Below are 218302 nucleotides of genomic sequence, written 5' to 3'. Positions count from 1 at the left end.
GGCCTGGCCTGCGTCGACTGGGGCTCCCCCCGCGACGACGGCGTCGACGCCGTCAACGTGTTCGTCTTCGGCGGCACGATCACCGGCGCGGAGATCACCTCGATCCGGCTGCCGCCCGACGAGCTGTCCGACCACATCCTCGTCGCCCCCGAGAAGATCCCCGAGCTGGCGCCGGCGCACGTGTCGCGCCGGATGGACCCGAGCCTGCGGGCCATGGCCGACCGCCGCACCGTCTACCTGGAGGACGGACGCGAACAGCCGTTCGGCACCCGCATCACCACCGGACACCATATGAGCGGCCCCTGAACGGCCTCCGTCCGGAGGATCAGACGAGTTCCCGAGGGTCAGGCGAGCACGGCGTCCCTAGCCTGACGCCCCCGTTCCGGGTCCGCGACACGAGCGCAGTGGGCGCCGCAGTACCAGTGCCCGTCCACGTCCACACCGTGGCCCATGATGCGGCACTGGCATTGCTCACAGATCGGTGCCATCCGGCTGATCGCGCACTCGAACGAGTCGAAGGTGTGCACCTCGCCCTGCGCGTGCACCTCGAACGTCATGTCGTAGTCGTTGCCGCAGACTTCGCACGTCGCCATCAGTCGTGTCTCCGTTCCCCCGCCTCGCCTGGGCCTCCCCCGGCCCTATGACCGCTGACACGACCGCGAAACCCGCCACCCCGCCCGCGTGCAGGCCCGCCCGCGTGCAGGCCCCGCCCGCGTTCAGATGGAGTCGCGGGGTTCAGATGGAGTTGCGGCGGGACGCGCGCCGGACCCGCGTCCGTCCACCCGAGCCCTCCCCGCCCTCCGAGGCGCTCGGCCAGCGCGGCGAGCGGCCCGAGGAGCGCAGCACCGACTCCCACGCGTCCCCCGACGCCAGCGGCAGGTGCGGGACGCCCCAGTGCCACGCCGACACCAGCAGGTCCGGATCGCGCGGACGGTACCGCGCCCCGACGGCGCTCGCCATGTCCCAGGCGTGCAGATGCCACTCCACGCACGCCGCGCCCGCGTGGTCGCCGACCGTGTACTTGGTGCCCCGGTAGATCAGATGCGTCCGGTCCCACATGTCCGGCATCAGGTCGGCGTACGCCCCGGCGGACACCCCGAACGCCATGATCCGCTCCGGGCCCGGCTCCGGCGGCAGCACCGCCAGCTCCGCCGCGTTCTGCCGCGCCTGCTGCCTGATCAGCACCGCCGACGCCGCGTCCTGCGCGAACAGCTTCGCCAGGCGGCTGTCGGGCGCGTCCTGAAGGTACTCCAGAAAGTTCTCCGCGACGCAGCGCAGGTGACCGGCGAGATCGACCAGCCGCCAGTCGGCGCAGGGCGTCGGCGCCTCCCAGTCACCGACCCTTTCCGCCAGTTGCCGGATCGCCCGCACCCCGTCCTGATAGGACTCCAATACGCGGCACCGGTCCGGCGGCGTGCGCTCCACGTGACTTCCCCCCGAGTCCAGAGCACGGTGTGCTGCGCGGCGAGCCCCTCCGCCCGGACGCCGCCGCGCGCCGTCGCGGCCCACGCCCCGCGGCGCGGACCCCCGGCGTTCTCCCCCGAGAGGGCAGACTGTCAAAGTTCGGTGGCCGGTGCCACTCGATGACGCTGTGTCGCCCCAGCCGCCATCGGGCATGCCGCCGCACGCCGGCGCGGATTCGGGCGGGGGTTCAGCGCAGGGCGGCCGGGCGCGTCCTGAAGCTGAGCCGGTGCGCCTCGCGGGCGGTGCGCAGCCGGTCGACCTCATCGGTCCACGGCCGCACCTCGGCGCGCGCCTTGGCCTTGCGGTAGGCGATCTCCGCGGCGCGGCGCGTCTTGGCGTCCTGCGACTCGGCCGAGTACACCCGCGGGCCCATCGTGACCCGCTCGGACGCCTCCGCGGCGGCGAGCACTGCGGTCATCGTCTGGTCGAACGCGACGACGAGGTCGCGCAGGTCCGGCTCGGGCGTGTCGGCGCCCTGCGCGTCCCGCAGCGCACGCTCCGCCTCCCCGGCGGCCGCGAGCCGGTCCTCGTACTCGGCGGCCAGCCCCTGGTCGGCCTGGTACAGCTCCGCGACGTCCTCGCCCACCCGGCGGCCCAGCGGCATCGGTCACTCCCTCGGAGGTCGACTGTGTTCGATCCAGGAAAGCGTACGCGGACCATCGGCGTGTCGTGACGTCGGACACCCCGCTTCCGGCCTTTACGCAGTAAGGTCGGGGGTCCTATGGTTCGACAACCGAGCATCAACGCCCAGAACCGCGCGCCGCTGTCCACCGAGCGGATCATCGAGACGGCCCTGCGCATCGTCGACGGCCAGGGCCTCGCCCGGCTCACGATGCGCCGGCTCGGCGACGCGTTGGAGGTCGAGGCGATGGCGATCTACCATCACCTCCCCCGGGGCAAGGAACAGCTGCTCGACGGGCTCGTCGCGCATGTGGCGTCCGTGCCCGCCGACACGGGAGCCGCCGCGCGGGAGTCGTGGCGGGACGTCCTGCGCGCCTGGGCCGCCGACTACCGGACGCGGCTGCTCGCGCACGCGGGGGTCCTGCCCCTGGTCGTCACCCGTCGCAACCCCGCCGCGCTGACCACCACGGTCGCGTCGCTGCGCGAGGTGCTCCGCCGCGGCGGCGTCGCCGAGGACGCGGCCGCCGTCGCCGCGCACACCCTGCTCGGCTACGTCATCGGCCACGCCGCGCTGGAGGCCCGCGACACCGCCGAGGACGGCGCCGACCGGGCCATCGACTGGGAGGCGCGCTTCACCGCCGGGCTCGACCTCGTCATCGGCGGCGTCCGCTAGCGCCCGGTTCAGTCCTCGACGACGAGGACTTCCAGGTGGCGGGGGCCGTGCACGCCCTCGACGCGGACCATCTCGATGCCGTGGGTGGCGGACGGGCCGCTGATCCACGTCAGCGGGCGGAACGGGTCGAGCCGCCCCACCGCCTCCGGGACCGTCCCGACGATCTGGTCGGCGTGCACCACGCACAGGTGGTAGCCGGGGACGAGGGTGAGCGCCCGCCGTCCCTGCGCGCGGCCCCCGTCCAGGACGACCGTCCCGGTGCCCGCGACGGCGGCGGCGCAGCCGGTGACGACGGCGTCCACGGCGGCGAGCGTACCGGTGTCGACGGCCGGGGCGTCGGCCAGGGCCCGGACGCCGTCGAGTTCGGCGAGCCACCCGAACGGCACGTCCGCCGGGACGACGATCTGCTTGGCCTCCCGTCCCCACAGCGCGGCGGCGACGGCGGTGCCGACCTCGTCGGTGCTCACATGCCGGACGGCCGCCCGGTTGTCGGCGACCCGTTCGGTGAACAGCGCCAGCACGTCGGCCCGGGACCCGGCCTGCGCGTCGGGGAGCCGCCGGGCGTAGCGGCGCGGCACCGGCGGCGGCGCGGCACGGGACCCGCCGAGCGCCTCCCGCACCCGCCGCAGCACCTCCGCCCGCGAGTCACCGGGGCCGCCGTCCGCCGTCACGCTTGCCTCCGCGTCCACCAGGTGCGGAAGCTCTCCGACGGCGGGGCGGGCAGGTCACGCGCCTCCGTCCACTTGCCGAGCAGGCCGGGCAGGCGGCGGATCCGGCCGCCGCGTGACAGCAGCCGCGCCCATTTGGTGCCGCGCCTCAGTGCGGTCTCGTAGCGGCGGGGGTCGCCCATCGTCCACGCCATCCCACGCATCAGCGCCAACTCCGGCGTCGGGACGGGCCGCCGGCGCCGCGACTCGACCACCGCCCCGCGCAGCCGCACCAGCACCTCCGGAATGTCGATCTTCACCGGGCAGACGTCGGCGCAGGCGCCGCAGAGCGTCGAGGCGTACGGCAGCGACGCGTTCGCCGCGCCGCCGACGCCGTTCAGCTGCGGGATCAGGATCGCGCCGATCGGCCCCGGATACACCGGCCCGTACGCGCGGCCTCCCGCCCGCTCGTAGACGGGGCAGACGTTCGCGCACGCCGAGCAGTGGACGCAGCGCAGCGCGGCCCGTCCGACCTCGTCGGCGAGGGCCCGGGTGCGGCCGTTGTCGAGCAGGACGAGATGGAACTCACGCGGCCCGTCGCCCGGCGTCACCCCCGTCCACGACGACACGTACGGGGTCATCCGCTCACCGGACGAGGCGCGCGGCAGCAGTTGGAGGAACACCTCCAGGTCGGCCCAGGTCGGGACGACCTTGTCGATGCCCGCGACGGTGATGAGCGTGCCGGGGAGCGTGAGGCACATCCGCGCGTTGCCCTCGGACTCGACGACCACGACCGTCCCGGTCTCGGCGACGAGGAAGTTCGCGCCGGTGACCGCCACCGGCGCGCGCAGGAACCGGTCGCGCAGGTGGGCGCGGGCAGCGGCGGCCAGCGCGGCGGGGTCGTCGGACAGGCCGGGCCCGGCGGCGGGCATCGTCCGCCCGAACAGCTCCCTGATCTCGGCGCGGTCGCGGTGCAGCGCGGGCGACAGCGGGTGGGACGGCTCGTCACCGCCCAGCTGGACGACGAGATCGGCGAGCGCCGTCTCCTGGACGGCCACGCCCGCCCGCGCCAGCGCCACGTTCAGGCCGATCTCGCGGGTCGTCGCCGAGGACGACTTGACGACCTCGTCCGCGCCGATCGCCCGCACCAGGTCGGTGACGACGCGGCGCGCCTCGGCGGCGTCGGCTGCCCAGTGCACGGTGCCGCCCGCGCCGGTGACGGCACGCTCCAGGTCTTCCAGGTGGGCGTCGAGGCGGAGCAGCGTCGCCTCCCCGATGGCGCGGCCCGCCTCGCGCAGGTCGTCCCAGTCGTCGGTGGCGGCGACCGCCTCGGCCTCCCGCTCACGGGCCGCCGCCGTCGCGCCGCGCAGGTTGCGGCGCTGGCCGGTGTCGGCCAACGCGGACCGCGCGGCCGCCGCGAACTTCGGCATCGGCAGCGGGACCGGCCCGCTCGTCCCCGAGGTGGAGGGCGTCGTCCGCGGGGAGGAGGGCGTCGTCCGCGGGGAGGAGGCCGTCACGCGGGCCCCGTCTCGGCGAGGATCTCCGCCAGGTGCATGGCGCGGACGCCGCCGCGCAGCCGCGACAGCGCGCCGCCGATGTGCGCGAGGCAGGAGTTGTCGACCGCGCAGATGACGTCGGCGCCGGTGTCGCGGACGTGCCGGACCTTGTCGGCCACCATCGCGACCGACACGTCGGAGTTCTTCATCGCGAACGCGCCGCCGAACCCGCAGCACTCCCCCGCCGCGGGCAGCTCCACCAGGTCGAGGCCCCGGACGGCGCGCAGCAGCCGCAGCGGCCGGTCGGCGACGCCGAGCGTCCGCGCGGACTGGCAGGACGGGTGGTAGGTGACCCGGTGCGGGAAGTACGCGCCGACATCGGTGACGCCTAAGACGTCGACGAGGAACTCGGTCAGCTCGTAGACGGCGAGGCCCTCGGCGGCGCGGGCCAGCTCCGGGTCGTCGGCCGTCCGCGCGACCCTCGGGTAAGCGTCGCGGATCATCGCCGCGCAGGACGCCGACGGCGCCACCACCGCCTCGGCACCCTCGGCCGCCGCGTCCTGGAACACCGTCGTGTAGGCGCGGGCCAGGTCGGCGGCCTCACGGTGGTAGCCGGTCGTCCAGTGGATCTGGCCGCAGCACGTCTGCCCCGGCGGGTAGGAGACCTCGTGCCCGAGCCGCTCCAGCAGCGCGGTGACGGCCTTCCCGGTGCCCGGGAACAGCGCGTCGTCGAAACAGGCGACGGACAGGGCGACCCGCACCGGCCTCACTCCCCCCACGCCTCGCAAAGGCCGTTCCCGCCGAACATCGTAAGGGTTTCACGCGCTGACGGCGTGTCGTTCTCCGTCCGTTGTCGTGGCGGGGAGACGCTGTGGCGTGGACCTCGGGGTGAGGCGGGTCACAAATCCCGGTACTCCGGTACCAACGGACAACCGTCCCAACGGGCTATGGCCGGGGGCTGCGAACCGTTCCACACTGAGAGGCGTCCTATAGGAAAGCTCCACGACCTACCAGTAGTTGAACCGGAGGCACGCCGATGTGCCCGCACCAGCCATCCTGTCCCTCGCACGACGCACCCGACCGCGACGCCGCCAGAACACTGGCCGCCCACCCCGAGCAGGGGTGGAGCCTACTGTGCAACGGCGTCGTGCTGTTCGAGGACACAGGTGAGCTGCTGCCCGACGGGGGAATCATCGCACCGCACCGGCCGACGGACCCGCTGGCTCCGTCCGCCGCCTGAACGACGTCCACGGGGGACTAGTTCAAACGGGTGATCATCCTCGGGGGCACAGTCACCTGCCCTTGACCGCCGGGCCCGCCCGGGCCCGGGTACCGGACCGCCGCCACGACCTTTACGGGCCGCCCGTTCGCGCCGGACGGGCCGCCCGACCCCGCCTCTTCTTCGCGGCCCCCGCCCATTTCCGCAGCCATGGTTCCGCCGCCCTCCCGACCGCGGCGGGGTCCCGGCTCAGCTCGTGCCGCTCCCCCGCCAGCACCGTCACCTGAGCCGCGTCGTCGGCGTCCGGCACGCCGAACGGGTCGCGGTCGCCGTTGACGACCAGCACTTGCACCCCGGCCGATCGCAGCTCGTCCACGCGCGTCTTGGCGGGGTTGCGCGGCGGGTGAAGCGGGAACGCCAGCGCGACGACTCCCACCGCGCCGGCCGCCGTCGCCGTCCGGCACGCCACCCTGGCGCCGTTGCTCCGGCCGCCCTGGACGAGCGGGACGTCCCCGAACCGTTCGCGCAGGTCGCCGACGATGTCGAGCCACGCCTCGTCCTGCTTCATGGCCGGGCCGGGCGCGCGGCGCCCCGCGAGCCGGAACGGCTGCGTCACCCGCGCGACCGCGCCGCCGAGGCCGAGCGCGACCTCCCGCACGGCGAGCAGGTCGGGCGCCTCCACCCCCCCGTTCGACCCGTGCGTCAGGACCAGCAGGAACGCCGGGTCGCTCACCTCGTCGACCAGCACGTCCGCAGGGCCGTGCGCCGTCGCGACCTCCATCCGCCCACCGTATCGGGCAGCCTCACGGCCCCTGGTGTTGACTGGGGCTCATGGAGAAGATGACCGACAGTGAGTGGCGCGCGTTCGTGTCCGAGGGCACCCGCACCGGCAAGGCGGGCGTCACCCGCAAGGACGGCACGCCGCACGTCACGCCGATCTGGTTCGTCCTCGACGGCGACGACGTCCTGTTCAACACGCACCGTGACAGCCTCAAGGGCCGTGTCCTGGCCCGCGACCCGCGGGTGACCATCTGCGTGGACGACCAGACGCCGCCGTACTCCTACGTGACGCTCGAAGCGAAGGCGTCCCTCATCGAGGACCCGGACGAGACGCGCCGCTGGGCGACCGTCATCGGCGGCCGCTACATGGGCGCCGACCGCGCCGAGGAGTTCGGGGCCCGCAACGGCGTCCCCACCGAGTATCTGGTCCGCGCCCGCATCACCAAGGTCATCGCGGAACGCGCGATCGCCGGTTAACGGTCGGGAAGCTCCGTGGCGCCCATGGCGAGGCGCAGGCGTTCGGCGAAGCTCTCGCGCAGCAGCGGACCCCACGGGTAGTCGCCCGGGACCGCCACCGCCTGGTCGAGCGCCTCGTCGGCGTCGCCCGGCCGCCGTTCCCTGCCGTTACCCGCCTGCCGAACGGCGAGGACCGCGTACATGTGGTCGAGGGCGCCGAACGCCTCCCCGGCGAGGGCGGGGAGCGTGCCGTCCGACACCGCCTGCTCGACGACCGGCTCCCACCACAGGTCGGCCGGGTCGCCGTCGTCGTCGCCACCGAAGTCGCGGCGCAGCCGGGCCCGCACCTGGGCCGCCGACCCCGGGTCGGACAGACCCCGCCGCCACACCTCGGTGGCCTCGGCGCCACGCCCGCGCAGCGGAAGCGTCCGCGCAAGCAGCTCGGTGGCGAGCGGCCCCACCTCGGCGTCGGACGGCTCGTCGCCGAGCGCCGCGCCGAACGACCCGATCGCCTGGTCGAGGTAGGCGATGCCGAGCGCGACGGCGAGCCGCGCGTGTGCGTACGGGGCGGCGTCGCGGTCGATCAGCTTGAGCCCGGCGGCCAGGATCCGCTGCGCCCGCGCGGGCTCACCGCGTTCCAGCAGCCGCTGCGCGAGGTCGTGCGCGGCGGGCGGCCCGTACTCGGCGTCGCCCATCGCGATGGCCGCCTCCCAGTGGTCGCGCGCCGCGTCGAACTCGTCGGCGTCGTCGGCGAGCCGGGCGAGCGCGAGATGCGCGGGCGGCAGGTACGCGGGGTTGCCGAAGTCGACCACGGCCCGCCACGCGGGCGCCGCCAGCGCGTACTCCCCGACGCGCTCGTGCGTGAGGGCCAGGTGGTAGGCGGCGCGCGCCCCGTACTCGGGGTCGCCGGTCGAGATCGCGACCCGGTCGGCGTTCCGCGCCCGCTCCACCTCGCCGACGTCGTCGAGGACGACCGCCAGCCCGAGCGCCGCCTGCGCCCGCCACGCCGTCTCCCCCAGCTCCAGCACCCGCTCGAACAATGCCGCCGCCCGCTCGGCCGCACCGTTCTCGGCGAGGTTCCGCGCCTCCTCGCACCACTTCGCCGGATCGTCGGCCGTGCTCATCGCGTTTCTCTCCTCCTTCGGGCCCTGGGGGCCCTCCATCGTCGGGAAACGCGGCGATCGCTGGCATCGCTCCGACTCGCCTCGCGGCTCGCTGCGCGATCGGGTTCTCGCTTCGCTCGAACCCGGCTTCGCACACGATCGCGCGGACGTGTCGCGTTGGCCGCTGAGGACGACGTGCTGACGCGGCCGTCATCGTATCGCTACCCGGACCCGTGGACCGGGCATGTGGAGATCTGGTCCTCGAAGGCCGCTCAGTCTTCGAAAGCCTCGGGGGGCGGGCAGGAGCAGATGAGGTTGCGGTCGCCGTACGCCTGGTCGATGCGGCGGACCGGGGGCCAGTACTTGTCCTCGCGGAGGGCGGGGACGGGGTAGGCGGCCTCCTCGCGGGTGTAGGGGTGCTTCCAGTCGTCGGAGACCAGGCAGGCGGCGGTGTGCGGGGCGCCCTTGAGGGGGTTGTCAGCCGTGTCGTAGCCGCCGTCGGCGACCCGCTGGATCTCGCGGCGGATCTCGATCATGGCGTCGCAGAAGCGGTCGAGCTCGGCGAGGTCCTCGGACTCGGTGGGCTCGATCATCAGGGTGCCCGCGACGGGGAACGACAGGGTCGGGGCGTGGAAGCCGTAGTCGATGAGGCGCTTGGCGACGTCCTCGGCCGTGACCCCGGTGTCCTTGGTGATCTTGCGGAGGTCGGCGATGCACTCGTGCGCGACCAGGCCGTTGCGGCCGGTGTAGAGGATCGGGTAGTGCGGGGCCAGCCGGGCGGCCAGGTAGTTCGCGGCGACGATGGCGCTCTCGGTGGCGGCGGTCAGCCCGTCCGGGCCCATCATCGCGATGTACGCCCACGAGATCGGCAGGATGCCCGCCGAGCCCCACGGGGCGGCGGAGATCGGGCCGACGCCGGTCTCGGGGCCCGCCTCGGCGCGCAGCGGGTGGTTCGGCAGGAACGGGACGAGGTGCTCGCGGACGCCGATCGGGCCGACGCCGGGCCCGCCGCCTCCGTGCGGGATGCAGAACGTCTTGTGCAGGTTGAGGTGCGACACGTCCGACCCGAACTCGCCGGGCCGGGCGAGGCCGACCAGCGCGTTGAGGTTGGCGCCGTCGACGTAGACCTGTCCGCCAGCGGCGTGCACGGCCGCGCACACCTCGGTGATCGACTCTTCGAAGACCCCGTGCGTGGACGGGTACGTCACCATGATCGCGGCGAGCCGGTCGCCGTGCTTGTCGAGCTTGGCGCGCAGGTCGTCCAGGTCGACGTTGCCGCCGTCGTCGCACTTCACCACGACGACGCGCATCCCCGCCATGACGGCGCTGGCGGCGTTGGTGCCGTGCGCCGACGACGGGATCAGGCACACGTCGCGGCGCTCGTCGCCCCGGGACGTGTGGTACCCGCGGATGGCGAGGAGCCCGGCGAGTTCGCCCTGCGAGCCCGCGTTCGGCTGGACCGACACCTTCGCGTATCCGGTGATCTCGGCGAGCGCGGCCTCCAGCTCGCCGATCAGCTCCAGGTATCCGGCGGCCTGGTCGACGGGCGCGAACGGGTGGACGTTCGCGAACTCCGGCCAGGTGATCGGCTCCATCTCGGCGGTCGCGTTCAGCTTCATCGTGCACGACCCGAGCGGGATCATCGACCGGTCGAGCGCGACGTCCCTGTCCTGGAGCCTGCGCAGGTAGCGCAGCATCGCGGTCTCGGAGTGGTGCGCGTGGAAGACGGGGTGGGTCAGGTAGGGGCTCTCACGGCGCAGCGCGTCCGGGATCGCCTCGTCGGCCCCGGCGGGCTCGTCGGCGCCGAACGCGGCGAGGACGGCGGCGACATGGGCGGGCAGCGTCGTCTCGTCGCAGGCGATGCCGACATGGTCGGCGTCCACGGGCCGCAGGTTCACGCCGCGCTCCAGGGCGGCGGCGACCACCTCGGCGGACCGTCCGGGGACGCGGGCGAGGACGGTGTCGAAGAACGCCTCGTGGACGACCTCGACCCCGGCGGCGCGCAGCCCGGCGGCGATCTCGGTGGCGCGGCGGTGCGTCCGCTGCGCGATCGCGGCGAGCCCCTCGGGGCCGTGGTAAACGGCGTACATGCCCGCCATCACCGCGAGGAGGACCTGCGCGGTACAGATGTTGCTGGTGGCCTTCTCACGGCGGATGTGCTGCTCGCGGGTCTGCAACGCCAGCCGGTACGCGGGCGCGCCGTCGGCGTCGACGGACACGCCGACGAGACGTCCGGGAAGCTGCCGCTGGATGCCCTCGCGGACCGCCATGTAACCCGCGTGCGGGCCCCCGAACCCGTACGGGACGCCGAACCGCTGCGCCGAGCCCACGGCGATGTCGGCGCCGGACTCCCCCGGCGGCCGCAGCAACGTCAGCGCGAGCAGGTCGGCGGCGACGACCGCCTGCGCGCCCCGCTCGTGCGCCTGCGCGATGACGGGCTCCAGGTCGCGGACGACGCCGGACGTACCCGGGTACTGGAGCAGCACGCCGAAGAAATCGCCGTCCGGCAGCCCACTGGACAGGTCGGCGGTGACCACCTCGATGCCGAGCGGGACCGCCCGCGTCCGGATGACCTCGATCGTCTGCGGCAGCACGTCGACGTCCACGAGGAACGTTCCTGGTTCCTTGCGCTTCGAGACCCGGTGCGCCAAGGCCATGCCCTCGGCGGCGGCGGTCGCCTCGTCCAGCATGGAGGCGTTCGCGACCGACAGCCCGGTCAGGTCGGCGACCGCGGTCTGGAAGTTGAGCAGCGCCTCAAGCCGCCCCTGCGAGATTTCCGGCTGGTAGGGCGTGTACGCGGTGTACCAGCCGGGGTTCTCCAGCACGTTCCGCATGATCACGCCCGGGGTGATCGTGCCGTGGTAGCCGAGCCCGATCATGGACGGCAGGACGGTGTTGCAGGCGGCGAGCTCGCGGAGACGGTCCAGCGCCGCCGTCTCGCTCAGCGCGGGCGGCACGTCCAGCGGCCGGGACGTGCGGATCGCGGCGGGCACCGCGTCGTCGATCAGCGCCTCGACACCGGAGTAGCCGATCGCGGCCAGCATCCGCGCCTGGTCGTCCGGCGACGGGCCGATGTGCCGGTCCGCGAACGCGGCGCGTGGATGCTGGGGAGAGGCCACGGGAGCGAAGAACTGGCCGGTCATGGAGAGCCTCCTGGCTGCTGCGGTCGCTCAGGTCCGCCGCCGTGCGCTCGGGCCGGCGGCCGGTCTCCCCCTCTGTCATGGCACCTGAGAGCTTCACCCGCGACGCGGGATTTCCCCTTCGGTGAGCCGCCTTCCCCGGGTGGGGGAAACGACGCCTGCTTTCCAGAGGTGCCTCGTCCGCGCGGTCCTTTTGCCTGAGAGGTTCCGGGGAGGTTGCCCCTTCGGCGCCCCACGCTGGCGGCGTGGGGACTCTCCCGCACAGGGTCGACGGCATGTCCTGCACAAACCCTACCCAAAGATCCGTTCCGACGATCACCCGTCCTCCAGCCCTGCCGCGGGTGGTGGGGCGGCGGCCAGTAGCATGTCCATGCTCACCTGGGACGGGCCTCCGGGCGACGCGGGGACGGAAGTGGGGGCGGCGGTAGGGCGTGACCCAGACCCACGACGACGCGGCGCGGTCGCCGCACGGCGACGCCGCGGGGGTGCCCGTGGACGAGCCCGCCCAGCCGGACCGGATCCGCCGCACGTCCGACGCGATCCGCTTCGTGGCGTCGGTGGTGGGGCTGGCAGCGGTGATGCTGCTGGTGTCGATCGCCCAGCAGACGACGCACGGCCTCGAAACCGACATCGCGGAGGGCACCGCGCACGCGCCCCGGCTGCTGTTGTCGCTGGCGACGCTGGTGTCCAGCTTCGGGGTGCTGGCCGTCCCGATCGCGTTCGGGGTCGAACGGGTGTTCCACAAGGACGGCACGCGCGTCGCGATCGCGTTGCTCGCCGCCGCGATCGCGTTCGGGATCACGGTGAGCCTGGACGACCTGGTGGTGCGGGCGGCGCCCGGCGGTGTCCTGGACTCGCTGATCTGGGGCGGCACGGAGACGGCGCCGGTGCACACCGACATCGCCCCCGTGATCGCGTTCGTCACCGCCGTCGGGATGGCGGGCCGCCTGCGCTGGCAGGCCGCGACCTGGGCGCTGATCGGGCTGGCGGCGCTGACGGGCCTCACCGCGTCCTACGCCTCGGTCGCCGCGCTCGCCGCCACCTACTTCCTCGGACGCGCCATCGGCCACGGCACCCTGTACACGGTCGGCACTCCGAACCCTCGTCCCTCGGGCCGAGCCGTCGTGGCGGCGCTGGAACGCCTCGGGCTGCGCGCGCGACGGGCCGCGCGCCTGGACGAGCCCACCGGCGACGCCGAGGAGGCCCGCGTGTACGGGGCCGTCCTCGACCCCCGCCGCCGCGCGGGCGACGACTGGGACGTGGAGTTGCGGGTGCTCGACCGCGACCAGCAGACGGCGGGCCTGCCGTACCGGGCGTGGCGGCTGCTGCGGCTGCGCGCGACGACGACCGGCCGGGCGCTGCGCTCGCTGCGCCGCTCCCTGGAGCAGGAGTCGCTGATGGCGTACGCGACGGGCGCGGCGGGCGCCCGCACGCCGCGCCTGGTCGCGACGTCGGAGGTCGGCACGGAGGCGGCGCTGCTGGTCTACGAGCACGTGCCGGGCCGGCGGCTCGCGGACGTCCCCGACTCCGAGATCACCGACGCGCTGCTGACGGACGTGTGGCGCCAGTTCCGCGCCCTCCAGGCGGGACGGCTCGCGCACCGGCGGCTCCAAGAGGGCGCGGTGCTCGTCGGCGCGGACGGCCACGCCTACCTCACCGACCTGCGCGCCGGGGAGATCGCCGCGGGCGACCTGGCGCTGCGGCTCGATCTGGCGCAGCTCCTCACGACGCTCGCGCTGCGGGCCGGTCCCGAACGGGCCGTCGGGACCGCCGCCGCCATCCTCGGCGAGGAGGCGCTGGCCTCGGCGGTGCCGCTGCTGCAACGGGTCGCGCTGTCCCGGGAGACCCGGACGGCGCTGCGGCACAACCGCGACCTGCTCACCCGCATCCGCGAACAGATCGTGCGCCGCAAACCCGAGACGGCGGTCGCGCCCGCCAGGCTGGAACGGTTCCGGCCCCGGACGATCTTCAGCGTCGTCGCGCTGTCGATCGCCGCGTACATCGTCATCCCGCAGGTCGCGAGCCTGGACATCGGGACGATGGCGTCCACCGCGAACTGGACCTGGGTCCTCGTCGCACTCGGCGCGGCCGCGCTCACCTACGTCGCGGCGGCGTTCATGCTGATGGGGTTCGTCCCCGAAAGGCTCCCGCTCCGCCGGACGGTGCTGGCCCAGCTCGCCGCGTCGTTCGTGAAACTCGTCGCGCCCGCCGCGGTCGGCGGCGTCGCCGTCAACACCCGCTACCTGCAACGGTCGGGGATGCGGCCGGGCGCCGCGGTCGCGACCGTCGGCGCGTCACAACTCGTGGGATTGGTCACACACCTACTGCTGCTGACCCTGTTCGGGTTCCTCACCGGCTCCACGTCGCAGGCGACGCAGAACCTGGCGCCGTCCCGCGCCGTCGTCATCGCCGTACTGTCACTGGGGCTGCTCGCGGGCCTGACACTGACCGTGCCGCGAGTCCGCCGCGAGGCCGCCACACGGCTGAAGAGCATGTTCTCCGGGGTCGTGCCGCGCCTGGTGGACGTCCTGCAATCCCCCACGAAACTGACCACCGGCCTCGGCGGGACGCTGCTGCTGACCCTGTCGTTCGTACTGTGCCTGGACGCCTCGATCCGCGCGTTCGGCGGATCACTGCCCCTGACGTCCGTCGTGGTGGTGTACCTGACCGCGAACGCCGTCGGCTCCGCCGCACCCACGCCCGGCGGCCTCGGCGCCGTCGAGGGCGCCCTCACCCTGGCGTTGACGATCTCCGGCCTGTCCGCGGACACCGCCACGTCCGCGGTCCTGCTCTACCGGCTGCTCACCCTGTGGCTGCCTGTCCTGCCCGGCTGGGGGGCGTTCGCCTACCTCCAGCGCAAAGAGGCGCTGTGAGTCAACCCGTGCGGCGCGCGCGGCGCCGGTTCGCCAGCTCGTCGTGCGGATGCTCCGACGGGTCGTCGTCCGTGGCGGCGCGTTCACCGGGCAGCTCCGCGAGACTGCCCTCCACCTCCTGCCACACCCGTCCGAGCGCGATGCCGAACACGCCCTGCCCGCCCTGGAGCAGATCCACGACCTCGTCCGGCGACGTGCACTCGTAGACGCTGACGCCGTCGCTCATCAACGTGATCTGCGCCAGATCCTGGACGCCCCGATCCCGCAGATGGCTGACGGCGGTGCGTATCTGCTGCAACGACACCCCCGTGTCGAGGAGCCGCTTCACGACCTTCAGAACGAGGATGTCGCGGAAGCTGTACAACCGTTGACTGCCCGACCCCTGCGCGGATCGGACACTCGGCTCCACCAGCTTGGTGCGCGCCCAGTAGTCCAACTGCCGGTAGGTGATCCCCGCCGCGGCACAGGCCGTCGGGCCGCGGTAGCCGACATCCTCCGGTGGCGCTGACACCCGCGTGTCGAAGAGCAGACCCTGCTCCCCGGCGCGCTGGGACGCCATGTGCCTCTCGGGGGTCGCCTTGCCCTCGCCGCTGCTCACCGCCACGCGGACCTCCGGCTCCAAATCATCCCGCGGCGCTTCGTCAAGGGGGTTTGACGAATTACACCACGGACGTTCCACCAGCACGGTAGGTGCCGGTCAGGGTGTGGTCAACGTCCACCCTCGGCGCGTCTTTACTGCGTTTTTCTGTGCCTATGGCAGCGCACTCCTCCTTCGGGCGCTGGGCGCCCTCCATCGTTGTGCACTGTGTTCATTGCAGTGCCCTCCTCCTTCGGCCCTGGCGGGCCTCCATCGTCGGACACTGCGTGCGGTCGCTGCATCGCTCCCGACTCGCCTAGCGGCTCGCTTCGCGATCAGGTTTCCTCGCGAACTCGAAACCTGCCTTCGGACGCGATCGCAACGGTCGGGCCCCTGCGTGGTTGCTACGACGGCTGGGGTTGATGCGGATAGTGAACGCTTTTGTATGCCTACCCATTATACGGCGGCATTCACGCTCACTCCGGCTCTTGCGCCCGGCGTGTACCACCCCGGACTCCCCCAACACTCGACTCGGGCCTCTGGTCAGGCGGCCCCGTGCGTGGGCGTGTACCACCGAGCTGGTTGGGGGGTGTGGGGGGCGGAACCCCCCCGCCTCGGGGGTTCCAGGGGGTCGTCCCCCTGGGCTGACAGGGGCTGGCGGCGCTTTGGGGAGCAGGCAACGCTTGGGAACACACCTCCCCCGCCGTCAGCCAGCGCGGCCGAAGTCTTCGGGGGAGATCGTGTCGAGGAACTCGCGGAACTTCTCGACCTCGTCCTCTTGCTCGTCGGGGATGGCCACCCCGGCTTCTTCGAGGACGTCCTCGCTGGCGAAGATGGTGGCGCCGGTGCGCAGGGCGAGGGCGATGGAGTCGGACGGGCGGGCGCTGACCTCGACGCCGTTGGAGAAGACGAGGTCGGCGAAGAAGATGCCCTCGCGCAGGGCGGTGATGTTGACGGTGCGGAGCTGGACGCTGAGGGCGTCCAGGACGTCGCGGAACAGGTCGTGGGTGAGGGGGCGCGCGGGCAGGACGCCCTGCTGCGCGAAGGCGATGGCGGTCGCTTCCACCGCACCGATCCAGATGGGCAGGTAGCGGTCGCCCTCCGTCTCCTTCAACAGGACGATCGGCTGGTTGGAGGGCATCTCGACCCGGACGCCGACGACCTCCATCTGCTTCACTGCGGCTCCCTGCTGGTTCTCGCTGTCTCGATCACCACGTGCAGCGGATCGATTCGTGACCGAACCCTGTAGCCAACGTACACCCCGGCCCCGACGGCTCGTGGTGCCCCGAGTCGGGCAAAATCCTGCGCGGCGGACATGATCAGCGGTCGAGACTTTCGCGTAGGCCCGCGGACACGAGCGCGGCGTGCAGTTTCACCGAGAGGGCGGCGATCTCGCGGGCGGTTTCGGCGGCCTGCTCGTGGGCGCCGCGGTCGCGGCGGCGCAGTTGTGGGGCGACCATCTGCTCGATGAGGCCGGCCTGGCGGTCGGCGGCGGCTTTGACGGCGCGCAGGTGCCGGACCTCGAAGCCGTACTCGCCGAGGGCGGCGGCGGCGCGGGCGATGTTCAGCGCGTCGCCGTCGTAGCGGGCGCCGGTCCGGCGGACGAGCCCGTACTCCTCCAGGCGGGCGAGGAGGGCCTCGTCGATCCCCGCGCCGTCGAGGAGCTGGCGGCGGGTGAGGTGGACGGCGGGCGCCTCGGCGGTCGTGTCGGCGGCGACGAGGGTGCGCGGACGGCGCTCGTCGACCGTGGGACGGTGGTCGTCCTCGCCGGGACGGCGGGCGCCGAGCGGCGGCACGGTCTCGCCGCGGTCGCGGGCTTCGAGGTGCTGCCTGATGACGCGCAGCGGCAGGTAGTGGTCGCGCTGCGCGGCGAGGACGAACCGGAGCCGCTCGACGTCGGCGTCGCCGAACTTGCGGTAGCCGGACGGGCTGCGCCGCGGCTCCACGAGCCCCTCGGACTCCAGGAACCGGATCTTGGAGATGGTGATGTCGGGAAAGTCGGGCCTGAGCAGTCCGAGGACGTCCCCGATCGTCATCGGGGACCGGGCTGGCTGCGGGTTCATGGCCCTCCCTCGTCGCCCGTCAGGCGTGCGCCGGGTTGGTCAGGAACATCAGCCGGAACTTGCCGATCTGCACCTCGTCGCCGCCCGTCAGGCCCGCGTGGTCGATCCGCTGCCGGTTGACGTAGGTGCCGTTGAGGCTGCCGACGTCGCGGACGGAGAACACGCCGCCCTGGCGGACGAACTCGGCGTGCCGGCGGGACACGGTGACGTCGTCCAGGAAGATGTGGCTCTCGGGGTGCCGACCGGCGGACGTGCGGTCCTGGTCGAGCAGGAAGCGGCTGCCCGCGTTCGGGCCCCGCTTGACCACGAGCAGCGCGGTTCCCGGGGGAAGCGCCTCCATGGTCATCTGGTCGGGTCCGAGCGAGGGTTCCTCGGCGCCCGTGTCGGTGTCCAGCGCCTCGAACCCGCCGATGGAGATCGTGGACGTGGACTCGCCGGGCGACTCACGGGGGGGCAGCGGGCTCCGGGTCAGCGGAGTGCCGCAGTTGGAGCAGAAGCGGGCATCATCCGGGTTGGCGTGACCGCACTGCGTGCAGTAGACGCTCGGCATCGATCGGCTCGGCCTCCTACCATCGGCGTGCCGCCCACGGACGTCCCGCCGGAACGGGAGCCGCCAGCGCCACGCGCATCCTTCAACCAACCCACGCCGGGGGCCCGCCCCCGACCACGGTCCGAACTCACCGGCCGCGTACGGGACGGTCGCCGCAACTTACGCGGGTATTACCCGAGGGGTCAACTGGAACGGTGAGCCGGCTGGACCAAACTACATTCGTCAATGATCGCAGGTCTACGCCGCCGCGCGGACAGCCCTGATCGCGACGCCTGAGCCAGGCGCCGGGTTTACCACCTTCCCCGTTTTCCCCTACGACGACCGTATCGCGTCGACGGTGACTTTCGCGCGTTGGGTGATCGACACAGTGGCGCCCGCGCCCTGAAGAGTCTTGACGACGCCACCCGGGATGTTCAGCGCGGTGGTCATCGTGTGGGCGTCGCCGATGGCGCGGAACCGGTACGGGGCGGCGAGGGGCCTGCCGTCGGCGAGGATGCCGTTCCCGCCGTCCAGGAAGTAGGTGTCGACGCCGACGCGCACGTCGTTGACCTGGATGACCTCGGCTCCGGCGTCGCGGAGTTCCTGGAGGGCGTCCAGCAGGTTGAGCGCCTTGACGCCCCGCCTCGGGTCGGTGATCATCAACTCGACGCCGGGGCCCTCGGCGGGCAGGACGCCCGCGAGGAGGCCGTAGGTGGTCGCCCGCCTGCGGGCCTCCTCCAACGCGGTTCCGCCTTCGGCGTCCCGTTCCAGGCGGGCCTTGGTGTCCTCCAGGTCGCGCAGGTCGCCGCGCAGCCGTTCGGACCGCTGGCCCAGATCGGACAGGACGACGACGAGTTCGTCCTGCCGCGCCGTGGCGAACGTGGTGTCGCGCTCGTTGGAGCGGATCTGCGTGACGGCGGCGAAGCCGAGCAGGAGGCAGAGCAGTCCGCCGACGAGCTGGCCCATGCTGACTCGCGGTCGCAACAAGGTGAGGAGCTCGCGCGGGCCCGTCGGGGTCTGCGGGGTCCGGGGGTCGTCGTGGTCGGTCATGCGCCGAACAGCTTCCGCCGGATGCCCGCCGCGTTGGAGAAGATCCGGATGCCGAGGACGACCACGACGCCGGTGGACAGCTGGGAGCCGACGCCGAGCTTGTCGCCGAGGAAGACGATCAGCGCGGCGATGACGGTGTTGCTGACGAACGAGACCACGAACACCTTCTCGTCGAAGATCCCTTCCAGCCGGGCCCTGATGCCGCCGAACATGGCGTCGAGGGCCGCGACGATCGCGATGGGCAGGTACGGCTCCAGCCAGAGCGGCACGTCCGGCTGGACCAGCAGGCCCAGCGCGACGCCGATCACGAGCCCGATCAGCGCGATCAATGCCCGCCCCCCTGGCTGGGGGCCGCGTACCGCAGGCTGACGGCGCCCGCGGCGGGCAGCGTCGCGCCGGACGAGCGGTGCGTGTCGTACTTGATCCGGTAGCGCTTGTTCAGGTCGCGGAGGCGCAGGTCGGCGGCCGATCCGGTGAACCTGTCGCGGAGGCGGCCGGGGTCACCCAGCGCGGTCACTTCGTAAGGGCGGCCGAGCGGCCGGTAGTCGACGAGGATGGCCTTCCCGGCGGCGCGGATCGCGGTCGTGGGCGTGAGGCGCTGCCCGTTGATCCCGATGGCGTCGGCGCCCGCCGCCCAGAGCCCGTTCACCAGGACCTGGAGGTCCTGGTCGTAGACGCGGCCGCCGCTGTCGGCGGTGTCGTCGCGGGGCGCGTCGTCGAGGGTGACGACCAGGCCCTCTCCGGCGGCGGGCGTGGCTGCCGCTTCGGCGGTCACGGTGGCGAGCCACTGTCGCAGGCCACGGCCGGACTCGCTGCGGGCGAGGGCGGCGGCGCGGCGGCGTTCGGTGTCGGCGCGCAGGCGGCCGAGGCGGCGTTGGAGGGCGTCGGTCTCGGCGGTGCGGGCGTGGATCGCGTCGATGAGCCGCGAGCGCCGCTCGGCGGCCACGGGTTCGCCCTGCCGCGCCTCGGCCCCGGCGACGGCGATCAGCGTCCCGGCGAGGACGAGGACGAGCAGCACGCCGCCGCCCCGCAGGCGGCCCCGGCGGGGGGCGGGGTCGCCGGAGCGGGCCCGGCGCGCGGCGGCCTCGGCGTAGCCGTGGTCGAGGAGTTTGCCCGCGAACAGGTCCGCGAGGAGCGACATGGACGCGTCGGGCCGCCGCCATCCGTCCCGGTCGTCGTCTGTGATCACCGCCCCATCATGGCCCCATCAGGGGAGGGAACGCGGGATCAGCACGGCAGCGCCACCGTGACGGCGGTGCCGCCGCCGGGCGCGGTGTCGACGGACGCGCGGCCGCCGTGCGCCGTGGCGACGGCCGCGACGATCGACAGGCCGAGCCCGGAGCCGCCCCGGTCGCGTGACCGGGACGGGTCGGCGCGGAAGAAGCGTTCGAACACTCGGGCGCGGTCGTCGTCCGGTATGCCGGGCCCCTCGTCGGCGACCTCCAGGACGGCTTCCGCGTCGTGCACTGACACGCGGACGGTCGCGGCCGTGCCGGGAGGCGTGTGGCGGCGGACGTTGGTCAGCAGGTTGTCCAGCACCTGGCGGAGGCGTTCGGCGTCGCCGGTGACGATGACTTCTCCGTCGGCGTCCAGGGTCAGCGGGCGGTCGGGGTCGACGACGACGGCGTCCGCGACGGCGTCGGCGGCGAGCGCGGCCAGGTCGACCGGTTCGCGCTCCAGCGGACGGCCCTGGTCGAGGCGGGCCAGCAGCAGCATCTCGTCGACGAGGCGGCCCATCCGCTCGGCCTCGGACTCGATGCGGCTCATCGCCTTCGCGAGGTCCTCGGGACGGTCGGCGGCCCCGCGCCGGAACAGTTCGGCATAGCCGCGCACGGTCGCGACGGGCGTGCGCAGTTCGTGGGACGCGTCGGCGACGAACCGGCGCAGCCGATCCCGGGACGCCTCGCGCTCCCGGAACCCCGCCTCGATCTGCCCGAGCATGCCGTTGAGGGCGATGGCGAGCCGTCCCACCTCCGTCTTCGGGCCGGGCACCGCGACGCGGCGGGACAGGTCGCCGTCGCCGATCCTGGCGGCCGTCGAGGCGATCTCCTCCAGCGGTCGGGTCGCCCACCGGACGGCCCGCCACACCAGCAGCCCGACCCCGGCGAGCACGAGCGCGGTGACGAGGATCTGGGTGCCGAGAGTGCGGCCGAAGAACTCGTCCTGCTCGGTGGTGCGCATCGCGGTGACGAGGTAGTACTGCCCGCCGGGGACCCAGGCCGTCCGGACCATCCAGTTGAGCCCGTCGGGCTTGAACGGGCCGCCGCCCCTCGGCGGCTCGGACTCGGTGCGGACGAACCGTTCCCCGTCGACGTTGTCGGGGGACGCGCGGCGGGGGCGCAGGTCGTCCGGCAGCGGCGGCGTCCCGGCGAGCGACACGGTGTCCACGACCGTGCCGTCGGCGCGGCGGATCTGGAGGAACACCGGGAGTCCGCCGCCCTCCCCGGCGGCGCGCCACAGCCGGGCGAGCTGCCCGGTCGCGGCCGGGAGCCGCGACCATTCGCCGGTGGTGTTCCGTTCGGCGAACAGGGTGGCGGCCTCGCGGCCCACGGCGGTCATGCGGCGGTGCTCGTTGTCGTTCTTCCAGCCGTAGATCGCGGCGAAGCTGGACGCGCCCGCGATGAACAGGCCGAGCGCGAGCAGGCCGAGCTGGGTGAGCACGATGCGCCTGCGCAGCGACATCAGCTTTCCCGGGGCATGCGGATGATGTAGCCGACACGCGGCACCGTGTGGATGAGGCGGGGGTCGCGGTCGTCGAGCTTGCGGCGCAGGTAGCTGACGTAGGTCTGGACGACGCCGTCACCGCCGCCGAAGTCGTACTGCCACACGTGGTCGAGGATCTGCCGTTTCGTCAGGACCCGTCCCGCGTTGAGGAGCAGGTAGCGCAGCAGCTTGAACTCGGTGGGGGTGAGGTCGACCAGCACGCCGCCGCGCCGCACCTCGTAGGTGTCCTCGTCGATCTCCAGGTCGGCGAACGACAGCCGGGACCGTTCCCGCTCGCCGGGACGGGTGCGGCGCAGCACGGCGCGGATCCGCGCGATCAACTCCGCGAGGCTGAACGGCTTGGTGACGTAGTCGTCGCCGCCGACCGTGAGCCCCTTGATCTTGTCCTCGGTGGCGTCGCGGGCGGTGAGGAACACGACGGGGGCCTCGTAGCCGTCGCGGCGCAGCCGGGCGCAGGCGTCCAGGCCCGAGCCGTCCGGGAGCATCACGTCCAGGACGATCAGGTCGGGCCCGAAGCGCGGGATGCTCGCGAGCGCCTCGGCGCCGGACCCCGCGACGGCCGTCTCGAAGCCCTCGTAGCGGAGCGCGGTGGCGACCAGATCGGCGAGGTACGCCTCGTCGTCCACGACGAGGATCTTGGTGGGGGTCACGGTGTCCAGTCTGTCCGGTGGGCGGCACGGGCGCACTGAGGGGCTTCTGTGGGGCCTCTTAGAGATCGCTGTGAGTCCGGTGGCGCGTCCGGGTTCACAGGGATCTCCAAGACCGTTCACACGGCGTCCGCAGAGCGGATCGTTGCCATGGGCGCATGGACAGATTCTCTGGATTCGTGCTGCGGCACCGGCTGCTGGTGAGCCTGGTGTGGCTCGTCGCGGCGTGCGCGGGCGCGTTCGCGGCGCTCAACGTGCCCGACCGCCTGGTCGAGAACTTCGCGCCACCGGGCTCGGCGGCGCGGGACGCCAACGCGGCGATCGTGTCGGCCTACGGGACGGGTGGCGACGCGAAACCCCTGATCCCGGTGGTGACGCTGCCCGCCGGGACAACGGCGAACACGCCCGCCGTGCGCGGCGACCTGGGCGCGGCGTTCGCGGCGGCCGGGAAACGGCTCGACGGCCGGGTCGTGTCGTACGCCGACACCGGCGACGCCCGGTTCACGGGTGACGGCGGCCGGGTCGTCTACGGCCTCGTCTATCCGAAGGTCGATCCGGGGGCGAGCCAGTTCGACGAGGGACCCGACCCGGCCGGGCCGGTCACCGAGGCGATGCGGCCGCTGCTGCCGCCGGGCGCGACGCTGCGCGTCACCAGCGTGGACGGGTTGGCGGACGAGGCGGGCAGCGACGGCCCGAGCGTCCTCACCGAGACGGTCATCGGCGGGGTCGGGGCGCTCGTCGTCCTGGTGTTCGTGTTCGGGTCGGTGCTGGCGGTGGTGCCGCTCCTGATCGCGGTCGTGTCGATCCTGACGTCGTTCCTGCTGGTCTACGCCCTCACCGGCGTCACCGACGTGAACTTCATGGTGGAGTTCGTGGTGGCGCTCATCGGCCTCGGCGTCGCCATCGACTACTCGCTGCTCCTGGTGACGCGGTGGCGGGAGGAACGGGCGCGGGGCCTGTCGACCGAGGACGCGACGCGGCGGGCCATGGCCACCGCCGGGCGCGCGGTGGTGTTCAGCGCGGCGGCCGTCGCGATCGGCCTCACCGCCATGATCGTCGTCCCGGTCGCGTTCATGCGCAGCGTCGCGTACGGCGGTGTGATCATCCCGGCGGTGAGCGCGCTGGTGACGCTGACGCTGCTGCCGGTGCTGCTCGTCACCGCCGGTCCGGCGCTCGACCGGATCGCGCCCCGGTGGCGCGGCGACGGGGCCCGCGCGGGCCGGGCCTGGACGGGCTGGGCGCGGCGCGTCGTCCGGTACCGGGTCGTGGCGGCGGTGGCGGCGCTGGCCGTGCTCGGCGGGCTCGCGTCCGCCACGCTGGGCCTGAACCTCGGCGAGGCCGACAGCCGCGCCCTGGCGAAGTCGGGGGCCGCCTACGACGGGCTCGCCGACCTGCGCGGCGCGGGGGTGCCGTCCGGCGTCCTGACCCCGGTGGACGTGCTGCTGCCGCGCGGCGCCGACCCGGACGCCACCGCGACGAAGCTGCGCTCGTTGGACGCCGTGCAGGCCGTCGTCGCGCCCTCCGGGCCCGCGTGGCGGCGGGACGGGTCGGCGCTGGTGACCGTCCTGCCCGTCGACGAGGGCGGGACGGACGCGGGCAAGGACCTCGTCCACGCCATCCGCGACGCGGTTCCCCCGGGCGCGCAGGTCGGCGGCGAGACCGCGAACGACATCGACTTCGTCGCCAAGGTGTACGGGACGTTCCCGCTCATGCTGACGTTGGTCTGCCTGCTGACGTTCGTGCTGCTCGCCCGCGCGTTCCGGTCGCTGCTCCTGGCGCTCAAGGCGGTGCTGCTGAACCTGCTGTCGCTGGCCGCCGTGCTCGGCGCGATCGTCCTGGTGTGGCAGCGCGGCAACGGGAGCGACCTGTTCTGGGGGATCTCCGCGACCGGGTCGATCGCGTCGTTCGTCCCGGCGATGGTCGTCGCGTTCCTGTACGGGCTGTCGATGGACTACGAGGTGTTCATCCTGGCCCGGCTGCGTGAGGAGTACGACCGGACGGGCTCGACGGAGACGGCGGTCGTCGCGGGTCTCGGCCGGACGGGACGGCTGGTGACGAGCGCGGCGCTGATCCTTTTCCTCGCGTTCGCCTCCCTGGCCGCCGCGCCCGTCGTCGAGGTGAAGATCTTCGCGACCGGGCTCGGGCTCGGCATCCTGCTGGACGCGACCGTGGTGCGGGCGCTGCTCGTCCCGGCGGCGGTGTCGCTGTTCGGCCGCTGGAACTGGTGGCTGCCGGGTTGGGCGGCGCGTGTGCTGCGCGTCCGTCCCTCGCCGCTTCCGGCGCGGGAGGAGGAGGATCGCGTGCCGATCCCGGTCTGACCGCGCGGGCGGTCAGGGCGCGGCGGTTCGGGTGAACCCGAGGTGGACGGCGAGCCCGGCGAGCGCGGAGCCCATCAGGTAACGCTGGGCCCGCTGCCAGCCGGGCCGCCGGGCGAAGAACACGGCGATGCCGCCCGCGCCGAGCACGATGAGGGCGTTCACGGTGATCGCGATGGTGATCTGGGTGAGGCTGAGCAGCATGATCTGGACGCCGACGTGCCCGCGCTCCGGGTCGACGAACTGCGGCAGCAGCGACACGTACAGGATCGCGATCTTCGGGTTGAGCAGGTTGGTGACCAGGCCCATCGCGAACAGGCGGCGCGGCGGGTCGGCGGGCAGGTCCTTCGGGGCGAACGCCGTCGTCCCGCCCGGCCGCACCGCCTGCCAGGCCAGCCACAGCAGGTACGCCGCGCCCGCCACCTTGATCGTCGTGTAGATCTGCGGGACGAGCGTGAAGACGGTGGTGACACCGGCCGTGACGGCGGTGACGTAGACGAGGAACCCGGCGGCGACCCCGCCGAGCGAGATCAGTCCCGCGCGGCGGCCCTGTGTCACCGACCGCGACACCAGGTAGATCATGTTGGGTCCGGGGGTCAGCACGAGCCCGAGGGCGAAGACCGCGATGGCCACCATGGCGCTGGTCGAGATCATTGCGCTCCTGACGTCGTCGATATGCCCCGAGAGTAGATGTCCGAGTAAGCTCAGTGCAATAATGAGATTGTTCTCGGTGCAATCGGGGGTGCGGTGGACGACTACCGGCGGGTCGCGGACGAGCTGGCCGCCGACATCGCCACGGGACGGCTCCGGCCGGGCGACCGGCTGCCCCCGCAACGCGCCTTCGCGCGACGACGCGGCATCGCGGTCTCGACGGCGAGCCGCGTGTACCGGGAGCTGGGGCGGCGGGGCATCGTGGTCGGCGAGGTGGGCCGTGGGACGTTCGTCCGCGCGGCCGACCGTCCGGCCGTCCAGGCGCTGACCGAGCCCGGCGACGCGCGCGTCGACCTGGAACTCAGCTCCCCCGTCGTGCCCGAGCAGACCGCGCTGCTGGCTGCCGGGCTGGAACGGCTGCTGCGCCCGGACGTCCTCCAGGGCGCGCTCGGGCCGACCGGCGTCGCGGGCACCCCCGAGGCCAGGGAGGCGGCCGCGCGACTGCTCGCCGTGCCCGGGTGGCGGCCCGACCCGTCCGGCGTCCTGTTCGCGGGGAACGGGCGCCAGGCCATCGCCGGAGTCGTGGCCGCGCTCGTGCCGCCGGGCGGGCGGCTCGCGGTCGAGGCGCTGACGTATCCGGTGGTCAGGGGCATCGCGGCCCGGCTCGGAGTGACGCTCGTCCCGGTCGCGGCCGACGAGCACGGGATGATTCCGCAGGCCCTCGCCGACGCGCACCGCGCCGCGCCGCTCGGCGCGGTGTACGTGCAGCCCACGCTCCACAACCCGACCGGGACGACGATGCCGTGGGTCCGCCGCGCGGAACTGGGCGCCGCCCTGGAGCGGCTCCGCCTCCACTCCATCGAGGACCGTGTGTGGGCGTTCCTCCCCGAGGACGGTCCCGCGCCGCTGGCGTCCCTGGCCGCGCGGCGCACGGTCGTCGTCGACAGCCTCTCCAAGCGTCTCGCGCCGGGCCTGACGATCGGGTTCGCCGTCCCGCCCGCCGACCTGTACGGGCGTGTCGCCGCCGCGCTGCGCTCCGGCGCGTGGGCGCCGACCGGGTTCGCGCTCGCGGCGGTGTCCGGCTGGATCGCCGACGGCACAGTCGAGGCGGTGACCCGCGCGAAACGCGCCGACGCCGCGACCCGCCATCGCCTCGCCGCCGACCGACTCCCGGACGCCGCCGGGTACGGCCCACCGTCGTATTTCTGCTGGTGGGAGCTGCCTGCACCGTGGCGCGCCGACACCTTCGTCGCCGCTGCGGCGCGCCGTGGGATCGCCGTCACCCCCGCCGCCGCCTTCACCGCCGGAACGGCCGCCGCACCCCGCGCCGTCCGCGTCGGCCTCGCGTCGCCGCCGCTGGAGACCCTCGCTCGGGCCCTGGACGTCCTCGCCGAGATCGCGGCCGGATCGCCCGAGGACGTCCCCGTCGACTGACGGCGGGCAGCGGGGTCAGCTGCCCGCGCGTTCGACGACCGCGGACCATTCCGTCAGGAGGGCCTGGGCGGTGTCCGCGTCGGGGCCTTCGGCCCACAGGTGGGTGACGGCCTCCGCCGGGTCGGGGAGGACCAGGACCCAGCGGCCGTCGTCCTCGACCACGCGGACGCCGTCGGTGGTGTCGACCGTGCGGTCCCCGGCGGCCTCCACGACATGGCGCATCACGCCGCCCTTGGCCGCCCACGCCGTGGGGACGGAGCGGCGGTACAGGTGCGCGTCCGGGATGCGGCGGTCGATCCGCGACAGGGTCAGCCGTGTCCTGGCGACCAGGCCGACGAGGCGGACGAACGCCGCGATCCCGTCGACGGTGCCGCTGAACTCGGGCATCAGGAACCCGCCGCGCCCGTCGCCCGCGAAGATCACACCGGGTTTCTCGGCGGCCTTGGTGAGGTCGTCCTGCGAGGTGGACGTCCACTCGACGCGCACGCCGTGGAACCGGCACACCTGTTCGGCGACCCGCGTCGTCGTGACCGGCAGCGCGACGCGGCCGCCGCGCCGTTCGGCGGCGACCAGGTCCAGCATGACGAGCAGGGCCCGGTCGTCGTCGACCGGTTCGCCGTTGTCGTCCACCAGGGAGATCCGCTCCCCCACCGGGTCGAACCGGACGCCGAACGCGGCCCGCGACGACGACACCAGTTCGCCGAGCCGCTCCAGGTCGCGGGTCCGCTCGGCGAGCGTCTCGGTCGGGTTGGCCTCGTCCAGCCCGGCGTTGCGGGTCAGGACGTCCACGCCGACCGCGCCGAGCAGGTTCGGCAGCACCAGCGACGCGACGCCGCCCGCGCAGTCCAGGACGATCTTCAGCCCGGCCTCGCGGACCCCGCTGATGTCGACGCGGCGCAGCAGGTCGCGGGTGTAGGTCTCGACGACGCGCGGCGGGTAGGTCAGCTCGGCGATCTCGCCGGGGAACGCGCGGCGGTACTCCTGCCTGCCGAACACGCGCTCCAGCCTGCGCCGCGCCGCCTGCGACAGGTCGGCGCCGCCGGGGTCGAGGAAGATGATGTCGACGCCCTGCGGGTCGCCGAGCGTCGTCCGCAGGTAGATGCCGCCGACCGCCTCCTCCCGGCCCGTCTCGAACCGGGCGACGGTCAGCGGCGTCGCCTCCAGGTCGCGGACGTTGATCGCGGACGCGGTCAGCGCGCTGTTCACCGCGCGTTTCAGGGTGCGGGCGGCGCGGGAGACGTCCCGTCCGGTGACGACGGTCGAGCCCTTCTTCAACGTCGTCGCGTAGGCGCTGGCGAGCCGCACCGCGAGGTCGGGCGTGATCTCGACGTTGACCAGCCCGGACACGCCGCGCGGCCCGAACAGGCTGCGCTGTCCGCGCGACTCCCAGATCACGCTGGTGTTGACGACGGCGCCCGCCTCGATCGTCTTGAACGGGTAGACCTTCACGCCGTTGGACACGAACGCCTCGGCCTCGATCACGCACTCGTCGCCGATGACCGCGCCCTCCTCGACGCGGGCGCCGGTCATGACGTCGGTGTTCTTGCCGACCACGCAGCCGCGCAGGTTCACCGACGACGCGACAAACACGTTGTCGTGGACGGTCGCGCGGTGCAGGAACGCGCCCTCCTTCACGACCACGTTGCTGCCGAGGACGGTGTACTCGCGCAACTCCACCCCGGCCTCGACCTTGGCGTAGTCGCCGATGTACAGCGGGCCCTTCAGCACGGCGTCGGCGTCGACCTCGGCGCCCTCGGCGACCCACACGCCGGGCGACACCTCGAACCCGTCCAGCTCGACACCGACCTGCCCGGACAGCAGGTCGGCCTGTGCCTTGAAGTAGCTCTCATGGGTGCCGACGTCCTCCCAGTAGCCGTCGGTGACGTACCCGAAGAGGGGGGCGCCCGCGTCCAGCAGCGCCGGGAACACGTCGTGGGACCAGTCGACCGGCTCACCCGCCGCGACGTGGTCCAGGACCTCGGGCTCCATCACGTAGATGCCGGTGTTGACGGTGTCGGAGAACACCTGCCCCCACGTGGGCTTCTCCAGGAACCGTTGGACGCGGCCGTCGTCGTCCACGATGATGATCCCGAACTCCAGGGGGTTCGGGACGCGCTTCAGCCCGATCGTGACGAGCGCGCCGTTGCGCTCGTGGAACCGCACCATGTCGGTCAGGTCGATGTCGGTGAGCGCGTCCCCGGAGATCACCAGGAACCGGTCGTCGCGCAGCGCCTCCTCGGCGTTCTTGACGCTGCCCGCCGTGCCGAGCGGGACCTCCTCCGTCGCGTAGCTCAGCGACATGCCGAGGTCCTCGCCGTCGCCGAAGTAGTTGCGGATCAGCGCGGCCAGGAACTGGACGGTGACGACGGTCTCCCCGAACCCGTGCCGTTTCAGCAGCCGCAGCACATGCTCCATGATCGGCCGGTTGACGAGGGGAAGCAGCGGCTTCGGCTGGTTGGCGGTCATCGGACGCAGCCGCGTCCCCTCGCCGCCCGCCATCACGACGGCCTTCATCGGGGGGTCTCCGCTCCCTCCTGTTCGCCGGACGGACCGGACGGCCCGGACTCGGGCGGCTCACCGGGCGGCTCACCGGGCGGGCCGGACCCGTCGCGGGCGGCCACCGCCAGTTGCCGGGTCTGGATCCAGTACAGGGCGGCCGCGCTCCAGTACAGTCCCGCGCCCCAGATCGCGAACGACCAGCCGATCACCTTCGCGGTGGTCGCCGCGGCCCCGTCATGGTCGCCCAGCAACAGCAACGGGAAGGCGTACAGCAGGCACATGGTGCCCGCCTTCCCGATGAAATGGACGGGCAGCGTCCCGCTGTACCCGAGCCGCCGGACGATCGGCGCGATCGGCAGGATCGCGACCTCGCGGGCGACGAGCAGCACCACCAGCCACAGCGGGATGATGTCGCGGATCGTGAGCCCGATCAGCGTCGCCAGGATGTAGAGCCGGTCGGCGGCCGGATCGAGCAGCGCGCCGATCTTGCTGGTCTGGTTGAGGACCCGCGCCAGCTTGCCGTCCGCCCAGTCCGACAGCCCCGCCAGGACCAGCAGGGCGAGGGCCCACCAGTCCGCCTCGATCAGGACGAGCCACAGGAACAGCGGGACGCCCACCAGCCGGGCAAGGCTCAGGCTGTTCGGCACCGTGAGGATCCGGTCCTGCGGGGCTTCCTGCTGTGTGCTCACCGACGCACTCGCCTCCCTGCTCCCCCTTGATCCTGACCCTATCGGTAAGGATTGTGAAAGCCCCGGCTGGCGTCGGCGGATCGACGCTTCCCGTGGAGACGGCTGGTTCGCCCTATAGTTCTGCAATCTCGATCACGGAGGGCTGCCCGTGTCCGTCGCCTCGCCGGAGCTCCGGATCACGCTCGGAAGACGGGCCTACCGGTGGCCGTTCCGCGCCTGTCTCGCCGCGCTCGCGCTCGGCGTGCTCGGCCTGCTGTCGGACGTCGCTGTGTACGGCGGCGTGCTCGTCGCCCTGGCCGCGGCGGCGTGGGCGTTCGTGATCCACCGGACGCGGCTCGTCGTGACGATCGGGCGGAAGGGCCTGGTCCTGCGCCGTGGCGCGCGAGAGGTGTCCGTCCCGGCGGGTTCCGTGTGCGCGATGGGGATCGTGTGGCCCGTCACCGATCCGGTCTGGACGGTCTGGTTCGACGCCGAAGCGGCCGCGTGCGTCGGCGCGGTCGTGGACATCGACGACGACGCCGCCCCGTTGCTGCGTGACCGATCTCTCCCTCCGGGATGGCTTCCGGCAGCGCGGACGGCGGTCGCGGAACACCTCGGGGCGCCGTGGCGCGTCCTGGACGACGCGGGCAAGGAGGTCGAACCACCGCCGGGCAACCCGCTGGCCAGGGCCGACCACGTGCTGCTGGACGGCACGGGCCGCTTCCACGACCAGCGCGGCGGCGCCCTCCTCGCCGTCTCCTGCGGACGCCGGACCGTTGTGCTGCGCGACCGCCACGCGGGGCGGTTGCTCGTCGTCAAGCGGCCCGCCCTCGGCCGCCGCGTCACGCGCGTGTTCGGCGCGGACGGCGCACTCCTCGGCACGCTCAGGGGGCGGGACGAGCCGTCCTTCCACGCGCGCGGCGGAACGTTTCTCGGCGCCACCCGGCGGGTCGGCGACCGGCATGTCGTCACCGGCGTCGACGGACGCGAGTCCGCATCACTGCGGACGGCGACGGGCGAGGGCGACGCACGGCTGGAACGGTCGCCGTCCACCCCGGAACCGCTGCGCACGCTCACGCTGGCGCTGCCGTTGGTGGTGCGGTCCTGAGATCCCCGTACCCCATGGACGGCGGTTGCGGCAACCGGGGTGCGGCGGGTTAGCGTCGACGACGACAGATCGCGGGGGTCCGGCGAACCGGGCTGAGATAGCGGCTGGGACGGCCGCTGACCGCATGAACCTGACCGGGTAATGCCGGCGTAGGGAGAGATCGAGTCGTCATGACCGAACCTGTGGTTCCATCCGCCCGCAAGACGTACCTGCGGGGCTCGCGTCCCGACATCCGCGTCCCGATGCGCGAAGTGCGGCTGACGAGCGGTGACGCCGTCGTCCTGTACGACACGTCCGGGCCGTACACCGACCCCGTCCAGCAGCCCGACGTCCGCACCGGGCTGCCCCCGTTGCGGGAGCTGTGGATCGCCGAACGCTGCGACACCGAACCGTACGAGGGCCGCGCGGCGCGTCCCGAGGACGACGGGCGCCGCGCGGAGCGTCCCGGGGCGCCCGCTCTCGACGGCCTCCCGCGACGTCCGCGCCGGGCGAGCGGCGACGCCGTGACCCAGCGCGCGTACGCGCGGCGCGGGGAGATCACCCCGGAGATGGAGTTCGCGGCGCTGCGCGAGGGCGTCGCGCCGGAGTTCGTCCGGGACGAGCTGGCCGCCGGACGCGCGGTGCTGCCCGCGAACATCAACCATCCCGAGATCGAGCCGATGGTCATCGGCCGCGAGTTCCTGGTGAAGGTGAACGCGAACATCGGGAACTCGGCGGTGGCCTCGTCCATCGACGACGAGGTCGAGAAGATGACGTGGGCGACCCGCTGGGGCGCCGACACGATCATGGACCTGTCGACGGGCCGGGACATCCACACCACACGCGAGTGGATCCTGCGGAACTCGCCCGTCCCGGTCGGGACCGTCCCGCTGTACCAGGCGGTGGAGAAGGTCGGCGGCGACCCCGCCGAGCTGACCTTCGACGTCTTCCGCGACACGGTGATCGAGCAGGCCGAGCAGGGCGTGGATTACATGACCGTCCACGCCGGAGTCCTCCTCTCCTACGTGCCGCTGACGGCCCGGCGCAAGACGGGCATCGTCTCCCGAGGCGGCTCGATCATGGCCGCGTGGTGCCTGGCGCACCACCAGGAGAACTTCCTCTACACGCGCTTCCGCGAACTGTGCGAGATCTTCGCCGCCTACGACATCACCTGGTCGCTCGGGGACGGCCTGCGTCCCGGCTCCATCGCCGACGCCAACGACGAGGCGCAGTTCGCGGAGCTGCGCACCCAGGGCGAGCTGACGAAGATCGCCGCCGAGTTCGACAACCAGGTGATGAACGAGGGCCCGGGACACATCCCGATGCACAAGATCAAGGAGAACGTCGACCTCCAGCAGGAGTGGTGCGACGGCGCCCCGTTCTACACCCTCGGCCCGCTGACCACCGACATCGCGCCCGGCTACGACCACATCACCTCGGCGATCGGCGCCGCCATGATCGGCTGGTACGGCACCGCGATGCTCTGCTACGTCACGCCCAAGGAGCACCTCGGCCTCCCGGACCGCGACGACGTCAAGGCGGGCGTCATCGCCTACAAGATCGCCGCCCACGCCGCCGACCTGGCCAAGGGCCACCCGGGCGCCCAGGCATGGGACGACGCGCTCTCAGACGCCCGCTTCGACTTCCGCTGGGAAGACCAGTTCAACCTCTCCCTAGACCCGGACACGGCCCGCGCGTTCCACGACGCCACCCTCCCGGCGGCCCCCGCGAAGACCGCGCATTTCTGCTCCATGTGCGGCCCGCACTTCTGCTCCATGAAAATCACCCAGGACGTCCGCCGCTACGCCGACGAACACGGCCTGACCGACCAGGACGCCCTCACCGCAGGCATGCAAGAAAAGTCCAACGAATTCAAAGCCTCCGGCAACCGCGTCTACCTCCCCCTCTCCCCCGGCGCCTGACCAACCCCAGAGCGCCCCCGCCCAACCCCCAGCGGGGGCGCTCCAGGCACCGATCAGCCATCCCCCCGAACCCGGGCCTCCGACTCTCCCCAAGCCACAACGATGACCTCATCCCCCACCGCGAGCTTCCCCGGACGCACCACGGAGAACGTCACACCAAACGCCACTCCGCGCAGCGCCCAGATCGACATCAACATTCAGCACGTCCGCACCCGGAGCACAAAGGCTAAGACGCGCCCCATCCGCGCTGACCTCGGGCTGGACGACCGCAAGCCGCGGATCCCGGCGTTGGCTACGAAACACCCCGTCCTCACCAATCACCATAAAGGCACGGTCGTACGCCAATCCGGCCTCCCCCAACACCGCCTCAGTCAACGGAACACCCACACACCCTTTGACCGGATAGGTGTACAGCTCGGTGATGACTGCCATCGCACTCCTCCCGCGCCGAGCCACCACGCTATGGATCGCCGTCACCCAAGAGCCAGCCAAAAGGGCACTACCTGACACAGACTCGTCAGATTGCGCCCAGAACACCCACCGACCGCTCGTCCAGACTTAACGCTCCAGGTGTCAGTCCTCGCTCCTCCAGACGCGGGCGGGTGACCTGAGGGCTTCCACCCGCCCGCGCCCGAAGGAAGCACTCCAAGTTCTGGTCGCGCTCGGGGCGTTGTGCGCCATCGTGAAGGGCGGGACCGATCGGGGCATGCGGCAGGCCGCGACCGTGCTCGACATGGTCCCGGCCGTCTACCGGACGCAACTGACCACTGAGGTGGGGCGGGTGCTCTTGGACGCCGTCCCCGGTGACCAGCGGCAGCGTGCGGCTGTTCGTGACTTTCGTCGCGTGCTCATCGCCACGGCGCCCAGGCCTGTGCGGGCTGCGGGGGCCTGAGCGCCGGGCGGTGGCGGTCCGGGTGCTGGGCGGCGTTGTTTGGACGGCGTTCGGTCAGGGCCCGCGCGTCGTCGACCGCGCTCGATCATGCTGGGGGGGCGTCCCGGTAGTCGATGATCGGGTACACGCCGCTGGCCATGCCTTACCGATCACGCCAGAGGGGCGCGTTTTCCTGGGCGAAGGTCTCCAGGGGGCGTGCGGGGTGGCCGGTGACGCGTTCGACCGTGTCGGTCACGACCGCGCTTTCATCGTCGCGGACGAGCGTGAACAAGCCCTGCTGCCACTCCACCAAACGGTCGTCGACACCAGCCGCGCGCATGCCGTTGACGAACGCGTCGGGGTCCAGTGCGGTGTAGGTCAGTTTGCGGTCCGCCGCCTCGCCCAGGACTCGGAGGGCCTCCGCGTGGGACAGGGCACGGGGGCCGGTCAGGACGTACGCCTTTTCTGCGTGGCCCTCTTCGGTGAGTGCGGAAACGGCGACGTCCGCGATGTCTCGGGTGTCGATGAACGCCACCTCGGCGTCGGCGGCGGGGAGTTCCAATGTTCCGCCTTCGCGGAGGGATGGGGCGAAGATTTCGCCGAAATTCTGCTGGAACCAGTTCGGCCGCAGAATGGTCCATTCCTTGCCCGAGGAACGGACTTCGTCCTCCCATGCGGCCATCGGGATCGCGTCCGGCAACAGGTCAACGCCCAGGACCGACAGCAGCACCACCCGGCGCAGGTCGGGCGCGGCGGCGAGCAGGTCGCGGACGAGCCCGGCACCGTCGGGTACCGCGTACGGCGGAACGACGTAGAGTCCCTCAGACCCTTCGAGGGCGGGCGCCCAGGTTTCGCGGTCGACCCAGTCGAACCTGACGCCGTTCGCGTCAGGGTTGCGGCTCGCAGCGCGTGTTTCGACGCCGCGTGCCGTGAGTGCCTCGACCAGCGGCCTACCGGTCTTCCCGGTCGCTCCGATCACCAGAACGGTCATTTTCGTGCTCCTTTGTTCGATGACCGGCAATATGGTCACGACTGGCTCCAGCGGCCACGGCGCGTTTCATCAACGACGTCTTCGTCTGCTTGCGTCAGGGGCCACGGAAACTGTCCGGGAATTGCCGGGAACTCCTGCGGGTGTATATCGCTGGGGCCGCCGGAAAGATTCCCTCCTGCGGGAGCGGGTTTGCGAAATCGGGGTCGTGCTTCTACTCGTGGAGACGCGGGTGAGGGGCCGATTGGTTTCGGGGGCGGACGTGTTCACCGGCCCGTTGAGGTGCCTGACCAGGTGGTTTTCCGGGGGCGGAACGAAGATCGGCGGCGCGGGGGCGTGATCGGCGGGCTAGTATCAAGGGACCGTTCCAAAATCGCGGATCCCGTGGATCTCGCCGCAGGCCCGCTGCCCCGCCGGGAAGGACCGACGACACAGGTGACCAGCGACGACACGCAGACGGCCCAGGTCCGGGCGGTGCGCGCCGATGTGCGCCGCAACCGTGCCCGGCTGCTCGCCGCGGCCAGGGAGTTGTTCGAGCGCGACGGCGCGGGTGGGTCCCTGGAGGGGGTCGCCCGGCTGGCGGGCGTCGGCATCGGAACGCTCTACCGCCACTTCCCGACGCGCCAGGATCTTCTGGAGGCGCTGCTCGACGACGTCTACGCCGACCTGACGGTCCGGGCCCGGGAGCTTCTGGAGTCTCCAGCGCCCGGGGAGGCGTTCACGGAGTGGCTCCGGAGGTTCATCGCGGGGACCACGGCGTTTCCCGGGATGGCGGCCTCCGCCCTGGTGTCGCTGCGGGAGGGACGGCCCGATCCCGGCACGGCGTGCCGGACGGCGCGTGACGCGGGTGAGGCCCTGTTCGTCCGCGCGCAGAAGGCCGGGGACGTGCCCGGCGACGCCTCGTTCGCGGACGCCCTGCGGCTGGCGGGCGCGATCGCGGTGGTCACCGAGCATGAGCCGGAGGCGGCGGATCGGTTGCTGGCCCTTGCGACTGTTGGGCTGCTCGCGATTAGTGCCTCGTTCCCGGACGAATCCGAGTAGGCCGGTCAGTCCGTTTCGGGGGTCGGGAGGATGCGGCGGGGGCCGCGTGGGGTGCCGCCGGGGCGTTTGCGCCATTCGCGGGGGTAGCCGACCGATACCTCGATGTGGGGAACGTCACCAGTCCAGATCGTGCGTGGGATGTGCAGGTGCCCGTAGACGACTGAGACGGCGCCGAACCTGTCGTGCCAGTCGGCGGTACGTTCCGTCCCGCACCACTGGGCGAACTCCGGGTACCACATGATGCGGGTGGGCTCGCGGACGAGTGGCCAGTGGTTGATGAGCACCGTTCGGGTGCCCGGGGCAAGGGCGGCCAGTCGTTCCTCCGTGTAGGCGATGCGGGCGTCGCACCAGGCGTCGCGGGTGGGGTGCGGGTCGGGGTGCAGGTAGACCTCGTCGGTGCACACGATGCCCGCGTCCTGCGCGATCTTGAGGGCCTCCTCCTTGGTGGACGCCCCCTCCGGCCGGAACGTGTAGTCGTAGAGGAGGAACAGCGGGGCGATCGTCACCGGGCCGTCGGCGCCCTCCCACACGGGGTACGGGTCTTCGGGAGTCAGGACGTCGAGCCCTCGGCACATGTCGACGAGGGCGCGGTAGCGCTCTTCGCCGCGTAGCTGGACGGGGTCGGTCTTGACGGTCCAGAGTTCGTGGTTGCCCGGCGTCCAGATCACGGTGGCGTAGCGTTCGCGCAGGGTGCGGAGGGTCCATTCGACGTCCGCGAGTTGTTCGGCGACGTCACCGGCGACGATCAGCCAGTCGTCGCCGGACGTGGGCCGCAGCTGTTCGACGAACGCGCGGTTCTCGGGAAAGCCGACGTGCAGGTCGCTGATCGCGTGGACATCGGTCATCCGAAAATCGTAGGCCAGCGAAGTCAGTCCTCGTCGGCGGGCATGGTGAAGAGGCGGATGTGGACGGGGCGCGCGCCGGGCGGCGCGTCCTCCCGGCGGTGGGCGTGCTCGTGCAGGAGCTCGATGTAGGCCTCGTAGAACGCGGCGAGGCCCTCCTCGGTCATGTGGGCGAAGCCGCGTGACAGCATCGCCCAGGCCCGGTCGCGCGCGTATTCGGTGGGGAGCCTGCGGAACAGCTCCAGGTCTTCGGCGTGCGCGACGCGGATCAGCTCGTCCAGGACGGGCCGGTCCTCGGGCGCCACGGTGTCGGGGGCCGGCAGCCGCAGGTCGCGGGGGGTGTCGGCGGGACGCCACCAGCGTTCTCGGCCCGTGGAGCGCTCGGGGATCTCCTCGATGAAGCCGTACTTCTCCAGCTGCCGGAGGTGGTAGCTGGTCGTGCCGGTGTTGGCGCCGAGCACGTCGCCGATCGTGGTGGACGTCGCCGGGCCGTACGCGCGCAGCCGGTGCAGGATCCGGCGGCGCAGGGGATGGCTCAGCGCCTTGATCCGTCCCGGGTCGTCCAGGATCACGGGCTCCGTCTCGTCCTCCATGGGGAGCAGTCTAGTACTACAGAGCTATCTTTGCAGAGAACTCTTTGCAGAGCTTTCTCTGCAAACTACGGTGCTCCGCATGAAGAGAGTCATCACGGTCGCGCTGGCCCTTGTGGTCAGCGTCCTGTTCAGTGTCACGGCGCCGCCGCTCGCCAGGGCTTCGGAGCGTGGTCCCGGGCCGGTTCCGGCGCCGCCCGGTCTGACCTCCGCCGAGGTGAGCTTCCAGGGGTTCGGCGGGCTCACCCTGCACGGTTCGGTCCTGGCGCCCGCGAAGGCGCGGGGGCCGGTGCCGGGGGTCGTGCTCGTCACCGGGTCGGGGGCGGGGGTGCCGCGCGAGCACCTGCGCACCGAGGCCGTGGAGTTCGCACGGCGCGGGCTCGCGGTCCTGATCTACGACAAGCGGTCCAAGGGCTACTCGAACCTGCGGCGTTCCTACTCCGAGTTGGCGGACGACGCGCTCGGGGCCGTGGGCGCGCTGCGGGCCCGTCCGGGCGTCGATCCCGCGAAGGTCGGGTTGTGGGGCCTGAGCGAAGGTGGCTGGGTCGCGCCGTTGGCGGCGTCGCGGTCGGCGAACGTGGCGTTCGTGATCGTGGTCGGCGGGAACGCGATGCCGCCGATCCGGCAGCAGGTCTGGAACGAGACGTCGGGGCTGCGCCGGGCGGGGGTGTCTGGGTCGCTGGTCGACCGGGCCAAGCCGGGGCTGGCGCGGCTCGGCGCGGACGCGGGCCTGTTCGCGGAGGCGTTCTTCGACGCACAGGGCGTCCTGGAACGGGTGCGGCAGCCGCTGCTCGGCGTCTGGGGCGGGCGCGACCTCCAGACCCCGCCGGAGGACAATCCGCGCCTGTTCGCGCAGGCGTTGCGGCGGGGCGGCAACGCCCATTACACGTTCCGTTTCTTTCCCGGCGCCGACCATGCCGCGCATATGACCGCTGACGGCGGCGAGACGCGGGGCGAGGCGCTGGCGCCGGGGTACGCCGATTTCGTCGTCTCCTGGGTCCGGGACGCGACGGGCGGCAGGTTGCCTGCCGCCCCCGCCGCCTTCACCAGCCCCATCGGGGCGGACCAGGACTATCCGAGCAAGGAGGTCTCGCCGTCGCCGTGGTGGGCGTCGGGCTGGATGCAGCTCGCGGCGTTCGTGCTGTTCGTCGTGGCGTTCACCGGGTATCCGCTGACGGCCCTGGTGCGGCGGCTTCGCGGGCGGTCGGTGCGGCCCGTGAGCCGTTGGGCCCGGCTGGCTTCTGGGGCGGGGATCACTGCGGTGCTTGGGCTCTTCGTCTACATGCTCTACCTGATGGCCGCCGGACGGTGGCCGGACCCGGGGCCTGTGCTGGGCGGCAGGCCGCTGCCGTGGCTGGTGCTTCAGGCGCTCGCCGTGGCGACCGTGGCCGCCACCGTCGCGACGGGCGTCGCGGCCCGGACGGCATGGCGCTCGCCCGCCGCGACGGTCGCGACGGGCGAGCGGGTTCGGATCGGATTGCTGGTCGTGGCGGGCGTGGTGTTCGTGCCCTGGGCGCTGTACTGGGGGCTCCTCGTTCCATGAGCCCGTACCGGTCAGCTTTCCTTGCCCCAGAGGTAGACGCCGATGCTCATGGCGAGGACGCTCCCCCAGCTGAAGACGGCGCGGACGTTGTTCCAGGCCGTCCAGCGTCCGGAGTAGTCCGACCAGACCTTCGCCGCCTCGGAGGTGGCCTTCGGGATCGTCACCGCGTCCAGGTCGTCGTTCATCGGGATGTTCACCGCGAAGCTCGGGACGAGCGCGCCCACGAAGTACAGGGCGGCGGCGACGAAGAACAGGATCGCGGCGGACTTGTGGCCCAGGGTCAGCAGGAACACCCCGGCCGCGACCGCGACCACCGGGACCAGCATGAACATCCCCACGAACAGCGGGTTCTGGATCTTCTGGTTGATGGTCTGCATCGCGTCGATCGCCGACCCGGGCCGGGCCGAGTTCAGGCCCGGCATCACGCCGGTGGAGAAGGCGAAGAACGCCCCGGCCATACCGGCCGCCATGATGATGGACAGAACCGCGGAGATGCCTGCGAGTGAGGTTTTCATTGCGTTCTCCTTGTTGAGCTCGATGGGTGTCAGCTGGTCCAGATGCCGGTGGCGGCGGCCTGCCGGGCGTAGTCGGCGAAGTCCCTCGGCTCGCGGCCGAGCGCCCGGCGAACCCCGTCGGCGGGACGGGCGTTGCGGCCGTCCAGAACGGTTCCGAACAGGTAGGACAGGAATCCGATGAGGTCGTCGGGGAGGCCGTGCTCCTTGAGGGCGGCGGCGTAGTCGTCCACGGCGACGGGGACGAACGCGATCGTGCGTCCGGCGGCCTGGCCGATCTCGGCGACGGCCTCCGCGAAGGTGAGCGCGCGGGGGCCGGTCACCTCGTAGACCTCGCCGGTGTGGCCGTCGCCGGTGAGCGCCGCGACGGCCACGTCGGCGATGTCGTCGGCGTCCACGAACGGCTCCGGCACGTCGCCCGCCGGGAGGACGACCTCGCCCTCGAGGACGGGGGCGAGCAGGTAGTCCTCGCTGAAGTTCTGCGCGAACCAGCTGGCCCGCACGACCGTCCATTCCAGTCCGGACGCCTGCACGATCTCCTCACAGTGCCGCGCCTCGTCCTCGCCGCGTCCCGACAGCAGGACCACGCGCCGGACCCCGGCCTCGGCCGCCTTCGCCGTGAACGCCTCGATCGCCTCCGGGGCGCCGGGCGCGGCCAGGTCCGGGTAGTAGGACAGGTAGACCTTCTCGACGTCCCGCAGGACGGGCGCCCAGGTGGTCTGGTCCGTCCAGTCGAAGGCGGGGGACGCCGACCGCGATCCCATCCGGACGGGGACGTCCAGGGCCTCCAGCCGCTCGACGACGCGGTGGCCGGTCTTGCCGGTCCCGCCGAGGACGAGGGTGAGGCCGTTCTCGCTGGTGTGCCGCGTGGTGTTCGTCATGCCCTCAAGTCAACAGACCGCCGAACCCGACCACCATCGTTGAGAGACTCGCCCGCATACGCGAGCGTCTACGCTGGTCGCATGGACGCGCTCACCGATCTTCTCGACGGACCGCGGGCGCGGGGGGCGTTCATGCTCCGCGCGGCGCTCAGCCCGCCGTGGTCCGTCCGGATCCAGGACGAGGCACCGCTGACGCTGCTGTCCATGGTGCGCGACGACGCCTGGCTGGTGTCCGACGACGCCGAGCCGAGGCGCGTCTCCCCCGGCGACATGGTGATCTTCCGGGGGCCCGACCCGTACACGGTCGCCGACGACCCGGCGACCGCGCCGCAGATCGTCATCCGTCCCGGGCAGCTCTGCACCACCCCGGACGGGACGAGCCTGTCCGAGGCGATGGACCTCGGCGTCCGCGCCTGGGGCAACGACCCGCACGGGTCGACCGTGATGCTGATCGGCACCTACCAGATGCGCGGCGCGGTGACGCGGCGGCTGTTGTCGGCGCTGCCGCCGATCGCGGTCGTGGGCGGCGACACCTGGAAGTCGCCGCTAGTCGACGTGCTCGGCGAGGAGATCGGCAGGGACGAGCCCGGCCAGGACGTCGTCCTCGACCGGCTGCTCGACCTGCTGCTGATCGCGACGCTGCGCGCCTGGTTCTCCCGTCCGGACGCCGAGGCGCCCGGCTGGTACCGGGCGCACGACGACGCCGTCGTCGGCCCGGCACTGCGGCTCCTGCACGACGACCTGTCCCACCCGTGGACGGTCGCCGACCTGGCGGCCGAGGTCGGGGCGTCCCGCGCGGCGCTCGCGCAGCGGTTCACGAAGCTGATCGGCGAGCCGCCCATGGCGTACCTGACGGGCGCGCGCCTCGCGCAGGCCGCCGACCTGCTGCGGGAGAGCGACGCGACGCTGGAGTCGGTGGCGCGGCAGGTCGGTTACGGCACGGCGTTCGCGCTCAGCACCGCGTTCAAACGGGAGCGCGGCGTCAGCCCGCAGGAGTACCGCTCCGGCCTCGCCGCCGTCTGAGCGTCCTCAGCGCTGCTTGCGCAGGGTGGGTTCGGCGCGGACGGGCGAGTCGTCGGCCGCGTCCGGGATGAACGGGACCACGAAGGCGTAGTCGGTCAGCACCGACTCCGGCACCTCGCCGGACTCGCCGAACGCGGCGATCTCGCCCCAGCACGGCGAGCCGAGCGACCCGCTGCGATGCCGCACCGACAGCCCGGCGCACAGGTTGGCGAACTTGAGCCGCTCGTCGAGCGGGAGGCCCGCGAGCGTGGCGAACACGAAACCGGCGGCGAACACGTCGCCCGCGCCGGTCGGGTCGAGCGCCTCCACGGGCAGCGCCCTGACCTCGGCCCGCTCCCCCGTCCGGCGGTCGACGGCGATGGCGCCGTCGCCGCCGCGCTTCACCACGACCACCGGGACCCGCTCGGACAGGGCGTCCGCCGCGCTCGCGGCGGTGCTCGTGCGCGTGTACGCCATCGCCTCGGCGGCGTTCGGCAGGAACACGTCGACGTGCTCCAGCCGGTCGAGGACCTCTGCGGGCCAGGCGCCGGTCTGGTCCCAGCCGAGGTCGCCGAACACGAGCGTCCCGCGCCTGCGCATCGGCTCGGCCCACTGCGGGACGGGCCGGTCGACGTCGATGAAGCACGCCCGCGCGGACGGCGGCGGCGGCACCGACGCGCCCTCGCCGGGGGCGCCCTCCCCCGGGACCGGACGCTCGTAGGTCACCATGCTGCGGTCGGAGTCGTAGGCCAGCGACACCGTCACCGGCGTGGACCAGCCCGGCACCCGCCGGGACAGCCCGAGGTCGACGCCCTCCTGCTCGGCGAGCGTCCGCCACAGGTAGGCGCCGAACAGGTCGTCGCCGAACTCGGCGGCCATCCCCACCCGCAGGCCGAGCCTGCTCATCGCGACGGCGATGTTGGCGACGCCGCCGGGCGCCGAGCCGAGCCCGTCGGTGACGATCTCGGTGCCCGGCGGCGGCAGCCCCGGCAGCCCGGTGAAGATCATGTCCATGAACACCCGGCCGGACAGGAAGACGTCCAGCCCCACCGCCGGGCCGGGTCCGGCGCGGCGCAGCCGGTCCCCCGCCGGCTCCCGTTCCGCGCAGGGATCGGCGAGGGACGGTTCAGGCGGCAACCCCGGCACGGTGGTCTGCTGAGTCACGAAGCTCCCCCCTTCTGGGGGGCGACCCCCAGACCCCCGGGTGGGGCCGACGATCCTTGCTCCGCTGCGATCACATCGGCTCCCCGAGCGTGTCTCTTGGCACGTTCCCACGGAACCTAGCCGACACCAGAGACAAACTGCCCGGGCGGGACGCCGAATATCGTCCACCTTCGCCGAGCCCCGGCGGAAATTCATGTCCGGTTCACCTGCCGCGACCCACCGCGACCACCCGGTCAAAGTGGTATTGACCAATTGTCACACCGGGACATACGGTGTTTCACGACAGGAACAGCATCGTAGGAGGCGAGCAGCGTGACATCCGTCGGTGAGTCCCGCCCAGGGAGCACGAAACGGCAGTCGGTGCGCCGCGAGCTGCTCGCGATGCTGGACGGCCTGGACGTCGGGGACGCCCTGCCGTCCGAGCGCCGGCTGGCCGAGGACCTCGGCGTGTCGCGGCCCACGCTGCGGCAGGCCATCGACGGTCTCGTCGCCGAGGGCCTGCTCGACCGGCGGCACGGGAGCGGCACCTACGTGGCCGAACCCCGTATCGCCGTCTCGCTGACCATGATCTCGTTCACCGAGGACATGATCAGGCGCGGCATGCGGCCGGGCGGCCGGGTCCTGTCGTTCCGCACGGAAGCCGCGGGGGCGCGGATCGGCAGGCGGCTGGCACTGTCACCCATCGAAGAGGTATTTACCATTCGGCGGCTGCGGCTCGCCGACGACACCACCATGGCCATCGAGACGCTCTACCTCCCCCGGGCGCTGCTGCCCGGCCTGCGCCGGCAGGACCTGGAGGGAGGCTCGTTCTACGACCTGCTGCGCGGCAACGGCGTGGAGATCGCCTCGGGCACCGAGACGATCGAACCGACCGTCACCACCGCGGCCGAGGCCGCCGAACTCGACGTCCCGGTGCACATGCCCGCGTTCCTGTTCCAACGGATCACCAGGGACCGCGACGGACGGCCCCTCGAATACGTCAGGTCCCTCTACCGCGGCGACCGGTACCGCCTGGAGCTCGACCTGCGACCACCGCGCTGACGGGGCGACAGCGCATCACCCCACCCCGGAAGTGAGGCCACTCACCCATGGACGTCATCAAGGACATCCTCACGTTCCTGGCCGACAACGTGTTCGGCCAGGTCCCCATCCTCATCGGGCTCATCACCCTCGTCGGCCTGATCCTGCAACGCAAAAGGTTCGAGGACGTGTTCGCGGGCGCGCTGCGCGCGACGATCGGCGTCGTCATCCTGTTCATCGGCGTGGAGGTGTTCACCGGCGGGCTGACCAGTTTCCAGACCGTCCTCGCGAGCGCGATGGACACGACGCCGCCGAAGGCCGACCGGACGCTCGCCGACTTCCTCAACGACCAGGGCGGGACGATCGCGCTGGTCATCACCGTCGCGTTCCTCGTCCACGTGCTGGTCGTGCGGCTGTTCCCGGCGGCCCGCTACCTGTATCTGACCGGGCATCTGATGTTCTGGGTCAGCACGGTCACGGTCGCGTCGCTGGTGACGATCGCGCCGGGCGCCGACCAGCTCACGCTGGTGCTGTGCGGGGCCGGGTTCGTCGCCGCGTACTGGACCGTCCAGCCGCTGTGGATGCGGCCGCTGATGCGCCGCGTCATGCCGGACGACCGCTTCGGCTACGCGCACACCAGCTCGCTGACCTGCCTGATCACCGGGTACGCGGCGCGTCCGCTGGGCAGCAGGGAGAAGCACGACACCGAGAAGCTGAAGCTGCCGCGCCAGCTGTCGTTCTTCAAGGACGTCAACGTCAGCACCGCGCTGATCATCTCCGTGATCATGCTGGTGGGGGTCGCGCTGGCCGACGACGGCGTGGTGTCCAAGGCCGCGGCCGACATGGACCCGAAGCTGTCCACGTGGGTGTGGGCGCTTCTGGTCGGGCTGCGGTTCGCGGGCGGCATCGCGATCCTGCTGTTCGGGGTGCGGATGTTCCTCGGCGAGATCGTCCCGGCGTTCAAGGGGTTCAGCGACCGGGTCATCCCCGGCACCCGTCCCGCACTGGACGCGCCGACCGTCTTCCCCGTCGCGCCGACCGCCGTCATGGTGGGATTCGTGGCGTCCACCGGCGTGTTCCTGATCTGCCTCGGCGTGTTCGCGGGGGCGGGCTGGTTCACCCTCGCCCCGCCCATGATCATGCTGTTCTTCGTCGGCGGCGCGGCCGGGCTGTTCGGCAACGTGGTGGCGGGCTGGCGCGGCGCCGCCCTCGGCGGCGTGATCACCGGCCTGGTGCTGGCGATCGGGCAGGCCGTCACCTGGGACCTGTTCGACCGGACCGCGCCCGAACTCGCCACGCTTGCCGACCCGGACTGGTACGCGATCGCGTGGCTGCTGAAGGCGACCGACCCGATCGTCGGCGTCCACTCGGTCTGGGCGGTGCCCGCCGTCGCGCTCGCCGCGATGGTCGCGACACTGCTGCTCCTCGGCCGCGCCGAGAAGCGCCGGGGCGTGGCGGACGACGTCGCGGAGGGCAGGACCCCCGCGAAGGCATGACGTTTATCACTGGAGAGGGAGCGACATGGCACTCGACCGGCAACTGGAGGTCCTCGCCGTCTGCGGCGTCGGGATGGGCACCAGCCTGATGCTCAAGATGACCGCCGACGACGCGCTGCGCGACCTCGGCGTGGACGCCCGGGTGGAGAACACCGACATCTCCAGCGCGCGCGGGATGACGCCCGACGTGGTGATCGGCCAGGGCATGCACACCAGCGAGATCGCCGACCTCGCGCCCGTCGTCATCACGGTCAGCGACTTCCTCGACAAGGACGGCCTGGCGGCCCAGCTGAGGGAGCGGCTGACCGAGCAGGGATGGCTGTCATGAGCGTCGTCGCGGCCGCCGACGGGGTGACCGCCGAGAACTGGCGGGAGGCCGTCACAGCGGCGGCCGCCGCGCTGGTCGAGGCGGGCGCGGCCGGTCCCGGGTATCCGGACGCCTGCGTCCGGGTGGTCGAGGAGAACGGGCCCTACATCGTGCTGACCAAGGGGCTCGCGCTCGTCCACGCCCGTCCCGAGGAGGGCGGCCTCGCGGTCGGCGTCGCCGTGACCCGGCTGGCGACGCCCGTCGAGTTCGGGCACCCCGACAACGACCCGGTCGACCTGCTGCTCGCGTTCTGCACACCCGACCCCGACGCGCACGTCGGCACACTGTCCGCGCTGGCCCGGGCGCTGTCGGGGGGCCTGGCCGACCGGCTGCGCGCCTCGTCCGACCGGGAAGACCTCGCACGAACCCTGAAGGAGGCGGTCTCCAATGCCTGAAGCCGTGTCGGACGATCCGCGCGCCGTGGGCGCGTCGCCGGGGCCGTCCGACCTCCCCGGCCGTGTCCGCGCGCTGCTGGACGACCTGGACGCCGTCTCCGGCGAGGCGATCGGCCAGGCCGCCGGGCTGCTGCTGGACGCGGTGGAGGGCGGCGGGATCGTGCACGTCGCGGGCGCCGGACACTCGCTGGCGATGGTGCTGGAGACGTTCTACCGGGCGGGCGGGCTCGCCGCCGTCCGCCCGATCTGGGACCCCGCCGTGCTGCCGCTCGGCGACGCGATCCGCAGCACCCGCGCCGAGCGGACCGCCGGGTTGGGACGCGCCGTGGTCGAGGAGGCCGCACCCGCCCCGCCCGACGCGGCGGTCGTGTTCTCCACCAGCGGCCGCAACCCGTACCCGGTCGAGATCGCCGCCGAGTGCGCGGCGCGGGGCGTGCCCGTCGTCGCGGTGACCTCGGCGCGGGCGTCGCGGGCTGCCACGGCGCGGACCGCCACGACCCTCGCCGACCACGCCGCGATCGTGCTGGACACGCGCGTCCCGCGCGGCGACGTCCTGCACCCGGCGGCGGCCCCGCGCACCGCCGCCGTCTCGACGATCCTCGCCGCCTATGCCTGGTCGCGGGTCCTCGCCGAACTCGACGACCTGGCGGAGGCGCGCGGCGCGGACCTGCCCCGCTGGACGAGCGCGAACGTCCCCGGCGGCGACGAGGTCAACGCCGCGATGCTGGCGCGCTACCGGCACCGCGTCCCGGAGCTGACCGGGACGGGCCGCCCGGACCCGGCGCTGTGGCATGATGCCGGAATGACGACCAAACCGACCGGGGACGACCTGTACACCGTGTTCACGCGCGGGGATCTCGGCGGCGACCAGCGGCTCGACCTGATGGAGTTCACCCTCGTCCTGGAGGGTCTCGGCCTGTCCTGGACGCGCGCCGAGACGCAGGACAGGTTCGAGAAGGCCGACAGCAACCTCGACGGCTTCATCTCCTACGAGGAGTTCCGCGCCATCATGCAAGCCTGGGCCCAGCCGCACTCCTAGACACGGCGGCCCCGCAGTTCGCGGTACGCGCGGACGAGCGCGGCCGTCGACGGGTCCGGTGTTTCCCCGGGCGGCTCGTCCGAGGTCAGCGCGGGCGCGAGGTCCATGGCCATCACCTTGCCGAGCTCGACGCCCCACTGGTCGAAGGAGTCGATGCCCCAGATCGTCCCCTCGACGAACACGACGTGCTCGTAGAGGGCGACGAGCGAGCCGAGGGTCTTCGGGGTGAGCTTGCGCACCAGGATCGTGCTGGTCGGCCGGTTGCCCGGCATGACCTTGTGCGGGACGACGGCGGCGGGCGTCCCCTCGGCGGCGATCTCCTCGGCGGTCTTGCCGAACGCCAGCGCCGACGTCTGCGCGAGCAGGTTCGCGGTCAGCAGGTCGTGCATGGCCGTCCCGTCGACGGCGGGCTCCTCGAACGGCTCGGCGAAGCCGATGAAGTCGGCGGGGACGAGCCGCGTCCCCTGGTGCAGCAGCTGGTAGAAGGCGTGCTGCCCGTTGGTGCCCGGCTCGCCCCAGAAGATCTCGCCGGTCTGCGCGACGACGGGCGCGCCGTCGGCCCGCACCGACTTGCCGTTCGACTCCATCGTGAGCTGCTGGAGGTAGGCGGGGAAGCGGGCGAGGCGCTGGCTGTAGGGCAGGACGGCCCGGGTCTGCGCGCCGAAGAAGTCGGTGTACCAGACGCCGAGCAGCCCCATCAGGACGGGCATGTTCGCCTCGAACGGCGCGGCGCGGAAGTGCTCGTCGATCTCGCGGAACCCGGCGAGCATCTCCCGGAACGCCTCCCCGCCGATCGCGATCATCAGGGCGAGGCCGATGGCGCCGTCGAAGGAGTAGCGGCCGCCGACCCAGTCCCAGAAGCCGAACATGTTGGCGGTGTCGATGCCGAACTCGGCGACCCGCTCGGCGTTGGTCGACACGGCGACGAAGTGCCGGGAGACGGCCTTGTCGTCGCCGAGCCTCTCGACGAGCCAGCGCCGGGCGACCTTGGCGTTGGTGAGGGTCTCCAGCGTCCCGAACGTCTTGGACGCGACGACGAACAGCGTCCGCTCGGGGTCGAGGTCGGCGAGCTTCCCGACGATGTCGGCGGGGTCGATGTTGGAGACGAACCGGCAGGAGATCCCGGCGTCGGCGTAGTCGTGCAGGGCCTCGTAGGCCATGGCGGGGCCGAGGTCGGAGCCGCCGATGCCGATGTTGACGACCGTGGTGATCGACTTTCCGGTGAAGCCCGTCCACTCCCCCGCGCGGACGCGTCCGGCGAACTCGGCCATCCTGTCCAGGACGGCGTGCACGTCGGCGGAGACGTCCTGGCCGTCCACGGTGAGGGCCTCGCCGGGCGGGAGCCGCAGCGCCGTGTGCAGGACGGCGCGGTCCTCGCTGACGTTGATGTGCTCGCCGGAGAACATCGCCTCGATCCGGCCGCGCAGCCCCGCCCGCTCGGCGAGCGCGACGAGCAGCCGCAGCGTCTCGGCGGTGACGCGGTGCTTGGAGTAGTCCAGGCGGAGGTCCCCCGCGGTCACGGTCATGCGGCCGACGCGCCCCGGATCGTCGGCGAAGAGCTCGCGCAGGTGCCGCCCGGCGAGCACGGCCTGGTGCTCGGCCAGCGCGGACCACTCGGGCGACTCGGTGATGTCTGCCATTGCCTCTCTCATCTCCTCGTGGACCGGCCGGACACCACGTCCCCCGGGCGCCCGCCGCCGACCCACGGGCGATCATAGGGCCGGGGCGCGCCGCGCGGCGGCCGACCGGAGCGCCCGCCGAGGACCGCAACGGCCGGTATGACGTTTGTCACGTTTCGGCTGGTCGCATCCAGGCAGCATCCGGACATGACGCCCATCGCCACGACCAATCCCGCGACCGGCCGGGTCGAGAAGACCTTCGACGCGCTGACCGACGAGGAGGTCGACCGGCGCGTCGAACGGGCCGCGAACGCGTACCCGTCTTTCCGGATGACGCCCATCGCGCAGAGGGCGTCGTGGATGAACGGCGCCGCCGACATCCTCGACCGGGAGGCCGACGAGGTCGCCGCGATGATGACGACGGAGATGGGCAAGACGCTCAAGGCCGCCGTCGCGGAGACCCAGAAGTGCGCGAAGGCGTGCCGGTTCTACGCCGCGCACGCCGAGGAGTTCCTCTCCGACCGGCGGCCCGCCGACCCGGACGCCGTCGGGGCACGGGACGCCTACGTCCACTATCAGCCGATCGGTCCAGTGCTGGCCGTGATGCCGTGGAACTTTCCGCTCTGGCAGGTGATCAGGTTCGCGGCCCCGGCGCTGATGGCGGGCAACGTGGGGCTGCTGAAGCACGCGTCGAACGTCCCGCAGACGGCCCTGTACCTGGAGGACCTGTTCCGCCGCGCCGGGTTCCCCGAGGGCGCGTTCCAGACGCTGCTGATCGGCTCGGCCAAGGTCGAGCGGGTGCTGCGCGACCCCCGGGTGAAGGCCGCGACGCTCACCGGCAGCGAACCGGCCGGACGATCCGTCGCCGCGATCGCCGGGAGCGAGATCAAGACGACCGTGCTGGAGCTCGGCGGCAGTGACCCGTTCGTGGTGATGCCGTCCGCCGACATCGAGGCCGCCGCGCGCGTGGCCACCGACTCCCGGTGCCTCAACAACGGGCAGAGCTGCATCTCGGCGAAGCGGTTCATCGTCGACATCGGCTGCGCCGACGAGTTCGAGCGGCTGTTCGTGGCGAACATGGCGGCCAAGCGGGTCGGCGACCCGATGGACGACGCCACCGACATCGGCCCGCTCGTCAACGAGGACGGCCGCGCCGAGGTCGAGGCGCAGGTCGCCGACGCCGTCGCCAAGGGCGCGCGGGTGCTGTGCGGCGGCGAACGCCCGGACGGCCCCGGCTGGTACTACCCGCCGACCGTGCTCGCCGACGTGACCCCGGAGATGCGGATCTACCAGGAGGAGGTCTTCGGGCCGGTCGCGGCGCTCTACCGGGTGCGCGGGGTGTCGAAGGCCGTGGAGATCGCGAACGCGACGGGCTTCGGGCTCGGCTCCAACGCCTGGACGCGCGACGACATCGAGCAGCAGCGGTTCGTCCGCGAACTGGACGCCGGACAGGTGTTCATCAACGGCATGGTGACCTCGTTCCCCGAGCTGCCGTTCGGCGGGACGAAGCGCTCCGGCTACGGCCGGGAGCTGTCGGCGGAGGGCATGCACGCCTTCTGCAACGCCAAGACCGTCTGGGTCGGCTGACGTAAGGCCAAGTTCTGCTTAACGGTCTCGCCAGGAGATCGCATGCTCGCCGTCTCGACGCCCGAGTCTCGACGTTTCACGCTTTCACCATCCCTCCCACGAGTGAACGCATGGGGCGCCGATGACACGATCGACATCCCGGGGCCACGGCCGCCGGTTCCGTCTCCTCACCGCGACCGGCGCCGGGTTGCTGCTGGTCCCGCTCGCCGCGTCCTGCGGCTCGGGCGGCTCCTCCGGCGGCTCGGGCGCCATCAGGATCGGCGTTCCGGCGCCGCTGAGCGGTGACTCCGCCTCCGCCGGGCAGGACATCCTGGCCGCCGCCAAGGTCGCCGCCGCAGAGATCAACAAGGCGGGCGGCGTGGACGGCCGGGACGTCGAGATCGTCGAGGCCGACGACCAGTGCAGCGCCCAGCAGGGCGCGCAGGCCGCGCAGAAGCTCCTCAACAGCAAGGTCGTGGCCGTCGCCGGGGGCTACTGCTCGGGCGCCGCGGTGCCCGCGATCCCGATCTACGGGCGGCGGAACGTGCCGTTCGTGCTGGACGCGTCCACCAACCCGTCCCTCACCGACACCGGGAAGGGCAAGGTCTTCCGCACCTGCGGACGTGACGACAACCAGGGCCTCGTCGCCGCCAAGTTCATGACGGGCCCGCTCGGCGCCAAGCGGATCGCGCTGCTGCACGACAACACGACGTACGCCAAGGGCCTCGCGGACGCGGCGGCCGCCTCGGTGAAGCAGGCGGGCGGCCAGGTCGTCTACCAGGACGCGCTGCAACCCGGCCAGTCCGACTACAGCCCCGTCCTCACCAAGGTGGCCTCGGCGAAACCGGACGTCCTCTACTTCACCGGGTATTTCGCCGAGGCCGGTCTGCTCATGAAACAGCGCGCGCGGCTCGGGCTGAAGTTCACGCTGATGGGCGGGGACGCGACGACCGACTCAACCGCGTTGAAGACCGCGGGCGCGGCCGCCGACGGCTACTACGCCACCACCGCGCCGCTCGCCAAGGACCTGCCCGCCGCCGCCGGGTTCGTGTCCGCGTACAAGGCCGCGAACAACGCCGATCCGGGCCCGTTCTCGGTGTACGAATACGACGCGGTGAAGCTCGTCGCGAAGGCCGTCGACGTCGCCGGATCGACCAACGGCAAGGACATCACCGAGGCCCTCCACAAGATAAAGAACTTCCCCGGCATCACCGGGCCCATCACCTTCGACGGCAAGGGCGACCGGACCGACCCGCTGTACATCACCGTCCTGGTGCAGCACGGCGCGTACACCGCCTACAAGAAACTCGACCCGTCCGGCGCCTGGGTGAACGCCAAGGCGTCATGAGCGAGTTCGTCCAGTATCTCGTCAACGGGCTGACGATCGGGGCGTTCCTCGCGCTGATCGCGCTGGGCTACTCGATGATCTACGGGGTGGTCCGGCTGATCAACTTCGCGCACGGGGACGTGTTCATGATCGGCGCGTTCGCCGGGTTCGGGACGCTGACCACGCTCGGCGCGACCGGCGGGATGGCGCTGCCCGCGATCCTCGCAGCCGTCGCCGTCGGCGCGCTGGCCACCGGTGTCGTCGGCACCGGGATCGCCAGGGCCGCCTACGTGCCCCTGCTCGCCTCGCCGCGGCTGGCGCTGCTGATCGCCGCGATCGGGGTGTCGCTGGCGTTGGAGGAGGGCGTGAAAGTGCTGACGGACGCCCGGTTCAAGTCGTATCCGAACACCCTGGACGGCGGGCATATCTTCAGCGGTTCCGTGCGCGTCACCTGGGGCCAGTTCACGCTGGTCGTGCTGTCGGTGGCGCTGATGGCCGGGCTGTGGCTGTTCGTGACGCGCACCATGACGGGAACGGCGATGCGCGCCCTCGCGATGGACCGTGACGCCGCCCGGCTCCAGGGCATCAACGTCGAGCGGCTCATCCTCACGACGTTCTTCATCGGCTCGATGCTGGCGGGGGCGGCGGGCGTGATGTACGGGCTGTACTACGTGCAGATCAGCTTCGGCATGGGGTTCCTAATCGGGCTGCGCGCGTTCACGGCGGCGGTGCTCGGCGGCATCGGGAACCTGCCGGGGACGATGGTCGCGGGCGTCGCGATCGGGCTCGTCCAGTCGTTCTCCGCCGGGTACGTCTCGTCCCGCTGGACGGACGTCATCATCTTCGGGCTGCTCATCGGCGTGCTGGCGCTGAGACCCACCGGCCTGTTCGGCGAACGTGTCGTGGAGCGCGTATGAGGGCGCGGACGGCGAATCTCGGACGCTGGGAGTCACCCGTCCGGTACGGGGGCTGGCCGCTGCTGGTCGTGGTCGCGCTCGTCGCCGGGCAGGTCATGGACGACTACGGCCTCACCGTCGGCGCCACGATCCTGATCTACGCCATCCTCGGCCTCGGCATCAACATCGTCGTCGGGTACGCGGGCCTGCTGGACCTCGGGTTCGCCGCGTTCTTCGCGATCGGCGCGTACACGTCGGGGCTGCTGATGGTGAAGCTGGAGTGGAACTTCTGGCTCACGCTGCCCGTCGCGGTGGCCGCCGCCGGGGTCGCCGGGGTCGTGATCGGGTATCCGACGCTGCGGCTGCGCAGCGACTACCTCGCGATCGTCACGCTCGGCTTCGGCGAGATCATCCGGATCACCGTGATCAATCTGGACGTCACCGGCGGGCCGAACGGCCTCACCGGCATCCCGCCGGTGACGCTCGGCGGCCGCGAGATCGTCATGCCGAAGGACTTCTACCATCTGGCGCTGGCGTTCTTCGTCGTCGTGCTGGCGGCGACGGCGCTGCTCGCCCGGTCGCGGCTCGCGTACGCGTGGCGGGCCATCCGGTCCGACGACACCGCCGCCGAGGCGGTCGGGGTGCCCGCGCGGCGGGTGAAGCTGCTCGCCTACGTCCTCGGCGCGATGGCGGGCGCGGTCGCCGGGCCGCTGAACGCCGCGCAGCTCGGGACCGTCGACCCGTCCAGCTTCACGTTCCTGACCTCGCTGATGATCCTGCTCGTGGTGATCATCGGGGGGATGGGCAGCCGTCCCGGCGTCATGATCGGCGCGGTGGTGATCATCGCGTTGCCGGAGGTGCTGCGCAGCGTCCAGGAGTATCGGGGGCTGTTCTTCGCGCTGCTGCTCATCCTGATCGTCCTGCTACGCCCACAGGGGGTGTGGCCCTACCGGCCACGGCGGCTCCGGCTGCCGCCGGAGGCGGGCCCCGCGCCGCAACTCCCGGCCGCGACGGGGACGCTCCTGGACGTCGGCGGCCTGTCGCGGAGCTTCGGTGGCGTCACCGCCGTGGAGGGGCTCGCGCTTCGCGCGGACGCCGGGCAGGTGGTCAGCGTGATCGGGCCGAACGGCGCGGGCAAGACCACGGCGTTCAACTGCATCACCGGCATGATCCCGCCGTCCGCCGGGACCATCATGCTCGGCGGACGGAACGTCCGCGGCAAGGCCCCACACCGGGTCGCCGCCGCCGGGCTCGCCCGCACGTTCCAGAGCATCCGGCTGTTCGACGAGATGACCGTCGCGGAGAACGTGCTGATCGGCCGGTTCGCGCGTGACCGGGGCCTGCTGCGGCCGCTGTCGCGCGCCGACCTGGACGCCGTGCACCGCTGCCTGGACTTCGTCGGCCTGCTCAACGCGGCGGACCGTCCCGCCGGTGGCCTCGCCTACGGCGACCGGCGGCGTCTGGAGATCGCCCGGGCGCTCGCGGGCGACCCGCGCGTCCTGCTGCTGGACGAACCGGCGGCGGGCGCGAACCCGACCGAGAAACGGGCGCTGATGGAGCTGATCGCCCGGATCGGCGCGCTCGGCACGGCCGTCGTGCTGATCGAACACGATGTCGCGCTCGTCATGTCGATCTCCGACCGGGTGACCGTGCTGGAGTACGGCCGCACGATCGCGGAGGGCCCGCCCGCCGAGATCCAGGAGGACCGGCGGGTCATCGCCGCGTATCTCGGCGTCCCCGACGACCCGGAACCCGACCTCGTCACGGAGGTGCCGCTGTGACGCTTCTGCGCGTGGACGACCTGCGCAGCCGCTACGGGCAGGTCAAGGCGCTGTCCGGCATCTCGTTCGAGGTCGCCGAGGGCGAGATCGTCGCGCTGCTCGGCAGCAACGGCGCGGGCAAGACCACCGCCCTCCGCACGATCACCGGCCTGCACCGGGCCCGGGCGGGACGCGTCGAGTTCGACGGCCGCGACATCACCCGCCTGGACGCCCACCGGATCGTCGCGGCGGGCCTCGGGCACGTCCCGGAGGGCCGCCGCGTGTTCCCGGCGCTGACCGTCGCCGAGAACCTGCTGCTCGGCGGCTACCTGCGCCGCCGCGACCGGGCCGGGGTCGCGGCCCGCCGCGACGAGGTGTACGCGATGTTCCCCCGGCTCGGGGAACGGCGCGGCCAGCTCGCCGGACTCCTGTCGGGCGGCGAGCAGCAGTTGCTCGCGATCGGCCGCGCGCTGATGCAGCGCCCCCGTCTCCTCGCCCTGGACGAGCCGACGATGGGCCTCGCTCCGCGCACGGCGCAGCAGGTGCTGCACGTCGTCCGGGACATCCGCGACCAGGGCACCACGATCCTGATCGTCGAACAGAACGCCCACCAGACCCTCCGCCTGGCCGACCGCGCGTACGTGTTGGAGACGGGCCGCATCGTCATGTCCGGCACCGCGTCCGACCTCGCCCAGGACCCCCGGGTGAAGGCCGCCTACCTGGGCGGCGACCCCGTCATCGACTCCGCCTGAGGAGGTCGTCCGCCGCGTCCTGGATGGCCGTCTCGGAGAGGAGGACGTGGTGGGCGGCGTCGCCGAGGGGGATGAACGTGTCCTCGCTGGCGACCCTGGCGGTTCGGCCCTGGAAGCCCGCGTCGGCGAGGGCGGTCAGGACGGCCTCGGACACGCCGCCGGTGCGGCGCGTCTCGTCGGCGACCAGGACGGTGCCGGTCGCGTCGGCCTCGCGGAGCAGGTCGTCCACGGGGAGCGGCGCGAGCCAGCGCAGGTCGACGACGCGGCAGCCGATGCCCCGGGATTCCAGACGGCGAGCGGCGCGCAGGCTCATGCGCAGGCCGTTCGCGAAGGTGACGATGGTGAGGTCGCGGCCGTCCCCGTAGGTGCGGGCGCGGCCGATCGGGACGGTGCCGCCGGGCGGTGCGAGCCAGCCGCCGTCGTCCTCGTCGTGCAGATCGCGGACGTGGTAGAGCGCGATCGGCTCCAGGAACACGCAGACGTGCCCGCCGGTCTCGGCGGCGTTCACGCAGGCGCGGAGCATTCCGGCGGCGTCGTCAGGCCGGGCCGGTGAGGCGATGACCAGGCCCGGGATGTCGCGCAGGGCGGCGACGGCGTTGTCGTTGTGGAAGTGGCCGCCGAAGCCCTTCTGGTAGGCGTAACCGGGGACGCGGACGACCATCGGGTTGCGGTACCGGCCCGAGGAGAAGAATGGCAGCGTCGCCGCCTCGCCGCGGATCTGGTCGGCGGCGTTGTGCAGGTAGGCGAGGTACTGGATCTCGGGGACGGGCACCATCCCCGCCAGGCCGAACCCGAGCGCGAGGCCGAGGATCGACTGCTCGTCCAGGATCGTGTCGAACACCCGGGCCGCCCCGCCCCGTTTCAGCAGGCCGCGGGTGACGCCGTAGACGCCGCCCTTGCGGGCCACGTCCTCGCCGAAGACCAGCAGGCCGGGGTGCTCGTCGAGGAGGTCGCCGAGCGTGTGGTTGATCGCTTGGGCGACCGTCATCGGTGAGCCTGTCGCTGGTGCCTCGTGGTCGGTTCTCGTGAGACGGAGCGGGGCCATCACGGCGGCGGCCGAGGCGAGGCGGGGCGCGGTGGCGACTTTCGCGGCCAGGGCCGTGACCTCGGCGCGTTTCGCCTCGTAGCGGTCGATGATCTCGGCGGGCGTCGCCGCGCCGGTGGTGACGAGCATGCGCGCCGTCTGGAGGAGGGGGTCTCGGTCGAGGTCGGTGGCCAGTTCGGCGGGCGTCCGGTAGGACGATTCGACGTCGGAGCCCGCGTGGCCCATCAGCCGGACGGTCCGCAGGTGCAGGAACGCCGGGCGGCGACGTTCGCGCACCCAGTCGACGGCCTGGGACGCCACCGCCTGTGCATCGGCGAGGTCGCAGCCATCGGCGTGGAAGTAGGCGAGCCCAGGACGCGACCCATACGCGGCGTGGATCCAACCGGGCGGGGTGCGGACGCTGATACCGAGACCGTTGTCCTCGCAGACGAACAACAGTGGCAACGGAAGCCCCTGGTACCCGCAGTTCACGGCGGCGTTGATGGCGCCGGTGGCCGTGGAGTGGTTGGCGGAGGCGTCACCGAAGCTGCACACGGTGACCGCGTCACGCGGCCAGGGTGTGTCCAGGCCGAGTCGCGCGGCGCGTTCGATCGCGAAGGCGACGCCCAGCGCGCGCGGGAGATGCGAGGCGATCGTGGACGTCTGCGGAATGACGTGGAGGCGATGGCTGCCGAACACCTTGTGACGACCGCCCGCGATGGGTTCCTCGGCGGCGGCGACCAGGCCCAGGAGGACGTCGCGGAGCGGGTCCCCGCCGGGCACCTGGCGGGCCCGCTCCAGGAAGAACGCGCCCGACCGGTAGTGCAGCAGCGCCGGGTCGTCGGGACGGAGCGCGGCGGCGACGGCGGCGTTCCCCTCATGGCCGGACGACCCGATCGTGTAGTAGCCGTGCCCGTCGGCGCGGAGCCGCCGGGCCGCGAAGTCAAGGTGCCTGCTGCCGAGCTGGGCGTCGAACAGGTTCAGGAGACGCACGGCGTCCGGTGGGACGGGCACGTCCGGCGGCACGAGGGACGCGACCGTCTCCAGGAAGTGAACGTCGGCGGGCTCGGTCATGGGTCTCCTCCCCGAGACTGGGTTCGAGCATCGCACGCGGCCGGGAGGAGCCTCATCTGGGCTTGGCCTGGCGATCAGGAAGTCGCGCTCTGCTCGATTTGGCTACGGCGTCCCGGCCGTAGAGGGTGGGATCATGCTCAGCTCCGTCATCGGTGGTGAACGCCTCGCGCCCGGTGCGCGCGTGCACCGGTCAACTAACCCGTCCCGCACCGCCGAGGTGGTCGCCGAGGTGTCCCTGGCGGGCGCCGACGACCTCGTGCGCGCCTGCGCTGTCGCACGCGAAGCGCAGGACGCCTGGCGGGACGTGCCCGCGCCCGTTCGCGGGCAGGTGATCGCCGCGATCGGACGCCTGGTGGAGGCCAACAAGGGGGCGCTGGCGCGCGTCGTCACCCGCGAGGTCGGCAAGCCGTACGCGGAGGCGCTCGGCGAGGTCCAGGAGATCGCCGACACGTGCGCGTTCTTCCTCGGGGAGGGGCGGCGGTTGTACGGGCAGACCGTGCCGTCGGAGATGCCCGACAAGCAGCTGTTCACGTTCCGCGACCCGGTCGGCGTCGTCACCGTGATCACGGCGGGGAACTTCCCGGTCGCGGTGCCGTCCTGGTACATCGTCCCGGCGCTGCTGTGCGGGAACACGGTGGTGTGGAAGCCCGCCGAGTACGCGGCGGCATGCGCGGAGGCGTTCTACGAGGTGTTCGCGCACGCCGGTGTCCCGGACGGTGTCCTGAACGTCGTGCACGCGGACGGCCCGGAAACGTATCGCGGTCTGGAACGGGCGCTCGGCGAGGGTCTGGTCGACAAGGTCGGCTTCACCGGGTCCACGGAGGTGGGGTCGCGGATCGGGGAGCTGTGCGGGCGGCACCTCCAGTCGCCGTGCCTGGAACTGGGCGGCAAGAACCCGATGGTCGTCACCGAGGACGCCGAACTGCCGCTCGCCGTGGAGGGCGCCCTGTTCTCCGGGTTCGGGACGGCCGGGCAGCGCTGCACGTCGCTCGGGACGGCGATCGTCCACGAGTCCGTGCACGACGAGTTCGTCCGGCTGCTGGACGAGGCGACGCGGTCGGCGGTCGTCGGCGACCCGTCGGGCGGCGTCCTGTACGGGCCGATGATCGACGAGCGGTTCGCGGCCGGGTTCGAGAAGGTCCTCGGCTGGATCGAGCCGCACCACACCGTGCTCGGCTCGTCCGCCACCGGCCGGATCACGGCGACAGCGCCGCGCGCCGGGTTCGACGGCGACCCGGCGGCGGGCCTCTTCTACCATCCGGTGATCGTGGACGGCGTCCGTCCCAGCGACGCGCTGTTCACCCACGAGACGTTCGGCCCGATCATCGGCGTCACCAAGTACCAGACGCTCGACGAGGCGATCTCCCTCGCCAACGCGCCCGGCTACGGCCTGTCCGCGTCGATCTACACGACGGACCCGGCGACGGTGTTCGCGTTCCGCCGCCGGATCTCCGCCGGGATGGTGAGCGTGAACAACTCGACGTCCGGCGCGGAGGCGCACCTGCCGTTCGGCGGCAACGGGCGGTCGGGCAACGGGAGCCGCCAGTCGGGCGTCTGGGTACTGGACCAGTTCACCCGCTGGCAGTCGATGAACTGGGACCATTCGGGCCGCCTCCAGAAGGCCCAGATGGACGTCCTGGAGATCACTCCCGATCTCGGTTTCCGCTTGTAGTCGGGTCGGTGGCGCCGCCGATCTCGGCCCGCACGCCCCGGGCGACCTCGGTGAGGCCGCGCAGGACATCCTTGACCAGGGGGTTCGTGTTGGTGGTGCGGCACAGGACGGTGACGTGCCGTCGCGGGGCGCGGCGGCTCAACCGCAGGACACGCAGGCCCGGCGCGGGCACGCAGCCGAGCGCCGGGACGAGCGCGATCCCGAGGCCGCAGCCGACGAGCCCGCACACGACCGCGTAGTCGTTGCTGCGGAACGCGATGTTCGGGGTGAATCCGGCGGTGCCGCACACCCGCTCCAAGGCCTGCGCGCCCGAACTTTCCGGGCGGCTCGCGATCCACGTCTCCGACCGCAGCTCCCGCAGCCGGACGGTGTGCCCGGCGGCCAGCGGATGGTCGCGTGGCACGCACAGCACGAGGTCCTCGTCCATGACGGGCGTCTCCACGATCTGGTCGGGCCAGGCGCGTGGTAACAGGTCGTACCGGTAGACGAGCTGGAGGTCGAGGTCGCCGTCGAGCAGTTCGGGGAGCAGCTCGTCCGGCTCGCCCTCGGCGAGGGTGATCTCGATGCCGGGCCGGACCCGGGACAGCTCCGCCAGCACGCGCGGCAGGATGCGGGCGCTGGCGGTCGGGAAGCTGCCGAGTTGCAGGGCGCCGCGCTCGCCGCTGGCGACGGTGCGCAGCTCCCGCTCCAGCGTGTCGAGCGCCGACAGCACGTCGTTGCCCCGGCTGACCAGCAGGAACGCGGCGCTGGTCGGCCGGACGCTACGGGCCCGCCGCTCGAACAGCACCAGCCCGCAGGCGCGTTCCAACGCGGCGACCTGCTGGGACACGGCGGACGCGGTGTAGCCGAGGTTGCGGGCCGCGTCGGCGAAGGAGCCGGTGCGGACCACCTCGCGCACCGTCTGGATGTGCAGGGGACTGATCATGGGGAGCGCACACCTTGGGGGTGGGGGGCCAGGCGGGTGGGTGACTGGGCGCGTGTGTGGCTGGCGGGGGGGTGGGTGACTAGTCGTGCTTGGGGCGCTTGGCGACCAGCGTGAGGACGTCGTACTTGGCGACGGAGGCGCCCTCCTGGTTGGTGACGTCGGTGTCCCAGCGGACCTCGCCGTAGTCGGCGTCCTCGCGCGGGGTGATCTGCTTGGCGGTGAGGGTCACGGTCAGCTCGTCGTCCGGCTTGACGGGCGCGAGGAACCGCAGGTTCTCCAGCCCGTAGTTCGCGAGGACGGGCCCGGGCGCGGGGTCGACGAACAGCCCGGCGGCGAACGACACGACCAGGTAGCCGTGCGCGACGCGGCCCTCGAAGAACGGGTTGGCCCTGGCGGCGTCCTCGTCGGTGTGCGCGTAGAAGGTGTCGCCGGTGAACCCGGCGAAGTGCTCGATGTCGTCGAGGGTGACGACGCGGGGCCCGCCGACGGCGGTGTCGCCGACGCGCAGGTCCTCCAGGTGCTTGCGGAACGGGTGCTCGTCGGTGACCGTCCGGTCGGTGCCGGGGACCCACCGGCCGGTGATCGAGGTGAGCATCGCGGGCCCGGCCTGCACGGCGGTCCGCCGCATGTGGTGGACGACGCCGCGGATCCCGCCCATTTCCTCGCCGCCGCCCGCCCGTCCGGGCCCGCCGTGCACGAGCGCGGGCAGCGGCGACCCGTGGCCGGTCGACTCCTTCGCGTTCTCGGAGTTGAGGACCAGCAGCCGCCCGTGCCACGGCGCCGTCTCCAGGACGACGCGCCGGACGAAGTCGTGGTCGCCGCTCACGATGGACCCGGCGAGGCTGCCGCGACCGCGTACGGCCAGCTCGACGGCCTGGTCGGCGCCCTCGTACGGCAGGAGCGCGCTGACCGGGCCGAACGCCTCGACCTCATGGGGTTCGGCGCGGGCGGTGTCGTCCACGCGCAGCAGGATCGGCGAGATGAACGCGCCGCGCTCGGCGTCCGCGCCCACGACCTCGACATGCTCGGGGTCGCCGAACACGGCGCGGCCCGCCTCCAGCAGCGCCTTCAACGAGCGCCGCACCTCTTCGCGCTGGTCGAGCCCGGCGAGCGCGCCCATCCGCACCTGCGGGTCGGCCGGGTTCCCGACCGTCACCAGGGCCAGGCGTTCCCGCGCCGCCTCGACGACGTCGCCGATCAGGTCGGCGGGCACCAGCGCGCGCCGGATCGCCGTGCACTTCTGGCCCGCCTTCACCGTCATCTCGGTGACGAGCTGCTTGACGAACAGGTCGAACTCCCGGGTGCCGGGCGTGGCGTCCGGACCGAGGATCGAGCAGTTCAACGAGTCGGCCTCGGCGTTGAACCGCACCGCGTTCCCGACGATCGTCGGATGGGTGCGCAGCAGCCGCGCCGTGGACGCCGACCCGGTGAACCCGACCAGGTCCTGCTCGGTCAGGTGCTCCAGCAGGTCGCGGGGCTCCCCGCACACCACCTGCACGCTGCCCTCGGGCAGGATCCCGGACGCGACGATCAACTCCACCAGCCGGGCCGTCAGGTACGCGGTCTGGCTCGCGGGCTTGATCAGGCTCGGCACCCCGGCCAGGAACGCCGGGGCCAGCTTCTCCAACGGCCCCCACACCGGAAAGTTGAAGGCGTTGATCTGCACCGCGACGCCATGCGACGGCGTGCACAGATGTTGCGCCACGAACGTGCCGCCCCGGCCCAGCGGCTCCACGTCCCCCTCCACCAGGACCGTGTCGTTCGGCAGTTCGCGCCTGCCCTTGCTGCCGTAGCCGAACAGGACGCCGATCCCGCCGTCGATGTCGAACTTGGAGTCGCCCAAGGTGGCGCCCGTCCGGGCGGACAGCGCGTACAGCTCCTCGCGATGCTCCAAGAGATGCGAGGCTAGCGCCTTCAGCAGGGCCGCCCGCTGGTGGAACGTCAACTCGCGCAGCACCGGGCCGCCGACGGCGCGTCCGTAGCGCAGCGCGTCTCCGAGGTCGATGCCCGCCGAGGAGATCCGGGCGACCTCCTCCCCCGTGACGGCGTCGCGCAGTGGCGCGCCCTCGCCGTCCGGGGCCCGCCAAGAACCCGACACATAACTGCGCAGCACGACCACCGGGACCTCCTCGTCCGCATACCTCTGAGTCTTCTTGCCACCCGCGACGCCAATTCACGCCTCGTAGACATGACAGCCGGTACACGCTCCGTTTGTGCACTCCTACGTTGCGCTTCACTCCGCAAGGATGATCTCCGCGCGGCGCCCGACCCGGCGGCATGGTCAATACTCGTGACCATGACATTCACGGCGGACAGCGGACGATACGAGCGGATCCCCTACCGGCGGTGCGGGCGCAGCGGGCTGCGGCTCCCCGCGATCTCGCTCGGGCTGTGGCACAACTTCGGCGACGACCGTCCCCTGGACGTCCAGCGGGCCATCCTGCGGCGCGCGTTCGACCTCGGCGTCACGCACTTCGACCTGGCCAACAACTACGGCCCGCCGTACGGGTCGGCGGAGACCAACTTCGGCCGGATCCTGCGCGAGGACCTCGCGCCGTACCGGGACGAGCTCGTCATCTCGACCAAGGCGGGCTATGACATGTGGCCCGGCCCGTACGGCGAGTGGGGGTCGCGAAAGTACCTGCTTGCGAGCCTTGACCAGTCGTTGCGCCGGATGGGCGTCGACTACGTCGACATCTTCTACAGTCACCGTTTCGACCCCGAGACACCGCTGGAGGAGACGATGGGGGCGCTGGACCGGGCCGTCCGGTCCGGGAAGGCCCTGTACGCGGGCATCTCGTCCTACTCCCCCGAACGCACCGCCGAGGCGGCGGCGATCCTGCGGGAACTGGGCACGCCGCTGCTGATCCACCAGCCGTCCTACTCCATGCTCAACCGGTGGATCGAGGGCGGGCTCCTGGACACCCTCGAACGGGAGGGCGCCGGGTGCATCGCGTTCTCCCCGCTGGCGCAGGGGATGCTCACCGGCAAGTACCTCGGCGGCGTCCCGGAGGGGGCGCGCGCCGGGACGCGGGCGTCGTTCTCGCCGGGCCTGCTCACCGACGACAACCTCCGGCACGTCCGGGCCCTCAACGAGATCGCCAAGGGGCGCGGGCAGTCGCTGGCGCAGCTCGCGCTGGCCTGGTCGCTGCGGGACGGCCGGGTGACCTCCGCGCTGATCGGCGCGAGCAGCGTCGCGCAGCTGGAGGAGAACCTCGCGGCGCTCGACCGGCTCGACTTCACCGCTGACGAGCTCGCCGCCATCGACCGGGACGCCGTCGAGTCGGGCGTCAACATCTGGGCGGCGTCCAGCGCGGAATGATCACAGCGCTCGCCCTGGTGTCGCTGGCCAGCCGGGGTGCGCGCATCGTCGGGCCGTGACGGGGCACGACCAGCGCATGGAGGACCCGAACCGGCCCGACCGGCCCGACCGGCGCGAACCCGAGGACGAGTACTCGGAGTGGCGGGACCCCGACTGGCACGGGCCCGGGTCGCGCGGGCCCTACCGCCACGAGCAGCCGTCGGGACGGGAGCCGCTCACCGCGCGCAGCCCGCTGCGGCTGCGGGCGATCCTGTCCGGGGTGGCGCTGGTCGGGTCGGCGGCGGCCGCGGTCGTGTTCGCCGTGACCGCGCAGCGCGAGGACGACGACGGCGCCTGGACGGCGGCCGCGCTGTGCGCGTTCGTCGCGGTCGTCGCCGCGCTCGACCTGGTCGTGATCGCCCGCCGGGCCCGGCACTGATCACCGCCGGGCTCCCGGAGCACCGGGTCAGTGCCGGTGCACGAGGGCGGCGCCGACCTCGGGGTTGGCGAGCAGGTATCCGATCCGCTCGCGGCTCTCCTCGTCGGTCGGCGTGTAGACGACCATCCGGGTGTCGGGGGACGCGGAGATGTCCATGTTGGTGGTGCGGGTCCGGATCTCCCCCACGGACGGGTACCGGAACTTCTTGGGCGTCGTGCCCGGCAGGGCGACGTCCTGGGACGCCCACAGCCGCGCGAACTCGGGGCTGGCCGCCTGCAACAGCCGGACGAACTCCTTCCAGCCCGGCTCCCCGAGGTGCCTGCTGTAGCGGTGCCGGAAGACCGCGACGAGGGCGGGGCCCGCCACGTCCAGGTCCGCGACGGGGTTGCAGCACGGCGGCAGCGTGAACATCATCCACAGCGAGTTGCGCTCGCATGGCTGCGCCGCCACGAGCTGCGGGAACAGGGCCGCGTAGGCGTCGTTCCACGCGAGGACGTCGCCGCGGCCGTTGGCGACCTGTGCGGGCAGCGGGACGAGCGCGTCCAGGATCCCCTGGAACTCGTCGCACAGGGCGATCTCCGCCCCAGGGGGCGCGGCGTCGGGGACCTCGGCCAGCCGGTACAGGTGCTCGCGTTCGACGCCGTCCAGCCGCAGGGTGCGCGCCACCGCGTTCAGCACCTGCGTGCTGGCGTTGATCGGACGGCCCTGCTCCAGCCACGTGTACCAGGTGACGCCGACCCCGGCGAGCTGGGCGACCTCCTCGCGGCGCAGGCCGGGAGTGCGGCGCCGGGGGCCCGGCGGCATGCCGACGTCCTGGGGCGTGATCCGCTCGCGTCTGCTGCGCAGGAACGCCGCCAGTTCGGTGCGGCGGCGCGGGCCGGCGGTCGTGGTCTCCTCGGTCATCGTCACCTCTCCCACCCTGCCCCCGATCGGCGGCCCGTGCCAGGTGCTGCCAGTACCAGGATCAGCAGACTCTCGTTACCAGTACCCAAGGGCGAGCATCATGCTACATATGACACAAGCAACCGAAACGCGAGGAGTTGTTCCCGCACGGGGGTCGCGGTCGGGTGCCGGCGGGGTCGCGCTCGCCGTCATCCTGCTCGGTCAGTTCATGAGCATCCTGGACACCAACATCGTCAACGTCGCCCTGCCCACGCTGCGCGTGGACCTGGACGCCTCCGGCGCCGGACTTCAGCTCGTGGTCGCCGGATACATCATCTCCTACGCGGTACTGCTGATCACGGGGGCGCGCCTCGGCGACCTCGCGGGCCACCGCCGCATGTACCACGCGGGCCTCGCGGCGTTCACCCTGACGTCCCTGGCCTGCGGGCTCGCGCCGACGACCGGGACGCTCGTGGTCTTCCGCTTCCTCCAGGGCGCCTCGGCGGCGCTGCTGACACCGCAGGTCATGTCGATGATCCAGCGGAACTTCACGGGCGCCGCACGGGCGCGGGCGCTCGGGATCTACGCGGCCGTCATCGCGGGCGGAGTCGTCGTCGGGCAGGTCGCGGGCGGCCTGCTGGTCAGCGCGGACCTGTTCGGCATGGGCTGGCGGACGGTCTTCCTGGTGAACGTGCCGGTCGGGGTGGGGCTGCTGTTCGCCGGTCCGCGCGTCCTGCCGCGTGACGAGGCGCACGAGAGGGCCGGACGGTCGCGCGGCGAGCTGGACATCCCGGGGCTGCTGACGCTGAGCCCGGCGGTGCTGCTGTTCGTCGTCCCGCTGATCATGGGCCATGAGCTGGACTGGCCGCTGTGGGGATGGGCGTCGCTCGCCGCGAGTGTGTTCTTCCTGGCCGCCTTCGTCCTGGTGGAGCGGCGCGTCGCGGCCACCGGCGGGCGGCCGCTGCTGCCGGCGCGGGTGCTGCGCTCGCCGGGGCTGGTGCCCGCCTGCGTCGCGCTCCTGTTCGGGCCGGGAAGCTGGGCGGCGTTCCTGTTCACCACGACTCTGCACCTCCAGGGCGAGTTGCGCATGTCGCCGGTGAAGTCGGGGCTCGCGTTCGTGCCGTGCGTGCTGGCGTTCGGGCTGGTGGGGCTGAACTGGCGGCGGCTGCCGCCGCGGCTGCACCGCGCCGTGATCCCGGTCGGGTTCGCGCTCGCGGCGGCCGGGTACCTGTGCGTCGGCCCGCTCGCGGGTGGCGGCGCGCCCTACGAGGCACTGACGGGGGTCATCGGATTCGGTCTCGGCGTGATGCCGATCATCATGACGGTCGCGTTGACGCACGTCGACCAGCGGGACGCGGCGGACGCCAGCGGGTTGCTCCTCACGGTGATGCAGCTCTCGCAGGTGATCGGGATCGCCACCGTCGGGACGCTGTTCCTGACGCTGTCGGAGTCCAGCGGCTCGACGCGGCACGCCGAGTACGGCACGGGCTGGGCGCTCACCGTAATGGCGCTGCTCGGCACCGCCGCGGGCGTGTTCCTGGCCCGGGGCCGCGTCTCGGGGGCCCACGCCGCTTCCTGAACGCGCATTGACCTCGTATTTCGGCTACCGGCGACTTTTCTGTTTTGGCGTTTAACGACCCGCTTATCGGCAATGTCGAATCACCTGTAGGGGAATTCGTCTCGCACGAACGCCGAGGGCGGGCGCCTACGACGAAGGCGTCGCCGATTCACCGAACGCTGCGCCGGAACGGGGCTCACATGCGCGTGCTCGGAATCTTCACCTCCATCACCACAGGCTCGATCACCACGGGCTCGATCACCACGGTCTCGATCACCACAGGCTCGCACCTCACCGCCGGGCGGCCGCCCGGCGGTGGGCGGGGCCGATGAGGGTCCTCGTCTCCCGTCAGGACGACCTCGGCGACGTGCTGCTCGCCGGGCCCGCCGTGCGGGCGGTCGCCGCGCGCGCCACCGAGGTGGTGCTGCTGTGCGGCCCGCGCGGCCGCCCCGCCGCCGACCTGCTGCCCGGCGTCGACCGCGTCATCGAGTGGCGCGCCCCGTGGCTCGGCCCGGGGCGCGTCCCGGTCAGGCGCGGCGAGATCGACGATTTGACGCGCAGACTCCGCGGGTTCGACCGGGCGTTGCTGCTGACGTCGTCCGGCCAGTCGCCGCTGCCGCTGGCGCTGCTGCTGCGGCTGGCGGGGACACCGTGGATCGGCGGCATCAGCGAGGACGATCCCGGTTCGCTGCTCGACCTGCGGCACCGTCCGGAGGACGACGTCCCGGAGGCGCCCCGGCTGCTCGCGCTGGCCGAGGACGCCGGGTTCCCGGCCGTGGGCGGCGCCCGGCTGCGGGTCAGGAGCCCGCTCCCGGACACCGGCCACCTGACCGGCGGCCCCGGATACGTCGTGCTGCATCCGGGGACGTCGGCGCCCGCGCGGGCCTGGCCGCCGGAGCGCTGCGCCGAGGCCGTCCGGCTGCTGGGCGCCGCCGGTCACCGCGTCGTCGTCACCGGCGACGGGGACGAGAAGGAACTCACCGCGCTCGTCGCCGGGCCGGACGGTCTCGACCTCGGCGGCCGGACCACGCTGCCCGAACTGGCGTCCGTGCTGGCGGGCGCCCGCGCCGTCGTCGCGGGCAACACCGGGCCCGCGCACCTGGCCGCCGCCGTGGGCACGCCCGTCGTGTCGCTGTTCGCGCCGACGGTCCGCGCGGCCCGCTGGGCGCCGTTCGGCGTGCCGATGGCATTGCTCGGCGACCAGCGGGCGCCGTGCCGCGACAGCCACGCCCGCGAGTGCCCGGTCGACGGCCATCCCTGCCTGTCGTCGGTCGGCGCGGACGAGGTCGCCGCCGCCCTGGAGATCGTGATGAGGCGGGAGGCCGCGCCGACGGACGGGGAGGTGATGGACGCCGTTCGCTCACGGGACGCAGACTCCGGGAGGTAACGCGATGAAGATAGCCATGATCTCCGAGGACACCGGCCCCCTCGTCGCGGGACTGAGCGCCGCGCTCGGCCGCCAGGGGCACTACGTCACCGTCTACACCCGGCGCGACTCCCCCGCCCAGCGGGAACGGGTGCGGCTCGCGCCCGGCGTGACCGTCGAGCATGTCCCCGCCGGGCCGCCCGAGCGCATCCCCAGGCAGGAGCTTCTGCCATGGACGCACGACTTCGGACGCCAGCTGGAGCGCCGGTGGGCCGCCGACCCGCCCGACGTCGCGCACGCACACTTCTGGATGAGCGGCCTCGCCGCGATCCAGGCCGCTCAGGCGGCCGGGGCGCGGCGCGTCCCGGTGGTGCAGACCTTCCACGATCTCGGCGTCGTGTCGCGCCGCCACCAGGTCGGGAACACCGGTCCGGCGTCGCGGGTGCGGTTGGAGCGCGCCATCGGGCATGCCGTCGACGCCGTCATCGCCACCTGCTCCGAGGAGGTCGCCGAGTTGGCGGCGATGGGCGTCGCGCACGATCGGGTCCGGGTGGTGCCGTGCGGCGTCGACCTCGACCTGTTCGCGCCCGGCGGCCCGCCGGAAGACGGGCGTCGGCTTGTGGTGCTGTCGCGGCTCGTCGAGCGCAAGGGCGTCGACACGGCGATCAGGGCGCTCGCGAAGGTGCCGGACGCCGAACTGGCCATCGCGGGCGGCCCGCGCGGCGACCTGGACGCCGACCCGAACGTTCGCGCGCTCCGCGAGGTGGCGCGGAACGCGGGCGTCGCCGCCCGCGTGACGTTCCTCGGACGGCTCGACCGTGACGAGGTCCCGCCACTGCTCCGGTCGGCGGGCCTCGTGGTGACGCTGCCCTGGTACGAGCCGTTCGGGATGGTGCCGCTGGAGGCCATGGCCTGCGGCGTCCCCGTGGTGGCGAGCGCCGTCGGCGGGCATCTCGACACGGTCGTGCACGGCGTCACCGGACTCCACGTCCCGCCCCTTGACCCGGACTCGGCCGCCGCCGCGATCCGCGCCCTGCTGGACGACCCGGCACGCCGGGCCGCGATGGGAACTGCGGGCGCCGACCGTGCCCGCGACCACTACTCCTGGACCCGCGTCGCCACCGATGTCGCCGCCGTCTACCGCCATGCCGCCGCGCTGACCGAGCTGGCGGCCTGAGCCGAAGGGAACGCCCATGAACGTCCTGATCACCGGTGGAGCGTCGGGGCTCGGCGCGGCCGTCGCGCGCAGGGTCGCCGCCGACGGCGGGCGCCCGCTCGTTCTCGACCGGCACCCGCCCAAGGACGACTTCGAGCACATGCAGGCCGACCTCGCCGACCGCCGGTGCGCCGAGCGCGCCGTGCACGGCCTGGCCCGCGCCGCCGGGGGCCTGAACGCCGTCGTCACCGCCGCGGGCATCGACGCCCACGGGACGCTGTGCGAGGTGCCCGCCGAGGACTGGGAGCGGGTCGTCCAGGTGAACCTGCTCGGCACCGCCGCCGTCGTCCGCGCCGCGCTCCCCTACCTGGAGAACGAGCCAGCCGGACGCATCGTCACCGTCGGGTCGACGCTCGGGCTCCGCGCGGCGGGCGACGCGACCGCGGCCTGCGCGGCCGAGTTCGGGATCGCCGGGTTCACCCGGGCGCTCGCCGCCGAGCTGGCCGGGAAGGTCGCCGTCACGATGGTCGTGCCCGGCGGCATGGACACCGCGTTCTTCGACGACCGGCCCGCGAGGTACAAGCCGGGCCCGGACGTGACGCTCAGCCGCCCGGAGGACGTGGCCGCGACGATCGCGTTCGCGCTGTCACAGCCCCCGGGCTGCGAGGTGCGGGAGATGGTGGTGTGCCCGTCCAAGGAGACCGCATGGCCGTAACCGCTTCCCCGTAGGCGGGTTCGGTGTCCCCGCGCCGTGACACTTGAGACACCTACCGGTTTACCGTCACGGCGGGATGGGCACAGTCACGTCGCGGCCCACTCGCGAGATCGAAGCCACGTGCCTCGGTCTGCGAGCCTGGGCCGCACCACTTTTCCGGCCCTGGCAGCTGGTAACGCCTGCCAACTGGTAACAGCCTGTCAGCCGGTGACGGCCTGCGAGACGACCATGCCGCAGTAGGCCGCGCCGAGCCCCGCCGCGACGGACGCCACCGCGTTGAGCAGCGCGGGGAGGCGCGCGCCCTCCTCGGCCAGCCGGACGGTCTCGTACCCGAACGTGGAGTACGTGCTGAGGGCGCCGCAGAAGCCCGTCCCAGCGAAGGACATGACGCCAGTGTCGGCGGGCAGCGCCACCAGCAGGCCCAGTACGAACGACCCGGTGACGTTGACGGTCATCGTCCCCCACGGGAACACCGAGTCGTGCCGGGCCTGCACGGCCCGGTCGGTCAGGTAGCGCAGCGGGGCGCCGAGCGCGGCGCCGAGGGCGATGAGCAGGACCGTCATTCGCCCGACTCCCCCGCCCGGCGCTCCGCTCGCCGCGTGACCGCGCGGGTGAGCCGCATCCCGGCCAGGGTGGCGACCAGTGCCGTGACGAGCGTGAGCGCGAGATACGCGAGCGCGACCCGGGGCGCGTCGGCGTCGACCGTCCGCTGGATGTCGACGGCGTACGTGGAGAACGTCGTGAACCCGCCGAGGACCCCCACGCCGAGGAACGGGCGGATCAGCCGGTGCACCTGCCACGTCTCGGTGACGAGGACCATGAGCACGCCGATCAGCAGGCAGCCCGTGACGTTGATCCAGAACACGACCCAGGGGAAGTCGCCGGGCCCGTACGGGAACGCGTGGCTCAGCTCGTACCGGGACAGAGCTCCGATGGCGCCGCCGACCGCGATGGCCGCCAGGGTCTCCCACGGATCACGGCGGAACTCCCGCCGCTGCTCCGGGACACGCAGGTCGACATCTGGGTCGACCGGACGTTCGGCCACCACACGCTCCCCACCGCCGTGCCCCCGCCTCCTGCGAATCTCCCGAGTCTAGCTACGTCCTCCCTATTTGGTGTGGTCCCCGCGCCGCGGACTGACGGACCGATCGTCGGGTAGAGAGGGGGAACCGAGCGATCCCCCCGCCGCGACGGTCGCTCGCGGAAGGGAGATCACTCTCATGACATTGGCGCCGCCCGCGCACCGCTTCGACGATGGCCACACCGAGGTCCTGCTGGCCGAGATGAACCGCCTCGCGCAGGACGACCCCGAACGCGAACGGCTGCGGTCGCGCATCGTCGACCTGCACACCGCGCTCGTGCGCGGGGTGGCGCGCCGGTACGCGGGACGCGGCGAGCCGATCGACGACCTCCAGCAGGTCGCCTACCTGGGCCTGGTCAAGGCCATCAACCGGTTCGACCCCGACGTCGGCGACCGGTTCGTCACCTACGCCTACCCGGTCGTGACGGGGGAGGTGAAGCGGCACTTCCGCGACAAGACGTGGGGAGTACGGGTGACGCGCCGCGTCCAGGAACTGCGGCCGGTGCTGCAACGCACCGTGCAGGAGTTCACCCGTGAGCAGGGGCGCGCCCCCACCACCGCCGAGATCGCCGCGCGCCTGGACATCACCGAGGAGGAGACGATCGAGGTCATCGTCGCGTGCGACGCCTACCGTCCGCTGTCCCTGGAGGCACCGGCGGACGGGTCGCGCAGCAGCGACAACGGCACCGTCGGCGAGTACCTCGGATCCGACGACCCGGCCCTGGACGCGTTCATCGACGGCCACGCCCTCGGCCCGCTGATCGACGAGCTGCCCGAGCGCGAGCGGACGATCCTGCTGCTGCGGTTCTTCGGCAACAAGACGCAGACACAGATCGCCGAGCAGATCGGCCTGTCCCAGATGCACGTGTCCCGCCTGCTGCGCGCCACTCTCGACAAGCTCCGCGCCGGGCTCCTCGCGTAACGCCGCTCCTCGCCTGACGGGCCGGGGCCTCGGTCAGTCGACGTCGACCCAGCCGTAGGTGCGTTCGACGGCCTTCTTCCAGCCCGCGTAGCCGTCCCGCCGCTGCTCCTCCGTCCAGGACGGCTCCCAGCGGCGGTCCTCGTTCCAGTTCTGGCGCAGCTCGTCGGTGGTGCCCCAGAACCCGGTGGCGAGCCCGGCGGCGTAGGCGGCGCCGAGCGCGGTGGTCTCGGCGACCACCGGCCGCGACACCGGGACGCCCAGGATGTCGGCCTGCAACTGCATGCACAGCTCGTTGGCGGTGACGCCGCCGTCGACCTTGAGGACGTCCAGGGCGACGCCGGAGTCGGCGCGCATCGCCTCCACCACGTCTCGCGACTGGTAGCAGATCGACTCCAGGGTGGCGCGGGCCAGGTGCGCGTTGGTGTTGAACCGCGACAGGCCGACGATGGCGCCGCGGGCGTCCGACCGCCAGTAGGGGGCGAACAGGCCGGAGAACGCGGGCACGAAGTACATCCCGCCGTTGTCGTCGACCTGCCGGGCCAGCGACTCGCTCTGCGCGGCGCCGGAGATGACGCCGAGCTGGTCGCGGAGCCACTGCACCGCCGACCCCGTCACCGCGATCGACCCCTCCAGCGCGTACACCGGGGCCTGGTCGCCGAACCGGTAGCAGACGGTCGTGAGCATCCCCGCCTTGGACCGGACGAGCTCCTCCCCCGTGTTGAGCAGCAGGAAGTTGCCGGTTCCGTAGGTGTTCTTGGCCTCGCCGGGCGCGAAGCAGACCTGCCCGACCGTCGCGGCCTGCTGGTCGCCCAGGATCCCCGTCAGCGGGACCTCGCCGCCCACCGGCCCGCCCGGACGGGTCATGCCGTACGGCTCGGGCGCGGACGACGGCAGGATGCGCGGCAGCATCGAACGCGGGACGCCGAAGAACGACAGCAGCTCGTCGTCCCAGTCGAGGGTCTCCAGGTCCATCAGCATGGTGCGGCTGGCGTTGGTGGGGTCGGTGACGTGCACGCCGCCGTTGACGCCGCCCGTCAGGTTCCACAGCACCCAGGTGTCGATGTTGCCGAAGACGGCCTCGCCGTCCTCGGCGTCCTCGCGGGTACCGTCGACGTTGTCCAGGATCCACTGGATCTTGCCGCCCGAGAAGTACGTGGCCGGGGGGAGCCCGGCCCTGCGGCGGATGACGTCGCCCTTCCCGTCGCGTTCCAGGGCGGACGCGATGCGGTCGGTGCGGGTGTCCTGCCACACGATCGCGTTGTAGTACGGACGGCCGGTGCGGCGGTTCCACACCACCGTCGTCTCACGCTGGTTGGTGATCCCGAACGCGGCCAGGTCGGCGTGGGTCAGGTGCGCCTTGTTCAAAGTGGACTCGATGACGGCGCGGGTCCGCTCCCAGATCTCGGTGGGGTTGTGCTCCACCCAGCCCGCCCGCGGCAGGATCTGCTCGTGTTCGAGCTGGTGGCGCGCCACCTCGTTGCCGCCGTGATCGAAGATCATGAAGCGGGTGCTGGTGGTGCCCTGGTCGAGCGCCCCGACGAAGTCGGCCATGGACTGTCCCTTCTGCCTCGTCTGCCTCGCGCGGCTGCCTTGCCCGTCCTGACTCGCGGATCCGTCAGGTGACGTCGTACTCCGGTTCGGGCCCGGTCGGCAGACCCGGCTCGCCCTCCTCCTCCGGAATGTTGCGGCCGACGAGCAGGATGTACAGCCCGGCCCCGACCACGGCGCCGATCATCGGCGCCACGAGCGGGACCCAGAAATACAGGTGTCCGTACTGGTCGTGCCAGGCGTCCGACCCGTACCCGGTGATGTACTGGGCGAGCCGGGGGCCGAGGTCACGGGCCGGGTTGATCGCGTACCCGGCGGCGGAGCCGAACGCCATCCCGATCGCGACCACGACGAGCCCGATGATGAACGGCGCGAGGTTCGCCAGCGGCGGCGCGTTGCGCAGGTCGGTGAGGGCGAGGACGAGGAACAGCAGGATCGCGGTGCCGATCACCTGGTCGCGGAACGCGCCCCACGTGCCGATCGGCAGCGTCCCGTTACCCGGCATCGTGGAGAACACCAGGTGCGTCTTCTGCGTCAGGCCCGGGTCGAACTTCTGCAGGATCTCGCTGTAGTTCCACCGGACGATCAGCGCCGCGACGAACGCGCCGAGCACCTGCGCGAACCAGAACGGCAGCACCTTCCGCCAGGGGAAGCCCTTGAAGACCGCGAGCGCGAAGGTGACGGCCGGGTTGATGTGCCCGCCGCTGATCCGCGCCGACGCGTACACGCCGAGCGTCACGCCGATGCCCCAGGCCCAGGCGATGGCGTCGTGGCCGCCGAGGCTGTCCGGGGCGCCGAGCCCGCTGCCCGCCACCACCTGCGCGACGACGCCCACGCCGAACAGGATCAGGATCAACGTGCCGGCGAACTCGGCCATCATCTCCGCGCCGAGCTGGGAGACTCTCGGGCCTCGTGTCATCTGTCCTCCTGGGTGCCCGGAAGATGATCGTGCCCCGTGATGGTTCCCAGGAGTCGCGGAAAAAACCCGGTCGAACGCGGTCAGTGACCGCGGAACGCCTCCTCCAGCCACCAGGCCGGGTGGGCTCGGGTGACCTTGGCGTCCACGACCATGGGGCGGTCGCGCGGGCCGTCCAGCCACGCGGCCACCGCGTCGAGGTCGGCGGGCCGCCGGACGGTCACCGCCGCGCACCCGAAACCGCGCCCGATCGCGGCCAGGTCGGCGGGCGGGAACGTCACCGTGTCCAGCGGATGCCCGCCGGGACGGAAGTGGTGCACCTCCGCGCCGTACGCCTCGTCGTCGTAGACGACCACGAGCAGGCCGAGCCCGAGCCGGACCGCCGTCTCCAGCTCGCCCACCGCCATCAGCGCGCCGCCGTCGCCGAGCGCGGCGACGGTCAGCCGGTCGGGACGGGCCACGGCCGCGCCGATCGCGGTGGCCAGGCCGAGGCCCACCGCCTGGAACGCCTGGGTGAACACCAGGCCGTCGGAGTCGGGGACGTCCAGGAACATGGCCGGGTAGCCCATGAAATTTCCGGAATCGACGGCGACGGTGCGTTCGCGGGGCAGCATCGCGTCGAGGGCGATCGACAGTGTGCGGGGGTCGATGCGGGGGTCGTCCGCGTCCTCCTCGGGGTGCTCGTCGTAGGGGACGTCGCGCCAGCGGCCCTCGCGGGCGAGCCGGTCGGCCACCTCCGGCGTGCGGTACCCGGTCGCGGTGTGCCCGCCCTCGGCCAGCTCGGCGTCGACGGCGCGCGCCGTCTCGGCGGCGTCCCCGATCAGGCCGAGGTCGACGGGACGGTGCGCGCCGAGCGCCCTGGCGTCGGTGTCGACCTGCACGACCTTCGTCCCGCCGCCGATGAGGGCGCCGTGCCGGGTGGTCCACATGTTCAGCGAGCAGCCCCAGCCGACGATCAGGTCGGCGGCGGCGATCAGCTCGGCCGCGGCGGGGGTGGCGAAGCCGCCGCTGACGTCCAGGTCGAACGGGTCGCCGGTGAACAGCCCGCGCGCGACGGCGGACGTCGCGATCAGCGCCCCGCAGCGGGCGGCCAGCTCGGCGAGAGGCTCGTCGGCGCCGGACAGCCGCGCGCCCCGTCCGGCGATGAACACCGGCCGCCGCGCGGCCCTCAGCACCTCGGCCAGCCGCACGATCGCGGCGTGCGGCGGCACGGGCAGCGGCGGCACCCGCGGCGGGGAGCCGTTCCCGGTGGGCGCGCGGGACGGCGCGAACTCCGGGTGCTCGGCGGCCTGGATGTCCAGCGGCAGGCCGAGCAGGACGGTGCGCCGCTCGGCGACCGCGGTACGGCAGGCGCGGGCGACGTCGGCGAGCGCGGTCCCCGGCGAGTGGACCCGCTCGGGCACGGCGCCGACCGCCGCCGCGATCGCCGCCTGGTCGACGCGGAAGTTGGAGCGGACGGCCGACGCGGCGACCTCGCCGGACACGATCAGCAGCGGCGTGCGGCTCTTGGCGGCCTCGGCGATGCCCGTCACCGCGTTCGTGAGGCCGGGCCCCTGGTGGACCGACACCACCCCGAGCCCGCCGGTGACCCGCGCGTAGGCGTCGGCCATCGTCGCGGCGCCGCCCTCGTGCCGGGCCGCGACGAACGTGGCGCCATGCGCGACCATCGCGTTGGTGACATGGAAGTTGCCGCTGCCGACGACCCCGAAGACCGTGCGGGCGCCGCGCCGCGCCAGCGACTCCCCCACCGCCTCCGCGACGTTCACCGCTCGACCAGCGCGAGCACCCGGGCGGGACTGCCCGAGCCGCCGACGATCGGCAGCGGCGAGGCGAGCAGCACGGCGCCGCGCGCGGGCAACCGGTCCAGGTTCTGCAACTGGGTGAGCCCGTACTTGCCCGCGCCGAGGAAGAACGAGTGGCAGGGGAACGGCGGGTCGAACCCGTGCGCGCCGCCCGCGTCGGTGCCGACGGTCTCCACGCCGAGGCCGAGGACGGGCGTCTCCTCGGCGAGCCACCGGGCGCACTCGGGCGAGATCCCAGGGGTGTGCGGGCCGTTCTCGTCGGCGTTGAGGAAGGTGTCCTGGTCGGCGGAGCGCGCGTCCCAGCCCGTCCGGTAGAGGAACCAGCCGCCGTCGGGGAGCGGGCCGTGCTCGTCCTCCCAGGCGCGGACGTGCTCGATCTCCAGCAGGAAGTCGGGGTTCTCGGCGGCGTGGGCGGACGCGTCCAGCACGACGGCCGGGGCGACGAGCCGTCCGGGCGCGACCTGCGAGACGTCCTCGCCGTCGCGTCCCGTCGCCCAGTGCACCGGCGCGTCGAAGTGGGTGCCGACGTGCTCGCCGGACTCGAAGTCGTTCCAGTACCAGGCGGGACCCCGGTCGTCGTACCGGCTGATCTCCTTGAGCCGGAACGGCACCGTGTTGGCGAACGGCTCCGGCAGTCTCAGGATCGGGGTGCGCTCCGACAGCGGGGCGGTCAGGTCGACGACCTCCACCGCGCCGTCGCGGACGGCGGTGAGCAACTGGGCGAGCACGGACATGGGTCCTCCGGGCGGCGCGCGGACGGCTGAGGGGAGCGCGGATCCCCCGAACGTACCGCAGACGAGCCTGCTCAGAGGGTCACCCCGTGCAGGCCGACCGCCCTTTTCTCACGGCCGGTCACCCCTCCGTCAGCCACGGATACCGGGCCTTGTCGGCGCTCGCGTAGTCGGGGTCGAGATAGATGAAGACACGCTGAATCCTCCAGTCGCGGATCTCGAAGACGTCGCACCACCGTCCGGCGCCCCACTCGGGGACACCGGCGCGCCAGGGGCCGTCCCGGTGCTCGCCGTGGCTGGTGCCCTCGCAGACCAGGGTGTCGGTCCCGGTGAGGATCCAGTTGAACCCGGCGTAGTGGTGCCTGATGGACGTGATCGTCGCGCCGACGTCGCCGAACAGCCGCGCGATCTCCTCCTTGCCGGTGGCGAGGCCCCATTTCGGGAAGTAGACCTGCGCGTCGTCGGCGAACAGGTCCAGGAGCGGCGCGCCGTCGGACGTGACGCCGCCGTTGTCGAACCCCTTGAGGTACTCCAGCGCCACCGACTTGCGCTGCTCGTCCGTCATCGTCTGCCTGCTGACCGCCAAGGGACCCACCCGTCCACTCGCTGTTCCATCAGAGCCGTAACCTCGCGGTTCGACGGTAACGCGGCGTCCGCCTCCGTATCGACCAGGTGGAACAATCCGGGCGAAACACAGGTTAGGGTTGCCTAAGTACTGTGACTTGGATCATCGGAGGACCTGGATGGCGACGGAACCGGCGCGCAAGGGGCGCAGGCTGACCAAGGGGACGGTGCTGCGGACCGAGCACCTCACCCCGCACATGATCCGCGTGATCATCGGCGGTGACGACCTGGCCGAGTTCGGCGCGGGCGAGTTCACCGACCACTACGTGAAGCTCCTCTTCCCCCCGCCGGGAGTCACCTACCCCGAACCGTTCGACATGGACCGGATCCGCGCGGAGCTGCCGCGCGAGCAGTGGCCGGTCACCCGCACCTACACCGTCCGCACGTGGGACCCGAAGGCGGTCGAGCTGACACTCGACTTCGTCTACCACGGCGACGAGGGCCTGGCGGGCCCGTGGGCCGCGGCCGCCCAGCCGGGCGACGCCATCTACTTCATGGGCCCGGGCGGCGGCTACGCCCCCCGCGCCGATGCCGGATGGCACCTGCTCGTCGGCGACGAGAGCGCCCTGCCCGCGATCGCCGCCGCCCTCGAACGCATCCCGGGCGACGCCCCCGCCCGCGTGTTCGTCGAGGTCGCGGGCCCGCAGGAGGAACAGCCGCTGCCGAACCCGGGCGCCGCCGAGATCGTCTGGCTGCACCGCGACGGCGGCCGCGTCGGCGACCTGCTGGTCGACGCCGTCCACGACCTCACCTTCCCCGAGGGCGACGTGCACGCCTTCGTCCACGGCGAGGCCAACTTCGTCAAGGCCCTCCGACGCCACCTGCGGGTCGACCGCGGCCTCCCGATGACCCAACTGTCCATCTCCGGCTACTGGCGCCTCGGCCGCGACGAGGACGGCTGGCAGTCCGGCAAACGCGACTGGAACCGCGAGGTCGAAGAAGAGGAAGCCAAAGCCCTCGCCTAATACCAAGAGGCGCCCTCCGCTCGCTGCGCTCACTCCGGTCGCCTCGTAAAACCCCGCCCGCGCACGTGTTCGTGCGAGGCCCCGTACTTCGACGGCATGGGCGCCGAGCCCCCGCCCCGCGCGGACGTGTTCGTGCGGGTTAGGGGGTGGGTTGGGTTTCTGGGGTGAAGCCGGGGAGCCAGTGTTCGGCTTCGGCGCGGAAGGGGCCCTCGGCCTCCAGTTGGCAGAGGACGCCGCCGCAGCCGGACAGGGCGCGGCTCACCGCCAGGTACTGGGGTGGGAGGCGGAGTTGGCGGGCCAGGGCGCCGGGGCGGAGGTCGGAGGCGAGGCCGATGCCCCGGGCGGTCTGCTCGCGGAGCCATTCGCGGGAGTAGCGGAAGCGTTCGACGGCGAACGGGGCGGCGTGCGGCGCGACGAGGTCGGCGACCTCGTCGGGGTCGACCTGGGCGTCGGGGGCGAGGAAGCCCTCGGCGCGGAGGGCCTCGACGATGTCGGCGGGGTCGCCGAGAGTGCCGATGCGCAGGACGCGGCCGATCGACCACTGGAGGTCGGCGGGGACGCGGGCGGCGCCGCCGAAGTCCAGGACGCCGAGGCGCCCGTCGTCCAGGAGCCGGAAGTTGCCCGGGTGCGGGTCGATGTGGATCAGCTCGCAGCGAGCGGGGCCGGAGAGCAGGAAGCGGAACAGCAGGAGTCCGGCGCGGTCGCGGCGGTCCTGGGGGCCGTCGGCGATGACGTCCGCGAGCGGGGTGCCGTCCAGCCATTCGGTGACGAGCACGTCGCCTGACTGGGCGACGACGGCGGGGACGACGAAGTCGGGGTCGTCGGCGTACGCGTCGTGGAAGGCCGTCTGGACGCGGGCCTCGTCGGCGTAGTCGAGTTCCCTTTCCAGACGGCCTCTGAGGTCGGCGATGACGGGCTTGACCTCGATGCCGGGGAACAGCGGGGTGAGGAGCCTGCTGAACCGCGAGATCTGGGCGAAGTCGCTCATCAGGGCGTCGGCGGCGCCGGGGTACTGGACCTTGACGGCGACCGTGCGGCCGTCGTGCCAGACGGCCTTGTGGACCTGGCCGATGGACGCGGCGGCGGCGGGCCTGTCGTCGAACTCGGCGAACATGGCGTGCCAGTCGTCGCCGAGGTTCGCGGCGAGGACGCGGTGGGCGGTGGCGGCGGGCATCGGGGGCGCCGCCTCCTGGAGGCGGACGAGGCTGGCGCGAAACGGCCCGGCGACGTCCTCGGGCAGCCCGGCCTCGAAGATCGACAGGAGTTGGCCGACCTTCATCGCGCCGCCCTTGAGCTCGCCGAGCACGGCGAACAGCTGGTCGGCCGTGCGGCGCTGGACCTCCAGCGCGACGGCCTCGGCCGGGCGGCCGATGGTGCGCTTGCCGATCCCGAGCGCGGTGCGTCCGGCGAGGCCGAGGGGCAGGCTCGCCAGCTTCGCGGTCCGCGTCACGGCGCGGCGCGGGATGTCGTTCACGTGCCAGCCGTCCCCTAACTGCAATAAAACGGTCATTCGTCCTGAAATGTATAGCGTTCGGGCGCGCGCGGAGATTCCCGCACGGGCATCCCGCGCGCCTCTTCGCGATCGAAAGACTACCGAGGGTGATCAAGGGTAGTTGGGCGGTGTGAAGCAGACACTGGGTGGCGCCGGACGCAAGGGCCGGTTGCTGATCATTGGTGGGGCGGAGGACCGGACCTGCGGGTCCGGGGCACTGGAGACGTTCGCCCAGCTGGCGGGTGGGGAGGACGCGCGGATCGTCGTCGTGACGACCGCGACGGAGGTCCCCGAGGAGGTCGCCGAGGAGTACTCGGTCGTGTTCGGACGGCTCGGCGTGACCTCGGTACGGGAGCTGCGGCTGCTGGGACGCGCCGCGGCCGACGACGGGGCGACGCTGCGGGCGCTGGAGGCGGCGACCGGGGTGCTGTTCAGCGGCGGCGACCAGTCGCGGATCCGGACCCTGGTGGGCTCGGAGACCAACGAGCTGCTCAAGCGGCGGCTCGACCAGGACGGGCTGGTCATCGCAGGGACGAGCGCGGGCGCCACCGCGATGGGCCACTGGATGATCCTCGGCGGCCGCGGCCACGAGGTCGCCGCGTCCAGCGTGCAGGTCGGTCCCGGGCTCGGGCTGATCGACAACGTGCTGATCGACATGCACTTCAACGAGCGGGGGCGGCTGCCGCGGCTGATGAGCGGCATCGCCCTCGACACCAGGCTGCTGGGCGTCGGCATCGACGAGGACACGGCGATCGTCGTCGGCGACGGCAAGTTCGACGTCGTCGGGACGGGCGTGGTCACCGTCGTGGACGCCGAGCAGTCCACGGTCGCCTACGCCGCGTCCGACGACGAGCCGATGGCCATGTTGAACGTGTCGCTGCATCTGCTGCCCGCCGGGTGCGCGTTCCAGATGCACGACCGGCTTCCCGCGATCGGCAACATGCGCGGCCCGGAGGTGAGGTAGCCGTGCGGCTCGATCACGTGCGCCGCCTGAGCGGCCCCAACGTCTTCCTGCCGCGTCCGGTGGTGATCGCGCGGCTCGATTTGCAGGGCCTGACCGGTCACGAGACCACCGACCACCCGGGGTTCGCGGAGCGGCTGGTGGACGCGCTGCCGGGCCTGGCGTCGCACCACTGCTCGGCGGGCCGTCCCGGCGGGCTGTTGGACGCCATGGCGCGCGGCACCTACTTCGGGCACGTCACCGAGCACGTCACGCTGGAGCTGTCCGGGCTGATCGGCCGGGAGGTGTACTTCGGGCGGACGGTGCGCGCGGGCGGCCCCGGCGACTACGAGGTGATCCTGGAGTGCCCGCGCGACGAGCCGACCGGCAGCCCGGTGGTGGAGCGGCTGATCACGCTGGCGCTGCGGATCGTGGGCGGGGCGCTCGCGGGACGGGTGCCGGACCCGTCCGCCGACCTGGCCCGGGTCGCCGCCGTCCACGAGGAGGAGCGGCTCGGCGTGAGCACGTCGGCGCTGGCACGGGCGGCGCGGCGGCGGGGCGTGCCGGTCCGCCGCGTCGGCGCCCTGAACCTACTGCGGCTCGGGTATGGGCGGTACCGGCGGACGGTGTGGGCCGCGATGACCGACGCCACCTCGGCGATCGGGATGGAGATCGCGGGCGACAAGCGGCTGGCGCACCGCGTCCTCGCCGACGCGGGGATCCCCGTCCCGGAGGGCCGGGTGGTGGCGTCGGCGGCGCAGGCCCTGGAGGCGCTGCGCGACATCGGCGGCCCGGTGGTCGTCAAGCCGCTGTCCGGCCACCAGGGCGAGGGCGTCCACATCGAGCTGTGCACGCCGCCGGAGGTCGTGGCGGCGTTCGCGGCGGCCGCCGGAGACGGTGGGACCGGCGGGGACGGCGCCGAGGTCATCGTCGAGTCGTACATCCCGGGCCGCGACTACCGGGTCCTGGTCGTCGGCGGACGGGTGTCGGCGGCGGCGGAGCTGACCGCCGCGTGCGTCACCGGCGACGGGACCGCCACGGTCGCGGAGCTGGTGGAGCGGGTCAACGCCGACCCGGCGCGCGGCGAGGGCCACGACCGGCCGTTGACGCGGCTGGCGCTCGGCCCGACGGAGTTGGCGCTGCTGGCGCGGCGCGGCCACGGCCCACGGACGGTGCCCGCGGACGGCGAGCGGGTGTGGCTGCGCCGCAACGCGAACCTGTCCACCGGCGGCACCAGCCGGGACGTGACCGACGGCGTCCACCCCGACGTCGCGGACATGTGCGTACGGGCCGCCGCGATGGTCGGCATGGACGTGTGCGGCATCGACCTGCGGCTGCCCGACATCGGCGCGCCACCACCCGCCGACCACGGCGCCGCCGGAATCCTGGAGGTCAACGCCGCCCCGGGCCTGCGCATGCACCTGGCGCCGCACGAGGGCACCGGACGCGACGTCGCCGGGGACGTCATCGACCTGATGTACCCGGCGGGCACCCCGTCGCGGATCCCGGTCGTGTCGGTGACGGGCACCAACGGCAAGACCACGACCGTCCGGATGATCGCGCACGCGCTGGAGCTTGACGGCCGCCGCACCGGCCTGACCAGCACGGAGGGCGTGTACGTGGGACGGCGGGTGGTCCACGTGTCCGACGCCTCGGGGCCCCGGTCGGCGGAGATGGTGCTGGGCGACCGGTCGGTGGAGGTCGCGGTGCTGGAGACGGCGCGCGGCGGGGTCGTGCGGCGCGGCCTCGGCTACGACCGCGCGGACGTCGCCGTCGTCACCAACATCACCCGCGACCATCTCGGCGTGGACGGCACCGAGAGCCTGGACGACCTGATCGACATCAAGGCACTGGTCGCCGAGGAGGTCCGGCGCGGTGGCCACCTGGTGCTCAACGCCGAAGACCCGCCGGTGGCCGCGCTGGCGGACCGTCCCGCCGTGCGGGACCGCGACCCGGTGCTGCGCTACTTCGCGCTGTCCCCGGCCGCGCCCGTCCTCGCCGAGCATCTGCGGAACGGCGGTGTCGGCTACTGCGTGGAGCATGGCTGGCTGACCGAGGCGCGCGGCGCCGACCTGACCCGGATCCTGCCCGCCGCCGACGTGGGGGGCTCGTTCGACGGGCATGCCGAGCATGTCGTCGCCGACGCGCTCGCCGCCTGCGCGGCCGCCCGCGCGCTGGGCGTCCCGGTGGACGTCCTGGCCCGCGCGCTCCGCACGTTCGACCCGCACACGCGCAACCCGGGGCGGGGTTGCGTCTACCAGGTGGGGTCCACCCCCGTGCTGGTCGACTACGCGCACAACGCGGCGGCGGTCGCGGCGGTCGGCGCGTTCGTCGAGCGCCGCTGGGGCGCGGGCGGCGTCGCGGCGGTCACGCTGCCGGGCGACCGGCCCGACGACCTGGTCATCGAGACCGCGCGGGCCCTGGCCGGGACGTTCGACCGCGTCGTCGTCTACGAGGACGAGGACCTGCGCGGCCGCCGCTCCGGCGAGATGACCCGGCTGATCGTCCAGGGGCTGCGGGAGGGACGCCCCGGGGTCCGCACGCACCCGATGGGCGACCTGAAGGGAGCGCTGACGTCGGCGCTGGACATCGCCGAGCCGGGCGAGCCCGTCCTGCTCCTCTACGAGAAGCTTCCGCCCGTCGTTGAGTTGCTCGACACGCTGGGCGCGGCGGGCGGGCTGTCGGGCGAGCCGGTGGGCGGACGCAGCGACACCACGATCACCGACAGCAGCGCCAGGACGACGACGCCGTCCAGCCAGTAGTGGTTCGCGGTGGCGACGACGACGGCGGTGGTCACGATCGGGTGCAGCAGCCACAGCCAGCGCCACCGCGTCCGGGACGCGACGACGAGCCCGAGCGCGATGACCGACGCCCACCCGATGTGCAGGGACGGCATGGCCGCGTACTGGTTGGCGATCGTGTCGCTCTGCGGCGACCCGTACACGGCGGGCCCGAACCGGGCGGCGGTGTCGATGAGCCCGGTGGTCGGGAGCATCCGGGGCGGGGCGAGCGGAACCAGCAGGTGCAGGGCGAGCGCGGCGGCGGTCAGCGCCACCAGCACCCGCCGGACCCACCTGTAGTGGCCCGGCCTCCGCAGGTAGATCCACACCAGGAACAGGATCATGGCCGGGAAGTGCACGAAGGCGTAGTAGCCGTTGGCGAGGTGCACCAGGGCGTCGCTGTTCAGAAGCGCGTGCTGGACCTCGGTCTCGTCCGGCAGGCGCAGGTCGCGTTCGAGGCCCCACACGTCGCGGGCGTTGTCGAAGGCCTCGGCGACGCGGTCGTTGGCGAGCAGCCGCCCGAGCTTGTAGAGGGCGAACAACACGGCGATGAGCAGGAGTTCGGGGATCGGCCTGGGGCGTCCGCCCGGCCCGCCGGTCAGGAGCAACCGCTTCGGCGTGGACGTTCCGCCGCGCTTTCCGGGGCCGCCCGAGGCTCCGAGCGAGTCAGGCGGCTGGTCGACCAGATTGATCGCGTCGTCCCGCCGGCCCCGCACCGTCACGCGGCCACGTTAGTCCAAACTTGCCTTGTCGGCAGAATTTCAGATTGTGCTTCCTGGGGTGGCGTGACGTGCAGGAATGCGGTCAAACCCCCGCTGACCTGCCGAAACAGGTTCCCGCAGGTTACCGCAGATTACCGTTCACTACTTTGCTCATGTGCCCTCAATGTGCCCTCGGAGGAGCCCCCCGCAGCACCCCGGTACCTAGACTACGACGACCCCGAGCCGCCCCGCCCGAGCGAGTGGCAGACGCTCCGACGCCCCATCGGAGACGCCCTCGTCTTCTGGGGCACGCTCGCTGCCCTGATCCTCGCCTCGGACTGGCTGTGCTGACCCCAGACCTGAGCCCCGAGGCGAGGGCGGCGCGCGCGGCCGTCAGGCTCCAGGAACGGCGCCTAGCGCGCCGCGCGTGCTGGGAGGCATCCGGGGGTGACCCGTTCCGGTACCGGGCGCTGATGGCCGCGCGGCTCGGGATCCCGCTGGAGACCGCAATCAGGCTCGCACCCCTCACCCGCCGCTCCCACGGAAGATCGTGACCCCTCCGAGCTCGCGGAGCTGGGCGGCGGTCAGGGGCTGTCGTCGGGCCGTTCGGTCTCGAGAGCGGCGCGCAGGTCCTCCACGGCGACGGTCGTGTCGGCGTTGTCGGCGAGGTCCCGCACCCGCTCAACTTTGGCCTCAGCGGACTTGGCACGGGTGTACCAGTACTGGGCCCGGCCGTCGTAGCCACGGTGTCGACAGTGACGGTAGGTCGGTCGCGGCGTGGATTCGAGGGATCTAAGCGGAATCTAAGGAAGGTCTAAGCGCGCGGGCTTCGCGACATGGGACGTTGCCGCCCAGTACCCGACGCTCACCCCCTGGCACCTAGACGGCGAGTCAGCGCACCTCTACCGTGTGTGAGCCAACCACCGCAACGGAGGAGGTCTCCGGTGGGAAAGCACGACGCCCCCAAGCCGCCCAACCCCACACCGCCCACACCACCCAACCCGGACACGCTCGGCAAAGGCGGCGGGAAACGCGAGAAATGACCGAAGAACACGGGCCCGTCAATGAGCGCCTCGCCGCGCTCATTGACGGGGTCGAAACTGGCGGCTACCTCCCCGAACCCGCCGACGACTGGCGGCGCGCGCTACGCGCGGTGCCCCGCCACGCCTTCGTCCCCCCGCGAGCGTGGACCGCCGACGGCCCAATCGACCAAGCGGCCCGGCCCACCCAATGGTGGGACGCCGTCTACTCCGACGCGCCGATCATCACCCAAGCCGACGACGGCGCAACCGACCCAACCACCGGGCAGGGCATCGCGACCTCGTCCCTGTCCGCGCTGTCCAGCGTGCTGTACAACATGAGGGCCCTCGACCTGGACGAGGGGCACCGGGTCCTGGAGATCGGCACCGGCACCGGGTACAGCGCCGCGCTCACCGCGCAGATCGTCGGGTCATCCGGGTCGGTCGTATCGGTTGAGGTAGACGCGGAGGTCGCCACACGCGCGGCGAAGAACGTCGCAGGCGGTCTTCCCGCCGGCGTGCCCGCGCCCACGCTCGTCACCGGCGACGGCGCCGACGGCCACGCGGCGGACGCCCCCTACGACCGGGTTCATGCCACGTGTTCAGTGCAGTCGATCCCGCCCGCGTGGCTGAAACAGACTCGGCCCGGCGGACGGATCGTCACCCCCTATGCAAGGTGGTTCGGGTACGGGTTCATCGCCCAAGTCGACGTCCTCCCCGACGGCACCGGGGTCGGCAGGCTATCCGGGACCAGTGCGTACATGTTCCTGCGGTCACAGCGCCCTGCCGATGATCACCCCGCCGACTGGGCGGCGGACGGTGTCCGGGTGAGCCGGACGGGTATCAACCCTCGGACGGTCGCGTTCGCGCCCGAAGCGGCGGACCTGGTCATCACGCACCTTGCGCCTGGGATCGCGGCCAGGCGCCCGGACGATGCGCTATGGCTGTTCGACGGTCGCGACTCTGACTGCTGGGCGATCGCGGTATTCGCTGAGCATGAGGATGTGTTCGAGGTCCGGCAGCATGGCGCACGCGACCTGTGGGACGAGGTGGTGGCCGCGTACTTCCGGTGGCAGTCGCTCGGCCGCCCGGAGTTGGACCGGTTCGGCCTCACGGTCGCAGACGATGGGGAGCGGCTGTGGCTCGACGTTCCGCACAACGAGGTCGGCTGGTAGCCGACACGGCTCTCGATCTTGGCGACACAGCCGAACCCGGCCAACTCGCCCGTCAGCCCGGCGGCCAGTGGTAAAACCATCGAACCCCGCGACGTTCCCCCGCGCCCGGAGTCCGCATGTACCCACCACCCCGCCCCATCCCCCCGCGCACGCGCACCGGCACGCCCGCGCCCGTGGTCGTTCTCATCGCGTCCGTGTGCCTGTTCGTAGGCGGCGCCGGAGGTTGCGCCGTCGGCCTGGCCGCCGCCACCGACCCGGACAACGGCGGCGGCCTGCCCGTAGCCGAGACCAGCCGCGCCGCGACGCCCACCCGCAAGCCGAGCACACCGAAGGCGACCACCAAACCGGCCGCCTCGACCAGCTTCGGTGACGGGACGTGGCGGGTCCCCGAGGACATCAAGCCCGGCACGTACCGCACCACCACGGCGGAGGGCTGCTATTGGTCCCGCCTGCGCGGGTTCTCCGGGAAGCTCGCCGACGTCATCGCGAACGACTTCACGCAGGCGTCCACGGCCGTCGTGACGATCAAGAAGTCCGACGCGGGGTTCACGGCCAAGAAGTGCGGCACCTGGACCCGCATCGGGAAATAGGCCATAGCAGACACCCCTGACGAAGCAAGGCCCTGCGCCGTAGCCTGAGCTTGTCTGGTCACTCAGGAAAGGGGCAGGGCCTATGCACGACGCTAGCATCTCCGACCGCGTCCGGAACCTCCGGATGCGCCGCGGGATGACTCAGGAGGAACTCGCCGACCGCTCCGGACTCAGCATCGCCGTCATCCGGAAACTGGAGCAGGGCGGGACCTGCCGGATGGAGACCTACCACCAGCTCGCCCGCGCGCTCGGAGTCCGGACCGTATGGTTCGTCTCACCGTCCTCACCCGAGCCGAGAGAGGCCGCGGTCGACGACATGGTCTTGGCCGACATGCGGTCGGCGATCAACCCTCCGGTCGGGTTTTCAGGTAAGCCGCTGTACGGAACCGCCGACGGGGACCAGCCGGACCTCGGCAGGCTTCGCGGCGCGGTGTCTTCGGTGGCGGTCAAGTATCACGGCGACGAGTACGACGACCTCGCGGGGATGATGCCCGGCCTGGTGCGGTCCGCTCACCACCACGTCGACGCCTACGACCATGGCAACGACCGCCGTGAAGCGCTCCGCCTTCGCGCGGACATCACCGGCCTGACCGGCCGCTACCTTATCCAGATCCGGGCACACGACCTCGCGCTGATCGCGCTGCACGCCTCGTTGCGCGACGCCCTGGAGATCGGCGACGTCCCGCTCGCCGCGCAGGCCGTCTCCAGCCAGGCGTGGGCGATGCTGCGCCAGGGACGGCTCACCGAGGTGGAACAGCTGTGCGTAGACACTGCCGACCAGATCGAGCCGAAGATGAGCACCGCGACTCCTGACGAGCTATGCGGATGGGGCTACCTGCTACTCAAGGCCGCTGCGGCAGCCAGTCGCAATAACCGCTGCGGGGATGCCCGCGAGTACAGCTCGCTCGCGGCCATGGCCGGTGCGCGCCTAGACCGGCAGCACGAGGACTTGTCCGGGCATGTCGCCTGGGGCCCGCTCACCCCGGCCTTGTACGGGCCCGAGATCGAGCTGCTGGACGACAAGCCGGATAAGGCTCTGGAGCTGGCGCGGAAGGTGCCTCGTGACGTCGGGGCTGGAAACACTTCCGGATGGGATCGGCATCGCCTGGATGTAGCGCGGGCCACCCTGAAGGTCGGCGACGCGGACAAGGCGACCGACCTGATGCACGCGATCCGGCGGGAGCATCCGTCGTGGCTGCGGTACCAGCAGTACGGCCGGGACATCACGAGGGAGATTCTGTCGACTCGGCCGCGGAAGCTCAGCGAGGACATGTTGCATTTGGCCGATTTCATGGGGGTTGAGCCCTAGCCAAGATCGTTCGAGTACCACGGAGCGCGGTAGTTCCCGGCGGCTGTCCGGTGAATTACCGTGCTCCGCGTCTGTTACGCGGGGATGACTCTACGTAGCGTCACCGGCAACCCCCTCAGCCAGGGAGCCGGAGATGAACGCCACAGTGGAAACACCACGCCCATCCGCCGCAGAGACCCTGCGGGCCAAATACGGGGACGAGTGGGACATCTGGCGGGAGCTGCTACCAGGGGGTAGGCACGGTGACTGGCTCGCCGAAACGCGCCCCGGCGTGGAACCCCACCAGATCCTCCGGGCCGCGACGGTCAACGCCCTCACCGAGCAGCTACGCGAGGCCCGGTCGTGAGCGCCGAGCAGGAGCTGGAACGGCTCCAAGACCAGAACCCTGGATGGCAGATCACCTACGCCGAGGGCAAGGCGGTGCCGTGGATCGCGATCCGCGAGCGCCGCGCGGACTGGCGCGGCGGCTACCCGGTGGCCGAGGCGCTCGACCCCGAGGAACTTCGCGTCCTCATCGAGGGGGCCGTGGAGACCGAGGCGAAGGTCCACGCCCGCACCGTCCGGGCACAGCGGACCGAGCATGGAGAGCGGTGCGTCCGGTGACCGGCCAGCGCACCGACCCGCAGCGGATCAAGGCCGCCCGGCTGATTGAGGCACACCCGGACTGGTGCATCACTCGCCTCCCAGACGGCAGCTGGCATGCCGTCCGCCGCACCCCCCTGGCCGGGGCACTCCTCGGCACCTACCTCGAAACCGAGGTGACCGCCGACACCGCCGACGCACTCGACGCCACGCTCGCGGCGGACCAGCTCCGCACCGAGTTCCCCGACTGGGAGATCATCCGAACCGACCGGGGCCACTGGTGGGCGGTCCCGAACGAGGCCGGGCGGGCGTCCAAACGCGCGCGGAGCAGTGTCGACGCCGACACTCCGGACGAGCTGCGCGTCGCGCTCCGCGAAGCGATACGACCCACCGCGCCCCACCATGGGCGGTGCACCCGGTGACCCCCATGGACGCCTACCACCCCACCGGCCAGCAGCTCACCGCGCAACCGGAGATGAGCCGCGAGCAGCTCGCCAAGCACGCGGCGGCGGCGATCTCCGACCGGTGGCCCGGCGTCCACGCCTGGTACGGGAAACGGACCGGGAAATGCTGGGCGTACGTGCCCGGCGTCCGCCACCTGCTGGAGGCCGACGACTTCCGCCAGCTGGCAGAGGACATCGCCGGGGCGCGGAGCAGCCACCGGTGACCAGAGACGTGGGCGTGGCACGGCTACCTGGCGGGGTCACCCACGCCCACCCGATCGTACGGCCAGCCGCAGCGCGTGGCAGCGGCCGCCGTACCGGCGCGGCGGGCGGGTGCCCCCAAGGTCATCACCCGCCCGCCGCGCCACCACCACACGAGAGGACCACGATGCCCGGCGACGACCGCACGCCCGCTGACACGACGGCGAGCGACGGACGCATCGCCGTCTACCGCACGAACTGCGACGGGGAACCAGAAGCGTACGTCGCGATCTGGGAACGCGAATCGCGAGACGACGCCTACGCCGAGATGACCGCCGAGCCGGACGGGTGGTGGCGGGTGACGTCTGCGGCGGGCGTCCGCGGAATGTGGGTTCGGCCTGGGACGGCGGAGCCGTGGCGGGAGATCGTGCACCGACTGTTGGGGCGCAACAGCACCTAGCCCCGAGTAGACCACCGAACCTGGAAGGCCCGAACGAGCAATGCCCCCACTCAGTCAGCCCTGCGGCACCCGGTCCGCCTACGAGCGGCACCGTCGCAATCGCGAGAGCGCATGTGACGCCTGCCGAGCGGCCAACCTCGCGCACACGCAGGCATGGCGCCGGGCCTACCGGGAGCTACTCAAACTGCCCGGAGTGGCTGCGGAACACGCTCGGGTCTTGGAGTCCTGCGAGATGCCCCGGCGGCACGAGAAGGCGCAGCGTGTGCTGGTCCGCCGTCATCGTGAGGACTTCCGGGTGCTGCTCGATAAGGAACTCGCGGAGCACGCCCTCGCCGCAGCCACACGCCCTGAAGGGAGGTGAGTCCTCGCGATGATGATCTGCCCGTGCGGGCACTGCGCGATCTGCCGGAAGGCCCGCGAGCCGGGTCCCCCGCCGAAGCCGAAGCCGAAGGAGCCCGAGAAGGACTGAGCGCGCTACGCCCCACCTCGTCGAGGTGGGGCGTTGTCGTGTCTGGCGCGATCCGGCCAGGCTCTTGAAAAGTTGTACAACTTGTACGACACTTGAGTCATGACGACGACCGAGGACAACATCCAGCACTGGACCGAGCGGGCCGAGCAATGCCTCGCCACCGCCGCCAAAATCGAGCGCGCCCACCGCCGCGACCCCCACGCCCGCAAGACCGCCAAGACCTACCGGCTCGCCGCCACCAACTGGCGCAAGGCCGCCGAGCGCACCACCAGCGACGACCCCATCAGCCGGGACATGGCCGACGACAACGCCCGCGACGGCGCACGCTTCGAGACCCTCGCCCACCAGCAGCGCCATGACCTGGACGGCACCCCCATCCCCTCGGCTCCCACCGCCTACCCCCAGACACAGGACGAGCCAGCCGAGCACATGAAGTCCGCCGACGTCCGTAAGAACATGCGAGACGTCCTGGACCGCGTCCGCTCCGGGGGCGAGGTCGTCATCGAGAACTACACCAAGCCGATCGCCCGCATCGTCCCCGAAGACGACGCCGTCGTCGTCCTGCGCACCCCGAGCGCGACCCAGGCCGAGCGACTGCGTCGCCTCGTCGCCGACCACGGCGCGCTCGGCATCCCCCTCCCCAACAACACCACGCCCTGGCGGGTGGTCGACGAGGAGGGCCAACCCGTGAACCCCCACGCCATCCCGAGCGTGCAGGTGCGCCTCTCCCCGGCACCCGCCAACGAGATCGAACCGCGCGAGCTCGACATCGACCCGACCACCATCACCCTGCTGGACGGCCGCGAGGAGTGGGACCCGATCCTTGACATCGTGTGGTCGCGGCTGACGGTTGGTACCGCGCCGGACGGCACGCCGGTCGTCGTCCTGGAGGACCGCATCTCCGAGCACGGCGAGCGGGACGAGAACGCGCCCCTGGCCGTGGACGTGGTGTGGGCGTACGACTCGATCGAGGACGCCCGCCGCGACCGCGACGAGCAGATCGAGCGGGACTATCTGCCGCGCGACGTGCGGGAACGCATTCGGGACGTGCGTGCCTGACTCTCGTATCCCCGCATGCGCTGAGCTCCGCGCGCAGCTCGGCGTGCCCGGTAAACATCTGCGGACCTACCCGGCTTGACCCCCGCGCGACTGAGCGGCCCCACCGCAAGGAGAACAGCATGGACCGCTACCAGGTCACCGACACCGACAACGGCGCCCGCTACGTGGTCGTCCGTGCCGACGGCACACCCGCGGGCTTCGGTGAGGGGAAGGACCGTCGCCTCCCCGACCGGGGCTTCGTCGCCCGCAGCGATGCCGAGACCGTCGCGACCTTCCTTAACGCCACACCCGACGAGTACCGGATCACGCGGAGCGTCAACAGCTGGATGGTCAGTGGGGGTCGTCGCGGCGACCCCGCGCCGCTCGACCAGTCGCTCCGGACCGACAAGGCAGGGACCGGGGGCAGCCCCGTCACCCTCCTGATTAGCCACGCCCTCCACCACGCCAAGGGCGCCGACGCCCGCATCGCCGAGAAAGCGGAATGCTCACCCCGGCCTCGTCCGTCGTCCGGGCGCGGCCCGGAGCGGGCGCAGCCCAAGCCGCGCGAGAAGGACACAGCGAAACCACGGTTCGGCGATGCGTGGGAAGCGATGGACTGGGCCGTCCGCACCCACTTGGCGGACGCTCTGGCTGCTGCGGGCCTGGACGACCAGGCGGCCGCCGTGCGTGCCCTGCTCCCGCTCAGGACGCGGCTGGCCGCCCAGGACGCGGCACCAACCGTGCAGGCCGCGATGAGGGCCGCCCAGGACGCGGCGCGCCAGGCACCCCACCCGGACTTCGGTCCCGAGAACACCGGCGCCCCGGAGTACAACGCGCTCGTGGAGGAGCGGGTCCTCGCCGTCGCAGACCATGAGTCCATCCGGGCCGCCGCGAAGATGGTCGGCGAGGCGCTCTACACCGACACCTCAGCGTGGGAGGCGGCCGTGCAAGACCTCGGACTCGACCGCAACCTATTCCTCCTCCGGCAAGCGGCCAGGGCCGCCATTGAGGCCGACGTTCGACGGAAGCTCGCCGAAGAGAAGCCCTGACCCTCCTTGCCCAACGGGCAAGCTGGACATGACGAAGCGGCCCCACCCCCGAAGGGGTGGGGCGCTCTCCGTTCCCGCGAGACCGGGCTAGCGGATCATCTTCTGCCGAGGCACCCGCGAACCATCAGCAGCCACCGGCGCCGTCACCTGCGTCCGCAGCCACGCCGCCAACACCGCCGTCAACAGCGCACCCGCCGTCGTGATCCGCTCCTGCGACAAGTCCCACCCGAACGACACCGCCAACTGGAGCACACCAACCAGCAGCCCTGACGCGGCCGGGACGATCCGGTCGTGCGCAGCGGTGACGGCGACGGCGAGGCCCACCGCGAGGGACGCGACGGCGTTCACGCCCGCCTGCTGCCCCTCGGACAGATCGACACCCCACGCGACGAGGGTCTGCACGACCACGGCGACAAGACCGAGCCAGACCGCCGGTTCTCTACCCCAGATCTTCATAGGTCCCTCCTTCGGGGACACGCCCTCGGACATTCGAGGGGACATTCCGTAGGGGCGAGACCGTGTCGCCCCAGGTGACCGGCGGGAGCGTGCCGTCACGGCGCGCTGTTCTCCCGCGAAGCAGCGACGAGCGCCTCAGCCAGTTCCAGCACGTAGTTGATCCGCTTGCCCAGCAGTGAGTTGGAGATCGCGCATTCCTCGATCGCCGCCCGCAGCATCCCTCGGATCGGTTCCCTGGCGGCGGGAGGTTCGATCAGGTCGAGGTATCTGAGGGCGTCGGACAGCAGCACCGAAGCCGAACGCGGCGCGTGGACTGTCGCCATGGTCACTCCCTGCTAGCTGACATGAGCCGCGCCACGTCCTCGTCCTCGGCGAGGTCCGCGAGCGCCTCCCGCACCGCCGGATGATCCAAGTCCCGCCCACGCAGAACCCGCGCGGCGGTGATGATCGAGTCGACCAGCCCGACCGTCACACCCTCCGGCGAACGGCAGTCGAGCGGATGCCCGGCCACGATCAGACCCGGGGCGGCCAGCCCCACGAGCCGGGCGGGAGTTCCTGGCCGGGCTGGTGCTCGAACGGCTCACCGCACGGCACGTTGTACTCGGTGAACCCGCCCGCCTCGCCGGGCGTGAACACCCACAGGTGCACGTGATACTCGTCGGTCAGCGGCGGGATGACGCCGTCCTCAACGCCGCGCGGGTCGAGGGAGTGGCCGTCGACGGTGACGATCGCGGCGCGCATGGCCTGATAGCCGTGCTTGCCGCGGTAGTGGACGATGCGTCCGAGGGACGGTTTCATACTCACTCCTTGCTAGCTGACATGGTCGGAGACTGGACGGCCGTTACAGCCGTCCAGGTCAGGTGACGTCGAGCCGCACGTGCAGGCCCTCCAGATACCGGCGCACCTCCGCCCCCACATCCACGGCCGGACCCCCACCCGCCCCGGCGGCCTCCGCCCGCGCGACCGCGCGCATCAGCTGCGCGTACGCGGTCCCCGTCATCTCCCGCGCATCCTTCACATCCGACCCCATGGACTTGCGGACCTGGAGCAGACCCGCACTCATCTCGTCACCCCACTCGCCGTCGACCCCGTAGCGGGGCAGCGTGCCACCCGCGTACAGGACGAGCCGCTGGGCAGCGACCACCGCCTCGCCCTTGTCGCCTTCCTTGAGCCCGATCACTGGGTCCTCCTGACTCGTTGACGATCCGCCGTAGTCCGGCCGTCCGTAACCGGCGATCACGCCGGAGCTGCGAACGCGGCGGCATACCGCGTCGCTGGTGTTGGCCTCGACGGTCTGCACCCGCCCACCGCCGAGGACTTTCTCGACCACGCCCACGTGGTCGATCGCACTCACCCTGTCGGTGGCGCCCCAGTCGAAGAACACGATGTCGCCGGGCTTCGCCTGGTTTACGTTCGCGGCAGTCCCGCTATGCCACCGTCCGACTTTCTGAAAATCCCCCGCGTGCCAGGGTGTGTAGGCGCGGTCGCCGCCCGGCAGGACGGCGCTCGCGTTCCCGCTGTGCCGCGCCCAGTAGGTGATGGCCATGTCGCACCAGTTGGCGCGGAGGAACTCGTCCCCGTGCCGGGCCGCATACTCCTTGGTGATCTCGTTCGGGCGGCCCGACATCCCGATCGTCGCGCGCGCCTCGGCGAGCATTCCCCGGGCGCTCACTGTTCGCCGCCCTCACTATCGGCCAGGGCCTCACCCCGGTAGGCGCCATCCTCGTCCGGCGCCCCGTACAGCTCGGCCAGCCTGGCGTCCTCGTCCGGCTCCGTCGCGCGGTGGACGTCCGGATGCCGGTCAACCATCCCCATGTCCGGCGCCACCGCCTCCGCGATGTCGGGCTGATCCTGATCCATCACCCCTCCTCATCCTTCACACACGTCACCGTGTCCTGCGGACCTCCCGCAGTCACGACGGTGACGGTCTCCTGATGCCAGCCGTCCCGGCACGGCGGCCCGGCCGGCCCCTGCTCACCCGCAGGCCCACGCGGACCCGCAGGCCCGGCCGGACCCGTAGGCCCCTGCGCGCCCGGAGCACCAGCCGCGCCGTCCCCGCCCGCCGACCCCGGCGCACCAGACGGACCCACCGCACCCGCCGGGCCCTGCGGCCCCGGACTCCCCGCGGGCCCACGCGCGCCAGGGGAACCCGGCGCCCCCGGATCGCCAGGGCGGCCCGGCTCGCCCGACGGTCCTGGCGGGCGCGGCTTCAGCCCCGCCTCCCGCAGCTGCTGCGCATACGCCTGGGACCGCTGCTCCGCCCGCTCAAGCCGATGCCCCAACGCGTTGATCCGCCCCACGATCAGCACGACCGCGACCAACGTCGCGACCCACACCACGGCAGACACCGTGATCGGCCACCGCGCCGCCCGCATCCGCTCAACCATCGCGCCTACTTCCCGGACCCGCGCAGCGCCAGCAGGACCGTGACCGTGATCGTGATGATGAAGAACAAGGCAGGCAACACCCCCGAGAACAGGGCTTGCCGCCAGTTCGTCCCCGCCTTGTCGAGCCGATCATGCAGCGCCCGGACCGCCGCGCGTCGCGCGTCGCGCTCCTGCTCCAGCTCGGTCTCCAACTCGGAGATCCTGCGTTCCAACTCGGCACGGTCCCGCGCATACAGCTCAGGTGCGATCGACCGCGCGGCGAGGTCCTGTTGGCCGCGTTCCAGACGGTCCAGTCGGAACGTGACCACATCCCTGGAAGAGTCATCAACCACCACGCCCCCACGGCCTCATGACGGGACGCTCCAACGGCGCACCACCAGCTGCTGCCCGTACGGGTCGACCTTCAGCCGGTCCCCGGAGTGGTAGTTGCCCCAGTGGGCGTCCACCATCAGGTTGATCGCCATGCGGTGCGGGCCGATGTAGTCGCCCTCCGTGAACGGAACCGGCCACGTCTCCGGCACCCGGTACACCCGCGTCAACGTGATCGGCATGTGATGCCGCCCCGCGTACGCCGACGTGATCGGCGTGACGTTGTCGCCGGTCGGGGTGGGGATCTCGATCCACGTGCCGTGCGGGTACGGAAGCCCGTCGTCGCAGTCGTAGTACCGCAACCTGCTACCAACGCCGACCGTGTACGACAGGTCGTTCGTGACCCGCACCTCGGCAGTCACATCCAGCACGTCACCTGGCAGGCACGGCACCACCACCCGCGACACCCGGTACGGAGTGTCCGGCGTGCCATCGACCGGAATGGACGTGGCGACCAGTTCCTGGCTGGAATACAGCCCCACCAGAACCTGCGCGGGACTTGTGTCGGTTTGACCCATTTGGTTGCTCCTCTGGAACGGCATTCGGAACGTCGTCAGGGCGCCACGAGGTAGTTCGGGTTCCCGTCCTCTGGCCCGTCGAAGCCGACCGAGTGGTAGCCGCACGCGAAACACCCGGCGCCGGGCTGCCACGCCCGGTAGCACCCCCCGGCGCGGCGCGCCATCTGCAAGATCATCGCGGCGGAGGTGGACGGCAGCCCGTACACCCCGGCGCCTGCGGTGGATGCCTGCTCCGGCTTGACGAGCCACCGGCGATCGGACGGCGCCCACGCCTGGAGAGCCGAGCCGAGCGCGGCGTGATCGCTGTGGTTGTCGCCCCACCACATCGTGTAGTGCCCGACGCTGGACCAGCCGAGCGCGGTGAAATGCGAGGCCCACGACTGCATGACCTGCGTCGCCCACGTGGTGGTGATGCCGTCCGGCAGGTCCATCGTTGACGTCCCGGGAGCGTCCGCGCGACCGAGGTGGACACGCGACGCGGGAACGCCGAGCTGCGCGCACGCCGCGACCAGCTCCCGGGTGCGAGCCTCGGCGAACTCCGCCGCGCTCAGCGGCGCGTACCCCTCCCGCGGCGGGTAGTGGTAGCCGCCCCACCAGTAGCTGTCGTCATCGCCGTTGATCAGGGCCCGCGCACCCGAGGTGGAACCGTTGGAGCAGAGCACCACGTGGACCTCACGGTTCGCGAGGGCGTGACGCGCGATCACCTGCCCCATGAACAAGGTCTCGTCGTCCTGATGAGGGCTGTAGAAAACGATGGGGCGGCCGGTCGGGGCCGCCGGTACAGGATCGGCCGGCATAAAAGGTTCCCCTTTCTCGGTGGCTAAAGCGGAATGGCGAGCAGTGACCGGTCCCGCCACGACCCCTCCCCCGTGGCGGCCCTATACTTCGCGGTAAACGTGTTGCTGCCCGCCGTCAGCGTCCCATCGAACAGGACAGCGGCATGGGCGCGGACGAATATGCTGTCCGAGCTGGACCGGACCATGTACGCATTGTCCTCAGTCGCGGAAATAGTAGAACTACCGGAAACGGCTACGCCCATGGTCGCGATCCCTGAAGCGGTATCGTTCCAAGCCCTCGCACCGATGAACACGATCGCCGACGTGCCCGTCGTCAACGTCACGGCAGGACCGACGGTGGCGAGGTTCACAAATGACGTCGACGACGTGGCTTCCTGCGTGCTGATCGTATCGAGGCCAAGGACGCGTTCCGCGATTGCGTTGGAGCCCGTGCCGACGAAAATCGACCCCGAAGTCGTGGCCTTCGCGGGAGCGGTCTCCAGCAGGTTGTCCCGCACATGCGCGTTGAATTGGGACGCGGTGAATGCGCTATTCGCCACAGCAGTCATGGGGCTGGTCCAAGCCACGTCACTTCACCCCGAACAGTTGGTTCTCCGCCAGCAGATCAGCGACCGTCTGCCCGTGCTCGATCCCGGCCCGCACCGCCAGGTCGTGACCGGAAGGGAACCAGTTCCGCGTCGCCGGGACCGGCCGCCGCTTCAGCACCCGGTCGATGTCCTCGGCGTCCGGCGGCCACTCGATCGGGCAGTCGAGACGACAGCACCCCTTCTCCTCCGGCCCGCACCAAAACCGCTCCTGACCCGGCTCCAGGCGCCGAGCATTAGCGCAGAACGGGCGGGGGCAGTCGGCCACCCAGCGCCCATAGTTGTGATATGCCCGAGCGATCAACGCAGGACCCCCTTTCATGTGGCGAACACCCCGTCGTCGAAGCCGTGGCCGTCCTGATCGAAAATGAAAAGGTTCTCGGGATCGTCGAGCCCGGTGGCACCGAACACGCCGTCATTGAAACCGTGGTCAGAATCGTTGAACCGGAACACGTCCGAAGCCTGCGTCGGCGCTTTCTCCATCGTGAACTCGGTCCGCAGCAACATCCCGCCGTCAGAAACGCGGTGCTTGATCTGCCCCAAATAGAAGTCGTAATCAATACAAGTCTCGGCCTCACGGACATGAATCCGATCCGACAGATCCCGGCCGAGCTGCTGCACCAGCCGCTCCGACGACACGTCCGTCTTCGTCGACATGGTGACCGTCACCACCGGCAGACGTTCCGCGCGCGCACCCAAAACCAGGTCCGCGATCGCCTCCGCATCCCGCACACCCGCCCACGGGCCCTGCTTGTCGAACGGGTTCCGCTTCCCGTACCGCCCGATCGACGTGTCGTCCTGCCCCGTCACCTGATAGGTACGGGCCACCGTCACCGGACGGCCCGTCACCACCAGGTCGCTGACCGCCGCCGCCGAGGCCCCCGGGGTCAGTTTCAGAGTGAGAGTCTGCCCCGAGTCCTGCACAATCGACCCGGTGACCGTGCCCGCCAACGTCGTGAACGCCACATCCAGATCGGTCGCCGGGTCGTCCAGCGTGACCGTGATCTCCAGGGTCGTTGACGCGGCGATCGAGCGGACGTCGGGTGACTCCCACACCGTCTCCGGAAAGGACGCCGGGTCCAGCTCCTCCACCTTCAACGCGACCACGTTGATGATGTCCGCCCACCCGACGTCCTGTTTCAGGTCCTCGAACCCGACACCGTCGTCGGGGTCGAACGTGATCTGCGGGGTGATCGACGCGGCGTTCAGCAGGCGGTGGTGCCGGTCCCGGAACACGATCTTCCCGCCCGCGTCCGCGTGGATGACCGCACCGGGCCCCTCCGACAGCAGCAGATCCGTGATCGCCTTGTACGCGTCGGTGGCCTCCTCCCACCACCAGCGGATGATCGTGGCGCCCGGGTCCAGGTCCCGCTGATCGTCCGGCCAGCCGATCGCGTCGAGCACGTACCCGAGGGCCGTGCCGGTGCGGATCCCCGCGTACAACTGCGTGGAGATCTCAATATCCTTGAGTTTCGCGATCGCGTCGAGCGCCCCGAAGTCCACCGACCGCTGGTCGATGCGTGCCTGGACGGTGTAGTCGTCGCCGTGCCCGTCGAACAGCGTGTACGTCGTGCCGTCCAGACGCGCCTGGATCCGGAACGGGCGGCCCGGCAGGATCCGGCCCACCAGCGGCGACGCCGCGTTGTCCGGGGACAGGGCCCGGTCGATGTTGTCCAGCTCCGCGCTGGCCCGCCCCGACGTCATCGGCATGAGCGCCCGCGCCTTGTCCCGCCCGAACTCGGCCTGCAACGTCGACCGCATCAGGGCGCGGCCGGTGATGTCATCGTCGCCGGGGTCGTAGCCGTCGCCGTCCCAGTCCATGCCGACGCTCCAGATGACGCCGACCGTCCCGGCGGTCTGGGTGCGGCCCGGACGGCCGCGCAGACGCCGCTCGAACGGCACCCGCGACGCCGTCCGGAACGTCGCCGGGCCCGCGGTTCGAGACGGATACGACGCCCGCATCATCCGCCCAACTCCTCGAAGACGAGCGTGCCCGCCATGGTGATCGAGTCGTTCGGGGTCGTTCCGAGTTCGACGGTGAGCCGCGCCGACGGCGACACGACGATGCGGGCCTCAGGCGGCGGCAACCACACGAACGGGGCCCGCACGTTCCACGCCTCCGAATGCAGCGTGACGATCGTGCCCGACGACGCCTTCGTGGTGTTGTTGGCCTCCACCGTCGACCCCGCCGCGGTGAACCCGGCCTGCAACGGCACCGGCGTCACGGACGCCCCGCTGGACCCGGACGTGGTCGCGCCACGCTTCAACTGGATCAGCAGGCCCTCCTCCTGCGCGTCGCCGGTCTCGGTGGTCTGGGACACGACGAGCTGGTGGAGGATCACGACAGCGTCTGAGGGCGCCACGACCTCGAACAGGTCCTGCTGCGCGGACACCGCGACGCCGCTGAACTGCGCCGTGTACATCATGCCGAGGCTCATGGGTTCATCACCTGATCAGGAGGTTGCGGAGTTGAGGGCGGCGGCGCGGCGGCCCCGCCTTGGTCGCCGGGGCCACGGCAGTGGCCTTGTACGTCGCGATGAGACCCGTGTACGTGGACCCCGAGGAGAGGGTGAGGGTGCCCTCCTGCGTCCCGGTCGCGGCCGTGTACTTGTAGATCACCTGCAACGCCCGGTCCGTGGATCCGGCGGTGGTCTCCACCTTCGCCGTTCCTGACCACCCGGCCGGGATCGTCGTCGTGCGTCCCTGCCCGAACCCGAACACGGCCACGGCCAGCTCGTACGCCTGCGCCGTGGCCGCCGTCACACCGGATGAAAGGGCCGCGCTGTTGCCCGGGTTGTTGTTCGCGGCGGTCTTGTCGAGCGGGCTCGCATCAACGTCATCGAACGCATCCGCCTGCATAGCCCACCTGACCCGGTTCTCCCCGATCACGATGGTGATCGTGTCGCCGACCTGCAGCGCCGTCGCGATCCGGGCGCGGGCGATCATCGTCGCGACCGTCGCGTTCCCGCCGCCCCCCGCGCTCTTGTCCACGGTCCAGGTGTTGCCGCGCGTGTCGGTCACGCTGGACACCGTGGGGATGGTCCCGGCGCCGGACTCCCACACCACCGCCGCGGTGACGGTCTTGCCCGTGGACACGGCGGAGTCGACGGTGATGACCCCGGTGTCGGTGGTGGCCGTGCTGGTGTCCGCGCCGACTAGTGCGTCGTGGCTCATCTCGCCTCCGCTGCCAGGTCGACGAGGCGGCCCTGCTTGCGGAGGCTGGCGAGCGCAGCGGTCAGCCAGTCCTCCAGCTCGATCCGCGACCCGATCGCGCCGTGGTTCTCCACCGTCACACTGAGGTTCAGGACCATTGGGCCGCTGGGCCGCGTCCCGTCCAACGGGAGGGCAGGGCCACGGTCGGCGAGCATGTTCTCCGTCTGCCCGTTCGGGATCACCGACGACCCGAACGGCAGGCGGACCAGCTCCCGGCCGTGCTCACCGACCATCACGAGGTTCCCGCGCGGCCCGCCCTCGGCCGCGTGCGAGATACCACCCGTCGCGAACCCGGGGATGTGGGAGATGATGCCGGAGATTTTCGACCCGATGGACTTGGCCCGGTTCAGGATGCCCTCCAGCAGTCCGACCACCCGGGACCCGGCTGCGGCCAGACCATGCCACAGGCCCGACCAGGACGGCCGGATACCGGCGATCCGGTGGACCACTCCGATCACCGCCGAGTAGACGCGGTTGATGCCCGCGTGCGCCCGGACTCCCAGCTGTGCCCAGAACTCGTTGAACCTCTTTTGCACGCCCGGCCAAGGCGACAGCACCGCGTGCGCGATCCGCCCGATGATCCCGTGGACGATCTCCCGGGCCTTCTCCAGCCACACGAACGGGCTGCGGATCGTGCCCTGCCAAATGTTGTCCCAGTGCTCGATGAAGTAGTCGCCGAAGAACTGGAGACCACCCGTGATCAGGTTGAACTTGTCCAGTATGGCGGCGACCGCGCCAGCGAACGGCCCGGCGAGCATGGTGGCTATGACCGGTTCCCAATTCTCCTTCAGCCAGTCGATGACGCTGCTGCCCGACTCGGGGGTTTCTTCGAGGGACCCGTTGATCCCGAGGATTTTTTCCGCGACGTTCTCCGCCTCGTCGGCCAGGTCGCCGATGGCACCGGCGAGGAACGATGCTGCCTCGGGCAGCGTTTCGCCGAGCATCTCCCCCATCAGTTCCAGGCCGGGCTGGATCTTCTCCCACAGGTCGACGCCTTTTTCCTTGACGACGGAGAACGCCTCGTCGACGATCCGGCGGAAAGTTTCGGAGTGCTTGTAGGCGTAGATCAGCCCGCCGACCAGCGCCGCGATCGCGATCACGACCAATCCGATCGGGTTCGCGGCGAGCGCGATGTTCAGGATGCCCTGCGCCACCGACCACGCCTTGATCGCCAGGACGATCCCGCCGATCGTGGGCGCGAGCCAGTCCATGACGTCCTGCGGGATCGCCGCGACGAAGTCGGCAAGCGCTTCAGTGACCTTCAATGTCAGGCCCGTGAAAGGCGCCAGCGCCTGACCGACATTCACGATGATCTGGATCAAGTCCCCGAGCAGATCAAGTAGGTCTGGCGCCTGCTCGGAGACACCCGCCATCCAGTCCTGGAACCCCTGGTTGTGTTCCAGCCCCTGCCCGAAGTCCGCGAATTTCTTAGTGAGATCCTCCAGGCCACCCGACATCCCCGCCGAGAACGGCAGGAACGCCGACAGCAACCCACCGAAACCGACCGCGACATTCCGAATGGACCGCAGAAAAGACGGCAGAGTCTTGCTCGCAGCGTCAGCGAGTTTCGTCGTGAACCGTTGGAACCCGCCGCCCTGCGCGTCACGCGCGAGAGTGTCCATGAACCCGCTGAGCGCCCCCGCCCCGGCCTTCACCAGCGGCGTCAAGCTGGGCAGCAGATCCCGCGCGAGGCGCAACCCCTTCGAGAACACCGGCATTGTGTCCCCGGCCAAACTGTCGGACCACTGCCCGAACGACTCCCGCAGCGCGAGGAACTCGCTCGCCGCCTCCTGCGTCGCGGGCGGCAACCCGTCGAGCGTCTTGATGTACTCCTTGAACGCGGCGTCCTGCTCCGCTCCCGGCGCCGCCGCCTTGTACTTGTCCCACGCCTTGGTGACCTCGCCGATCGCGTCGGCCTGCGGCTTCACCGCCAGGCCGAACGCGCCGATCGCGGCACCGGCGGACGCGAACGCGGCCGTGGCGACACCGGCCGCGGCGACCAGCGGCCCTGCCAGCGAGGACGCAAGGTCCGCGCCCGCCGCGACCGCGATGCCCTTCAACCCGGACAGCATCTTCGACACGCCGTCGCCGAACGACGCCACTTCACGCCTGGCGGACAGGAACCCCGCCTTGGTGTGGTCGTCGGAGGTGACCTCAATGTTCACCTCATTCACCGGGGTACACCTCCTCGCCCTGCTCGTCCCGGTCCTGCGGGGTGCCCAGATGCCGGATCCTCAGGAGCTTCAGCAGCCGGGCGTCTTCCTTGTCGATCTGGGAGGGCAGGCAGTGGAACCGCTCACACAACCCGAGGATCAGCTCTGCGTCGTCAAGCTCCCAAGGTTTAGTGATGGTGGCGCCATCGGCAGTGACGACTCCGGGAAAGTCACGCCAGAGGGTGAGTCTTTTCCCAGTGCCGAATCTTCGGCGACGCCGCCGACCGCAGTGAACCATTCCTTGATGACGGGGAACACGAATTCCAGCGGCATCGAGTCCAGGCCGTCCGGTGTGGCGGGGACAGGCGCTCCGCGTTTCTTCAGGTTCCAGGACACGAGCGCCCGCGAGAACCCTTCGAGGAGTCCGTCCAGCGCGTCGACCTGCTCGGGCGTGAACTTGGTCTTGGCGACCGGGTTACCGTCGTCGTCCTGGAGTTCCACGGCGAGGCGCATGAGGCGGCGGAACTCGCCGACCGCGACGGATTCCGCGCGGACCTCCAGTCCCTTGTGGGAAGGGGTCTGGAACCGCAGGTTGTAGATGTTCCCCTCGAACTCGAACCCGTCGTCCATCAGGCGCTCGTCCAGCTAGGAACCGTGCCATCCGAAAGCACCCCAGGAACAGCCCAGGTGAGCGCGCCGTCCTGCCCCCGGGTGATCGGGTAGTCGGTGTACAGCACCTCGTTCGCGAGGGTGTGAACGGTGGACCCGCCGACCTCGGTGAACGCGATCGTCGTGGTCCGCGCCACGGAGGTGGAGGGGACGGTTTTGAACACGTCGTGGGACGCGCCGGTCGCGACGTTCATGACGCCGTTCAGCGTCACGGAGAAGTCCGCGAGGAGCAGCAGCCTTTCCATCGCGGACTTATCCACGCCGGTGACGTCCTGAACGGCGCGCGGGGTAGCGAATTGGAAGTTCGTGATGTCGTTCTTGATGGCTTTCACGGTGCCTGAGCTGTCGTCGACAGACAGTGTGGTCCAGGCCAGTCCTGACTGTTTGCTGATGGCTACTGCCCTCCTTACCCTTTTTCTTTCTGGTCGGCTACCCGCTGCTGGTGCTCACTGAAATCCTCAACCCAGTCACTCGCGTTGGCGTGCGCGCGGGTGGGGCCCCTGCCGGTCGGGCGCCAATCACCGTTCCGTACCGAGTACCGCTCCGGGCGGGTCCGATGCTCGGCGAAACACCGCTGCCGCGACTCGAACACGAACACCGTCAGCCCGGCGGCGGTGCGCTGCTCCCGGAACGTCCTCCCGGACTGGTGGCGGATGTACTCCGCCTGCGCCCGGCCGAGGTCGGTGTGCTCGTCGACGGCGGTCTCCCAGCCGTTCAGCCACGCCTGGCACCCGACCAGCTCACACGCGGCCTTCACCGTCCGGTCGGCGGGCGCGACGATCGCGTACGTCTTGTAGGCGTGCGCCGGGCCGCGCGGGTCGATCCTGAACATGGGCCGCATCAGAAGACCACCGCCGTCGCGTTGACCGTGACCTGCACGGCGAACGTGCACTCGGTGAACGTCCCGGTCGTGACCGCCCGCAGGTACCGCTCAACGTTCCCGGACACGGTGATCCGCTCCGACGTCACACCGGTCGCCGCGGTGAAACCGCCGCCCGTCACATCCGCGAACGCGTCAGTCGACCCGTTGTCGCTGGAGGACTGGAGCTTCACCGTGCAGGACGTGCCTGTGAAGGAGAACACGTGCAGCCACGCCTGCAATCCGTGCGTGCCCGCTGCGGCGAAATCCACCGAGGTGCCGTTCGTCGCGGTCGTGTCGGACCGTTTCCCGGCCGTGAGCTGGACGCCCCATTCGAGGCCGTACCCGTTCGCGAGGGCCTGAACGGCGATCGTCAACGACCCGTCCGCGCCCCGCGTCGGGTCGTAGTTGATCTGCTTGGCGACCAGCGACGCCGCCGGGTTCCCGAGCGTGGTGCCACGGAAGTAGGTCGCGTGCTCGTCCGTCGTGGGGCGAGTGGACAGGGTCGGGTGCGCGGCCGCCGCCGCCGGATTGAGGAACGACGTCCATTCCATGCCGCCGTCGCGGAGCAGCCCGCGCCGCTCGAACGCGAACTTGTTGATGCCGGTGACGTCCTGCGTGCCGGTCAGGCCGCCGCCGACACGGCCGATCGCGCCAACATCGCCACTGAGGTCGACGCCACCCCAGTAAAAATTGTCGCCGAGCCCGCCTTGTTTCGCCATGTCAGGGCACCTGCTCCCACACGTCGGACACGACCATCGGCACGCTGACGTCCATGATTCTGAACATGCGGCCGCTGACATTGAGGTAGCCGGACTGCGCAAACAGCGGCGCCCCGGTCTGCCCGAGCAGATCCACGTTCCGGATCAGCCCACCGAGCGTGAAATCACCGGAGTAGGCGTTCATCAGCGCGTCGACCGCAGCGAGGACGGCCGGGTCGATACCGTCCTGCGGTTCCTGGAGCATGTCGGAGAAGATCCGCACCGTGTACGTGAGCCGCACGGCCGTGGACGCCAGCCCGGACGACCCGCGCGCCGGGTCGACCCGCGCCACCCAGATCGCCGCGGTGATGCCCTTCCCGGGACTGGATTTCGGTTCGTGGCCATTCACCGTCTCGAACAGCCCGGACGCTTCCGCGTGTGAGATCAGCGCGTTGAAAATGCCGGTCGAGTTGAGCATTAGTTCATCCTCGGTAGGTACTTCTGGAGGACGAATTCGGCGATGTCGTCCGCGTCGGAGCGGATCTGGTTGATCGCGATGATCCAGTGCTTGTAGCCCTTGAATCGGGTGGTCTTGTTGCGGCTCCCGACCCCGGCGAGCCACGGCCCGTACACCACGCCGCCGTCGTGGATCTCCCACCCGTCGAACGCCCTGCTGGCTTGGAGTTGCGACATGTAGTAGCCGGTGGGGTGCTTGAGGAACGGGCCGAGCGCGACGCGGACTTTGTTGACGCCGACTTCGGCGATGACCTGCTCGATCTCGTCGGCGTACCCGGCTGCGGCGAGCGCGGCGCGGTTGTCGAACAGGGGCCCGTCGCGGTCGATCCTGGCGCCGAAGACGATCATGCGGTCACCGCCGGGTCCAGCAACGCGCACGCACCTGCGGGCAGCGGTTCACCGTCGGCGTGCGGCACGACGGTCGACATGCCGCCGTCGACCTCCACTAGCCCGCCGAACTCCCACGTTGCGGGCGTCGGCTCTTGGCCTTCCGGGACGGCGACGCGCTCGAGGTTGTAGTCGACCAGGACGGTGCCACACCACGAGCAACGCTGACGCATGTAGCCCGGGTGGACGACGATCACGGGACCGGCGATGTGGATCATCATGCGCTGTTCGCCCCCTGGATGCTGTGTAGCTGGGCGAACGCGTCCCGCCAGGTCGTGAACCGGATGGCCCGGTCATCGACATAGGCCACGGCCGGGAGCTTCCGGTCCGTGACGAGCAGCCGACCGCGCTCATTCCAGAACCTGAGGTACCCGCTGCCCTCGCAGTCCCGGCAAGGATCTTCGACGTACATACCGCCCGGGACGGGATCGTCATCGTCCGGCTCGGCGAGGCCGCCCGCACCCTGGCAACGCACGCACGGATCATCGGCCGTCACGTCGAACCCGAGGCCCTCCAGCCACGGCACGACCTGCTCCGGGTCGCGGCTGGTATGGATGAACACCGCGTACTGCCCCATCAGCGCGTGGAGCGCATCCACCGCGCCGGGGACCGGCTCGTCGTAGATCGTGCCGTCCTGCCAGCCGCGCGAGTAGGCGTGGATCACGCCGTCGAAGTCCACCGCGATCGTCACCGCTACACCGCCCTCGTCCGGGCTTTCCGACCGAACGCCGTGTACGCCTGGTCGCGCAGCACGCCGAGCCCCCGCTGGAGGACCTCGCGTTCGTTGTCACCCGACCCGGCCTGCCGCGCCCAGCCCGCGCCCTCCTGCAACCCCTGCGAGATCGCCTCCGCGACGGCGTACTGCCGGACCAGGCCAGGCACCACGTGCCGCGCCACAGCCGCAGCGTCGGAGTGAGCGGCGGCGGTCGTGCCGAGCAGGCCACGCTGGACGGTCAACGAGCGGGCCGCGTACACGGCCGTCGCCGCGTCGTGCGCCGCGAGCGCCGACCCGTCCCACGCCCGCTTCACCACCAGCGCCGTGCCCACGGCGTCGACCACCAGCATCCGCTCGGCGCCGATCAGGATGACCTCGCCCGGCTGCGGTGCGCCCGTCGAGCTGGACACGGTGAGCGCGACGTCGTTGTTGGAGGCGGTGAGCGCGGACGCGGTGACGCCCGTGTCGGCCATGGCCGTGCCCGCGACCAGGATCCGCTCGGTGCCGACCAGGAGGACGTCGCCGACACCGAGCAGCGACCCGTCCGTCACGGTCACGCTGGTGGCGGCGTCGCTGATCGACCCGTCCAGCGCCCCGGCCGGGGCAGTGTCCGCAGGGACGCCGCAGTAGACGCCGGTGACCGCGATCGCGCGCTGGGTGGTGTCGCCCGTCGAGAACGCGCTGGTGGAGGAGATGTCCATCTCGATGCGCGTGTACGGCGGGCCGCTGCCGTTGGGCTCCAGGAAGTAGTTCGCGGGCGGGATGGTGACGCCGCCGGTGACGAGGCTGGACACCGAGACGACCTCATGCTGGTCGAGGCGGAGGATCCACGCGCGGGATTGGCGCGGCCAGTCGAAGTACCGGGTCCCGGTCCAGGGGAAGAAGCTCCGGTGGAGTTGGCCGGTGACGACGTCGGTCGCGGCCTCGATCGCGCGGTCGACAGCATCGTCGGCGCGCGCCGTGAGCTTGATGTCGACGGCGCGCTTGACGTCTTCGCGCGTGCACAGGCACGGCGCAGTGATCATGCGGTGTCCCTCCTGTGCCCTTGCTTGCTTGGCCGAGAACCACCCAGGGGGTGGTGGGGAGAGTCGGATGTCCAGTTGTGAGGCGGTGCTGTGTCAGGTCAGGTCTTCTCCGACGTGCCGGTCGCCGGGCCGCCACCCGTCCCACGGGCAGTAGAGGCCCCCGTCCGGGCCTTGCCGGAGCGGCTCCCCGTCGTTCGGGCACGCTTCCGGGGCGCTGGAGGCTTCGGCTCGGGTGAGGTCGCTGGCTTCTCGGGTGATGTCTGCGAGCTGCTCCCAGGAGATGACGCCACCCCCTCCTTCGGTTCCGGCGCGGCCGGAGCGGGCGGGTCTGCGACCGCGTTCGTCGGCCCGCCACGTTTGGTGATCTTCGGCATGTCGTTGTCCTTCCAGGCCACCACGACCTCCACCGGGTGACCGCACACCGCGCATGCGAGCGCGGGCACCTGCACGATGTTGAGCGCGACCTGCGGCAGCCGCATCGTGGTGACCTTCCCTGCCGCGCGGCACCCTTCGGTCTGGCAGGCCACCTTGATCTGAGGCAGCGTCGGCGCCGCGCCTCCCCCGGCCACCTCAGTGGACCCGCACTGCGGGCACGCGGGCAGCCCCACCGCGTAGGCGGAGGAGCAGCCCGCACACACGTTCAGCGACATCAGCCCGCGACCAGCGTCGCGCCGTCCGTCAGCGGAACCCAGCAGGCGTACCAGGTAATCGCCCCGTCCGGAGTGGTGCCAGTGGTGACCTGCTCCAGGTCCCCGGTCGTAACGACCAGATCACGAAGAGCGTGACCGCCCCGCAGCAACGAGTTCTCCACCAGCGCCCCACTCGTCGCCGGGTCGTCGATGGACTTGGTGAACCCGATCACCGTGCCCACCGCAGTGTCGGTAGTCCCGATGTCGGTCGCCTCGGACACGTCGGTGCTGTCACCGGTGGTCGGGTTGGCCTGCAACTTCACCGTGTTCGCGACGCTGATCGCGGTGGTGACCACACCCCACAGCGCGGTGATCAGCACCTCCCCGCCCGCGACGGTGAAGATCGTTCGGGTGTCGGCGGCGAACGCCCCCGACGGGCTGGACACCGGGCCCCGGCCCAGCGCGATCGCGCGGAGTTCGTTGCCCTGAATGATGGTGCTCATGGGTTGACGTCTCCGATCAGCTCAGCGGGGCGTGCATCTTGTCCGGCGCGCGCTGCGACGCCAGATCCCGCAGGATGTACAGCACCGCGCCGAGCTGCGCGTTCCCGCCGACATCCGCGACGTCCAGCGACACGTACGCGTACCCGTCCGACAGCGACGTCGCGTCCACCTCGATCACCACGATCTGCTGAGACTCCGCCGACGTGCCGTCCCCGCCCGGGTCCGCGATCGTCGCAGCGGCCGACTGGGTGACCGTCTCCCACGTCTCGTCGCCGTCCAGCGCCGTCTCGGCCTTGAGGTGGTAGTGGTCGATGACCGCGAGGTTCTGTGACGTGCCGCCCGACGACGCGGTGTGCTCCTTCAGCGTGACCGTCGGGTCATCGGCGGCGGTGCCCGCGCCCTTGAACAGCACGATGCTGACACCGGCCGCGTGCCGCAGCGACACACGCTTGCCGGTCTGCGCGGTCTGGAGGTCGACCGGCGCGACACCACACGACAGGTCGAACAGACGTCCGAGCCCTTCCATGTCCTTTGTCCTCTCTACAGGGGGTGGACGCCGCGACTACGCCCTGGCCGCGACTTTCACGAAAGGCGACAGCGTGTTGCTGCCGGACTTCGGGGTGATCGCCGACTGCACCCAGGGCCGCCCGTCGACCCGCTCGATGAACCGCATCGCGGTCTGGTCGTTGGCGAACTTGTAGTGCGGGGAGGTGTCGGCCGCCATGGTCTGCCGGTCACCGATCAGGTAGTAGCCCAGGTCCACGAAGTTGAGGTCACCGGCCTCGCCGACCGACGACAGCTTCTCCGAGAAGATCACCGGGCGGCCCAGGATCGTCATCGGCGGGCCCTCGGCGCCGTTGTTCAGCCAGATCGCCGACCCGCCCGTACCCACGCTGAGGGCCATGGTCGCGAGTTCGGGGAACGTGTCGATGTGCGCCAGCCACACCGCCCGGCCCAGGCTCGCGGGCAGCATCCGCGAGTACGACTTCGCGATGTTCTCCCACACGATCGTCGCGGCCGACTGCGCGGTCTCCTTCGCGACCGACACGGCGGCGGTCGCGTTCAGGAACCCCAGCGGCTCACCGGCACCGGACCCGGAGATGAACGCCACGTCCTCGAACCACGCCAGCGCCTGCGGGAACACCTCGTCGATGAACGTCTGGAGCGAGATCACCGAGTCGGTGAACAGCTCGTTGGGGACCTCGCAGTACGCCGTCAGCTTCTTCGCTTCGAGCTTGACGCGGCCGAACTTCGCGGACGTGTCGGTGAGCGCACCCGACTCCTCCGTCCAGTAGGCGATGACGCCGCCGTACACGCTGGAGGCGTTGCTGGTGGAGTCGATCGTCGGGAACGGGACGGTCAGCGTCTCCATCGGCACGACCCGCGCGCGGGGCCGCACAATCGCGGTCTCCAACGCGACCCGCAGCAGCTCCGACCGCAGATACTCGGGGATCAGGAACCCGCCGTCGGACGGCACCGTCGACCCGAACTCGTTCTGGATCCTGCGGAGCTCGGCCTTGGCCTCGATTGATTCGGGGCTCGTGGCCTTGTGCCAGGTCGCCTGCAAGTACTCCCGCGTGGTCGGGAACAGCTTGTCGACCTTCGCGCCGGGCGCGGCCGGGTTGTAGTGCGCCGACCGTTTCGCCGACGGTGTCGGGTCGGAGCCGGGCGTCAGGTTCAGCCGCTTGATGTTGTCGACCTGGTTTTCCCGCAGCCAGGTCGCCAGGACCCGCTGGGTTTCCTCCCGGACCTGCGTCGCGATGGACGCGTCCATCGCCATCGTCGACTTGGCGTAGTTGCGGATGAACTCGCGGAACTGGGTCTTGTCCGCGAACACGTCCTGCATTTGCTGCGGGTCGCCGAGCATGTCCTCCAGCTCGTCGGCGCTGGTCGGAATGGTGACCGTGGGACTCATGGCCGGAGGGCTCCTCTCACTGCCTCGCGGAACACGTCGGGGTCGAACTGGAACGCGGGAACCGCATGGTCTGCCTCTGGCGTCGGTGCGGCGGCGTCCGTCTCTTCTTGCTCGCCTGCCGCGTCCGTGGCGTCGGCGCCCGTTGCCTGACGTAGGGCGTCCACGTCGATGAGCGGGCCGGTGATCGGCGCACCCGCCGGGGCCGGCAGCACTGCGGCGACAGGGACGGGCGGGGGCGACTGGGCGCGGCCCGCGTAGTGGAAACAGGTCAGGTCGTAGGCCGCCGCCACCTCAGGCTCCTGGACGGCCGTGGCCTTCTTCGCCTTCGCCGGTTTCTTCTCCGGCGCCGCCTCCGACGCCAACCCCGCACCGACGGCCTCCGACGCGGAATACCACGTCTCGGCGCGCATCAACTTCCGCCAAGAGGTGAAGCGTCCACCCGCGCGCGCCGCGTAGATCTTCGCGATGATGTCCGAGCAGCGGTCCAGCAGATCGGCCATCTCCGTCATGTCCGCCGCGTTCCCCACGCACAGCCCGGACGCGTCGTGGATCATCATCTGCGACCCGCGGTTCATTTTGATGGTGTCGCCTGCCATCGCGATGAACGACGCCGCGGATGCGGCGATCCCGTCGACGGTGACGGACACGTCGGCGGGGTGGTCGGCGAGGGCGTTGTAGATCGCGATGCCGTCGAACACGTCACCGCCGGGCGAGTTGATGCGGACGTGGAGCGTCGGCGCGGTGACGGTGGCGAGCGCTGATGCGACGTCGGAGGCGGTGACGCCCCAGTAGCCGATTTCGGCGTACAGCAGCATTTCCGCGCCGAAGGGCTTGTCTTCTTCCTCGGGCGCGTCTTCCTCCGCGCCCTCTTCTTCGGGTTCGTCGGGGGCGTCGGCGTTGGTGACCAGAATCTTGCCGGGAATGGTGGGGCGGGGGCGCCGGTCGCGGGCGTTGAGATGCGCCCACACGCTCGCCACAATTTCCGGAGGGACGAGCCGCTGACCGGTCAAGGGTTCACCTCGGACACGACAGGGCACTGTTCAGCACGTTGTGCTGTCACGTTCGCTGACCTCCCGCGCGACTTTTTCAGGGGTCTTCACCTCGGAGGATACGCCGACAGGTACCCATTCCGTGAGGGCCAGTCCGCGAGCAGCGCCCCGTTTCCTAACCTCATTCCTTTCAATTCCTTACCGGCTCTCACGGCGGCTGACATCACCATTCAATACCTGACAGAATGTTAGGCATGAACGAAGTGGGCGCGCACGAGTGGCTGACCGCGCGCGAGGTGGTGGAGCAGTACAAACTGCCGTCGCTGGCGGCGCTGTACACGATGCGGTCACGGGGCAAAGGGCCGAAGGGTCACCGGTTCGGCAGGGACCTCAAGTTCCACTTGGCCGACCTGAAAGCGTGGGAGGACGAGTGCGCCGACCAGGTGGCGCCGCGCATGGTGTGCGGTTGTGGGAAGCGGGAGCCTTCGCCTACTGGTTGACCTGCCCAGGGCGCCAGATGGCAACGACCTGGCCCCGGCACCGGTCTCGGCCCTCACACCGCAGGTATCCGCCGGTCGGGTACTCGCGGTCGGCGTCGGCGATGGTGTTCCCCAGGAACGTGCCGTCGATCTCGCCGCACGGCCCGCACCGGCTGGTGTCGTTCTTCTCTGACGCGTAGTACGCCACCTCGTACCCGCCCGCGCCGTCCTGCTCGGCCTGCCGCCACGTGCCCATCCGCGCGTCGTGCTGCGCGCGGTGCAGCGCCCCACCGAGCCGTTCCCGGAGCTGCGCGTCCGACAGGCCGTCGAGGTGCTCGCGGACAGCGTCCGCGACATCGTCGGCCGGGGCCGTGCCCGCACCGACCCGCATCGCCTCACGTGCCGCGCTGGTCGCCAGGTCCGACGCCATCAGATCCGTGGTGACCGCGGCGGTATCCGACAGGGCCGACCCGGCCGGTGCGACGGGGGTGATGTCGACGTCCTGGTCCGCTGCCTCGGCGGCGGTCTGCTCGGCGGCCAGGTCCGCGAGCGCGCTCATCGCGTCGGCCAGCGTGTTCGTCGCGTCTTCGGTTGGCACGACGAGTCTGGTCAACGCCGTCAGGTCACCGGACTCGGCGGCCTCGCGGACCTGCCGGACGAGGGATTTCTTCTGCGCGGCGGAGATCTTCTCCCACAGTTTCAGCAGTGCGGCGAGGGCCTTCTCCCAGGCCGCGCGGAGCGGGCTGACGTCGGGTAGGTCGTCGGGGTCGAGGTTCTCGCTGGTCTTGGCGGCCGGGCGGGTGACGCGGAGTGCCAGCGCGGCCGGAGCATCCCCGGGCTCCTCCTTCTCGTCGGGCTCGTCGGGTTCGTCGCCGTCCGCATCGCCGGTCTCCGGCTCCGGCTCGGGTTGCTGCGCGGGCTCCGGCTCGGCGGCGGGCTCCGGCGGCTTCACCGTCCGCATCGGCGGCAACCCCACCACCTGAGCGGCGTCCTCCGGATCCACCCTCGCCTCCACCAACGTCTTGTACGCCTCCGCCTTCGACGTCCGCTCACGGTCGTCGGACTCGCGGTCCGCCACCGCAGGCGACTCGTAGTCGAAATGGACGCCCTCACCGGTCGGCCCGAACAGCGGCAAAAACTTCTCGTTCAACGCCTCCTTGATCCGCTCACAGCGCGGCACCGTCATCTGCTCGGCGAACCACGCCTTCGCGGCCTCCGCCACAGCCCGGTTGACGTCATCGAGGTCACCGACGGCGAACTTACTCATCCCGTACGCGCCGCGGATGATCCGGTCGGACACCTCCCGCAGCTCCACGAACTGCATGTCGCGCTGCGACACCGTCCGGTCTTTCCACTGGCCGTGTTCGAGGATCGCGACGCGGTGCGCCGCCGACACCCCACGGTGCTGTTCGTTCCACCGGTCCCGCAGCTCGTTGAACTCCCCGTCATTCAACCGGGTGGGGACCTCGATGATCCCGCCCGGCTCCGCCGAGTTCAGGAAAAAGTTCCGGTTCCACTCCTCCGACAGAGCGACACCCTGCAACGTCGCGACGATCGTCTGCACCGGCCCGATCCCCCGGTACGGGTCCCACGGGTTGGGGCGCCGCAACTGGATGACCTCGTCCAACCCGAGTGGCACCTCCTCACCACCCGGGCTGTTGTACACGTACCCGGCCAGGAACCGGTCCGGGTCCGGGACGGGCACCATCCGCGCCGGGCTGACCGGCCACAACTCCAACGGGATCGCCTTGAACTGCGGGTTGCGGGCGACCACCCACCACGCCTCACCGACCAGGTCATAGTGCTGCTGGAACGTCTCCACGAACTCCTGCCTGGTGAAGAACGGGTTCGGCTTCCGCCAAATGTCCAACGCCAGATGGTTCGGCACCGTCGGGAGTTCCTCGAACGGCTGGGGCTTCCGGCCGGGCGGCGGCGTCCGGTACAAGTCCCATCGGACAGCGGACGTCGACGCCGCGAGCCGGTCAACGATCGCGAACAGCGTCCCGTTACCGCCCATCGCCCGCATCTGCCCCTCAGAGTTGCTGCGGGGCTTCCAGCCCGTCGCCGCCGCGGCGGCGACGTAGGGGACGGGGACGCGGGCAAGTTCCTTGCGTGTTTGCGCGGTGATGGCGGGGAGCAGGTCCAGGGGGTTCCTCATGATCGCCTCCGCTGATCGGCAGGGCCGTCGCCCATGCATTTCAGGATGCCCCAGCACGACAACCCCGCCGCCAGGAAACCGAGGGGCCGTGCGAGTTCCCACGCCGCGACCGAGATCAACACGAAGCCACCCACGACCAGCACCACAGTGACGGCGACGCGGACAGCGACGCCCACGCGGCGGAACCCGCCGCGGACCATCCGCCGCAGCCGCATCCCATGGACTCGCACCCTGCGGGCCTTCAACACCGGCGCCCCCATCACCGGGGCACCAGCCGGACGGACCACGGCCGGGCGACGCCACCTCACGAGCGCCGCCCTGCCCAGTCGACCATGCCGCCATCGTCCCGCATTCCGGGTCACAGCCACCGCAGCCTCGTCTTCTTCGCGTCGAGGAAGAACGCGACCCCGGCGCCGATCGCGTCGATCAAGTCGTCGTTCAGGACGTCGGGGAACGACGTCATCTGGTCCTCCGCCTCCGGCAGCGGCCGGGCGTGCAACACCCGGTACCGCTGGTAGTGGTTGAGTAGCGTCGCCGCCCGGACCTGTTTGGGTAGCGACTCCGAATGCACGAGCAGGTCAACAGGCAAAGTGTGCAGGACCGACTTCCACAGGTCGCCACCCTGGTTCGTTTCGATGCGGACCGCGCCGACCTCCGGGTAGGCGTCCAGGAGGGCCAGGACCTTGTCGCGGAGCTTCGCAGGCGGAAGCTTGACCTGCTCGGCGTGCCGCACCACACACAACGGCAGGTCCGGGCGCGGCTTCCACGCTTCGGTCGAAAGAACGATCTCGTCGTCACCGGCCTTGGTCAGGTCCGGCGGCCGGTACGCGACCACAGCCAGACCGTAAAAGTCGCTGGTCTTCTTGTCGGTCACCGCCGGGTCAATCTGCAAGATCACCCGGGCGGTGTCGGAGACGTCGCCGTACCGGAAGTCCTCCGGCGTCCAGTAGTCCCCATCCATCCGGACCGGCCGGTTCGCGAACGCCTTCGCGTACACGCGGGTGTGCCGAATCGACTGGAGGTACGCGGTGGGCCAGCGGCCCGGCCACACCGACCGGTCACCCCCATCGGGGGTCTTCACCAGCGGCGCGAAGTACGTCGTCCGGAACCGTTCCTCAGCGATCCACCGGGCCGGGTCGCCCGGCTCCGTCACCGCCTTCACCAGCTGGTGCATGATCCCACCAGCCAGGGTGGTCGTACCGATCACCCGGACGTGAGCCCGGTCGTTCATCGGCAAGATCCCGTTCAGCAGCATCCCGAGCCGCTTCTCCGCCTGGTACACCGAATACCCGGCGCCCTCCTCGGCCTCAATGTCGTCGAGAAGCAGGATCGCCGGGCGCCGGTTCCGCGGGTCAACCAACCCCAGCACACCGGAGTCGATACCGCGCGCGGAGAACGCGAACCCGGACCGGGTGAACAGCATCTGTTTCGAGTCGATGACGGGCTGGCACAGCTCCGGGTAGTCCAGGCGGATCAGCTCGTTCGACTGCAACTCCCGTCGCACCCCGGCGAGGTGGTCCTGCGCCTGCGTCCCGGAGTTCGAGAACGCCGCGATGAACCCCGACACGTCCGAGTGGTGGCACGCCACCCACAACGGCACGATCAAGAACGCCGTTGTGCTCTTTCCCGAACCACGCGGAGCGGCGTACGCGCGACGTGATTCTTTCGGCCCCGCCGGGTGCGCCAACTCCAACGCGTCCCGGTACACGCCCAGGTGCACGTCCCCGAACGTGACGCCCCCATCCGGGGCCTTCAGCAGGTGCCGCAGGTACACCAGCGCGAACAGCAGAGGGTCGTTCCGGGTCGCCGCGCGGCGCGCCGCCGGAGTCTTCAGCATCCGCTCGTCCCCGCTCCACCCGCCGGGCAGGTCACGCATCACCCGTTGGAGGTAGACCAGGTGGTCGAAGTTCCCGGCGTCCACCCCGGCCAGATAGCCGCCCAGGACAGCCGTGCCGGTCACGGTCCGCTCTGACCGGAGTCGTCGACCTGCGCCGCGTCCCGGGCCAGTGCCTCGTTCATCATCTCGACCAGTTCGGCGTCACGGGAATCGACCTGCCGGACCGTCGCATTGATGGTGACAGCGTTATCTCCGAGCAGCGCCCGATGCTGCCGCATCAGCACGTCCAGGAGCCGGATCCCGTCGCCGTCGGACATCTTCCGCGGGTCGAGCTGCTGGAGCCATTGGACGGCCTTGCCCGCTGTGGCGGCCAGGATCTTCGCGTCGGCTTCGGCGGTCTTGCGGCGTTCGTCGAGCCATTGCAGCACGTGCAGTTCATCGAGGTGCCGGTCATGCGCTGCGGCGCGTTCCCGCCATTTGAACGCCGATGCGACGTCCCGGATGTACCGGTCGTTCTTGGTCAGGACTGCGGCGGTTTTCCGGAGTGTCCGGGCACGGCCCATGTCCCGGTACGTGCAGAACTGGTTGTAGCGCGTCAGGGACTCCTCGGGCTGCTGTTCCCAGGGGTCGGTGTCGGGGTCGAGGTCGAGGGGCGTCGGGCCGCTCATGACGTCACCGGCGTGGGATCGGTGTCACCGAGGTAGGCGTGGGCCCATAGTTCGAGGGCTTTGTGGCGGTGCTCTGCGGGGATGTCGCCGGTGGACACGGCCTTGCGTAGTGCCCGCTCGACCAGCGCGGCGGATTTCGTGGGCATCGCGTCGGTGTGGAACAGCGTGGCCAGGGGCGCCATGCCGTTGTGGTGGGCGGTGCCGGTCCGGGTGTCGAACCAGCCTTCTTTCAGGTCTGCGGCGTGGTCGTGGAACAGTCGCAGGATGATGCCGAGGGCGGTGGCGACGTTGGTGACGTCGAACGATTTGGAGGTGAGGTCGAGTGCCCGCATCGTCTCGTCGTACTGGCGGAGCTGGGTGATCCACACGCTGTCGGCGCCGGAGGTGATGGTGAGTGCGTCTTGGAGGACGTCCTTGGCGGTCTTGAGGTCCTCGGGGAGGAACACGATCGCGAGGGTCTGGAAGGTCAGGTTCGCTTCCGACAGTGACGGTGTGTCGAGTTCGGCGAGGAGTTCCAGTACCGCGTCGTCCAGGCCGGCGTATTCGCGCCAGTCGACCTCTTCGATCTGCTCATACAAGGTTTTGAGGATCGCGAGGTCGTCCTCTCCGACGATCGCGTTGTGGGACAGCTGGAGGCCGAGGCGTTGCCCCTCGGGGAGCGGGTCACAGGTTTGAAGCCAGTAGATCTCTTCGAGCCCGGCCTCCACGGCGGCCTTCACCCGGTGGTTGCCGGACAGGACGATGCTCTGCCCGGTGTCGGGGTTGACCCACACGAACGGGGTGCTGGTGAGGGCCTGGTCGCGGCGGAGGTTCGCGACGAGTTGCTGGAACTGTTCGTGCCGCATGAACCGGGCGTTGAGCTGGAGCAGCGTCAACGTCGCCGGGTCCCCTTTGACCATTTCGATCTTCATGGTTTCAGGTCCTTGCCGTAGCGTTTTTTCCACTCGGCGAGCACGTCGGTGAGGGGCTTGCCGGTGAACGGGCCGCCGTATTGCAGCTCGTACGGTTGCGCGTAGTAGGAGTCGGATGGTGACAGGCCGGCCGACCATTCTTCCTGTAGTGCTTTGTTCTCCTCGCGTTTGAGGAGGCGGAGCACACCCCGGTATTTCATCGACACTGGGCGTTTCGCGTATGCGGTGGTGGCGAGGGACTGGTAGCGGCGGTGGCCGTGCCGCCATGCGAGGTGCTGCGCTTCCCGGGACAGGGCCGCCATCACGACCAGTTTGGACAGTTTGGCGTAGCGGCTGGTCGAGACGGGGAAGTCCGACAGCATGTACACGGTCGGCTGTTGCGGCAGGTGGTAGGACCAGTTCCCGAGGGTCGGTGCCCAGGAGTAGGCGAACACTCCGATGAGGACTTGGTCGACGAGGACGGCGACGGCGAGGGACTCGGCGCCGGGTCGGATGTTGGCGTTCATGTACGCGGAGCGGAGCGCCGCGAACTGTCCGCTGGTGAGTACGGCGAGGCTGGGGGTGTCGCCGATCGGGTCGCCTGCGAGGTGCGGGCCGGGCCACGCCTCGGTTTTCTGGCGTGGCTGGACGATCCGGGTCGGGCCGTCCTTGGCGTACACGTAGATCGGGATGCCGCGGTTGGTGGTGCGCGTCTTGCCTCGCAGGTGTTCGGCCATGTGCGGGATCTGTTCGTTGGTGCCGAGGAGCCAGTGGTCCCGGTCGGTGATCCGTTCGATCAGTTGTTCCAGTTCGGGGTCGTCCATGATCTGGAACCCGGGTGGCTCCCATTCGAACATTTCTTCGAGCTTGGCGAAGTCTCGGACGAACGCGGCACCGGCACCGTGGAACGGCGGGTAGGAGATCACCCCGGCGTCCGGTGGGATCCGCTCCACCCACGTCATCGCGTCCTCGGCGGTGTACGACGCGAGCGTGAACGTCTCCTCCGCCGCCAGGATCTTCGCTTTCGTCTTGGCGTGCAGGTCCGGCCACTGGGTTTCGTACGCCCGCCGCATCTTGTCCCAGTACGCGTTCGACTTCGACTTGCCCATGAGTGGCGCGAGGCGGGTGCACAGCAGAAGGTTCGCGAGCCTGTCCGCAGGGGTTTGGTGGTGGGTGGCGAGGTACGGGAACTCGTCTAGGGCGGCCTGTGAGAGGTTGAGGGGGTGGGGTGATCCGGAGTAGTGGGAGCCGATCGCCGTGGAGTACAGCAGCACGTCGCAGGAGTGCAACCGTTTCCCGAGGGTGGCGATGGTCCGTTCCACGGTGAAGTTGCCGCAGCACGCGTTGTAGACGTCGGTGACGTCGGTCCACAGAGAGACGTGTTCGCGGACGATGCGGCACATGTCCGCGGGGATCGAACCGTGGAACACGATCCGCCTCCCCTCGTCCGGGCGGGGCCTTGTGGAGCGTCGGCCAGGGGTTGAACCTGGTCTTCCCCCCTGGGGTGGGGGGTGTGCGGCCGTTACACCTCCGACGCGGAATCGGCTACCACCAGCCGTGTGTAACTGATGGTAGCCGAGACGGCGATCAGTTCTAGAACAGCAGCCGCGGGGTCGTCTTCCCCAGCTCGGGCACTTCCTGCGCGTGTTGGGCGAGCCACCAGACCGCGAACATCCGCCGGTGGCACCACACGTCGGGTTTGGACAGGACGTCGAAGCACAGCAGGACCAGCCGGTCGCCGGGGGTGGCGTCGGCGGTGCGGGCGATCTCGGTGAGCTCGGCGGCGATGTTGTCGGCGCCGTGACCGTCGAGGAGTTCGGTGTAGGCGTGACGGTACGGGGCCCGTTCGAGGTTCAGCATCGGCCGTGTGGGGGTGATGAGTTTCGCGTGACCGGCGAGCTTGTAGGGCAGCCGGTAGCGGGGCGCGCCGACGGTCGAGCGGACGGGGACGCCCATGCTGGGCGTGAACTCCGCGTAGGAGCAGGTGGCCAGGGGCAGAATCATCGGGGTCCTAATCAGTTCCGGGTGTATGGCCATGGAAGCAGGGCGGGCCGCCCTGCTCCCAGGGGTCAGGCGGAGGGCCAGTTCGCGCGGCGGGAGTTGGCGGGGAGCGGCCGTCCGGGCAGGGCGAGGCGGACGAAGTACTCGCCGTCCATCCGGAAGGCGATGACCTTTCCGGCGCGGGCTAGGTCGCGGAGGGCGATCCGTGCCGCGCTGTGCATCCCGATCCCGGTGAGGCCGGAGGGGCTGGGGTAGATGCCGTTGTCGTTCATCTCACCGATTTTGCTGATCATTTTCGGTGTCCTTTCTGTTTCCGTTTGTTCTTATACTCATAGCATAGTGAACTATCTCAATGATAGCAAATATAGGACGGGGAATTATCGGCCGGAATCACGAGAACAGATCCTGGTTTCCGTACTTGTCCGTGCCCCTCTCGGCGAACAGCGCCTCCTGCTGGCCGCGCTGCGTGCCCGTCGGCGCGGTGAGGTCCGGGGCGGCCGCGGGCTCCCACTCGCCGAGGTCGTCCAGCGCGATGGTGCGGTCATCGCCCCGGATCGTGCGGACCAGCACCTCGGTGCCGGTCAGGGTGTCCTGGACCGTGACGACCTTCACCGGGTCGTGGTGCGCGCGGCAGTGGATCCACTGGCCGAGGGGCGGCGTCTTCTGCATTGCGAACTCCTCTCTTATCCGCGGACGGTCACGGACTCCTCGGGGAACCCGAGGATGGTCGTGTAGCTGAACACGGGGTGGATGCCGTCCTCGTATGGCTGCATCGCGGCCTCGCCCGTGGCGAACGTCAGCCCCCAGTAGCGGCGGACGGACCCGTCGCCGTCGGCCTGGCCGTGGCCGGTGAGTTCCGACTTTGCCACGAGCCGCCATGCCTTGATGCCGTGGAAGTTCGCGGCCAGGACCCATTCGGAGGGCTGGATCTCATCGAATCGTTTGGTTGTCATGTCGGCTCCTCTCGCACCTTTGCTGCGGCGCCCGCCCCGGGCTCGAACCCGGATGCCGCCTGTCGCGGGCAGTTTGTGGTTTATGTTCCAGGAGTGGCGTCAACGGGGGCTGTCAGTCGTCCAGAAGGCCCTCGGTGGTGCTGATGAAGGCGCGTGCGCCGTCGCGGTTGGCGACCTCGACTTCGTCGGAGACCCCGCAGCTGTGGCGGGGCTCGCCGAACTCGACCAGGACCTTGAAGCAGTAGTCCCGCTCGGCGCGGGCGGCTTCGATCAGGGCCTTGCCGTTCTCCCGCATCTGGTTGATGCGGTGCCAGGGGAGCGCCTTGCCCTGCGTCTCGACGACCTTGCGCATGGGCGAGGCGGAGAAGGATCCGGGGCGACGGTCGCGGAGGTAGGTGATGAGTTCCTCCTGCGCCTTGGCCTCTTGGTTGAGGGCGGACGCCGAGTACCGGGTGAGCGCCTTTTCGATCATCTCGGTCATTTTGGTGGCCTTTCTGTTTTGTTTCCGTTTTGTTCTTATACCTATACTATAGTCTGCTATCTATTTGATAGCAAGTGTTGGACGGGGAAAATAGGCCCGAATCACAAAGAGAATCCGTCGGTGAACAGGACCTCTTGCCCAGGCGAAACACGCGACGACGCACACCCGCCGGCCGCCGGAGGTCCACCCGTTCCGCTCGATGATGTCGGCGGCCAAGCCGAGGATCTCGAAAGCCTCCATTGTCATCTCCTCTCGCCCTCGGGCGCGCCAGCAGGCGCTGGCGTGCCCTCGCGTGGTTCCCTCACTGTTCGGCCGCGACCTCGGCGTCCTCCTCGGTGTCGGCCAGCATGGTCGCCGCTGCCGCGATCGCGGCGGCCTTCCGCAGGTTCGTGGCCGCCTTCCCGGCGACCCTGTAGAGCGCCTCGGTGCGGTCCTGGTAGGCGCTGGCGCCGCCGTGGACGCCGGCCAGGAGCTGCGCGAGGTCGGCCGGGTCGGTGGCGGCGAACTCGGCGAGGATCTCACCGGCTGCGGCGAGGCGATCGAACTTGGAGGTCAACCCGTCGCGGCGCCGCCGGATCTCGGTCTTCGCCTCCTCGCTGGGCTCGTCGACCTCAAACATTCCCTCGACCCGCTGCTGTTCGACCTGCTGGCACGCCTTGGCGACCTCGACCGCCTCACGGGTTCCGGTGAACTCCCCACGGCTCCACTGGCCCAGTATCCGGCTCTGAACGTCGGCGGACAGTTCGGAGATCTCCCAGGCCAGGCCGACCGACAGGTGGCCTTTGGAGACTGCTTCCTGCGCGGCGGGGGTCAGCCGGAGCAGGTCGATGCGCCAGGTGATGTAGGGGACGCTCTTGGCGCAGGCTTCGGCGACCTCCTCGGCGGTCATGCCGTCGTCGATGAGCTGTTTGAACGCGGCGGCCTCTTCGATGGGGGTCATGTCGGCGCGTGCCGTGTTCTCCACGACGCTTTGGACGAACGTGGCCTTGTCGCCGCGCTCGACCACCGCGTCGATTTCGGTGAGGTCGGCGAGCTGGGCGGCGCGCCACCGTCGCTCGCCCATGATCAGGGTGTATCGGCGGTCGGCCGGGCGGTAGCGGACGCGGACGGGCTGTTGCAGTCCGACCGTTTTGAGGGAGGCGGCGAGCTGGTTGAGTTTGGTTGGGTCGAAGCGCTTGCGGGGCTGGTCGGGGTCGGGGTCGATGCGGTCAACGGGGATGGTGCGGTGAGTGGTCTTATTGGCGGACATTGCGGCCTCCGGTGGGGGGGAAGATCTGATTTCTTATATACTTATGATATAGCACATTCAGCATGATAGCAATTCGGTCATGGGAATTGGGCAGAAGAATCCGCCATTCCCACACCCGAATCGCCACCCACCCGATCAGCCGTCCCGGGGCCCCTCCCGCAGGCGCTCCTCCACCAACCGCTTGTACTTCCGCACCGCGTTCGGCTGCTGCATCTCCAACTCCACGGCGATGTCCTCCCACCGCACACCCGCGAGCCGGGCGTCCACCACGGCCCGCGTCTCCGCGGCCTCCGCAGCCAGCCGGGCCGCGCGGGCCCGGCGCAGCGCGGCCAGCTCGGCATGCCCGCTCACCACGCCACCCCCTCGATCTCAGCGGGAGGCGCCGGCAGCAGCACCCCGACCGCCACCACCTCGCCCCCGCGTGCGGCTGCCGCGTAGTAGACGCCGTCCGCCCAGCGCGGGACGGTACCCAGCAGCTCGGCCAGCTGGTCGACCGCGTCAATGCGCGCGACGATGCCCCCGGACTCGGGCTGGGCGGGTGGGAACCCGTCGGGAATGGTCGTGGTCATGTGCGTCCTCTCCTCTCGTTGATAGTCATGACGTCGTTCGCCGGAGTCCATCCGGCCTTCATCCTGGGGCCCGGTGCCCCTGCCCCCGCAGCGGAGGAGGCTAGAGGTCGAACAGGAAAGCCTGCCGAGGCCGCGACCGATGCCACGAATGGGTGCGCAAGGCGCCCAGCTCGCCGGTCGGTAGTACGGCCAGCACAGTGCGGACCCTGGTGCCCACCGACTCGAAAGCGTCAGTAGGGAGCGACACGAACGTGCCGCCGCTGGTTTCGACGAGTTGACGGAACTCGGTGTGCGCCCGGTCGCTCCGCCAGATGACGCTCTCGGGCAGGACGGACACGAGCAGCGCGTCGTCACCGAGGAAACCGATCGCGTGGTCGACGTGAGTGAGCGCGTCCTTGAATGGAGGGTTCATCAGCACTCGCTGGAACCCCTGCTGATAGTCGAGCGGGTCCAGGCGGAGGAAGTCGCCGCACACCACCCGGTTGGGGCGGCACCGCTCGGTCAGGGCTGCGGCCCGGTGCTCGTCCAGTTCGACGCAGTCCACCATCGCGCCCCGGGCGGAGGCCGGGCCAGCGATCGCGCCGGTTCCCGCCGACGGTTCCAGCACCGTCAGTCCCGGGCGGTTCTCGCTGACGCTGGCGTGCCGGAGCATCTCCTCCACCACTGCGGGCGGGGTGGGGAACCAGCCGAGGTCCCGCGCGGATACGAACTCGCCCGCCAGGATCGCGTGGTGCATCAGATCCTCGACGTTGTGGCGGAACACGTGGGCGCGAACCTTCTTACGTCCGTCCCACTTGCCGCCCGCCTCCTTGAGGATCTTGTCGACCCGCTGGTACAGGTCGCGTTCGAGTTCGAGCCCGATCCGCACGCGGTTACCGTCGATGACGGTGCGCTGGTCGGCGAGCACCGCCAGGACGTCTTCGGGGATCTTCATCGAACTGCTCCTTTCCTGCCGTACACGCCCCTGTCCGTCGGAGGCCAGACACACCGGATCCAGTAGCCGCGTGAGAACTCGTCGACGTGAGTGCCGTCGAACACCCAACCCTCAAGGGCCGCCAGGTCCGCCCAGGTCCACCACTGGCTCCGGGAGTCGAAGTCGTCGGGCCGGTTCATGAGGTGCGCCGTCTCGGCCTGCTGGTCGGGGTGGCCCCGCTCAGGGAAGTAGCGGACCAGCACGCGGGGATCGAATGCCTCAAGGTGCGTGCGGCGGCCCTGGATGGGGCAGGTGGAGCAGTCAGGCCACGGTCCGCCTAGCCACGTTGGTGACCGGGGGCAGCGGCCGTAGCAGCTGCCCCATTCCGCGCAGGGGCGCCGGTTCATGGTCTCCCAGTAGGCGGACGCCGTGATCGGGACCAGTGAGCAGCGTCCCGCCGGGGTGCCGATGTGGGCGTTGAGGCTGAGCCGGTTCCAGCCCTTGCCGTCGGGTGAACGGCCCCAATCGGCGGGGACCGGTAGGTAGGTGGGCATCTCACTCTCCCTCGAGGGCGGCGGTTGGGTGTCTTTCGTCAGAGCTGGTCGCGGTACCAGGCGCGGGCGGCGGCCCGGTACCCCATCCGTGTCTTCAGCGCCTGTTCCGCGCGTGCGGTCGCGGCGAGCTGCGTCTGCTTGGCGGCCTCGCCGAGCGCGGGCAGTTCGTCCATGTGTGCGGCCAGCGCCCCGCGTGCCTGGTCGAGGCGGGCCTGCGCGCTGGCGCGGCCTTCGCGTCCGGCCGGGGTGGTGGTGAGGTAGTTGTCCATCACCCATTCCTGGTATCGGGCGGCGCGCCGGATGGCGGCGTTCAGGTCCGGGACGCGGTCGCGGGCGGCCCGGTAGGTGTTGACCTCGGGGAAGCCGGTGGCGACCTGGACGTCGCCAGGGGCGGGGATGGTGGGCATGGCGGGCTCCTTCGGGGGAGGAAAGGAAAGAAGATTCATATCGTTATGATAGCAGACTATCTACTTAACATCAATTGGGGTTGTCGCCGCCAGCCTCCCCACCAGCAACAACAGCAGGCGGCATCGCCGCAGCCTCCGCCAACTGACCCACCCACGCCTGCTCCCGCTCCAGCTCCCGCCGCGCCACCTCCACCCGCTCCCAAGCACGATCGACCCCGAGCTTCGCGCTAGCGACGCGACCCCGGTCAGCGGCGTAATCCCGGCAGCACGCCAGCCGCAGCGCATAGTTCTCCGGGCGGCCCGCCCAATGCGCGACCAGACCGTGCAGCACAACCGCCGTACGTTCCTGCGTCGCCTCCGGCACCGAGCGGTAATACCGGCCGCGCCGAACGTTCACGTCCCGGCCGCGCAACCGCCGCTCACGCATCCTGTCGACGTCGATCCCCGTACCGCCGCACAGCGTGATGCCGTTCACGCGCGGTAGGTCATCGCGTTCGTAGTCCAGGAAGTCCGGCTTGTTCCCGCCGCCGTACTGGACGTGAACCTGCGGTGCGTCGACGTCGAGGACCTCGCACGGCGTGCTCGCGCCGCGGTTCCGGTCGGCGCCGGGGACAGGCACCAGCGTCCTCGGGTTGTGGCGGATCACGAACGTTCCGGCGACGCGGGGGCCGGTCACGGTGTAGGTCGTCGCGCCGGTCGCCCAGTCGTGCTGGTAGCGGCCGGTCAGGGCCCCGAATCCGGGGATGTTGATTCTCAGTCTCTTCGCGGTCATCGCGTGCTCCGGGGGAAGAATGAGCGTGCCGAATGCCCGCCCCGATTCGGGCGGGGCGGGCACCTGGGCGGGGTCACAGGACGGTGATCTCCTCGGTGTCCTCGGCCGCGCTGGGCGTGCGCGCGGCCTTGCGGGTCTTGCTCTGCGATGCGGCGAGCCTGCGTGCGGCGTCGATCACCGGCGCGATCGTGTCGGGGGTCAGCTCGCCGGGGAGGGTCAGGAGCCGGGCGTCGACGTCGATCTCGGCGACGTCGCCGGTCGAGACGTCGTACCCTGCGGCCTCGGCCGCGTCCCGCAGGCCGCCCAGCAGCGCGGCCGGTCCGGTCGGCCGGGCTTCCCGCGCCACCTTGGCGTCGTTCGCGTCGGCCTCGGACAGCACGACCGGGCCCACCCGCACCGAGCGTTCCCCGGTCTCGGGGTCCACGGTCACCTGGTCCGCGTCGTCGAACACGTCGTCGGTCTGAGAGATGTCGAACACGACCATTCCCCGGAAGCCGACCGGCTTCCCCGTCTCCTCGTTCCGCCCGGCGTCCTCGGCCTGCTCGTCGCGGCCGGTGGAGGCGTCGCCGTCCTTGGCCTCGCTTTTGCGGCTGCTCGGCCGGATGATCCACATGCCCGTCTCGCCCTTGCGGACCTGGCGGCCGACCTGCCGCCACTGCTTGTACGTCGCGACGTCGGACAAGGCGATGCCCGCTTCGTCGGCCTGCGTCTGCAACAGCAGCTGGTTGCGGATCGAGAACCGCATGAGGGTGGGCGCGTGGCCTAGCAGCGCGGCGAGGCGGGTGCTGGCTTCGACGTCGTCCAGGAGGGCGGTCGCGCTGGCGTGCAGTTCGGTGTCTCGTTTCTGTGCGGCCTCGCGCCTGCGGGTCGATGCGGCCATTGTTGGGCCTTTCCCTTTGTCGCTGGTTTCTGTGTTTCCTACTTCCATAAGTATATCACAATGACAGTCTTATGCCATTCGGATATCTGCATATCCAGGAAGGGCAAGCAATGCCGCCGCAACCAAACAACCGCCGACACAGAAAAGCCCCGCACACCCCCAGTGGAGGTGTGCGGGGCCCTTCATGCGCGGCGGCTACCAGGCGTCCACCACCCCATAGAAACCGCCCGGCCCGGCAGCCACCGGCACCGACTTCACCGCCGACCGCTCGCGGTCCTCCTGGCACCTGGCCGCCGAGCACCACGCCACCCGGATCGTGGTGGTGCTCAGCACCGTCCGGACGTACAGCGCGCGGTGCGCCACGTCCGTAGCCCCGCAGATGATGCAGTAGTCGAATGACCCAGTCCGCTCGCTCTCCGCGACCAGGTCCACGCGCGCGGCCTCCGGCGTCTCCCCGTCCGCGTACGCGGCGAGCAGTTCCACCGGACCCGGCACGATCCGGCCCGCCCTCGGGTCGCCGTCCGCGAGGACCGCCGCGACCGACCGCACGACGACATCCGGCGCCGGGACGACACCCAACCGCGGGTCCGTGTGACCCGTGACCCGAACCGTGTTTCCGTAACGGTGCGACATGAAGGCCATGACCCACCCGTCCCCCGGCTCCCACAGCAGAGCCAAGCCCAAACGCTCGTGCTCGTCGGTCAAGGCATCCGGGATGCCGATCATGATGCTGACGACCATGTCGTCCTGGTCGTCGATGAACGGGTCGTCGAGCTTGTGCCCGGCCGTCTTGAGCGCGGCCGTGACGGCGGTGACGTAGCCGTCCACCATCTCGCGGGTGATCTGCGTGTCCATGCGCTCCTCTTCCTAGCGGCTCTCGCCACGGATGTAGTCCTCGAACTGACGGGCCATCGTCACCGTCCGTTCGGCGACCTCGTCGTTGCGGGCGTCCGCCGAGTTGCACCGGTCCGTCCACGGCTCCAGCCGCGCGGCCGCCGTCAGTGCGGCGGCGCGGATCTCGGTCTCGGACTGGCCCCGCAGCAGCGCGGCGATCGCCGCGTGCGCCTGCGCCTGCTCCGCCCGCGCGATCGCCCACTCCGGGGCGGTCTCGGCCTCGGAGATCGCGGCGCACACCTGCGCCATGCGCAGGTGCTGCGCGAAGTCGGGCACCGTCGACCGCTGGAGGGTGTCCATCTGCTTCAGCTGGTCCCACAGCTCCGCGTCCGATACGGACGCGGCGCAGCCGTCCTCGATCTTCTCCATGTGCTTCTCCTTGATTGGGAGGTCTGCCGTCACGCTGGGTGCTCCGCCACGGGGCAGCGGAGCACCCAGCGCAGCGTCAGCGCCTCCGCACCGGCCGCCGCACGATCGTGAACGCCTGCCGCCGCGCCGTGATGTCACCGCGCTCCTGCAACCTGGCCGCAGCCGCAGCCGCGTCACCGGGCCCGGCGTCACCGGCGAGGACCTCCACCGTCTGCACGCACCCGTACAGGCGCAGCAGGGTCGCCGCGTCGGAGAAGTAGCCGTGCTCGGGCTTGCCGGTTCCGAGGTGGACGCCGTCGAGCTGGAACCCGCCGTTCGGGGCGACCGTGACGAGCACGCCCTCCCAGACCGACACCCCGCCCTCCTTCGGGCGACGGGTCACACGGACGCGGTCACGGGCCTTGAAGTCCGTCATGGTCAGGTCCTTTCCAGTAGGTGGTCTGGTGGGGTCTGGCGTCCTGTACCGGGCCCGAGGCGGGGCGTCAGAGCTCCTCAGCGGCGATCTCCGAGCGGATGTAGGCGGGCCCCATCCACTCGGCGGGGCTCGGCTGACAGCGGCACCCGCCGACCGGCTCGCGGACCGAGCACGGGCACGTCAGGCCGTCCTGCTGCCGCGTCCCGTCCGGGTGGACGTAGCACTCATCGCACTCGAAGTCCGCGCGGTCCGTCTCCTTGCGCGGCTGGACGGCGTGGGCGACGAGCGCGTCGAACGCCTCGCGGTCGGTGGTGCAGTCGCCGGAGGTCCAGCCGCAGTAGCAGTCGACGCTGTGGTACTTCGGCCCGTAGTCCTCGCGGCGGCCCTGCGCGCGGAGCGCGACGCCGTGGACGCCGATCCTGTCGGCCTCGGTGTGCTCCCAGGGCAGTTCGGTGAGCGCGGGGTGGGTCCAGTCTTCGGGGCGCATCGTGCCGGTCACGTGGATCTCTCCTTCGGTAGGGGGTCTGATCAGGCGGCGAGCATGGTGGCGGCGGCGCGGTGGTAGCAGGAGTGCTTTCCGCGCAGGCCCGCCGGGCAGGTGCAGCCCTGCGCGGCGGTCAGGTAGATCTCCCCGGTCCGCTCGCTGGCGGTCCGGAAGATGCGCTTTCCGCTCTTCATGGTGCGGAGCGGCGCGATGCCGCCGTCCGCGATCAGCTCGCGGGCCTTCTCGACGGTCGCGGCCTTGAACCCGGCGGCCTTGGCGGCGGCCTCCTGGCGGGCGAGGCGCTCGCAGGTGGGGCCGATCTCGCGGGCCACGCTCTTCGCGCTGCGGAGGGTGGCGCGGCACCGGGTGCAGGTGGCGGTCTTGGGGGTGGTGGCGCTCAGGTTCATGTCTTAAGGATAGCATCCTATCGTTCTGATAGCAAGATGGGATTGAAGAAACCCCCGGGACCCACACACCCGGGGGTCGAATCAGCCCTTAGACCGCACCGTCACCTCACGACGCTCCTCCAGCAACGGCCGAAACTTCCGCACCGCGTTCGGCTGCTGCATCTCCAACTCACGCGCGATCTCCCCCCACGTCACGCCAGCGTTCCGCGCATCGGCCACAGCCTGCACCACCGCCGCTTCCGCATCCAGCCGCTTCTTGTGCGCGTGCCTCACACCCGCCGCTGCGGCGATCTTGGGGTCCTTCGCTCCGGTCATGTCGGCATCATCACACGCTATCCATATGGCAGCAACCCGCATCTCGTGCCGGTCGACCTTCTCCGCCGCGACAATCACAGCACGGGTCGGAGCCCGGACCGGTACTCGCCCAGCGTGGTCAACCCGCGCCGCCGCGCCTGGTCCCAGGACGGGCACCAGGAGTGCCAGATCAGGACCCGCATGTTCGGCCGCCCGGCTGGGTCGTAGACCTCCGCCGACCAGAGGCGTTGGCCGTAGGGACTCCGGCCAGGGAGGATGCGGACGCGGAGCCGCTCACTGATCGGAGTGTCCCGCAGTTGCAGGCAACGGTCGCATGCGCAGGTGGAGCGGTCGCCGGTGTGGGCGTGGTGGCCGGGCCAAAGGTCGCACAAGCAGACGCGGACGAGGGCATCGGGGTTCTGTTCGAAGGGGTGCATGGTCAGAGCGCCTCTTCCTTGATCACGTTGTCGCCCTCCATCAGTCGCCACGCACGTCCAGCGCAAGGTCGATCCCGTGATGCGCCGCGACGGTCTCCACGGTGCGACACGGCCACTCCGGAGGCTCACCCTCCCCGCCGCCGAAGTCACAGCCCTGGCACTCACCGAACGTGTCCCGGGTGTGGAGGTCCAGGACGGCGCGGGCCAGCGGGTCACCCAGTGCGGCGAGTTGTTCGAGGACGACGGCGAGTTGAGCGGCGCGGGCGGCTTCGCGGCGCTGGTGCTCGGCGGCCGCGCGGTCCATCTCGGCGCGCTCGGCCGGGGTGGGCTCGATGACACCAGCCTCCAAGAGGGCATCCCGGGTGACGGGGAGGACCGCGCCTCGCTTCACGACGTTGAGGACTATCTGGTCGGTCACGGGTCATTCCTCTCGACTGAAAGAACACGTCGGGCCATCGGGGGTCGATGCCGACTGGGTTCGCTCGGAAGCTCGATCAGCTACTGAAACGCTGGTCGAACTTGGGTAGCTCGCTCTGCGGGACGAAGACGGTGATTACCTCGGCCGGGTTGCGGTAACGCTGGTCGCTGTCATCACGGCGGTAGATGTGGCCGAACGCCCGGTTGCAGTCCGAGCCGGGTTCGGCGACGTCACACAGGCCGTAGCCGAACTCGGTTTCGCAGGTCGGGCACTCGGTGCCGAAGACCTCCACGGGCACCAAGTGCACCTTGACGAGGGCTTCGCCCATCCGGGCGGTGCCCTCCAACTCACTCGCTACGCTCTCACTCACATGACCAGTCATGGAGCGATGCCCGTTTCCCACAGGTCGCCGTCGTCACCCTCGTTGTAGTCGGCGACGAACTGGACGTACTCCTCCGACTCGCCCCGCACTGAGCAGGTGAACTGCTCGCCACGGTGATCGCGGGCGATACCGTCGACCATGGGGCAGCCCGTGAGGGCGCGGACCATCTGGTCGATGGCCCATTGCTTGTGGTGGGCGCCGTCGTCGACGCCGTCGCGGACGATATCGAGCGCGTTGGCGATGCGTTCCCGGTCGGTCATTCCCTGCTCCCTGCTCCTTGGTTCGATCGGGTGTAGTGCGTGACCAGTCGGATGATCGCCCAGATGACGACGCCGAAGAAGGTCAACCCGAGCAGGGTGCAGAAGGCCATCCACATCTTGAAGCCGGTACTCATGGCCGCCACCCGTCGCGGTACTCGGGGTGCCCGGCGTACGGCAGGGCGAGCAGGCGCACGGTCAGGCAGGGGGCGGGCTCCAGTCGCACCCACCGGTCATCGTGGACTAGGGGGTCGTCGTCGGCGCGGCGGTCGCTGCATCGTCTGCACGCCCGGGTCGGTCCACTCGGGTTGAGGAACCCGAAGTGCTCGTCCAGGATTCGCCGCTTGCTCGCGACCTCGGCCCGCGCGCGTCGTCGTTCGGGTTCGGTCATCTGCCGGTGCGTCTGCGGCGGTGCTGGCTTAAGCGCTCGCCACGGGCCGTGCTTGCCGACGTGGTCGGCTTCGCGGGTGCACTGGTCGTCCATCGCGTACGGGCCATCCCATGTGCGGCGGACGTAACCGCACTCGGTCGCCGCCGCCTCGTCCTCGGCCAGCCGGGCACTGAGAAACTCCACCAGCTCACTTATCAGGCTCGCCTCCGCCCCTTCGCCAGTGCCGCCCAGTCGACGCGAGGCGCAGGCTTGTCCGCCTCCGCGTGCGCCCGCTCATAGTCGTCCATGCCCAGGTACCAGAGTCGGCAGCCCCTGCCGTCCTCGCGGAACCGGATGCCCTCACCGCGCTCGAAGGTGAAGGTGTAGTTGCTCATGGAGTGCGGGGCGCCCTTGTCGTCGATTCGGTCGGCGATCCGGCGTAGCAGCCCGGCGAACCCGGTCAGGTAGAGCGGTTTGACCCTGTTACTCATCGCGTTCCCCGTCCTCCGGCATCGGCTCCTCTGTGTCCCCCGGGCCGCCGGTCTCCACGCACCACTCCGTGTATGCCTCCGCGATGACCTCGGGCGGGGGGCGTTCGGGTAGTTCGGCGCCAGGCAGCCGCAGGTACCACTGCCACATCTGCTCCGTCACGGCGTTCCGGCTGGTGCCCATCCTCTTCGCGATTCGCAGAGCGACCCACCATTGGCCGTTCCAGAACACCAGGGAGCGGTGTCGGCGGCCTGGCCTGGGCTTGTTGGGCACGTGAGAGATCGTGACAGGTACACGTGTGGGTTTCAACGGAGGGCCTCCTGGGGGTTACCGGTTGTGGGTGCACGTGTACCGGGTTACCGTGAAACCGCCAAGGTACACGTGTACCCACGACCAGGGCGCCCCGAGCTTCTCCGCGGGGCGCCCCAATCTTGGAGGGCACCGATGCGGGACACCGCGGACCCGGACGTCCAGGACGCGCCGCCCGCACCCCGACCCGACCCCGACGAACCGATCGTGCACTCGCCCAGGCCCGCCGCCCCTGCGCCAGACGCCCAGGACGACAAACCGCAGCCCGCGCGGATCACACCCGCCCCGCTGATCGCGATGACCGCCGAGACGGTCACAGCAGTCGGCGCTGCGCTGTGGCAGGTCGGGGGCTGGACGGCGGTCGGGCTCGGCGCGGCCGGGGTGGTCGGTGCAGGCACGGCCGTGGTGGCGCGTCGGCGGCAAGCGCGCGCAGCGCGGCGGACCCGACCCTGGTCGTCGGGCGCGGCGGGCCGGAAGGCCCCGGCGTCGTTCGGGTCGGCGGGGCGCACGCGGTCACGGACGGGGATGCCGTCGTCCGGCGGAGGCAGGCGTGCCGCGACATCCGGACGGGCAGGCCAGGCTCGCCTCCCTGGCGCAGGGAAGCGACTCCCTGGCGCGGGGAGGGTCGGCGCGGCGGGCAAGCGCGCGGCGTCCTCCCCCGCACTGGCCGGGACCGCACGCGCCGCGCGACGTGCGGCGCGTGCCGGTGGCAACGGACTGGACCGCGCGACCGCCGCCGCATCACGTGGGCGTGCGGCGGCCCGCGCGGCACGCGACGCCAAACGCGGCGGGGCCTCCCCCCGTGGCGCTGCACGCGCCGCGCGAGCGACGCTCCGCGACGCGCACCGCACCACCCGGACCCGCGGAGCGTGGCGGCGGATGCTCGGCGACGCGGCCTGCGGCATCGGGACGTGGATCTACGGACAGTTCCACGACTGGGCCACCAGCCTGACCGACGCCGCGCAGTGGCTGGTGTCGCTGCGACGCGGCGGCGCCCTCGAGGACGAGGGCCGGGAACACCCGCGTATCGACACGACTGTGGACCGGCCCACCAGTGCGGCCGGCGGACAAACCGGAGGGGCGGACAGCATGGGAAACAACAGCGGCGGCACGCCGATCTTCGTCAGCGCGGCAGAGGAACTCGCGGAGGCGTTCCGCCGGTACGTGCCGCCACCGGGCGCGGGCGGCATGGTCCAGATGTACGCCGATGTTGGAATGCTGCCCGACGCGCTGGACGCGATCTCCAGCGGGCTGAACGTGTTGGCGGACCGGTGCCGTAACGAACTGCCCCTGCACCCGGCGATCGCCGAGTTCGTGGACGCCATGGCAAAGGCGCAGGCCGACATGTCGCAGATTTCGGCGGAGCTCAAACCGGCGATCGAGCGGCTGCACGTGGAGGACTTGGACCGGCACCGCGCCCCCCGCCCGTCCGAAGAGCGGTGGAACGTGTCATGACCAGCATCGACTGGAGGTGGCGGCACGGGCCCGCATCGGGGCCGCTGCACGGGGCGATCGCGTTGACGGCGGCGTCGATCGTCGGGACGTTGCCCGTGGTGGACGCGCCGCCCGATGCGGTGCTGGGGGGTGGCGCCGTAGTGGCGGGGGTGGTGGCGTGGCGGTCTCGGTATGACGGGTCGTCGCGGGTCCGGCTGACGTATCGGCTGGTGACGGTGAGCGGGGGTTCGACGTGGCTCGCGCACGCCGTGGATGCCGGGTGGTCGCCGACGGTGGCATGGACGCTGGCCGCTGGGGCGGTCGGCGCGGGGCTGCTGTGGCGGCCGGTGCGGGCGATGGACCGCCGCCGGGTGGAGCGGGCCGCGGTCCGGGAGGCGGAGCTGGAGGCCGCTGCGGTCGACGTCGCCGAGCAGGAGCGTCTCCACACGGTCGCGGATACCTGGGTGTGGCGGATCGAGCGGGTCGCCCACGTCAAGGGCTGCCGGGTGCTGGCGATCCAGGACTGGGTGTTCCCGGGCCCGGACGGTGTGGATCGGTGTACGGGGTACACGGTGGAGGTGCAGCTTCCGGCCACAGGGGAGACGTGGCGGACGATCGCCGCATACGCGGACGGGCTCGCGTCGGCGGCCGACCTGCCGGAGGGCTGTGGCATCGAGGTTGGGCCGGGCGCGTCGAAGCGCCGCTGCCTGGTTGAGGTCGCCACCCACGACGCGCTCCGCGACGACATGCCGTACCTTCCCGCGCAGATGCCGGGCGATATCGACGCGATCCCGTTTGGAGTGCACCGCGACGGGTCGCTGGCGGTCGCGCCGATGCGGTTCGAGTCGACGCTGCTGACGGGCGCGAAACGGTCCGGGAAGACCAACGAACTGCTCGCGATCCTGGGCCGGATCCTGGAGTGCAACAACACGGTCGTCTGCGTGATCGACTACAACGGCGGCGCGGTCGCGTTGCCGTGGCTGATGCCGTGGGCATCGGGCGAGATCTCAGACTCGCCGATCCTGTGGGTCGCCGACACCCCGGAAGAGGCGACGCTGATGTGCGCATGGCTGGTCGAGGTGATCGAGTTCCGCAAGAAGCACTACCACGCGGCGAACACGGCCCGCGATGACGACAAGATCGACGCCTCTCCTGTGGTTCCGCAGATCATCCTGGTGACGGACGAGTTCGGTTCACTGGACCGCAAGATCACCGAGCAGATCCGGCAGGTCAACGACCGGGGCGGCGGCGCCGCTGTCACGACGCTGACGTGCTCACTGGGGTCGACGTCCACGTACGTGCCGCCGGAGTTGCTTGCGCAGGTGTCGAACCGGCTCGCGATGCGGGTCAACGATGAGAAGGCTCTCGGGTACCTGTTCGAATGGGCAGGCGGGAAGGGGCGCCCGAAGCCGGAGGACGCACCGCACACCGGGTACGGGCATTACCGAATCGCGTCGGGGCAGCCGAAGGTGTTCAAGGGCCCGCGGATCCTCCCGTCGACGGTGCGGCAGGTCGCGGTCACCACGTCGGCGTGGCGGCCCCGGCTGGACGAGGCGACGGCGCGCATGTCGCCGGACTGGGCACGGATCTTCGAGGACCGCTGGGAGCGGTCGGCGCACCTGGTCGCGGCGGCCGGTGGACGTCCCGGCGCAGGGCCCGCCGGTGGGCCGGATCCGGAGCGGCCGCCGCGACCCGAGCCAGAGTCGGAGCGGCCTGCGGCCGAGTCATTCGGCGGGGCGATGGACCGGCTCGGCGCGGCGGCCGAGAAGCTCCGCGACGCCGTCAACGGCGCGGGCGGCGGCCCCGGCCGGGACACCGACGCGGAGTTCCAGCGGATCGTCGAGGGCTTCGATGTGGTGCCGGAGTTGGTGGTGCGGGCGCTGGTCGCGTTCCGGGCGGCTGACCGGATGCACAGCCGGGACATGGCCGACGCTCTCGGCGTTCGGGTCGAGTTGCTCGGCCAGCTGCTCAGCCAGCTCGACGTCCGGCCGCTCCCCTCGGACTTCAAGGTCGACGGCCGCCGGGGCCGGGGGTACCGGCGCGCGGACCTGGAGGCGGCGGCCGACCGGATCCGCCGCGGGGACCTGGTGGCGCCTGAGAGCGTGGCCGGGTGGCGGCCGGACGCGCCGGAGTTGCCGCCGGAATGGACGTGACCGGGGGCCCACACCCTCCCACACCCGGGGTGTGTGTTGGGGTGTGGGTCCCACTCCCCCACCCACACCCCCGTTAGCCCGCTGACCTGCGAAAACCACACCCCCACACCCCCCACACCCCTGGCCCGAGGGCCCCGTGTGAGCCCTCTGCAAGCCTCTGTTGACCACACAGATGAGGGTGTGGGGGGTGTGGGACCCCCGAGAGGACGGACGGTATGAGCACGCACGATCGAGCGCCGCACGGGCGCGGGATGGCCTGGGCGACGCTGCTCGTCGCCGGCGGGATCAGCCTCGGCGTCAACCTCTGGCACGCCTTCGACCAGGCGAGCGACCGCGGGCCTGTGACGTTGTGGCTCGGCGCGTTGGCCGTCATGTACGGCACGGCCCCGGTCATCTTGGCGGCGTTCCAGGCGCATTCGGCGGCGTTCACGCCGAAGGGCTGGTTCCGGTTGACGTTGACGTACGTGCTGATGCTGCTCGGCATGGCACTGAGCATCCGGGCGCAGGCGGCTGCGGTGGAGCCGTTCGCGGGTGACGGGTGGCGGTGGGTGTTCCCGGTGATGGTGGACCTGTCGACGATCGAGGCGCTGATCACGTTGGTGATCTCGGCGCGGCGTACGGCTGTGGTGGCGCAGGCCCGTACGGCGGACGTCCCGGTCCGTACGGTGCGGCCGGTGATCTGTGAGCGGAAGGTCGGGATGCCGTCCGTACGGAAGGCGCGTCCGGTTCTGCGCGCCGTACGGGATGAGCCGTACGGGCTGGAGCGTACGGACGGTGGGGTGCGTACGGACGCCGTACGCGCGGGCCGTACGGAGGCATGTACGGCGCCGCGTACGGACGCCGTGTCGTCCGCCCGTACGACCCGTACGGAGCAGGTCAGCGCGCCCGTACGGGACGTACGTGAGGGGCGTGCGTACTGGGTCGGGATGCTCGCAAAGGAGATCCGTACGGCGACCGTGGAGGGCCGTACGTGGGAGCCGGTGTACGCCGATCTGGAGGTGCGTACGGGGTGGGGACGGTCATGGTGCGAGAAGACCGTACGGGCCGCGCGTACGGCGGCCGAGATCGAGACGGACGGGGAAGGCGCGAGCCGTACGGGCACCGACGCCTGACCCGTACGATGCCGCCCGTGGATCTCACCGAAATTGCCCTGTCCGCCGCAGGCATGATCAGCACCGGCGCCGTGGGCGTGTACGCCGGACGGCACACCCGCCGATCTGCCGACGCAGGGCAGGCCGTCAGCGTCCTTGAAGCCGAACGGTGGCATGCCGACCTCACCCCGAAGTTCGTCGTCACTGCCGCCCCCGCCAACATCGACCGCGCCGAGCTGTGGGTGGAACTGGCCGGGCCGGTGCCGCTGAACGGCCTGGACGAGATCGTCATGAGTGTCCGCGATGATGTTCCAGGCCGTGAGCCGGTGTCGCCTGCCGGTCCTAGCGCTGAGGAGATCGCCGCGCAGGTGTACGGGCCGTACCAGTTCGGGCCGTACGCCGACGGTGCCGACGCGCATGGCCGGGGCGTCGCCCCGTTCGCGTTGCAGGTCGGTGAGCGCCGCCCGTTCTCTCTGATGAAGACCCGCGCGCCGCACTGGACGGGGCAGAGCGATGAGCAGTGGTGGCAGCAGTGGGCGGGTGAGCCGGTGCGGTTGGAGTTGCAGTGCCGCCAGGGCGATGATCCGCTCTGGCGGGTTTCTCTGAATGTCGATGTGCCCTCGCGGATGCCCTGACCTGTACGTCGACGCCCCCGGACCGCGCGGTCCGGGGGCGTTCGCTGTGTGAACGGCCCGCGCGTCCCCCGCCAAAGAAGTTCGCGGGCCGGTCCTTCACTGTGGACGGGTGCCCGGTGTCTGGTCCGGGGTCCGCTGCGCTGACGGTAGCGCGGGGCTCCGACAGTCTGGGGTCACTTGATCCGCATCGTCCAGCCGCGCGGGAGTGGAACGGCCTCAGCCTGGAGCTCGTCAGCGGCGCCCCAAGTCCTGAGGTTGATGCAGTACCAGCCCTCGCTGACCTTCCATGTGGCTCCGGCTCGGCCGAGGGATTCGGCGGCGGCGTTCAGCCGTTTGTGGTGATCGACGGCGGCGTCCACGTCGATCTCGGGGAATGTGATCACGAGGGTGGGTCTTGTAGACGGTCCGGTCGGGTCGATCACGCGGCCGGACGTTTCGTCCCATCGCAGGTGTGGTTCGCGGGCGAGTGTGCGCAGGATGTCGCGTAGGCAGGAGGGGCAGGCGCTGTAGGTGCACTTCGCTACCGGGTCGGGGCGACCCTCGGCGGGCTCCACGCCGGGGCCCATCCAGTGGCCGTGTTGAGTCCAGGGCATTCGGTCTCCTCGGGTTGGGTGCGCCTATTCTCCCGCGTTCTATTTGGGCTTGTGGGGGGAATCGTTGATTGTCCGGTTTTTGTCAGAAAATTGCGGGCTGGAATGGCGTTCAATGCCCGGCCGATCTGGATCGGGTGGCGTCTCCTTCAACTGGTCGAGGGCGGCGAGGATGCGGTGACCGGCTTCGGGGAAGAAGAACGGGGCGCCCGGGGCCATCAGCGAGTCGGCGAGGTCCCGCACCCGCTGCACGGCGGCCTCGGCCTCCTCGGCGCGCTCGGTCAGGCGCCGCTCCATCTCGCCGTACGTGCGGTCTCCGTCCTCACAGCACGACGCGCGAACCCGAAAGAGATCCTTTCGGGTTGCCTGTTCAGTGAGCACGGCCTCGACGACGGGCAGGACGGCGTCGGCGCGGGCGAGGGAGTTCTCCCACAGGACCGTCTCCTCCCGGGTCAGCAGCCGGGCGGGGCCACCCGCCGCCTGGTCCATGGTCCATCGGTAGAGCGCTTCGGCGAGCCGCTCGCGCAGGTCGCCGGGAATCTCACTGCCGCGAGCAGATTCACGGCCTCCAGCGGGCCGAGAACCTACAGGCCGCTGCAAGTTCTCGGCGGCCCACGCCTGGACGACGGGCAGGACGGCGTCCAGGATCGGCGACGTCGGCGGATGCCGCTCGGGGTCGTCGGCGAGCAGCGACGCCACCATGCGGCGGGCGGCGTGGCCCCGCTCGCACAGCTTGTGGCCCTTCTCGGGTGGGTCGCAGCAGATCCACTCCGCTGTGATCCACCAGTGAAACGTGGTGCGCAGGGTATCGGCGAGCCGCGTGCGGAGGTCGCCGGGCTGCTCACCCAGGATCCGCATCACCGTGTCCACCACCTCGCCGGACGAGAAGTGAGGGTCCGCGTCGAGCGCGGCCGTGAGCCGCTCGCGCAGGTCGCCGGTGGGCGTGTCAGGGCTCCGACCGAGTCGATCATCGATCTGCTTCTGGAGTCCAACGGCTCTCGCAGTGTGGAGCGCGCACGTGCTCAGTTCACCGGCGTCCATCGCCGCACTGGCCGCCTTGGTCTCGCGGTCGAGCGCCTCGCGCAGGTCGCCGGTGGGCGTGCGGTCAGGCATCGTCCGGCTCCGTACTGAAATCGCCATGGAAAGAAGCCGGTTCGTCCGAGCTGTCCATGGCCTCGCGAGCCTCGCAGATGGAGCCGCACATACAGCGCTCGCTAGACGGACAGATCCAGTCGTCGGGCAGGTTCACGATGCCTCCCAGAGGGTTCGGGGGATGCCCTCAGTGCCGAGGGCGTGGCGGGGCCGGGACGGGCAGGTCCAGCCGCGCCGCGCGGGACGCTCGGCGACGACGCGCCATGCAGCTGCGCGGAGGCTGGCGCCGCTCTCGCCGTCCTGCGTGTACGTGATCAGGCGGCGGTAGCCGAGGGCCTTGGCCGCGCGCCAGGCTGCGGCGTACAGCATCGAGTTCGCGTTCGCCGTGCCGTCGGTGGCGGTGCGGGTGACCTCCAGTGTGAGGCCGTCGTCCAGGAACCGGGCGACCGGGCGACCGACGATCGCCACGCCGCGCAGCACGTCCGCCTCGTCGGCGATCCCGAGCGTGAACTTGTGACCCACCGGCGGAGCGTGGTGCCGGTGCCACATGGCGACGAACCCGCAGGCATCGACGAATCGGACGGGCACGATGCGCAGGTCGCCGGTGGGCGGGCGGTCGGCGGGCTTCATCGGCACTCCTCATGGATCGGGCCTTGCGGCGCGTACCGGAGCCGCCACGTGATCAGGTCGCCGTCCTCGATCGACTCGTTGCACTCCACGCACACCCCGGTCCATGGCGCGGCCGGGAGCGTGGCCTGGACGGCGGGGATGATCGCGCCCGCCAGCATGAGAGAGACGGGGTGGCGCTGCTCGGGTGTGCCGGTCCGGTTACCGGGGTGCATGGTGATGGCGTCCGCGATCGTGTCGCGGAGCCGGGTGGCCTGCTCGGGTGTGTGCATCGACGCGGACGGCGGTACCTGCCCCTCGGGCACCTCGCCAGGGACGACGTGGACGCCGCGCGCGGGCACGTCCGGGCGGGGCGCGGTCGGGTCAGGCATTGGTGGTCTCCTCGGTGATCGCGTACTCGGCGGACTGACGGTGGATCGCTGTTACCTCGTCGCGGGCCTGTTCCATCGCGACGTGCGCGTCGACCAAGTCGTGCGCCGCTTCCGCCCATGCTTGGCGGGCGTCGTCGGTGGTCTGGTCGGCGGGGTCGCTCGCGCGGGCGAGGGTGTAGGCGCCGCGTGCGGCGTGCATTGCTTCGCAGGTGGCGGCGAACTTCTGGGTGGCGTGGTTGGCCACGGCTTGGGCTGCGGCCAGTTGCTGGTCGTGTGGGATTTCGGGGGCGGCGGTCATGGCAGTCCTCCGAGGATCACTGCGGCGAGTGCGGCGGCGTCCCGCAGGTCGGGGCACGGCCACGGCTCGCCGCACCACAGGCACTCGTCGCAGTCGTCGTGCCAGGGGTTGTGTCGGCGCGTGGTGCCCTCCAGCAGGTTCGCGATTGCCCGGTTGTGGTGGAGGCAGTTGACTGGGTCGCGTAGCTGCGCGGCGGCGGCGGCGGCGATGTCGGCGCGGGCGGTCCCAGCGACGTCGGCCTCCTCGCCCAGCCGCAGCAACACCACGTCCTTGTCGGAGGCCGACACCAGCACCGGCCGCTTTCCGCTCTTGGTCGCAGGCGCCGGGCCGATCACCGCGTACTGCTCCAGCAGCTCCAGCAGTCGCCCGGCCTTCACGAACCCGACGCGCACTTTCCGTTGGACGTGGGTGGTGTCCGCGCGCTGGCCGTCGATGACCGCACGGGCCGCGTCGAGCAGCAGTCCCCGGTCGTGGCCGACGCTCAGGTCTACGACTCCGGGCCGCGGCGCCTTGGTGCGGGCTTTCCTCCCCTTGGTCCCGGGGCAGCCCTCCAGGTGCTTATCGAACGCCTTCACCTGCCGCCGCAGCTCCGCGATCAGGTCTTCCAGCCGCTGGACTTCGGCCGCGTGCCGGGCCATGAGGCTGGTGACTTTCTCCTCGGCGGCGTCTTCGGCTGCGGTGATCCGCGCGGTGGCGATCTCGGTGGCTTTGGTCTCGATGTAGCCGTCGATGTTCGCGGTGATCTCCGCCAGCCGGTCGGTCGCGTCAGGCAAGGTCCGCCTCCACGGGCGTCGCGTCCGGCGTGATGAACTCGGTGCCCTGGACGACCGCCCACGCGATCGAGTCCTGGTCGAAGTCCTTGCACGCTGCGGCGAGGTACTCGCGCAGGTACGGGGCGCGGGCACCCGTGATCTCGAAGCAAACGCAGGCGTTCTGATAGCGAGAGTCCGGCGCGGAGTACCAGACGCCGTGGATTCGGCTGGCGAACTGGTTGATCTCGTTGACGAACCGCTGGGCGAGGCCGGACCAGCGGGTCTGGGTGAGCTTGTCGTCGCTGTTCCCGATGGATGCGTACACGGTGATCATCTCGGGGCCGAGCGGCTCACCTTCGGTCAGCGCGGCCGTCTCGCCCGGGACCGTCCCGGCGGCGAGCATGAGCCGGAGCAGCGTCGGGCCGAGCGTCTCCCCGAGGCAGCCCCACAGGGCGAGCCAACAGTCGGTGTACTCGGTCATCGTGTAGTTGCCGCCCTTGTAGCCCTCGTATTCAGTGCCGAGGGCGGAGCGGGCGCTGTCGAGCATCGCGGCGACGGTGATGTTGCTGGCGGGCTCGAAGGCGAGTTCGTTGTAGTAGCCGCGATAGGAGTGCGGGCTGTTGAAGCCGTTGGGCACGACCAGGTTGGGGTCGGCGGCTTCGAGGGTGGCGATCAGTTCTCCGAGGTTCATGGTCGGGTCCGTTCTAGAAGTGGGTTCGGTGTGCGCGGCGGCTGGACGGGTTGAGCTTGAGCGGGTCGACGAGCGCGATCCGCAGGTCCCGGACGTCCTCGTCGGGGTGGGCGAGCATCACGGCGGTCTTGACCATCACGACGGCCCACGGCTTCCCGGATTCGAGGGCTTCGGCGATGACGCCGCGCAGGTCGTTGAGGTCGATGCCGTTGGGTTGGTCGGCGGGTCTGGTGGCTGCGGCGAGGGCGAGGAGTTCGGCGGTCGCGGGCTGCGCGGACGGCTGGTCGCTGCTCATGACGCCGCCCGTCTCAGCACGTCGGCGACCGTCTGGCCGTTGACAGTGATCTTCGGCGCTTCCTCCTGGGCGAGCTTGAGTGCGGTGTCCAGGTCAAACCGGTGGGCGTCTAGCCAGTCGTCCTCGCGGTTAGACGGACGCGGTTCGTAGTCCCATTTGCCGTCGGTGCCAAGGCACTCGCCGTAGCGGAGGACGGCCCACAGGTCGCCGCCGCGCCACTCGACGGTGATCGTGAAGTGGAAGGCGTCGATGTTGTCCGGCGGCAGGCACGACACCTCGTAGCGGGTGGTGCGGACGGTCGGCTTCGGGGTCTCGGTCATAGAAGCTCCAGTTGTCCTGTGGGGCGCGTGTGGCGCGTGGCCCTACAGCGGGGTTGGGGTGGGCGGTGTTCGTGGCGTACGCGCCCGCTGATGCCCTATCCAGGGGGCGGCGTGGGCGTACCGGTCGAACAGCACGCGGAGCCGTTCCGCGCGGCGGGCCGTGAACGTCCAGCCGCGCACCTCCCGGAGGATCACCTCGGACGCACGCCACGGGTCCGCTTCGCGTCGGCAGTCCGGGCACGCCCCGGCACGGTTCTCGTGGTGGCACAGCTGGACGCCGTCCGGCCGGGCGACCTCGCGGGCGTTGTGGTTGTTGACCCGGGCCTGCACGGACGGCGCACGCTCCGCCGGGATCCGGAACGGATCATCCCGCTCGGCAGCGCGGGCCGCCGCGTCACGCAGCTGCACCGCGTTCATGCCCTTGCGACACTCCGGCCCGACCAACAGCGCTTTCGAGGCAGGGTCAGTGAGCGGCTTTCCGCAGCGCACGCAGGTCGGGTCAACCACGCGGATGCTCATCGGAACCTCCTCGGCCGGTACCCGGGGCGGGATTCGAACCCGCAGAAGGCCCGCTTTTAAGGCGGGTGCGTCGCCGTTGCGCCACCCGGGCGGGGTCGTTGCGAATCATCGGGAGTCCGCGAGCGCCAGGCCGTGCTCGGCGAGCGCCGTACGGATCGCGTCCACCGACCAGGCCCCGACGGTGCGGATGTCCAGCAGGTCCGCGGGCTCACACTGGGTGAGCGCGCTGATGGTGGTGATGCCCTGGCGGTGCAGGGCGTTGCGGGGGCGGGCGGGGAGGTTGAGGGCGTCGATCGAGTCGCCGGGCTGGAGGGTGCGGGTGATCATGCGGCAACCTCGATCCGGTTGAGCAGATATGCCAGTGCGGCCGTGCCCTGCTGAGGGACGACGCCGTTCCCGAGCGCCTTGAGCATCTGGTTGCGGGTGAGGCCGGGGATCGCGGTGACCCATCCGCAGAGAAGGCCCATGAGCCACTCGACGAACACGGGGTTCAGCTGGTCGGCGCCGTTCCGTCCGCTGGGAAGCCGGGGAGGAGGAGCTGGCCGTCCGAGGACGCGCGCCCATCGATCGATGGCGGGGCCGTACGGTCCCCATGCCACGACGCTGGCGGGATCGCGATCCCCTCCAGTTCGCGGGGCGTCTCGCCCTGGGAGATCTCCACGGCCTGTTCCAGGCTCGGTGAGGACGAGTCCCGGACGATCGTGCCCCGGCTCGTCCGGACGGCCGAGACCCGCGGGGTCGGGAGGAGCATCACGGCCGAGGGCAGCATCAGGTCGCCGGAGGATCCGCGCTGGTTCGGACCGCCCTTCGTGCCGTCCGTCGCGCGCGGCGTCGGCAGGAGGATGCACGCCTCGGCGGCGAGATTGCGGCCGTGCGTGCCCGCCTCCTGCGATGGTGTGCGGCGCGTCTGCCGATTCTCGTTGGCTGACGCCCGGGGTGTTGGGAGCAGTTCCACCACCCCGGGCAGGAGCAGTCCCGTTCGGGTGGTCTTGCGGCCGTGTGTGGCGTCCGGCGTCGGCAGCAGAGGTTGCGACGATGAAGACGCGGTCGCGGCGGTGGGGGGCGCCGACGTCGCAAGCGCGTACGCACCGCCAAGATCCCACGTACCCGAGCGCGGCCAGCTCGGCGGTGACTCGGTCGAGTCCCCGAGCAACGAGGGCTGCGACGTTCTCCAGCACGACGAGCCGGGGTCGTAGTAGGCGAACTGCCTCGACCACCGTGAAGAAGAGGCCACTGCGGTCTCCGTCCAATCCGGCGCGGCGACCGGCGTTACTGATGTCCTGGCAGGGGAACCCGGCGGCGAGCACGTCCACGGGCTCGACCTGGGCGAAGTCCACGCGGGTGATGTCTCCGAAATTGGGGAGGGTCGGCCAGTGGCGGGCGAGTATCGCGGCAGCACCCGGATCGGGGTCGGCGACCCATGCGTGCTCGACGTTGAGCACCTGGGCGATGGCCATGTCGAGGCCGCCGTAACCGGAGCAGAGGGAGCCAAGGCGGAGGAGTGCGGTCATCGGGGCCTCCGGAGTCCGCGGAACGGCCGGACCACGCGCTCACCGTTGGCGCGCTGGACGAGGGCGTTGCGCTTAACGCCGCTCGGCGGGGTCGTCCAGTGCAGCCACGGCGGGCACGGCGCGGACGGGTTGAGCTTGGACGCCAAGCGGAACTTCGCGAGGACCGTCACGGGGTGGCCGCGCTCAAGCATGATGATCATGAGGTGGCGGCCTCTCTCGTCGGCCACCAGGCGTCGTGGAGTTCCTGGCGGCACAGCGCGCACCACACGCCCTGCGATGACAGGCCGCCGCAGTCTCGGCACGCCATCGGCGCGATCGCCGGGTGGTCGTCTTCGGGGTCCTCTGGATCTCCGCCCGTGGCGGCGGTGACGCATTCGACGCACAGGCCGGGCGGCAACTCCCCGATGCGGCCCGCCTCGATCAGGTCGGTGACGTCCCTCAGTGTTTCGGTGGGGACGACGGCCATGCGGGCGCAGCCGGTGAGGGCAAGCTTCCCGGGGATTGGGGGCGGAAAGAAGATCGGCACCGGCAGGAGGTGCCGGGCGTTCGGTAGGGCGTTGGCGTAGGGGCTGTGGGGGTTCGGGGGGATGCGGGTGGTCACGTGTTGGCTCCGTTCGCGTTGGTGTCGGCCGGTCGGTCTGGCCAGGTCCCGGCGGCCTTCTCCGCAGTGCGGCGTTCGCGCAGTTGCTCAAGCCAGGCGATGCGCCGGGCGAACGCGGCGGCCGATGCTTTGGCGGCGCGGCGTTCGTCGTCCAGGTGGATCGCGATCGCCTCGGGGGACGCGGACTCGGCGAACAGGTCGTTGCGGTACCAGCCGCGCGCGGCCATCACGCGGTCCCGTCCGTGCATCCGCAGGCGCCCCAGTCGCCGCAGTCGAACAGGCCGGGCTGGCTGTCGAGACGCTCACGGAACCGGCGGAGGGTGAGCGGAGTGACGGCGCCGCCGGTCCGGTCACGGAGGATCGAGACGTCCTTACCGAGGTCCGCGCGGGTCTTCTCCTCCTCGTCCTCCCACTCCAGGTACCGGTTCCGGTTGACGCGCAGGAGGAGTTCCCATTGCGCCTGGCCGCCACGGACGCACGCGCCGCCACAGTTGGCGTGAGGGAACCCGTGCCGGTAGAGCCGAGGTGGCTCAATGCCGCGGTCGCGGAAGACCTGTATCAGGTCGGGCTTGGACACGTACGGCGGGTCGGCGAGCGGCGCCGCTACCCGGTAGGGCTTCCAGGGTTCGGCTGCGGCGTCGGTGCGGTGCTGCTCGGTCCAGTCGAACCCGAGGTAGATGACCGTCTCGGCGGGGTCGCAGTGCTCGTCGATCCAGGCGCGCAGCAGTTCCCGTTTGAGCACGCGCGAGCAGACGGCCATGCGGTTGTTCGGGACGACGCGCAGGTCTCGGCCGACCTGCATGGGGGTGCGGCCGTCCTCGTGGACGAGCCATTCGCAGCCGAGCCGGTTGGCCACCTCGGTGGCGAACCGCCAATTGTCGGCGTCCTCGACCTTGGTGTCGGCGGTGAGGAGGAGGACGTCGGCGGGGCCGTGTTGGGCGACGAGTCGCCATGCGACCTCTGCGGAGGCGAGGCCGGTGGAGTACTGGACGATGTGCTTCATGTGCTGGCCTCTCGCGTGCAGTTCCAGCAGGTGCCGTCGGGGTCGAGCGCGGTCCCGCACTGGCAGGTGGGCACGTCCGCGCCGGGCCTCGCGACGGCGCGGTCGACAACGCCACGGATCTTCTTGAGGGCGCGCTCCTGGTCCCGGATGCGGATCCGCGCGCGGGCGAGCTCGGACGTCAGCTCGGCGATCCGTTCCTGATGTCGATCACACATCTGGTCCCGAAGGTCGGCGATGAGCGCGTCGGCGGCACGTTCGGCGGCCAGCGCGCCGCCGAACGGCGGCGCCAGGCCGAGCAGCTCGGCCAGCAACGTCGCCTCGTCGAGTCGGATCGGCCGCTCCCCGGCCTCGGTACGGGCGACCGTCATCTGGTGCCAGGTGGCCGGGCTGAGTTCGGTCATGCGGCGGGCGAGCTCACTCTGGCTCAGGCCGAGCTGGACGCGGCGGTCCTTGGCGCGCTGGACGAACTCCTCGGCGATGGTCATGGGGTAGCTCCCTGGTCGGCCTCGTGCACCACCGGCCGCTCGCTGCCCATCAGGGCGCCCATCGCGGTGTCGTCGACGTCGCGGCGTTCGGCCCGCACGCGGTCCTTGGCTGCCTCGCGGGCGACCAGCGCGCCCGCCCAGTCGACGAGCGCGATGGCCCAGGCGTTGCGGGCCCGTTCGGTTTGGATGCCCATGGGGGTGCGTCGGCGGCGGGCGTCGTAGGCGCGGCTGGTGGACTTCTCGGTTTCGCGTGCTGCGGTGAGGCGCCGGTTGGCGTCGTCGTAGGCGGCCTGGAGGGCGCGGAGGTTCGTGCCGAGGTCCCGTTTCGTCATGATCAAATCTCGCTTTTCCACAGGTCGTTCGCCGCTTTTGCCGCCTTCCACCTCAACCACGGCGGACCGGAACCACGGGGGGGCAGTTGATCTTTCGAGGGGGTGGTTGATCTTTAGGGGTGTTCTTAAAGGTCTTAGGGGGGGTGAGGACGACCCCCCATTCGGGGGTTTGGGGGGTGAGGACGACCCCCCTTTCTCGGGAAAGGGGGGTGGTAGCTTCCCCCCTTTCTGCAATGGGGGGTGGTGGTCACCCCCCATTCGGAGGGCGTCAGAACAGATATCCACAGGTCACACCGCCTCTTTATCCACAGGCAGCGCCAGCTGGACCATCGCCGGAAGCTCCGGCATCCGGAAGTCCATCGAGTGCCCACGGCAGGCGTAGACCGGCCGCCCGGCCTTGTCGAACAGCGGCTTGCCGTCCTTGCGCAACTGCACGCGCACCTCCAGCCCGCGAGCCGCGAGTTCCTGGAAGACCTTCTTCAACCCCTCGGGGCTGACGTCGGCGACCTGGCACAGCCGCTCGTGGAGCGTGCTGTCGTCCCCCCTGAAGCGGCGCATCCGGCGCGAGCTGGTATCCATCACGCGGTCCGCCACGGCGAGCAGGACAATGCGCGCTTTGGGGCTGAGGCCTTTGGCGGCGGGAGTGCGTAGCCACTCGATGACGTCGCCGAAGAGTTGACCAGCCACGTGCCTCCTTCCGCATCGAAGAAGGTGAGCAGACCTCACCCCTGTCCTCCCTTTTTCAGAGGGCCAATTTCACCCCCACTCTACGCCACATACATGTGGCCACGCTACTGTGGCATAATCGCGGTACCATGATGGTGGCCACATACACGTGTGGCACCATGACCCCGTGGACCAGGAGCAGGCGATGAAGGACGTCCAGGCGGCCGTGCGCCGGCACAAGGGAGCCCAGAAGCGACTGGAGGACGCGCACGACAATCTGCGCGACGTGCTTCGGGCTGCCCGCGACGCTGGCGTTCGCCAGGCTGAGCTGGTGAAGGCGACCGGCTACACCCGCGAGCACGTTCGGCGCCTGCTGCTCCCCGACGACCGGCAGCCATGACGGTGCCGCCAAAGGTGCGCCCTTCGGCGGCCAGCTGAACGCGGCGCCGGTCACCGTTTCTTCTTCCGCTTTCGCGCAGGCACCCTGGACGCCTTCGACCCCGACCGGTCCTTCCGCTTCGGCGTCCCCCCACGCCGCCCCACCCCATCCGGCACGTCCCGTGGACGGGCCTCCACGTCCACCGCGAAATGCTTCTTCTTCCCCACGACCGCCTCCCAACGGTCAGGCCCGGCCGGGTACGTGCGGGCGCACCCGGCCAGGCAGCCTCACCCCGAACCCGAGCGCTCCCGCACCGCAGCGCGGTCCGCGTAAACCATCCGCCTGCTCAGCCCCAACCGGGCCGCGACCTCCTTCGGCGATAACCCCTCCCCGAGCAACGCCATGACCCGGGCACGACGGGGAGCCACACGCGCCGCCCGCTCCGCCGCCAGCACGCAGTTCGCCCGGATCTGCGCCCCCGTCTGCTTCGGCGGATCCAGCGGCCACTCCGGCAACTCGCCGCGCCCGACCACGCGCAGGTCGAGCTGCCCCATCAGCGCCGCGACCGCGACGGCGTGCGCCTGCGACCGCGCGCCGAGCCGCTCAACCGCAGAGACCAGCGCACGGCGGATGGACCGCTCGGACGTGCCGAGCCTGCGGGCGGCGGCGCCCTGGGTCAGGCCGACCGCGACAGTGATGAGCGCGACCTGCTCCCGTGGGGTCAGCTCCACCGGCGCGGGCGTGGGCCTGGCCCCTGCCGCACGGGGCTCGGCAGGGGCCAGGGGCTGAACCGAGGACGTCACCGCGCCCTCCGGTCACGGGCGCGGGCTTGGTCTTCCAACAGCCGCCCGACCACGTCCCAGTACCGCGCCTCCATCAAGTCGGCCAGCTCGACGTCCGCGAGCTGCTCGGGATGGGCGGGCATGTCCTCCAGGCGCTCGCGCCCACCCGCCAGACCTGCACGACGACGGCGCCACACGGCGACCAGGCGGCCGAGATGAGCCCCGGCGGCCCGGACCACGAAGTACAGGCAGACCGCCACACCAACGGCGACCACGACGACACCGACCGCCGCACAGCCACCGAGGAAGAACCCGCCCATCACGCACCCCCCGGCATCAGCGCGGGCAGGCCGCTACCGGCGTACGCGGCGTCAAGCTGGGGCACTGTCCGCTCCCCGACCGTTGCGCCGTCCGGCAACACGATCGCCGCGAGGAACTCGGCGTCGAGCGTTGAGATCCCGGCCTCGATCGCCTCCAGCTTCGCCTTGATGACGAGGGCGAGCGCCGCCCAGCTTTGCCGGACGGCCTGCTCGTACTCGCGGTCGGCGGCGGCCGGGCTTCGCTCGCGGCCGGTCGGCGTGAGGCGGAACCGGTCATCGTTCGGGTCCGGCAGGGCGAGGGTGAACCGGATACGGCGCCGCGCCATGAGGAACTCGACCATGGCTTGGCGGCCCTGCGCGGCGTAGGCGAACCCGTCCGCGCCGTATCGGCGTAGCGTCCGTTCGATCTCGGCGCGTCGGTGTTCGCTGCTGACGCTGGTGGTGGCGGCGTACCGGGTCATCGTGCACCGTCCGGGTACTGGTCCCAGGTGCGGCCGTCCAGCTCCCGCCCGGCGGCCTTCTTGCCGACACGGGCCATCAGCCACGTGCGCGGGTCGGTCGGCTGATAGTCGTCGGCAACGTGGCCGGACCGTTCGAGCTGGACGACCCGCTTACGGTCGTTGACTTCGAGGCAGACGGCTTCCATATGGGCGTCGTCGACCTCGTCGGAGTCGCCGTACAGGGGACCGACCGGCACCCATGCCCCGTTCTGCTTATGGAGGTAGGCGACGCCCGCGTTCTGGCATTGGTCACGGATGGAGCGGAACCAGTCGGGGTGCGCCGGGCGAGCGCCGGGTCCGGACTCGCCGCCCGTGACGACCCAGCCCAACCCGCTCCAGCCGCCGTGGTTACGGGCGACCGCTCGGCCGAGCTCGGCGAGCGCCCGCATCGTCTCCGGGTGCCCGTCGGTCTGGCAGACGCTCATCTCCGGCACGAGCCAGCGCGACAGGTCCAGCGGGCCAAGCAGAGGCTCAGCGGAGATCCACCGGACGGCCGCCGGGGCGTCGAGCAGCGCGGGCACCCGGATGTTGGCCCACGTCTGGTTCTCGACACTCACGCCAAGCCACACATTCGGCAGCGGCCACCACGACCGGCCGCACGTGACCACGAGATGCTCGGGCAGATACGGCGGGCCGGGCTCAGCCTCGGTCATTTCCACGGCGATCCGCGCGACCTGCGCGCGGAACTCCGTCTTGCGCATCAGCGCCCGCATGCGGGCGTGCCGCTTCGTGAGCACCTGGTAGGTGTGCTGAGGCGTGAGCGCCATGACGGCGAACATGTGGGCGATGAACTCGGTGGGGACGTCTTTGTGAAACAGGTCGCTCATGGAGTTGACGAAGATCTTGCGGGGCTTCGTCCACCGGATCGGCTGGTCGAGACGCTCCGGCCTCAGCGTCAGATCGAACCCGTTCTCGAAGTGGTGTCCCGGCGTGCCGCGCCACCGCTCGGCGAACGTCTCGGCGTAGCAGTGGTCACAGCCCGGCGACACCTTCGTGCACCCGGTCACCGGGTTCCACGAGGCGTCCGACCACTCAATCTTGGTTGCGTCACTCACGAGATGACCGCCGTCCGCCCGGACCGCGCGATCGTCTGGAGCGTCTCCACCCCGGTCGCGGTGTCCTGCGCGAGCCCGACCGCCAGCACGTACGCCGGTTCCGCCAGCGCGAGACGACGCCGACGCGACGGGTCCGCACGCGCGATCAGCATGATCAGGTCACGGGTGTAGCTACCGGCGTGGTAGCCGCCCGCACCGAAGTGCGCCAGGACGTGGGCCGCGACCTCCGGTGTGATCTGCGGTGCGCGGAGTTCCACGTCAAGCGCGGTGCGGGTCAGGTCCGGTCCGGCGGTCTCGTGCCGCACGGTCCGCAAGTCCAGCTCGAACGCGGCTTCGATTTGGTTGATCGCGTGCGGTACGTCCTGTGGCAGGGCGATCAGGTAGATCTTCATTCATGCCTCGCTTGGGTCGCGCCGTCCGGCACCTCGGCCCGGCCGGGTTCGTACGTGGGGTCGTCGAGATCCGTGAGCTGCTCGACGCGGTTGCCTTCCTCGCCCCGCAAGATCGCGACGGCGGCGCCGAGACCGACCAGGGCTATGCCGATGTAGAGCAGGGCGTCATGCACCGGGCGCCACCTCCTCGTCCGCGCGGGCGGCGCGCTCGACCCGCCGGTCCAAGTCCCGCCACGCCGGGTCGCCGGAGTCGACGGTCTGGCGGAGGGTGAGGACCTCGCCGAGCAGGGCCCGCAGCTCGCGGACCTGCCCGGCGAGGCCGGTGGCGGCATCCCGCTGTCGGCGGCGTCCGCCCGCGCGGGCACGCGCCTCGCGGACCTGCGCGATCATCGGGTGGAGGAGCCGAGCCTCGATCGCCCGGACGGCTTCGTGCTCGTCCATCTGGCCCGCGCGGGTGCGGCGGATGACGTCGTACAGGACACCGCCCGTGGTCTCGTCCCGGCGGCGGATAGCGTCCAGCTCGGCGAGGAGGTCGCGGGCGGCGAGGTCCCCGATGGTGTAGTCGATGGCGTCGAACGCCTCCGTGAGGCGCTCCCGGATCTGCGCCTCGCGTTCGGGGGTCAGATCAGCCACGACGGGCCTCCTTGTAGGCGTCGGCGTGGTCTTCGCGAACTCGGTAGAGGCGGTGCCCTGCCCGCTGCGCGGGGAGCTTCCCGGCGCGGATGAGGTGCCTGACGTTCGCCGGGCTCATCTCCAGCCGCTCGGCTACCTCGGTTGTGCCGAGCCATCGGATCGCAGCGCTCACCGTCCCGCCTCCGTCCCGTCGAGGGCGCGGCACAGGTCGGGCAGGTGGCTTGCCGCGAGGGCTGCCGCGTGCACCGCACCGCCACTGCTGTAGGCGGACGGGTCGCGGGTGGCGGCCTCCCACCGGTCCCGGAGCGCCTCGACGCTCCGCACCTGCTCGGCGAGACGGTCCCGCTCGGCCTCGGCCCGCCGGACTCGGTCCATGAATCTGAGCGCCTGATCGGTGTGCAGCCAGGACGTGGTGAAGGACTGGTGGCAGTCGCGGCATGTATCGGTTCCGGAGTCCCGAGGCCCGCCCTGCCGGTAGATGTGCGGCTCGGTGAGCAGAGTCCGCTTAGCCACGGTCGGCCTCCGCCCCATCGAGGACACCACCGGCGGCGCGGTCGGCTTCCTTGCGGGCGAGGTCGGAATAGACGCGCGGCGGCAGTTCGATCGCCTTCTTGCCGGTGACCGCAGGGCCGTTGTCGATGACCTCGGCGAACCGGCGGAGGGTGTCGGCGGCGACGGTGGCCAGCTCGGCGCGCAGCCGCTCGACCTCGGCACGGAGCCGTACGGGTTCGGGCTCGCCGTCCAGGGCGGCGTCCCGTTCTGCCTGCACAGCCGCCATGTCCCGGCGGAGCACGGTCAGCTCGCGGAGGTCGCCACGGAGCTGCTCCACCTCGGCTCGCATCTCGCGGACGATGCCGGGGGCGGTGCCGATGAACTCGGCGTCGATCTTCCCCTGCTCGCTGTCCTCGGTCTCGACGCCTCCGGCCGGGCCACGGACGGTCCATCCGAATTCGCCGTAGGTACCGGGGTTCGACCACTCGCCGGGGCTGATCTCGTCGAGTAGCGCGTCGATCTCGGCGAGCCGCTCGGGGGTCATCGGGTCAGCCACGGTCGTGTCCGTTCCGGTAGGTGGGCTTGCCGACGAGCCGGACGGCCGGGCCCAGCGGCGGGGCCACCGACCGGGCCGGGTCCATCGCGTCCGCCACCCGGTCCGCGAGGTCGAGCAGGTGGGCGTCCCGCTGCGGACCATTCGGCAGTCGCTTCGCGCGGGTGATCTGGTCGGCCAGCGACGTGCACTGCGCGCACCCCTCGCCCGCGCACAGGCCCGCGCACCCGTGCTGCGGTGTCATCGGCGGTGCCTGCCTGCGCGTCAGCGGGCGGACACCCGGCACGATCGGCGGCCTCATGACGTCCACCGCCGCACGGGGATGCCCGCCCTCTCGGCGAGATCAGCGGTGTGGGTCGCGCCGGACGACCGATCGCGGATGAACGCCAGGCACAGGTCGGCGCCCGCGTTGACCATCTCGGCATTGCGGCGGTGTCCGGCGGAGCGATCGAAGGCCCCGCCGCCGGGGCGCCAGTCGGCTGGGTGGCGCTCCTCGCCGACGACCCATTCGGCGCGGCGAGTGTCGGCGGCCCAAGCGTGGACGATGGCGTCGGCGCCGTGCGGGCAGTCGCCATGCACGACCGTGACGGGCATGGTGCACGTGCTGCTGAAGTACACCTCGTCGAGCGCGGTGCGGATGGTGGCGGCGTCGTCCCAGGCGCGGGATCCGGTGACGAGGATTCTCATGCCACACCGCCGTTCTCGATCACCGGCGGGAACGCCTCCGTCGCATCCTTCGCACCGTGCGACGACGGCAGCACCTGCCGTGCCTGCGGGTCCACCGGGACCGGTCCCGTCACCGGCTCCGACGGGTACTCACCACGCGGCACGTCCACCAGCACCGGCCGATCAGCCCTGGCCCGCACCGGCAACACCCCGACCACGTCCGCCACGGCGATCTCCGCCGGGCCCTCCTCGCACGGGTGCAGCACCAGCCGGTCCCGGCCCGCGATGTCCAGCACCCCACGCGACCGGGACCCGTCCGTCCGCCGGACGATGACCCGCTGCCCGAGCAGCCGCTGGTACGGGATCGGGTCGCCCTCCTCCGGCTCGGCGGCGGGCTTGCGGCGCAGGAGGCCGTGCGCCACCTGCTTGATCCCCTTCAGCGCCGTCGCGGGCTTGGGCTGCGCGGGCACCACCGACTCCTGGGTGGCCGCGTCGTCCTCGTCCTCGCCCCGGTACGTGACGCCGATCGGGCAGGCGGTCAGGTCCCCGTACGGGCCGCACTCCTGCTGACCGGTGGCCGCGTGCGTCCACGCCCCGGCCAGCCGCACCAGCGGAGCCGTGCAGTACTCGCACTGCGCGTCCGCGTCCGGCTCGACCACCGGCGCCGACAGCACCGGTGGCACCTTGTGCGCGCCCGACTCCTCGCCCGGCGACGCCGTCAGCGGGTCCGGCTGCGGCATGTCCTCCGGCGCCAGCTGCCCCGTGATCACCGTCCGCTGAGCCTCACGCAGCAACGCCTCAGCGAGCTGCAACTGATGCAGCCCCGTCTCGTGGACCTGCCGCATCAGGTCCCGGTAGGACGTCAGCTCCTCCGGCGACGGGTCCTTCCGCGGGATCATCTTGAGCGTGCTGATCGCCATGCCCAGCCCGCCGACCGGCAGGACCTCACCCGGCGTCGGCAGCACCGGAGCCCCGGCCAGCTGCGCCGCATGCGCCCGCTTGCCCCGCCCGCGCGCCTCGAACAGCACCGCGTGCGCGTCGCAGTCGCCCGCGCGGACGTCGATCTCCTCGGCCTGCTCCCGCAACTGCACGGCCTCACCGCGCATCCGGTCGGCCCCGGCCCGCAGCTCGGCGGCCTGCTTCTCGTCCCAGGTCGCCGAGTCCCGTAGTTGCGCGATGATCTGGTCGGTGACCTCGGTCATGATCGTCTCGTCCATGGGTCAGCGGGCCTCGCTCTCGGCGTCAGTGGTCGTGGTGGTGAGCTGCTTGCGGGCCGTCTCCAGCGCCGCCGCCCACGCCGTGATCGTGGCGAGGTCCGCGCGGAGCACCAGGTCGCCGTCGCGGAGGCGGGCCATCGGCCCGGCCGGGCCGGTCAGGACGCCCTCGAAGCGGGGCGTTCCGGGCAGGGGGTGCAGGACGACCGCGCTGGAGTAGACGGTGGCGTCCTCGTGGCCCTGGTCGGCCGGGGCCGACTTGGGGTCTGGGATGATGAGGGTCATGACGGTTGGCTCCCAAGGTCGTCGTCGTGTGCGGCGGTGCCCCCCTGGCCGGGGGTGCCGCCGGTTCGGTTTCTGATCAGGTCCAGCCCCGCTGGCTCGTCGGGGTAGAACCGGTTGGCGTCGAGGGTCAGCAGCTGCGTGAGCTGGTCCTCGGCGGCGGACGTGATCGCGGCGGACGTGAGGATCGACAAGAGGTAGGTGTCGTGGGTCGGCCACAGCCGCCCGCCGCACCCGCAGCGGAGCGCACCCCCGCGCCTGTACACGGCGTAGACGTGGTTGCTGACCTGGCCCGTGATGGCCCAGCAGCGCAGGCATGTGCGGTCGCCGAGATAGATGGGGAAGGTCCCGCGCGCCAGCGCGCCCGCCCTGACACGGGCACGCTGACGCAGACCACGGACGCTCGTCACGCCAGCTGCCCCTGCTGCTCGAACGGCGCCACCGGCCAGCTCCCGGCCGCCCCCACCGCGCGGTCCGCCTGAGCGTGCACCGCGAGCTGGTCCTCCGCGCCGCCCGCCTCGCCACGGCGGCGCAGCACACCCGCGAAGGCCAGGGACTGCTCCCGATGCCACCCGGCCTGAGCCGCGTGCAACTCCACCGCGGACATCGCCGCCAGCGACCGGCTCGACTCCACGATCTGCGCCACCAGACCGGCCGCCGCCCACGCGCACCACGCCAGGTCACCCGGGTCCTTGAGCCACACCTCCCGCGCCGCGCAGACCTCCGCGAGAGTCGGACACTGGGCGGGGTCCGCGCGCCGCGACACGTGCGCGTCCAGCACCCGCGCGCAGACCACCGGCCCCACCTCGTCCGGAACCAGCTCGCCGAGCGTCGACAGCCCGTGGCGGCGACACTCCCGGTCCAGCACCGTCAGCGCGTCCGCGACACCGAACCCAACGACGGGCAGACCCGCGCGGACCGCGCGCAGCAGCAGCGCTGTGGTCTCCGCGATCACCTCCTCGGCAGGCGCGCTGTCCGGCCAGGTGCTGGCGATCGGGGTGTTCTCCCCGGAGCGGTCCACGCGCATGACGCACGCGCCAGTGATCCGGGCGGTTTCCACGTCGGGGCCATCGACCTGGATGGCGAGGGCGGCTAGGACGCCGGTGTGCCAGCTCACGACTGGCCGCCCATCTCGGCGATCTCCTCCGCCGTGTACCGAACCGGGCTGCCCTCGCCGAGCGCCTGCGCAGCGGCCTCAGCGTCCGCGTCGGCCATCACCCCCGAGGTGGGAGGAGCGGGAGGGGCCGGGGCCTTGCGGGCGGCGAGGATCTCGTCAGCCGTCGCGGCGGGCGCCGGGAACTCGTCCTCCTTGCGGACCTCTCGACGCTCGATGGACTTGAAGATCACGCCCAACTGCGCGACGTCATGCTCCGTCCATCGACCCGACGGCTCGCCGATCTTCTCCTCCAACTGCCGGGACTTGATCCCGATAGTGGAGAACCGCTCGATCGCCGTCGTGATCCGCGTCGCCAGCGGCACGCCCCCGCCGTCACGCAGGGTCTGCTGGCACAGGTCTTTGGCCTCCTCCACGAACCACGGCGGGAGGATCGCGAAGATCTGCTCGCGGACCCGCCGGGAACCCTGGTTCGCGTTGTTCTCGTAGATGTCCCGCAGCTCCTTGAGCTGCGACGGGCCGTTCTTGGTGTCGCGCAGGTGCGGCACGATGAACGCCGACGACACCCGCGAGTTGGTCTGGACGTCCCACGCCCACGCCTGCATCTCCGACTGCCCGAACTCGTCGTCCCGACGCATCTCGACGATGCCGTACTGGATGTGACCCCAGCAGCGGGCCAGTTCGCGGGCGAGGTGCACGGACGCGCCGGACACGTTGCCGCCCGCGCGGGGGAACCGGTAGAACGCGCGGTCAGCCAGGAAGCGCTGCTTGCAGGAGTCGATCATCTGCGCGCGGGCGAACTGGACGTCGCGGGGGAAGCGCTGCGCGACTTCCACGGCGGCGAGGACCTCGGCCGCCGCGCGGGACTGCTCGATCGCGGTGCCCTGCCCGATCCGCGCCGGGGACGGCACGGTCGGCATGGGGGCGCGGTCCATCTGCTGCGTCATGGGGTGGTGTCTCCTTCGGCCAAGGCGTCGGCGGAGCCCTGGATCTCGTACGCGAAGTGGGTGATAGCGCTGAACAGGGCCTCGGCGTGGCCGAGATCCGCATCCAGGTCAATGCGGATCTGGGTCGGGAGCTCTGAGGCGCCGCGCTCGACAACGCCACTGGTCATCGAGCAGATCCGGTATCCGTGCTCGGACAGGTCGATCAGGTACCGGGCGACCGCCCGGAGGTCGGCGGTGGTCAAGCCGACTTTGCTGAGCCGTTCGCCGGTCACGGTGAGCTGCTCGCTGGCGATCGTGAGCCGGTCGGCGGTGGACTCGGTCATGACGTCACTTCCTGGAGGAACTTGTTCTCCGCCCATCCGGGCAGGCCGACCTGCGCGACGCCCTCCACGTACGGGGGCCACACGCCGGTCTTCTGGCACTGCGCGAACAGGCCGATGGCCTTGCGGTTCTCGTGGCGGCCCGCGTCCAGTGCGATCTGCGTGAGCTGGACGACGCTGACGAGGTAGGGCTCGGTCTTCTCCTGGACGACCAGGAAGTACGGCACGTCCTCGGACAGGCCGACCGCGCGGACGGCGTCCTCGTACCAGGCGCCTTGCATGTGGTAGCCGAAGTTGATCAGCGACTTGGCGATCGAGTCCGGGTGCGCCGAGTCGGCCGTCTTGTAGTCCGCGAGGTACAGGCGCCCCGTCGGATCGGCGGGCGGGAGCCAGTCGATCAGCGCCCGCCGCCAGACCTTCGTCGGCGGGTCCCGCCAGAACAGGGCCCGCTCCGGCTCGCCCGTCCCGCCGAGCAGCGCCGACGCGAGTTCGTTCGCGCGGATCGCGTCAGCCATGGCGTGGACCTGGTCCCACTCGTCCGGCTTGAGCGGGACCGCTCCACGGTCGTACGCCTCGTCCCGCGCGGCCTTCGCCGCGTTGGTGTTGTACGTGGCGTACTTGATGCGGGCCAGCTCAGGTCCGACGCCGAGCACCAGCTTGTGTGCGGCCGTGCCCAGCTCCATGGCCTTCGTCGGCTTCTTCGGGTGGTCGGCCTCCCACCGGTAGCGGGCCGGGCAGGTCGCCAGCAGTTTCCGCGCGCCGCTCGACGACAGGGACCCGCCGGGGACGGGGTCGGCGTGGTAGACGTCGGCGTCCATGGCGTACACGCCCGGCGCGGTGACGACGGTCTCTGGAGCTTCGGTGAGGGTGCTCATCGGCCACCCTCCAGCCGCGCGAGGACGGGCCCCACGCGCTCGTTGAGCACGGCGACCAGAGCGGCCACGGCCGCCGCAGCGTCCTGGACCGTCAGCTCCTCCGGCGTGTCCAGCGGCACGTGCAGCGACCCGACCGGGACCGCGAACAGCAGGAGCGTGCTCGTGCACATCGCCGGGACTTTCTCGATCTGCTCCTCGGTCGGTTCACACAGGCCGCCGTCCCGGAACTCCCAGCCCGACCAGCCGTCCAACTCGACGAGCGGCTCGATCGGCCGGGTCATCACGCGGACGTAGGCGCGCAGGGGCCCTTCCGGACTGACGCGGTAGCAGCGAGCCCACGCGATCGGGGAGCTGAAGGAGACGTAGTCGTACGCCGACCGCGACGTCGCGGTCTGGAACGCCTCGATGGTGAACTTGATGGGGTCGCGGGTGAGGTTGTCGTCCGTGTCGAGGAAGGTGAAACGGACCCGCCGCAGGTCGGCGGCGTAGCGGTCGGTGCCTTCGAGGCTGTCGTCGATGGTGAACGGGTCAGCCACGGCCGTCACCGCCGTCCTGCTTGGCCGCTCCGTGCATGAGGGCGTCCATCTCGGCGTCCGTGAGGCGTCGACAGACACTCGGGTGGTGGCCCGGCTCGTCGGTCGTCTTGTGCTCGCAGGCGAAGAAGTCCGCGCCGTTGCCCGGGTCGTCCTCCCGGTCGCTGTCGGGCGCCGCCTCCACGCCCGCGACGTCGCCGAGCAGGATGTGCTCGCCGTCCTCGTCGCCGATCCACAGCCCGGCCCGCGTCGCCGCCGTGAGGATCCCGCGCACCTCCGTGACGCTGTCGCCACGGTCCTTGAGGGAGACCGAGACGCGCTCGCCGATCAGCGCCCGGTACGCGGCCAGCGCCTCCCCGTCCAGGCCGTCCTCCGCGTCCTGGTCGTCGGCGGTGGGGTACGTGACCGGGTACCACTCATCGGCCCGCCGGAGGGAGGCGATCGCGTTCCGCGCGTTCGCCTCGCGTTCCGCCAGCGGAGCCAGGGCACCCTTGACGTAGTAGGCGCGGGTCGCGAGGAGTTCCCGGTGGGCCGTGTACGCCTCAGTGGAACCCGGCGTGTAGTCGGGCAGGCCGAGCACCTCACGGATCGCGGCGGCCAACTCCGCCACGTCCTCCGCCTCGGGCATCAAGGTCAGCGGCGCGTACACCCGCGCGGCCTCACCGACCGAGACCCGCACACCCAGGGTGGTGACGAACGCGATGGTGTGTGTGGCGCCGGGCTCGGCGATGACGAACAGGACGTCGCCGGTCTTGGCGATGTACCGCTGGCCGGGTCGGTAGTCGCTCACAGGGCACCGCCCTCGACCTGGACCGGCGCAAGCTCGTCCTCGTCCTCGACCATCTCGAGCGCGTCCCGGATCATCTCGCCGAGCTCCCGGTGGCCGAGCGTGTCCATCAGTGCCGCCATGCCGGGCGCCTCGCACACCTCGATCTCCGTGATGGACGGCGCGTCCAGCCGGAGCGTCCGCCCGTTCGTCAGCCAGACCACCGGGTACTCCTCGGACGACACGCTGCGCAGGTGGACCTGGACGTGGTCGAACTCGCCGAGGAAGTGCTCGTGGCTCTGCTCGCGGTCGTGGTCGGTCTCGCACCACGTCGGGCACGGGGTCTTCGCGAGGCTCATCGGGCACCGCCCGTCAGGCGCAGCCGCGCCGCGTCCGCGAACCGCCACGCCAACACCGTGAACTCGACCAGCCGCTGCTCCAGCTGGTGCTCCACCCGGAACGAGAAGTCCGCCAACACCGCCCTGAGCGCCTGCTCCGCCAGCTCCTCCAGCCGGTCGGGGTCCGTGTCCGGGTAGTCCGACGCCGCCGTGAAATACCCGTCGCGGATCTTGAGGAGTTCGTCCCAGGCGCCGTCGACGTTGGCGTCCAGGCCGTCGAGTTCGTCCAGGCCATCACGCTTGTCGAAGTCGCACCGGACGATCGCGGCGCGGATCTTCGCCGACGCCAGCAGGAACGGGTACACCGTCCCGGCCGCGAGGACCGCTACGCGGGGGGTGACGCGGTCCGCGAGGACCTGCGCGACCTCGTGCGTGTCCACCGTGCACGCCTTCGTCGCGGCGTCCCGCAGGCCGATGCCGTCGATCAGGTCACCGAACGCGCTCGCCCGCTCGGCACGGGTCAGGTGCGGCGCGATCTCGGCGAGCGCCTCCGTCACCGAGAGGCCGTGGAAGGTCCGCGCCCGGTAGGCGAGGGTCTCCACCTCCCGGCGGTGATCAGTCAGAATGGTCATTGGCTCCGCTGCTCCTTCTGTGGTTGTGGGTGTGCGGGGCTTCGGGTCCGTCGGCCGGTCGCGCGGTCGGCGGGCCCTCGTGCTGTGCGGGATCAGGTGCGCTCGCGCATCCAGCGCTCGACGCCGGGCCACGGGTAACGAAGCCCGCGGCCTCTGCCGGTGGACGGCGGGCCTTGGCCGTGGACGTGCAGGTTGGCGAGGGTCTGGACGCTGAGGCCGGTGTATTCGGCGACCTCCGCGCGGGTGCCCCAGCCCTTCGGGATGGTCGGGTGAGCCGCGCCGCGTGCATTGGCCATCAGTCCGCCTCACTCAGGGGCAGGACCTCGTTGCGCTTGAGGTAGTCGGCCACGGAGTCGGCGTAGATGAACACACGGCCGTTGCGCCCCTTGCCGCGGACCGCGCGGAGTTCGCCGTCGCGGATCATCCGGCTGACGGTGACGCGGTGCCGACGGATCTTCTCGCTCACCTCCCGGATGGTCAGGAGGTCGTCATCGGTGGTCGTGGTGGTCATTCCGGCTGTCCTCTGCATTGAATTGCTGCGTGCCGTTGGCTACACGCTACAACGCACTACATGATCAAACAAGAGGCTACAGGGATGAGTCTTTGACGACACGCGACAATCCGCTACAACGGGCTACGTGGACACCAGAGGGTCAAGACCGCCAGCGCTCCCGTGGTGGGAGCGCCTCGAAGCCCTTCGCTTGGAGAAGGGCTGGAGCCGCGTCCAGCTGGCCAAGAGAGCCGGGGTCGCCCGGACGACCGTGGACGGCTGGAAGACCAACCCCAGGGCGCCGCACGTGACCACCGTGACCGACGTCGCCGACGCCTTGGGGGTCGACCGATCGGAGGCCTTGCGCCTCGCCGGGCTGACGCCGACTCGGCCGGTTCCCACCTCGGACGAGGAGGAGGACCGGCTTGATCGCGCGTGGCGCCGGTACCGGGACGACCCGGGCGCACGCGGCACGGTGCTGCGTGGGCTGGTGGATACCTGGGACCGGGAGGACACGCAGGGAGAGGAGGGCGATGACGACGCGCAGGACGGCCGGGAGGTTGGGTGAGAATCTCACAAAACGATCACTAATTTGTGAGCAATCGTGACAATGAGTATTTGCATCGTTCCAGCGCAGGATACGAACAAACAACACACATAGTCGGACCGAAAACGCGCTGAGTGACCCCGCCAGGGCACCACCCCGTAGCCGTGCAGCGCCTACCCGCCCCGGGCCGGCCGGTACGCGAAAGGGGTCCAGTCATGCACATTCACCCCCAGCCCGCACCTCTCGCGCTCTCCGCCACTCCCATGCGCGCCGCGTCCACCATCGCCAGCGCAGCCATGGCCCTACTCGGCACCGGAGGCCTCGCCGTCTCCGTCATCAGCGGCGGCCTCCTCGCCGACCTCAGATCCGCCTACCTCGCCGGACTCGCGGCGCTCATCCTCGCTGGGCTAGCCGTCCTGGTGTACGGCGGCATCCGCGCACTCCGCGGCATCGTCGCCGACCACGTCGAGCACCGCGCCCAACTCTGCGCCGCCGACGCCCGCACCGCCCGCGTCTGCGACCACCTCACCCGACTGGAGCAGATCATCGACCAGAAGGTCGACGGCGGGTTGCAGGATCGCTTCGACCAGTTGGAGAGCATCGTGATCAACGATCACGAGCGGTCCGCGGCGCAACTCACCCAAGTAGCCGAGGCGCTCGCCGATCTCCGCACGACCATGGCCGCGTTCATCGAAGAGCTGCACCGCCGCGAGCAGGACGAGCTGGAACGCCGCCGCAACCGTCGAGGCTGCTAACCCCCTCCCCCGCCCCCGGAGCGACATGTCCATCTACGACAGGTGGCACCTCAGTCACCCCACAACCCACCCCCGCTGGAACCACAAGGACCCCGAGAAGCGCCTCACGCCCTGCAAATGTGGACGAGGAAAGAACAAGCTCTATCCGACCGTCAATCACGGCTGCGGGAAACGGTGGCAAGTCAGATGGCGCGAAGACAACAAGAGGCAAGGCAAACAGAACTTCGCCGAAAGGTACGGCGACGACCCCGAGCAGCACGCCGAGGCCTACGACGCCCAGGTCACCAACGACCTGAACACCGACAGCTACATCACACCCGAACGCGCCAAGATCACACTCGGCGAGTTCGCGGCGGAATGGCGGGCCGGGCTGACCGGTGACTCCGTCAGCCTGGAGGGCATCGACCGGCGCCTCAAGCACATCCGTGGCACCGACGACGACCCGACACCGATCGCGAAGACGCCGATCTCCAAGCTCGCCAAACGCCCGTCCATGATCCAGCAGTGGGTCAAGTCCCTCCAGAATCGCGGGCTTGCGCCCGGCTACATCAGAGACATCCGGAACACGCTGTCCTCGGTGTTCATCGCCGCGATCGACGACGGGATCGCGCACAAGAACCCGACGCGGTCATCGTCGGTGCAACTGCCGCCCCTAGACGAGACGCTGATCGAGCCGTGGACGCCGGGCATGGTCGCGGCCGCGCGCGGCGAGCTGGAGGAGCGCAAGGACTGCGGCGCGATGGCCGACCTGGGCGCCGGGGCCGGGCTGCGGCAGGGCGAGATCTTCGGCGTCGCGGAGGAGGACATCGTGTTCCTCGGCCGCAAGCAGAACCGCAAGATCAAGGTTCGGCGGCAGGTCAAGCTGGTCAAGGATCCCGAGACCGACAAGCACGTGCCCGTGTTCGCGCCGCCCAAGCGCGGTAAGACCCGCGACGTGCCGCTGTCGGACGTGCTCGGCCGGAAGCTGTCGGCGCACATCGAGGCCAATTCCCCGCGGGCGGTGACCTTGCCGTGGAAGAAGCCGGACGGGAAGCCGGTCACGGTGAAGCTGCTGTTCGTCCGGCCGGACGGGAAGGCGTGGCACCGCAAGAACTTCGAGTACCTGTGGCGCGCGGCGCGGCGGAAGGCAGGCGCGGAGGCGACGCGGGCGAACGGGATGCATGTCCTGCGGCACAGTTATGCGTCGCTGATCCTGCACAAGGGCGTCGATGTGATCAAGCTCGCGGCGTGGCTTGGGCACACCGATCCGGGGTTCACTCTCCGGTACTACGGTCACTTCATCCCTGATCTCGCCGACCTCGGCCGTGAGGCGGTGGACGAGTTCCTGGAGCCCGGCGAGGGAGAGGAGGGCGGCTCGAATGCGGCGGGCGATGTGCCCTAAAAGTGCCCCACGGAGGAGGAGAGGAATGTTCCGTAGCAGGTCAGAGCGGGTTGTCGGCAGAATTTCAGATGCTGCCAATTTGGGTGAGAAGAATCTCATGACACCCCGTCCGGGCAGCGCGGCCCCCATCATCGCAGGTCAGCGGCTAGGTGAGGGGCAGGCCGACATAGTTCTCGGCCAGTGAGGTCGCGGCCGCCTTCGACGTGGCGACGTAATCGAGGTGGGAGCGCTGGAGCCGCCGCTCGAACTGGGTCGCCGCCGGGTCGACGTGCAGCAACGTCGTCATCCAGTAGGAGAAGTGCTCGGCCCGCCACGCGCGCCGCAGGCACGCGTCGGAGTATCCGTCCAGGAGGGTCTCGGACCCCGTGCCGTACCGCTCGGTGAGCGCCCGCGCCAGGACGGTCACGTCCGACACGGCGAGGTTGAGGCCCTTCGCCCCGGTCGGCGGGACGATGTGGGCCGCGTCCCCGGCGAGGAACAGCCGGTCGTGCCGCATCGGCTCGGCCACGAAGCTGCGCATCGGGGTGATCGACCGGTCGGTGATCGGGCCCTGGTGGAGCGTCCAGCCGTCGTCGGTGGCGAACCGGGCGGCCAGCTCGTCCCAGATGCGGGCGTCGGGCCAGGCGGCGATGTCCTCGTCCGGGGACACCTGGAGGTACAGGCGGCTGACGCTCGGCGAGCGCAGGCTGTGCAGCGCGAAGCCCCGGTCGTGGTTGGCGTAGATCAGCTCGTCGGTGGACGGCGGGACGTCCGCGAGGATCCCGAGCCAGGCGAACGGGTACTCGCGGGAGAACATGCGCAGCCCCGGGACGGCCGGGCGGCTCACGCCATGGAACCCGTCGCAGCCCGCGATGTAGTCGCAGTCCAGGATGTGCGTGCCGGTGGCGTCGCGGAAGGTGACGCTCGGCGCGGACGCGTCCAGGTCGACGACCCGCGCCTCGAACCGGACGTCGCCGCCGTCCGCGAGCCGCCGCTCGACGAGGTCCTTGACGATCTCGGTCTGCGCGTAGACGGTCACGGTCCGGCCGGTCAGGTCGGTCAGCGGGACGCGGTGTCCGGCGCCGCCGAACCGCAGCTCCAGGCCGTGGTGGACGAGGCCCTCCCGGTCGAGCCGCTCCCCCACGCCGCTGTCGCGCAGCACGTCGGTCGTGCCCTGCTCCAGCATCCCGGCCCGCTGCCGGTGCTCCACGTAGCCGCGGTCCCGGCTCTCCAGGACGACCGAGTCGATCCCCTGGACGTGCAGCAGATGGGACAGCAGCAGCCCGGCGGGGCCACCGCCGATGATCGCGACCTGGGTTCGCATCGAGCCTCCTCGGCTTCGGGGGTCAGGCACCGGACCGGCGTTCGGCGGAGAAGATGTCGGGATCACCGTGCCAGTGGGCGGCCACGTCACGCGACAGGGCCCGCACCGCCGTCGTCAGCGGTGGCAGCAACCGCCGCAGGTCGGCGCCGCGGCTCCCGGCGACCAGCGACATCGCGGCGACCACGTCCCCGGCGGCGTCCCGGACCGGGGCGCCGACGGACGCCGCGCCGAGCGTCATCTCGTCGCGGGTCAGCGCGTACCCGGCGCGGCGGACCTCGTCGAGGGAGCGGCGCAGGTCGGCGGGGTCGGTGATGGTGCGCGCCGCGTGCCGTTCCAGCTCCCCCGCCAGGATCGCCTCGCGGACATCCGGCGCCGCGAACGCCAGCAGCACCTTCCCGACGCCGGTGGTGTGCAGCGGCAGCGTCTGCCCGACCTGCGTCAGGACCGGCACCGAACGGGTGCCGCGCAGCCGCTCCACGATCAGCACCCGGTCGTCGCGCAGGACGCCGAGCTGGACGTTGTCGTGCGTCGCCTCGTACAGGTCCTCCATGTGGGGCAGCGCCAGCTCGCGCAGGCCCATGACGGCCGGGGCCTGGCTGCCGATCCGCCACAGCCGGGTGCCGATGCGGTACGTGCCGTCCGGGAGCCGGTCCAGGAACCCCCCGGCGGTCAGCTCGCCGACGAGCCGGTGGCCGGTGGCGAGCGGCAGCCCGGCGCGGCGGCAGATCTCGCTCAGGTTCAGGCGCACGCCGCCCTGCGCGAAGGCGTTCAGGATGGCCATCACCTTGCCCGCCACGCTCACCGGCCGGTCACGTTCCACGTGTCACCCTCCGCCCGCGCGTCACCCCTGTTCGGCGAGTACCCGCTGGGCGACGGCGAACGCCGAGTTCGCGGCGGGCACCCCGCAGTAGATCGCCGTCTGGAGGAGCACCTCCTTGATCTCGTTCGGGCACAGCCCGTTGCGCAGCGCGGCCCGCACGTGCATCGCCAGCTCGTCCAGGTGGCCGCCCGCGACCATCGCGGTCAGCGTGATGCAGCTGCGGGTCTTGCGGTCCAGGCCGGGACGGCTCCAGATCTCCCCCCACGCGTAGCGGGTGATCATGTCCTGGAAGTCGGCGGTGAAGTCGTCCTTGCGGGTCTCCGCCCGGTTCACGTGGGCGTCGCCCAGCACCTCGCGGCGCGTGGTCATGCCCTGCGCGTGGCGGTCGGCGTCGCTCATCCGCTCGGTCATCGGCCGGTTCCCTTCCAGGTGCGGTCCAGGTGCGCTGTGCGGTCCAGGTGCTGGATGATCGCGTCGGTGACGGGGCCGGGACGCTCGGCGTTCGCGAGGTGCCCGGCGTCGTCGACGACGGTGAGGCGGGCGCCGGGGACGCCCTCGGCGAGCAGGTCGGCGTGGCCCTTCGGGGGCGTCGGCAGGTCCTGGTCCCCCGCGATGACCAGGGTGGGGGCGGTGATCTCGCCGAGCCGCGCGGTGACGTCGAAGCCCGCGAGGGCTTCGCAGCAGGCCGCGTAGCCGCCGGGGTCGGTGGCGCGGAGCATCGCCACGTACGGGTCGGCGCCGGTGAAGGACGGCGTGAACCAGCGTCCGGCGGCGCTGTCGGCGACCGGCCCGACGCCCTCGCGGCGGACGAGCGCCGCCCGGTCCCGCCAGGGCCCCGGGTCGCCGAACCGTGGCGACGTGCAGCACAGGATCAGGCTCGCGACGCGGTCGGGGGCGCGCAGCGCGAGGGTCGTGCCGACGGCGCCGCCGACCGAGACGCCCGCGTAGGCCACGCGGTCGATGCCGAGGTCGTCGAGCAGGCGGGCGACACCGTCGGCGAGGCCGTCGACGGTGACCGGGCCGCTCGGCGGCGGCTCCTGCCCGTGGCCGGGCAGGTCGTAGCGTAGGACGCGCCACGACCGGCTCAGCGCGGGCAACTGCGGCAACCACAGGTCCATGGTGGTACCGAGGGACGGGCCGAGGACGACGACGGGCGCGCCCTCCGGACCGTCCAGACGGTGGTGGGGCGGTGTCACGGTGGTCACGCGCGGCTCCGGCGGTAGGCGTCGAGGGCCCGGTCGACGAGGACGGCGGCCGCTCCGAGGCCGGGGTCCTCGCCGAGGACGGTCAGCAGGTCGTCGAGGTCGGCGCGCATCCGCTCGGCGGACACCTCAAGGCCGCCGAGCAGTTCGGCGGCCGTCTCGGCGGCGCCGCCGCTGAGGCGGAGGCATTCGCGCAGCGGCTGCCACTCCGCATGCCACTCCCCCGCCGGGCGCTCGTGCGGCGCGACCTGCGCCGCCAGGATCACCTGGACCTGCGCCGGGACCTGCAACGCCGCGGACCGGATCAGGGTGGACAGCGCCGGGTTGCGCTTGTGCGCCATCGACGACGAGCCGCCCCTGCCGGGCCCGGCCGCCTCGGCGACCTCGCCGACCTCGCTCTGCGACAGCAGCCACACGTCCGTGGCGATCTTGCCGAGGGCGCCGGTGACCAGCGCGAGTGCCGCCGCGAGGTCCGCGATCGGCGTCCGGCGGGTGTGCCACGGCAGGACGGGACGCGCCAGCCCCGTCTCCGCCGCGTACGCCGCGACCAGGTCGAGCGCCTGGTCTCCGTAGGCGTCCAGGGTCCCGGCGGGGCCGCCGAGCTGGACCGGCAACTCGACCGCGGCGAGCCGGTCGCGGGCGTCGAGGCAGCCCAGCAGCCAGTTCGCGGCCTTCGCGCCGAACGTCGTCGGCAGCGCCCGCATGCCGAGGGTGCGGGCCGCCATCGGCGTGTCGCGGTGCCGCTCGGCGAGCCCGGCCAGCGCGTCCAGGGCCCGGTCCAGATGGGCGAGGACGACGCGCCTGGCGCGGGCGGCGACGAGCATGGCGCCGGTGTCGACGATGTCCTGGCTGGTGGCGCCCCGGTGGACGTGCGGGCCCGCCGGTCCGGCGAGGCGCCGCAGGTCGGCGACCAGCGGCACGACGGGGTTGCCAGCGTCGCGGGCGCGGCGGGCCAGGTCGACCAGGTCGAAGCGGCCGGGGTCGGCGGCGGCGGCGATCGCCTCGGCCGCGTCCGCCGGGACGATCCCGAGCCGGGCCTGCGCGCGGGCGAGCGCGGACTCCGCGTCCAGCATCGCGGCCAGGTAGGCGAGGTCGCCGGTCGCGGCCTCCGCCTCCGTGCCCGCGCGGACGGGCGACAGCAGCCCCGCGTCGGGCGACACCGGGCTTTCGTCCCGCTCGTCAGAAGCCAAGGAAGACCGTCTCCCGCTCCCCCTGGAGGTGGATGTCGAAACGGTAGCTCCGTTCCCCTTCGAGTTCGGCGACCAGGGTGCCGCGCCGGTCGTCCGGGACGGCGCCGAGCAGCGGGTCGGTCGCGTGCGCCGCCTCGTCCTCGGGGAAGTACAGCCGGGTGAACACGGGCTTGAGCAGGCCCCGCGCGAACACCAGGACGGCGATGTAGGGGGCGCTGTCCCCGGCCGCGCCGGGCTTGACGGTGCTGAACCAGTACCCGCCGTCGGCGTCGGTGCCGCAGCGTCCGAACCCGGCGAAGTCGTGGCCGCCCCGCGCGATGCCGCCCGGGCGCCGCGCGATCTCGCCGTTCTCGTCGGCCTGCCAGATCTCCACCAGCGCGTCGGGGAGGGGCTCGCCCGCGCCGTCCAGGACGCGGCCGCGCACGCGGATCGCGTCCGGCCGCCAGCCGGGCACGACCTCCGAACCGGCGTCGTAGGGCAGCGCGTAGCCGAAGAACGGCCCCACGGTCTGCGACGGAGTAATCATCAGGCCCTGCCTTTCTGGGGGGCGACCCCAGACCCCCGAGTGTGGATGCGTGAAGATCCTCGCTCCGCTGCGGTCATCACGCCTCCATGGGCGTGTCGGCCAAAACGATGTCCCACTGGTAGCCGAGGGCCCATTCCGGCTTGGTGGTGTCCATGTCGAAGCGGGCGATCAGCTTCTCGCGGTCCTTCTGGTCGGGGATCGACTGGAAGATCGGGTCGAAGGCGAACAGCGGGTCGCCGGGGAAGTACATCTGCGTGACGAGCCGCTGCGTGAACGCCGTCCCGAAGATCGAGAAGTGGATGTGCGCGGGCCGCCAGGCGTTGTGGTGGTTGCCCCACGGGTAGGCGCCCGGCTTGATCGTGATGAACCGGAACCGGCCGTCGTCGTCGGTGATGCAGCGTCCCGCGCCGGTGAAGTTCGGGTCGAGCGGCGCGGGGTGCAGGTCGCCGAGGTGGGCGTACCGGCCGGACGCGTTCGCCTGCCACACCTCCACCAGCGTGCCGCGCACCGGGCGGCCGGACGCGTCCAGGACGCGGCCGGTCACGATGATCCGCTCACCGAGCGGCTCACCCGGATGCTGGACGGTGAGGTCGAAGTCCCGGCGGCCGAGCTCCTGGTGGCCGAACACCGGCGCGGTCAGCTCGACGCTGTCCGGGCCGAGCTTCGGCATCACCGGTTCGTGCGCGGGCGCGCGGAGCACGGTGCTCTTGTAGGCCGGATACAGGTACGGGGGGTGTGTCATGCGCTGTTCCCTTCTGCCGCCGCGTGCCGCCTCGGCCCGTGCGGGCTCAGCCACGGGCCGGTAGCCACCCAGGCCTGCCCGGCGATGCCGCCCGGGCCGAGGCGGGTGCTTCCGGTGAGCGGAAGGGGCCGTTCGTCCACGATCCGCCGCGGCGTCGCGTGGTCTCCGGCGGGCGGGAGACCGGCCATCAGGCCTCTCCTGCCCTGCGGCGCGCCGTTCTCACCTGCGTGCCCGGCCGGGTCAACGCCATGACCGTGTCCGTGCGCCGTCCATGCGCTTCGTTCCCTTCCGCTGGCGGCTCCCGGCGAGCATGCCGGTGCCGCTGCCTCCAGCGTGGCAGCGGGCACCGCGCGGACCGCGCGGGAGTTTCCGCTCAGCGGAAGGGTCGGGCTCAGAGCTGCTCGGGCAGCCCGAACAGGGGGAACATCTCCGGGTAGAAGAACGCCGAGACGTGCGCGACGCCGTCGGCGGTGACGCTGAGCACCTGGAGCTGGTACGGGCGGTGCACGCCGTCGTCGCCGCGCCGGTAGAGCCCGAACGCGGGCTGCCCGTTCGCGGCGGACGGCACCATCCGCAGCTCGCCGGGCGTCGGCGCGCACTGCACCTCGATGAGCCGCACGACGTCCCGGGCGCCGACGAACCAGTCGAGGTGGGGCGGCATCTCCCAGATGACGTCCTGCTTGAACAGTTCGATGAGCCCGGCGATGTCGGCGTCCTCGAACGCCTTGGCGTACTTTTCGAGCAGGTCGCGCTGCGCCGGGTCGGTCGGTTCGACCAGCTCGTCGCGCAGCGGGGCGTTCTCCTCCAGCTGGGCCCGCGCCCGCTGGAGCGCGCTGTTGACCGCGGCGGTGGAGGTGTCGAGCAGCTCGGCGACCTCGGCGGCCCGCCACTTCAGGACGTCCCGCAGAATCAGCACGACCCGCTGTTTGGCGGGCAGGTGCTGCAACGCCGCGACGAACGCGAGACGGGTCGTCTCGCGGGCGGCGACGATCGTGGCGGGGTCGGCGGCGTCGGCGCCGAGGACGGTGTCGGGCACGGGCTCCAGCCACGGCACCTCGGGCGAGGCCACCACGGGACGCTCCGGCTCGTCGCTCGGCGCGCCGAGGCCGGACGGCATGGGCCGGTTGCCGCGCTGGTCGATCGCGGTGAGGCACACGTTGGTGGCGATGCGGTACAGCCACGTCCGCAGGGAGGACCGGCCCTCGAAGTTGTCGTAGGAGCGCCACGCACGCAGGTAGGTCTCCTGGACCAGGTCCTCGGCGTCGTGAATGGAGCCGAGCATCCGGTAGCAGTGCGCGAGCAGCTCCCGGCGGTACGGGTCGGCGAGGCGCTGGAAGTCGTGTTCCGATGCCATCGTGCTGTTCGCCATGTTGTTCGGCATGGTGACCGTCACCTTCGTTCGGCGTCGTCGCTGCGGACGGGCGCCGCCGACGGGCCCCGTCATCTCCGGGTCATCTCCGACCGTAGGCGAGCCCACCGACAGAACCATGCGACCCGCACATCCTACGCGCCTTGACCAGCCCGTACATCTCTCTGGAAACGGACAGCGCGACCGTTCAGCGGGTCGTGGGTTTGAGGAAACCGGCGTTTCCACGGCGCGAAACACTTCCGTGTCGGCGGGTATACCTGCACCCTAGAGGGCACATCAACCGGCGGCCTCGGGAGGGACCGTGATCGCGAGACCGGAGGGCGGCCCCCGCGTGGTGGTGGGAGTGGACGACTCCGCGGGCGCGCGCTGCGCGCTCTCCTGGGCGATCGGCGAGGCGCGGCTGCGGCGGCTGCCGCTGCTGGTCGTCCATGCCGCGCCGCTGCCGCCGCACGTGTCGGCGGCCGGTCAGCTCGGCTGCGGCATCACCGAGGCGTTGCGGGGGTCCGGCGCGGAGCTGATCGCCGGGCTGCTCACCGAGGTGTGCGACGGCCCACCGGACGGCGTGCGGATGACGGCTTTGGCGCTGGTCGGCGAGCCGGGCGCGACGCTGGTGCGGCTGGCGGGCGACGACGACATCCTCGTCGTCGGGCACGGGACGCGCGGCCCGTTCTCGCGGCTGCTGCGGCCGTCGGTGCGGCTGCACTGCGCGCGGCGGGCCAGGGCGACGCTGGTGTGCGTCCGCCCGCCCGCGTTCGACACGCTGCTGGAGCATCTGACCGCGCGGGACGAGGAGCCCGAGCACGTGCCGGGTTCCCGGTTCCGGCGGCTGGGTCGCAGGCTGCGGCTCCCGCTCTGACGTCCGCGTCCCGCCCCCTAGGCTTTCGGCATGCGCAAGTACGTCATCGTCGGCCCGCTCGGCAGCGGCAAGGGGACGCAGTCGGGCCTGCTCGCCCGGGACCTGGACCTCGTGCACATCAGCGTCGGGGACATCTTCCGGTGGCACGTCAAGAACCACACCAAGCTCGGCGCGCAGGTGCGGCGCATCATGGCGGCGGGCGAGCTGGTCGGCGACGACCTGGTGGCGGGCGTGGTCCGCGACCGTCTCGACCAGCACGACTGGAACTACGGGTTCGTCGTCGACGGGTTCCCCCGCAACCGCAGGCAGACGGAGTTCTTCCTGGAGAGCTACGACATCGACGGCGTGATCCATCTGGACCTGCCGGACGGGGAGGTGCGGCGACGGGTGCTCGCCCGCCGGTACTGCTCGGGGTGCGGGATGGACTACAACCTGATCGCCGACCGTCCCACCGAGGAGGGGCGGTGCGACGTGTGCGGCCACGAGCTGGTCGCGCGGGAGGACGACACCGAGGAGGCGCTGGCCGAGCGGCTGCGCGTGTACCACGAGAAGACCGACCCGGTGCTGGAGCTGTTCGGCCGCAAGGAGTACGTGGTCACCGTGGACGCGCGACCGTCCGCCGACGAGGTGCAGCGCGCGCTGCGCGAAAGGCTCCGCCTGCCCATGCCGCGCTGAGTCCCGGCTCAGGCCAGTCCTTCCTCGAAGGCGCGGTGGTGGGCGTAGTCGCGGGACTCCACGATCCGCCCCCGGCGGATGCGCAGGACGAAGATGTTGGGCACGACGAACACGCGGTCCTTCTTGGGGACGCGCACCTCGTAGTCGAACTCGGTGATGACGACCTCGGGGTCGGCGGTCTCGTGGATGACGACGTTCCGCGCCGTGAACTCCACGCCCTCCATGCGGGCGAAGTTCCGGGTGAAGTGCTCGCGTAGTGCCTCGCGTCCCTCCAGGGGGACGGGGGGCATGGCGAACGGGTGCACGACGACCGCGTCCTCGGCGTACAGGTCGGGCAGCGCGTCGACCCGCCGCGCGGTGACCGCCTCGATCAGGCGCCGGACGACGGCGCGGGGGCTGGCGAACTCGGACATGATTCCTCCCGTACAATCGGAGTTCGTACTCCGCATGAAGAATACGGAGCCACGACTCCACTTGTCAACGGGAAGGCCGCGATGACAACATCCGCGTCTCGAAGGCCGCTGCGGGCCGACGCCCTCCGCAACCGCGCGAAGGTCCTCGCGGCGGCCGAGGAGGTCTTCGCCGTCCAGGGGACCTCGGCCTCCACCGACGAGGTCGCGCGCCGGGCGGGCGTCGGGATCGGCACGGTGTTCCGGCACTTCCCGACCAAGGAGTCGCTGCTGGAGGCCGTGCTGGTCGCCCTGCTGGAGCGGCTCGCGGAGGAGGCCGAGGGCCTGCGGTCGGCCGACGACGCCGGCGCCGCGTTCTTCGGGTTCTTCGCCCGGGTGGTGTCGCGGGCGAAGGTCAAGCAGGCCGTGACCGAGGCGCTGGCCGAGGCGGGCGTCGACGCCCACGACCGGGCCGGGACGGCGGGGCCCGGACTGAAGGCCGCGCTCGGGGTCCTGCTGGCCCGCGCCCAGGCGGCCGGGGCCGTCCGCGCCGACGTGAGCGCGGGCGAAGTCATGGCCCTCCTGGCGGGCCTGTGCTACGCGACCGAACGCGCCGGGGCGGACGAGGGCGTCCTCAGGGTCGTGTTCGACGGTCTGTCAGCTCGGCGGGCAGATCCTCGCGGTGCAGGACCGTCAGCGACGTGACGGCGCGGGTCAGCACCACGTAGAGCCGGGCCAGGCCGCGCGCCTCGGCGGCGGCGATCGCGGCGGGCTCCGCGACGATCACGTGGTCGTACTCCAGGCCCTTGGCGAGCGCGGCGGGGATGACCAGCAGCCGGGCGGCGCCGTCCGACTCGGGCCCGAGGACCTCGTGGTCCAGGCCCGCGGCCGTGAGCGCGGCGGCGTGCACGGCCGCGGCGGCGTCCGGGACGATCAGCCCGACCGACCCGGGCCGGGCGAGCGCCGCGCGGGCGGCCTCGGCGGCGGCGGCGGCGGGGTCGTCGACGCGCCGCACATCCAGGGCGCCCGCGCCGGGACGCAGCGAACGCGGCCGCTCCAGCGCGGGCGCGATGTGCGGCAGCAGCCGGGCCGCGTAGTCCAGGACGGTTCCGGGCACGCGAAAGCCCATGGTGAGTTCGGTGACGTCGCCCTCCTGCCCGAGGTGGGTGAGGACGTCCGTCCAGGACCGCGCCGACCATTCGGTGGTGCCCTGCGCGAGGTCGCCGAGGACGGTCGCCGAACCCGTCCCGCAGCGGCGGCCCAGCGCCCGCAGTTGCATGGCGGACAGGTCCTGCGCCTCGTCCACGACCAGGTGCCCGAGGGACGCGGTGCGTTCGATCAGGTCGTTCAGCTCGTCGAGCAGCGCGCGGTCGGCGCGGGTCCAGGCTGCCGAGCGGTGCGAGCGGGCGGGCTTGGCCCAGCGGAGCACGGCCTGCTCGTCCTCGTCCAGGACCCCCTTGGCCGCCGTGCGCAGGAAGTCGGCGTCCGACAGCAGCCGGTACAGCACCTGCTCGGCGGTCAGCTTCGGCCACACCTCCTCCACGATCTTCTTGACCGGCCCGCCGCGCGCCACCTGGTCCTGGACGCGGTCGTCGGGCGCCTCACCGCGCCGCTCCATCCGCACGAGGATCTGGTGCGCGAGCCGCTGCGCGAACGCGGCGCGGCCGCTGCCGTACCGGGTCGTGCCGCGCAGCGCGGCGGCGATCTCCCTGACCTCGTGGTCGGCGAGCCGGTAGCGGGCCGAACCGCGCGTCACGACCAGGCCGTCGGCGGGCTTGCGGACGTGCAGCCACAGCGCCCTGCGGAGGACGTCCGCCATCCGCGCCTCGCCCTTGAGCGCGGCGACCGGCGCCGTCTCCTCCGCCGCCGGGGCCCCGAGCAGGTCGTCGATCGTGGCCTGCTCGACCGTGACCTCGCCGAGCGCGGGCAGCACCGCCGCGATGTAGGCGAGGAACGCCCGGTTCGGCCCGACGATGAGCACCCCGGACCGCGCCAGCCGCTCCCGGTGCGTGAACAGCAGGTACGCGGCGCGGTGCAGGCCGACGGCCGTCTTGCCGGTGCCGGGCGCGCCCTGCACGCACACCGTCCGGGGCAGGTCGGCGCGGACGATCGTGTCCTGCTCGGGCTGGATGGTGGCGACGATGTCCCGCATCGGCCCGGTGCGGGGCCGCTCGATCTCCTCGGTCAAAATCCGAGAAGTGAGCGTTTCGGCGCCGCCGTCGAGGGGTTCGTCCTCGAAGGCGGTCAGGTCCCCGGACTGGAAACCGAACCGGCGCCGCAGCCGCCAGCCCATCGGTTCGGCGGGACCGGCCTGGTAGAACGCCCGCGACACAGGGGCGCGCCAGTCCAGCACGAGCGGGCGGCCCTCGTCGCCGTCGTGGACGTGCCGCCGCCCCACGTACATCACGGCCGGGAGTTCTCCGTCCTCCTCGCCGTCCGTGTCACCGTCTGTGTCGCCGTCCGCGTCACCGCGGTCCATCCGGCCGAAGAACAGCGGAGTGTCGGGGCGGTCGGCCAGCGCCTCGACGCGCTGGTCGAGCAGCGACTCCAGGATCTGCCGGGACACCCAGTCGGCGGCGGCGTCGGCGGACAGCCCGCGCGCGTGCTCGCGCATCCGGCGCAGCGCGGCGCGCGACTCGGCCAGGTGGGCGCGTTCGGCGGCGAGGACGACCGTTACCTCGGGATCATCGGGTTCGGCGGGCATGCCAACGGACCTCCGGTGAGAGGGGTGGATGAGGGCGAAACCCACAACCTTACCGGCCTCGCTCCCCCGGCGGGCCCGGGTTTCCCGGCTCCGGCGGTGCGCCTTGCCGGGCGGGGCCGGGGTGTGTGACGTTGGGCGGATGGTCACTCTCACGGGACGGTCCGCGTTGGTCACGGGGGCCTCGTCCGGCATCGGCGCGGTCGTCGCCGAGGCGCTGGCCGCCGCCGGGGCGCGGGTCGGGCTCGTCGCGCGGCGCAAGGACAGGCTGGAGCAGGTCCTCGCCCGGTGCCGCGAGCACACGCCGGACTCGGCGCTGTGGACGGCCGACCTCGCCGACCTCGACGGGATCGCCGACCTCGCGGCCACCGTGGAACGGGAACTCGGCGGCGTGGACATCCTGGTCAACAACGCGGGCATGCCGAAGCGGCGCCGCGTCCAGGACACCTCCCCCGCCGACGCCGAGGAGGTCATGCGCCTCAACTACCTGTCCCCGGTGCGGCTCACCCTGGCGCTGCTGCCCGGAATGATCAGCCGCGGGCGGGGGCACCTGGTCGCGATGGGCTCGGTCGCGGCGCGGCTCGGCCCGCCGCACGAGGCGGCCTACGGGGCGTCGAAGGCGGCGCTCACCGCGTTCTGGGAGAGCATGGCCGTCGACCTGGACGGCACCGGCGTGCAGGTCCACATCGTCCAGCCCGCGCTCATCGCCGGGACGGAGCTGTTCACGCTGCCCGGCAACGAGGAGCCGCTGAGCGACCTGTCCGACGCGCTGCCGCCGCAGGACGTCGCCGACGCCGTCCTGGGCCTCGTCGGCGACGGCGGGTTCGAACGGTACGTGCCGGGCTGGTTCAGCGAGATGGCCTCCGGGAAGGCCGCCGACGTCGACGCCTTCGTCGCCGGAGTCAAGGAGTGGACCCGCGACCGACTGGCCCCCTGAGCCCCGGCCGTCACCGTAAAATGGGAGGTGAGACGCCCCCTCACCGCCGTCCCGGAGGATCGACGACCCATGGGCACCGCAGGCCGTCCCGTGCGCGAGTCCGTGCTCGACGCCGCCGCCTGCCTCCTCGTGGAACGCGGCTACCGGGCGGTCCGCATGCGGGACGTCGCCGACGCCGCCGGGGTCAGCCGCCAGACCGTCTACAACGAGTTCGGCGACAAGTGGAGCCTGGCGCGGGCCGTCGTGATCCGCGACAACGAGCGCTACCTCGACGGCATCGACGCGGTCCTGTCCGGCCATGACGACCTGTACTCGGCGGTGGTCGCGGCGGTGACGTACACGCTGGAGACGTCGGCGGACGACCCGTTGAAGAAGGCGGTGCTGACCGGCGCGGGCGGCGACGAGCTGCTGCCGCTGCTCACCACCCGGGCCGAGCCGGTGCTGTTCACCGCCAGCGCCCGCATCGCCGATCACGCGCTGCGCCGCTGGCCCGACCTCGACTCCGGCGCCGTCACCGAGATCACCGACGCGGCGGTGCGGCTGACCGCCAGCCACATCATGCTGCCGTCCGGGCCGCCGGAGCGGCTCGCGCACGTCATCGCCCGGATGGTGGCCCGCTACCTGAACGTCCCGGGCCCCCGCTGATCCGGAGCGTCAGCGACCGGCGGCCTCGGAGACCAGCGCCTCGAACAGGCGGCCGTCGCGGCTCTCCTCCGGATGCCACTGGACGGCGAGCCCGAACCGGTGCCCCTGCAACTCCACGGCCTCCACCACCTGGTCGTCGGTCCAGGCGACGGCGGTCAGGCCGCGGCCGAGGCGGCCGACCGCCTGCCGGTGGTAGGTGGGCACGTCGGCGGACTCGCCGAGGATCTTGCCGACCAGGCTCGTCGCGCTGATCCGCACCGGATGGTGGCCGACGATGCCGGTCTCCGGCGCGTGCCCCCGGTGCCCCACCGCGGAGGGCAGGTCCTGGACGAGCGCCCCGCCGCGCGCCACGTTCAGCACCTGCATGCCCCGGCAGATCGCCAGGAAGGGCAGGTCGGCCTCGATCAGGGTGCGGGCGAGCGCCAGCTCGAAGCGGTCGCGCTGCGGCTGGGGCGGCCCGGTCTCGGCGTGCCGGACGGCGCCGTACAGGTCGGGGTCGACGTCGCCGCCGCCCGCGATGACGACGCCGTCGAGCCGGTCGACCAGGGCGTCGATCCCGCGCAGGGTCGCGGTCGGCGGCAGCAGGACGGGGATGCCCCCGGCGCGCTCGATCGCGCGCACGTACGGCACCGGGAGCAACGCGGCCTCGCGCACCCAGACCCCCCAGCGGGCCGGCTCCTGGTAGGCGGTGACGCCGATGAGCGGCGGCGCGCCGCCTTCGGTGGTCGGGGCCGGGGCCCCGCGGACGGGCTGTGCCATGCGTGCTTCCCCCTCATGCTGGCCACCGGCGGCGGGACGGCGCTTCCCCCTCGGCCGCCCCGTCCGGGGCTTTCTTCCCGGCCAGCTTGCCGTACCGGGAGGGAAGTTGGCAGTACCCGCGTCCACATCGGGTCCGCCCCGGCCGGGGGCCCGGAGGCGCCGGGAAGAGCCGGGCGGGGCCCGGGTGGACGCGCGCCCGCCGCGACGAACCCCAAAGAAACCGGAAATCTTCCACCTGGTACTAGATTCGATTCCTAATTCTTCCCCGCCGCGAGACGGTTCTGTCACGGCACTTCCATACTGATCAGTATACCTCTGCCTCTTTCCGATATTTCCATTACAGAGAATCATAAGACGATTACTCTTGGCGTTCGCAGCGGTACCCGTCGCGCGACATCGCTTGAAGACCTGCGGATTCCGGTGAGAGAATTCCGCCCAGCCAGGCGCCGAGGAGGGCGCGATCGCCGCGGAGATCCCGGATCCGAAACTTGGGAAGCCCAGGGAGCGAGCTTTGCGAATGGCAGACGAACCCCGAATGGTCAAAGAGACATTCACCCGTCTCGAGGCCGACCCCGCCGCCGCCATGAGCTATTTCTACGGCCGCCTTTTCGTGGCGCGGCCGGAGCTGCGGGCCCTGTTCCCGCCCGCGATGGGCGCCGTGCACGAACGGTTCTTCCGCGCCCTCACCCGGATCGTGTGGAGCCAGGACAACCCGGACGACCTCGCCGACCATCTGCGCCGCCTCGGCCGCGGCCACCGCAAGCACGGCGTCCTGCCCGAGCACTACCCGGCCGTCGAGGGCGCGCTGCTCGCGACGCTGCGCACCTTCGCCGCCGACGTGTGGACCGTCGAGGCCGAGAACGCCTGGACCACCGCCTACCGGTCCGCCGCCGCCATCATGATCGAGGCCGCGGAACGGGACGCCGCCGACGCCCCGCCCTGGTGGACCGCCGAGATCACCGGCCACGACCGCCGCGCCGCCGACCTCGCGGTCCTCACGTTGCGGCCCGACCGCCCGCTGCCGTTCCGGCCCGGCCAGCACGTGCCCGCGCAGACGCCCCGCTGGCCCCGCGTCTGGCGGTCCTACTGGATCGCCAACGCGCCCCGCTCCGACGGGGCGCTGCGCCTGCACGTCCGCGCGCGGCCCGCCGGATGGGTGAGCGGCGCGCTGGTGCGGCACGCCGCGCCCGGCGACACCGTGCTGCTCGGCCCGGCCGCGGGCACGATGACGCTGCGCACCGAACCCGGGCGCGGGCTGCTGCTCATCGGCGGCGGCACCGGCCTCGCCCCCATGAAGGCGATCGCCGAACAGGCCGCCTCCCTCGGGCCGGACCGCGACGTCCACCTGATCGTCGGGGCCCGCACCGAACGTGACCTCTACGACCTCGCCGAGCTGCGGCTGCTGGAGTCCGCGTGCCCCCGGGTGCGGGTGGTCCCGATCCTGTCGCGGCCGGTGGAGCAGGGGCGGGACGTCCCGCACGGCCGCCTGCCCGACGTCCTGCCCGGCTTCCTGGCCGACCTCCCCGGCTGGCAGGACCGCGACGCCTACGTCGCCGGTCCTCCCCCGTTCGTCCGCGGCACCGTGACCGCGCTGCAACAGCAGGGGATGCCGCTCGGCCACATCCACCACGACCTGCTCACCGACGAGGAATGACCCGCCCCAACCCCCCGAGGCGCCTCGACCCCCCGGTCCGCCTCATCCGTCCGCGCGGGCCCGCAGGAAGTCGGTCGTCCGCGCGTCCGCCGGGTAGAACGACTCGATCGCCAGCTCCGCCACCGTGATGTCGACGGGCGTCCCGAACGTCGCGATGGTGCTGAAGAACGACAGCTCGTCCCCGTCGACCCGCATCCGCAGCGGGACGAACACCTCGTGGCCCGCGGGCGGTGCCAGCGCCTCCCCCACGTCCCCCGGGAAGCTCCGCAACTCGCGGTAGAGCCGGACGAGGCCCGGATCCGCGGTCAGCGCCACATGCCGCCGCACCCGGTCGATCATGTGGGCGCGCCACTCGGCCAGGTTCAGGATGTGCTTGGCCATGCCGTCCGGGTGCATGCTGAGCCGCAGTACGTTCAGCGGCGGTTCCAGCAGCTCCGGCGCGGCGCCCTCCATGAACAGCCCGGCCGCGCCGTTGGCGTCGATCAGGTTCCAGAAGCGGTCGACGACGACCGCCGGGTAGGGCTCGTGACCGTCCAGCACCTGCCGCAGCGCCGCGCGGACCGCGTCCATCGTCGGCTCCTCCATCGGCGTCTCGGCGAACACCGGCGCGTACCCGGCCGCGACCAGCAGCAGGTTCCGGTCGCGCAGCGGGACGTCCAGATGCTCGGCCAGCCGCAGCACCATCTCCCGGCTCGGCGCCGACCGGCCGGTCTCCACGAAGCTGAGGTGCCGCGTCGACACGTCCGCCTCCGACGCCAGCTCCAGCTGGCTGAGCCTGCGGCGCCGCCGCCAGGCGCGCAACTGGTCCCCGATCGGTCTCACATCGCTCAACGCCGTCGTCACGGCACCAACGCTACCGGGACGACGTCATGACGACGATGACGTGGGAGGTAACGCGCCCAGAACGTCGGACCCGGCGGGCACACTCCCTCCATGGCCACTTGGAAACAGTTCGAGGCGGAGGCGGCCGACCTGGCCGCGCGGATCCGCAAGCGGTTCGAGGACGCCGAGACCCACGTCCTCGCCACCCTGCGCAAGGACGGATCTCCCCGGGTCAGCGGCTCGGAGGTCGACTTCCGCGGCCCGGACCTGTCGTTCGGGTCGATGCTGGACGCGATGAAGGCCCGTGACCTGCGGCGCGATGGGCGGTGCGCCGTCCACGCGCACCCGGCCGACCCGGCCGACGGCGGCGACGCCAAGGTCGCGGGCGTCGCGGTCGAGGTCACCGACCCGGAGGAGAAGAAGACCTACACCACCGGTAACGAGCCGCCGGGCGACTTCCACGCCTTCCGGCTCGATCTGCGCGAGGCCGTCCTGACGTCCGTGGAGGGCGACCGGCTCGTCATCCAGGTGTGGCGGCCCGGCGAGGGCGTCCGGACGACCCGGCGCGAATAGCTCGTAGATGCCGGTGATCGAGTCCGTCGCCGCCACCAAGAGGATACGATACGTGATGTGATGGTGACTCAGGCGTACCGGTTCGCATTGGACCCAACGCCCTCGCAGCGACGGGCGCTGGCCTCGCATGCTGGCGCGGCTAGGTTCGCCTGGAACTGGGCCCTGGCAACCTGCAACAATCGCTACGAAGGCGAAGGCAAGTGGTGGTCGGGGACCGAGTTGCACCGGCTATGGAACGTGGCCAAGAGGAACAACCCCGCGCTTGGCTGGTGGAGCGAGAACTCGAAATGCGTCTATCAGGAGGCGTTCCGTGATCTGGACCGCGCCCTACAAGAGTTCGTCCGGTCCCGCAACGGCGCGAGGAAGGGGCCACGCCTGGGGTTCCCCCGGTTCAAAAAGCGGGGCCGGTGCCGCGAGTCATTCCGGTTCTCCACTGGCGCGATCCGCTGCGGCGGTCGCACCGTCACCTTGCCCCGTCTAGGCACCATCAGCACGCATGAGTCCACCCGCAAGTTGGCTCGTCGTCTAGAGAAGGGCGCCGCGAGGATCTTGTCGGCCACGGTCTCGCGCACTGCGCACCGCTGGCACGTCTCCTTCACCGTGCGGGTCGACCGCGCAGTTCCCACGCGGCACGCCCGCCCCGGCTCGGCGGTGGGTATCGACCTCGGGGTGAAGACCCTGCTGACCGCAGTTGACGACCAAGGCAAGGTCATCGAGATCACTGGGCCGAAGGCGCTGAGGGCGGGGCTGCGCAAACTTCGGCGGCTAAGCAAGGCGCACTCCCGCACGCAACGAGGTTCGGCCAACCGGGTCAAGGCTGCCGAGCGGTTGGCCCGCCACCACGCCCAGATCGCCGCCATGCGTGCTGATGCGCTACACAAGGCCACGACCAGCTTGGCTGCCTGTTATGAGACCATCGTGGTCGAAGACCTTCACGTGACCGGCATGCTGGCCAATCGGCGGCTCGCGCGCGCCGTCGCCGACGCCGGGCTGGGGCAGGCCAGGCGCACGCTGGACTACAAAACCGTTTGGATGGGCGGCCGCCTGGTGGTGGCAGACCGCTGGTATCCATCCTCCAAGACGTGCTCGGACTGCCGGAGGCGAAAGCCAAGCCTCACCCTGTCCGAACGCACCTACCATTGCGACGGTTGTGGCCTGAGCCTGGGTCGGGACATCAACGCCGCACGTAACCTGCTTTCCCTCGCCGCCAGTGGGGCGGAGAGTCTAAACGCTTGTGGAGGCGATGTCAGACCTGGCCCTGCCGGGCACTTGCCGACGAAGCAGGAATCCGGCGCCGCACATGGTGTGGATGAGACCGGGACCGCCGCCGGGCTTCCGGCTGCTACGTGGAGCAATGCGCGCAAGCGCTCACGTTCCGCGTAACGGACCATGACGTATCAGCCGCCGCCGTATGGGCAGTCAGACCACGGCGTCGATGTCGGCGATGATGTCGCGTTGGCCGTCGACGTCCAGGGACGAGGCGAGCACGGCGTTGCCGGCGAGGGCGGCCAGGGCGGCGCGGTCGAGGCCGAAGACCTCGGCGGCGACGCGGTACTCGCCGGTGAGGGTCGTGTCGAACATGGGCGGGTCGTCGCTGTTCAGCGTGACGAACAGCCCCTCCTCCAGCATGCGCGGCAGCGGGTGCGCGGCCAGGTCGGGAATCTGGCCCGTGCACACGTTCGACGTCGGGCACACCTCAAGCGGAAGCTGCGTCTCACGCAGGTGGGCGACGAGGCGCGGGTCGCCCAGGCAGTGGGTGCCGTGGCCGATCCGCTCGGCGCCGAGACCCTCGATCGCCTCCCAGATCGTCTCCGGGCCGGTCATCTCCCCGGCGTGGGGCAGGCTGCGCAGCCCGGCGGCGCGGGCGGCGGCGAAGGCGTCCCGGAAGGCGTCGCGGTGCGGCGGCCGCATCTGCTCGATGCCGCCGAGGCCGAACCCGACGAGCGCCTCCGGCGGGTGGCGCAGCGCGTGGTCGAGGGTGCCGCGCGCGCCGTCGGCGCCGAACTCGCCGGGGATGTCGAAGATGTAGGCGACGCGGATGCCGAGCCGGTCGCGGGCCTCGCGGGCGGCGCGGTCCAGCGCCTCGGTGACGGCGGGCATCGGCATCCCGGCCCGCTGGTGCGTGTACGGGGTGACGGTCAGCTCGACGTACCGGACGTTCTGGGCGGCGAGGTCGCGGGCGACGCCGACCACGAGCGTCGCGACGTCCTCCGGCGTCCGGACCAGGCTGGACACCGACTCGTAGACCTCGGCGAAGTGCGGGAAGTCGCGGAACTCGTAGAAGGCGCGCAGCGCGCGCTCGTCCACGGGGACGGGCCCGTCGGGGTGGCGGCGGGCGAGTTCCAGCACGGTCGGGACGGATGCGGAGCCCACGAGGTGGACGTGGAGCTCGACCTTGGGCAGGGACTCGATGAACGCCTCGACGGCGGTGGCGGAGGTCGGCATTCCGCGACGCTAACAGCGCGACGGCCCGCCATGACAGCGAATATCGCCGAATCTACCACGAGATTGTTAAGAACGTCCCGTAGCCGGCTCCCCTGGTAGACAGGGACCGTGCGGGCGGCCCGGTTGATCTCGATGGTGTTGCTCCTCCAGTCGCGGGAGACGATGACGGCGGGCGAGCTGGCCCGCGAGCTCGAGGTGTCCGAACGCACCGTCTACCGGGACATGGAGGCGCTGTCGGCGGCCGGTGTCCCGGTCTACGCCGAGCAGGGGCGGCGCGGCGGCTACCGGCTCGTCGGCGGCTACCGGACGCGGCTGACCGGCCTGACCCGCGAGGAGGCCGAGGCGTTGTTCCTGTCCGGGCTGCCCGGCCCGGCCGGGGACATGGGCCGTGGCGACGCGGTCGCCGCCGCCGAGCTGAAGGTGCTGGCGGCGCTGCCCGCCACGCTGCGGGACGCGCCCGCACGGGCGGGTCAGCGCTTCCATCTCGACGCGCCCGGCTGGTTCGGCGAGTCGGGCCCGCCGCCGCTGCTGCGCGACCTGGCGAGGGCCGTCTGGGACGACGAGTCGGTCGAGCTGCGCTACCGCCGCCGGGGCACCGAGGTCGAGCGGACGGCCGACCCGTACGGGCTCGTGCTGAAGAACGGCACCTGGTACCTGGTCGCGCGGATCGACGGCAGGCCCCGCACCTACCGCGTGGACCGGGTCACCGCCGTCCGGCCGACCGGCGTCACCTTCGACCGCGACGACGATTTCGACCTCGCCGGGCACTGGCGGGAGCAGGCGGCCGCGTTCGTCCGCTCGATCCTGCGCGAGGAGGTCACGGTCCGCCTGTCCCCCGCCGGGATGCGGGTCCTGCCGTACGCCGTCGAGCCTTACGCGGCATCCCGGGCGAAGGAAGGCGCCGGGCCGCCTGACGAGAAGGGCTGGGTGGTCACCGTGCTGCCCGTCGAGTCGATGGTGGTCGCGGCGTCCGAGCTGATGCGGCTCGGCCCCGAGGTCGAGGTCCTCGGCCCGCCGGAGCTGCGCGCCCGGATGGCGGAGGCCGCCGCCCGCCTCGCCGAGCTGTACACGTCCGGCTGACCGGTCGAGAGGGCGCGTCCCGAGACGTCTGTCAGCGGTAGCCGGTCACGTCGGCGGGCAGGTCCCGGCCCTGGACTTCGACGAGGTAGCGCCAGGCGTCGGGACGGCTCCCGTCGGCGTCGGTGAACCCGTAGACCTGGGCGAGCCCGCCACTGGACAGGGACGCGCCGTTCCAGCGGGCCCGGTCCGGGTCGGCGGCGAGGGCGGCGACGGCGCGTCCGACATAGGTCGGCGACTCGGAGATCGCGAAGTGCGGGACCGTCTTCGTCGCGTCCCGCCAGGTCTCCTCGGTGACGCCGAAGTTGTCGAGCATCGCCTCCGAGCGCAGCCAGCCCGGCGTCAGCGCCACCGCCGTCGCGCCGTGCGGGGCTATCTCCTCGGACTGGGCGAGCGCCATCCGGATCACCGCGCTCTTGACGAGGTCGTAGAAGTACCCGACGTCCTTGCGGTAGCGGGCGTTGTAGTCGGCGGTCCCGTCGGTCATCTCGACCACCAGGCCGCCGGGCTCGCGGATCAGCAGGGGCAGCGCGCGGTGACTGGTGATGGCGTGCGTCTCGATGCCGAGCCGCAGCATCCGCAGCCCGCCGTCGAGGGACTGCTCCCACAGCGGTCTGCCGAACTCGAAGTAGGAGTCCGATCCCCAGACGTCGTTGACGAGGACGTCCAGCCGCCCCCGCTCGGCGTCGATCCGTTCCACCAGCGCGGTGACCTGCGCGGGGTCGAGGTGGTCGACCCGGACGGCGATGCCCTCGCCGCCCGCGGCCGTGACCAGCTCCGCCGTCTCCTCGATGGTCTCGGGACGGTCCATCTCCGACCGGCTCGTCCGGGTGGAGCGTCCCGTCACGTACACGGTCGCGCCCGCGGCGCCGAGCTCGACGGCGATGCCGCGGCCCGCGCCGCGCGTCCCACCCGCGACCAGCGCGACCGTGCCCGTCAGTGTCTTCTCATGGGTCGTCTCATGGGTCATGGGAAGGATGCTGGCATCGAAACCTGACAGGTTATGTCAGCGTTCCATCCCGAGCCGGGCGATTTTCGGTCAGGTGAAGATGCTGACCCCGCCGGGGCCGACGAGGAGGCCGACCACGATGAGGACGGCGCCCCAGATCAGTTCGCGGCGGGCGAGGATCACGTAGATACCGGAGATCACCAGGATCGCGGCGATAAGCCAAAGAATCGTCATCATGGCGGGCGGGATCCCCGCCCACAGTGCCCGGAAACAGGCGATTGGTTATGGACAAACCGAAACACCCGATATGTCCCCGCGTGCGGAGAGGGGATCGCTCCCCTCTCCGCCGGGATAACGGCGATCACCGCGTCGCAGAAGTGCGGCGCCGTGGCCGGTCACCAAGTCTTCCGGTCCGCGCGTCACGGCGACAGCGACCTCAGGACCATTTAGGTCCGCACGATCTCCTGCCAGGGGACTAGGACCGGCTCAGTCTGAGGACGTTCGCGACGATCCGGTGCCCCGCCCCGCCCGTCGCGGTGAGGATCGACTCCGGGTGGAACTGCACGGCCCAGTGCCGCCGCGCCGGGTCCTCGATGCCCATCACGACGTCGCCGGTCAGCGCCGTGACCCGGTACCCCTTCACCCGATCGGGCGTGGTGTGCAGCGAGTGGTAGCGGGCCGCCGTGAACTCGTCCGGGAGTCCCTCGAACAACGATCCCTCCGCCGCCGTCCCGGTCACCTCGACCTGGCCGGGCTTGCCGTGGGACGGCTCGGGCAGCAGCGTCAGCTCGCCGCCCGCGTGCTCCACCATCGCCTGCAACCCGAGGCAGACGCCGAATACCGGGAGGTTGCGCTCGTCCAGCGCGTCCAGCAGCGGGCGGGTGGCGAAGTCCTCGGGACGGCCCGGTCCCGGCGACAGGACGACCAGGCCGGGATCGTGCTCGTCCAACATCCGCAGTGGGAAGCCGTGCCGGAGCGTGACGACGTCGGCGCCCTGCTGGCGGAAGTAGTCGGCGAGTGTGTTGACGAACGAGTCCTCGTAGTCGACGAGCAGCACCTTCACGCCGTCGCCCGGCCGTTCGGGGGCCGCCTCCGGCGCCGTGGTCTCCGCCTCGGACTCGGCGAGCGCGCCCAGCAGCGCGCTGGCCTTGAGGTGCGTCTCGCGCTCCTCCGCGTCGGGGTCGGAGTCGTACAGCAGCGTCGCCCCGGCCCGGACGGTCGCGACGCCGTCCCGGATCTGCGCGGTCCGCAGCGTCAGCCCCGTGTTCATCGACCCGTCGAATCCGACGCAGCCGACGGCGCCGCCGTACCAGCGGCGCGGCGAGGCCTCGTGGTCCTCGATGAACTGCATCGCCCACGTCTTCGGCGCGCCGGTCACGGTGACCGCCCACATGTGGGTGAGGAAGGCGTCGAGCGCGTCGAAGCCGGGACGCAGCCGTCCCTCGATGTGGTCGACGGTGTGGATCAGCCGCGAGTACATCTCGATCTGCCTGCGGCCGAGGACGCGCACGCTGCCTGGCACGCAGACCCGCGACTTGTCGTTGCGGTCGACGTCGGTGCACATGGTCAACTCGGACTCGTCCTTGGTGGACGACAGGATCGCGCGGATCTGCTCGGCGTCCTCCAGGGCGTCGTCGCCGCGCTTGATCGTCCCGGCGATCGGGCAGGTCTCGACGCGGTCGCCGGTGACCCGCACGAACATCTCCGGCGACGCCCCGACCAGGTACTCGCCGTCGCCCAGGTTGAACAGGAACTCGTACGGCGCGGGGTTGGTCTCGCGGAGGCGCTCGAAGAACGCGGTGGGCGCGTCGCACCGCGCGTACATGGCGTGCCCCGGCGTGACCTCGAACAGGTCGCCGCGGACGAACTTCTCCTTGGCGTCCCGCACCATCTGCGCGTACACGCCGGGCACGGGCTGCGGCGGAAGCTCCGCCCGCGCCGCGACGGGCGTCGGCTCGGTGGCGCGCGCCAGCCCCACGGTGCTCCGCTGACCGTCCTCCAGCCCCCGCCCCCCACCATCCAAACGACGAGCTCCGCTCGGCTCACCGTCCTCCAGCCCCCGCCCCCCACCATCCAAACGACGAGCTCCGCTCGGCTCACCGTCCTCCAGCCCCCGCCCCCCACCATCCAAACGACGAGCTTCGCTCGGCTCACCGTCCTCCAGCCCCCGCCCCCCACCATCCAAACGACGAGCTTCGCTCGGCTCATCCACCTCGAAGTCGTACGACATGCGGTGGGACGTCTCGCGCTTGCGGTCGACGACGACCAGTTCGTCGGGCAGGTGCAGGACGAGGTCGCGCTGGTCGGCGGGACGCTCCAGGTTCGTGCGCAGCGGCTCGAACTGGAGCGACAGGTCGTACCCGAACGCCCCGTACAGGCCGAGGTGCGGGTCGTCGCAGCCGAACAGGTCCGTGACGGCGCGCAGGGCGGTGAACACGGTCGGCTGGCGGCTGCGCTCCTCCTCGGGGAAGAACTCCTCGCCGGGCGGGACGAACACCTCGAAGACCCCGGGCTCGTCCGCGCGCACCTCACCGGTGGGACGCAGGACGGCTGCCAGCGCGGGCAGCAGCACCCGGCCCCGCTCGTTCAGCGCCCGCACGGCGACGACCCGGCCACGGGCGACGATCTCCAGACACGGGTCGACATAGGCCATGTGCCAGCGGCTGTAGCGCCCCGGATACTCCATGCCGGAGCTGAGCACTCCGCCGCGCCGCTCCCCCACCGCGGCGACGAGGGCGTTCAGGGCGTCGGACTTGCGGCCCGAATCGACCGGGGTGGCGGTACGGGTCACCCGTACGCCCCCGCCCGTCACGAACTGGGTGACGAACTCGCCGGTCGGCGGGTGTTGTGAGTCGGTGTCCACCGCGGTGGCCCCTCATGTCGGGCCCTCACCAGGCGACGACGCGCGAAGGCGACCGCCGATGAGGGCGATCGCCTGATGTGAACGTGCACGAACCGGCGTCGCCTCAGCGACGCCACCACCACTGGTGAGCTACGGTCCGCATGCGGCGAGGCTACCACGGCCCCGCCCGGGCCCGGTCGCGCCGCGACGCGGCCCCCGGTGGAACGCTCCGCCCAGTCGTGCCGTGACCGAGATCACACTGTGATCAACGCGCGTGTACTCTCGCCCGGCCGCACTCTCCGGCACGGTACCGTCACGCGATCCGGACGGGCCCGCCGCCCCGTGACGCATGACCCGCCCCGCGACGCATGACCCGCCGTGTGACGCATGACGAGGAGGACTCCCGTGGCTCCCGACAGCCCGCAGGACCAGAACCAGGACCCGCCGCCGTCCCCGCCCGCAACCCGCTCCGACCGGAGCGCCTGGAACTGGCTGCTGCTGCTCCCGATCGTGGTGCCGCTGCTGACGTTCGTCTACAACGACGAGGAGCCCCGCCTGGCCGGGTTCCCTGCCTTCTACTGGATCCAGCTGTCCTTCATCCTGCTCGGCGTCGCGAGCACGGTCGTCGTGTACCGCATGACCAGGAAGCGGGGCTGAGCGCGATGGCACGCGACCATGTCACCGAGATCGTCGTCTTCTCCGTCCTCTTCCTGCTGGTCAGCGGGATGGGGTTCGTCGCGGCGCGCTGGCGCAGGGGCGGCACCCTGGACAACCTGGACGAGTGGGGCCTCGGCGGCCGCAGCTTCGGCGGCTGGGTCACCTGGTTCCTGATCGGCGGCGACATCTACACCGCGTACACGTTCGTCGCCGTCCCGGCGCTGGTGTTCGGGGCGGGCGCGGCCGGGTTCTTCGCCGTGCCGTACACGATCGTCGTGTACCCGATGGTCTTCCTGTTCCTGATCCGGCTGTGGTCGGTGTCGCACGTGCACGGGTTCGTCACCCCGGCCGACTTCGTCCGGGCGCGGTTCGGGTCGCCGACGCTGGCCCTGCTGATCGCGATCACCGGGATCGTCGCGACGATGCCCTACATCGCGTTGCAGCTGGTCGGCATCGAGGCGGTGCTGAAGGCGATGGGCGTGAACGGCCACTGGCCGATCGTCATCGCGTTCGTGATCCTCGCGGCCTACACCTACCAGTCCGGGCTGCGGGCACCGGCGCTGATCGCCTTCGTCAAGGACGCGCTGATCTACCTGGTGATCATCGTGGCGGTGCTGTACATCCCGGCGAAGCTCGGCGGCTGGGGCGACATCTTCGGCGCGGCCAAGGCCAAGTTCGACGCGACGCCCGCGCCCGGCGACGGGATCACGATCGCGGGCAGCGGCCAGCTGAACTACGCGATGCTGGCGCTCGGGTCGGCGATGGCGCTGTTCCTGTACCCGCACAGCGTCACCGGCGTGCTGGCCGCCCGCAACCGCGACACCATCAAGCGGAACATGGCGGCGCTGCCCGCCTACAGCCTGGTGCTCGGCCTGATCGCGCTGCTCGGCTACATGGCCATCGCCGCGGACGTGACGCCGGTGATGACCGACGGCAAGCCCGACGCGAACACCGCCGTCCCGGTCCTGTTCGACCAACTGTTCCCCGACTGGTTCACCGGGGTCGCGTTCGCCGCCGTGGGCATCGGCGCGCTGGTCCCTGCGGCGATCATGTCGATCGCGGCGGCCAACCTGTTCACCCGCAACATCTACCGGGAGTACATCAAGCGGGACGCCACCGAGCGGCAGGAGGCGACGGTCAGCAAGCTGGTGTCGCTGGTCGTCAAGGCCGGGGCGGTGGCGTGCGTCCTCGCGCTGGACCCGCAGTTCTCCATCGACCTCCAGCTGATCGGCGGTGTGATCATCCTCCAGACGCTGCCGTCGGTGGCGCTCGGCCTGTGGACCCGCTGGTTCCACCGGGGCGCCCTCATCGCCGGGTGGGCGTGCGGCATGGCGGCGGGGCTGTGGATGCTGTACCAGATCCCGAACCCGACGAAGGGCAAGGAGCACTTCGGCGGCTCGGCCTATCCGCTGGACGATCTCGGTCTCGACACCGACATGACGGTGTACGCGGGGATGCTGGCGCTCGCCGCCAACGTCGTCGTCGCGGTCGTCGGCACCCTGGTGTGCCGGGCGGCGCGGCTGGCGGACGGCGTCGACGCGACCCGCACGGCCGACTACTTCGCCGACGAGGGCGACCCGAAGGTCAAGGACGTCGACCTGGCCGCCAGCACCTGACCCGGCGCCCGCGTCCGTGTCGCGGCTCGGCTGGCGCGCCCGCGCGCGGCCGAGTCGCGGCACGCTCGGCGCGCCCACGCGGCCGTGTCGCACGCCCACGCGTCGAAGTCGCGGCACGGGTCGGCGCCACGCGTCGGAGTCGCGGCGCGGTCGGCGCGCCACGGCTGACCAGTGATCGAACATTCCGGAGATCGTCCCCGTCAAGATCAGCCGCTTGACCGGAGGCGGCCACCGCTTCGCTGCCTGCGCTTTCCCAAATGGCCTGATCAGGGCCAGGGATCTTGGCAAATTATTAGGATAGTTTCCTATTCATGCCGAATAGACCAGCGGCCGCATTGACGGCCGCCGCGCTCACGGCCGCCCTACTCACGGCGGCCCCGGCGGGGGCGGCGTCGGCGGCCTGCAATCCAGACGCACGCGATCTCCAGGTGACCTACCAACCGGTGGACCACACCGTCGCCGACGCGAAATACCACCTCGCGCGGCTCACCATCGACAACAACGACAGCGGGTGCGCGCTCGGCGGCGCCGGATGGGCGATGTACTTCAACGCCGTCCGGCAGCCCGTCGCCGTGCTCGCGGGCGAGACCGGCGACATCGGTCGCAAGCAGCTCGCCGACCAGGGTCTCGCCGTGACCCGCGCGGACGACGCGCGGAGCGGCGACCTCTACACCCTCAAACCGCTCGCCGGGTTCAAGCCGGTCGGGCCGGGCGAACGACGCGCGATCGACATCTACTTCGAAGTGTGGGCGATCCACAAGTCGGACGCTCCCAACGGCTGGACGATCTCCTACGGCGGCGACACCCCGCACTGGGTGCCCGCCAAGTCCCTGCTCGACCCGGCGGACCCGAAGCAGACCACCGCGTTCTCCGGTGACAAGCGTCCCGTGGAGACGGCGGCCACCCGGTACGCCGACAACACGTCCAAGAAACTCGACCTGACGCTCCAGCAGAGCCTCGTCCCGCAGCCGCTGTCGGCGAAGACGTCCGGCGGCACCGTCGCGATCGGCAGCGGATCCCTCATCTCGGCCCCGCGCGAACTGAGCCGGGAGGCCGGCTACCTGCGCTCCGCGCTGAGCGACATCTCGACCGAGCAGGGCGTGCCTATCTCGCTGAACGTCGACCCGAAGCTGGACGTCGACGGCGACGGCGCCCCCGACTCCGAGGGCTACACGCTCACCACCGGCGGCGACGGCGTCGAGATCGTCGGCACCGACCCGGCGGGCGCCCTGTACGGCGTGCAGACGTTGCGGCAGCTCGTCCCGGCCGGAAGCTACCGCGCCGCCGCGGCCGGGCACCTGGCGCGGACGGTCGCCGTCCCCGCCGCCGAGATCGCCGACGCGCCGCTGTTCGGGTACCGCGGGCTCCAGATCGACGTGGGCCGCCACTTCGAGACCAAGCAGACCATCCTGAAGTTCCTCGACCTGATGAGCTTCACCAAGCTCAACAAGCTGCACCTCAGCCTGACCAACGACGAGGGCTGGCGGCTGGAGATCCCCGGGCTCCCCGAGCTGACCGACTTCGGCTCCAAGCGGGCGCTGGACCTGAAGGAGAAGGACGGCCTGCACCAGGGCATGGGGTCGGCGAACGACCTCGGCGACGGCGACGGGATCTCCGGGAAGGCCAAGAACGAGACCGAGGCCAACCTCGGGCGCGCCCCCGCCTACCAGGGCTTCGAGCAGAACACCCTGAACTTCGTCGGGAAGGGCAGCGGGCACTACTCCGTCAGCGATTTCGAGGAGATCCTGCGGTACGCGGCCGACCGGCACATCCAGGTCGTGCCCGAGCTGAACTTCCCGGCGCACGCACGCGCCGCCGTCCAGTCGATGGAACGCCGCTACCAGAAGACGCACGACGCGACGTACCGGCTGCTCGACCCCGACGACACGAGCAAGCACACCAGCGTCCAGTACTACACCGACAACCTCGCGAACCCGTGCCTGGACAGCACCTACACCTTCCTGGTCAAGGTGGTGTCCGAGGTCGCGAAGATGTACAAGGACGCGGGCGTCCCGTTCGAGCGGCTGAACATGGGCGGCGACGAACCGCCGGGGCCGCAGGACGGCTGGTGGTCCGGGTCCCCCGCGTGCCAGAAGAACCCGCAGACCAAGGGCAAGTCGGGTGAGGAGCTGAAGGAGCTGTTCTTCGGCATCTACAACACCATCGCCCACAAGTACGCGGGCAGCACCGCCGGGTGGGAGGACATCACCGACCCGACCCGCGAGTTCCGCCTCAAGGGCTTCGCGCCGCTGCCGTGGCAGAACGTGTGGGGCTGGGGACGCGAGGACTGGGCGTACCGGTTCGCCAACGAGGGCACGCCCGTGATCCTCGCCCACGCGACGAACCTGTACATGGACCTCGCCTACAACAAGGACCCGGACGAGCCCGGCTACTACTGGGCCGCCTACGTGGACGAGAAGAGCACCTTCACCTACCAGCCGTTCAACGTGTACGCGAACGCGACCGTCGACCGCTGGGGCAACAAGATCGAGCCGAACCCGGCCTGGACGAAGCTCACCCCCGATGGCCGCAAGAACATCCTCGGCCTGGAGGCCCAGCTGTGGGCCGAGAACGGGAAGGCCCCCGGGATCCGCGAGTACCAGGCGTTCCCGAAGCTCCTCGGCGTGGCCGAGCGGGCCTGGAACCGCGACACCCCGGCGCCGGACAAGATGGAAGCCGCCTGGAACGTCTTCAACAACACGCTCGGACAGAAGACGTTCCCGCTGCTGTCGTCCTACAAGCCGGTGGGGTTGAGCGGCACGGGCGTCAACTACCGCATTCCGCTGCCCGGCGCGAAGATCTCCGGCGGGACGCTGACGGCGAACGTCCGCAACCCGGGCCTGGACGTCGAGTTCTCCACCGACGGCCGGTACTGGCGGACCTACAACGGCCCGGTGAAGGTCGGCGCCTACGCGCTGACCCGCACCCGCGCCGTCGACGGGCGCACCAGCCGCATCTCGCAGGTGGGGCTGCCCGCCTGGCAGAACGGCACGTCCTACAAGCCCGGCGCTCTGGTCCGTCACCAGGGCGAGCTGTTCCGGGCGACGCGGGAGGGACGCGGCCAGGAACCCGGCCGCACTGACGGCTACTGGGCGCTGCTCCAGTAACTCCCCGCACGGCATCGGCCCGGTCGTCCGCTCCCCCGGACGGCCGGGCCGTTCCCCTTTTCGACGTCAGGCGCGGCCGTACTCGTCGTCGAGGCGCTCGATGTCGTCCTCGTCGAAGTGGCCGAAGGCGATCTCCATGACGCGCACGGCCGGACCGTCGGACCCGAGCCGATGGGTGTCCCCGGCCCGAATCAATATCCGCTCCCCCACGGCGGGCAGCACGCGGCGCCCTGCCACCTCGAACACCGCGCCGGGGTCGAGCGCCACCCACAACTCGTCGCGGTCGCGATGCCGTTGCAGGCTGAGCCGCTGCCCGGCGGCCACGTGAATGATCTTCACCGTGGACGGCTCGTTCAGCGTGAAGCGCTCGAAGCTCCCCCACGGCCGTGTCTCGGTCTCCACGTCCGGCTCGGGTCGCACGTCGTTCTGGGGGCGCGCGTCGGTCTGCACAGTCACCTCGGGGATCGTCGTTCGTCGGACGGCTGCGGGCCACGGGCACCGGACGCGGCGGCCGGCAGCCCGCCGAGGACGAGGTCGGCGAGACCGTCCACCACGGCCTCCCGCGGCACCTCGCTCTGGTCGAGCCACCAGTCGCCGGCGGTCTGCACCATGCCGACGATCGCGTGGCCCCACACGTAGGCGCGGGTCCGGTCCGTGACCTCGCCCTCGGCGATCATCACCTCGGCCAGCTCCCGGCTGATGTCGCGGATCGTCGTGCTCATCGCGCTGTGCGTCGCCGTGTCCTCGGCGCTGGCCCGGTGCATCAGGAAGCGGTAGAGGTTGAGGTTCTTGGAGATCGTCGCCAGATAGGTGTCGATGGTGGACCGGGTGCGCGTCCGGATCGGCTCGTCGCGGGAGAACTCCTCCCGGATCCCGTCGATGAGCTTGCGCGTGTGCCGCTCGGCCAGCGCCTGGTAGAGGCCGCTCTTGGCGCCGAAGTGGCGGTACAGGATCGGCTTGCTGATGCCCGCCTCCGCGGCGATCGCGGCCATGGACGCCTCGGGGCCCTCCCGCTGGATGACCCGGTCGGCGGCGTCGAGCAGGGCGCGGCGACGCCCCGGATCGCGTCGCGACCCCGGCCCCGGTCCACCCCCCGTCCTCGTCATGGACAGCACGGTATCGGGTCGGCGGACCCCGAGCCCGATGATCTCGACACCGGGGATATCGCTCGTCCGCGAGCGATATGGGACGGTTCGTGCGCACGCCGCGCCCGGCGGCCGAACAGCGACAGGAGAACCGGATGAGGACAGCCCGCGATCCAGGCACCGTGCACGCACCGATCGCCGGATACACCCACCAGATCGAGGTCACCGGCACACCGCGCTGGCTGGTGCTCTCCGGGCAGATCGGCAAGCGGCCGTCCGGAGAGGTGCCGAGCGACCCGGCCGAACAGCTCGCGGTCGCGTTGGACAACGTCACCGCGCAACTCGCCGCCGCCGGGATGGACGTCGCCGACCTCGTCAAGGTCACCTTCTACCTGGTCGGCGACGTCGACACCGCACGCCGCCGCGAGGTGATCACCCAGTGGTCGGGCGGCCACCGCCCCTGCATGACCGTGTTGTACGTCTCGGCGCTCGCGGCGCCCGAGTATTACGTGGAGGTGGACGCCTGGGCGTGCCGAGACGAGCAGTCCCGCTAGCGGTCGGACGGCCAGGGGAAGGACCCGGACACCGTGACTCAAGAGACGCGGGGTCAGCGTGCCGGGTCCTTCTTCCAGGGGCTGACCGCGAGTCGTCCGGTGGTGCCCAGATCGAGTTCCGGAGTGATCATGATGGGCTTGGCTCCGGATTTGGCCCTGACCCTGACGTAGGGGACGTTGACCGGCGTACCGCTGGCGTCGTTGGTGTTGCGCCACATCAAGCCGGTGCTGGCCGTCTGGCCCGGGTTCAGGACCACCGGCCGGGCCGGAGCGTCGAAGTCGTCCACGGTGGCGATGCCGCCGCTGCCCTTGAGGATCCTGACGGCCTTTACGGGTTTCCTGTCCTCGTCCAGAAGTTGCAGGAGCGGGAAACCGTTGAGGCGGTAGACGCGGGTCCCGCAATTGGTCAGCCGGACCCCTACGACACGCAGCCCCATGGCGGCGTCTCCGGCGTCGGCCGTCAACCGCACCCCGGAAGACGGGCAGGGCCCACTCTGAGCTGGAGCCTCAGCGGTGGGGACCCGCCGGACCTTGGCGATGCGCACCCGCCCTTTGCCACCCGACGGCACACCGTTCAGACGGACGGTGCGTCTGACGGTCTGGCCGGGCCCCACGGCGGGCACCGTCTGCTCGGTGTTCTCCAGCACTCCGCCAGAGCCGGAAAGCGCATCAAAGGTGATGGCGTAGGTGAACGGCTCGCTCTCGTGGTTGGTGACCTCGAACTCAGCCGAGATCACCGGGGGCGTCTCCCGACGGGACCAGTCACTCATACCGGTGATCCTCACCCCGTCCCGCGCCAGATCATCAGGGTCACCGGGAAGATCCGAGCTACCGGACGCGGCCGCGTTCACGCCGCTGGCCGTCGACCCGTCCTGCGTGCCACACGCCGTCATGAACGCGGCACAGGCGAGGACAGTGGTCAGTACAGGGAACGTAGCGACGCGCATCCCGCTATCTCACCACAAGCAGAAGGATGCGCCGTCTGGGGATGCGTCGACGGCAGGCCGCCATCCGGGAACGGCCGCCCCAGCGATTCGACTCGGTGCGTGAAGGCGCAGGTAGCACGGTGGTCTGCTGGGTACGGGTAGTACCGGAATGCGGCGGACAGCCGGGGGACGCTAGATGGACGGTGTCGACGGGCGCGGGACGCGGTGGCTCGGGCTGGAGACGTTCGACTCGGCGCCGATCGCGGTCGCTCTCACGGTGGGGCCTGAACACCGGCTGGTCTACACCAACCACGTCTACCGGGCCCATGTCGGAGGTCGGCCGCTCGGCCGGCCGATCGCGGACGCCTTCGACGATGAGACGCGGCGCGACTACCGCGACATGTTCGACCAGGTGCTGGCCACCGGGGAGCCGGTCAGCCTCGTCGGAGCACCGGTGAGACTGGCGTCTGCCGGTACGGATGGCGAAGACCTGTTCTTCTCGTTCAGTTTGTCCCGTGTCGACGGTGCGCGGCCCGGGGTGTTGGTGATCGCGATCGAGGTGACCGAGCAGGTCACCGCGACGCGCCGGGCGGACGAGGCCTTGATCGACCAGGAGCGGGTCAGGCGCCGGTTCGAGAGCCTGGTGTGGCTGAACGCGCAGATCGTGTGGGTGGCGGATCCGGCGGGCCAGGTGACCGAGTCGAGCGGCACCTGGGAACAGATGACGGGACAGAGCTGGGAGGACTACAAGGGCGAGGGCTGGTCACGTGTGCTCCACCCCGACGACCGTCAGGCGGCGCTGCGGTCATGGAAAAACGCCCTCCGGCAGGAAAGTTCCTGGCACTACACCTACCGAGTGCGCACGCTGGAGGGTGAGTACCGGCACTTCGACCTGCACGCCGCGCCGGTGTTCGAGGACGGTGTCGTCGTGGAATGGGTCGGAACCTGCACCGACGTCGAACGGCAGTGGCAGGAACGACAACGCCGCGAACTGCTCGACCGTGCCGCCGCGGCGGCACGGGAGCGGACCGAGTTGACCGACATGTTCGCCGCGCTCGCCGAGGTTCTCGTGCCCGCCCTGGCCGACGGGTGCGGCGTGCATCTGCTGCCCGACCTGGTCGACCGTCCAAGCGGGGCCCCGATCGTCGTGCACCGCATCGCCACCGCGTCGCTGGGGGGAGTCCGTCGACAGCCGCCGAGCGGGGAGGAGCGGTTCTCCCCCGACAGCGGATTCGCCCAGGCCATCAGGCACCGCCGTCCGCTGCTTCGCGTGTTTCCGCCGGGCCGTCCACCCGCGGACCTGCTCCCCGAGACCACCGTCCGCTGGTTGACCGAGGCCGGGGCCACCAGTGTCGTGCTGATGCCGGTCATCGTCGACGGGATCGTCGCCGCCGCGGTCACCGCCGCCCGACGCGGCGACCGCACGCCCCTGAACTCGGCCGACATCGCTCTCATGGAGCAGGTCTTCGACCACACCCATGACGCGCTGAGCAGCGCCGTCCAGTTCCACCGCACCCAGCAGCTGGCGCGCGCCCTCCAGTACAGCCTGCTCGCCGACCCACCCGAACTCGACGCGCTGGAACTCATCGCCCGGTACCTTGCCAGCCCGGCCGCGGCCGAAGTGGGCGGCGACTGGTACGACTCGTTCGTCCTCCCCGACGGTGCGGCCGTGCTGATCATCGGCGACGTGACCGGCCACGACCTGGCCGCCGCAGTCGAGATGAGCCGCCTACGCAACATGCTCCGCGTCCTGACCGCCGAACATCTCACGCCACCCGGAGCCATCCTGCGCCGTCTCAACACCGCCATGCAGACGGTGGCCCCGGACGCCACAGCGACCTGCATCCTGTCCCGCGTCGAAGAATCCCAACCCGGCCAGTGGCAACTCGACTACGCCGTCGCCGGACATCCGCCGCCACTGCTGATCGCCCCCGGCGGCGCCGCCCGTTTCCTGGACGACATGCCCAACCCCCTCCTCGGATCCCCACTCGACCAGCCGTACCACAGCTCGACCGAGCCGCTGCCGCCCGGATCCACCGTAGTGCTCTACACGGACGGTCTCATCGAACACTCCGGCGAGCATCTGGACACCAGCCTGGACCGGCTCCGTCGCCACGCGTCCGCCCTCGCCTCCGGCCCGTTGGAGCACTTGTGCGACGGTCTCCTGGACACCATGCCGAGCGCCGGCACCGACGACATCGCCATGATCGCCCTACGCGTCAACCCATAGGCCGCGTCGCGTTCGACGCTCTCCGGGCATCAGCGCGACGCGCCATTGACTCTGCCCTCCCCGCTCGTCGGTGGCTGCCAGCCGAGGGCCGGGTCGAGCGCGGACAGCATGGTGGAAGAGGGGGTCAGTCGGAGCAACCAGTCGCGCAGGAGAACGGCCGGGGCCGAACTCCATTGCGCGAGCAGCTCCGGTATCGGGTCATGCCAACCGTTGAAGCGCCGCCGCATCTCGGTCAGCTCGCGATCGGGGCTGCGCTGCCCTTCGGGGGCGTTGGCGACGCCGAACACGTACACCCGGCCGTCGGGGAGAGGAGCGATGTCGAGCCGTGCGCCCCGCCCCCAGCTCTCCCCACCCACCGCCAGCCGCCGACCGGGGTCGGGGACCAGCCGCCAGGCCGTGTACCCGGCGTGGCGGGGTGACGGAGCCTGCGGCCACAGCGAACCCCGCACCGCACTGCGCATCCCGTCGGCCCCGACCAGCAGGTCGGCACGCGACGTCCCCTGGCCGTGCTCAACCTCGACATACGAGCCGTGGTCCCTGACAGCTGTGACCGTGGCGTTCGTACGGACAACGCTGGGAACGGCCCCACGCAGGATCTCGAACAGATCCGCACGGTGGATCATTACCAGCGGGCCGTACCGGCGTCCGAGCTCCTCGGTGTCCGTACGAGACAGCCAGCGACCAGAGCTGTTGCGGATACCGGCCTCGGTCTCGACCAGCGCATGCGCGCGGACAGAGCCCACCGAGCCGTCGCGCGGGAGCACCTCACCGCCGTGGGCGCGTCCGACCCGCCGTCCCAAGCACCAATATTCGTGGCCTTCCTCGACGGCGTCGTCTTCGATCACCTGGCAGGCGCCAGCGAACGCCGCCCGACCCACGACGAACTCCGCGAGACCTTCCTCAATCTGCTCCACAGCTTCACCACCCCACCCCACCCCTAACCTCACACCACAACGCCGCCCTCGTCGGAGCACGCCCGCGATGCCGTCGAGCATGGCCCGCGGTGGTGCGGACTTGAGCCCGAGGAAAGCGGCGGTGGCGACGCTCACCAGCGGCGCGATCAGCGAGATGTCGGCTTGGCCGTTTTATCCGGATCCGCACGGTCCCTCTTCGGGACTACGCGTGGCAGATGGAAGCCGTTGCGAGGGTGGAAAGGGGGTGAGGAGAAATCACACCAGGCACTGATGCCGGATCACGCTGGGAACCGATGTGGGCCGGTCCTCGCAGCGACATGATCCATGCAGGTCCCGACCACTATCGCACAAGGACATCAATGTCAGCTCATGCAGCGCCTATGAGCCCCGCTGGTGTGCCCGGCCGCACCCTCGCGATGCTCACCGGCCTTGCGGTGGCGTTGTCCGCCGCCTTCGTCGTCGCCCCGGGCTTCCTGGCGGGCATCGGGCCGGGTCGCGGTTTCACCGGTAAACGCGACCTCGTCGAAGCTCTCCGGACGTCATTCATCGGATACTGGAACTCTGGCGACCAAGATCTGTCCCCGAGCCTGGAAAGGGTCGTCGACTGCTGGTTCCGCTATCACCTGGCCAAAGCCGTGATCGCCGCACTCTTGCTGATCGTGCTCGTCGCGCTCGGCGTCAGTGTCTGGAAGGCATTCGTGAAGACCGACGGTCTCGGGGCGGGAAAGAGCGCCGCGCTGGCCTCGACCGGCGTTCTGGTCACAATGCTCGCGCTGTTCTCGCTGGTGGCGGTGATGGCCAACGTCCAGGGCATGGTCGCCCCCTACTCCTCGCTGCTGCCGATGTTGACCGATACGACCGACGCCCAGCTCACCGGCACGCTCGATCAGATCCGGCGGCAACTGGCCGACTCCTCGGGCACGGACGGTCACGCCGCGCCCGCCCTGCAATTGATGACTGACGACTTCGCTCGTTACCACGTGGCAATGGCCGTGATCGCCGCGATCGTGGCGGCCACCCTCATCGCCCTCAGCGCGGTCTTGTGGAGGCGGTTCGCGCGCACGGAGCGGTCAGGCAAACGGACCAGGCGAGTCCTGGGATCGTTCGGTGCCCTCTCAGCCCTACTCGCATTGGCCGGGATCGTCGTCGCCGCGGCGAACACCGCCACCGCGGCCGACCCGGCACCGGCACTCCTGGACTTCTTCCAAAACGGATGGTGAATCCCCCGCCCGCGCTGGTTCCACCCCCCTGACCTCGCTCTCAGAGTAAAAGTGGCCGAACGAACGTCTTTCCAAACCGCTTGAGCGTTTCACCCGGCATTGACTCCACCCGCCACCGCATCCTCCCGGCAAGTGCGCCCGAGACGACGTTGAGCGGACCCAGTAGCGGAGGCCAGGTTGCGCCCTACGTAGACGTCGTGGGTCATCCTCGGCTTGGACTAGCCAAGGTGATCGGCGATCGCGCAGGCGCTCAGCCCGACATGGTGCAGGCGGGTCGCGACCGTCCGCCGCCAGGTGTGGGACGTGATCGCCCCGAACACGTCGGCGTCCAGGCAGGTCAGGACTCCCTCGCCCACTGCCGCATCCGCACCGTGACCTTCCACCATCCACCTCCCACGGGCTCGCTCGGTTCGGTGGGGTGCGGTTCGGCGGGCACGCCGGGCTCGACGAGGCGACCTTCTCCGGGAGCGCGGTCAGCGAGCAATGACCGTCTTCCCAGAGAGGTAAGCACGTCGTCTCATCTGCGGAGATGCCAGATCGTGGAAACCATCAGCTCTCCCAGCCTGACCCGGTCGGCCGCGGCCGCTCCCGCCCAAGCGCCCGCCGACCCGCCAGATATGCGGACCGAGGAGGGGCGTGTTTATCGCCCGTCGAACCGGGCATATGCGAGCGAGGTATCAAAGGATATCAACAGCCTTTCAAGGATCAACAGTGCCGCCCCCAACCAAGACCAATCCCTCTTCTTCGGAAGAAGTGACACGCTGGTATGTCATACTGCTGCGATCGGCTGCCGTCACCCTTGTCCTCGCAGCCTTGGTGGCATTTTTCTATTACACGCTGCATGTGACGCTCAGTTCTGTCCACGACAACGGCCAAGCCGGCGGGAACACAGACCCCGGCCACTCGCTGCGCTTTTACCTCGATCGGCCTGCCAGCGAGGCCCTGACGCAGATCGGCGGAAACCTGGCCTTGCTCATGCCGTTGGGAGCGCTACTTCCCACGGTGTTCACCCGCCTGCGCGGCCCGCTGCGGCTGGCCTTGGTCGGCGCGCTGGTGTCACTGTCGATCGAAACGGCACAGGGTCTCCTGATCACGGGCCGGGCCTTCGACATCGACGATGTCATCCTCAACACCGCGGGGGTGGTGGCGGCCTATCTCCTGATCGGACGCAAAACCTCTCGCCTGGTGCGCGGAAAAAAGTGATCCGGCAGGCCTTGGATGCCGCCTGCGTCGCCCCTCATTGTCCGCACCAAAACCCCCGCCTCCCCCACCAGAGTCGAGATGCCCGCTGACGCTGCCGAGGGGTCGGATTGATCGTCGACCACGCCGGACAACCGGCGGTTCGCCAGGAGTCCGGCATTAGAGTCTGTCTGTGGAGGACGCTGAGACAGCCGCGGGAATTGACGGTGGCCTTGATTGGAGCGACGGCTCCGCAGTCTGGGAGGCGGATCTTCTCCCCACGGAGGTTCGGGCGGCGTTCGAGCGCGGTGAGGAGATGGCGGGGGTCGCAGTGATCGCTCTGGCGCTCAACCATCCAGAACCCGCGCGAGTGCTGCCGCTGGTCGCGATGGCGATGGAATCCAGCAGCCCGCAGATCCGTGAGCAGGGCTTGGTCGCGATGGCTCACACGGCCAGGCTCCACCGTGCTGTGGACCGGCGTTGTCTAGCCCTATTGAGGTCGTGCGCGCGGGGCAATCCAGCCGATGACGATCTGTGGTCGTTCGTGCCGCATCACCGGCTCCCGTTGTGGCTGCGGTGGTATCACGCCAAGCAGCGGCTCTGGTGGTTGCTTCGCGGTCGGTGGTGATGGCCGCGAAGGAACGGCGGTACTGGAAATGCTGGCGAGCGCGATGGGTGTGCTGGCGATCGCCGCGGAGTAGGTGGCGTGGAGCGCCACGTCGTCGGCTGATGCGAGGACGTGCGCGAGGCGGAGCATCGCGGCCCGGTGGCATTCGGAACAGCAGTCGGCCATCTCGGCGATCGACTCGTTGCCGTTGCCGCGCACCACTCCCGGCAGCCAGTGGTCGACGGTGACCGGCGGACCGGGCGACGGCCGGGGCCGCATCGCAGGCGAGCGGCGCGGCGACACACACTGCCACAGCGAGGTGCCTGCGCAGAGTCGAGGTCATGACCGAAACGCTAGTTTCGCCCGACAGCGGGCCGCGATCCGGCGCACCTCAAGATCACAACGGGGGTTGACCCCAGCAGCGCGGGCAGGGTTCCCCTACTACCCGTGTCTCCACGGGGAGGCGAACCGCAAGGAGTCCGACCGACGGCCTCGGCTGGTTGGTGGCTGCCTGGGCCGCAGTCGCGGTGTGTGTGGACTTGTGCGGGTCGACACTGAGCAGATCATCCGGACGAGACGGCATGGGCAGATCCCCGGCCGACATGCCGACTTCCGGAACCGGACAGGTCAAGGGTCACGGCTCTGTTGAGTCAGGGTGTGACCAGACGCCAAGCGCGGTATAGCCCGGAAAGCCGAACTTCGGTAGGAACATCGCGCGCCATCCCCCGCCCGACGCCTCCTTTCCCCATCGCGGCCTGACCAAAGTGGATGGTAAATGCCTGCTCAGACGCTCCCGGCTCCCGCGCGGCCAGAGACTTGTTGGTCAGACCCTGGTATTGAGCTGTGACGATCGACGCACGGCTGCCAGATGTGGTGGTGAGCTCCTATGACCCCTGGTGAGTGGGGCGATCGGGGCCGCCCCGGCATCGTTCTGCCCTGGATCGTGTGGCGGTGCGGGGCGCTCCAAACCTCGCTTACGCATTGTGATCTTCCTCATCCTCCGGAAGTCGAGTCACGCCGATGACCTGGGCTCCAATCCCTTTTCCGGCGCCGTAAGGGCGGAGTGTGGGTGTTCCTTTCACGGAAGCCGTGCCATCTTAGATCATGTGGGCTCGGGCGAGTCATTGTCGGGATATTGACTCCGACTGGGAGTGCTCCCTTCGTTGGAACAACGAAGGGGAGGAAGCGGAAATGAAGCGCTGCCGCCAATAGCGGCAATGCCGCCCGTCACAGAGGTTTACGGCGACGTCATACAAGTCGAAAGGTATGCCCAATGATGAGGATCATCGATGATTCCGTCGCGAAGGTCGACCCGGAGGTCGCCGAGGCATTAACCGATGAGCTGAGCAGGCAGCAAAGCAAGCTGGTGATGATCGCCTCGGAGAACTTCACGCCGCGGGCGGTCCTGGAGGCGCAGGGTTCGATTCTCGTCAACAAGCTGGCGGAGGGTTATCCGGGAAAGCGCTACTGTGCGGGTTGTGAGAACGTTGACCGCATTGAGCAGCTTGCGATCGACAGGGCGAAGACGCTGTTCCAGGCGGAACACGCCAACGTGCAACCGCATTCGGGAGCCCAGGCCAATGCCGCCGCGTATATGGCTCTCCTTCAGCCTGGTGACACGATTCTGGGGCTGAGCCTCGACCACGGGGGCCATCTCACCCATGGGATGCGGGCGAATTTCTCAGGCCGGTTCTACACCGTGGTGTCCTATCAGGTCCGGGCCGCCGACTCCGTCATCGACATGGAGCAGGTGGCACGGCTGGCTGACCAGCACCGACCCAGGCTGATCGTCGCCGGCTGGTCGGCCTACCCCCGCACCATCGACTTCGCCGCGTTCCGGCGGGTGGCCGACCAGGTCGGTGCCTACCTGCTCATCGACATGGCGCACATCTCGGGACTGGTGGCCGCTGGTCTGCACCCCAACCCCGTCCCCTACGCCGACGTGGTCACCTCCACAACACACAAGACACTCGCCGGCCCGCGAGGAGGAATGATCCTGTGCCGCGGCGAACTGGCCGACCGGATCGACAGGGCCGTCTTCCCGGGGCAACAGGCGGCGCCGCTGGCACATACCATCGCCGCCAAGGCGGTCACCTTCAAGATTGCCATGGGGGAGGATTTCCGCGACTGCCAGCGGCGTGCCCTGGAAGGGGCGGATATCGTGGCCACACGGTTAGGCGCTCCGGACGTGGCCGCGACCGGCGTTGAGGTGCTCACCCAAGGAACCGACGTCCATCTGGTGGTTCTCGACCTCCGAAAATCTGTGCTGAGCGGCCGGGATGCGGAAACCCGTCTCTACGACGTGGGAATCACGGTCAACCGCAATCAGGTGCCCTTCGACTCCCGTCCCGCCATGACGAGCTCGGGTCTGCGAATCGGTACATCGGCTCTGGCCACCAGCGGTTTCCAACCCGAAGATTTCGCGGAGATCGCGGACATCATCGCCGCAGCGCTGCGGCCGGATATCACCGAATCAGAGACAAATGTTCTGCGCTCTCGCGTCGACAATGTCGCTGCCAAGCATCCTGTCTATTCATCTCTGTCATGACGGCCAGCCCTGAATACGCGCGGAGAGATGGACCGCCTTTTCGCCCGCACGGCCGGCGCCATGCCGCTCTGCCGTTGTCATTCGCGCAGGAACGGGCCTGGCTTTTTGAACAAGCCCATCCGGGGTCGGCGCTACAGAACGTTTCTGTGACCGTCCGTCTGGTGGGTGAACTGAACTTGGTCGCGTTGCGGCGCAGTATCGGCCAGCTCATTCATCGTCACGAGGTGTTGCGTACCGGCTTTGTCGCGGTGGACGGCCGACCGGTGCAGCGAGTGGCCCCCAAGGCGCCAGAAGGACTTACGATCGAGGAGCTTGAAGGGGACGGGCTCACCGCCGAACAGCGCGATGAAGCGATTCACCGATGGGAAAGGGAGGCGGTCCGGCAACCGTTTGATCTGGACGCTCCGCCCTTGCTGCGTACCAGGTTGCTGCGCATCGAGAACCCGCTGGTGACCGACCATCGGGACGGCCTTCGGGAGGACCGCCGTCGGACGGAGAAGTGTGACTACCTGCTGGTACTGGTGGCACACCGGCTTGTGATCGATCTCGGCTCGGCAGGTGTCCTGGTCGAGGAATTGGCCGCGGGCTATGCGGCCGCGGTTCGAAAGCGGCCACCGGAGCGTGGAACGTTGCCGTTCCAATACGCCGATTTTGCGGCGTGGCAGCGGGACGAGTCATTCTCCCGAGAGTCGTCCTACTGGCGGAACCGGCTCATGGGAGCGCCCGTCGGGCTGGCCCTGCCGCCGACCCGGCTGCCGAGCCGGTGCGATGACGCGCCGAAGAGTCTGATCCGTCGATGGGAACGTGGCAAGCTGCCTCAACGACTGGTGACGGAGGTGACCACGCTCGCCGCCCAGCATGAGGCGTCGCTGTTCACCGCGCTGTTCACCGCGTTCACCACGTTGATGGCGCGCTACAGCGGCCATGACGATGTCGTGGTCGGGACCACGGTCGCGAAGGTGCCGCACCAGGATCTCAAGCTGATCGGTCCGTTCACCGACGTCATGCCACTGCGGATCGATCTCGCCTCGAGACCGACCTTCCGACAGGCACTGACGCGCGTGCGGGAGGAGCTCCGGTCCGCACAGGCACACCGGGACCTTCCGTTCGATCAACTCACCCGGGAACTGTGGCCACAGCGCCACGCCGGTGCCTATCCAACCGTCCAGGTGACCTTCGATCTGGCTGAGTTCCCGCCCGTCGAGCTCGCCCGTGCGGGACTACGCCTGTCCGCGCACACGGCTCGGTACCGGGACCCGCGACTGCCGCTGGCGGTGCACGTCGCTCCCGGTGACCCCGGTGGCGTGGGCGACGCCGGACTGGTGTTGGAGGCGGGCTACGACGACGATCTGTTCAGTGCCCGATACGTCGCCGACATGCTTGAGCAGTTCCGCATGCTGCTGATCGGCATCGTCCAGGATCCCGACGCCCCGGTGCACGACGTCCCGCTCACCTCACCCGCGCATCGGCGCCTGCTCCCGGACCCCACACTCCCTCCCCGCCGCCGCGCGCACCCGTTGATCACCGAACTGTTGCGGGACTCAGCGGCTCGTCATCACGACCTGCCGATGCTTGAGCAGGGCGTCCGCCGCTGGTCCTACGGTGACCTGTCCGCCAGGGCACACGCGCTGGCCGACACCCTTCGCGCAGCGGGGCACGTCCCCGGAGGAGTGATCGCGGTCGCCGCCCGGCACAAGGGCTTCGACCTGTACGCCGCCATCTGGGCCGTGTGGCTCGCGCGAGGAACCCTGCTCCTCGTCGACACCGCACTGCCGCCATCTCGACGGACGTACATGATCAATCGGGCTGGGGCACGCACCATCATCGCCGTCGGACCCGAGTCAGCCGAAGCCGCCATCGGTGCGCCGGAGGCGGCCGTGGTGCACGCCGCCGCCGACACCGAGGCGATCCTCGTACGCACCGGCACGAGGCCGCAGCGCTGTTCAGACGGCGGCGCGGGCGTCGATGATCCGGCATATGTGTTCTTCACCTCCGGAACCACCGGGTCACCCAAGGCTCTCCTCGGGCGCCACAACGGTTTGTCGCACTTCCTCATGTGGCAGAGCCGGCGGTTCGACATCGGTCCGCACGATCGATGCGCGCCCCTGCTCAGCCTCAGCGCCGACGCCGTCCTGCGCGACATCTTCACGCCCCTGGTCAGCGGCGCGTGCCTGAGCCTGCCCGCCGAACCCGCGGCGCTGGCGGGCGACGCGACCCTGCCACTGGCATGGATGCGCGAGGCGAAGATCACCATGGCCCACACAGTCCCCTCGCTGGCCTCGGCGGCTCTGGCCACACCCTCCGGTACCGGCCAGCTCGACCAGCTCAGGCTCTTGTTCTTCGCCGGCGAGCCGTTGTCGGGTCGGCTCGCAGGCCGTTTCCGCGCCTTGGCCCCGCACGCCGCCATCGTCAACCTTTACGGCGCCAGCGAATGCACCATGGTCCAGACCTGCTACTCCGTCCCGCCGTCCTTTGCCGCTGGACGGGTCCCGGCGGGACGCGGCATCACTGACGTCGAGGCCGTGGTGACCACGCCCGGCGGTACGCTGTGCGCGCCCGGCGAGATCGGCGAAGTCCTCATCCGCTCGCCCTACAGTTCGCTGGGATACCTCGGGCACCAAGAAACGACCGGTTTGCTGCACAACCCCTTCCGAGACGCCCCCTTGCGAGACGACCCGGTGGACCTGATCTTCCCCACCGGCGACCGGGGCCGCTTCCAGCCTGACGGCACCTTGGAGATCCTGGGCCGATCCGCCGACCACAAGAGCGGTCCCGCCATCGGAATGGGCGCCGACCAGGTGAACGCCATCCTCGGCACCCACTCCGCCGTCGCCGCGTCAGTGGTCATCGCACCTGACAAGCTCGGCTTCGTCGCCTACGTCGTGTTCTACGAACAACGCACCGCGTCCTCCGACCAGCTCCGCCGCTTTCTGGAACGCTCATGCCCACCTGAGGCAATCCCGGTCCGCTTCATCCCCATCGACCAAATTCCCGTCACCACCATAGGAAAACTCTCCCGCCAAGACCTCCCCGCCCCCTCCCCCTGACCCTGCTACTGGGGCAGAGCATTTATTGAGAGGTGCGGTATTCCGTCGGCGGATGAGTCGCTCTCATGTGCTCGCGGATTTCCGGCTGCCTGGCGCTCCAGGACCGCCGTACGCTTACGCTTCCGCAGGAAGTTGCGCCATGAGAGTGATTCTCGGCCACTGGCCTGGTTGGTGGCCTTCAGCGTCTTCTGCTGGGGCGTGCCACCAGCGCGATGCCTTGATCACCGATCGCGTGAGGGCGGTGGGCGAAATGCTCCCTCAGGGCCGGCTCCAGAGCCAGGCGCATATCGACGGACCGGGGATGCCCCTCGAACCAGAAATCGGCCAAGGTTGTGGCCGCAGACTTGATCCGGTCGTCTTCCGAAGTTTCCGGGAAATGTAGGGCGGCTTCGGTCCGTAGAAGCGAGAAGTCGGTGAAACCGTGTTCAGCGAAGGCTCTGGCGGCTTCCACCAGGAGAAAGCCCTGGTGATCGGGTTCCTCGCCGGACAACGGGATGCACACGTCGTTGAGGAGCCGGACGAGTTCGTTGTCGGATGCACCGCCGACGATGACGATGGTCGCGTCGGGATCCTCGTTGTCGCATACTCTCGCGATTTCGTGGAGCGCGGCCCGCAAGTCCTGCACATAGGGCAGCATCCACGCGGCGAGCACGAAGTCGAAGGAGCGGTCCGGGAACGGCAGTGCCTCGGCGTGACCAGGATGGACCTCCACGGCGGCCATCTCACCAAGCACGGCGACCCGGTCGCGGTGAGGTTCGACTGCTTTGCATCGGCCGGCCTGCGTCGCCACTGCGGCGGTCAACTCGCCCGTCCCGCCTCCCACATCGAGCGCGTGGGCGCGGCCGACGGCGAGTGCGCGGAGGAGCGCTATCTCTTCGCCTCGCTCCAGTCGCTCTGTGAAGTTGGTCCAGCCATTCCGGGACAGCTGGTGCGGGCCGCGATACTCCAGGGGACGGTCGCAGACCGAACCGCACCAGGGATGGGCCACGACAGCGTCGACATCGAGCTTCGATGTAGGGACGGACAGTTCAGCCGGCCACATTCAGCCGCTCCTCGGGTTCATGTGGGGGCCGAGTTCGGCAGGCCGAATGTCCGGTGCCGATCAGAGTCAGGAAGGTGTCGGCCACGGTCGCCGGTTCGTACTGGTGCACCTGGCCGCATGCCTGCTCGGACGCCGTGTGATAGGTGTCGTGGTCCGCGAGAAGGCTCGCGGCGGCCGACCACAGGCGTGTGAACGCTTCGGACGCGCCTGGCGGCTCCGCGGTCGAACCCGTGACGCCACCGATGTGCTGGACCTCGTCACCGCGGTCGAGTTCCACCAGGCGGCCCGCTCCGCCGACGAGGACGGGCAGGTTTCCGAGGTGGAAGCCCGCTACCGGGGTGCCTACCGAGAGGGCCTCCGCGGCCACGTTACCGAACGTTTCCGGCCACATCGTCGGGACGACCGCGAGGGAGGCCCCAGCCAGGAAGTCCTGGGCCTCGTCCCAGGGCAGGGCCGGCAGGAGTTCGACCTCGGGGCGTTCTCCGGCGATCCTCAGACACTCGTCGCGGACGGCCTTCTGCATACCGTCCCACAGTTCGAAGGAGGCGTCCGCCAGCGCGACCTGCACGGGACGGCCGAAGTCGTGCGGCAGGCTGCGAAGCAGTCCGCTGATTCCCTTCACCGGGTCCGCCCTTGCCAACGTTCGGACAGGGCCACTGAGCCGTAGCCGTTCCCGAACGTGACGGGGGGGCGGAGTGCCGCGTCGAGGGAGAGGATTCGGAAGAACCCTCCAACCGCGCGTGTCGACGTCGGCGCGGGCGGACTCCTCAATGAGGAAGGGACTTACTGCCAGCACCGCGTCCGGCTTGCGCGCCAGACTCTCGTGGATCGACGCGTCCGCCCGGATCAGGTGAGCCATGAGCGCGGTGCGGACACCGGCCGGCGCGGGGGCGAGGTAGCCGAGACCCGCCACGGCGTCGGCCCAGCAGACCAGGTCGACGTCGTTTTCGGCCAGGACGTGCTCGACCTCGTCGCGGAGCGCCGCGGGGTTCGTGAGCATCCTCGGAAGATCATCGAAAAGCATGGGGCGGGGAAGCTCGATGGTCTCGAGCCTGACGAGATCGGGATCGTCGGCGGCGGTCGCCGGTCCGGCGGCGATGATGATCGCTCGGTGCCCTTGCGCGCGGAGGCCGACGGCGAGGGCGGCGACGCTGCGTTCGATGCCCGCGGGCTCGTCGAGGTTGTAGGTGAGCAGAACGAAGGCGAACTTCATCGGGTCTGCTGCCTCTGCCGGTCGTTGAACTGCTGCCACCCGGCCGCCCTGGTCGTGCAGGACGGGCATCGTCCGCATCCATAACCCCAGTCGAACAGGGTGCTGCGGTCGCCGTGGTAACAGGTGTGGGTGTGTTCGACGATCTCGTCGAGGCACCGCAGCCGTTGCGCGAGGCCCCAGGTTTCCGCCTTGGTGAGGTCGAGCAGTGGCGCCTCGATCCGGAACGCTGGTTCGTCGAGTGCTTGACGCAAGGCGAGTTCGTAGGAGCGAACGAAGTCGATCCGGCAGTCGGGGTACCCGGCGTCGTCGGTCGAGCAGACACCGGTGACGAGGGTGTGCGCGCCCCGCGTGGCGGCGAGCGCCGCGCCGTAGCCGAGCAGCACGACATTGCGCCCGGGGACGAACGAGGAAGGAAGGCCGTGCCTGGCCGCGTAGTCATTTCCCGTTCCCGTGGCGTCGAATCGTGAGTCGATCGATTCGTCGATGAGGGAGGAGCCACCCATCTGCCGAAAAGCAGGCCCGAGTTCCAGGACGGTATGCCGCACTCCGGCACGGGAGGCGAGCCGCGAGGCGCAGTCCAGCTCGACCCGGTGACGCTGGCCGTAGTCGAACGACACCGCCTCGACTTCGTCGTACTCTGACAGGGCCCAGAAAAGGCAGGTTCCGGAGTCTTGCCCGCCCGAAAGCGAGACCAACGCCTTCCGTTTCACTGTGACCTCATTCCGATCGCCGATACCGCTTCGGCACGGGTGGTCTGCTGTTCCCGGATACGCCCGCGAACGGCGGTGGTGATGGTCGTCGTTCCCGGAGCCTGCACGCCGCGCACCGTCATGCAGAGGTGCTCGGCCTCGATCATCACCAGAAGTCCGGCCGGTGTCAGGTACTTCTCGATGGCGTCTGCGATCTCGATGGTCAGGCGCTCCTGTACCTGCAGGCGGCGAGCGAAGGTGTCAACGACTCTCGCGATCTTGGAAAGGCCGACTATTCGACCGTCCGGAATGTAGCTCACATGCGCCGTACCGATGAATGGAAGAAGGTGGTGTTCGCACAACGAGTAGAGCGGGACATTTCGCACCGTGACCATTTCATCGTAGCCGGCCGAGTCGAATGTCCTAAAGAGATCGTTCAGGTCGATCTCGTACCCGCGGGTGAACTCGTCGATTGCCTCCGCGGCGCGTCGAGGGGTGTCAGCAAGCCCCTCTCGTTCGGGATCCTCTCCCGTGATGCCAGCCAGGATCGACCGGAAGGCGGAGTGGCGCGGGTTCGCTGTCGCGGTCTCGTTCGGGTGTCCGATCAGCACAAGGTCACCGTCCTTTTTCATGGCCCCAGGCGATAACGTGTAGTTGGGGTAGTACTTTGCAGTCTTTTGCTCGCGGGTCACCGGCGACGAGCTCGCACAGCCACCGGAAACGGTCCGTCACCGCCGGCAGGGGACGCGCGGCTTCGGCATCGGTTCCGGATGACAGAAAAAGTGGGAGTAGCGACCCGTCGGCGCGTCGATGACGCTCTCTGAAGCGGAACGCGAATTCAACGTCCGCGGAGTCGAAGCAGACTATTTTGAGATAGACATCGCTTCTTTTGGGGCATGGTCGCGTGGCCGCTGACATGAACTTTGATGACTGAAGCGCGTTCTCTGGGGTGGCCATTCCGCTTGATGGCGGCTTAGGACTGACCACCAGCCGGTCAACATCGCGGAGCCAGTCTTTCCAGAGTGACCCTTGGGTTTCGACGCTGACCCGCATACCGGAGTCGTGCAACCGGTGGACCAGGGGCCCCAGTTCGTGCATCGCCGGGTTCCCTCCGGAAAGGACCACCAGCATTCCGGTGGAGTCGGACACCCTTTGCCGGAGTTCGGCGACGATATCGGACTCGTCGAGCCTGCGGGCCTCCCGCCGGACCGTAGGTGGATCAACGGCGTGCATGGAGTCGCACCAGGTACACCGGTAGTCACAACCGCCGAGTCGTACGAAGAGGCACGGCAGGCCGGCATCGGGCCCCTCACCTTGAATGGTCGGCCCGAAGAGTTCGACCACCGGGTGACGGCGCGTACCGTGACCGCGGCCGGTGGAGCCGGGGGTCACGGCGTCCGCCATCGGATCGGTCGGGCGCCGAGGTGCCCGACCGCCCGGCCGTCCGGGGACGAGAACTGGGTACCCATCCGAGTCAGGATTCCCGGCCGGGGAACGCCGGCGGCCACAGCGAGTCGACGCCCACGAAGGCGTACTCCTCGGCGAGGAACCGCTCGATGATCCCGGGCAGTGCCGCCACGGTCTGCGACCGGTCGCCGCCGCCGTCGTGCAGCAGCACGACGGATCCGCCGCGCACCTGCCGGACGACCCGCTCGGCGATCGCCGCTGCCCCCGGCGCGGCCCAGTCGCGGCTGTCGTTGTCCCACAACACGCAGACCAGGTCCCGCTCGGCGAGCCAGTCCAGCACCTCGGGCCGACCGGCTCCATAGGGCGGGCGCACCAGGTGGGGCCGCGACCCGGCGGCCCTGGACATCGCCGTGGCGGTCGCCTCGAGCTGGAAGGCGAGTTCGTCCAGGCCAAGGTCGGGCAGATAGGGATGTGACCAGGTGTGGTTGCCCAGAGTGTGCCCCTCCTCGGCGATGCGCCGTACCGTCGCCGGGTGGCTGGCCGCGTTCAACCCGACGCAGAAGAAGCTGGCCGTGATCCGGTAGGACCGGAGGATGTCCAGGATCCGGTCGGTGTAGGGCGGGCACGGGCCGTCGTCGAAGGTCAGCGCGACCTGGCGCGGCTGCTCCGCGCCGCGTCGCGGCTCGGGGTCACCGGGAATGAAGCGTGGCAGGGGCCCGGCGGGCTTTCGCAGGTAGTGGTCGAGCACGTCGGCGCGACCGGTGAGCGTGCCCGAGGTCACCGCCAGCCCCGTGACCGCGGTCGGGTCGGCCGCGGCGGCCCTGGCCAGCTCCGTCGCGGGCACCGAACCGTCGACCGGCCTGCCGGGCAACGACCATGGATCGGCCCGGCACACAGCCAGGCCCGCGGTCAGCAGATGAAGGTCCAGCGTTCCGTTGGTGCTGTCGATGACGCAGCACAACCCGCCGTCGGCGGTCGCCGCACGCTCGCGCAGGAATGCGATGAGACTGTCGAGCGGCCCTGGCGGGAAGTCCCGGGCGAAGACCTCCTCGCCGGCCGTGTCTACTGCGGCGGCACGGTATCCCACCGGCCCCCAAGAAATTCCACAGAAAAGCACCGAATCCTCCAGAAAGCATTACCGGGCAGGGATCCGCTGTCCCGGGGCGGGTCGCCCGCCCCGGTCTCGTCGGTCAAGCGCCGCGACGTTGATACAGCGTTCCGGCGCTCCAGACGCGGCCCACCCGTCCCCATGCGATGGCCGAGGCCACGTCGGGGAAGAATCCTCGGCCGTTGAGATTGGCGCTGGTGTTGCACAGCACCGGAATTCCGCTGAGCCGGTGGTACTCGACGAGCACCTCACCCAGCACCGGGTCGTCGGCCGGGTCGACCGTCTGAAGCCGGGCGGTGCCGTCCAGGTGCACGACCGCCGGGATGCGGTCCGCCCAGGCCGGCCGTACCGCGTGGTCGAAGAGCATGTACGGGTCCGGGACGCCCGGGTCGAAGATCTCCGGGGCGGCGTCGACCAGACAGATCGGGGCGACCGGACGGTAGGGCTCGCGCGCCTTGATCCGGTTGAGTTCGTCCTTCATCCCGGGACCTGTCGGCGCGGCGAGGATGCTGCGCCCGCCCAGGGCCCGCGGCCCCAGCTCCGCGCGCCCGTTGAGCACCACCACCGGATCGCCGGTCTCGTGCAACACCCTGGCCAGTTCGGCGGGTGGGCACGGACGGGCCCACCAACCGGCCGGGATGTTCCGCACGGGAAGCAGCTCGGGCCCAAGCCGGGTGGACCAGTCGACGGCTGACAGCCCGGCATGCGCGATTCGGCCCAGGGCCGCGGCGCCGATGGCTGAGCCGGAGTCGTTGGGAAACGGGGGCACCCACATCTCGCGGACCGCCGGCAGTGCGCGCAGCGCGCTGTTCCACTTGATGTTCAGCGCGCAACCGCCGGTGAAGCACAGGTTCACCGGGCCCGCCGCGTCGGCGGCGCGCAACGCGCCGGTGATCCGCTCGCAGAGCAGGTCCTCGAAGAACTGGTGAATGCTGGCCAGCACGTCCTCGTCGGACACCTCGGCTGGTTCGGTCCGCGTGCGCACAGCCGTGTAGAACTCGTGCACCGGCGGCACCGAAGGTTCGAACGGGCTACCGAACCCGCCGGTCCTGCGCCGGTACTCCACCGCTTGGTCCTGATCGCTTTCGAATATGCGATGGAACTCGTCGCGCAGCACGGCGAGCACCGGGTCACGAGGCGCGCCGAGTGCGACATACGCCATGAGTTTCCCGGCCACCGTCAGATCCCAGGCGTTGGCCGCGTCGGGCCGCTGGAACGGCCCGAAATGCTGGCCCGCGATCGCGTAGGCGTGTCCCAGCAAAGGAAACAGGTCACCGAGATTACGCACTCCAGTATCGGGATCGACCAGGTAAAGAGCCGGGAACAGGCCACCGTCCCAAATGAGTACGAAAGCGGGCTCCCCGCGTTGAGCGAAGGGGCTGGTGCAGTAGGTGCTGGACAAGTGGCCGGCTGCGTGCGTGTAGCTGGTGTAAGGATAAGTGTGGCCGTCGATGGTGAACTCGTCCGAATAACCGGGCTGGAGCAGGTCAGGGCAGGCCGGGCACTCGCGGTACGGCGCGACGGTGATCTCGATCGGTTTCCCGTTGTCGTGCATGGCGAAAAAGAGCGGCTTGGGTTGGTCGCCGTCCCAACCGTCGATCACCCACTCGTCCACATCCTCTGGTTTGTAGCCGAAATCGGCGAATATCCTGGGAATGATGGTGAGGTCACTGATCCAGGTGTATCGCTTGCCGTTGTCGATCTTCTCCATCTCGACGCTGAACACCAGCCGGTCACCGTCGATCAACGCCACGGCGCCGTCGTGGGTGAGCTTGAGCCCACAGATGATCATGAATTCCGCTCCTTGTGTGGCAACGGTTGTGCGTCCCCTGGGTCACCGGTGTCATCGGCCAGTTCCCATGGTCCGGGCACAGCGCGCCCGGCGCATCACGGGACAAGCCGAAGTGTCCGCGAGAGCGCACCGAGACTTCGACCGGGGGCGGGCCCCGCCGCCCTTCGGGGACCGGCCGGCCATATCTCGGTCCGGCCCGTGATGTGCGACAACCGCCAGGGCGGCACCATGGCCCTGGAGGTTCAGAAATGGGTTTTCTCATCAGCAAGGAGTTCCAGTTCTCGGCCAGCCATCGGCTCGACGGGCTTCCGGAGGGTCACCAGTGCGGCCGATTGCACGGCCACAATTACGTGGTAAAAGTCGAACTCGCCGCGGCTGAGCGCGGTCTCGACGCCGTTGGTTTCGTCCGCGACTACGGAGAGCTGTCCGTCTTCAAGCGGTGGCTGGATGACGAGATCGATCACCGCCACCTGAATGACGTCATGGCGGGCCGCAATCCCACCGCGGAGAACCTCGCCTACTGGATGTACGAGCGTTGGCTGCCGCTGTTCCCGGAGTTGAGCGCGATTCTGCTTTCCGAAACTCCCAAGACATGGGCGGAGTACCGACCGTAAGTCGCGTTTGGAAGCGTCCCGGTCGCCGGGCAGGGACGGGACGCTGCCACAGCACTTCTTGGAGCAGTGATGTCAGCGCAACGCGCGGACCAGCCGCGGATCGCGGTCATTGTCCCTACCTACAACCGATCCGAGCTGCTGCGCCGCACGCTGGCGGCACTGGTAAGGCAGCGGATTCCGGTGGGCGAGTTCGAGGTCGTCGTGTCCGACGACGGTTCCTCGGACGACACCGGCGACGTGGTCGCCGGTTTCGCCGACGAACTCCAGCTGGAATACCACTTCCAGGAGAATCTCGGCTTCCGGGCGTCGGCCGCGCGGAACGCCGGGGCCCGGCGCACATCGGCGCCCGTCCTCGCGTTCGTCGACGCGGGCGTACTGCCGGGGCCGGACTTCCTGTCCGCCCACCTCTCCGCCCAGCTGTCCGGTTCGGCCGTGGTCGGGTACATCTTCGGCTACCAGCCAGACGGCCCAGCCGCCCCGCTCGACGAGACCGCATGGACGCTGGCACCCGAGCAACTAGTCCGGCGATACGGCGATTCGCCGGAGTTCCGGGATGTTCGGCACCTCGCGCTCGAGCGTTTCGACTTCGACCTGGGGAGCTGCGCGGTTCCGTGGCAGTGGTTCTGGTCGGGGAACTGCTCGGTGCGCGCAGCGGACTTCTGGGCGGTCGGCGGGTTCGACGAGGATTTCCGCAGTTGGGGCGGCGAGGACACCGAACTGGCATACCGCCTGTTCAGGCACGGCGCGCGATTCGTCGTGAGCCGGGCCGCGTGGGCGATCGAGGCGCCCCACCCCAGGACGACCGTGCCGAACTTGGACAGCGGCAGCGCGAACATGCTGAAGTTCCTGCACAAGCAACCGGACACCGTGGTCGAACTCCTGTGGACCTGGTTCGCCCGCGAACGTACGCAGTTCCAGATCCATCACGACTGGAACGTGGAAGACGAGTACCTGCTCGTCCTCGACGCGGTCGCCGCGGCCAAGCCGGTCGACGTGAGCGATGAACTGGCGCGGCTGCGCCGGACGGCGGGAAGTGCCCGGATCGCCGTCATGGGCTGTGGCGACGACGTGCCGGACTGGCTGGCCACCGCGGCGTTGTTCGACTTCGACCGCGATGTCGTCCAGAACGCCACGCACCAGGTGAGCCATGCCATCGGCCTGCGCACCGCTCTGCCGGACAACTCGGTCGATCTCGTCTTCGTGACATCGAGGCTGCGGACATTGTGGCGCCGATGGGAGACCGAGATCCGGGCCGAGGCGCGGCGGATCGGCCGTGAACTCGCCAGCCCGCTGGCGCCGGTCCGCACCGTGGTCGGTGAGAACCGTGGTCAGTGAGAACCGCCCCGGAAACACCTAGTCACGGCGCGAAGACCATGAATTGCCCAGCTGCTCCCGTCGACCAGCGACCGGGGTGCCGTCGGCGAGCAGCGTCCACAGGCCCGGATTGCTGAACACCAGGGGGAAGTCGTCGCGTCCGGAGATGCCGAGCTTGCGGTAGGCACTGGAGAGATGCAGCTCCACCGTGCGGCTGGTGATCTCCCGGATTGCGGAGATCCGCCGGTTGGTCAGCCCACGCATGGCATCGATGAGGATCTCTCGTTCCCGCGCGGTCAACGACAGCACACCGCGCAGCACCACATGGTGCGTGGCGTGCTCGTCCATCGCGAGAAGGTGCTGGCGGGCCTGCTCAGCCAGCGCACCGGCTGCACACTGCTCCGCGAGCCGCATCGCGGTGGCCAGCACCACGATCGCCTCGTCCTGGTGACGCCGCCGGATCAGCACACTGCCCAGGTCTATGGTCGCGTGGACGAGGTCGAGTCCGCAGGGCACCGCCTCCAGGAGGGGGATCGCCTTGCGCAGCATCTGCTCCCGCTGTTTCAGCGGAGACACCCGACTGAGCGCGCGCAAGGCCCTGCCACGCTCCAGCGCGGAGCCCGTCTTCTCCGCGAACCGAACCTGATGCAGCGCCAGTCGGCTCGCCCGGGCACGCTGCCCTGCCTGATCGAGCAGTGCGACACCGTACATCCGCCAGCAGGCGGTACCGACCGTCCGCAGGCCACTTTCCTGACCGCGTAGCCCCAGTTCGGCCAGGTCCTGCACCGTTCCGGCGAAGTCGCCGCCCGCGGCCCGGAGCCGTGCCCTGGCAAGCAAGATGTCCCCGTAGTACCAGTCGAACGGCAACTCATCCTCACAGCGGTGGCGTCGTAGTAGTGCTTCCGCGGCGGCGTTGTCACCCATGCTGAGCAGCACGTGGGCCAGCAACCCGACCATCTCCGTGTCCACCGGCGTGGCCACGTCGGCGGGGCGCTCTTCACCGATGCAGTCGAGCAGCAACGTCCGCGCGGTAGGCAGGTCGCCACGCGCGAACGCGATTCGAGCGTCGATGTAGCGGACATCTGCGCGATTGCCCATCGCCACCCGGGGCCCGTACTCATCGGACTTCCGCACGTATGCCGCCGCTTCCTCGGGATGCCCGTTGTCCACCAGGACGGTTAGGGCCGCCGCGAGTGCCAGCGGCTGCGTGTCCAGTTCGTCGGCCTGCCGTTCGAGTGCCGCACGCGCCAGGCGTAGTGCCACGGTGGGGTCGTCATCGACAAGATGCCGGAAGAATCCCGCGAACGCCGTGGTCGCGCCGAGCAGCGCCGCGCTGCCCAGTTGAAGGTCGGCGGGGAGGCTCTCAGCGAATACCGCGGCTCGCTCGGGCGGCATCCGCGCGAGCCGCGAAACTGCGTGGTGCAGCTCCCCCCACCCGTGGAGGACCGTGCCGGTGAGCGCCGCCGCGATGGTGTCACGCAACCGTTGACGGTCCGAGGACACCGCCGGGTGGCAGAGGGCCCGGCCGATCTGGCCGAGCAGCCGGCGCAGCACGACGATGTCGGTGGTGCGCGGCAGCCTCGCCACCACAGCTGCCAGCCCGCTGACCGGATCGGCGCGCAGCCGCAGGTCTGCGAGTTCCAGCACGGCCCGGCGCTGCTCCGCCCCGGCCCCGGTTGCCGCGGCCAGTTCCAGGTACCGGCCAGCGGTGTCGTCCAGGCCCGATTCCAGCGCGATCTCGGCGGCCCTCACCAGTACCTCGGCGGGCCAGGACCCTGGTGGCGCCACGGTCGACGCACTGAGATGACGGGCCACCGACTCCACCGGGGCGTCGTGCTCGTAAAGGTAGTCGGCGATTCGCAGGTGCGCCGCGTTGCGGGCCATCAGCGTCATCCGTCCGAGCACCGCGTTGGCCAGCAGCGGATGTCGAAGGACGAGTTCGTCGCTGTCCGAAACGATGCCCATCCGAGCCAACAGATCCAGGACGTGCAGTGTGTCCACCAGGCCAAGATCGGACACGTGCGCGACAAGCGCGGCGTCCGCGCTACCGAACTCGCCCACCACCGCCATCACCTCCAGCAGGTGGCAGGCCCGCGAATCGACGCGAACGGCCCGCGCGACGAACTGATCAACCGCTGTCGGCAGGACGAGGGCGTCCAGCGCCACCGGCGTTGGAAACTCGACCGCCTCAGCTGACCACCGGGCCAGTTCCGCGACAAGGAACGCGTTGCCGGCGGTTAACCGGTGGCAGGCCGAGATGACCGCCGCACTGACACCGCGCCGCAGCCGATCGCGCAGCATGGCGCCGGTGTCCGCCTCGGTGAGGCCGCTGAGGACGCATCGGCGAGCATCGACCGACAACCCGGCGAGTTCGGTGGGCGCGCGAGGCGGTTCGCCTGCACGCACAGAGATCACCAGGACTACGGAGAGTCGAGCGCAGGCGTCGATGATGTGGCGCAGCATGTCGAGAGAGCGTGCTGACGCATAGTTGGCGTCGTCAACGGTCAACACCAAAGGCGCATCGCGGCACGACCGCGCCACCGCGT

The 218302-nt window shown here is 70.8% G+C and carries 257 protein-coding genes, 2 tRNA genes, 2 pseudogenes and 2 riboswitches (2 of these 263 only partly in view); of the genes and pseudogenes, 77 read left to right on the top strand and 184 right to left on the bottom strand.

The annotated features are described in order from the left end of the window. Positions 1–306 carry the 3' portion of an NUDIX domain-containing protein gene (locus ABD808_RS05465; protein ID WP_344890766.1) on the top strand. Its footprint begins 213 nt before the window's first position, so only the last 306 of its 519 coding nucleotides appear in the window; its start codon lies beyond the left edge, outside the window; the stop codon is at positions 304–306. A gap of 38 nt (positions 307–344) precedes the next feature. Here the strand turns inward: ABD808_RS05465 and ABD808_RS05460 are convergent, their stop codons facing one another. From ABD808_RS05460 to ABD808_RS05450, 3 genes are all read right to left on the bottom strand, one after another. After that, on the bottom strand, positions 345–593 hold the full coding sequence (locus ABD808_RS05460; protein ID WP_344890763.1) for a hypothetical protein: 249 nt from the start codon (positions 591–593) through the stop codon (positions 345–347). Between the two features lie 142 nt (positions 594–735). After that, positions 736–1425, bottom strand: a complete 690-nt coding sequence (locus ABD808_RS05455) for a maleylpyruvate isomerase N-terminal domain-containing protein (protein WP_344890760.1) — start codon at positions 1423–1425, stop codon at positions 736–738. A 226-nt stretch (positions 1426–1651) separates the two neighbouring features. Continuing rightward, the gene (locus tag ABD808_RS05450; protein ID WP_344890757.1) at positions 1652–2068 is read right to left on the bottom strand and encodes a plectin; all 417 of its coding nucleotides are present in this window, start codon (positions 2066–2068) and stop codon (positions 1652–1654) included. 117 nt (positions 2069–2185) lie between these two features. Between ABD808_RS05450 and ABD808_RS05445 the strand changes: the two genes are divergently transcribed. Next, positions 2186–2758, top strand: coding sequence for a TetR/AcrR family transcriptional regulator C-terminal domain-containing protein (locus tag ABD808_RS05445; RefSeq protein ID WP_344890754.1), 573 nt, complete (start codon positions 2186–2188; stop codon positions 2756–2758). Between the two features lie 8 nt (positions 2759–2766). On the opposite strand, the gene ABD808_RS05440 is transcribed toward ABD808_RS05445, so the two are convergent. From ABD808_RS05440 to ABD808_RS05430, 3 genes are all read right to left on the bottom strand, one after another. Further along, a complete protein-coding gene (locus tag ABD808_RS05440; protein WP_344890752.1) occupies positions 2767–3429 on the bottom strand; it encodes a LutC/YkgG family protein in 663 nt (220 codons plus the stop codon). Next, positions 3426–4835, bottom strand: a complete 1410-nt coding sequence (locus ABD808_RS05435; RefSeq protein ID WP_344892835.1) for a lactate utilization protein B — start codon at positions 4833–4835, stop codon at positions 3426–3428. Before ABD808_RS05435 ends, ABD808_RS05440 begins: the two co-directional genes overlap by 4 nt. 83 nt (positions 4836–4918) lie before the next feature. Further along, complete coding sequence (locus tag ABD808_RS05430; protein WP_344890749.1) at positions 4919–5662, bottom strand: (Fe-S)-binding protein; 744 nt, start codon at positions 5660–5662, stop codon at positions 4919–4921. A gap of 275 nt (positions 5663–5937) precedes the next feature. Between ABD808_RS05430 and ABD808_RS05425 the strand changes: the two genes are divergently transcribed. Next, positions 5938–6141: a DUF5999 family protein gene (locus ABD808_RS05425; protein ID WP_344890747.1), complete on the top strand. Its 204-nt coding sequence runs from the start codon at positions 5938–5940 to the stop codon at positions 6139–6141. 112 nt (positions 6142–6253) lie between these two features. Here the strand turns inward: ABD808_RS05425 and ABD808_RS05420 are convergent, their stop codons facing one another. Next, positions 6254–6901 carry an alpha/beta hydrolase family protein gene (locus ABD808_RS05420; protein ID WP_344890744.1) on the bottom strand — a complete coding sequence of 216 codons (648 nt, stop codon included), beginning with the start codon at positions 6899–6901 and terminating at the stop codon, positions 6254–6256. A 50-nt stretch (positions 6902–6951) separates the two neighbouring features. Here ABD808_RS05420 and ABD808_RS05415 point away from each other — a divergent pair, with 50 nt between their 5' ends. Continuing rightward, complete coding sequence (locus tag ABD808_RS05415) at positions 6952–7377, top strand: PPOX class F420-dependent oxidoreductase (RefSeq protein WP_344890742.1); 426 nt, start codon at positions 6952–6954, stop codon at positions 7375–7377. Here ABD808_RS05415 and ABD808_RS05410 read toward each other — a convergent pair. After that, positions 7374–8480, bottom strand: coding sequence for a tetratricopeptide repeat protein (locus ABD808_RS05410; protein ID WP_344890739.1), 1107 nt, complete (start codon positions 8478–8480; stop codon positions 7374–7376). The two genes, ABD808_RS05415 and ABD808_RS05410, sit on opposite strands and share 4 nt — an antisense overlap. 251 nt (positions 8481–8731) lie before the next feature. Next, complete coding sequence (gcvP, locus tag ABD808_RS05405) at positions 8732–11602, bottom strand: aminomethyl-transferring glycine dehydrogenase (protein WP_344890737.1); 2871 nt, start codon at positions 11600–11602, stop codon at positions 8732–8734. 172 nt (positions 11603–11774) lie between these two features. Then, positions 11775–11869: riboswitch (glycine riboswitch) on the bottom strand. Between the two features lie 161 nt (positions 11870–12030). On the opposite strand from gcvP, the gene ABD808_RS05400 reads away from it, so the two are divergent. Further along, complete coding sequence (locus ABD808_RS05400) at positions 12031–14472, top strand: flippase-like domain-containing protein (RefSeq protein WP_344890734.1); 2442 nt, start codon at positions 12031–12033, stop codon at positions 14470–14472. A gap of 1 nt (position 14473) precedes the next feature. Here ABD808_RS05400 and ABD808_RS05395 read toward each other — a convergent pair whose 3' ends face one another. The 9 genes from ABD808_RS05395 to ABD808_RS05355 all read right to left on the bottom strand — a co-directional run bounded on the left by ABD808_RS05395 (position 14474) and on the right by ABD808_RS05355 (position 22065). Beyond that, on the bottom strand, positions 14474–15076 hold the full coding sequence (locus ABD808_RS05395) for a MerR family transcriptional regulator (protein ID WP_344890732.1): 603 nt from the start codon (positions 15074–15076) through the stop codon (positions 14474–14476). A gap of 679 nt (positions 15077–15755) precedes the next feature. Beyond that, positions 15756–16226, bottom strand: coding sequence for a bifunctional nuclease family protein (locus tag ABD808_RS05390; protein ID WP_067886188.1), 471 nt, complete (start codon positions 16224–16226; stop codon positions 15756–15758). Between the two features lie 142 nt (positions 16227–16368). Beyond that, a complete protein-coding gene (ftsR, locus tag ABD808_RS05385) occupies positions 16369–17112 on the bottom strand; it encodes a transcriptional regulator FtsR (RefSeq protein ID WP_344890720.1) in 744 nt (247 codons plus the stop codon). A 19-nt stretch (positions 17113–17131) separates the two neighbouring features. After that, entirely contained in the window at positions 17132–17662 is a 531-nt protein-coding gene (locus ABD808_RS05380; RefSeq protein WP_344890718.1) for a double zinc ribbon and FHA domain-containing protein, read from the bottom strand. Between the two features lie 312 nt (positions 17663–17974). Continuing rightward, positions 17975–18691: a DUF881 domain-containing protein gene (locus tag ABD808_RS05375; protein WP_344890715.1), complete on the bottom strand. Its 717-nt coding sequence runs from the start codon at positions 18689–18691 to the stop codon at positions 17975–17977. After that, positions 18688–19020, bottom strand: a complete 333-nt coding sequence (locus ABD808_RS05370; RefSeq protein WP_121436092.1) for a small basic family protein — start codon at positions 19018–19020, stop codon at positions 18688–18690. Before ABD808_RS05370 ends, ABD808_RS05375 begins: the two co-directional genes overlap by 4 nt. Next, on the bottom strand, positions 19017–19880 hold the full coding sequence (locus ABD808_RS05365; protein WP_344890706.1) for a DUF881 domain-containing protein: 864 nt from the start codon (positions 19878–19880) through the stop codon (positions 19017–19019). Before ABD808_RS05365 ends, ABD808_RS05370 begins: the two co-directional genes overlap by 4 nt. Positions 19881–19918: 38 nt before the next feature. Continuing rightward, positions 19919–21373: a sensor histidine kinase gene (locus ABD808_RS05360; protein WP_344890703.1), complete on the bottom strand. Its 1455-nt coding sequence runs from the start codon at positions 21371–21373 to the stop codon at positions 19919–19921. Next, positions 21373–22065 (bottom strand): response regulator transcription factor, encoded by a 693-nt coding sequence (locus ABD808_RS05355; RefSeq protein ID WP_344890700.1) that lies wholly within the window; start codon positions 22063–22065, stop codon positions 21373–21375. Before ABD808_RS05355 ends, ABD808_RS05360 begins: the two co-directional genes overlap by 1 nt. Before the next feature lie 155 nt (positions 22066–22220). Between ABD808_RS05355 and ABD808_RS05350 the strand changes: the two genes are divergently transcribed. After that, on the top strand, positions 22221–24380 hold the full coding sequence (locus tag ABD808_RS05350) for an MMPL family transporter (RefSeq protein ID WP_344890697.1): 2160 nt from the start codon (positions 22221–22223) through the stop codon (positions 24378–24380). A 12-nt stretch (positions 24381–24392) separates the two neighbouring features. Here ABD808_RS05350 and ABD808_RS05345 read toward each other — a convergent pair whose 3' ends face one another. Beyond that, a complete protein-coding gene (locus tag ABD808_RS05345; protein WP_344890695.1) occupies positions 24393–25031 on the bottom strand; it encodes a LysE family translocator in 639 nt (212 codons plus the stop codon). A gap of 93 nt (positions 25032–25124) precedes the next feature. Between ABD808_RS05345 and ABD808_RS05340 the strand changes: the two genes are divergently transcribed. Beyond that, complete coding sequence (locus ABD808_RS05340) at positions 25125–26462, top strand: aminotransferase-like domain-containing protein (protein ID WP_344890692.1); 1338 nt, start codon at positions 25125–25127, stop codon at positions 26460–26462. Positions 26463–26477: 15 nt separating this feature from the next. On the opposite strand, the gene ABD808_RS05335 is transcribed toward ABD808_RS05340, so the two are convergent. Further along, the gene (locus ABD808_RS05335) at positions 26478–28976 is read right to left on the bottom strand and encodes a sugar phosphate nucleotidyltransferase (protein ID WP_344890689.1); all 2499 of its coding nucleotides are present in this window, start codon (positions 28974–28976) and stop codon (positions 26478–26480) included. After that, the gene (gene clsA, locus ABD808_RS05330) at positions 28973–29650 is read right to left on the bottom strand and encodes a cardiolipin synthase ClsA (protein WP_344890686.1); all 678 of its coding nucleotides are present in this window, start codon (positions 29648–29650) and stop codon (positions 28973–28975) included. Before clsA ends, ABD808_RS05335 begins: the two co-directional genes overlap by 4 nt. Before the next feature lie 148 nt (positions 29651–29798). Between clsA and ABD808_RS05325 the strand changes: the two genes are divergently transcribed. Beyond that, the gene (locus tag ABD808_RS05325; protein WP_344890683.1) at positions 29799–30737 is read left to right on the top strand and encodes a hypothetical protein; all 939 of its coding nucleotides are present in this window, start codon (positions 29799–29801) and stop codon (positions 30735–30737) included. 61 nt (positions 30738–30798) lie between these two features. Further along, positions 30799–30912: riboswitch (TPP riboswitch) on the top strand. Continuing rightward, a complete protein-coding gene (gene thiC / locus ABD808_RS05320; protein ID WP_344890680.1) occupies positions 30908–32638 on the top strand; it encodes a phosphomethylpyrimidine synthase ThiC in 1731 nt (576 codons plus the stop codon). (Overlaps the previous riboswitch by 5 nt.) Positions 32639–32746: 108 nt before the next feature. Here the strand turns inward: thiC and ABD808_RS05315 are convergent, their stop codons facing one another. Continuing rightward, positions 32747–33070 (bottom strand): MOSC N-terminal beta barrel domain-containing protein, encoded by a 324-nt coding sequence (locus ABD808_RS05315; protein WP_344890678.1) that lies wholly within the window; start codon positions 33068–33070, stop codon positions 32747–32749. 274 nt (positions 33071–33344) lie between these two features. Between ABD808_RS05315 and ABD808_RS05310 the strand changes: the two genes are divergently transcribed. Then, positions 33345–33530: a hypothetical protein gene (locus ABD808_RS05310; protein WP_344890675.1), complete on the top strand. Its 186-nt coding sequence runs from the start codon at positions 33345–33347 to the stop codon at positions 33528–33530. A gap of 142 nt (positions 33531–33672) precedes the next feature. On the opposite strand, the gene ABD808_RS05305 is transcribed toward ABD808_RS05310, so the two are convergent. Further along, positions 33673–34500 carry an NmrA family NAD(P)-binding protein gene (locus tag ABD808_RS05305; protein WP_344890672.1) on the bottom strand — a complete coding sequence of 276 codons (828 nt, stop codon included), beginning with the start codon at positions 34498–34500 and terminating at the stop codon, positions 33673–33675. A gap of 432 nt (positions 34501–34932) precedes the next feature. On the opposite strand from ABD808_RS05305, the gene ABD808_RS05300 reads away from it, so the two are divergent. Continuing rightward, entirely contained in the window at positions 34933–35538 is a 606-nt protein-coding gene (locus ABD808_RS05300) for a TetR/AcrR family transcriptional regulator (RefSeq protein ID WP_344890669.1), read from the top strand. Between the two features lie 5 nt (positions 35539–35543). On the opposite strand, the gene ABD808_RS05295 is transcribed toward ABD808_RS05300, so the two are convergent. Both ABD808_RS05295 and ABD808_RS05290 read right to left on the bottom strand, forming a co-directional pair. Then, the gene (locus ABD808_RS05295; RefSeq protein WP_344890666.1) at positions 35544–36383 is read right to left on the bottom strand and encodes a metallophosphoesterase family protein; all 840 of its coding nucleotides are present in this window, start codon (positions 36381–36383) and stop codon (positions 35544–35546) included. Between the two features lie 23 nt (positions 36384–36406). Beyond that, positions 36407–36973, bottom strand: a complete 567-nt coding sequence (locus ABD808_RS05290; protein WP_344890663.1) for a helix-turn-helix domain-containing protein — start codon at positions 36971–36973, stop codon at positions 36407–36409. Between the two features lie 79 nt (positions 36974–37052). On the opposite strand from ABD808_RS05290, the gene ABD808_RS05285 reads away from it, so the two are divergent. Beyond that, positions 37053–38513: an alpha/beta hydrolase family protein gene (locus ABD808_RS05285; RefSeq protein ID WP_344890660.1), complete on the top strand. Its 1461-nt coding sequence runs from the start codon at positions 37053–37055 to the stop codon at positions 38511–38513. A gap of 11 nt (positions 38514–38524) precedes the next feature. On the opposite strand, the gene ABD808_RS05280 is transcribed toward ABD808_RS05285, so the two are convergent. Beyond that, the gene (locus ABD808_RS05280; protein WP_344890657.1) at positions 38525–39028 is read right to left on the bottom strand and encodes an anthrone oxygenase family protein; all 504 of its coding nucleotides are present in this window, start codon (positions 39026–39028) and stop codon (positions 38525–38527) included. Positions 39029–39057: 29 nt separating this feature from the next. Continuing rightward, positions 39058–39906, bottom strand: coding sequence for an NAD(P)H-binding protein (locus tag ABD808_RS05275; protein WP_344890654.1), 849 nt, complete (start codon positions 39904–39906; stop codon positions 39058–39060). Between the two features lie 81 nt (positions 39907–39987). Here ABD808_RS05275 and ABD808_RS05270 point away from each other — a divergent pair, with 81 nt between their 5' ends. Then, positions 39988–40929 (top strand): AraC family transcriptional regulator, encoded by a 942-nt coding sequence (locus ABD808_RS05270; RefSeq protein WP_344890648.1) that lies wholly within the window; start codon positions 39988–39990, stop codon positions 40927–40929. Positions 40930–40935: 6 nt separating this feature from the next. On the opposite strand, the gene ABD808_RS05265 is transcribed toward ABD808_RS05270, so the two are convergent. Then, the gene (locus ABD808_RS05265; protein WP_344890645.1) at positions 40936–42072 is read right to left on the bottom strand and encodes a carbohydrate kinase family protein; all 1137 of its coding nucleotides are present in this window, start codon (positions 42070–42072) and stop codon (positions 40936–40938) included. Between the two features lie 312 nt (positions 42073–42384). Here ABD808_RS05265 and ABD808_RS05260 point away from each other — a divergent pair, with 312 nt between their 5' ends. From ABD808_RS05260 to ABD808_RS05240, 5 genes are read left to right on the top strand one after another with little or no spacing between them, the layout of a single operon-like run. Further along, the gene (locus tag ABD808_RS05260; RefSeq protein ID WP_344890642.1) at positions 42385–43113 is read left to right on the top strand and encodes a GntR family transcriptional regulator; all 729 of its coding nucleotides are present in this window, start codon (positions 42385–42387) and stop codon (positions 43111–43113) included. 47 nt (positions 43114–43160) lie between these two features. Further along, positions 43161–44588: a PTS ascorbate transporter subunit IIC gene (gene ulaA, locus ABD808_RS05255; RefSeq protein WP_344890640.1), complete on the top strand. Its 1428-nt coding sequence runs from the start codon at positions 43161–43163 to the stop codon at positions 44586–44588. A gap of 25 nt (positions 44589–44613) precedes the next feature. After that, positions 44614–44916 carry a PTS sugar transporter subunit IIB gene (locus ABD808_RS05250; protein WP_344890637.1) on the top strand — a complete coding sequence of 101 codons (303 nt, stop codon included), beginning with the start codon at positions 44614–44616 and terminating at the stop codon, positions 44914–44916. Further along, positions 44913–45350: a PTS sugar transporter subunit IIA gene (locus ABD808_RS05245; protein WP_344890634.1), complete on the top strand. Its 438-nt coding sequence runs from the start codon at positions 44913–44915 to the stop codon at positions 45348–45350. The genes ABD808_RS05250 and ABD808_RS05245 overlap by 4 nt, the downstream gene beginning before the upstream one ends. Then, on the top strand, positions 45343–46389 hold the full coding sequence (locus ABD808_RS05240; RefSeq protein WP_344890629.1) for a sugar isomerase domain-containing protein: 1047 nt from the start codon (positions 45343–45345) through the stop codon (positions 46387–46389). The genes ABD808_RS05245 and ABD808_RS05240 overlap by 8 nt, the downstream gene beginning before the upstream one ends. On the opposite strand, the gene pgi is transcribed toward ABD808_RS05240, so the two are convergent. Next, positions 46386–48029, bottom strand: a complete 1644-nt coding sequence (gene pgi, locus ABD808_RS05235) for a glucose-6-phosphate isomerase (protein WP_344890627.1) — start codon at positions 48027–48029, stop codon at positions 46386–46388. The genes ABD808_RS05240 and pgi overlap by 4 nt on opposite strands. 186 nt (positions 48030–48215) lie before the next feature. On the opposite strand from pgi, the gene ABD808_RS05230 reads away from it, so the two are divergent. The 5 genes from ABD808_RS05230 to ABD808_RS05210 all read left to right on the top strand — a co-directional run bounded on the left by ABD808_RS05230 (position 48216) and on the right by ABD808_RS05210 (position 54309). After that, positions 48216–49595, top strand: a complete 1380-nt coding sequence (locus ABD808_RS05230) for an NADP-dependent succinic semialdehyde dehydrogenase (RefSeq protein ID WP_344890623.1) — start codon at positions 48216–48218, stop codon at positions 49593–49595. Positions 49596–49716: 121 nt separating this feature from the next. Then, positions 49717–50922, top strand: coding sequence for a branched-chain amino acid ABC transporter substrate-binding protein (locus tag ABD808_RS05225; RefSeq protein WP_344890620.1), 1206 nt, complete (start codon positions 49717–49719; stop codon positions 50920–50922). Continuing rightward, complete coding sequence (locus ABD808_RS05220; protein WP_344890617.1) at positions 50919–51818, top strand: branched-chain amino acid ABC transporter permease; 900 nt, start codon at positions 50919–50921, stop codon at positions 51816–51818. Before ABD808_RS05225 ends, ABD808_RS05220 begins: the two co-directional genes overlap by 4 nt. After that, a complete protein-coding gene (locus ABD808_RS05215; protein WP_344890614.1) occupies positions 51815–53578 on the top strand; it encodes a branched-chain amino acid ABC transporter ATP-binding protein/permease in 1764 nt (587 codons plus the stop codon). Before ABD808_RS05220 ends, ABD808_RS05215 begins: the two co-directional genes overlap by 4 nt. Further along, a complete protein-coding gene (locus ABD808_RS05210; protein ID WP_344890611.1) occupies positions 53575–54309 on the top strand; it encodes an ABC transporter ATP-binding protein in 735 nt (244 codons plus the stop codon). Before ABD808_RS05215 ends, ABD808_RS05210 begins: the two co-directional genes overlap by 4 nt. Here ABD808_RS05210 and ABD808_RS05205 read toward each other — a convergent pair. Then, on the bottom strand, positions 54293–56407 hold the full coding sequence (locus ABD808_RS05205) for a thiamine pyrophosphate-dependent enzyme (protein ID WP_344890608.1): 2115 nt from the start codon (positions 56405–56407) through the stop codon (positions 54293–54295). The genes ABD808_RS05210 and ABD808_RS05205 overlap by 17 nt on opposite strands. 133 nt (positions 56408–56540) lie before the next feature. On the opposite strand from ABD808_RS05205, the gene ABD808_RS05200 reads away from it, so the two are divergent. Then, positions 56541–58079 (top strand): aldehyde dehydrogenase family protein, encoded by a 1539-nt coding sequence (locus tag ABD808_RS05200; protein WP_344890605.1) that lies wholly within the window; start codon positions 56541–56543, stop codon positions 58077–58079. Here the strand turns inward: ABD808_RS05200 and ABD808_RS05195 are convergent. Further along, complete coding sequence (locus ABD808_RS05195; protein WP_344890602.1) at positions 58051–59004, bottom strand: LysR family transcriptional regulator; 954 nt, start codon at positions 59002–59004, stop codon at positions 58051–58053. The two genes, ABD808_RS05200 and ABD808_RS05195, sit on opposite strands and share 29 nt — an antisense overlap. A 79-nt stretch (positions 59005–59083) precedes the next feature. Then, positions 59084–61123 (bottom strand): phenylacetic acid degradation bifunctional protein PaaZ, encoded by a 2040-nt coding sequence (gene paaZ / locus ABD808_RS05190; RefSeq protein ID WP_344890598.1) that lies wholly within the window; start codon positions 61121–61123, stop codon positions 59084–59086. Between the two features lie 177 nt (positions 61124–61300). On the opposite strand from paaZ, the gene mgrA reads away from it, so the two are divergent. Then, positions 61301–62326 carry an L-glyceraldehyde 3-phosphate reductase gene (mgrA, locus tag ABD808_RS05185; protein ID WP_344890595.1) on the top strand — a complete coding sequence of 342 codons (1026 nt, stop codon included), beginning with the start codon at positions 61301–61303 and terminating at the stop codon, positions 62324–62326. 55 nt (positions 62327–62381) lie between these two features. Next, entirely contained in the window at positions 62382–62744 is a 363-nt protein-coding gene (locus tag ABD808_RS05180; RefSeq protein ID WP_344890592.1) for a DUF6343 family protein, read from the top strand. 27 nt (positions 62745–62771) lie between these two features. On the opposite strand, the gene ABD808_RS05175 is transcribed toward ABD808_RS05180, so the two are convergent. Further along, positions 62772–63647 carry a helix-turn-helix transcriptional regulator gene (locus ABD808_RS05175; RefSeq protein ID WP_344890588.1) on the bottom strand — a complete coding sequence of 292 codons (876 nt, stop codon included), beginning with the start codon at positions 63645–63647 and terminating at the stop codon, positions 62772–62774. Positions 63648–63747: 100 nt separating this feature from the next. On the opposite strand from ABD808_RS05175, the gene ABD808_RS05170 reads away from it, so the two are divergent. From ABD808_RS05170 to ABD808_RS05150, 5 genes are all read left to right on the top strand, one after another. Then, positions 63748–65205 (top strand): MFS transporter, encoded by a 1458-nt coding sequence (locus tag ABD808_RS05170; RefSeq protein WP_425548888.1) that lies wholly within the window; start codon positions 63748–63750, stop codon positions 65203–65205. Between the two features lie 179 nt (positions 65206–65384). After that, on the top strand, positions 65385–65516 hold the full coding sequence (locus ABD808_RS05165) for a hypothetical protein (protein WP_344890582.1): 132 nt from the start codon (positions 65385–65387) through the stop codon (positions 65514–65516). Next, a complete protein-coding gene (locus ABD808_RS05160) occupies positions 65513–66571 on the top strand; it encodes a glycosyltransferase family 9 protein (protein ID WP_344890579.1) in 1059 nt (352 codons plus the stop codon). Before ABD808_RS05165 ends, ABD808_RS05160 begins: the two co-directional genes overlap by 4 nt. 4 nt (positions 66572–66575) lie before the next feature. Then, positions 66576–67727, top strand: coding sequence for a glycosyltransferase (locus tag ABD808_RS05155; RefSeq protein ID WP_344890576.1), 1152 nt, complete (start codon positions 66576–66578; stop codon positions 67725–67727). A 16-nt stretch (positions 67728–67743) separates the two neighbouring features. Then, entirely contained in the window at positions 67744–68421 is a 678-nt protein-coding gene (locus ABD808_RS05150) for an SDR family oxidoreductase (protein WP_344890573.1), read from the top strand. A gap of 200 nt (positions 68422–68621) precedes the next feature. Here ABD808_RS05150 and crcB read toward each other — a convergent pair whose 3' ends face one another. Beyond that, the gene (gene crcB, locus ABD808_RS05145) at positions 68622–68984 is read right to left on the bottom strand and encodes a fluoride efflux transporter CrcB (protein ID WP_344890570.1); all 363 of its coding nucleotides are present in this window, start codon (positions 68982–68984) and stop codon (positions 68622–68624) included. Beyond that, on the bottom strand, positions 68981–69466 hold the full coding sequence (locus tag ABD808_RS05140) for a fluoride efflux transporter FluC (protein WP_344890567.1): 486 nt from the start codon (positions 69464–69466) through the stop codon (positions 68981–68983). Before ABD808_RS05140 ends, crcB begins: the two co-directional genes overlap by 4 nt. Before the next feature lie 175 nt (positions 69467–69641). Between ABD808_RS05140 and ABD808_RS05135 the strand changes: the two genes are divergently transcribed. Next, positions 69642–70424, top strand: coding sequence for a SigB/SigF/SigG family RNA polymerase sigma factor (locus tag ABD808_RS05135; RefSeq protein WP_344890564.1), 783 nt, complete (start codon positions 69642–69644; stop codon positions 70422–70424). A 33-nt stretch (positions 70425–70457) separates the two neighbouring features. Here ABD808_RS05135 and glpK read toward each other — a convergent pair whose 3' ends face one another. The 5 genes from glpK to ABD808_RS05110 all read right to left on the bottom strand — a co-directional run bounded on the left by glpK (position 70458) and on the right by ABD808_RS05110 (position 76007). Next, a complete protein-coding gene (gene glpK, locus ABD808_RS05130) occupies positions 70458–71975 on the bottom strand; it encodes a glycerol kinase GlpK (protein ID WP_344890561.1) in 1518 nt (505 codons plus the stop codon). A 64-nt stretch (positions 71976–72039) separates the two neighbouring features. After that, the gene (locus ABD808_RS05125) at positions 72040–72891 is read right to left on the bottom strand and encodes an MIP/aquaporin family protein (RefSeq protein ID WP_344890557.1); all 852 of its coding nucleotides are present in this window, start codon (positions 72889–72891) and stop codon (positions 72040–72042) included. An 80-nt stretch (positions 72892–72971) separates the two neighbouring features. Further along, entirely contained in the window at positions 72972–74654 is a 1683-nt protein-coding gene (locus ABD808_RS05120) for a thiamine pyrophosphate-binding protein (protein WP_344890554.1), read from the bottom strand. Next, complete coding sequence (locus ABD808_RS05115) at positions 74651–75424, bottom strand: cyclase family protein (RefSeq protein ID WP_344890551.1); 774 nt, start codon at positions 75422–75424, stop codon at positions 74651–74653. The genes ABD808_RS05120 and ABD808_RS05115 overlap by 4 nt, the downstream gene beginning before the upstream one ends. Before the next feature lie 118 nt (positions 75425–75542). Continuing rightward, positions 75543–76007 carry a nuclear transport factor 2 family protein gene (locus ABD808_RS05110; protein ID WP_344890548.1) on the bottom strand — a complete coding sequence of 155 codons (465 nt, stop codon included), beginning with the start codon at positions 76005–76007 and terminating at the stop codon, positions 75543–75545. A gap of 157 nt (positions 76008–76164) precedes the next feature. On the opposite strand from ABD808_RS05110, the gene ABD808_RS05105 reads away from it, so the two are divergent. Then, positions 76165–77010 carry a siderophore-interacting protein gene (locus ABD808_RS05105; protein ID WP_344890544.1) on the top strand — a complete coding sequence of 282 codons (846 nt, stop codon included), beginning with the start codon at positions 76165–76167 and terminating at the stop codon, positions 77008–77010. 139 nt (positions 77011–77149) lie between these two features. Here ABD808_RS05105 and ABD808_RS05100 read toward each other — a convergent pair whose 3' ends face one another. Next, positions 77150–78484, bottom strand: a complete 1335-nt coding sequence (locus tag ABD808_RS05100) for an ABC1 kinase family protein (RefSeq protein WP_344890541.1) — start codon at positions 78482–78484, stop codon at positions 77150–77152. A gap of 148 nt (positions 78485–78632) precedes the next feature. Between ABD808_RS05100 and ABD808_RS05095 the strand changes: the two genes are divergently transcribed. Both ABD808_RS05095 and cphA read left to right on the top strand, forming a co-directional pair. Then, the gene (locus ABD808_RS05095) at positions 78633–79466 is read left to right on the top strand and encodes a cyanophycinase (RefSeq protein ID WP_344890538.1); all 834 of its coding nucleotides are present in this window, start codon (positions 78633–78635) and stop codon (positions 79464–79466) included. After that, positions 79400–82048: pseudogene (gene cphA, locus ABD808_RS05090) on the top strand (cyanophycin synthetase); the annotation flags it as partial. The gene ABD808_RS05095 and the pseudogene cphA, both read left to right, overlap by 67 nt. Positions 82049–82062: 14 nt before the next feature. Here cphA and ABD808_RS05085 read toward each other — a convergent pair. Then, positions 82063–82944 carry a phosphatase PAP2 family protein gene (locus ABD808_RS05085; RefSeq protein ID WP_344890534.1) on the bottom strand — a complete coding sequence of 294 codons (882 nt, stop codon included), beginning with the start codon at positions 82942–82944 and terminating at the stop codon, positions 82063–82065. 323 nt (positions 82945–83267) lie between these two features. Between ABD808_RS05085 and ABD808_RS05080 the strand changes: the two genes are divergently transcribed. From ABD808_RS05080 to ABD808_RS05025, 12 genes are all read left to right on the top strand, one after another. Continuing rightward, positions 83268–83477 carry a hypothetical protein gene (locus ABD808_RS05080; protein ID WP_344890531.1) on the top strand — a complete coding sequence of 70 codons (210 nt, stop codon included), beginning with the start codon at positions 83268–83270 and terminating at the stop codon, positions 83475–83477. 485 nt (positions 83478–83962) lie between these two features. Beyond that, positions 83963–85117: a methyltransferase domain-containing protein gene (locus ABD808_RS05075; RefSeq protein ID WP_344890528.1), complete on the top strand. Its 1155-nt coding sequence runs from the start codon at positions 83963–83965 to the stop codon at positions 85115–85117. Positions 85118–85233: 116 nt separating this feature from the next. Beyond that, positions 85234–85707, top strand: a complete 474-nt coding sequence (locus ABD808_RS05070) for an Rv1352/Rv1906c domain-containing protein (RefSeq protein WP_344890525.1) — start codon at positions 85234–85236, stop codon at positions 85705–85707. A gap of 82 nt (positions 85708–85789) precedes the next feature. After that, entirely contained in the window at positions 85790–87016 is a 1227-nt protein-coding gene (locus tag ABD808_RS05065; RefSeq protein WP_344890522.1) for a helix-turn-helix domain-containing protein, read from the top strand. A gap of 133 nt (positions 87017–87149) precedes the next feature. Continuing rightward, the gene (locus ABD808_RS05060; protein WP_344890519.1) at positions 87150–87362 is read left to right on the top strand and encodes a hypothetical protein; all 213 of its coding nucleotides are present in this window, start codon (positions 87150–87152) and stop codon (positions 87360–87362) included. Beyond that, positions 87359–87619: a hypothetical protein gene (locus tag ABD808_RS05055; protein ID WP_344890516.1), complete on the top strand. Its 261-nt coding sequence runs from the start codon at positions 87359–87361 to the stop codon at positions 87617–87619. Before ABD808_RS05060 ends, ABD808_RS05055 begins: the two co-directional genes overlap by 4 nt. Next, positions 87607–88020 (top strand): hypothetical protein, encoded by a 414-nt coding sequence (locus ABD808_RS05050; protein ID WP_344890513.1) that lies wholly within the window; start codon positions 87607–87609, stop codon positions 88018–88020. Before ABD808_RS05055 ends, ABD808_RS05050 begins: the two co-directional genes overlap by 13 nt. Next, positions 88017–88265: a hypothetical protein gene (locus tag ABD808_RS05045; RefSeq protein WP_344890510.1), complete on the top strand. Its 249-nt coding sequence runs from the start codon at positions 88017–88019 to the stop codon at positions 88263–88265. Before ABD808_RS05050 ends, ABD808_RS05045 begins: the two co-directional genes overlap by 4 nt. Before the next feature lie 164 nt (positions 88266–88429). Next, on the top strand, positions 88430–88702 hold the full coding sequence (locus ABD808_RS05040) for a hypothetical protein (RefSeq protein ID WP_344890507.1): 273 nt from the start codon (positions 88430–88432) through the stop codon (positions 88700–88702). Positions 88703–88742: 40 nt separating this feature from the next. Then, positions 88743–89063 carry a hypothetical protein gene (locus ABD808_RS05035; RefSeq protein ID WP_344890504.1) on the top strand — a complete coding sequence of 107 codons (321 nt, stop codon included), beginning with the start codon at positions 88743–88745 and terminating at the stop codon, positions 89061–89063. 207 nt (positions 89064–89270) lie between these two features. Continuing rightward, positions 89271–90230 carry a type II toxin-antitoxin system Phd/YefM family antitoxin gene (locus tag ABD808_RS05030; protein WP_344890501.1) on the top strand — a complete coding sequence of 320 codons (960 nt, stop codon included), beginning with the start codon at positions 89271–89273 and terminating at the stop codon, positions 90228–90230. 119 nt (positions 90231–90349) lie between these two features. Beyond that, positions 90350–91258 carry a hypothetical protein gene (locus tag ABD808_RS05025; protein WP_344890498.1) on the top strand — a complete coding sequence of 303 codons (909 nt, stop codon included), beginning with the start codon at positions 90350–90352 and terminating at the stop codon, positions 91256–91258. Between the two features lie 87 nt (positions 91259–91345). Here the strand turns inward: ABD808_RS05025 and ABD808_RS05020 are convergent, their stop codons facing one another. The 30 genes from ABD808_RS05020 to ABD808_RS04875 form a co-directional block, all read right to left on the bottom strand. Continuing rightward, positions 91346–91714, bottom strand: a complete 369-nt coding sequence (locus tag ABD808_RS05020) for a hypothetical protein (protein ID WP_344890495.1) — start codon at positions 91712–91714, stop codon at positions 91346–91348. Positions 91715–91809: 95 nt separating this feature from the next. Then, the gene (locus ABD808_RS05015; RefSeq protein ID WP_344890491.1) at positions 91810–92037 is read right to left on the bottom strand and encodes a hypothetical protein; all 228 of its coding nucleotides are present in this window, start codon (positions 92035–92037) and stop codon (positions 91810–91812) included. Between the two features lie 2 nt (positions 92038–92039). Further along, positions 92040–92225: a hypothetical protein gene (locus tag ABD808_RS05010; protein WP_344890488.1), complete on the bottom strand. Its 186-nt coding sequence runs from the start codon at positions 92223–92225 to the stop codon at positions 92040–92042. Positions 92226–92227: 2 nt separating this feature from the next. After that, positions 92228–92512: a hypothetical protein gene (locus ABD808_RS05005; protein ID WP_344890485.1), complete on the bottom strand. Its 285-nt coding sequence runs from the start codon at positions 92510–92512 to the stop codon at positions 92228–92230. Positions 92513–92570: 58 nt separating this feature from the next. Beyond that, on the bottom strand, positions 92571–93386 hold the full coding sequence (locus tag ABD808_RS05000; RefSeq protein WP_344890482.1) for a CHAP domain-containing protein: 816 nt from the start codon (positions 93384–93386) through the stop codon (positions 92571–92573). Continuing rightward, the gene (locus ABD808_RS04995; RefSeq protein WP_344890479.1) at positions 93383–93574 is read right to left on the bottom strand and encodes a hypothetical protein; all 192 of its coding nucleotides are present in this window, start codon (positions 93572–93574) and stop codon (positions 93383–93385) included. The genes ABD808_RS05000 and ABD808_RS04995 overlap by 4 nt, the downstream gene beginning before the upstream one ends. A gap of 532 nt (positions 93575–94106) precedes the next feature. Next, on the bottom strand, positions 94107–94436 hold the full coding sequence (locus tag ABD808_RS04990; protein WP_344890476.1) for a hypothetical protein: 330 nt from the start codon (positions 94434–94436) through the stop codon (positions 94107–94109). 12 nt (positions 94437–94448) lie between these two features. Continuing rightward, positions 94449–94988, bottom strand: coding sequence for a hypothetical protein (locus ABD808_RS04985; protein ID WP_344890473.1), 540 nt, complete (start codon positions 94986–94988; stop codon positions 94449–94451). A 35-nt stretch (positions 94989–95023) separates the two neighbouring features. Then, entirely contained in the window at positions 95024–95785 is a 762-nt protein-coding gene (locus ABD808_RS04980) for a PIG-L family deacetylase (protein ID WP_344890470.1), read from the bottom strand. A gap of 23 nt (positions 95786–95808) precedes the next feature. Beyond that, positions 95809–96333 (bottom strand): hypothetical protein, encoded by a 525-nt coding sequence (locus tag ABD808_RS04975; protein ID WP_344890467.1) that lies wholly within the window; start codon positions 96331–96333, stop codon positions 95809–95811. 19 nt (positions 96334–96352) lie between these two features. Next, the gene (locus ABD808_RS04970) at positions 96353–96673 is read right to left on the bottom strand and encodes a hypothetical protein (protein WP_344890463.1); all 321 of its coding nucleotides are present in this window, start codon (positions 96671–96673) and stop codon (positions 96353–96355) included. Between the two features lie 14 nt (positions 96674–96687). Further along, positions 96688–98334 (bottom strand): hypothetical protein, encoded by a 1647-nt coding sequence (locus tag ABD808_RS04965; RefSeq protein WP_344890460.1) that lies wholly within the window; start codon positions 98332–98334, stop codon positions 96688–96690. Beyond that, positions 98331–98807, bottom strand: coding sequence for a hypothetical protein (locus tag ABD808_RS04960; RefSeq protein ID WP_344890457.1), 477 nt, complete (start codon positions 98805–98807; stop codon positions 98331–98333). Before ABD808_RS04960 ends, ABD808_RS04965 begins: the two co-directional genes overlap by 4 nt. Before the next feature lie 7 nt (positions 98808–98814). Then, positions 98815–99543 carry a hypothetical protein gene (locus ABD808_RS04955; RefSeq protein ID WP_344890454.1) on the bottom strand — a complete coding sequence of 243 codons (729 nt, stop codon included), beginning with the start codon at positions 99541–99543 and terminating at the stop codon, positions 98815–98817. After that, on the bottom strand, positions 99540–101756 hold the full coding sequence (locus ABD808_RS04950) for a phage tail protein (RefSeq protein ID WP_344890451.1): 2217 nt from the start codon (positions 101754–101756) through the stop codon (positions 99540–99542). Before ABD808_RS04950 ends, ABD808_RS04955 begins: the two co-directional genes overlap by 4 nt. Then, positions 101749–101886 carry a hypothetical protein gene (locus ABD808_RS04945; RefSeq protein WP_344890447.1) on the bottom strand — a complete coding sequence of 46 codons (138 nt, stop codon included), beginning with the start codon at positions 101884–101886 and terminating at the stop codon, positions 101749–101751. The genes ABD808_RS04950 and ABD808_RS04945 overlap by 8 nt, the downstream gene beginning before the upstream one ends. Before the next feature lie 8 nt (positions 101887–101894). After that, the gene (locus tag ABD808_RS04940) at positions 101895–102365 is read right to left on the bottom strand and encodes a hypothetical protein (protein ID WP_344890444.1); all 471 of its coding nucleotides are present in this window, start codon (positions 102363–102365) and stop codon (positions 101895–101897) included. Beyond that, positions 102365–102664 carry a hypothetical protein gene (locus tag ABD808_RS04935; RefSeq protein ID WP_344890441.1) on the bottom strand — a complete coding sequence of 100 codons (300 nt, stop codon included), beginning with the start codon at positions 102662–102664 and terminating at the stop codon, positions 102365–102367. Before ABD808_RS04935 ends, ABD808_RS04940 begins: the two co-directional genes overlap by 1 nt. A 146-nt stretch (positions 102665–102810) precedes the next feature. Continuing rightward, positions 102811–103236: a hypothetical protein gene (locus ABD808_RS04930; protein ID WP_344890437.1), complete on the bottom strand. Its 426-nt coding sequence runs from the start codon at positions 103234–103236 to the stop codon at positions 102811–102813. Positions 103237–103244: 8 nt separating this feature from the next. Then, a complete protein-coding gene (locus ABD808_RS04925) occupies positions 103245–103985 on the bottom strand; it encodes a hypothetical protein (protein WP_344890435.1) in 741 nt (246 codons plus the stop codon). A 1-nt stretch (position 103986) separates the two neighbouring features. Next, complete coding sequence (locus tag ABD808_RS04920; RefSeq protein ID WP_344890433.1) at positions 103987–104442, bottom strand: hypothetical protein; 456 nt, start codon at positions 104440–104442, stop codon at positions 103987–103989. After that, positions 104442–104828, bottom strand: a complete 387-nt coding sequence (locus ABD808_RS04915) for a hypothetical protein (protein WP_344890431.1) — start codon at positions 104826–104828, stop codon at positions 104442–104444. Before ABD808_RS04915 ends, ABD808_RS04920 begins: the two co-directional genes overlap by 1 nt. Further along, positions 104825–105088, bottom strand: coding sequence for a hypothetical protein (locus ABD808_RS04910; protein WP_344890428.1), 264 nt, complete (start codon positions 105086–105088; stop codon positions 104825–104827). The genes ABD808_RS04915 and ABD808_RS04910 overlap by 4 nt, the downstream gene beginning before the upstream one ends. Next, a complete protein-coding gene (locus ABD808_RS04905) occupies positions 105085–105558 on the bottom strand; it encodes an HAD family hydrolase (RefSeq protein WP_344890425.1) in 474 nt (157 codons plus the stop codon). Before ABD808_RS04905 ends, ABD808_RS04910 begins: the two co-directional genes overlap by 4 nt. Positions 105559–105560: 2 nt before the next feature. Further along, complete coding sequence (locus ABD808_RS04900; protein WP_344890421.1) at positions 105561–106607, bottom strand: hypothetical protein; 1047 nt, start codon at positions 106605–106607, stop codon at positions 105561–105563. Positions 106608–106705: 98 nt separating this feature from the next. Further along, positions 106706–107257 carry a hypothetical protein gene (locus ABD808_RS04895; RefSeq protein ID WP_344890418.1) on the bottom strand — a complete coding sequence of 184 codons (552 nt, stop codon included), beginning with the start codon at positions 107255–107257 and terminating at the stop codon, positions 106706–106708. Then, positions 107257–107739, bottom strand: coding sequence for a hypothetical protein (locus ABD808_RS04890; protein WP_344890414.1), 483 nt, complete (start codon positions 107737–107739; stop codon positions 107257–107259). Before ABD808_RS04890 ends, ABD808_RS04895 begins: the two co-directional genes overlap by 1 nt. A gap of 16 nt (positions 107740–107755) precedes the next feature. Next, positions 107756–108265, bottom strand: a complete 510-nt coding sequence (locus ABD808_RS04885) for a hypothetical protein (protein WP_344890411.1) — start codon at positions 108263–108265, stop codon at positions 107756–107758. Positions 108266–108301: 36 nt separating this feature from the next. Beyond that, positions 108302–109654, bottom strand: a complete 1353-nt coding sequence (locus ABD808_RS04880; protein WP_344890408.1) for a phage major capsid protein — start codon at positions 109652–109654, stop codon at positions 108302–108304. Continuing rightward, the gene (locus ABD808_RS04875) at positions 109651–110664 is read right to left on the bottom strand and encodes a head maturation protease, ClpP-related (protein WP_344890406.1); all 1014 of its coding nucleotides are present in this window, start codon (positions 110662–110664) and stop codon (positions 109651–109653) included. Before ABD808_RS04875 ends, ABD808_RS04880 begins: the two co-directional genes overlap by 4 nt. Before the next feature lie 233 nt (positions 110665–110897). On the opposite strand from ABD808_RS04875, the gene ABD808_RS04870 reads away from it, so the two are divergent. Then, positions 110898–111143 carry a helix-turn-helix transcriptional regulator gene (locus ABD808_RS04870; RefSeq protein ID WP_344890404.1) on the top strand — a complete coding sequence of 82 codons (246 nt, stop codon included), beginning with the start codon at positions 110898–110900 and terminating at the stop codon, positions 111141–111143. On the opposite strand, the gene ABD808_RS04865 is transcribed toward ABD808_RS04870, so the two are convergent. The 34 genes from ABD808_RS04865 to ABD808_RS04700 form a co-directional block, all read right to left on the bottom strand. Next, a complete protein-coding gene (locus ABD808_RS04865) occupies positions 111133–113280 on the bottom strand; it encodes a phage portal protein (RefSeq protein WP_344890401.1) in 2148 nt (715 codons plus the stop codon). The two genes, ABD808_RS04870 and ABD808_RS04865, sit on opposite strands and share 11 nt — an antisense overlap. Then, on the bottom strand, positions 113277–113495 hold the full coding sequence (locus ABD808_RS04860) for a hypothetical protein (protein WP_344890398.1): 219 nt from the start codon (positions 113493–113495) through the stop codon (positions 113277–113279). The genes ABD808_RS04865 and ABD808_RS04860 overlap by 4 nt, the downstream gene beginning before the upstream one ends. A 143-nt stretch (positions 113496–113638) precedes the next feature. After that, the gene (locus tag ABD808_RS04855) at positions 113639–115240 is read right to left on the bottom strand and encodes a hypothetical protein (protein WP_344890395.1); all 1602 of its coding nucleotides are present in this window, start codon (positions 115238–115240) and stop codon (positions 113639–113641) included. Then, positions 115237–115785 carry a hypothetical protein gene (locus ABD808_RS04850; protein WP_344890392.1) on the bottom strand — a complete coding sequence of 183 codons (549 nt, stop codon included), beginning with the start codon at positions 115783–115785 and terminating at the stop codon, positions 115237–115239. The genes ABD808_RS04855 and ABD808_RS04850 overlap by 4 nt, the downstream gene beginning before the upstream one ends. Then, positions 115782–116696 (bottom strand): ParB N-terminal domain-containing protein, encoded by a 915-nt coding sequence (locus ABD808_RS04845; protein ID WP_344890389.1) that lies wholly within the window; start codon positions 116694–116696, stop codon positions 115782–115784. Before ABD808_RS04845 ends, ABD808_RS04850 begins: the two co-directional genes overlap by 4 nt. Continuing rightward, the gene (locus ABD808_RS04840) at positions 116693–118105 is read right to left on the bottom strand and encodes a putative antirestriction adenine methyltransferase (RefSeq protein WP_344890386.1); all 1413 of its coding nucleotides are present in this window, start codon (positions 118103–118105) and stop codon (positions 116693–116695) included. Before ABD808_RS04840 ends, ABD808_RS04845 begins: the two co-directional genes overlap by 4 nt. 32 nt (positions 118106–118137) lie before the next feature. After that, positions 118138–118212 (bottom strand) — tRNA-Gly (locus ABD808_RS04835). Between the two features lie 56 nt (positions 118213–118268). After that, positions 118269–118679 carry a hypothetical protein gene (locus ABD808_RS04830; RefSeq protein WP_344890383.1) on the bottom strand — a complete coding sequence of 137 codons (411 nt, stop codon included), beginning with the start codon at positions 118677–118679 and terminating at the stop codon, positions 118269–118271. A gap of 65 nt (positions 118680–118744) precedes the next feature. Then, complete coding sequence (locus tag ABD808_RS04825) at positions 118745–118969, bottom strand: hypothetical protein (protein ID WP_344890380.1); 225 nt, start codon at positions 118967–118969, stop codon at positions 118745–118747. A gap of 97 nt (positions 118970–119066) precedes the next feature. After that, positions 119067–119345 carry a hypothetical protein gene (locus ABD808_RS04820; protein WP_344890376.1) on the bottom strand — a complete coding sequence of 93 codons (279 nt, stop codon included), beginning with the start codon at positions 119343–119345 and terminating at the stop codon, positions 119067–119069. 14 nt (positions 119346–119359) lie between these two features. Beyond that, positions 119360–119629 carry a hypothetical protein gene (locus ABD808_RS04815; protein WP_344890373.1) on the bottom strand — a complete coding sequence of 90 codons (270 nt, stop codon included), beginning with the start codon at positions 119627–119629 and terminating at the stop codon, positions 119360–119362. A 112-nt stretch (positions 119630–119741) separates the two neighbouring features. Beyond that, the gene (locus ABD808_RS04810) at positions 119742–120110 is read right to left on the bottom strand and encodes a hypothetical protein (RefSeq protein WP_344890370.1); all 369 of its coding nucleotides are present in this window, start codon (positions 120108–120110) and stop codon (positions 119742–119744) included. Between the two features lie 301 nt (positions 120111–120411). Then, positions 120412–121359 carry a ParB/RepB/Spo0J family partition protein gene (locus ABD808_RS04805; protein ID WP_344890367.1) on the bottom strand — a complete coding sequence of 316 codons (948 nt, stop codon included), beginning with the start codon at positions 121357–121359 and terminating at the stop codon, positions 120412–120414. A 135-nt stretch (positions 121360–121494) separates the two neighbouring features. Then, a complete protein-coding gene (locus ABD808_RS04800; RefSeq protein ID WP_344890364.1) occupies positions 121495–121710 on the bottom strand; it encodes a hypothetical protein in 216 nt (71 codons plus the stop codon). Next, positions 121707–121928 carry a hypothetical protein gene (locus ABD808_RS04795; protein WP_344890360.1) on the bottom strand — a complete coding sequence of 74 codons (222 nt, stop codon included), beginning with the start codon at positions 121926–121928 and terminating at the stop codon, positions 121707–121709. The genes ABD808_RS04800 and ABD808_RS04795 overlap by 4 nt, the downstream gene beginning before the upstream one ends. Before the next feature lie 100 nt (positions 121929–122028). Next, the gene (locus ABD808_RS04790; protein ID WP_344890357.1) at positions 122029–122862 is read right to left on the bottom strand and encodes a DUF6094 domain-containing protein; all 834 of its coding nucleotides are present in this window, start codon (positions 122860–122862) and stop codon (positions 122029–122031) included. Beyond that, positions 122859–123395 carry a hypothetical protein gene (locus ABD808_RS04785; protein ID WP_344890354.1) on the bottom strand — a complete coding sequence of 179 codons (537 nt, stop codon included), beginning with the start codon at positions 123393–123395 and terminating at the stop codon, positions 122859–122861. Before ABD808_RS04785 ends, ABD808_RS04790 begins: the two co-directional genes overlap by 4 nt. A 38-nt stretch (positions 123396–123433) precedes the next feature. Beyond that, entirely contained in the window at positions 123434–123802 is a 369-nt protein-coding gene (locus ABD808_RS04780; protein ID WP_344890351.1) for a hypothetical protein, read from the bottom strand. Positions 123803–123872: 70 nt separating this feature from the next. Beyond that, positions 123873–124574: a hypothetical protein gene (locus ABD808_RS04775; RefSeq protein WP_344890348.1), complete on the bottom strand. Its 702-nt coding sequence runs from the start codon at positions 124572–124574 to the stop codon at positions 123873–123875. 73 nt (positions 124575–124647) lie between these two features. Next, complete coding sequence (locus tag ABD808_RS04770; RefSeq protein WP_344890345.1) at positions 124648–125454, bottom strand: ArdC family protein; 807 nt, start codon at positions 125452–125454, stop codon at positions 124648–124650. 195 nt (positions 125455–125649) lie between these two features. Then, positions 125650–126309, bottom strand: a complete 660-nt coding sequence (locus ABD808_RS04765; RefSeq protein ID WP_344890342.1) for a DUF6292 family protein — start codon at positions 126307–126309, stop codon at positions 125650–125652. A gap of 12 nt (positions 126310–126321) precedes the next feature. Then, positions 126322–126717 (bottom strand): hypothetical protein, encoded by a 396-nt coding sequence (locus ABD808_RS04760; RefSeq protein ID WP_344890339.1) that lies wholly within the window; start codon positions 126715–126717, stop codon positions 126322–126324. Positions 126718–126793: 76 nt separating this feature from the next. Beyond that, complete coding sequence (locus ABD808_RS04755; RefSeq protein WP_344890336.1) at positions 126794–127132, bottom strand: hypothetical protein; 339 nt, start codon at positions 127130–127132, stop codon at positions 126794–126796. A 67-nt stretch (positions 127133–127199) separates the two neighbouring features. Next, on the bottom strand, positions 127200–127631 hold the full coding sequence (locus tag ABD808_RS04750) for a hypothetical protein (RefSeq protein WP_344890333.1): 432 nt from the start codon (positions 127629–127631) through the stop codon (positions 127200–127202). A gap of 29 nt (positions 127632–127660) precedes the next feature. Then, positions 127661–128023 (bottom strand): DUF6011 domain-containing protein, encoded by a 363-nt coding sequence (locus ABD808_RS04745; protein WP_344890330.1) that lies wholly within the window; start codon positions 128021–128023, stop codon positions 127661–127663. 81 nt (positions 128024–128104) lie between these two features. Then, entirely contained in the window at positions 128105–128338 is a 234-nt protein-coding gene (locus tag ABD808_RS04740) for a hypothetical protein (RefSeq protein WP_344890327.1), read from the bottom strand. 74 nt (positions 128339–128412) lie between these two features. Further along, the gene (locus ABD808_RS04735) at positions 128413–128754 is read right to left on the bottom strand and encodes a hypothetical protein (protein ID WP_344890324.1); all 342 of its coding nucleotides are present in this window, start codon (positions 128752–128754) and stop codon (positions 128413–128415) included. Between the two features lie 40 nt (positions 128755–128794). After that, on the bottom strand, positions 128795–129172 hold the full coding sequence (locus ABD808_RS04730) for a hypothetical protein (protein WP_344890321.1): 378 nt from the start codon (positions 129170–129172) through the stop codon (positions 128795–128797). 76 nt (positions 129173–129248) lie between these two features. Then, positions 129249–129542: a hypothetical protein gene (locus ABD808_RS04725; protein WP_344890318.1), complete on the bottom strand. Its 294-nt coding sequence runs from the start codon at positions 129540–129542 to the stop codon at positions 129249–129251. An 8-nt stretch (positions 129543–129550) separates the two neighbouring features. Further along, complete coding sequence (locus tag ABD808_RS04720; protein ID WP_344890315.1) at positions 129551–129814, bottom strand: hypothetical protein; 264 nt, start codon at positions 129812–129814, stop codon at positions 129551–129553. Next, positions 129811–129948 (bottom strand): hypothetical protein, encoded by a 138-nt coding sequence (locus tag ABD808_RS04715; protein ID WP_344890312.1) that lies wholly within the window; start codon positions 129946–129948, stop codon positions 129811–129813. Before ABD808_RS04715 ends, ABD808_RS04720 begins: the two co-directional genes overlap by 4 nt. Then, positions 129945–130385 (bottom strand): DUF6221 family protein, encoded by a 441-nt coding sequence (locus ABD808_RS04710; protein WP_344890309.1) that lies wholly within the window; start codon positions 130383–130385, stop codon positions 129945–129947. The genes ABD808_RS04715 and ABD808_RS04710 overlap by 4 nt, the downstream gene beginning before the upstream one ends. 11 nt (positions 130386–130396) lie before the next feature. Further along, positions 130397–130672 (bottom strand): hypothetical protein, encoded by a 276-nt coding sequence (locus ABD808_RS04705; protein WP_344890306.1) that lies wholly within the window; start codon positions 130670–130672, stop codon positions 130397–130399. Further along, complete coding sequence (locus ABD808_RS04700; RefSeq protein WP_344890303.1) at positions 130665–130943, bottom strand: hypothetical protein; 279 nt, start codon at positions 130941–130943, stop codon at positions 130665–130667. The genes ABD808_RS04705 and ABD808_RS04700 overlap by 8 nt, the downstream gene beginning before the upstream one ends. Positions 130944–131114: 171 nt before the next feature. On the opposite strand from ABD808_RS04700, the gene ABD808_RS04695 reads away from it, so the two are divergent. From ABD808_RS04695 to ABD808_RS04680, 4 genes are all read left to right on the top strand, one after another. After that, positions 131115–132434, top strand: coding sequence for a TrbL/VirB6 family protein (locus ABD808_RS04695; RefSeq protein WP_344890298.1), 1320 nt, complete (start codon positions 131115–131117; stop codon positions 132432–132434). Further along, the gene (locus ABD808_RS04690; RefSeq protein WP_344890295.1) at positions 132431–134566 is read left to right on the top strand and encodes a hypothetical protein; all 2136 of its coding nucleotides are present in this window, start codon (positions 132431–132433) and stop codon (positions 134564–134566) included. Before ABD808_RS04695 ends, ABD808_RS04690 begins: the two co-directional genes overlap by 4 nt. A gap of 215 nt (positions 134567–134781) precedes the next feature. After that, a complete protein-coding gene (locus ABD808_RS04685) occupies positions 134782–135678 on the top strand; it encodes a hypothetical protein (protein ID WP_344890292.1) in 897 nt (298 codons plus the stop codon). Between the two features lie 17 nt (positions 135679–135695). Further along, the gene (locus ABD808_RS04680) at positions 135696–136292 is read left to right on the top strand and encodes a hypothetical protein (protein ID WP_344890289.1); all 597 of its coding nucleotides are present in this window, start codon (positions 135696–135698) and stop codon (positions 136290–136292) included. Between the two features lie 173 nt (positions 136293–136465). On the opposite strand, the gene ABD808_RS04675 is transcribed toward ABD808_RS04680, so the two are convergent. The 22 genes and pseudogenes from ABD808_RS04675 to ABD808_RS04570 all read right to left on the bottom strand — a co-directional run bounded on the left by ABD808_RS04675 (position 136466) and on the right by ABD808_RS04570 (position 146466). After that, on the bottom strand, positions 136466–136885 hold the full coding sequence (locus ABD808_RS04675; protein ID WP_344890286.1) for a hypothetical protein: 420 nt from the start codon (positions 136883–136885) through the stop codon (positions 136466–136468). A 39-nt stretch (positions 136886–136924) separates the two neighbouring features. Beyond that, positions 136925–137995, bottom strand: a complete 1071-nt coding sequence (locus ABD808_RS04670; protein ID WP_344890283.1) for a hypothetical protein — start codon at positions 137993–137995, stop codon at positions 136925–136927. Then, positions 137988–138131: a hypothetical protein gene (locus tag ABD808_RS04665; RefSeq protein WP_344890280.1), complete on the bottom strand. Its 144-nt coding sequence runs from the start codon at positions 138129–138131 to the stop codon at positions 137988–137990. Before ABD808_RS04665 ends, ABD808_RS04670 begins: the two co-directional genes overlap by 8 nt. Further along, positions 138128–138604: an XF1762 family protein gene (locus ABD808_RS04660; RefSeq protein ID WP_344890277.1), complete on the bottom strand. Its 477-nt coding sequence runs from the start codon at positions 138602–138604 to the stop codon at positions 138128–138130. Before ABD808_RS04660 ends, ABD808_RS04665 begins: the two co-directional genes overlap by 4 nt. Beyond that, positions 138601–138972, bottom strand: coding sequence for a hypothetical protein (locus tag ABD808_RS04655; RefSeq protein ID WP_344890274.1), 372 nt, complete (start codon positions 138970–138972; stop codon positions 138601–138603). Before ABD808_RS04655 ends, ABD808_RS04660 begins: the two co-directional genes overlap by 4 nt. Next, a complete protein-coding gene (locus ABD808_RS04650) occupies positions 138965–139270 on the bottom strand; it encodes a hypothetical protein (protein ID WP_344890271.1) in 306 nt (101 codons plus the stop codon). The genes ABD808_RS04655 and ABD808_RS04650 overlap by 8 nt, the downstream gene beginning before the upstream one ends. Further along, positions 139267–140043, bottom strand: coding sequence for a DNA translocase FtsK (locus ABD808_RS04645; protein ID WP_344890268.1), 777 nt, complete (start codon positions 140041–140043; stop codon positions 139267–139269). The genes ABD808_RS04650 and ABD808_RS04645 overlap by 4 nt, the downstream gene beginning before the upstream one ends. Continuing rightward, positions 140036–140713 (bottom strand): hypothetical protein, encoded by a 678-nt coding sequence (locus tag ABD808_RS04640; RefSeq protein ID WP_344890265.1) that lies wholly within the window; start codon positions 140711–140713, stop codon positions 140036–140038. Before ABD808_RS04640 ends, ABD808_RS04645 begins: the two co-directional genes overlap by 8 nt. A 13-nt stretch (positions 140714–140726) precedes the next feature. Then, positions 140727–141008 (bottom strand): hypothetical protein, encoded by a 282-nt coding sequence (locus tag ABD808_RS04635; protein WP_344890262.1) that lies wholly within the window; start codon positions 141006–141008, stop codon positions 140727–140729. Next, positions 141005–141328, bottom strand: a complete 324-nt coding sequence (locus ABD808_RS04630) for a hypothetical protein (protein ID WP_344890259.1) — start codon at positions 141326–141328, stop codon at positions 141005–141007. Before ABD808_RS04630 ends, ABD808_RS04635 begins: the two co-directional genes overlap by 4 nt. A gap of 42 nt (positions 141329–141370) precedes the next feature. Next, a complete protein-coding gene (locus tag ABD808_RS04625) occupies positions 141371–141847 on the bottom strand; it encodes a DUF6011 domain-containing protein (protein WP_344890256.1) in 477 nt (158 codons plus the stop codon). 18 nt (positions 141848–141865) lie between these two features. Next, a tRNA-Leu gene (locus ABD808_RS04620) sits at positions 141866–141938 on the bottom strand. A 14-nt stretch (positions 141939–141952) separates the two neighbouring features. Continuing rightward, on the bottom strand, positions 141953–142174 hold the full coding sequence (locus ABD808_RS04615; protein ID WP_425548887.1) for a DNA-directed RNA polymerase subunit alpha C-terminal domain-containing protein: 222 nt from the start codon (positions 142172–142174) through the stop codon (positions 141953–141955). Then, positions 142171–142332, bottom strand: coding sequence for a hypothetical protein (locus ABD808_RS04610; protein WP_344890253.1), 162 nt, complete (start codon positions 142330–142332; stop codon positions 142171–142173). Before ABD808_RS04610 ends, ABD808_RS04615 begins: the two co-directional genes overlap by 4 nt. 591 nt (positions 142333–142923) lie before the next feature. Then, positions 142924–143304 (bottom strand): annotated as a pseudogene (locus ABD808_RS38455) (DNA cytosine methyltransferase); the annotation flags it as partial. A gap of 50 nt (positions 143305–143354) precedes the next feature. Then, entirely contained in the window at positions 143355–143558 is a 204-nt protein-coding gene (locus ABD808_RS04600; RefSeq protein WP_344890246.1) for a hypothetical protein, read from the bottom strand. Continuing rightward, positions 143555–143959, bottom strand: a complete 405-nt coding sequence (locus ABD808_RS04595) for a hypothetical protein (protein ID WP_344890243.1) — start codon at positions 143957–143959, stop codon at positions 143555–143557. The genes ABD808_RS04600 and ABD808_RS04595 overlap by 4 nt, the downstream gene beginning before the upstream one ends. Beyond that, positions 143956–144207, bottom strand: a complete 252-nt coding sequence (locus ABD808_RS04590; protein WP_344890240.1) for a hypothetical protein — start codon at positions 144205–144207, stop codon at positions 143956–143958. The genes ABD808_RS04595 and ABD808_RS04590 overlap by 4 nt, the downstream gene beginning before the upstream one ends. Further along, a complete protein-coding gene (locus ABD808_RS04585; protein WP_344890237.1) occupies positions 144186–144962 on the bottom strand; it encodes a hypothetical protein in 777 nt (258 codons plus the stop codon). The genes ABD808_RS04590 and ABD808_RS04585 overlap by 22 nt, the downstream gene beginning before the upstream one ends. Next, a complete protein-coding gene (locus ABD808_RS04580; RefSeq protein ID WP_344890234.1) occupies positions 144959–145447 on the bottom strand; it encodes a helix-turn-helix domain-containing protein in 489 nt (162 codons plus the stop codon). Before ABD808_RS04580 ends, ABD808_RS04585 begins: the two co-directional genes overlap by 4 nt. Then, on the bottom strand, positions 145444–145779 hold the full coding sequence (locus ABD808_RS04575; RefSeq protein WP_344890229.1) for a hypothetical protein: 336 nt from the start codon (positions 145777–145779) through the stop codon (positions 145444–145446). The genes ABD808_RS04580 and ABD808_RS04575 overlap by 4 nt, the downstream gene beginning before the upstream one ends. Before the next feature lie 288 nt (positions 145780–146067). Beyond that, a complete protein-coding gene (locus ABD808_RS04570) occupies positions 146068–146466 on the bottom strand; it encodes a hypothetical protein (RefSeq protein ID WP_344890226.1) in 399 nt (132 codons plus the stop codon). A 166-nt stretch (positions 146467–146632) separates the two neighbouring features. Between ABD808_RS04570 and ABD808_RS04565 the strand changes: the two genes are divergently transcribed. Next, positions 146633–146845 carry a hypothetical protein gene (locus ABD808_RS04565; RefSeq protein ID WP_344890223.1) on the top strand — a complete coding sequence of 71 codons (213 nt, stop codon included), beginning with the start codon at positions 146633–146635 and terminating at the stop codon, positions 146843–146845. A 266-nt stretch (positions 146846–147111) separates the two neighbouring features. Here the strand turns inward: ABD808_RS04565 and ABD808_RS04560 are convergent, their stop codons facing one another. From ABD808_RS04560 to ABD808_RS04440, 25 genes are all read right to left on the bottom strand, one after another. Beyond that, positions 147112–147627 (bottom strand): helix-turn-helix domain-containing protein, encoded by a 516-nt coding sequence (locus tag ABD808_RS04560; protein ID WP_344890220.1) that lies wholly within the window; start codon positions 147625–147627, stop codon positions 147112–147114. Next, on the bottom strand, positions 147624–147926 hold the full coding sequence (locus tag ABD808_RS04555; RefSeq protein WP_344890217.1) for a hypothetical protein: 303 nt from the start codon (positions 147924–147926) through the stop codon (positions 147624–147626). Before ABD808_RS04555 ends, ABD808_RS04560 begins: the two co-directional genes overlap by 4 nt. Continuing rightward, positions 147926–148387 (bottom strand): hypothetical protein, encoded by a 462-nt coding sequence (locus tag ABD808_RS04550; protein WP_344890214.1) that lies wholly within the window; start codon positions 148385–148387, stop codon positions 147926–147928. The genes ABD808_RS04555 and ABD808_RS04550 overlap by 1 nt, the downstream gene beginning before the upstream one ends. Next, complete coding sequence (locus ABD808_RS04545) at positions 148384–149481, bottom strand: DUF5131 family protein (protein ID WP_344890211.1); 1098 nt, start codon at positions 149479–149481, stop codon at positions 148384–148386. The genes ABD808_RS04550 and ABD808_RS04545 overlap by 4 nt, the downstream gene beginning before the upstream one ends. Continuing rightward, positions 149478–149873 (bottom strand): hypothetical protein, encoded by a 396-nt coding sequence (locus ABD808_RS04540; protein WP_344890208.1) that lies wholly within the window; start codon positions 149871–149873, stop codon positions 149478–149480. The genes ABD808_RS04545 and ABD808_RS04540 overlap by 4 nt, the downstream gene beginning before the upstream one ends. Then, on the bottom strand, positions 149870–150046 hold the full coding sequence (locus tag ABD808_RS04535) for a hypothetical protein (protein WP_344890205.1): 177 nt from the start codon (positions 150044–150046) through the stop codon (positions 149870–149872). Before ABD808_RS04535 ends, ABD808_RS04540 begins: the two co-directional genes overlap by 4 nt. Further along, complete coding sequence (locus tag ABD808_RS04530; protein WP_344890202.1) at positions 150039–150506, bottom strand: hypothetical protein; 468 nt, start codon at positions 150504–150506, stop codon at positions 150039–150041. Before ABD808_RS04530 ends, ABD808_RS04535 begins: the two co-directional genes overlap by 8 nt. Then, on the bottom strand, positions 150499–150678 hold the full coding sequence (locus ABD808_RS04525; protein WP_344890199.1) for a helix-turn-helix domain-containing protein: 180 nt from the start codon (positions 150676–150678) through the stop codon (positions 150499–150501). The genes ABD808_RS04530 and ABD808_RS04525 overlap by 8 nt, the downstream gene beginning before the upstream one ends. Continuing rightward, entirely contained in the window at positions 150675–151019 is a 345-nt protein-coding gene (locus ABD808_RS04520) for a hypothetical protein (protein WP_344890196.1), read from the bottom strand. Before ABD808_RS04520 ends, ABD808_RS04525 begins: the two co-directional genes overlap by 4 nt. After that, complete coding sequence (locus ABD808_RS04515) at positions 151012–151554, bottom strand: hypothetical protein (RefSeq protein WP_344890193.1); 543 nt, start codon at positions 151552–151554, stop codon at positions 151012–151014. Before ABD808_RS04515 ends, ABD808_RS04520 begins: the two co-directional genes overlap by 8 nt. Continuing rightward, on the bottom strand, positions 151547–151852 hold the full coding sequence (locus tag ABD808_RS04510) for a hypothetical protein (protein ID WP_344890190.1): 306 nt from the start codon (positions 151850–151852) through the stop codon (positions 151547–151549). The genes ABD808_RS04515 and ABD808_RS04510 overlap by 8 nt, the downstream gene beginning before the upstream one ends. After that, complete coding sequence (locus ABD808_RS04505; protein WP_344890187.1) at positions 151849–152238, bottom strand: SLOG family protein; 390 nt, start codon at positions 152236–152238, stop codon at positions 151849–151851. Before ABD808_RS04505 ends, ABD808_RS04510 begins: the two co-directional genes overlap by 4 nt. After that, positions 152235–153434 carry a hypothetical protein gene (locus ABD808_RS04500; RefSeq protein WP_344890184.1) on the bottom strand — a complete coding sequence of 400 codons (1200 nt, stop codon included), beginning with the start codon at positions 153432–153434 and terminating at the stop codon, positions 152235–152237. The genes ABD808_RS04505 and ABD808_RS04500 overlap by 4 nt, the downstream gene beginning before the upstream one ends. A gap of 3 nt (positions 153435–153437) precedes the next feature. Further along, a complete protein-coding gene (locus ABD808_RS04495; protein ID WP_344890181.1) occupies positions 153438–153716 on the bottom strand; it encodes a hypothetical protein in 279 nt (92 codons plus the stop codon). Continuing rightward, on the bottom strand, positions 153713–154123 hold the full coding sequence (locus ABD808_RS04490; protein WP_344890178.1) for a hypothetical protein: 411 nt from the start codon (positions 154121–154123) through the stop codon (positions 153713–153715). Before ABD808_RS04490 ends, ABD808_RS04495 begins: the two co-directional genes overlap by 4 nt. After that, positions 154120–154830, bottom strand: a complete 711-nt coding sequence (locus tag ABD808_RS04485) for a 3'-5' exonuclease family protein (RefSeq protein ID WP_344890175.1) — start codon at positions 154828–154830, stop codon at positions 154120–154122. The genes ABD808_RS04490 and ABD808_RS04485 overlap by 4 nt, the downstream gene beginning before the upstream one ends. Then, positions 154827–155774, bottom strand: a complete 948-nt coding sequence (locus tag ABD808_RS04480; protein WP_344890172.1) for a hypothetical protein — start codon at positions 155772–155774, stop codon at positions 154827–154829. Before ABD808_RS04480 ends, ABD808_RS04485 begins: the two co-directional genes overlap by 4 nt. Further along, positions 155771–156097 carry a hypothetical protein gene (locus ABD808_RS04475; protein ID WP_344890169.1) on the bottom strand — a complete coding sequence of 109 codons (327 nt, stop codon included), beginning with the start codon at positions 156095–156097 and terminating at the stop codon, positions 155771–155773. The genes ABD808_RS04480 and ABD808_RS04475 overlap by 4 nt, the downstream gene beginning before the upstream one ends. Next, on the bottom strand, positions 156094–156969 hold the full coding sequence (locus ABD808_RS04470) for a PD-(D/E)XK nuclease-like domain-containing protein (protein WP_344890166.1): 876 nt from the start codon (positions 156967–156969) through the stop codon (positions 156094–156096). The genes ABD808_RS04475 and ABD808_RS04470 overlap by 4 nt, the downstream gene beginning before the upstream one ends. After that, positions 156966–157505, bottom strand: coding sequence for a hypothetical protein (locus ABD808_RS04465; RefSeq protein ID WP_344890163.1), 540 nt, complete (start codon positions 157503–157505; stop codon positions 156966–156968). Before ABD808_RS04465 ends, ABD808_RS04470 begins: the two co-directional genes overlap by 4 nt. Continuing rightward, on the bottom strand, positions 157498–158292 hold the full coding sequence (locus ABD808_RS04460) for a hypothetical protein (RefSeq protein WP_344890160.1): 795 nt from the start codon (positions 158290–158292) through the stop codon (positions 157498–157500). Before ABD808_RS04460 ends, ABD808_RS04465 begins: the two co-directional genes overlap by 8 nt. Next, a complete protein-coding gene (locus ABD808_RS04455) occupies positions 158289–158627 on the bottom strand; it encodes a hypothetical protein (protein ID WP_344890157.1) in 339 nt (112 codons plus the stop codon). The genes ABD808_RS04460 and ABD808_RS04455 overlap by 4 nt, the downstream gene beginning before the upstream one ends. Further along, on the bottom strand, positions 158624–159238 hold the full coding sequence (locus ABD808_RS04450) for a hypothetical protein (protein ID WP_344890154.1): 615 nt from the start codon (positions 159236–159238) through the stop codon (positions 158624–158626). The genes ABD808_RS04455 and ABD808_RS04450 overlap by 4 nt, the downstream gene beginning before the upstream one ends. A 92-nt stretch (positions 159239–159330) precedes the next feature. After that, on the bottom strand, positions 159331–159534 hold the full coding sequence (locus ABD808_RS04445; RefSeq protein WP_344890151.1) for a hypothetical protein: 204 nt from the start codon (positions 159532–159534) through the stop codon (positions 159331–159333). Further along, positions 159534–159749, bottom strand: coding sequence for a helix-turn-helix domain-containing protein (locus tag ABD808_RS04440; protein ID WP_344890148.1), 216 nt, complete (start codon positions 159747–159749; stop codon positions 159534–159536). Before ABD808_RS04440 ends, ABD808_RS04445 begins: the two co-directional genes overlap by 1 nt. A 127-nt stretch (positions 159750–159876) precedes the next feature. Between ABD808_RS04440 and ABD808_RS04435 the strand changes: the two genes are divergently transcribed. The 3 genes from ABD808_RS04435 (at position 159877) to ABD808_RS04425 (ending at position 162411) form a co-directional block, all read left to right on the top strand. Then, positions 159877–160296, top strand: coding sequence for a helix-turn-helix domain-containing protein (locus ABD808_RS04435; protein ID WP_344890145.1), 420 nt, complete (start codon positions 159877–159879; stop codon positions 160294–160296). A gap of 194 nt (positions 160297–160490) precedes the next feature. Next, on the top strand, positions 160491–161030 hold the full coding sequence (locus ABD808_RS04430; protein WP_344890142.1) for a hypothetical protein: 540 nt from the start codon (positions 160491–160493) through the stop codon (positions 161028–161030). Between the two features lie 25 nt (positions 161031–161055). After that, complete coding sequence (locus ABD808_RS04425; RefSeq protein WP_344890137.1) at positions 161056–162411, top strand: tyrosine-type recombinase/integrase; 1356 nt, start codon at positions 161056–161058, stop codon at positions 162409–162411. Between the two features lie 145 nt (positions 162412–162556). On the opposite strand, the gene ABD808_RS04420 is transcribed toward ABD808_RS04425, so the two are convergent. The 9 genes from ABD808_RS04420 to ABD808_RS04380 form a co-directional block, all read right to left on the bottom strand. Then, complete coding sequence (locus tag ABD808_RS04420) at positions 162557–163714, bottom strand: 4-hydroxybenzoate 3-monooxygenase (RefSeq protein WP_344890134.1); 1158 nt, start codon at positions 163712–163714, stop codon at positions 162557–162559. A 22-nt stretch (positions 163715–163736) separates the two neighbouring features. Beyond that, entirely contained in the window at positions 163737–164534 is a 798-nt protein-coding gene (locus ABD808_RS04415; protein ID WP_344890131.1) for an IclR family transcriptional regulator, read from the bottom strand. Positions 164535–164555: 21 nt separating this feature from the next. Beyond that, positions 164556–164945, bottom strand: coding sequence for a 4-carboxymuconolactone decarboxylase (gene pcaC / locus ABD808_RS04410; protein ID WP_344890128.1), 390 nt, complete (start codon positions 164943–164945; stop codon positions 164556–164558). Then, positions 164942–165739, bottom strand: a complete 798-nt coding sequence (pcaD, locus tag ABD808_RS04405) for a 3-oxoadipate enol-lactonase (RefSeq protein WP_344890125.1) — start codon at positions 165737–165739, stop codon at positions 164942–164944. The genes pcaC and pcaD overlap by 4 nt, the downstream gene beginning before the upstream one ends. Continuing rightward, on the bottom strand, positions 165736–166926 hold the full coding sequence (gene pcaB / locus ABD808_RS04400) for a 3-carboxy-cis,cis-muconate cycloisomerase (protein WP_344890122.1): 1191 nt from the start codon (positions 166924–166926) through the stop codon (positions 165736–165738). Before pcaB ends, pcaD begins: the two co-directional genes overlap by 4 nt. Continuing rightward, positions 166916–167452 (bottom strand): protocatechuate 3,4-dioxygenase subunit alpha, encoded by a 537-nt coding sequence (pcaG, locus tag ABD808_RS04395; protein ID WP_344890119.1) that lies wholly within the window; start codon positions 167450–167452, stop codon positions 166916–166918. Before pcaG ends, pcaB begins: the two co-directional genes overlap by 11 nt. 76 nt (positions 167453–167528) lie before the next feature. Further along, positions 167529–168194 (bottom strand): protocatechuate 3,4-dioxygenase subunit beta, encoded by a 666-nt coding sequence (pcaH, locus tag ABD808_RS04390; protein ID WP_344890116.1) that lies wholly within the window; start codon positions 168192–168194, stop codon positions 167529–167531. Next, positions 168191–168382 carry a hypothetical protein gene (locus tag ABD808_RS04385; RefSeq protein ID WP_344890113.1) on the bottom strand — a complete coding sequence of 64 codons (192 nt, stop codon included), beginning with the start codon at positions 168380–168382 and terminating at the stop codon, positions 168191–168193. Before ABD808_RS04385 ends, pcaH begins: the two co-directional genes overlap by 4 nt. Before the next feature lie 203 nt (positions 168383–168585). Further along, positions 168586–169638, bottom strand: coding sequence for a sigma-70 family RNA polymerase sigma factor (locus ABD808_RS04380; protein WP_344890110.1), 1053 nt, complete (start codon positions 169636–169638; stop codon positions 168586–168588). Positions 169639–169864: 226 nt separating this feature from the next. Between ABD808_RS04380 and ABD808_RS04375 the strand changes: the two genes are divergently transcribed. Next, positions 169865–170419 carry a universal stress protein gene (locus ABD808_RS04375; RefSeq protein WP_344890107.1) on the top strand — a complete coding sequence of 185 codons (555 nt, stop codon included), beginning with the start codon at positions 169865–169867 and terminating at the stop codon, positions 170417–170419. A 30-nt stretch (positions 170420–170449) separates the two neighbouring features. Further along, positions 170450–171094: an adenylate kinase family protein gene (locus ABD808_RS04370; RefSeq protein WP_344890104.1), complete on the top strand. Its 645-nt coding sequence runs from the start codon at positions 170450–170452 to the stop codon at positions 171092–171094. 8 nt (positions 171095–171102) lie between these two features. On the opposite strand, the gene ABD808_RS04365 is transcribed toward ABD808_RS04370, so the two are convergent. Continuing rightward, positions 171103–171507, bottom strand: coding sequence for a nuclear transport factor 2 family protein (locus tag ABD808_RS04365; RefSeq protein WP_344890101.1), 405 nt, complete (start codon positions 171505–171507; stop codon positions 171103–171105). Between the two features lie 81 nt (positions 171508–171588). On the opposite strand from ABD808_RS04365, the gene ABD808_RS04360 reads away from it, so the two are divergent. Continuing rightward, positions 171589–172188 (top strand): TetR/AcrR family transcriptional regulator, encoded by a 600-nt coding sequence (locus ABD808_RS04360; RefSeq protein ID WP_344890097.1) that lies wholly within the window; start codon positions 171589–171591, stop codon positions 172186–172188. On the opposite strand, the gene ABD808_RS04355 is transcribed toward ABD808_RS04360, so the two are convergent. Further along, a complete protein-coding gene (locus tag ABD808_RS04355; protein WP_344890094.1) occupies positions 172118–174187 on the bottom strand; it encodes a HelD family protein in 2070 nt (689 codons plus the stop codon). The two genes, ABD808_RS04360 and ABD808_RS04355, sit on opposite strands and share 71 nt — an antisense overlap. A gap of 139 nt (positions 174188–174326) precedes the next feature. Here ABD808_RS04355 and ABD808_RS04350 point away from each other — a divergent pair, with 139 nt between their 5' ends. Both ABD808_RS04350 and ABD808_RS04345 read left to right on the top strand, forming a co-directional pair. Then, on the top strand, positions 174327–175121 hold the full coding sequence (locus ABD808_RS04350) for an SDR family NAD(P)-dependent oxidoreductase (RefSeq protein WP_344890090.1): 795 nt from the start codon (positions 174327–174329) through the stop codon (positions 175119–175121). Between the two features lie 69 nt (positions 175122–175190). After that, positions 175191–175766 (top strand): TetR/AcrR family transcriptional regulator, encoded by a 576-nt coding sequence (locus tag ABD808_RS04345; RefSeq protein ID WP_344890087.1) that lies wholly within the window; start codon positions 175191–175193, stop codon positions 175764–175766. A gap of 9 nt (positions 175767–175775) precedes the next feature. Here the strand turns inward: ABD808_RS04345 and ABD808_RS04340 are convergent, their stop codons facing one another. Beyond that, positions 175776–176525 carry a gamma-glutamyl-gamma-aminobutyrate hydrolase family protein gene (locus ABD808_RS04340; RefSeq protein ID WP_344890084.1) on the bottom strand — a complete coding sequence of 250 codons (750 nt, stop codon included), beginning with the start codon at positions 176523–176525 and terminating at the stop codon, positions 175776–175778. 535 nt (positions 176526–177060) lie between these two features. Between ABD808_RS04340 and ABD808_RS04335 the strand changes: the two genes are divergently transcribed. After that, complete coding sequence (locus tag ABD808_RS04335) at positions 177061–178179, top strand: globin domain-containing protein (protein WP_344890081.1); 1119 nt, start codon at positions 177061–177063, stop codon at positions 178177–178179. Between the two features lie 42 nt (positions 178180–178221). Here ABD808_RS04335 and ABD808_RS04330 read toward each other — a convergent pair whose 3' ends face one another. Next, positions 178222–179022: a helix-turn-helix domain-containing protein gene (locus tag ABD808_RS04330; RefSeq protein WP_344890078.1), complete on the bottom strand. Its 801-nt coding sequence runs from the start codon at positions 179020–179022 to the stop codon at positions 178222–178224. Between the two features lie 90 nt (positions 179023–179112). On the opposite strand from ABD808_RS04330, the gene ABD808_RS04325 reads away from it, so the two are divergent. Together ABD808_RS04325 and tnpB are read left to right on the top strand one after the other, a co-directional pair. Next, the gene (locus ABD808_RS04325) at positions 179113–179574 is read left to right on the top strand and encodes a pyridoxamine 5'-phosphate oxidase family protein (RefSeq protein WP_344890075.1); all 462 of its coding nucleotides are present in this window, start codon (positions 179113–179115) and stop codon (positions 179572–179574) included. Positions 179575–179634: 60 nt separating this feature from the next. After that, positions 179635–180957, top strand: coding sequence for an IS607 family element RNA-guided endonuclease TnpB (gene tnpB / locus ABD808_RS04320; RefSeq protein WP_344892832.1), 1323 nt, complete (start codon positions 179635–179637; stop codon positions 180955–180957). Between the two features lie 36 nt (positions 180958–180993). On the opposite strand, the gene add is transcribed toward tnpB, so the two are convergent. Continuing rightward, positions 180994–182019: an adenosine deaminase gene (gene add, locus ABD808_RS04315; protein WP_344890072.1), complete on the bottom strand. Its 1026-nt coding sequence runs from the start codon at positions 182017–182019 to the stop codon at positions 180994–180996. 108 nt (positions 182020–182127) lie between these two features. Between add and ABD808_RS04310 the strand changes: the two genes are divergently transcribed. Further along, entirely contained in the window at positions 182128–183099 is a 972-nt protein-coding gene (locus ABD808_RS04310) for a helix-turn-helix transcriptional regulator (RefSeq protein ID WP_344890069.1), read from the top strand. Between the two features lie 31 nt (positions 183100–183130). Here the strand turns inward: ABD808_RS04310 and ABD808_RS04305 are convergent, their stop codons facing one another. The 3 genes from ABD808_RS04305 to ABD808_RS04295 all read right to left on the bottom strand — a co-directional run bounded on the left by ABD808_RS04305 (position 183131) and on the right by ABD808_RS04295 (position 186908). Beyond that, entirely contained in the window at positions 183131–184066 is a 936-nt protein-coding gene (locus ABD808_RS04305) for an SDR family oxidoreductase (RefSeq protein ID WP_344890066.1), read from the bottom strand. 69 nt (positions 184067–184135) lie between these two features. Further along, entirely contained in the window at positions 184136–184282 is a 147-nt protein-coding gene (locus ABD808_RS04300; RefSeq protein WP_344890063.1) for a GPGG-motif small membrane protein, read from the bottom strand. A gap of 238 nt (positions 184283–184520) precedes the next feature. Next, complete coding sequence (locus ABD808_RS04295; RefSeq protein WP_344890061.1) at positions 184521–186908, bottom strand: anthranilate synthase component I; 2388 nt, start codon at positions 186906–186908, stop codon at positions 184521–184523. Between the two features lie 384 nt (positions 186909–187292). Between ABD808_RS04295 and ABD808_RS04290 the strand changes: the two genes are divergently transcribed. The 3 genes from ABD808_RS04290 to ABD808_RS04280 all read left to right on the top strand — a co-directional run bounded on the left by ABD808_RS04290 (position 187293) and on the right by ABD808_RS04280 (position 192267). Beyond that, positions 187293–187544, top strand: a complete 252-nt coding sequence (locus tag ABD808_RS04290; protein WP_344890058.1) for a DUF3311 domain-containing protein — start codon at positions 187293–187295, stop codon at positions 187542–187544. Positions 187545–187549: 5 nt separating this feature from the next. Next, positions 187550–189160: a monocarboxylate uptake permease MctP gene (gene mctP / locus ABD808_RS04285; protein ID WP_344890055.1), complete on the top strand. Its 1611-nt coding sequence runs from the start codon at positions 187550–187552 to the stop codon at positions 189158–189160. A 311-nt stretch (positions 189161–189471) separates the two neighbouring features. Next, positions 189472–192267: a family 20 glycosylhydrolase gene (locus ABD808_RS04280; RefSeq protein WP_344890052.1), complete on the top strand. Its 2796-nt coding sequence runs from the start codon at positions 189472–189474 to the stop codon at positions 192265–192267. 66 nt (positions 192268–192333) lie between these two features. On the opposite strand, the gene ABD808_RS04275 is transcribed toward ABD808_RS04280, so the two are convergent. Together ABD808_RS04275 and ABD808_RS04270 are read right to left on the bottom strand one after the other, a co-directional pair. Beyond that, entirely contained in the window at positions 192334–192723 is a 390-nt protein-coding gene (locus tag ABD808_RS04275) for a phosphomannose isomerase type II C-terminal cupin domain (RefSeq protein WP_344890048.1), read from the bottom strand. Continuing rightward, a complete protein-coding gene (locus ABD808_RS04270; protein ID WP_344890045.1) occupies positions 192720–193373 on the bottom strand; it encodes a TetR family transcriptional regulator in 654 nt (217 codons plus the stop codon). Before ABD808_RS04270 ends, ABD808_RS04275 begins: the two co-directional genes overlap by 4 nt. A gap of 134 nt (positions 193374–193507) precedes the next feature. Here ABD808_RS04270 and ABD808_RS04265 point away from each other — a divergent pair, with 134 nt between their 5' ends. Beyond that, positions 193508–193906 carry a RidA family protein gene (locus ABD808_RS04265; RefSeq protein WP_344890042.1) on the top strand — a complete coding sequence of 133 codons (399 nt, stop codon included), beginning with the start codon at positions 193508–193510 and terminating at the stop codon, positions 193904–193906. A gap of 53 nt (positions 193907–193959) precedes the next feature. On the opposite strand, the gene ABD808_RS04260 is transcribed toward ABD808_RS04265, so the two are convergent. Beyond that, positions 193960–194676, bottom strand: a complete 717-nt coding sequence (locus ABD808_RS04260; RefSeq protein WP_344890039.1) for a DUF4232 domain-containing protein — start codon at positions 194674–194676, stop codon at positions 193960–193962. A gap of 352 nt (positions 194677–195028) precedes the next feature. Between ABD808_RS04260 and ABD808_RS04255 the strand changes: the two genes are divergently transcribed. Beyond that, the gene (locus ABD808_RS04255; RefSeq protein ID WP_344890034.1) at positions 195029–197062 is read left to right on the top strand and encodes a SpoIIE family protein phosphatase; all 2034 of its coding nucleotides are present in this window, start codon (positions 195029–195031) and stop codon (positions 197060–197062) included. Positions 197063–197091: 29 nt separating this feature from the next. Here the strand turns inward: ABD808_RS04255 and ABD808_RS38450 are convergent, their stop codons facing one another. After that, positions 197092–197523, bottom strand: a complete 432-nt coding sequence (locus ABD808_RS38450; RefSeq protein WP_425548886.1) for a flavin-dependent monooxygenase — start codon at positions 197521–197523, stop codon at positions 197092–197094. A gap of 45 nt (positions 197524–197568) precedes the next feature. Between ABD808_RS38450 and ABD808_RS38445 the strand changes: the two genes are divergently transcribed. Together ABD808_RS38445 and ABD808_RS04245 are read left to right on the top strand one after the other, a co-directional pair. Continuing rightward, positions 197569–198003, top strand: coding sequence for a TetR/AcrR family transcriptional regulator (locus tag ABD808_RS38445; RefSeq protein ID WP_425548885.1), 435 nt, complete (start codon positions 197569–197571; stop codon positions 198001–198003). Between the two features lie 353 nt (positions 198004–198356). After that, positions 198357–199196 (top strand): hypothetical protein, encoded by an 840-nt coding sequence (locus ABD808_RS04245; RefSeq protein WP_344890027.1) that lies wholly within the window; start codon positions 198357–198359, stop codon positions 199194–199196. A gap of 218 nt (positions 199197–199414) precedes the next feature. On the opposite strand, the gene ABD808_RS04240 is transcribed toward ABD808_RS04245, so the two are convergent. Then, positions 199415–199552: a hypothetical protein gene (locus ABD808_RS04240; RefSeq protein WP_344890022.1), complete on the bottom strand. Its 138-nt coding sequence runs from the start codon at positions 199550–199552 to the stop codon at positions 199415–199417. A gap of 355 nt (positions 199553–199907) precedes the next feature. On the opposite strand from ABD808_RS04240, the gene ABD808_RS04235 reads away from it, so the two are divergent. Continuing rightward, the gene (locus ABD808_RS04235; RefSeq protein ID WP_344890018.1) at positions 199908–200399 is read left to right on the top strand and encodes a VanZ family protein; all 492 of its coding nucleotides are present in this window, start codon (positions 199908–199910) and stop codon (positions 200397–200399) included. A 466-nt stretch (positions 200400–200865) separates the two neighbouring features. Here ABD808_RS04235 and ABD808_RS04230 read toward each other — a convergent pair whose 3' ends face one another. Then, the gene (locus ABD808_RS04230; RefSeq protein WP_344890015.1) at positions 200866–201201 is read right to left on the bottom strand and encodes a hypothetical protein; all 336 of its coding nucleotides are present in this window, start codon (positions 201199–201201) and stop codon (positions 200866–200868) included. Between the two features lie 1054 nt (positions 201202–202255). Between ABD808_RS04230 and ABD808_RS04225 the strand changes: the two genes are divergently transcribed. Both ABD808_RS04225 and ABD808_RS04220 read left to right on the top strand, forming a co-directional pair. Beyond that, positions 202256–203530, top strand: a complete 1275-nt coding sequence (locus ABD808_RS04225; protein WP_425548884.1) for a serine hydroxymethyltransferase — start codon at positions 202256–202258, stop codon at positions 203528–203530. Then, positions 203527–206577, top strand: coding sequence for a non-ribosomal peptide synthetase (locus tag ABD808_RS04220; protein WP_344890011.1), 3051 nt, complete (start codon positions 203527–203529; stop codon positions 206575–206577). The genes ABD808_RS04225 and ABD808_RS04220 overlap by 4 nt, the downstream gene beginning before the upstream one ends. A gap of 178 nt (positions 206578–206755) precedes the next feature. Here the strand turns inward: ABD808_RS04220 and ABD808_RS04215 are convergent, their stop codons facing one another. From ABD808_RS04215 to ABD808_RS04190, 7 genes are all read right to left on the bottom strand, one after another. Then, positions 206756–207619, bottom strand: coding sequence for a class I SAM-dependent methyltransferase (locus ABD808_RS04215; RefSeq protein WP_344890008.1), 864 nt, complete (start codon positions 207617–207619; stop codon positions 206756–206758). After that, positions 207606–208832, bottom strand: coding sequence for a glycosyltransferase family 4 protein (locus ABD808_RS04210; RefSeq protein ID WP_344890004.1), 1227 nt, complete (start codon positions 208830–208832; stop codon positions 207606–207608). Before ABD808_RS04210 ends, ABD808_RS04215 begins: the two co-directional genes overlap by 14 nt. Further along, the gene (gene queC, locus ABD808_RS04205; RefSeq protein ID WP_344890000.1) at positions 208829–209542 is read right to left on the bottom strand and encodes a 7-cyano-7-deazaguanine synthase QueC; all 714 of its coding nucleotides are present in this window, start codon (positions 209540–209542) and stop codon (positions 208829–208831) included. The genes ABD808_RS04210 and queC overlap by 4 nt, the downstream gene beginning before the upstream one ends. Further along, positions 209539–210213, bottom strand: a complete 675-nt coding sequence (folE, locus tag ABD808_RS04200) for a GTP cyclohydrolase I FolE (protein WP_344889995.1) — start codon at positions 210211–210213, stop codon at positions 209539–209541. Before folE ends, queC begins: the two co-directional genes overlap by 4 nt. Beyond that, positions 210137–210925, bottom strand: coding sequence for a 7-carboxy-7-deazaguanine synthase QueE (gene queE / locus ABD808_RS38440; RefSeq protein ID WP_425548883.1), 789 nt, complete (start codon positions 210923–210925; stop codon positions 210137–210139). Before queE ends, folE begins: the two co-directional genes overlap by 77 nt. A 70-nt stretch (positions 210926–210995) precedes the next feature. Further along, entirely contained in the window at positions 210996–212015 is a 1020-nt protein-coding gene (locus tag ABD808_RS04195) for a polysaccharide deacetylase family protein (RefSeq protein ID WP_344889993.1), read from the bottom strand. 103 nt (positions 212016–212118) lie between these two features. Continuing rightward, positions 212119–213828: a carbamoyltransferase N-terminal domain-containing protein gene (locus tag ABD808_RS04190; RefSeq protein WP_344889990.1), complete on the bottom strand. Its 1710-nt coding sequence runs from the start codon at positions 213826–213828 to the stop codon at positions 212119–212121. Positions 213829–214076: 248 nt separating this feature from the next. Here ABD808_RS04190 and ABD808_RS04185 point away from each other — a divergent pair, with 248 nt between their 5' ends. Then, positions 214077–214442, top strand: coding sequence for a 6-pyruvoyl trahydropterin synthase family protein (locus ABD808_RS04185; RefSeq protein ID WP_344889985.1), 366 nt, complete (start codon positions 214077–214079; stop codon positions 214440–214442). A gap of 69 nt (positions 214443–214511) precedes the next feature. After that, positions 214512–215777 carry a glycosyltransferase gene (locus ABD808_RS04180; protein ID WP_344889982.1) on the top strand — a complete coding sequence of 422 codons (1266 nt, stop codon included), beginning with the start codon at positions 214512–214514 and terminating at the stop codon, positions 215775–215777. An 18-nt stretch (positions 215778–215795) separates the two neighbouring features. Here the strand turns inward: ABD808_RS04180 and ABD808_RS04175 are convergent, their stop codons facing one another. Next, positions 215796–218302 carry the 3' portion of an AAA family ATPase gene (locus ABD808_RS04175; RefSeq protein ID WP_344889977.1) on the bottom strand. It continues 349 nt past the right edge of the window, so the window shows 2507 of its 2856 coding nt (coding positions 350–2856); the start codon falls outside the window, past its right edge; it ends in the stop codon at positions 215796–215798.

Source organism: Actinomadura meridiana (genome assembly GCF_039537545.1).
Taxonomy (GTDB): domain Bacteria; phylum Actinomycetota; class Actinomycetes; order Streptosporangiales; family Streptosporangiaceae; genus Spirillospora; species Spirillospora meridiana.
The sequence above is the reverse complement of the archived record's forward strand: the minus strand, read 5'-3'. Positions and strand labels throughout refer to the sequence as shown.

Excerpts from the sequence above, each read along its gene's own strand:
- ulaA (WP_344890640.1), top strand. The coding sequence starts at position 43,161 with ATGGACGTCATCAAGGACATCCTCACGTTCCTGGCCGACAACGTGTTC.
- ABD808_RS05135 (WP_344890564.1), top strand. The coding sequence starts at position 69,642 with ATGACATTGGCGCCGCCCGCGCACCGCTTCGACGATGGCCACACCGAG.
- ABD808_RS04790 (WP_344890357.1), bottom strand. The coding sequence starts at position 122,862 with ATGAAGATCCCCGAAGACGTCCTGGCGGTGCTCGCCGACCAGCGCACC.
- ABD808_RS04495 (WP_344890181.1), bottom strand. The coding sequence starts at position 153,716 with ATGACCCTCATCATCCCAGACCCCAAGTCGGCCCCGGCCGACCAGGGC.
- pgi (WP_344890627.1), bottom strand. The coding sequence starts at position 48,029 with ATGGCAGACATCACCGAGTCGCCCGAGTGGTCCGCGCTGGCCGAGCAC.
- ABD808_RS05060 (WP_344890519.1), top strand. The coding sequence starts at position 87,150 with ATGAACGCCACAGTGGAAACACCACGCCCATCCGCCGCAGAGACCCTG.
- ABD808_RS04575 (WP_344890229.1), bottom strand. The coding sequence starts at position 145,779 with ATGACGAAACGGGACCTCGGCACGAACCTCCGCGCCCTCCAGGCCGCC.
- ABD808_RS04440 (WP_344890148.1), bottom strand. The coding sequence starts at position 159,749 with ATGACCACCACGACCACCGATGACGACCTCCTGACCATCCGGGAGGTG.
- ABD808_RS04880 (WP_344890408.1), bottom strand. The coding sequence starts at position 109,654 with ATGAGTCCCACGGTCACCATTCCGACCAGCGCCGACGAGCTGGAGGAC.
- ABD808_RS05360 (WP_344890703.1), bottom strand. The coding sequence starts at position 21,373 with ATGTCGCTGCGCAGGCGCATCGTGCTCACCCAGCTCGGCCTGCTCGCG.
- ABD808_RS04925 (WP_344890435.1), bottom strand. The coding sequence starts at position 103,985 with ATGGCGAAACAAGGCGGGCTCGGCGACAATTTTTACTGGGGTGGCGTC.
- ABD808_RS05005 (WP_344890485.1), bottom strand. The coding sequence starts at position 92,512 with ATGAAACCGTCCCTCGGACGCATCGTCCACTACCGCGGCAAGCACGGC.
- ABD808_RS04830 (WP_344890383.1), bottom strand. The coding sequence starts at position 118,679 with ATGATTCTGCCCCTGGCCACCTGCTCCTACGCGGAGTTCACGCCCAGC.
- pcaC (WP_344890128.1), bottom strand. The coding sequence starts at position 164,945 with ATGACCGAGCGGATGAGCGACGCCGACCGCCACGCGCAGGGCATGACC.
- ABD808_RS05075 (WP_344890528.1), top strand. The coding sequence starts at position 83,963 with ATGACCGAAGAACACGGGCCCGTCAATGAGCGCCTCGCCGCGCTCATT.
- ABD808_RS04815 (WP_344890373.1), bottom strand. The coding sequence starts at position 119,629 with ATGACAACCAAACGATTCGATGAGATCCAGCCCTCCGAATGGGTCCTG.
- ABD808_RS04765 (WP_344890342.1), bottom strand. The coding sequence starts at position 126,309 with ATGGACACGCAGATCACCCGCGAGATGGTGGACGGCTACGTCACCGCC.
- ABD808_RS05270 (WP_344890648.1), top strand. The coding sequence starts at position 39,988 with ATGGACGCGCTCACCGATCTTCTCGACGGACCGCGGGCGCGGGGGGCG.
- ABD808_RS04475 (WP_344890169.1), bottom strand. The coding sequence starts at position 156,097 with ATGACCGAGTCCACCGCCGACCGGCTCACGATCGCCAGCGAGCAGCTC.
- ABD808_RS04585 (WP_344890237.1), bottom strand. The coding sequence starts at position 144,962 with ATGAAGCACATCGTCCAGTACTCCACCGGCCTCGCCTCCGCAGAGGTC.
- thiC (WP_344890680.1), top strand. The coding sequence starts at position 30,908 with ATGACCGAACCTGTGGTTCCATCCGCCCGCAAGACGTACCTGCGGGGC.
- ABD808_RS04810 (WP_344890370.1), bottom strand. The coding sequence starts at position 120,110 with ATGACCGAGATGATCGAAAAGGCGCTCACCCGGTACTCGGCGTCCGCC.
- ABD808_RS05450 (WP_344890757.1), bottom strand. The coding sequence starts at position 2,068 with ATGCCGCTGGGCCGCCGGGTGGGCGAGGACGTCGCGGAGCTGTACCAG.
- ABD808_RS04335 (WP_344890081.1), top strand. The coding sequence starts at position 177,061 with ATGGTCAAAGAGACATTCACCCGTCTCGAGGCCGACCCCGCCGCCGCC.
- ABD808_RS04805 (WP_344890367.1), bottom strand. The coding sequence starts at position 121,359 with ATGTCCGCCAATAAGACCACTCACCGCACCATCCCCGTTGACCGCATC.
- ABD808_RS04865 (WP_344890401.1), bottom strand. The coding sequence starts at position 113,280 with ATGAGGAACCCCCTGGACCTGCTCCCCGCCATCACCGCGCAAACACGC.
- ABD808_RS04775 (WP_344890348.1), bottom strand. The coding sequence starts at position 124,574 with ATGACCGCGAAGAGACTGAGAATCAACATCCCCGGATTCGGGGCCCTG.
- ABD808_RS04895 (WP_344890418.1), bottom strand. The coding sequence starts at position 107,257 with ATGTCGCTGAACGTGTGTGCGGGCTGCTCCTCCGCCTACGCGGTGGGG.
- ABD808_RS04785 (WP_344890354.1), bottom strand. The coding sequence starts at position 123,395 with ATGCCCACCTACCTACCGGTCCCCGCCGATTGGGGCCGTTCACCCGAC.
- ABD808_RS04245 (WP_344890027.1), top strand. The coding sequence starts at position 198,357 with ATGAGCCCCGCTGGTGTGCCCGGCCGCACCCTCGCGATGCTCACCGGC.
- ABD808_RS04735 (WP_344890324.1), bottom strand. The coding sequence starts at position 128,754 with ATGCACCCCTTCGAACAGAACCCCGATGCCCTCGTCCGCGTCTGCTTG.
- ABD808_RS05425 (WP_344890747.1), top strand. The coding sequence starts at position 5,938 with ATGTGCCCGCACCAGCCATCCTGTCCCTCGCACGACGCACCCGACCGC.
- ABD808_RS04325 (WP_344890075.1), top strand. The coding sequence starts at position 179,113 with ATGGCCACTTGGAAACAGTTCGAGGCGGAGGCGGCCGACCTGGCCGCG.
- ABD808_RS05220 (WP_344890617.1), top strand. The coding sequence starts at position 50,919 with ATGAGCGAGTTCGTCCAGTATCTCGTCAACGGGCTGACGATCGGGGCG.
- ABD808_RS05380 (WP_344890718.1), bottom strand. The coding sequence starts at position 17,662 with ATGCCGAGCGTCTACTGCACGCAGTGCGGTCACGCCAACCCGGATGAT.
- ABD808_RS04980 (WP_344890470.1), bottom strand. The coding sequence starts at position 95,785 with ATGCCGGCCGATCCTGTACCGGCGGCCCCGACCGGCCGCCCCATCGTT.
- glpK (WP_344890561.1), bottom strand. The coding sequence starts at position 71,975 with ATGGCCGACTTCGTCGGGGCGCTCGACCAGGGCACCACCAGCACCCGC.
- ABD808_RS05375 (WP_344890715.1), bottom strand. The coding sequence starts at position 18,691 with ATGACCGACCACGACGACCCCCGGACCCCGCAGACCCCGACGGGCCCG.
- ABD808_RS04355 (WP_344890094.1), bottom strand. The coding sequence starts at position 174,187 with ATGCCCGCCGAACCCGATGATCCCGAGGTAACGGTCGTCCTCGCCGCC.
- add (WP_344890072.1), bottom strand. The coding sequence starts at position 182,019 with ATGCCGACCTCCGCCACCGCCGTCGAGGCGTTCATCGAGTCCCTGCCC.
- ABD808_RS04920 (WP_344890433.1), bottom strand. The coding sequence starts at position 104,442 with ATGCTCAACTCGACCGGCATTTTCAACGCGCTGATCTCACACGCGGAA.
- ABD808_RS05205 (WP_344890608.1), bottom strand. The coding sequence starts at position 56,407 with ATGACCGAGCCCGCCGACGTTCACTTCCTGGAGACGGTCGCGTCCCTC.
- ABD808_RS04745 (WP_344890330.1), bottom strand. The coding sequence starts at position 128,023 with ATGAACCTGAGCGCCACCACCCCCAAGACCGCCACCTGCACCCGGTGC.
- ABD808_RS04860 (WP_344890398.1), bottom strand. The coding sequence starts at position 113,495 with ATGCGGCTGCGGCGGATGGTCCGCGGCGGGTTCCGCCGCGTGGGCGTC.
- ABD808_RS05295 (WP_344890666.1), bottom strand. The coding sequence starts at position 36,383 with ATGACCGATGTCCACGCGATCAGCGACCTGCACGTCGGCTTTCCCGAG.
- ABD808_RS05115 (WP_344890551.1), bottom strand. The coding sequence starts at position 75,424 with ATGTCCGTGCTCGCCCAGTTGCTCACCGCCGTCCGCGACGGCGCGGTG.
- ABD808_RS04795 (WP_344890360.1), bottom strand. The coding sequence starts at position 121,928 with ATGACCACGACCATTCCCGACGGGTTCCCACCCGCCCAGCCCGAGTCC.
- mgrA (WP_344890595.1), top strand. The coding sequence starts at position 61,301 with ATGACATTCACGGCGGACAGCGGACGATACGAGCGGATCCCCTACCGG.
- crcB (WP_344890570.1), bottom strand. The coding sequence starts at position 68,984 with ATGACGGTCCTGCTCATCGCCCTCGGCGCCGCGCTCGGCGCCCCGCTG.
- ABD808_RS04190 (WP_344889990.1), bottom strand. The coding sequence starts at position 213,828 with ATGATCATCTGTGGGCTCAAGCTCACCCACGACGGCGCCGTGGCGTTG.
- ABD808_RS04900 (WP_344890421.1), bottom strand. The coding sequence starts at position 106,607 with ATGATCACTGCGCCGTGCCTGTGCACGCGCGAAGACGTCAAGCGCGCC.
- ABD808_RS05230 (WP_344890623.1), top strand. The coding sequence starts at position 48,216 with ATGACGCCCATCGCCACGACCAATCCCGCGACCGGCCGGGTCGAGAAG.
- ABD808_RS04510 (WP_344890190.1), bottom strand. The coding sequence starts at position 151,852 with ATGAGGCCGCCGATCGTGCCGGGTGTCCGCCCGCTGACGCGCAGGCAG.
- ABD808_RS05275 (WP_344890654.1), bottom strand. The coding sequence starts at position 39,906 with ATGACGAACACCACGCGGCACACCAGCGAGAACGGCCTCACCCTCGTC.
- ABD808_RS04225 (WP_425548884.1), top strand. The coding sequence starts at position 202,256 with ATGATGAGGATCATCGATGATTCCGTCGCGAAGGTCGACCCGGAGGTC.
- ABD808_RS04500 (WP_344890184.1), bottom strand. The coding sequence starts at position 153,434 with ATGGACGAGACGATCATGACCGAGGTCACCGACCAGATCATCGCGCAA.
- ABD808_RS04890 (WP_344890414.1), bottom strand. The coding sequence starts at position 107,739 with ATGAGCACCATCATTCAGGGCAACGAACTCCGCGCGATCGCGCTGGGC.
- ABD808_RS05415 (WP_344890742.1), top strand. The coding sequence starts at position 6,952 with ATGGAGAAGATGACCGACAGTGAGTGGCGCGCGTTCGTGTCCGAGGGC.
- ABD808_RS05030 (WP_344890501.1), top strand. The coding sequence starts at position 89,271 with ATGACGACGACCGAGGACAACATCCAGCACTGGACCGAGCGGGCCGAG.
- ABD808_RS04340 (WP_344890084.1), bottom strand. The coding sequence starts at position 176,525 with ATGGCACAGCCCGTCCGCGGGGCCCCGGCCCCGACCACCGAAGGCGGC.
- ABD808_RS05285 (WP_344890660.1), top strand. The coding sequence starts at position 37,053 with ATGAAGAGAGTCATCACGGTCGCGCTGGCCCTTGTGGTCAGCGTCCTG.
- ABD808_RS04690 (WP_344890295.1), top strand. The coding sequence starts at position 132,431 with ATGACCAGCATCGACTGGAGGTGGCGGCACGGGCCCGCATCGGGGCCG.
- ABD808_RS04215 (WP_344890008.1), bottom strand. The coding sequence starts at position 207,619 with ATGTGGCCGGCTGAACTGTCCGTCCCTACATCGAAGCTCGATGTCGAC.
- ABD808_RS04820 (WP_344890376.1), bottom strand. The coding sequence starts at position 119,345 with ATGCAGAAGACGCCGCCCCTCGGCCAGTGGATCCACTGCCGCGCGCAC.
- ABD808_RS05215 (WP_344890614.1), top strand. The coding sequence starts at position 51,815 with ATGAGGGCGCGGACGGCGAATCTCGGACGCTGGGAGTCACCCGTCCGG.
- ABD808_RS04660 (WP_344890277.1), bottom strand. The coding sequence starts at position 138,604 with ATGAAGCCCGCCGACCGCCCGCCCACCGGCGACCTGCGCATCGTGCCC.
- ABD808_RS05225 (WP_344890620.1), top strand. The coding sequence starts at position 49,717 with ATGACACGATCGACATCCCGGGGCCACGGCCGCCGGTTCCGTCTCCTC.
- ABD808_RS05420 (WP_344890744.1), bottom strand. The coding sequence starts at position 6,901 with ATGGAGGTCGCGACGGCGCACGGCCCTGCGGACGTGCTGGTCGACGAG.
- ABD808_RS05335 (WP_344890689.1), bottom strand. The coding sequence starts at position 28,976 with ATGAAGGCCGTCGTGATGGCGGGCGGCGAGGGGACGCGGCTGCGTCCG.
- ABD808_RS04675 (WP_344890286.1), bottom strand. The coding sequence starts at position 136,885 with ATGCCCTGGACTCAACACGGCCACTGGATGGGCCCCGGCGTGGAGCCC.
- ABD808_RS05155 (WP_344890576.1), top strand. The coding sequence starts at position 66,576 with ATGAAGATAGCCATGATCTCCGAGGACACCGGCCCCCTCGTCGCGGGA.
- ABD808_RS04985 (WP_344890473.1), bottom strand. The coding sequence starts at position 94,988 with ATGGGTCAAACCGACACAAGTCCCGCGCAGGTTCTGGTGGGGCTGTAT.
- ABD808_RS05280 (WP_344890657.1), bottom strand. The coding sequence starts at position 39,028 with ATGAAAACCTCACTCGCAGGCATCTCCGCGGTTCTGTCCATCATCATG.
- ABD808_RS04260 (WP_344890039.1), bottom strand. The coding sequence starts at position 194,676 with ATGAGTGACTGGTCCCGTCGGGAGACGCCCCCGGTGATCTCGGCTGAG.
- ABD808_RS04425 (WP_344890137.1), top strand. The coding sequence starts at position 161,056 with ATGTCCATCTACGACAGGTGGCACCTCAGTCACCCCACAACCCACCCC.
- ABD808_RS05200 (WP_344890605.1), top strand. The coding sequence starts at position 56,541 with ATGCTCAGCTCCGTCATCGGTGGTGAACGCCTCGCGCCCGGTGCGCGC.
- gcvP (WP_344890737.1), bottom strand. The coding sequence starts at position 11,602 with ATGACCGGCCAGTTCTTCGCTCCCGTGGCCTCTCCCCAGCATCCACGC.
- ABD808_RS04180 (WP_344889982.1), top strand. The coding sequence starts at position 214,512 with ATGTCAGCGCAACGCGCGGACCAGCCGCGGATCGCGGTCATTGTCCCT.
- ABD808_RS04305 (WP_344890066.1), bottom strand. The coding sequence starts at position 184,066 with ATGACCCATGAGACGACCCATGAGAAGACACTGACGGGCACGGTCGCG.
- ABD808_RS04480 (WP_344890172.1), bottom strand. The coding sequence starts at position 155,774 with ATGACGCAGCAGATGGACCGCGCCCCCATGCCGACCGTGCCGTCCCCG.
- ABD808_RS05175 (WP_344890588.1), bottom strand. The coding sequence starts at position 63,647 with ATGACCGAGGAGACCACGACCGCCGGCCCGCGCCGCCGCACCGAACTG.
- ABD808_RS04715 (WP_344890312.1), bottom strand. The coding sequence starts at position 129,948 with ATGAGTACCGGCTTCAAGATGTGGATGGCCTTCTGCACCCTGCTCGGG.
- ABD808_RS05310 (WP_344890675.1), top strand. The coding sequence starts at position 33,345 with ATGCGGCAGGCCGCGACCGTGCTCGACATGGTCCCGGCCGTCTACCGG.
- ABD808_RS04450 (WP_344890154.1), bottom strand. The coding sequence starts at position 159,238 with ATGACCATTCTGACTGATCACCGCCGGGAGGTGGAGACCCTCGCCTAC.
- ABD808_RS04650 (WP_344890271.1), bottom strand. The coding sequence starts at position 139,270 with ATGACCGCCGCCCCCGAAATCCCACACGACCAGCAACTGGCCGCAGCC.
- ABD808_RS04360 (WP_344890097.1), top strand. The coding sequence starts at position 171,589 with ATGACAACATCCGCGTCTCGAAGGCCGCTGCGGGCCGACGCCCTCCGC.
- ABD808_RS04885 (WP_344890411.1), bottom strand. The coding sequence starts at position 108,265 with ATGGAAGGGCTCGGACGTCTGTTCGACCTGTCGTGTGGTGTCGCGCCG.
- ABD808_RS04380 (WP_344890110.1), bottom strand. The coding sequence starts at position 169,638 with ATGACGGGGCCCGTCGGCGGCGCCCGTCCGCAGCGACGACGCCGAACG.
- ABD808_RS04770 (WP_344890345.1), bottom strand. The coding sequence starts at position 125,454 with ATGGCCGCATCGACCCGCAGGCGCGAGGCCGCACAGAAACGAGACACC.
- ABD808_RS04255 (WP_344890034.1), top strand. The coding sequence starts at position 195,029 with ATGGACGGTGTCGACGGGCGCGGGACGCGGTGGCTCGGGCTGGAGACG.
- ABD808_RS04740 (WP_344890327.1), bottom strand. The coding sequence starts at position 128,338 with ATGACCGGAGCGAAGGACCCCAAGATCGCCGCAGCGGCGGGTGTGAGG.
- ABD808_RS05015 (WP_344890491.1), bottom strand. The coding sequence starts at position 92,037 with ATGGCGACAGTCCACGCGCCGCGTTCGGCTTCGGTGCTGCTGTCCGAC.
- ABD808_RS04975 (WP_344890467.1), bottom strand. The coding sequence starts at position 96,333 with ATGACTGCTGTGGCGAATAGCGCATTCACCGCGTCCCAATTCAACGCG.
- ABD808_RS04670 (WP_344890283.1), bottom strand. The coding sequence starts at position 137,995 with ATGCCTGACCGCACGCCCACCGGCGACCTGCGCGAGGCGCTCGACCGC.
- ABD808_RS04300 (WP_344890063.1), bottom strand. The coding sequence starts at position 184,282 with ATGATGACGATTCTTTGGCTTATCGCCGCGATCCTGGTGATCTCCGGT.
- ABD808_RS05240 (WP_344890629.1), top strand. The coding sequence starts at position 45,343 with ATGCCTGAAGCCGTGTCGGACGATCCGCGCGCCGTGGGCGCGTCGCCG.
- ABD808_RS04640 (WP_344890265.1), bottom strand. The coding sequence starts at position 140,713 with ATGAACCTCGGAGAACTGATCGCCACCCTCGAAGCCGCCGACCCCAAC.
- ABD808_RS04760 (WP_344890339.1), bottom strand. The coding sequence starts at position 126,717 with ATGGAGAAGATCGAGGACGGCTGCGCCGCGTCCGTATCGGACGCGGAG.
- ABD808_RS04265 (WP_344890042.1), top strand. The coding sequence starts at position 193,508 with ATGAGGACAGCCCGCGATCCAGGCACCGTGCACGCACCGATCGCCGGA.
- ABD808_RS04600 (WP_344890246.1), bottom strand. The coding sequence starts at position 143,558 with ATGATCATCATGCTTGAGCGCGGCCACCCCGTGACGGTCCTCGCGAAG.
- ABD808_RS04220 (WP_344890011.1), top strand. The coding sequence starts at position 203,527 with ATGACGGCCAGCCCTGAATACGCGCGGAGAGATGGACCGCCTTTTCGC.
- ABD808_RS05195 (WP_344890602.1), bottom strand. The coding sequence starts at position 59,004 with ATGATCAGTCCCCTGCACATCCAGACGGTGCGCGAGGTGGTCCGCACC.
- ABD808_RS05160 (WP_344890579.1), top strand. The coding sequence starts at position 65,513 with ATGAGGGTCCTCGTCTCCCGTCAGGACGACCTCGGCGACGTGCTGCTC.
- ABD808_RS04655 (WP_344890274.1), bottom strand. The coding sequence starts at position 138,972 with ATGCCTGACCCGACCGCGCCCCGCCCGGACGTGCCCGCGCGCGGCGTC.
- mctP (WP_344890055.1), top strand. The coding sequence starts at position 187,550 with ATGGCACGCGACCATGTCACCGAGATCGTCGTCTTCTCCGTCCTCTTC.
- ABD808_RS04540 (WP_344890208.1), bottom strand. The coding sequence starts at position 149,873 with ATGAAGATCTACCTGATCGCCCTGCCACAGGACGTACCGCACGCGATC.
- ABD808_RS05345 (WP_344890695.1), bottom strand. The coding sequence starts at position 25,031 with ATGATCTCGACCAGCGCCATGGTGGCCATCGCGGTCTTCGCCCTCGGG.
- tnpB (WP_344892832.1), top strand. The coding sequence starts at position 179,635 with ATGGTGACTCAGGCGTACCGGTTCGCATTGGACCCAACGCCCTCGCAG.
- ABD808_RS04455 (WP_344890157.1), bottom strand. The coding sequence starts at position 158,627 with ATGAGCCTCGCGAAGACCCCGTGCCCGACGTGGTGCGAGACCGACCAC.
- ABD808_RS04845 (WP_344890389.1), bottom strand. The coding sequence starts at position 116,696 with ATGAAGATCGAAATGGTCAAAGGGGACCCGGCGACGTTGACGCTGCTC.
- ABD808_RS05170 (WP_425548888.1), top strand. The coding sequence starts at position 63,748 with ATGCTACATATGACACAAGCAACCGAAACGCGAGGAGTTGTTCCCGCA.
- ABD808_RS04960 (WP_344890457.1), bottom strand. The coding sequence starts at position 98,807 with ATGAGCCTCGGCATGATGTACACGGCGCAGTTCAGCGGCGTCGCGGTG.
- ABD808_RS04615 (WP_425548887.1), bottom strand. The coding sequence starts at position 142,174 with ATGATCACCCGCACCCTCCAGCCCGGCGACTCGATCGACGCCCTCAAC.
- ABD808_RS04695 (WP_344890298.1), top strand. The coding sequence starts at position 131,115 with ATGCGGGACACCGCGGACCCGGACGTCCAGGACGCGCCGCCCGCACCC.
- ABD808_RS04850 (WP_344890392.1), bottom strand. The coding sequence starts at position 115,785 with ATGAGCGGCCCGACGCCCCTCGACCTCGACCCCGACACCGACCCCTGG.
- ABD808_RS05245 (WP_344890634.1), top strand. The coding sequence starts at position 44,913 with ATGAGCGTCGTCGCGGCCGCCGACGGGGTGACCGCCGAGAACTGGCGG.
- ABD808_RS04420 (WP_344890134.1), bottom strand. The coding sequence starts at position 163,714 with ATGCGAACCCAGGTCGCGATCATCGGCGGTGGCCCCGCCGGGCTGCTG.
- ABD808_RS04210 (WP_344890004.1), bottom strand. The coding sequence starts at position 208,832 with ATGAAGTTCGCCTTCGTTCTGCTCACCTACAACCTCGACGAGCCCGCG.
- ABD808_RS04630 (WP_344890259.1), bottom strand. The coding sequence starts at position 141,328 with ATGACCGAGACCCCGAAGCCGACCGTCCGCACCACCCGCTACGAGGTG.
- ABD808_RS05410 (WP_344890739.1), bottom strand. The coding sequence starts at position 8,480 with ATGAGCACGGCCGACGATCCGGCGAAGTGGTGCGAGGAGGCGCGGAAC.
- ABD808_RS05435 (WP_344892835.1), bottom strand. The coding sequence starts at position 4,835 with ATGCCGAAGTTCGCGGCGGCCGCGCGGTCCGCGTTGGCCGACACCGGC.
- pcaG (WP_344890119.1), bottom strand. The coding sequence starts at position 167,452 with ATGATTACTCCGTCGCAGACCGTGGGGCCGTTCTTCGGCTACGCGCTG.
- ABD808_RS04705 (WP_344890306.1), bottom strand. The coding sequence starts at position 130,672 with ATGAGTAACAGGGTCAAACCGCTCTACCTGACCGGGTTCGCCGGGCTG.
- ABD808_RS04385 (WP_344890113.1), bottom strand. The coding sequence starts at position 168,382 with ATGGCCGGTCTCCCGCCCGCCGGAGACCACGCGACGCCGCGGCGGATC.
- ABD808_RS04505 (WP_344890187.1), bottom strand. The coding sequence starts at position 152,238 with ATGAGAATCCTCGTCACCGGATCCCGCGCCTGGGACGACGCCGCCACC.
- ABD808_RS04915 (WP_344890431.1), bottom strand. The coding sequence starts at position 104,828 with ATGATCGTCTTCGGCGCCAGGATCGACCGCGACGGGCCCCTGTTCGAC.
- ABD808_RS04635 (WP_344890262.1), bottom strand. The coding sequence starts at position 141,008 with ATGAGCAGCGACCAGCCGTCCGCGCAGCCCGCGACCGCCGAACTCCTC.
- ABD808_RS04965 (WP_344890460.1), bottom strand. The coding sequence starts at position 98,334 with ATGATGCGGGCGTCGTATCCGTCTCGAACCGCGGGCCCGGCGACGTTC.
- ABD808_RS04685 (WP_344890292.1), top strand. The coding sequence starts at position 134,782 with ATGAGCACGCACGATCGAGCGCCGCACGGGCGCGGGATGGCCTGGGCG.
- ABD808_RS04365 (WP_344890101.1), bottom strand. The coding sequence starts at position 171,507 with ATGTCCGAGTTCGCCAGCCCCCGCGCCGTCGTCCGGCGCCTGATCGAG.
- ftsR (WP_344890720.1), bottom strand. The coding sequence starts at position 17,112 with ATGAACCCGCAGCCAGCCCGGTCCCCGATGACGATCGGGGACGTCCTC.
- ABD808_RS05025 (WP_344890498.1), top strand. The coding sequence starts at position 90,350 with ATGGACCGCTACCAGGTCACCGACACCGACAACGGCGCCCGCTACGTG.
- ABD808_RS04955 (WP_344890454.1), bottom strand. The coding sequence starts at position 99,543 with ATGAGCCACGACGCACTAGTCGGCGCGGACACCAGCACGGCCACCACC.
- ABD808_RS04185 (WP_344889985.1), top strand. The coding sequence starts at position 214,077 with ATGGGTTTTCTCATCAGCAAGGAGTTCCAGTTCTCGGCCAGCCATCGG.
- ABD808_RS04470 (WP_344890166.1), bottom strand. The coding sequence starts at position 156,969 with ATGAGCACCCTCACCGAAGCTCCAGAGACCGTCGTCACCGCGCCGGGC.
- ABD808_RS04720 (WP_344890315.1), bottom strand. The coding sequence starts at position 129,814 with ATGACCGACCGGGAACGCATCGCCAACGCGCTCGATATCGTCCGCGAC.
- ABD808_RS05290 (WP_344890663.1), bottom strand. The coding sequence starts at position 36,973 with ATGGAGGACGAGACGGAGCCCGTGATCCTGGACGACCCGGGACGGATC.
- ABD808_RS05125 (WP_344890557.1), bottom strand. The coding sequence starts at position 72,891 with ATGACACGAGGCCCGAGAGTCTCCCAGCTCGGCGCGGAGATGATGGCC.
- ABD808_RS04825 (WP_344890380.1), bottom strand. The coding sequence starts at position 118,969 with ATGATCAGCAAAATCGGTGAGATGAACGACAACGGCATCTACCCCAGC.
- ABD808_RS04870 (WP_344890404.1), top strand. The coding sequence starts at position 110,898 with ATGAACGAAGTGGGCGCGCACGAGTGGCTGACCGCGCGCGAGGTGGTG.
- ABD808_RS05020 (WP_344890495.1), bottom strand. The coding sequence starts at position 91,714 with ATGAAGATCTGGGGTAGAGAACCGGCGGTCTGGCTCGGTCTTGTCGCC.
- pcaH (WP_344890116.1), bottom strand. The coding sequence starts at position 168,194 with ATGACACACCCCCCGTACCTGTATCCGGCCTACAAGAGCACCGTGCTC.
- ABD808_RS05315 (WP_344890678.1), bottom strand. The coding sequence starts at position 33,070 with ATGGCAGTCATCACCGAGCTGTACACCTATCCGGTCAAAGGGTGTGTG.
- ABD808_RS05460 (WP_344890763.1), bottom strand. The coding sequence starts at position 593 with ATGGCGACGTGCGAAGTCTGCGGCAACGACTACGACATGACGTTCGAG.
- ABD808_RS04755 (WP_344890336.1), bottom strand. The coding sequence starts at position 127,132 with ATGACGGACTTCAAGGCCCGTGACCGCGTCCGTGTGACCCGTCGCCCG.
- ABD808_RS04580 (WP_344890234.1), bottom strand. The coding sequence starts at position 145,447 with ATGACCATCGCCGAGGAGTTCGTCCAGCGCGCCAAGGACCGCCGCGTC.
- ABD808_RS05065 (WP_344890522.1), top strand. The coding sequence starts at position 85,790 with ATGCACGACGCTAGCATCTCCGACCGCGTCCGGAACCTCCGGATGCGC.
- ABD808_RS05305 (WP_344890672.1), bottom strand. The coding sequence starts at position 34,500 with ATGACCGTTCTGGTGATCGGAGCGACCGGGAAGACCGGTAGGCCGCTG.
- ABD808_RS04555 (WP_344890217.1), bottom strand. The coding sequence starts at position 147,926 with ATGGGCGGGTTCTTCCTCGGTGGCTGTGCGGCGGTCGGTGTCGTCGTG.
- ABD808_RS04370 (WP_344890104.1), top strand. The coding sequence starts at position 170,450 with ATGCGCAAGTACGTCATCGTCGGCCCGCTCGGCAGCGGCAAGGGGACG.
- ABD808_RS04280 (WP_344890052.1), top strand. The coding sequence starts at position 189,472 with ATGCCGAATAGACCAGCGGCCGCATTGACGGCCGCCGCGCTCACGGCC.
- ABD808_RS05070 (WP_344890525.1), top strand. The coding sequence starts at position 85,234 with ATGTACCCACCACCCCGCCCCATCCCCCCGCGCACGCGCACCGGCACG.
- ABD808_RS04780 (WP_344890351.1), bottom strand. The coding sequence starts at position 123,802 with ATGCCCACCATCCCCGCCCCTGGCGACGTCCAGGTCGCCACCGGCTTC.
- ABD808_RS05250 (WP_344890637.1), top strand. The coding sequence starts at position 44,614 with ATGGCACTCGACCGGCAACTGGAGGTCCTCGCCGTCTGCGGCGTCGGG.
- ABD808_RS05165 (WP_344890582.1), top strand. The coding sequence starts at position 65,385 with ATGCGCGTGCTCGGAATCTTCACCTCCATCACCACAGGCTCGATCACC.
- ABD808_RS04430 (WP_344890142.1), top strand. The coding sequence starts at position 160,491 with ATGCACATTCACCCCCAGCCCGCACCTCTCGCGCTCTCCGCCACTCCC.
- ABD808_RS04995 (WP_344890479.1), bottom strand. The coding sequence starts at position 93,574 with ATGGATCAGGATCAGCCCGACATCGCGGAGGCGGTGGCGCCGGACATG.
- ABD808_RS05350 (WP_344890697.1), top strand. The coding sequence starts at position 22,221 with ATGGACAGATTCTCTGGATTCGTGCTGCGGCACCGGCTGCTGGTGAGC.
- ABD808_RS04590 (WP_344890240.1), bottom strand. The coding sequence starts at position 144,207 with ATGCACGGACGGGACCGCGTGATGGCCGCGCGCGGCTGGTACCGCAAC.
- ABD808_RS04350 (WP_344890090.1), top strand. The coding sequence starts at position 174,327 with ATGGTCACTCTCACGGGACGGTCCGCGTTGGTCACGGGGGCCTCGTCC.
- ABD808_RS04550 (WP_344890214.1), bottom strand. The coding sequence starts at position 148,387 with ATGACCCGGTACGCCGCCACCACCAGCGTCAGCAGCGAACACCGACGC.
- ABD808_RS04940 (WP_344890444.1), bottom strand. The coding sequence starts at position 102,365 with ATGGACGACGGGTTCGAGTTCGAGGGGAACATCTACAACCTGCGGTTC.
- ABD808_RS05105 (WP_344890544.1), top strand. The coding sequence starts at position 76,165 with ATGGCGACGGAACCGGCGCGCAAGGGGCGCAGGCTGACCAAGGGGACG.
- ABD808_RS04445 (WP_344890151.1), bottom strand. The coding sequence starts at position 159,534 with ATGGCCAATGCACGCGGCGCGGCTCACCCGACCATCCCGAAGGGCTGG.
- ABD808_RS05150 (WP_344890573.1), top strand. The coding sequence starts at position 67,744 with ATGAACGTCCTGATCACCGGTGGAGCGTCGGGGCTCGGCGCGGCCGTC.
- ABD808_RS05445 (WP_344890754.1), top strand. The coding sequence starts at position 2,186 with ATGGTTCGACAACCGAGCATCAACGCCCAGAACCGCGCGCCGCTGTCC.
- ABD808_RS04345 (WP_344890087.1), top strand. The coding sequence starts at position 175,191 with ATGGGCACCGCAGGCCGTCCCGTGCGCGAGTCCGTGCTCGACGCCGCC.
- ABD808_RS05035 (WP_344890504.1), top strand. The coding sequence starts at position 88,743 with ATGCCCCCACTCAGTCAGCCCTGCGGCACCCGGTCCGCCTACGAGCGG.
- ABD808_RS38450 (WP_425548886.1), bottom strand. The coding sequence starts at position 197,523 with ATGCGCAGTGCGGTGCGGGGTTCGCTGTGGCCGCAGGCTCCGTCACCC.
- ABD808_RS04910 (WP_344890428.1), bottom strand. The coding sequence starts at position 105,088 with ATGATGATCCACATCGCCGGTCCCGTGATCGTCGTCCACCCGGGCTAC.
- ABD808_RS04625 (WP_344890256.1), bottom strand. The coding sequence starts at position 141,847 with ATGAGCATCCGCGTGGTTGACCCGACCTGCGTGCGCTGCGGAAAGCCG.
- ABD808_RS04930 (WP_344890437.1), bottom strand. The coding sequence starts at position 103,236 with ATGTTCAGGATCGACCCGCGCGGCCCGGCGCACGCCTACAAGACGTAC.
- queE (WP_425548883.1), bottom strand. The coding sequence starts at position 210,925 with ATGGCGGACGCCGTGACCCCCGGCTCCACCGGCCGCGGTCACGGTACG.
- ABD808_RS05040 (WP_344890507.1), top strand. The coding sequence starts at position 88,430 with ATGCCCGGCGACGACCGCACGCCCGCTGACACGACGGCGAGCGACGGA.
- ABD808_RS04270 (WP_344890045.1), bottom strand. The coding sequence starts at position 193,373 with ATGACGAGGACGGGGGGTGGACCGGGGCCGGGGTCGCGACGCGATCCG.